The 230686-nt window shown below is 60.4% G+C and carries 193 protein-coding genes and 11 pseudogenes (1 of these 204 cut by a window edge); 115 read left to right on the forward strand and 89 right to left on the reverse strand.

Annotated features, from left to right (window positions below):
- The 4 genes from ABIE52_RS01955 to ABIE52_RS01970 form a co-directional block, all read left to right on the forward strand.
- Positions 1–443, forward strand: partial view of a flavin-containing monooxygenase gene (locus tag ABIE52_RS01955; RefSeq protein WP_037134878.1) — the final stretch only. It extends 1210 nt beyond the left edge of the window; the window shows 443 of its 1653 coding nt (coding positions 1211–1653); its start codon lies off the left edge, out of view; the stop codon is at positions 441–443.
- A gap of 25 nt (positions 444–468) precedes the next feature.
- Entirely contained in the window at positions 469–750 is a 282-nt protein-coding gene (locus tag ABIE52_RS01960; protein ID WP_354541413.1) for a YciI family protein, read from the forward strand.
- Between the two features lie 136 nt (positions 751–886).
- The gene (locus ABIE52_RS01965) at positions 887–2491 is read left to right on the forward strand and encodes a class I adenylate-forming enzyme family protein (protein WP_192712989.1); all 1605 of its coding nucleotides are present in this window, start codon (positions 887–889) and stop codon (positions 2489–2491) included.
- Positions 2492–2551: 60 nt separating this feature from the next.
- A complete protein-coding gene (locus ABIE52_RS01970) occupies positions 2552–3238 on the forward strand; it encodes a TetR/AcrR family transcriptional regulator (protein ID WP_019749942.1) in 687 nt (228 codons plus the stop codon).
- 222 nt (positions 3239–3460) lie between these two features.
- Here the strand turns inward: ABIE52_RS01970 and ABIE52_RS01975 are convergent, their stop codons facing one another.
- The 3 genes from ABIE52_RS01975 to ABIE52_RS01985 form a co-directional block, all read right to left on the reverse strand.
- Positions 3461–4702 (reverse strand): cation:proton antiporter domain-containing protein, encoded by a 1242-nt coding sequence (locus tag ABIE52_RS01975; RefSeq protein WP_051119225.1) that lies wholly within the window; start codon positions 4700–4702, stop codon positions 3461–3463.
- Between the two features lie 83 nt (positions 4703–4785).
- On the reverse strand, positions 4786–5550 hold the full coding sequence (locus ABIE52_RS01980) for a hypothetical protein (RefSeq protein ID WP_051119222.1): 765 nt from the start codon (positions 5548–5550) through the stop codon (positions 4786–4788).
- On the reverse strand, positions 5547–7700 hold the full coding sequence (locus ABIE52_RS01985) for a bifunctional lysylphosphatidylglycerol flippase/synthetase MprF (RefSeq protein ID WP_019749940.1): 2154 nt from the start codon (positions 7698–7700) through the stop codon (positions 5547–5549). Before ABIE52_RS01985 ends, ABIE52_RS01980 begins: the two co-directional genes overlap by 4 nt.
- A gap of 1569 nt (positions 7701–9269) precedes the next feature.
- On the opposite strand from ABIE52_RS01985, the gene ABIE52_RS01990 reads away from it, so the two are divergent.
- The 9 genes and pseudogenes from ABIE52_RS01990 to ABIE52_RS02030 all read left to right on the forward strand — a co-directional run bounded on the left by ABIE52_RS01990 (position 9270) and on the right by ABIE52_RS02030 (position 18211).
- Positions 9270–10259, forward strand: a complete 990-nt coding sequence (locus ABIE52_RS01990) for a polysaccharide deacetylase family protein (RefSeq protein ID WP_037134867.1) — start codon at positions 9270–9272, stop codon at positions 10257–10259.
- A gap of 49 nt (positions 10260–10308) precedes the next feature.
- Positions 10309–10698 (forward strand): hypothetical protein, encoded by a 390-nt coding sequence (locus ABIE52_RS01995; RefSeq protein ID WP_019749936.1) that lies wholly within the window; start codon positions 10309–10311, stop codon positions 10696–10698.
- A 19-nt stretch (positions 10699–10717) separates the two neighbouring features.
- The gene (locus ABIE52_RS02000) at positions 10718–11623 is read left to right on the forward strand and encodes a polysaccharide deacetylase family protein (protein ID WP_019749935.1); all 906 of its coding nucleotides are present in this window, start codon (positions 10718–10720) and stop codon (positions 11621–11623) included.
- 466 nt (positions 11624–12089) lie between these two features.
- Complete coding sequence (locus ABIE52_RS02005) at positions 12090–12713, forward strand: polysaccharide deacetylase family protein (protein ID WP_354541414.1); 624 nt, start codon at positions 12090–12092, stop codon at positions 12711–12713.
- A gap of 92 nt (positions 12714–12805) precedes the next feature.
- Positions 12806–13657, forward strand: a complete 852-nt coding sequence (locus ABIE52_RS02010) for a hypothetical protein (RefSeq protein WP_029538855.1) — start codon at positions 12806–12808, stop codon at positions 13655–13657.
- A gap of 246 nt (positions 13658–13903) precedes the next feature.
- A complete protein-coding gene (locus tag ABIE52_RS02015; RefSeq protein WP_019749932.1) occupies positions 13904–14164 on the forward strand; it encodes a DUF4190 domain-containing protein in 261 nt (86 codons plus the stop codon).
- Between the two features lie 110 nt (positions 14165–14274).
- A pseudogene (locus ABIE52_RS02020) lies at positions 14275–14869 on the forward strand (SDR family NAD(P)-dependent oxidoreductase); the annotation flags it as partial.
- Positions 14870–16984: 2115 nt separating this feature from the next.
- Positions 16985–17239, forward strand: coding sequence for a hypothetical protein (locus ABIE52_RS02025; RefSeq protein ID WP_019749929.1), 255 nt, complete (start codon positions 16985–16987; stop codon positions 17237–17239).
- A gap of 723 nt (positions 17240–17962) precedes the next feature.
- Complete coding sequence (locus ABIE52_RS02030) at positions 17963–18211, forward strand: hypothetical protein (protein WP_080910986.1); 249 nt, start codon at positions 17963–17965, stop codon at positions 18209–18211.
- Positions 18212–18598: 387 nt separating this feature from the next.
- Here ABIE52_RS02030 and ABIE52_RS02035 read toward each other — a convergent pair whose 3' ends face one another.
- On the reverse strand, positions 18599–18973 hold the full coding sequence (locus ABIE52_RS02035) for a helix-turn-helix domain-containing protein (protein WP_019749926.1): 375 nt from the start codon (positions 18971–18973) through the stop codon (positions 18599–18601).
- A 608-nt stretch (positions 18974–19581) separates the two neighbouring features.
- Between ABIE52_RS02035 and ABIE52_RS02040 the strand changes: the two genes are divergently transcribed.
- The 3 genes from ABIE52_RS02040 (at position 19582) to ABIE52_RS02050 (ending at position 21864) form a co-directional block, all read left to right on the forward strand.
- Positions 19582–19722 (forward strand): hypothetical protein, encoded by a 141-nt coding sequence (locus tag ABIE52_RS02040; RefSeq protein ID WP_192712988.1) that lies wholly within the window; start codon positions 19582–19584, stop codon positions 19720–19722.
- A gap of 577 nt (positions 19723–20299) precedes the next feature.
- Positions 20300–21172 (forward strand): hypothetical protein, encoded by an 873-nt coding sequence (locus ABIE52_RS02045; protein WP_019749922.1) that lies wholly within the window; start codon positions 20300–20302, stop codon positions 21170–21172.
- Between the two features lie 71 nt (positions 21173–21243).
- On the forward strand, positions 21244–21864 hold the full coding sequence (locus ABIE52_RS02050; protein WP_241896168.1) for a hypothetical protein: 621 nt from the start codon (positions 21244–21246) through the stop codon (positions 21862–21864).
- Positions 21865–22296: 432 nt separating this feature from the next.
- Here ABIE52_RS02050 and ABIE52_RS02055 read toward each other — a convergent pair whose 3' ends face one another.
- Positions 22297–22713, reverse strand: a complete 417-nt coding sequence (locus tag ABIE52_RS02055) for a LuxR C-terminal-related transcriptional regulator (protein WP_019749919.1) — start codon at positions 22711–22713, stop codon at positions 22297–22299.
- 99 nt (positions 22714–22812) lie between these two features.
- Between ABIE52_RS02055 and ABIE52_RS02060 the strand changes: the two genes are divergently transcribed.
- Positions 22813–23607, forward strand: coding sequence for a hypothetical protein (locus ABIE52_RS02060; RefSeq protein WP_192712987.1), 795 nt, complete (start codon positions 22813–22815; stop codon positions 23605–23607).
- Positions 23608–23953: 346 nt separating this feature from the next.
- Here ABIE52_RS02060 and ABIE52_RS02065 read toward each other — a convergent pair whose 3' ends face one another.
- Positions 23954–24988, reverse strand: a complete 1035-nt coding sequence (locus tag ABIE52_RS02065; protein WP_192712986.1) for an AurF N-oxygenase family protein — start codon at positions 24986–24988, stop codon at positions 23954–23956.
- Positions 24989–25155: 167 nt separating this feature from the next.
- Between ABIE52_RS02065 and ABIE52_RS02070 the strand changes: the two genes are divergently transcribed.
- The 5 genes from ABIE52_RS02070 to ABIE52_RS02090 all read left to right on the forward strand — a co-directional run bounded on the left by ABIE52_RS02070 (position 25156) and on the right by ABIE52_RS02090 (position 28349).
- Positions 25156–25371, forward strand: a complete 216-nt coding sequence (locus tag ABIE52_RS02070) for a hypothetical protein (RefSeq protein WP_019749916.1) — start codon at positions 25156–25158, stop codon at positions 25369–25371.
- A gap of 837 nt (positions 25372–26208) precedes the next feature.
- Positions 26209–26415 carry a ribbon-helix-helix domain-containing protein gene (locus ABIE52_RS02075; protein ID WP_241896167.1) on the forward strand — a complete coding sequence of 69 codons (207 nt, stop codon included), beginning with the start codon at positions 26209–26211 and terminating at the stop codon, positions 26413–26415.
- Complete coding sequence (locus ABIE52_RS02080; protein ID WP_192712985.1) at positions 26412–26768, forward strand: type II toxin-antitoxin system PemK/MazF family toxin; 357 nt, start codon at positions 26412–26414, stop codon at positions 26766–26768. The genes ABIE52_RS02075 and ABIE52_RS02080 overlap by 4 nt, the downstream gene beginning before the upstream one ends.
- Positions 26769–26958: 190 nt before the next feature.
- Positions 26959–28119, forward strand: a complete 1161-nt coding sequence (locus ABIE52_RS02085; protein WP_354541415.1) for a DUF1254 domain-containing protein — start codon at positions 26959–26961, stop codon at positions 28117–28119.
- Complete coding sequence (locus ABIE52_RS02090; RefSeq protein ID WP_354541454.1) at positions 28119–28349, forward strand: DUF1214 domain-containing protein; 231 nt, start codon at positions 28119–28121, stop codon at positions 28347–28349. The genes ABIE52_RS02085 and ABIE52_RS02090 overlap by 1 nt, the downstream gene beginning before the upstream one ends.
- A gap of 214 nt (positions 28350–28563) precedes the next feature.
- Here ABIE52_RS02090 and ABIE52_RS02095 read toward each other — a convergent pair whose 3' ends face one another.
- Positions 28564–28791, reverse strand: coding sequence for a response regulator transcription factor (locus ABIE52_RS02095; RefSeq protein WP_019749911.1), 228 nt, complete (start codon positions 28789–28791; stop codon positions 28564–28566).
- Between ABIE52_RS02095 and ABIE52_RS02100 the strand changes: the two genes are divergently transcribed.
- Complete coding sequence (locus ABIE52_RS02100; protein WP_354541416.1) at positions 28792–29451, forward strand: recombinase family protein; 660 nt, start codon at positions 28792–28794, stop codon at positions 29449–29451. It abuts the gene before it with no gap.
- Here the strand turns inward: ABIE52_RS02100 and ABIE52_RS33990 are convergent.
- A pseudogene (locus ABIE52_RS33990) lies at positions 29445–29507 on the reverse strand (hypothetical protein); the annotation flags it as partial. The gene ABIE52_RS02100 and the pseudogene ABIE52_RS33990 overlap by 7 nt on opposite strands.
- 71 nt (positions 29508–29578) lie before the next feature.
- Entirely contained in the window at positions 29579–29902 is a 324-nt protein-coding gene (locus ABIE52_RS02105; RefSeq protein ID WP_080910982.1) for a helix-turn-helix domain-containing protein, read from the reverse strand.
- Positions 29903–30098: 196 nt separating this feature from the next.
- On the opposite strand from ABIE52_RS02105, the gene ABIE52_RS02110 reads away from it, so the two are divergent.
- On the forward strand, positions 30099–30263 hold the full coding sequence (locus ABIE52_RS02110) for a hypothetical protein (RefSeq protein ID WP_157902096.1): 165 nt from the start codon (positions 30099–30101) through the stop codon (positions 30261–30263).
- A gap of 149 nt (positions 30264–30412) precedes the next feature.
- Here ABIE52_RS02110 and ABIE52_RS02115 read toward each other — a convergent pair whose 3' ends face one another.
- Together ABIE52_RS02115 and ABIE52_RS02120 are read right to left on the reverse strand one after the other, a co-directional pair.
- Positions 30413–30928 carry a hypothetical protein gene (locus ABIE52_RS02115; RefSeq protein WP_019749908.1) on the reverse strand — a complete coding sequence of 172 codons (516 nt, stop codon included), beginning with the start codon at positions 30926–30928 and terminating at the stop codon, positions 30413–30415.
- A gap of 348 nt (positions 30929–31276) precedes the next feature.
- Positions 31277–32030, reverse strand: a pseudogene (locus ABIE52_RS02120) (MBL fold metallo-hydrolase).
- 1499 nt (positions 32031–33529) lie between these two features.
- Here ABIE52_RS02120 and ABIE52_RS02125 point away from each other — a divergent pair.
- The gene (locus ABIE52_RS02125) at positions 33530–33931 is read left to right on the forward strand and encodes a helix-turn-helix domain-containing protein (protein ID WP_192713751.1); all 402 of its coding nucleotides are present in this window, start codon (positions 33530–33532) and stop codon (positions 33929–33931) included.
- Between the two features lie 505 nt (positions 33932–34436).
- Here the strand turns inward: ABIE52_RS02125 and ABIE52_RS02130 are convergent.
- Together ABIE52_RS02130 and ABIE52_RS02135 are read right to left on the reverse strand one after the other, a co-directional pair.
- Positions 34437–34907 carry a hypothetical protein gene (locus ABIE52_RS02130; RefSeq protein WP_192713389.1) on the reverse strand — a complete coding sequence of 157 codons (471 nt, stop codon included), beginning with the start codon at positions 34905–34907 and terminating at the stop codon, positions 34437–34439.
- A gap of 180 nt (positions 34908–35087) precedes the next feature.
- A pseudogene (locus ABIE52_RS02135) lies at positions 35088–35684 on the reverse strand (hypothetical protein).
- Between the two features lie 205 nt (positions 35685–35889).
- Between ABIE52_RS02135 and ABIE52_RS02140 the strand changes: the two are divergent.
- From ABIE52_RS02140 to fdxA, 10 genes are all read left to right on the forward strand, one after another.
- Positions 35890–36138, forward strand: a complete 249-nt coding sequence (locus ABIE52_RS02140) for a hypothetical protein (RefSeq protein WP_192713390.1) — start codon at positions 35890–35892, stop codon at positions 36136–36138.
- A gap of 617 nt (positions 36139–36755) precedes the next feature.
- The gene (locus ABIE52_RS02145; RefSeq protein WP_228118081.1) at positions 36756–37325 is read left to right on the forward strand and encodes a helix-turn-helix domain-containing protein; all 570 of its coding nucleotides are present in this window, start codon (positions 36756–36758) and stop codon (positions 37323–37325) included.
- Between the two features lie 124 nt (positions 37326–37449).
- The gene (locus tag ABIE52_RS02150) at positions 37450–38751 is read left to right on the forward strand and encodes an MFS transporter (protein WP_192713391.1); all 1302 of its coding nucleotides are present in this window, start codon (positions 37450–37452) and stop codon (positions 38749–38751) included.
- Positions 38752–38760: 9 nt separating this feature from the next.
- Positions 38761–40125, forward strand: a complete 1365-nt coding sequence (locus tag ABIE52_RS02155; RefSeq protein ID WP_192713392.1) for an FAD-dependent oxidoreductase — start codon at positions 38761–38763, stop codon at positions 40123–40125.
- Entirely contained in the window at positions 40122–41357 is a 1236-nt protein-coding gene (locus ABIE52_RS02160) for a CaiB/BaiF CoA transferase family protein (RefSeq protein ID WP_192713393.1), read from the forward strand. Before ABIE52_RS02155 ends, ABIE52_RS02160 begins: the two co-directional genes overlap by 4 nt.
- The gene (locus tag ABIE52_RS02165; RefSeq protein WP_192713394.1) at positions 41354–42157 is read left to right on the forward strand and encodes an enoyl-CoA hydratase-related protein; all 804 of its coding nucleotides are present in this window, start codon (positions 41354–41356) and stop codon (positions 42155–42157) included. The genes ABIE52_RS02160 and ABIE52_RS02165 overlap by 4 nt, the downstream gene beginning before the upstream one ends.
- An 83-nt stretch (positions 42158–42240) precedes the next feature.
- Complete coding sequence (locus tag ABIE52_RS02170) at positions 42241–43173, forward strand: dihydrodipicolinate synthase family protein (RefSeq protein WP_073513703.1); 933 nt, start codon at positions 42241–42243, stop codon at positions 43171–43173.
- Positions 43173–43946: an SDR family oxidoreductase gene (locus ABIE52_RS02175; protein ID WP_192713395.1), complete on the forward strand. Its 774-nt coding sequence runs from the start codon at positions 43173–43175 to the stop codon at positions 43944–43946. Before ABIE52_RS02170 ends, ABIE52_RS02175 begins: the two co-directional genes overlap by 1 nt.
- Before the next feature lie 24 nt (positions 43947–43970).
- On the forward strand, positions 43971–45413 hold the full coding sequence (locus tag ABIE52_RS02180; protein WP_192713396.1) for an aldehyde dehydrogenase family protein: 1443 nt from the start codon (positions 43971–43973) through the stop codon (positions 45411–45413).
- Positions 45414–45425: 12 nt separating this feature from the next.
- Positions 45426–45761, forward strand: coding sequence for a ferredoxin (gene fdxA, locus ABIE52_RS02185; protein ID WP_192713397.1), 336 nt, complete (start codon positions 45426–45428; stop codon positions 45759–45761).
- Positions 45762–46016: 255 nt separating this feature from the next.
- On the opposite strand, the pseudogene ABIE52_RS02190 reads toward fdxA, so the two are convergent.
- From ABIE52_RS02190 to ABIE52_RS02205, 4 genes and pseudogenes are all read right to left on the reverse strand, one after another.
- Positions 46017–46743 (reverse strand): annotated as a pseudogene (locus tag ABIE52_RS02190) (IS6 family transposase).
- Between the two features lie 424 nt (positions 46744–47167).
- Complete coding sequence (locus ABIE52_RS02195; protein WP_192713398.1) at positions 47168–47929, reverse strand: SMI1/KNR4 family protein; 762 nt, start codon at positions 47927–47929, stop codon at positions 47168–47170.
- Between the two features lie 717 nt (positions 47930–48646).
- Positions 48647–48883, reverse strand: a complete 237-nt coding sequence (locus ABIE52_RS02200; protein ID WP_192713399.1) for a toxin — start codon at positions 48881–48883, stop codon at positions 48647–48649.
- Complete coding sequence (locus tag ABIE52_RS02205) at positions 48880–49140, reverse strand: ribbon-helix-helix domain-containing protein (protein ID WP_192713400.1); 261 nt, start codon at positions 49138–49140, stop codon at positions 48880–48882. The genes ABIE52_RS02200 and ABIE52_RS02205 overlap by 4 nt, the downstream gene beginning before the upstream one ends.
- A gap of 155 nt (positions 49141–49295) precedes the next feature.
- On the opposite strand from ABIE52_RS02205, the gene ABIE52_RS02210 reads away from it, so the two are divergent.
- The 8 genes from ABIE52_RS02210 (at position 49296) to ABIE52_RS02245 (ending at position 57940) form a co-directional block, all read left to right on the forward strand.
- Positions 49296–49463: a hypothetical protein gene (locus ABIE52_RS02210; protein WP_192713401.1), complete on the forward strand. Its 168-nt coding sequence runs from the start codon at positions 49296–49298 to the stop codon at positions 49461–49463.
- Positions 49464–49966: 503 nt separating this feature from the next.
- The gene (locus ABIE52_RS02215; protein WP_192713402.1) at positions 49967–50116 is read left to right on the forward strand and encodes a hypothetical protein; all 150 of its coding nucleotides are present in this window, start codon (positions 49967–49969) and stop codon (positions 50114–50116) included.
- A 1066-nt stretch (positions 50117–51182) separates the two neighbouring features.
- Positions 51183–52187, forward strand: a complete 1005-nt coding sequence (locus tag ABIE52_RS02220) for a helix-turn-helix transcriptional regulator (protein ID WP_065351475.1) — start codon at positions 51183–51185, stop codon at positions 52185–52187.
- 374 nt (positions 52188–52561) lie between these two features.
- Positions 52562–52801, forward strand: coding sequence for a hypothetical protein (locus ABIE52_RS02225; RefSeq protein WP_047271996.1), 240 nt, complete (start codon positions 52562–52564; stop codon positions 52799–52801).
- The gene (locus tag ABIE52_RS02230) at positions 52801–54351 is read left to right on the forward strand and encodes a sodium:solute symporter family protein (protein WP_192713403.1); all 1551 of its coding nucleotides are present in this window, start codon (positions 52801–52803) and stop codon (positions 54349–54351) included. Before ABIE52_RS02225 ends, ABIE52_RS02230 begins: the two co-directional genes overlap by 1 nt.
- 42 nt (positions 54352–54393) lie before the next feature.
- A complete protein-coding gene (locus ABIE52_RS02235; protein WP_099698380.1) occupies positions 54394–55281 on the forward strand; it encodes an alpha/beta fold hydrolase in 888 nt (295 codons plus the stop codon).
- Between the two features lie 32 nt (positions 55282–55313).
- A complete protein-coding gene (locus tag ABIE52_RS02240; protein WP_192713404.1) occupies positions 55314–56567 on the forward strand; it encodes a YlbE family protein in 1254 nt (417 codons plus the stop codon).
- Entirely contained in the window at positions 56564–57940 is a 1377-nt protein-coding gene (locus ABIE52_RS02245; RefSeq protein WP_192713405.1) for an amidase, read from the forward strand. The genes ABIE52_RS02240 and ABIE52_RS02245 overlap by 4 nt, the downstream gene beginning before the upstream one ends.
- Positions 57941–58027: 87 nt before the next feature.
- Here ABIE52_RS02245 and ABIE52_RS02250 read toward each other — a convergent pair whose 3' ends face one another.
- Positions 58028–59263 carry an MFS transporter gene (locus tag ABIE52_RS02250; RefSeq protein ID WP_354541417.1) on the reverse strand — a complete coding sequence of 412 codons (1236 nt, stop codon included), beginning with the start codon at positions 59261–59263 and terminating at the stop codon, positions 58028–58030.
- Positions 59264–59332: 69 nt separating this feature from the next.
- On the opposite strand from ABIE52_RS02250, the gene ABIE52_RS02255 reads away from it, so the two are divergent.
- The gene (locus tag ABIE52_RS02255) at positions 59333–60346 is read left to right on the forward strand and encodes an AraC family transcriptional regulator (RefSeq protein ID WP_099698376.1); all 1014 of its coding nucleotides are present in this window, start codon (positions 59333–59335) and stop codon (positions 60344–60346) included.
- A gap of 56 nt (positions 60347–60402) precedes the next feature.
- Here ABIE52_RS02255 and ABIE52_RS02260 read toward each other — a convergent pair whose 3' ends face one another.
- On the reverse strand, positions 60403–61578 hold the full coding sequence (locus tag ABIE52_RS02260; RefSeq protein ID WP_354541418.1) for an RsbRD N-terminal domain-containing protein: 1176 nt from the start codon (positions 61576–61578) through the stop codon (positions 60403–60405).
- 150 nt (positions 61579–61728) lie between these two features.
- Between ABIE52_RS02260 and ABIE52_RS02265 the strand changes: the two genes are divergently transcribed.
- The 6 genes from ABIE52_RS02265 (at position 61729) to ABIE52_RS02290 (ending at position 68920) form a co-directional block, all read left to right on the forward strand.
- Positions 61729–63057: an MFS transporter gene (locus ABIE52_RS02265; RefSeq protein ID WP_054827038.1), complete on the forward strand. Its 1329-nt coding sequence runs from the start codon at positions 61729–61731 to the stop codon at positions 63055–63057.
- Positions 63058–63145: 88 nt separating this feature from the next.
- The gene (locus tag ABIE52_RS02270; protein WP_192713407.1) at positions 63146–64795 is read left to right on the forward strand and encodes an amidohydrolase; all 1650 of its coding nucleotides are present in this window, start codon (positions 63146–63148) and stop codon (positions 64793–64795) included.
- A gap of 42 nt (positions 64796–64837) precedes the next feature.
- Positions 64838–65599, forward strand: a complete 762-nt coding sequence (locus ABIE52_RS02275) for a maleylpyruvate isomerase family mycothiol-dependent enzyme (RefSeq protein WP_354541455.1) — start codon at positions 64838–64840, stop codon at positions 65597–65599.
- A 23-nt stretch (positions 65600–65622) separates the two neighbouring features.
- Positions 65623–67011 (forward strand): 4-aminobutyrate--2-oxoglutarate transaminase, encoded by a 1389-nt coding sequence (gene gabT, locus ABIE52_RS02280; RefSeq protein WP_192713409.1) that lies wholly within the window; start codon positions 65623–65625, stop codon positions 67009–67011.
- The gene (locus ABIE52_RS02285; protein ID WP_192713410.1) at positions 67008–68474 is read left to right on the forward strand and encodes an NAD-dependent succinate-semialdehyde dehydrogenase; all 1467 of its coding nucleotides are present in this window, start codon (positions 67008–67010) and stop codon (positions 68472–68474) included. The genes gabT and ABIE52_RS02285 overlap by 4 nt, the downstream gene beginning before the upstream one ends.
- A 122-nt stretch (positions 68475–68596) precedes the next feature.
- Positions 68597–68920, forward strand: a complete 324-nt coding sequence (locus tag ABIE52_RS02290) for a putative quinol monooxygenase (protein WP_192713411.1) — start codon at positions 68597–68599, stop codon at positions 68918–68920.
- A 1149-nt stretch (positions 68921–70069) separates the two neighbouring features.
- Here the strand turns inward: ABIE52_RS02290 and ABIE52_RS02295 are convergent.
- Positions 70070–70954: a MurR/RpiR family transcriptional regulator gene (locus ABIE52_RS02295; RefSeq protein ID WP_192713412.1), complete on the reverse strand. Its 885-nt coding sequence runs from the start codon at positions 70952–70954 to the stop codon at positions 70070–70072.
- Between the two features lie 24 nt (positions 70955–70978).
- On the opposite strand from ABIE52_RS02295, the gene ABIE52_RS02300 reads away from it, so the two are divergent.
- Positions 70979–71902: an oxidoreductase gene (locus tag ABIE52_RS02300; protein ID WP_192713413.1), complete on the forward strand. Its 924-nt coding sequence runs from the start codon at positions 70979–70981 to the stop codon at positions 71900–71902.
- Positions 71903–72021: 119 nt separating this feature from the next.
- Positions 72022–72741: a sulfite exporter TauE/SafE family protein gene (locus ABIE52_RS02305; RefSeq protein WP_192713414.1), complete on the forward strand. Its 720-nt coding sequence runs from the start codon at positions 72022–72024 to the stop codon at positions 72739–72741.
- A 503-nt stretch (positions 72742–73244) separates the two neighbouring features.
- On the opposite strand, the gene ABIE52_RS02310 is transcribed toward ABIE52_RS02305, so the two are convergent.
- Genes ABIE52_RS02310 through ABIE52_RS02320 form a run of 3 tightly spaced genes read right to left on the reverse strand, consistent with a single transcriptional unit; the run spans position 73245 to position 75797 of the window.
- Entirely contained in the window at positions 73245–74330 is a 1086-nt protein-coding gene (locus tag ABIE52_RS02310; protein WP_192713415.1) for a zinc-binding dehydrogenase, read from the reverse strand.
- Entirely contained in the window at positions 74327–75034 is a 708-nt protein-coding gene (locus ABIE52_RS02315; protein WP_192713416.1) for a phosphonatase-like hydrolase, read from the reverse strand. Before ABIE52_RS02315 ends, ABIE52_RS02310 begins: the two co-directional genes overlap by 4 nt.
- Positions 75035–75053: 19 nt before the next feature.
- The gene (locus ABIE52_RS02320) at positions 75054–75797 is read right to left on the reverse strand and encodes a GntR family transcriptional regulator (RefSeq protein ID WP_192713417.1); all 744 of its coding nucleotides are present in this window, start codon (positions 75795–75797) and stop codon (positions 75054–75056) included.
- 186 nt (positions 75798–75983) lie between these two features.
- Between ABIE52_RS02320 and ABIE52_RS02325 the strand changes: the two genes are divergently transcribed.
- The 4 genes from ABIE52_RS02325 (at position 75984) to phnE (ending at position 80309) form a co-directional block, all read left to right on the forward strand.
- Positions 75984–76892 (forward strand): alpha/beta fold hydrolase, encoded by a 909-nt coding sequence (locus tag ABIE52_RS02325; RefSeq protein ID WP_192713418.1) that lies wholly within the window; start codon positions 75984–75986, stop codon positions 76890–76892.
- Between the two features lie 65 nt (positions 76893–76957).
- Positions 76958–77926: a phosphate/phosphite/phosphonate ABC transporter substrate-binding protein gene (locus tag ABIE52_RS02330; RefSeq protein WP_192713419.1), complete on the forward strand. Its 969-nt coding sequence runs from the start codon at positions 76958–76960 to the stop codon at positions 77924–77926.
- A 2-nt stretch (positions 77927–77928) separates the two neighbouring features.
- Positions 77929–78729 (forward strand): phosphonate ABC transporter ATP-binding protein, encoded by an 801-nt coding sequence (gene phnC, locus ABIE52_RS02335; RefSeq protein WP_192713420.1) that lies wholly within the window; start codon positions 77929–77931, stop codon positions 78727–78729.
- On the forward strand, positions 78726–80309 hold the full coding sequence (gene phnE, locus ABIE52_RS02340; RefSeq protein ID WP_192713421.1) for a phosphonate ABC transporter, permease protein PhnE: 1584 nt from the start codon (positions 78726–78728) through the stop codon (positions 80307–80309). Before phnC ends, phnE begins: the two co-directional genes overlap by 4 nt.
- Positions 80310–80844: 535 nt before the next feature.
- On the opposite strand, the pseudogene ABIE52_RS33995 reads toward phnE, so the two are convergent.
- The 3 genes and pseudogenes from ABIE52_RS33995 to ABIE52_RS02355 all read right to left on the reverse strand — a co-directional run bounded on the left by ABIE52_RS33995 (position 80845) and on the right by ABIE52_RS02355 (position 83342).
- A pseudogene (locus tag ABIE52_RS33995) lies at positions 80845–81542 on the reverse strand (IS6 family transposase).
- 61 nt (positions 81543–81603) lie between these two features.
- A complete protein-coding gene (locus ABIE52_RS02350; protein WP_354541419.1) occupies positions 81604–82077 on the reverse strand; it encodes a cupin domain-containing protein in 474 nt (157 codons plus the stop codon).
- Positions 82078–82778: 701 nt separating this feature from the next.
- Complete coding sequence (locus ABIE52_RS02355) at positions 82779–83342, reverse strand: TetR family transcriptional regulator (RefSeq protein WP_192713423.1); 564 nt, start codon at positions 83340–83342, stop codon at positions 82779–82781.
- 99 nt (positions 83343–83441) lie between these two features.
- On the opposite strand from ABIE52_RS02355, the gene ABIE52_RS02360 reads away from it, so the two are divergent.
- The 4 genes from ABIE52_RS02360 (at position 83442) to ABIE52_RS02375 (ending at position 89064) form a co-directional block, all read left to right on the forward strand.
- Positions 83442–84668: a metal-dependent hydrolase family protein gene (locus ABIE52_RS02360; RefSeq protein WP_354541420.1), complete on the forward strand. Its 1227-nt coding sequence runs from the start codon at positions 83442–83444 to the stop codon at positions 84666–84668.
- Positions 84665–85537 (forward strand): alpha/beta hydrolase, encoded by an 873-nt coding sequence (locus ABIE52_RS02365; protein ID WP_192713424.1) that lies wholly within the window; start codon positions 84665–84667, stop codon positions 85535–85537. The genes ABIE52_RS02360 and ABIE52_RS02365 overlap by 4 nt, the downstream gene beginning before the upstream one ends.
- 416 nt (positions 85538–85953) lie before the next feature.
- Positions 85954–87000, forward strand: coding sequence for an IS3 family transposase (locus ABIE52_RS02370; RefSeq protein ID WP_192713425.1), 1047 nt, complete (start codon positions 85954–85956; stop codon positions 86998–87000).
- An 846-nt stretch (positions 87001–87846) separates the two neighbouring features.
- Entirely contained in the window at positions 87847–89064 is a 1218-nt protein-coding gene (locus ABIE52_RS02375; RefSeq protein ID WP_192713426.1) for a PucR family transcriptional regulator, read from the forward strand.
- A 179-nt stretch (positions 89065–89243) separates the two neighbouring features.
- On the opposite strand, the gene ABIE52_RS02380 is transcribed toward ABIE52_RS02375, so the two are convergent.
- Complete coding sequence (locus ABIE52_RS02380) at positions 89244–89513, reverse strand: hypothetical protein (protein ID WP_192713427.1); 270 nt, start codon at positions 89511–89513, stop codon at positions 89244–89246.
- A 154-nt stretch (positions 89514–89667) separates the two neighbouring features.
- Between ABIE52_RS02380 and ABIE52_RS02385 the strand changes: the two genes are divergently transcribed.
- Positions 89668–91563, forward strand: coding sequence for a helix-turn-helix domain-containing protein (locus tag ABIE52_RS02385; protein WP_192713428.1), 1896 nt, complete (start codon positions 89668–89670; stop codon positions 91561–91563).
- A gap of 933 nt (positions 91564–92496) precedes the next feature.
- On the opposite strand, the gene ABIE52_RS02390 is transcribed toward ABIE52_RS02385, so the two are convergent.
- Positions 92497–93012: an Lrp/AsnC family transcriptional regulator gene (locus tag ABIE52_RS02390; RefSeq protein WP_279218640.1), complete on the reverse strand. Its 516-nt coding sequence runs from the start codon at positions 93010–93012 to the stop codon at positions 92497–92499.
- Positions 93013–93199: 187 nt separating this feature from the next.
- Between ABIE52_RS02390 and ABIE52_RS02395 the strand changes: the two genes are divergently transcribed.
- From ABIE52_RS02395 to ABIE52_RS02420, 6 genes are all read left to right on the forward strand, one after another.
- Positions 93200–93721 carry a hypothetical protein gene (locus ABIE52_RS02395; protein WP_192713429.1) on the forward strand — a complete coding sequence of 174 codons (522 nt, stop codon included), beginning with the start codon at positions 93200–93202 and terminating at the stop codon, positions 93719–93721.
- 30 nt (positions 93722–93751) lie between these two features.
- Positions 93752–94870 (forward strand): thiamine pyrophosphate-dependent enzyme, encoded by a 1119-nt coding sequence (locus ABIE52_RS02400; protein WP_192713430.1) that lies wholly within the window; start codon positions 93752–93754, stop codon positions 94868–94870.
- Between the two features lie 23 nt (positions 94871–94893).
- The gene (locus ABIE52_RS02405; protein WP_279218660.1) at positions 94894–95862 is read left to right on the forward strand and encodes an alpha-ketoacid dehydrogenase subunit beta; all 969 of its coding nucleotides are present in this window, start codon (positions 94894–94896) and stop codon (positions 95860–95862) included.
- 43 nt (positions 95863–95905) lie between these two features.
- Positions 95906–97225 (forward strand): dihydrolipoamide acetyltransferase family protein, encoded by a 1320-nt coding sequence (locus tag ABIE52_RS02410; protein ID WP_192713432.1) that lies wholly within the window; start codon positions 95906–95908, stop codon positions 97223–97225.
- Positions 97226–97458: 233 nt separating this feature from the next.
- Entirely contained in the window at positions 97459–98841 is a 1383-nt protein-coding gene (gene lpdA / locus ABIE52_RS02415) for a dihydrolipoyl dehydrogenase (protein WP_192713433.1), read from the forward strand.
- Between the two features lie 771 nt (positions 98842–99612).
- Entirely contained in the window at positions 99613–100122 is a 510-nt protein-coding gene (locus tag ABIE52_RS02420) for an acyl-CoA thioesterase (RefSeq protein WP_192713434.1), read from the forward strand.
- Between the two features lie 529 nt (positions 100123–100651).
- Here the strand turns inward: ABIE52_RS02420 and ABIE52_RS02425 are convergent.
- From ABIE52_RS02425 to ABIE52_RS02450, 6 genes are all read right to left on the reverse strand, one after another.
- Complete coding sequence (locus ABIE52_RS02425) at positions 100652–102550, reverse strand: dipeptide ABC transporter ATP-binding protein (RefSeq protein WP_192713435.1); 1899 nt, start codon at positions 102548–102550, stop codon at positions 100652–100654.
- A gap of 15 nt (positions 102551–102565) precedes the next feature.
- A complete protein-coding gene (locus ABIE52_RS02430) occupies positions 102566–103417 on the reverse strand; it encodes an ABC transporter permease (protein WP_192713436.1) in 852 nt (283 codons plus the stop codon).
- Position 103418: 1 nt separating this feature from the next.
- Positions 103419–104372: an ABC transporter permease gene (locus ABIE52_RS02435; RefSeq protein WP_192713437.1), complete on the reverse strand. Its 954-nt coding sequence runs from the start codon at positions 104370–104372 to the stop codon at positions 103419–103421.
- A gap of 36 nt (positions 104373–104408) precedes the next feature.
- A complete protein-coding gene (locus ABIE52_RS02440) occupies positions 104409–106046 on the reverse strand; it encodes an ABC transporter substrate-binding protein (RefSeq protein WP_192713438.1) in 1638 nt (545 codons plus the stop codon).
- Between the two features lie 711 nt (positions 106047–106757).
- Positions 106758–108941, reverse strand: a complete 2184-nt coding sequence (locus tag ABIE52_RS02445) for a S9 family peptidase (RefSeq protein ID WP_192713439.1) — start codon at positions 108939–108941, stop codon at positions 106758–106760.
- Positions 108942–110839: 1898 nt separating this feature from the next.
- Positions 110840–112069, reverse strand: coding sequence for a metal-dependent hydrolase family protein (locus tag ABIE52_RS02450; RefSeq protein ID WP_192713440.1), 1230 nt, complete (start codon positions 112067–112069; stop codon positions 110840–110842).
- Between the two features lie 1083 nt (positions 112070–113152).
- Between ABIE52_RS02450 and ABIE52_RS02455 the strand changes: the two genes are divergently transcribed.
- Positions 113153–114463 (forward strand): alpha/beta hydrolase-fold protein, encoded by a 1311-nt coding sequence (locus tag ABIE52_RS02455; protein WP_192713441.1) that lies wholly within the window; start codon positions 113153–113155, stop codon positions 114461–114463.
- Here ABIE52_RS02455 and ABIE52_RS02460 read toward each other — a convergent pair.
- The 3 genes and pseudogenes from ABIE52_RS02460 to ABIE52_RS02470 form a co-directional block, all read right to left on the reverse strand.
- Complete coding sequence (locus ABIE52_RS02460; protein ID WP_192713442.1) at positions 114453–115094, reverse strand: TetR/AcrR family transcriptional regulator; 642 nt, start codon at positions 115092–115094, stop codon at positions 114453–114455. The genes ABIE52_RS02455 and ABIE52_RS02460 overlap by 11 nt on opposite strands.
- Before the next feature lie 895 nt (positions 115095–115989).
- Positions 115990–116564, reverse strand: a pseudogene (locus ABIE52_RS02465) (alpha-hydroxy acid oxidase).
- On the reverse strand, positions 116459–116791 hold the full coding sequence (locus tag ABIE52_RS02470; RefSeq protein ID WP_354541421.1) for an alpha-hydroxy-acid oxidizing protein: 333 nt from the start codon (positions 116789–116791) through the stop codon (positions 116459–116461). The pseudogene ABIE52_RS02465 and the gene ABIE52_RS02470 overlap by 106 nt, the downstream one beginning before the upstream one ends.
- 797 nt (positions 116792–117588) lie before the next feature.
- Here ABIE52_RS02470 and ABIE52_RS02475 point away from each other — a divergent pair.
- The 4 genes from ABIE52_RS02475 (at position 117589) to ABIE52_RS02490 (ending at position 121779) form a co-directional block, all read left to right on the forward strand.
- Positions 117589–118926: an MFS transporter gene (locus ABIE52_RS02475; RefSeq protein ID WP_192713443.1), complete on the forward strand. Its 1338-nt coding sequence runs from the start codon at positions 117589–117591 to the stop codon at positions 118924–118926.
- Between the two features lie 597 nt (positions 118927–119523).
- Positions 119524–120327, forward strand: coding sequence for an alpha/beta fold hydrolase (locus ABIE52_RS02480; protein ID WP_192713444.1), 804 nt, complete (start codon positions 119524–119526; stop codon positions 120325–120327).
- Positions 120324–120473 (forward strand): hypothetical protein, encoded by a 150-nt coding sequence (locus tag ABIE52_RS02485; RefSeq protein ID WP_192713445.1) that lies wholly within the window; start codon positions 120324–120326, stop codon positions 120471–120473. The genes ABIE52_RS02480 and ABIE52_RS02485 overlap by 4 nt, the downstream gene beginning before the upstream one ends.
- A gap of 1102 nt (positions 120474–121575) precedes the next feature.
- Positions 121576–121779, forward strand: coding sequence for a hypothetical protein (locus ABIE52_RS02490; RefSeq protein ID WP_354541422.1), 204 nt, complete (start codon positions 121576–121578; stop codon positions 121777–121779).
- Positions 121780–122320: 541 nt separating this feature from the next.
- Here the strand turns inward: ABIE52_RS02490 and ABIE52_RS02495 are convergent.
- From ABIE52_RS02495 to ABIE52_RS02515, 5 genes are all read right to left on the reverse strand, one after another.
- Positions 122321–123334, reverse strand: a complete 1014-nt coding sequence (locus tag ABIE52_RS02495; protein WP_192713446.1) for an SMP-30/gluconolactonase/LRE family protein — start codon at positions 123332–123334, stop codon at positions 122321–122323.
- A gap of 167 nt (positions 123335–123501) precedes the next feature.
- Positions 123502–124251 (reverse strand): SDR family NAD(P)-dependent oxidoreductase, encoded by a 750-nt coding sequence (locus tag ABIE52_RS02500; RefSeq protein ID WP_192713447.1) that lies wholly within the window; start codon positions 124249–124251, stop codon positions 123502–123504.
- Positions 124252–124340: 89 nt separating this feature from the next.
- Positions 124341–125657 carry a histidinol dehydrogenase gene (gene hisD, locus ABIE52_RS02505; RefSeq protein ID WP_192713448.1) on the reverse strand — a complete coding sequence of 439 codons (1317 nt, stop codon included), beginning with the start codon at positions 125655–125657 and terminating at the stop codon, positions 124341–124343.
- Between the two features lie 75 nt (positions 125658–125732).
- Entirely contained in the window at positions 125733–126095 is a 363-nt protein-coding gene (locus ABIE52_RS02510; protein ID WP_192713449.1) for a nuclear transport factor 2 family protein, read from the reverse strand.
- 170 nt (positions 126096–126265) lie between these two features.
- Entirely contained in the window at positions 126266–127231 is a 966-nt protein-coding gene (locus ABIE52_RS02515; RefSeq protein ID WP_354541423.1) for a Glu/Leu/Phe/Val dehydrogenase family protein, read from the reverse strand.
- A 323-nt stretch (positions 127232–127554) separates the two neighbouring features.
- On the opposite strand from ABIE52_RS02515, the gene ABIE52_RS02520 reads away from it, so the two are divergent.
- The gene (locus ABIE52_RS02520; RefSeq protein WP_290287469.1) at positions 127555–128247 is read left to right on the forward strand and encodes a GntR family transcriptional regulator; all 693 of its coding nucleotides are present in this window, start codon (positions 127555–127557) and stop codon (positions 128245–128247) included.
- A 106-nt stretch (positions 128248–128353) separates the two neighbouring features.
- Here ABIE52_RS02520 and ABIE52_RS02525 read toward each other — a convergent pair whose 3' ends face one another.
- The 7 genes from ABIE52_RS02525 to ABIE52_RS02555 form a co-directional block, all read right to left on the reverse strand.
- Positions 128354–129721: an MFS transporter gene (locus ABIE52_RS02525; RefSeq protein WP_192713451.1), complete on the reverse strand. Its 1368-nt coding sequence runs from the start codon at positions 129719–129721 to the stop codon at positions 128354–128356.
- A 42-nt stretch (positions 129722–129763) separates the two neighbouring features.
- Entirely contained in the window at positions 129764–131494 is a 1731-nt protein-coding gene (locus ABIE52_RS02530; RefSeq protein WP_192713452.1) for a hydantoinase B/oxoprolinase family protein, read from the reverse strand.
- The gene (locus ABIE52_RS02535) at positions 131491–133605 is read right to left on the reverse strand and encodes a hydantoinase/oxoprolinase family protein (protein ID WP_192713453.1); all 2115 of its coding nucleotides are present in this window, start codon (positions 133603–133605) and stop codon (positions 131491–131493) included. The genes ABIE52_RS02530 and ABIE52_RS02535 overlap by 4 nt, the downstream gene beginning before the upstream one ends.
- A 152-nt stretch (positions 133606–133757) precedes the next feature.
- Entirely contained in the window at positions 133758–134882 is a 1125-nt protein-coding gene (locus ABIE52_RS02540; RefSeq protein ID WP_192713454.1) for a pyridoxal phosphate-dependent aminotransferase, read from the reverse strand.
- A gap of 754 nt (positions 134883–135636) precedes the next feature.
- Entirely contained in the window at positions 135637–136395 is a 759-nt protein-coding gene (locus tag ABIE52_RS02545; protein WP_192713455.1) for a GntR family transcriptional regulator, read from the reverse strand.
- A 92-nt stretch (positions 136396–136487) separates the two neighbouring features.
- Positions 136488–136715: a hypothetical protein gene (locus ABIE52_RS02550; protein WP_192713456.1), complete on the reverse strand. Its 228-nt coding sequence runs from the start codon at positions 136713–136715 to the stop codon at positions 136488–136490.
- 49 nt (positions 136716–136764) lie between these two features.
- Positions 136765–137034 carry a hypothetical protein gene (locus ABIE52_RS02555; protein ID WP_192713457.1) on the reverse strand — a complete coding sequence of 90 codons (270 nt, stop codon included), beginning with the start codon at positions 137032–137034 and terminating at the stop codon, positions 136765–136767.
- Between the two features lie 930 nt (positions 137035–137964).
- Here ABIE52_RS02555 and ABIE52_RS02560 point away from each other — a divergent pair.
- Together ABIE52_RS02560 and ABIE52_RS02565 are read left to right on the forward strand one after the other, a co-directional pair.
- Complete coding sequence (locus tag ABIE52_RS02560) at positions 137965–141318, forward strand: protein kinase domain-containing protein (RefSeq protein ID WP_192713458.1); 3354 nt, start codon at positions 137965–137967, stop codon at positions 141316–141318.
- A gap of 351 nt (positions 141319–141669) precedes the next feature.
- Positions 141670–141968, forward strand: a pseudogene (locus ABIE52_RS02565) (transposase); the annotation flags it as partial.
- 280 nt (positions 141969–142248) lie between these two features.
- Here the strand turns inward: ABIE52_RS02565 and ABIE52_RS02570 are convergent.
- Together ABIE52_RS02570 and ABIE52_RS02575 are read right to left on the reverse strand one after the other, a co-directional pair.
- Complete coding sequence (locus tag ABIE52_RS02570; protein WP_192713459.1) at positions 142249–143136, reverse strand: alpha/beta fold hydrolase; 888 nt, start codon at positions 143134–143136, stop codon at positions 142249–142251.
- 518 nt (positions 143137–143654) lie between these two features.
- Positions 143655–144872 (reverse strand): alpha-hydroxy-acid oxidizing protein, encoded by a 1218-nt coding sequence (locus ABIE52_RS02575; protein ID WP_192713460.1) that lies wholly within the window; start codon positions 144870–144872, stop codon positions 143655–143657.
- A 222-nt stretch (positions 144873–145094) separates the two neighbouring features.
- Here ABIE52_RS02575 and ABIE52_RS02580 point away from each other — a divergent pair, with 222 nt between their 5' ends.
- Positions 145095–146534, forward strand: coding sequence for a PucR family transcriptional regulator (locus ABIE52_RS02580; RefSeq protein WP_192713461.1), 1440 nt, complete (start codon positions 145095–145097; stop codon positions 146532–146534).
- Positions 146535–146553: 19 nt separating this feature from the next.
- On the opposite strand, the gene ABIE52_RS02585 is transcribed toward ABIE52_RS02580, so the two are convergent.
- A complete protein-coding gene (locus ABIE52_RS02585) occupies positions 146554–148032 on the reverse strand; it encodes a leucyl aminopeptidase (protein WP_192713462.1) in 1479 nt (492 codons plus the stop codon).
- Between the two features lie 354 nt (positions 148033–148386).
- On the opposite strand from ABIE52_RS02585, the gene ABIE52_RS02590 reads away from it, so the two are divergent.
- Positions 148387–148509, forward strand: a complete 123-nt coding sequence (locus ABIE52_RS02590; RefSeq protein WP_290287425.1) for a hypothetical protein — start codon at positions 148387–148389, stop codon at positions 148507–148509.
- 661 nt (positions 148510–149170) lie between these two features.
- Here the strand turns inward: ABIE52_RS02590 and ABIE52_RS02600 are convergent.
- The 3 genes from ABIE52_RS02600 to ABIE52_RS02610 form a co-directional block, all read right to left on the reverse strand.
- A complete protein-coding gene (locus tag ABIE52_RS02600; RefSeq protein ID WP_192713463.1) occupies positions 149171–149629 on the reverse strand; it encodes a prevent-host-death protein in 459 nt (152 codons plus the stop codon).
- Between the two features lie 246 nt (positions 149630–149875).
- A complete protein-coding gene (locus ABIE52_RS02605) occupies positions 149876–150118 on the reverse strand; it encodes a putative endonuclease domain-containing protein (protein WP_192713464.1) in 243 nt (80 codons plus the stop codon).
- Between the two features lie 337 nt (positions 150119–150455).
- Positions 150456–151901 carry a PucR family transcriptional regulator gene (locus ABIE52_RS02610; protein ID WP_192713465.1) on the reverse strand — a complete coding sequence of 482 codons (1446 nt, stop codon included), beginning with the start codon at positions 151899–151901 and terminating at the stop codon, positions 150456–150458.
- 304 nt (positions 151902–152205) lie between these two features.
- Between ABIE52_RS02610 and ABIE52_RS02615 the strand changes: the two genes are divergently transcribed.
- Positions 152206–153051 (forward strand): M55 family metallopeptidase, encoded by an 846-nt coding sequence (locus tag ABIE52_RS02615; protein ID WP_192713466.1) that lies wholly within the window; start codon positions 152206–152208, stop codon positions 153049–153051.
- Positions 153052–153059: 8 nt separating this feature from the next.
- Here ABIE52_RS02615 and ABIE52_RS02620 read toward each other — a convergent pair whose 3' ends face one another.
- From ABIE52_RS02620 to pdhA, 7 genes are all read right to left on the reverse strand, one after another.
- Positions 153060–154214, reverse strand: coding sequence for a M20 family metallopeptidase (locus tag ABIE52_RS02620; RefSeq protein WP_192713467.1), 1155 nt, complete (start codon positions 154212–154214; stop codon positions 153060–153062).
- Positions 154192–155559, reverse strand: a complete 1368-nt coding sequence (locus ABIE52_RS02625) for a type III PLP-dependent enzyme domain-containing protein (protein WP_192713468.1) — start codon at positions 155557–155559, stop codon at positions 154192–154194. The genes ABIE52_RS02620 and ABIE52_RS02625 overlap by 23 nt, the downstream gene beginning before the upstream one ends.
- 526 nt (positions 155560–156085) lie before the next feature.
- Positions 156086–157462, reverse strand: coding sequence for a dihydrolipoyl dehydrogenase (gene lpdA / locus ABIE52_RS02630; RefSeq protein ID WP_192713469.1), 1377 nt, complete (start codon positions 157460–157462; stop codon positions 156086–156088).
- Positions 157463–157478: 16 nt separating this feature from the next.
- Positions 157479–157739, reverse strand: a complete 261-nt coding sequence (locus ABIE52_RS02635) for a hypothetical protein (protein ID WP_192713470.1) — start codon at positions 157737–157739, stop codon at positions 157479–157481.
- On the reverse strand, positions 157739–159061 hold the full coding sequence (locus ABIE52_RS02640) for a dihydrolipoamide acetyltransferase family protein (protein WP_192713471.1): 1323 nt from the start codon (positions 159059–159061) through the stop codon (positions 157739–157741). Before ABIE52_RS02640 ends, ABIE52_RS02635 begins: the two co-directional genes overlap by 1 nt.
- A gap of 14 nt (positions 159062–159075) precedes the next feature.
- Entirely contained in the window at positions 159076–160077 is a 1002-nt protein-coding gene (locus ABIE52_RS02645; RefSeq protein WP_192713472.1) for an alpha-ketoacid dehydrogenase subunit beta, read from the reverse strand.
- Positions 160074–161159, reverse strand: a complete 1086-nt coding sequence (gene pdhA, locus ABIE52_RS02650; RefSeq protein ID WP_192713473.1) for a pyruvate dehydrogenase (acetyl-transferring) E1 component subunit alpha — start codon at positions 161157–161159, stop codon at positions 160074–160076. The genes ABIE52_RS02645 and pdhA overlap by 4 nt, the downstream gene beginning before the upstream one ends.
- A gap of 174 nt (positions 161160–161333) precedes the next feature.
- Between pdhA and ABIE52_RS02655 the strand changes: the two genes are divergently transcribed.
- From ABIE52_RS02655 to ABIE52_RS02720, 14 genes are all read left to right on the forward strand, one after another.
- Entirely contained in the window at positions 161334–161807 is a 474-nt protein-coding gene (locus tag ABIE52_RS02655) for an Lrp/AsnC family transcriptional regulator (protein ID WP_192713474.1), read from the forward strand.
- A 438-nt stretch (positions 161808–162245) separates the two neighbouring features.
- Complete coding sequence (locus ABIE52_RS02660) at positions 162246–163838, forward strand: ABC transporter substrate-binding protein (protein WP_192713475.1); 1593 nt, start codon at positions 162246–162248, stop codon at positions 163836–163838.
- Entirely contained in the window at positions 163835–164863 is a 1029-nt protein-coding gene (locus ABIE52_RS02665; RefSeq protein ID WP_192713476.1) for an ABC transporter permease, read from the forward strand. Before ABIE52_RS02660 ends, ABIE52_RS02665 begins: the two co-directional genes overlap by 4 nt.
- Positions 164863–166740, forward strand: a complete 1878-nt coding sequence (locus ABIE52_RS02670) for a dipeptide/oligopeptide/nickel ABC transporter permease/ATP-binding protein (protein ID WP_192713477.1) — start codon at positions 164863–164865, stop codon at positions 166738–166740. The genes ABIE52_RS02665 and ABIE52_RS02670 overlap by 1 nt, the downstream gene beginning before the upstream one ends.
- Positions 166733–167533, forward strand: coding sequence for an ABC transporter ATP-binding protein (locus tag ABIE52_RS02675; RefSeq protein WP_192713478.1), 801 nt, complete (start codon positions 166733–166735; stop codon positions 167531–167533). The genes ABIE52_RS02670 and ABIE52_RS02675 overlap by 8 nt, the downstream gene beginning before the upstream one ends.
- Complete coding sequence (locus ABIE52_RS02680) at positions 167530–170844, forward strand: serine hydrolase (RefSeq protein WP_192713479.1); 3315 nt, start codon at positions 167530–167532, stop codon at positions 170842–170844. Before ABIE52_RS02675 ends, ABIE52_RS02680 begins: the two co-directional genes overlap by 4 nt.
- Complete coding sequence (locus ABIE52_RS02685; RefSeq protein WP_192713480.1) at positions 170841–171641, forward strand: GNAT family N-acetyltransferase; 801 nt, start codon at positions 170841–170843, stop codon at positions 171639–171641. The genes ABIE52_RS02680 and ABIE52_RS02685 overlap by 4 nt, the downstream gene beginning before the upstream one ends.
- Entirely contained in the window at positions 171641–172780 is a 1140-nt protein-coding gene (gene menC / locus ABIE52_RS02690) for an o-succinylbenzoate synthase (protein ID WP_192713481.1), read from the forward strand. Before ABIE52_RS02685 ends, menC begins: the two co-directional genes overlap by 1 nt.
- Before the next feature lie 37 nt (positions 172781–172817).
- Positions 172818–173261: an arginase family protein gene (locus ABIE52_RS02695; RefSeq protein ID WP_192713482.1), complete on the forward strand. Its 444-nt coding sequence runs from the start codon at positions 172818–172820 to the stop codon at positions 173259–173261.
- A gap of 235 nt (positions 173262–173496) precedes the next feature.
- Complete coding sequence (locus ABIE52_RS02700) at positions 173497–173631, forward strand: hypothetical protein (protein WP_290287463.1); 135 nt, start codon at positions 173497–173499, stop codon at positions 173629–173631.
- Positions 173632–173989: 358 nt separating this feature from the next.
- Positions 173990–175342 carry a M20/M25/M40 family metallo-hydrolase gene (locus ABIE52_RS02705; protein WP_192713483.1) on the forward strand — a complete coding sequence of 451 codons (1353 nt, stop codon included), beginning with the start codon at positions 173990–173992 and terminating at the stop codon, positions 175340–175342.
- Between the two features lie 694 nt (positions 175343–176036).
- A complete protein-coding gene (locus ABIE52_RS02710) occupies positions 176037–177590 on the forward strand; it encodes a GMC family oxidoreductase (RefSeq protein WP_192713484.1) in 1554 nt (517 codons plus the stop codon).
- 31 nt (positions 177591–177621) lie between these two features.
- Positions 177622–179064, forward strand: a complete 1443-nt coding sequence (locus ABIE52_RS02715; RefSeq protein WP_192713485.1) for an aldehyde dehydrogenase family protein — start codon at positions 177622–177624, stop codon at positions 179062–179064.
- A gap of 666 nt (positions 179065–179730) precedes the next feature.
- On the forward strand, positions 179731–179862 hold the full coding sequence (locus ABIE52_RS02720; protein ID WP_354541424.1) for a hypothetical protein: 132 nt from the start codon (positions 179731–179733) through the stop codon (positions 179860–179862).
- Between the two features lie 932 nt (positions 179863–180794).
- On the opposite strand, the gene ABIE52_RS02725 is transcribed toward ABIE52_RS02720, so the two are convergent.
- Positions 180795–181850: a serine hydrolase domain-containing protein gene (locus ABIE52_RS02725; RefSeq protein ID WP_192713486.1), complete on the reverse strand. Its 1056-nt coding sequence runs from the start codon at positions 181848–181850 to the stop codon at positions 180795–180797.
- Positions 181851–182167: 317 nt separating this feature from the next.
- Here ABIE52_RS02725 and speB point away from each other — a divergent pair, with 317 nt between their 5' ends.
- Together speB and ABIE52_RS02735 are read left to right on the forward strand one after the other, a co-directional pair.
- Positions 182168–183151: an agmatinase gene (speB, locus tag ABIE52_RS02730; protein ID WP_354541425.1), complete on the forward strand. Its 984-nt coding sequence runs from the start codon at positions 182168–182170 to the stop codon at positions 183149–183151.
- A 129-nt stretch (positions 183152–183280) separates the two neighbouring features.
- Positions 183281–183982, forward strand: a pseudogene (locus ABIE52_RS02735) (IS6 family transposase).
- A gap of 547 nt (positions 183983–184529) precedes the next feature.
- Here ABIE52_RS02735 and ABIE52_RS02740 read toward each other — a convergent pair.
- The gene (locus ABIE52_RS02740; RefSeq protein WP_354541427.1) at positions 184530–184658 is read right to left on the reverse strand and encodes an ATP-binding cassette domain-containing protein; all 129 of its coding nucleotides are present in this window, start codon (positions 184656–184658) and stop codon (positions 184530–184532) included.
- Positions 184659–184743: 85 nt separating this feature from the next.
- Entirely contained in the window at positions 184744–186300 is a 1557-nt protein-coding gene (locus ABIE52_RS02745) for an FAD-dependent monooxygenase (protein ID WP_192713487.1), read from the reverse strand.
- A 61-nt stretch (positions 186301–186361) separates the two neighbouring features.
- Here ABIE52_RS02745 and ABIE52_RS02750 point away from each other — a divergent pair, with 61 nt between their 5' ends.
- The 8 genes and pseudogenes from ABIE52_RS02750 (at position 186362) to ABIE52_RS02780 (ending at position 191899) form a co-directional block, all read left to right on the forward strand.
- Positions 186362–187054: a TetR/AcrR family transcriptional regulator gene (locus ABIE52_RS02750; RefSeq protein WP_192713488.1), complete on the forward strand. Its 693-nt coding sequence runs from the start codon at positions 186362–186364 to the stop codon at positions 187052–187054.
- Positions 187036–187302, forward strand: coding sequence for a hypothetical protein (locus tag ABIE52_RS02755; RefSeq protein WP_315874042.1), 267 nt, complete (start codon positions 187036–187038; stop codon positions 187300–187302). Before ABIE52_RS02750 ends, ABIE52_RS02755 begins: the two co-directional genes overlap by 19 nt.
- A 185-nt stretch (positions 187303–187487) precedes the next feature.
- Positions 187488–187798: pseudogene (locus tag ABIE52_RS34000) on the forward strand (PadR family transcriptional regulator).
- Positions 187799–187855: 57 nt separating this feature from the next.
- On the forward strand, positions 187856–188008 hold the full coding sequence (locus ABIE52_RS02760; protein WP_192713489.1) for a hypothetical protein: 153 nt from the start codon (positions 187856–187858) through the stop codon (positions 188006–188008).
- 237 nt (positions 188009–188245) lie between these two features.
- Positions 188246–188401: a hypothetical protein gene (locus tag ABIE52_RS02765; protein ID WP_192713490.1), complete on the forward strand. Its 156-nt coding sequence runs from the start codon at positions 188246–188248 to the stop codon at positions 188399–188401.
- 1243 nt (positions 188402–189644) lie between these two features.
- Positions 189645–190046, forward strand: a complete 402-nt coding sequence (locus ABIE52_RS02770) for a helix-turn-helix domain-containing protein (protein ID WP_192713751.1) — start codon at positions 189645–189647, stop codon at positions 190044–190046.
- Positions 190047–190397: 351 nt separating this feature from the next.
- Positions 190398–190565 (forward strand): hypothetical protein, encoded by a 168-nt coding sequence (locus ABIE52_RS02775; protein ID WP_192713596.1) that lies wholly within the window; start codon positions 190398–190400, stop codon positions 190563–190565.
- Positions 190566–190978: 413 nt separating this feature from the next.
- Positions 190979–191899, forward strand: a complete 921-nt coding sequence (locus tag ABIE52_RS02780) for an alpha/beta hydrolase (RefSeq protein WP_192713597.1) — start codon at positions 190979–190981, stop codon at positions 191897–191899.
- Positions 191900–192295: 396 nt separating this feature from the next.
- Here the strand turns inward: ABIE52_RS02780 and ABIE52_RS02785 are convergent, their stop codons facing one another.
- Together ABIE52_RS02785 and ABIE52_RS02790 are read right to left on the reverse strand one after the other, a co-directional pair.
- Positions 192296–193195 carry a LysR family transcriptional regulator gene (locus ABIE52_RS02785; RefSeq protein WP_192713598.1) on the reverse strand — a complete coding sequence of 300 codons (900 nt, stop codon included), beginning with the start codon at positions 193193–193195 and terminating at the stop codon, positions 192296–192298.
- Positions 193196–193376: 181 nt separating this feature from the next.
- Positions 193377–194723: an MFS transporter gene (locus tag ABIE52_RS02790; protein WP_192713599.1), complete on the reverse strand. Its 1347-nt coding sequence runs from the start codon at positions 194721–194723 to the stop codon at positions 193377–193379.
- 378 nt (positions 194724–195101) lie between these two features.
- Here ABIE52_RS02790 and ABIE52_RS02795 point away from each other — a divergent pair, with 378 nt between their 5' ends.
- The 6 genes from ABIE52_RS02795 (at position 195102) to ABIE52_RS02820 (ending at position 201575) form a co-directional block, all read left to right on the forward strand.
- Positions 195102–196544, forward strand: coding sequence for an amidohydrolase family protein (locus ABIE52_RS02795; protein WP_192713600.1), 1443 nt, complete (start codon positions 195102–195104; stop codon positions 196542–196544).
- A gap of 31 nt (positions 196545–196575) precedes the next feature.
- Positions 196576–197115 carry a cupin domain-containing protein gene (locus tag ABIE52_RS02800; RefSeq protein WP_192713601.1) on the forward strand — a complete coding sequence of 180 codons (540 nt, stop codon included), beginning with the start codon at positions 196576–196578 and terminating at the stop codon, positions 197113–197115.
- Between the two features lie 46 nt (positions 197116–197161).
- Positions 197162–198043, forward strand: a complete 882-nt coding sequence (locus ABIE52_RS02805) for a fumarylacetoacetate hydrolase family protein (protein ID WP_354541428.1) — start codon at positions 197162–197164, stop codon at positions 198041–198043.
- A 38-nt stretch (positions 198044–198081) separates the two neighbouring features.
- Positions 198082–199056, forward strand: a complete 975-nt coding sequence (locus ABIE52_RS02810; protein ID WP_315874094.1) for an amidohydrolase family protein — start codon at positions 198082–198084, stop codon at positions 199054–199056.
- A gap of 28 nt (positions 199057–199084) precedes the next feature.
- Positions 199085–200638, forward strand: a complete 1554-nt coding sequence (locus ABIE52_RS02815) for a class I adenylate-forming enzyme family protein (RefSeq protein ID WP_192713654.1) — start codon at positions 199085–199087, stop codon at positions 200636–200638.
- A gap of 118 nt (positions 200639–200756) precedes the next feature.
- Positions 200757–201575 carry a helix-turn-helix domain-containing protein gene (locus ABIE52_RS02820; protein ID WP_192713604.1) on the forward strand — a complete coding sequence of 273 codons (819 nt, stop codon included), beginning with the start codon at positions 200757–200759 and terminating at the stop codon, positions 201573–201575.
- A gap of 207 nt (positions 201576–201782) precedes the next feature.
- Here the strand turns inward: ABIE52_RS02820 and ABIE52_RS02825 are convergent.
- Positions 201783–202517, reverse strand: a pseudogene (locus ABIE52_RS02825) (IS6 family transposase).
- Positions 202518–202681: 164 nt separating this feature from the next.
- On the reverse strand, positions 202682–203023 hold the full coding sequence (locus ABIE52_RS02830; protein ID WP_192713605.1) for a MerR family transcriptional regulator: 342 nt from the start codon (positions 203021–203023) through the stop codon (positions 202682–202684).
- A gap of 318 nt (positions 203024–203341) precedes the next feature.
- Between ABIE52_RS02830 and ABIE52_RS02835 the strand changes: the two genes are divergently transcribed.
- The 3 genes from ABIE52_RS02835 to ABIE52_RS02845 all read left to right on the forward strand — a co-directional run bounded on the left by ABIE52_RS02835 (position 203342) and on the right by ABIE52_RS02845 (position 205326).
- Positions 203342–203662 carry a hypothetical protein gene (locus ABIE52_RS02835; RefSeq protein WP_192713606.1) on the forward strand — a complete coding sequence of 107 codons (321 nt, stop codon included), beginning with the start codon at positions 203342–203344 and terminating at the stop codon, positions 203660–203662.
- Positions 203663–204298: 636 nt separating this feature from the next.
- Positions 204299–204766 carry a hypothetical protein gene (locus tag ABIE52_RS02840; protein ID WP_192713607.1) on the forward strand — a complete coding sequence of 156 codons (468 nt, stop codon included), beginning with the start codon at positions 204299–204301 and terminating at the stop codon, positions 204764–204766.
- Positions 204763–205326, forward strand: a complete 564-nt coding sequence (locus tag ABIE52_RS02845; RefSeq protein ID WP_192713608.1) for a recombinase family protein — start codon at positions 204763–204765, stop codon at positions 205324–205326. Before ABIE52_RS02840 ends, ABIE52_RS02845 begins: the two co-directional genes overlap by 4 nt.
- 100 nt (positions 205327–205426) lie before the next feature.
- Here the strand turns inward: ABIE52_RS02845 and ABIE52_RS02850 are convergent, their stop codons facing one another.
- The 19 genes from ABIE52_RS02850 to ABIE52_RS02940 all read right to left on the reverse strand — a co-directional run bounded on the left by ABIE52_RS02850 (position 205427) and on the right by ABIE52_RS02940 (position 223965).
- Positions 205427–205606, reverse strand: coding sequence for a hypothetical protein (locus ABIE52_RS02850; protein WP_192713609.1), 180 nt, complete (start codon positions 205604–205606; stop codon positions 205427–205429).
- Positions 205607–205673: 67 nt separating this feature from the next.
- Positions 205674–206471: a hypothetical protein gene (locus ABIE52_RS02855; RefSeq protein ID WP_354541429.1), complete on the reverse strand. Its 798-nt coding sequence runs from the start codon at positions 206469–206471 to the stop codon at positions 205674–205676.
- 48 nt (positions 206472–206519) lie between these two features.
- Positions 206520–207215: an Imm52 family immunity protein gene (locus ABIE52_RS02860; protein ID WP_354541430.1), complete on the reverse strand. Its 696-nt coding sequence runs from the start codon at positions 207213–207215 to the stop codon at positions 206520–206522.
- Positions 207212–210325 (reverse strand): hypothetical protein, encoded by a 3114-nt coding sequence (locus ABIE52_RS02865; protein ID WP_192713610.1) that lies wholly within the window; start codon positions 210323–210325, stop codon positions 207212–207214. Before ABIE52_RS02865 ends, ABIE52_RS02860 begins: the two co-directional genes overlap by 4 nt.
- Positions 210322–210726, reverse strand: coding sequence for a hypothetical protein (locus ABIE52_RS02870; RefSeq protein ID WP_354541431.1), 405 nt, complete (start codon positions 210724–210726; stop codon positions 210322–210324). The genes ABIE52_RS02865 and ABIE52_RS02870 overlap by 4 nt, the downstream gene beginning before the upstream one ends.
- Positions 210727–210845: 119 nt before the next feature.
- Positions 210846–211250 (reverse strand): hypothetical protein, encoded by a 405-nt coding sequence (locus ABIE52_RS02875; protein ID WP_069147201.1) that lies wholly within the window; start codon positions 211248–211250, stop codon positions 210846–210848.
- 119 nt (positions 211251–211369) lie between these two features.
- Positions 211370–212005 (reverse strand): MspA family porin, encoded by a 636-nt coding sequence (locus tag ABIE52_RS02880; protein ID WP_354541456.1) that lies wholly within the window; start codon positions 212003–212005, stop codon positions 211370–211372.
- A 364-nt stretch (positions 212006–212369) separates the two neighbouring features.
- Entirely contained in the window at positions 212370–212888 is a 519-nt protein-coding gene (locus ABIE52_RS02885) for a helix-turn-helix domain-containing protein (protein WP_354541432.1), read from the reverse strand.
- 115 nt (positions 212889–213003) lie between these two features.
- Positions 213004–213504, reverse strand: coding sequence for a hypothetical protein (locus ABIE52_RS02890; RefSeq protein ID WP_019750010.1), 501 nt, complete (start codon positions 213502–213504; stop codon positions 213004–213006).
- An 18-nt stretch (positions 213505–213522) separates the two neighbouring features.
- A complete protein-coding gene (locus tag ABIE52_RS02895; RefSeq protein ID WP_019750009.1) occupies positions 213523–213900 on the reverse strand; it encodes a hypothetical protein in 378 nt (125 codons plus the stop codon).
- Positions 213901–214548: 648 nt separating this feature from the next.
- The gene (locus ABIE52_RS02900) at positions 214549–215172 is read right to left on the reverse strand and encodes a hypothetical protein (protein WP_192713612.1); all 624 of its coding nucleotides are present in this window, start codon (positions 215170–215172) and stop codon (positions 214549–214551) included.
- A gap of 320 nt (positions 215173–215492) precedes the next feature.
- On the reverse strand, positions 215493–216296 hold the full coding sequence (locus ABIE52_RS02905; protein ID WP_192713613.1) for an HpcH/HpaI aldolase/citrate lyase family protein: 804 nt from the start codon (positions 216294–216296) through the stop codon (positions 215493–215495).
- Complete coding sequence (locus tag ABIE52_RS02910) at positions 216293–216784, reverse strand: MaoC family dehydratase (protein WP_192713614.1); 492 nt, start codon at positions 216782–216784, stop codon at positions 216293–216295. The genes ABIE52_RS02905 and ABIE52_RS02910 overlap by 4 nt, the downstream gene beginning before the upstream one ends.
- A 296-nt stretch (positions 216785–217080) precedes the next feature.
- On the reverse strand, positions 217081–217956 hold the full coding sequence (locus ABIE52_RS02915; protein ID WP_192713615.1) for an oxidoreductase: 876 nt from the start codon (positions 217954–217956) through the stop codon (positions 217081–217083).
- A gap of 195 nt (positions 217957–218151) precedes the next feature.
- Positions 218152–219138, reverse strand: coding sequence for a phosphotriesterase family protein (locus ABIE52_RS02920; RefSeq protein WP_192713616.1), 987 nt, complete (start codon positions 219136–219138; stop codon positions 218152–218154).
- A 69-nt stretch (positions 219139–219207) separates the two neighbouring features.
- Complete coding sequence (locus tag ABIE52_RS02925; RefSeq protein ID WP_354541433.1) at positions 219208–220689, reverse strand: aldehyde dehydrogenase family protein; 1482 nt, start codon at positions 220687–220689, stop codon at positions 219208–219210.
- A complete protein-coding gene (locus ABIE52_RS02930; protein ID WP_192713617.1) occupies positions 220686–221591 on the reverse strand; it encodes a succinate--CoA ligase subunit alpha in 906 nt (301 codons plus the stop codon). The genes ABIE52_RS02925 and ABIE52_RS02930 overlap by 4 nt, the downstream gene beginning before the upstream one ends.
- Positions 221588–222742: an ATP-grasp domain-containing protein gene (locus ABIE52_RS02935; protein WP_192713618.1), complete on the reverse strand. Its 1155-nt coding sequence runs from the start codon at positions 222740–222742 to the stop codon at positions 221588–221590. The genes ABIE52_RS02930 and ABIE52_RS02935 overlap by 4 nt, the downstream gene beginning before the upstream one ends.
- Positions 222739–223965 (reverse strand): acyl-CoA dehydrogenase family protein, encoded by a 1227-nt coding sequence (locus tag ABIE52_RS02940; protein WP_192713619.1) that lies wholly within the window; start codon positions 223963–223965, stop codon positions 222739–222741. Before ABIE52_RS02940 ends, ABIE52_RS02935 begins: the two co-directional genes overlap by 4 nt.
- A 227-nt stretch (positions 223966–224192) precedes the next feature.
- Here ABIE52_RS02940 and ABIE52_RS02945 point away from each other — a divergent pair, with 227 nt between their 5' ends.
- Positions 224193–224873, forward strand: coding sequence for a GntR family transcriptional regulator (locus ABIE52_RS02945; RefSeq protein ID WP_192713620.1), 681 nt, complete (start codon positions 224193–224195; stop codon positions 224871–224873).
- Between the two features lie 29 nt (positions 224874–224902).
- Here ABIE52_RS02945 and ABIE52_RS02950 read toward each other — a convergent pair whose 3' ends face one another.
- Positions 224903–226216 (reverse strand): MFS transporter, encoded by a 1314-nt coding sequence (locus tag ABIE52_RS02950; protein ID WP_354541434.1) that lies wholly within the window; start codon positions 226214–226216, stop codon positions 224903–224905.
- 988 nt (positions 226217–227204) lie between these two features.
- Here ABIE52_RS02950 and ABIE52_RS02955 point away from each other — a divergent pair.
- From ABIE52_RS02955 to ABIE52_RS02965, 3 genes are all read left to right on the forward strand, one after another.
- Positions 227205–228182 carry a sensor domain-containing diguanylate cyclase gene (locus ABIE52_RS02955; protein ID WP_192713621.1) on the forward strand — a complete coding sequence of 326 codons (978 nt, stop codon included), beginning with the start codon at positions 227205–227207 and terminating at the stop codon, positions 228180–228182.
- Between the two features lie 457 nt (positions 228183–228639).
- Entirely contained in the window at positions 228640–228855 is a 216-nt protein-coding gene (locus ABIE52_RS02960; RefSeq protein ID WP_007734780.1) for an antitoxin VbhA family protein, read from the forward strand.
- A gap of 212 nt (positions 228856–229067) precedes the next feature.
- On the forward strand, positions 229068–229358 hold the full coding sequence (locus ABIE52_RS02965; RefSeq protein WP_192713622.1) for a hypothetical protein: 291 nt from the start codon (positions 229068–229070) through the stop codon (positions 229356–229358).
- Positions 229359–230686 lie beyond the last annotated feature (1328 nt).

A 230686-nucleotide genomic window follows, 5' to 3' on the forward strand; every position in this document is an offset into this window, starting at 1 on the left:
AACAGGGAATCAAGCTCTCCGAATGCTGGGCCGCCGGACCGGAAACCTACCTGGGCATCGGCGCCCCCGGATTCCCCAACATGTTCATGATCTGCGGCCCACAGAGCGCATACGCAAATATCCCGGTCGTCATCGAAAAAGTCGTCGAGTGGCTCGGGTTGGCCCTGACGCACATGAAGGAACGCGGATACGACCGCATGCAGCCGAGCGCCGATGCCACCCAGAAGTGGACCTCGCATGTGGAGGAAATCTTCAACATGACATTGCTGCCCAGCGGGGCATCCGTCAACAGTTGGTATCTCGGCGCCAACATCCCAGGTAAACCACGGCGCGTTCTTTTTTACTTCGGTGGAGCCGCCGGGTACTTCCAGGAAATCCAGAAGAGCGCCAGTGACGACTTCGAGGGTTTCGAGTTCGCGCATATCCAGGCCGCGGCCCGCTGATATCGCTATGGGGAGAGAAGAGTCCATGTTCATTATTTCGAGCACTTATACCCGGATCGTCGACCTTAGCGAAGCGGTAGTCACCGAACACCTGGCTTTCGTCGATCATTGCTATAACCAGGGGCGATTCGTCGCATCCGGTCCTCGACAACCCTTCACCGGAGGGTTGATCATCGCCCACGGCGACAGCGAGGAGGAAATCCGTGCCCTGATGCAGAACGACCCTTTCGCTCGCGATGGGGTGGCAACTTACGAGTTCACGCGATTTCGGCCCTCCAGGGCCATCTACCCCGATCTCGTTCCATGATCTTGACGCTGAGAATTGTCCGGCTGAACGGACAGCTACGAATCCGAGAACTCTGAGTTTCGTCTGCGCAGACACACCCATCCGGAGACACATACAGCGGCTGCATCGACCCCAACATGGAAGAGGAAGAACCCTCATGGACAACGACGACCAACCTGGCTGCGCGATCGCCCCACAGATCGCAACTCTTCCCGGACTCCTCAAGGATGCATCGTCGGGTCCTGACGCATCCTATCTTCTGTGCCCGGACAGGGACTGGACGTACAGCGAGTTTTCCCACGCAGTCGATGAGCTCGCTATGGGACTGGTAGCCACAGGAATTCGACAAGGTGACCGAATCGCCATAGCCGCGCCGAACTCGGCCCAGTGGCTCATCACTTGGTTCGCCGTCACGAAGATCGGTGCAATCCTGGTCACCCTGAACGTCGCGTATCGCGAGCGCGAATTCGACTACATGCTCAACCAGTCCGGAGCTGTCATGCTCGTCTGCTCGAAGCAGGACGGCGAGTTCGACTTCGTCGATTTCGTCCAGAACCTACGCCAGCGGATCCCCACAGTCCGTCACTACGTCTTTCTCGGTGAGGGAGGATTCGCCGGTAGTCATCGGTGGGAAGACCTCCTGTTGCCCGGCGCAGTTGCGGATCTCGCGGACTTCGAAGCAGTGGTGGAGCCGGATGATCCGGCAGTCATCTTGTACACCTCCGGGACCACCGGCGACCCGAAAGGTGCCACCCTCACTCACGCGAGCATTCTCGCCTCCGCCAGCGCTCAGGCTGAACACCTCAGCCTGAGCTGTGACGACGTCGCAATCGGCCACATGCCCTTCAACCACGTCGGAGGAATGACCTGTACCGTCGCCGCCACCATGCTCACACACGGTCGAATCGTCGTCCTGCCCCGATACAGTCCCAAACTTGCGTTGGAAGCCGTTGACCTCCGGAAGGTCACGATCTTCATCGGCGTGCCGACCATGTACACGATGATGATGGACTTGCCGGAATTTCCCGCGGCGGATATCACTTCTGTCCGTACCTGCATCATCGGCGGCTCCAACGTCGAGCCGGCAATGGGCAGAAGAATTCTCGACACCTTCCAAGGCGCCCGCTTGTCGAACCTGTACGGCCTTTCCGAAACCTCTGGCGGATGTATCATTTCCGCAGCCAATGACGACCTGGACACTCTTGTCGAGACACTCGGAGTCGCAATTGGCGATTTCGAGATCCGGATAGCCGGCGACGCCCACCAACCACTCCCGTTCGGGCAGCAGGGAGAGCTACACATCCGCGGCGGATGCGTTGCCAGCGGCTATTGGGAAAACCCCATGGAATCCGAGCGCGCCTTCCTACCAGGCGGATGGCTGGTATCTGGCGACATGGCGGTTCAACGTCCTGATGGTCGAATTGAACTGTGCGGGCGGAGAAAAGAAATGTACGTCCGAAGCGGATACAACGTCTACCCCGTTGAAATCGAAAACGTCATTGCCGCAGACCCTGCGGTGGCGATGTGCGCTGTGGTGGGGGTTCCCGACGCAATCTACGGAGAAGTAGGTCACGCCTACATCGTCGCGACCCAAAATAGCGATGTCAATATCGAAGCAGTACGCGCCCGATGTGGGGAAAAACTCGCGCGATACAAGATCCCCGCTCAATTTCACGTCGTGGACTCGCTCCCCCTCACCCCGTCCGGGAAGATCAAGAAGGTCGCACTACTGGATGCGGTGCGCGGAAAAATAGCCCTGTAATATGGATGTGAAATGCGTGATACTTGATCCGATACGGACCTTCCTGGAGGGTTGCACCAAATGACGCCTCACAGCGACAACAAGCTGACCATCGAGGCGGTCACCTCACCGCCTCCGAGTCGGCCTGTCGTGCAAGAAACACCAACCACTCAACGAGGGCGTCGGACGCGGGGGGCTTTAGTGGCCGCTTCCCGTGAGCTTTTTGAGGAACGAGGGTTTCGTGAAACCCGGATTTCGGATATCGCGGAGCGGTCCGGCACATCTTATGGAACCTTTTATCACTATTTTGAAACGAAAGAGGCAGTGCTGCACGAATTGTTTACTACAGTGGCGGGGGAGATGTTCAGCGCCTCGCAAATGGGGCGAGATGTCCCCGACGATCCAATTGCACGGATTGAGGCAGCAAATAGGCAATATTTTTCAGCTGCCGGACGCAATGCCTGGCTGATTGCCGTGATAGACGAAATGGCGATCCGGGACCCGACCTTTCGTGATTTGAAATTACAACTCCGCGATCTCTTCGTACGGCGCAATGAAATGGGAATTCGTCGGCTGCAAGAGTCAGGCATCATCGGCTCCGAACTCGATGCCAAAATTGCGGCGTCCGCACTCGGCGGCATGGTCGAACATTTCACCCAGATGTGGTACATCCACGGTGTCGACTTCGACGAGGACGTGGCGATCTCCACGCTAACACGGCTCTGGGCGCACGCAATTGGGCTCGATGTTGCCCAGAAAACTGGCTAAAACCGCACCACCAAATTCGAGACAGGACCATCTCGTCGGCACAAGAACATGGTGAATCGACACGTCAAGGCTCCTGGGCTCCAGCATTCCCATACCAATTTCCACGAGATCGGTTCGACAACCGCACCCTCAAACAGACCGCACGTGCAGCCACTCGCAAAATATTGGGTGTGGTGTGCGTCGCCTAGATAGGAATCGCGGGGCCAGAAGTAGGATCCGCTACTATTTCTTCTCTGCATCTCTTGCGTGGCGAGCGTAGCGTGCACCAAACCGTTCGGCGGTAAACCCGTGCACAAGAACACTTCCCAGTACGGTCGCAACCATCACGTAGAGGACAAGTGATCCTGCGTCTAGTTCGACGTCGGAGGCGTCGGTGGTGGTGACCCTGCGCCATGCGAGTAGACCGAAGACTATGGAAGCTGTGCCGCGCGGCCCTAGAAGGGCAATGGTCTGACGGTCTGGTCTCGGCAGATCTGAACCGATCAGCGACAGGGCCACAGGAACTACCCTGATGATCGTCAATGCTGCGAGTACGAAGACGAACTCCTGCCAGCCCGGTAAACCGATTGCTACCAAGTAGGACACTGTCGCCCCGAAAAGAAACCACATCGCCATACTGCTCAGCGTTGCCACGTCCTCGGCCAACTCGAGTTCAGAGGCATCGATCGTCTTGGCATTGCGTGCGGCGTGGAAAGTGACGCCGCAGACAAAAGCGGCGATGAAGCCGTTGGCCGAGGAGACGGTGGCACCGCTGTAGGCGAGTACCGGAAGCAGGACGACAGCGATCCGCATACCTTGGGAAGTTGTCAGAGCACGGTCTTGTGCCCACCGAGCCAACCGTGCGCCACCGACACCGACAGCGGTCCCGACTGCGCCGGCGATCAACGTCGATTCGACGCCGTCGGCGATCGCGTTCCACACACCGTCCTCGGAGTAATTGTGGTCGACCAAGGCCAACGCTACGACGAAAATCGGTGCGACTATTCCGTCGTTGTAACCACTTTCGACGTTGAGGATACGTCGTACGCGTGCAGGAATCCGACGATCGTGCAGCAACTGCGCAGCCGGTGCGAGATCGGTCGGCACGACGACGCACGCGATGACGACCAGCACCGCGAGAGATGTCGCCGGCAAGAGGAAGATGCCCAACGCCACGGCACTCAGCACGGACAAAGGAAGGGCAATGAGGAGCAATCGTGCTGCGACGGCCGGCTCACCACCGAACAATCCCTTCTTCACCTCGGTAGCGTCCACGAACAACAGCAGCGCGAGAATCAACTCAACCGCACGCTCGGTGGACTGCGCGTACAGCAGGTTGGTGAGGTCTTCGTCCATCAGCGCCGAAACCCCGATCCCGGCGATCACCATCGCCAAGGGGCCCGCGAGCCGCAATCGAGCGATCAACCCTGAGGTCACGGTGACGATCACACCGACAAACAGCCCGACCACGATGAAAATGCTCACCAATCAACCCTTTTCGTGCCGTGGCCGAAGCCGCATCGGGAATGTTCCGCACCGCCGCGGGTGGGGGATACCTACATCGCTGATCATGATGTCGAATCGCCGTCGAATCGACCGGCCAGAGCTTCCTGGACTCGTATTTTCGCGCGATTGGCAGGACCGCGCAGTGTGTCTTCTCGGCGATTCGCGCGGCGCATCTTCTCTGGCCGAGAACCGTATCGCCACCGTGCCCAAGGGGAGCGGGGGCGTCCCAAGCGGACGGCGCCGATGACGAGAAGGGGAGGAAAGAACAGCCCGAACAGGCCGGTCCAAATCTTTCCTTTGAGCAACACGATCGTCGCGAGGCCGTACTGAACGACGAGGAGCACGATGCTCGCGATCGTCGTTGCCGCATCGTCTGTGTCGACGTCGGCGCCGCTGAACCCGAGTGGATGCACACCCAGAACGAACAGCACGGTAATGGCGAACGCGACGAAGACTGCATCGATACTCGTGCGACCTTCCTCAGTCCAGTACACATCCCGAAGGTGCAAGACAAGAGCAAATTCATCGAGTACCAGCGCCGCACCGACACCGAAGACTGCTGCCAGCACGCAGTTCGCCGCCGGCGTGTGATAGTTGGCGAGCGCGATGAATCCGAAGCCGGACACGAGCATCATGACCAACCCGAACACCACATGATGAATGTGGAGACCACCTGGAGTGACGTTTCCAGGCCACCATGGCACGTCCGCGCGGATCATTCGGGTGCTGATCCGGATGAACGCAAACGCAGTGGCGAATGCGAGCATCATGAAGAACAGCGGAAGTCGGCCTGGACCGACAATCGCTGTCGCGAACCAATCGGTCATTCTCCAGTGCTCCGCATCAGAGCGATGAGTTGTCGCGGTGTCGCGGTCGGTAGGTATGCGCGGGAAATGGCCAGACCGATGCGAGGCAGGTCGGCCTCATCGCGGAAGCACAGGAAGACCGGTTCGAATCGAGGGTTGAATTTTGCCTTGAACTGGTGAAGCGAGCGGAATCCGTAGAACGGTTCGAGGGCTTGTCCGAGCATGTCCAACCCCCTGTCGAGTCCATGAATGTCGGAATCGCCAGTTGCTCGGGCCAACGGTGCGCCGGAAAGTGAAACAAACTGAGCCCCTTCGTCTTTGAATGACAGAGCCGAGCGGGCGATCAAGAATTCGATCATGTTGTTCGCGCCCGGCCCGCTTCGTTTACGCATGACATCAAGAGTCCATCCGCGGACGAATCCTTGCGCGCCGTACACAGGCAGCCACGACAGTACTGCCTGGACAATTCCGAAGGAATCAACGGCGAGCGCGATGCGCACATCCGGGTCGAGCGCATCTTCCACGGTTCCGAGAGTGAACCCCATCTCGGGTAGCTCTTTCTCGCCGACCCACTGTTCGGAGATCTCACGGACCTGCGTCCGCAACTGATCGGACTGTTCACCGAGCTTACCGAGCACGAAGGACGTGCCAGCTTTCTCCGCCTTGTTGAGTGCGGATCGAACATTTTGCCATTTCTTGCCTTTGAGCTGTAAGTCCGGCAAATCGATGATGGTGTCTTCCGCGATCTGGAGTACCTGCCAACCCAATTCCTGGACGCGATCAGCGACAGCGGCGGACACAGAGAAGAAACACGGCGTCGTCCCCTGGGTCTCGCAAAAGCGAACGAAGTCCCCAATCAACGCGGATTGCTCGACATCGGAGGAGACCGGGTCCGCCAGAGCGATGATCGTCCCGGCATGGCGTCGGTAGCCGATCAACCCGTTGTTCTCGGCCCCGAAGTAGTAATTCATGCCGTCCCAGGTGATCATCCATGACATCGTGCTTCCGCCGTGCCGACGTATCGAAGACTTGACATCTTCGATCACGTCGCCGCCCGCGCCCCGCGCGCCGTCAACTCGCCGTCGCCACGGCACGGTGAAGGCGCTCCGACCTGCGATCAGCAGTACGGCCTCACCAGCCCACAGCAGCCCGGTACCGGCCGTGACCGCCCCGACACTCTCGAAATCGTTGACTACAACGAGAATCAGAACCACCAGAGTGAGCACCGCAACGAAGACCGCATAGAACACGGTCAGGCGCCAAGCCCATCGGCGGCCGCGGCGTAGAAACTCCCCCAGCACACCCGCCACCACCACTGAAAACACGGTCGACCACGCCGAAACCTGGTGCGCAGATGTGGGTCCGAAAGGACCACTGCCAGGGAAGAAATACACCACGATGTGCACGACTGCGATCAACCACACACCAAATGCAGATACCAGCCGCGCTTCCCGGCGGGTCCGGGGACGAACACCGCGCTCGCTGCGCGAGAACCACTTCTCACCAGCGAGCAGAAACGTCACGAAGGCGAAAAGATGCGTCAGATCGGCAAAACGACCCAAGAACAGAAAGGAGACGATGACATAGCTACACAGCAGTATTCTTGTGCGTAATCGCCACGGCGACTTGACCGTAGCCGTCGCCGCAGCCAGAACCGCCACCACTGCAGTTGTGCATCCCACGTCCAAAGCCTCGGCCACCTCGGCGGCCCATTCCCACTCCACTGACTTACCGAGCGCGAGAAATGCACACGTTCCGAGGACGCCGACCAACTGCCCAGCCGCGGCTGTCAGCGCCGTCCTTCGGGAACCGAGTCGCCATTCGCCAACTCCGAGACCCACTCCGACCAGAAGTATGAGAGAAATGTTCTGGGCCGGGGTCAGCCCGAACCACGGTCCGAGAAGAACTGTCCACCAGCGACCTTCCTGAAAGGCAGGCACGCCGTAGGCGACCGAGTCGAACCACGAAGCATCCTCGACGGACCTCCACAAACCCTGGGACACAACACCGATCACCAAAAGCGCGCAGACCACAGCGAACGTCAGGGGGAAGCGCAGCACTACCCGGCGGAATGCCTGCACCGTGTGATCGTCCTTGGGCGTTGCGGCAGACAGAGGCGCAGCAGGCTCCTGTGCAGAGGCAGGTTCAGAGGTGCGTACTTCACTACTCATGCCATTCCTTCGTCGGGGAATCCGTGGTGCGATGCCGCATCGTGGATGCAGCGTTCGATGCGGGACCGCGTGGTGGGGAGAACAGATCGGTGATCTGGCGCGCTCACACGCATACACGAGTTCGCAGCACTAACGAAACTCTCCGACTCGGAAGGTTACCGCCAATTGCGAGGCCGTCATCCCGGTCCTTACCGTATGCGGAACCGTTGCATTGACAGACACAATGCACCAGTGCGGGTTGTCCAACCAATGCGACGCTCCCCGGGCACGACAATACGGTTAGAGCCCGCGCCGGATGCTGGAGGGTCATGAAGATAACGCGCAATTCACGACACCAAGTTGGCACGTATCGCGTGGGGTCACCACACAGTGCGTGTGTCGCGCGTTAATCGAATACGCTGATTCGTGTCGCAGGACAGAGAAGATTCACGGCAGACACCGCGAAGTCGACGAGGCCATTCATGTGGCAGTCTTTTCGGCAAATTAGCGGGAGGAAGCGTTGTCGCGCGAGTGGCAATTATCGAATCGTCGTTGGCGGAGTCCATGACTTAGTACTGCAGTCACGTTGCCGACGATTACCGCGGGTGCCACCGAGGCGGAGACCAGCGCCTGGTCAGCCCCATGTGTGCTTTTCCGTGTGTTCGTTCAGCAGCTCACCATGCGCTGCGCGAACACTTGATAACAGGCGCCAGTACCCACACAATCGCGATCATCAGCGTATGCATGACAATCATCGGACGGTCGGATGGCAAGGACGTCTGCAGGGTCGGTGCGCTGCGCCAACTTCGGAAATCGCGCTCGGTCGAAAATCGTTGCCGGGAAGTGTGTGGCGGGTCGAACAACACGTCGAACAACACACTGGACGGGGCACACCGAGGATGCGCCAGACCACAGCCCATTACATTGCCGGAGTTCCTGCGAGGAGGGCATGCGTCTGCGCAGGAAGAGCGATAAATCGGATTGCGAATGTCTGAAATCAACAAAATATTCCGCGCATTCCACAAGGAGGACTTGTGGAATTTCTGGAAAGCGTCCTCCATCTGGGCAAATGTGGGGCAACGGCACGATCTGCAAAGCCATCGGGATGGCGGATCGCTCCTGACACACCTGTATGAAAGCCGTACGTGCGACAAACTGCTCACCGCGTCGGTTATCGTTCCAGTGGCGAGAGGGAACTCGACAAAGACGATATTCATCTGCGCTGTTGGGCATAGTTACAGATATCAATAGTTACAGACAACTTCGTGCATCAAAGAACGTGGAGATCACCAGTCGACGTGAAGTACTACAAACGCATCCGAAAATTCCGGCCCGGAGATCAGTCACGTCGAGTGGAATGAACTCGCTAATGCATTGTGCAGGAGGGATAGAACTGTGTCCCGACGCCTTCATTTCTCGGTCTTGGCGACTGTAGCCGCCTTGCTCGTGATGGGGTGTTCCCGCGTCGAGAGCGGGTATCCGGTCCCCGCGATCGATACTTCGGTCGCCGAGCAGAAGGTGCCCGGCGGGAATGTTACATCGGCGATCCCGCTCGCACCTCAACCTGTGCGTATTGAGTCCAATGTTCCGATGACGAAACTCGCGCCAGGCCAGAAACCGCCGCAGTTCGTCTTGTTTTCGTTCGACGGTGTCGGGTTGACCCCGAACTGGGACATGTTTCTCGACACCGCACAGCGCGTCGATGCTCGGTTCTCGGCACTGATGACCGGCTTGTACTTCCTCACCGACGACAACGCCGACCGCTACCAGGGGCCAGGACACCCCACAGGTAAAGCCGCGATCGCATTCGGCGGGGACAAGGAGGCTGTTCTCGAGCAGGTCGAGTACCTCAACCGCACCTGGCTCGCAGGGCACGAGATGGGCACCCACTACGTCGGGCACTTCTGCAAGGGGTCGGGGTCACACGGCGATCAGTGGACGAGCTCCGAATGGACGCACGAGTTGAATCAGTTCTTCTCGCTCATGGCGAACTGGCGCACCAACAATGACATCACCCACGGTCCTGATTTGCTGTTCGGTCCGGAAGCTGTCCGAGGCGGTCGAACCCAGTGCCTTGAAGGGTCTTTGAATCAGATGATCCCGGCATGGCATGAATTCGGCATGACGTGGGACTCATCGAAGCCGGCCTCCCACCCGGGGATCTCCTGGCCGTACTTGATCGATGGAATCTGGGAATTCCCAATCCCTTACGTGTACTCACCGCCGCTCGGTAAGCACCAGACAGCACTCGACTACAACTTCTGGTTCACCCTCAACGGCGCCAAGGACGAACCTCACACCACCCGGCGCGGCCACGATATCGCCAAGGGCACATACGATTACATGTTCGAGCAAGCCTACAACGGGAATCGCGCGCCGTTGGTGATCGCGAACCACTTCAACGACTGGAACGGCAACGCCTTCAATCCGGCGACTGCCGACTTCATGGCCGAGGTGTGCGGTCTGCCGGAGACCTACTGCGCCACCTATTCGGACGTGACCGCGTGGATGGAAATGCAAGATCCAGAGATGCTCACTCACTGGCAACACCTGCCTCCGGTCGCAGTAGGCCCGGTATGAGACACGGCACCGAATCGTCCGCGTAACCCGTAATGAAAGGCCGTACACAGTGTTTCGAACAATCGCTGCCACCGTGCTCATCGCCGCCGTCGCGATGCTTTCGACCGCATGTTCCGACGAGGACACGTCACCGCAGCCCACCACGAGCTCGACCTCGGTCACTAGTACCCACCCGCAGTCCAGTGCCGAGTCACCGCAGCCCTCGCCGAGCACCGCTGTGCGAACCAAGCCCGGCGCCGGAGGATCACCGGCAACGCCCACTGCGGACAACCCATCGGTTCCGTGTGAGGGCACCATCTGCACCAACCCCGACCACGGCGCAGGAACCGACCCGCAAGGGAACGGCGGAACAGTGATCGAAGACCCGCAGGGCGGAAACGCAGTCGTGCCCTGCGAGGGCACCATCTGCACCAATCCCAACCACGGCGCCGGGAACTGACGGGACAACCTGAGCCGCCATGAACCCTCGATCACTTCACACCGCAGCCACGGCGACCCGCCGCGGATTCCTCGCAACAGCCGCATTGTCGGTTGCGGCGCTGTCGGCGTGCGCGCACACATCACGCACAACAACGGATCGAGCTAGCCCGGACCAATCCGCCTCCCCGACCGATCCACCCCCAGCCGAGACCCTCGGCGATGACCAACGTGATCGCCGCACAACCACACCCGAAACCACCGCCGACGACTACCGGACACCGACGGACTGGGGCACACACCTACCGGGAATACACGCGAGCGTCCCCACGCACTATGGCCGGCCCACACTCGCATTGACGTTCGATGCATGTGGGGGACCTCGCGGTTCGGCAGTCGATCACCCACTGCTCGAACTCTTGCGTGAATTTGCCGTACCGGCAACGCTGTTCCTCAACGAACGGTGGATCAGGTCGAACCCTTCCCTAGCGGCCGAACTCGCGTCCGATCCCTTGTTCCAGCTGGAAAACCACGGAACGCGTCACGTACCACTCTCGGTCACCGGCCGCGCCGCGTACGGCATCGCCGGCACGGCCACCGCTGCTGCTGTGGCCGAGGAAATCGAGTTCAATCGCCGCTACCTGTACGACGCCGTCGGGGTGCGCAGTACTTGGTTCCGTTCCGGTACTGCGCACTACGATGATGTCGCCGTAGAGATCGCGCACAGCCGCGGAATCCAGCTGGCCGGATTCGCTGTCAACGCCGATGCCGGTGCCACCGCCACCAGTACTGCGGTCACGCACCAGCTGACCACTGCGCCGGACGGAGCGATCGTGCTAGCGCACATGAATCAGCCCTCTGGTGGCACAGCGGCAGGGATGCGTGCCGCGCTGGCGCCGCTCCGTGACAAGGGAACTCGGTTCGTGCATCTCGGCGCGCAGACGTGATCGCCGAATCAGCGGGACCACCTGCACATTTCCGCTCCTGGTCTCGCGGGAGATTCACAGGATCAGGACTGCGTCTGTCAGCTGCACGCGAACGCGCACACTCTGTCCTGTCACCGCGAGGTGAGCGTGAGCGATACACCGCCAACAGCCGCGAGGTGGATCGGGCCCCGGCCCCGGGAACCGCTGCTGCAACAGGTGCGATCCAACCGACACACTCGACGATCACCCTCGCCGACGTTGCGAGGAATCTTCGACCATTTCTCAACTCTCGAAATGCGGTGCCCCACTATGGATAGACGACGATTCATGGCCATGCTTGCGGCGGGAACAGCCGTGGCGGCAACAGGATGCTCGCGAGCGTACGGTGGGGACGCGATCGCACCCGAAACTGCGATGCCCGATGCACTCATCGCGCCGCCGCCCCCCTTGACCTCCGCTATGCCGGGGCCCCCGCTGCCTTCCGCGCGTGTGCCCGTCCCCCCCCGGCGCCCTCACCGCGATCCCCGGTCGGGGCAACAACATCGCCCTCACCGTCGACGACGGCGCCGACGCCGATGTCGTAGGCGCGTACATCAGGTTCGCCGAAGACACCGGCGCCCGGTTCACCTTCTTCGTTACCGGTATCTACGACGGGTGGACCGTACACAAACAGTCGCTGCGACCCCTCGTCGACAGCGGCCAGATCCAACTGGGCAACCACACCTGGGACCACCCGGACCTGACATCCCTGTCCTCGTCCGCGGCTGCCGCACAATTCGCGCGCACGAAAACATTCCTACTCAACACTTTCGGAGTGGACGGCGCCCCTTTCTATCGGCCTCCCTTCGGGTACCACGACTCCGCCGTCGACACGATCGCCGCCGATCACGGCTACACCGTGCCCACCCTCTGGTACGGGTCGCTCTCCGACTCTGGATTGATCACCGAGCAATACCTCCTCGAATGCGCCCACAAGTACTTCACGGCGCAGTCGATCATCATCGGGCACGCCAATCACCCGCCTGTGACCCACGTTTACGGCCAACTCGTGGACATCATCAAAGAACGCGATCTCGCGATGGTCACCCTCAACGACGTCTTCACAACCTGAGCAAACACCCGACCCTTCATCCGAATCCCGGTCTCGACATGTTCGCCGCGAGCTGGTCCGTCCCATGTTTTCCCATCGAAACAGGAGCCCCCGTGAAACTGACATACCGTAGTGCCCTCCTGGCAGGAGCGTTGCTGACCGCCACCGTCACAGGTTGCAGCACCGACAATTCTGCTGCCCCGGCCACTACCTCCGTGCATGCCTCTTCATCGACCACCCCAGCAACCACCACAGCACACGCAGCAGCCCCTGCCGTCAACCTCACCGGCCCCAATGCAGCCGCCCTCCCCAGCCCAAGTCCTGCGCATCCCCCGACTCCCGCCCCGGCGCCACTGCGCGACATCGACTGCGGCACCATCACCGGATCCAACGGCGCCACCGCCAACGTGATCGCCTTCGCCTCCGCTGCCGGCAGAGCAGGCTGCACCGAGGCCATCACCGTTACCAGCGACTACGTCAGCGCCCAACATTCCGGCGACTCCGCCGTCGTCGACGGCTGGACCTGCGAACCACAACCCGACAGCACAATCCCGCACATCTGCACGAACGGAGCCCTCACGATAGGGCTCCGCGGCCAAGCTGCACCCGCCTCCCCCCCGCCGCCCGCCCCGGCGGCGATCCGCACACTCGACCCGAATTCGACCCCACAACCGGCCAACAGCACCGAACCCCCAGCCCCTGCGCCGGCCGACACCGTCGAGGACGTCCACTGCGGCCCAGTCACGGACGCCGCCGGCAACACACGACAGGTGATCGCCGTCGGCGGCGCCGCCGGCCGAGTCGGATGCACCGAGGCCATCACCGTTGCCACCGCCTACGTCACCACAATCGCACCGACCGACGTCGCCGCCATCGACGGCTGGAGCTGCAACTCCCAACCAGACACCACCACTCCTTCCACGTGCACGAAAGACGGACTGGTCATCGGGCTACGCGCACTCTGATTTCTCTGCAAACCTGCCAAAGTAGTTCGCCCGGCAAAGCGGAGTCCGACACGATTCATCGGGTCGCCGCTACCGTTCGCATCCCACCGCGGGCCAGACCGATCCAGCGTCCGCGCTGCCGCGGGCCGATCCTCTTCAAGCGGAAACTTCTCGCCACTCACGACTCGTGGCAACGTGCGACTACCGCTGACCTGCACCTGAACATTGGTCGACATGCACCATGCGACTCAACCGAAAGTGAGCACAATGAGTACCTCCAATCTCACCCCGACCAAAACCAACACCCTGGCTGTCCTCAGTCTTGCGGCTTCCATCCTGTCGTTCGTTACCTTCGTGTTCATCCTCTCTATCGGCGGAATCGTCGCCGGCAAAAAGGCGCAGCGCCAAATCGCAACGTCAGGAGAAGGCGGAGCGGGAATCGCGAAGGCTGGCGTGGTCATCGGATGGGTCTCCCTCATCTGGGGCATACTCGGTGTCATTGCGCTGGCGGTGTTCTGGCGCAACTGAGTAGCCACGACGCGCTGGAGTAACGGAAGTCATGTCGCGCTGCAGTGGTGACAACAATTCAGTATGGCCCGGAGTCGAAAGGTGGCGTGGAGTGATCTTCCGCTCGTCACCACTTGCTCGAAGGCATCGCTATCGAGCATGAGGGGTCCTTCGATCCGGATGTGTTGGTGCTCGACGCCGGTGTGATGGAGGGCGGTGCGACTGTGGACATTCCGTTGCAGCGTGCGCGGGAGTCGTTCGATATCAACGTCTTCGAGCATCTGCAGTTGGTGCAGGCTATCGTTCCGAAGATGTTCGCCCGTGGTGCGGGTAAGGTCGTGTGGATGTCGTCGATGGGCGGCATCCTTGTTGCTCCGCTCTTGGGTGTCTATTGTGCGACGAAGCATGCCATCGAAGCGCTCGCAGGTTCGACGAAGGTGGAGTTGGAGCCGTTCGGGGTCAAAGCCGCAACGGTGAATCCGGGTGTGTTCGGAACGGCCTTCAACGACACCGGAGCGGAAAGTTACGTGCAGTGGTACGACGCGGACAAGGCCGGATGCCGGACTTCGGTGATTCCCTGGTCGGTCAGGCTGATCCGCAGGAAATGATCGATGCGATGGTCGAGATCATCCCGGCGTCGGAGCATCTGTACCGCACGATGCACCCACTCGGCACCGTGGCTGCGGCGAGCAGTGGCAAGAGACGGAGTGGACCCAAAATGCCTGAGAATGTGAGCATTTCGACTTCGGCGCAGCAAAGGATCACCCGCGATCGCGTGAACGCGGTGATAGCACGTGAGCGTCCCGCGGCGCGGGGATGAGATGCCGGTATCCGGGCGGTGCTCGCCCCTGGGGCGAAGGTGGTGACGGTCGGATGGTGCGTGGCTTGCCTCGAACGATTTAGCGGCCGCGAAAGCACGTACGTCGGTGTCGACTTCCGATTCAACCGCTCCTTGATCAGTCGGGACGATCTTGGTGTCGTCCTCGGCGCGGAGAAACCGTCGTGGTTTTTGGTATGTGAAGCCGGGGAGTGTGATTCATCGCTCTTCATGGAAGTAGCAGCACGCTTCCGCCGAACGCACCCGGTGCCGAGTTGCGGGAGTGGATATAGGGGTGCCGCTTACGGTGGTTCACGGATCCGGTTTGCGACCCTGCAAAATTTGATGTTCCTGCGCCTTTCGCGTTTTCGATTGAGGGGGCGACATGACTCGACCGCATGGTGGTAGATTTCGCCGCTTCGGAAGGCGCATCGCGGAAGTGATCATGGAATTCGTCGCCGAGCTCGCCGAAGGGTTGATTCGGTGAGGTCGGCGCAAGCGCGCTGGGTGTACGCCGGATGGGTGTTCCCGTCGATCGCCGAATGCAGGTAGGTGCGGCCGACCCGCGGCTGCTTCGATCGCCCTCTTGTCGAGTATTTTGTCTGCGCTTCAGGTGCGACGGGTCACCGCGGTGCAGTCGCGCCTACTAACTTGACATCTTAAGTTAGTAGGTATGGACCTTGCCTATGAGTTGCACGATCTAGTGCGCACGCTCGACAAGTGGGCGGAACGGAAGCTACAACGCCGGTCGCCACCCCCAAGCCCGCGAAGAACGCACCGGAGACGAAGAGCATGGTCGGAACCCAGAACCGAGTCACCAGGTTAGGTTTCTCCGTTCCCCATCGCGGTGGCCACAGTAAGGCGCACGGTTCGGCAGAGTTGTTCCCAACTATGGCTTGGGGATCCTGCGTCATCGGGTCAAGCCCCTTCTGACGACCTCGGGGACGATCGTCGATCCACGTTGGGGTTTCGTCTGGTTCTTCTCACTGCAGTTAACGCCACGTTGTTAACATTCAGCAACCGAATGAGGTGGCTTTGTGGGCAGGGTATAAGTCGAAGCAACCTCCGGCCTAGGTGGACCGCAGCGCGCCATCAGTGTCCGCAGTCCGCTCACCGCACGTGATGGAGTAGTAGTCGAGGGAGGGCGAGCAATGGCGATCGCAATCATCATTGTGGTCGTGACAGTGAGCATCGGGGCGATTGTGCGTTCGACACGCGTTGCGTCTCGTCCCGCGCCGGCGGGCGAACCGTAGTTCCTGGCCGCCCGTCACGTGCATCAGACGCGACGCGGGAACTGCCCTCAGTAGAGTTCGGGCGCGAGTCGAACCCCGGATGTTGCTGACGAGCAGCCAGGTGGGCCGGTGATCGCGCGCACTTCCTGCCAGGCATTGAGCGGGGCACGGCCCCGCGACACTGTGCGGCACAGGTCGGCGGGCCCCTCGTGTTTAATACCCTGAAGTTGTGGGCAGCACGGTATCGGCCCTTCGGACAGACGTCACCATGTAAGTTCGCGGGTCACCTGAGTGCGTGCCCCTAGTCCGGCAGGGGTGCGCATGGTCCGTCCGGTGGTTACTGACGAGCGATCGGACGGACCTCCCATGTTTGCAATGTGAATGGGTGGGGCATTAGTGGTGTGGTCCATCGGAATGAACGCCACCTGTTCTCACCGGTGACCGCGCATCTGCGTGTCGAACTGTCATCGGACCCGACACGCTTGGTCCGCCGACGGGTGTTTACAGGTGATGTCGGCGGACCGCCAAGATTACGTGCCCGACCCCGACAGTTCGTGCGCGCCGCCCACCGAGCTGCGGTTGCGCTCCGGCGCTGGCGGGCATCTGGTCCGCGTGCCGTAATCGGTGCGCTCGTTCCGCTCCGGCTAACGGTGGGGCCCCGAGGGACCACCGAGTCCCGCGTGCCGACTGAGTGGGCTAGATCGGGCACGCTTGGCTCAACCGGGACGGCCTGGGCAGCCGTGATCCGGTTGGGCCACCTCTTGTTCAGTTGGCGTTGCCAGACTAGGAAACGTGAAGCACCGAAATCCCGATCACAAACCAGAGCTGACTGAGGCCGTTTTCCAATACGGTTCAGACGGCTACGAGCTGTCTGTCGCCGAGGTGAAGCATCTGATGTCGGAAGCTGAGACCATCATGAACGGGGAAGGATCCGGCTTGATTCGTGCGACGATCGATGGCGCCGAGAGGGCATTCCTCGTCTCGGCCGGAGCGCTCGTCACCTTCCATGTCCCCATCGGAGCCCTGGGGGAAGTTCCGAAGGAGTAGCTATCGGTAGCTCGGTCGCGTCCCATCCCGCGGCGGGTATCGCGGGAAGATTCTGTACCTGATGCGCGTGTATCGATCCGCGTTCTCGGGGCGGGTTTACTCGTTCGGAGATTAGGCGCGGATGTCCATCCTGGACAACGCATTTCCGTCGATGGCGAACGTGAACCTATTGGGTCCGTTGAGGCCGTTTCCGCCGACTCAAGCGGGACGGTTGTTTCGGAGGTTGTGTTGACGAAGTCGAGGACAGACGAGGTCACCTGTTTACCAAGCAAGTGCAGCGGCTGAGTCGCGTGGGCGGATTGTCCGGTCGAACGCGAAACGGTTTTCGAATACCATCAACAACCAGTTCAATCTCGGGGGCGGCGACCGGCAAACAACGATGGTCGCTCCCGCAATGTTGCCCGCTCCAGCACGCCAAGTATCAGCGTTGGTGCGGAATCAATTTCGATGCTGCTCGACGCCACGACACTCGACAGGCGAAGTGGCCAGGATGCCGGTTTTCGCCGATGACGCCGCAGTAGCTTCGGCTGACAACGCGCCTGTGAGCGATATCCGAGAAGAGGGTGCAATGCATCCTGGACGAGTCGATGCAATGGCGACCTAGACGTCCCTTCTTCTCGGGCAACAGGACAGGGAAATGTTGGTCTACGTCAACTGTGTCGACACGCGCGGGATATTTGCCCCTGTGAATTACTGCGGAGTTGCTCTGCGAGAATCAGATGTATGACCGAGAACAACGGGAAAACCAGCGGTGCGATAGGTGTCGGTTCCAGGGTCAGTGTTACGGCGCCTGGAATCGAGACCGAGGGGAGCGCGGTATGTACGGGCGTAGTCATTGAGGACTACGCCGACATGGTCATCGATTCCGGATCGGTGGGGCGAGATTGGGCTCCCGTGCATCGGTGGGCGATCGCACTCGATGACGGGCGACTGATATTCGCCAACGACGAAAATCTTGCTGCCGCGGACTAGAAGGTTCTCCGCACGAACTCGTAGGAGTTCTCCTGAGTTCGGTAGCTGGCAGGCTGTGTCGGAAGCGGATTGTCGCGGAGTTCGGTAAATTTCCTGGTGTGGAGCAGGCGTCGAGGTTGCGGGATGCCCAATTGGGTGAGGGCTACGTAAACCTTCCGCTCGATCGAGAGGCGCTGCAGTTGAACCTCACTCTGCAGCGACTGAGTGCCTAGGGAGCGGGACGATTACGTAGGACTGCGGTCGCCGAAGACACCAGGCTGTCCAACCACTCTCCACGTGGTTCCCCGTAGCGAGTGCGTCTGGCGGGTGGCTCGATTACGCGGCTCGATGATATTCGGTCCACTGCAGGGCCCGTTCGAACAAGTTGAACACCTGAGATGTACTGCCCTAGCCATCCGGCGTGTGAAGTACTCCGTTCACTCGCACTGGAATTGGGGTACCTCCAGTGTCTCCTGCTGTGCGGCGCCGTATTTCGTCCAGGATTTGCTTGTTCGACATTTGTTGCAGCGACATCCTGGTAGGGGAAAGGGGACGGTTCTCTTCTTCGGTCATGTAGCCGGCGGCAATCAGCACTTCTTGGATCGGCGCATCGAACAGCACTGCGACTTGCCGAAGAACTTGCGGGGATGGCGACCGCACGATCGTTGCCCAATGACGCAACAACGACGGATACACCCCTAGTGCCCGCGCAGCCTCCTCGGTGCTCTCGTAGCCCCGAGCATCGATCTGGCCGCGAATCCACGCTCCGAATCCTGTGCGCATGGCCAGTATTTTTCCATGAAGGCCTGGATCGATATCGGCTGTGCGCCACGAACGGCGAACTTTCGCCGAAATTTGTGAATGCAATCTTCGCCATCGTCACCGTCAGCAAGCTCAACGCGAACACATGGGACCGGGGTTTCTGCATCGCACTCGCCGTCGTCGTCGTGATCCGCATCCGCGGAAACGCGTTCCACTCCTGTTGCGCATCAATCGCCGCACAAGAGTTCCTCGACGGTGGGGGACGTCTCGGGTTCAACCCCCACGCCCGCTATTGCAGCGGCCACAGCGATCACACCACCGGCCGTGGTCCTTGGCATTCACGTACGAAATCGCAATCTGGTAACGGAAGTCGGAATGGACTAAGCCGCTTACCGTTCGATCGTGAAAACGACACGGAGAGTGGGAACACAAGAGTGTTGCCCCTGATCCGACCGTCAACTGGAACCGATCCGCGACCCTCACGCCCACGAAAAGAACGACCACAATATTGCTGAGTTGTCGGAAGAGGAACGAAACGAGGACACCGCAACGGCGGCTGTACAGACCTTGCCAAAAGCGCTGTCTACTTCCACTTTCCATCCAAGGGAGCGATCGTCGAACACTTCATCTTGGACTGGTACCGCTCCGTCAACGAAACCGTCGGCGGAGCAACGGCCGGCATGAGCAGTGCAGCAGGGGAGCAGCTGGCAACGTTCTTCACCCCTCGCGCACCAGATCGTCGAGAACCCACCAATCTGCGGACGGCATGAAACTCACCTCGACCCCACCGTCGACTTTGCGCATCGGGTGGACGCCATCAGCGATATCGTCAAGACCGCCATCCCCGAAGGGGAACTCACCGACACCCACCGCACACCGTCTCGGATGGACCCTGTGCGCCGGAACCACCCATGCCTCCTTGCAGGAAGATATGGAGGTGTTCACCCGGATCAGTGACACCGTCGCAACCCGCACCGAGTCCTGAGCGCTTCAGCGGCACCATCGGCGTCGTTCTGTTCGTCACCGACAAAGGCGAACGCTCCTGAGCTCTAGGGCGACGCCAGTGTCCGGAATCAGATCGAGGGTTCTACACACGGGGAAAAACGCTCATACAGAAGGAACATTCGTACCCGCACAACGGCAGAACAGAGTCGAAAGTCCCCGCTGAACGCCGATGAAACGCCACCGAAAGTACGAGAGCATCCCCGAAAGGGTTGAACTTTCTCCGGTTTGTGTGACTTCGAGTACTACTGGTCGGTAGCCTTCGCTCCGAGCACATAGATGTGACTCGCGACACACCGATAAGAGTGGTGTTTCGGTGCGTCGATTCCATGCCTGAGGAGCCCAATGTCCAAGAATGCCTTGAGAACCCGAGTTGTCCCCACGATGGCGATCGCTGCAGCCCTTGCATTGATAGGAGGAGGCGTCGCTACTGCTGAGGAGAATTCCTCGCTCGGTTCGTCCGGTACACCCGCCGCTACTCCTTTGACGTTCGACGGGTGGTCGTCATGCCCCGTCGAAGACCTCGACGTCGCGACCTGCGCAACCGTCGTGGTGCGCGGCGGTTCGATGAAAATCGGGGGACTGACCGTGCCCGTCCCCGACGGCGGACTCAAGATCGCCGGCGGAGTCAAGTACGCCACCCAACCCGACGGCAGCTTCGTCGAAACCTTCGTCCCCAAGCCGGACGGCCGAAACGGGGTGTACTCGAACCCGATCTCCGTCCCGGGTGGCGCCATCGGAATCGACACTCCACTGAATCTGACCCAGATCACCGCAACAGTCGAAGCTGTTGGGCTACCGAACATCAAGGTGCTCGATCAAGAGCTGACGATGCCGGTACGACTGAAACTGTCGAACTCGTTGTTGGGTAACAACTGCTATCTCGGCTCCACGGCGAACCCGATCAACCTCCACCTCACGACCACCGGTAACCCGCCCTCGCAGCCCATTGGCGAATATCCCGGAGCAGTGTTCCCTGCCGTTCAGCACACCGACAATCTCTTCGCAGCTCCTGCCGCCAGCGGGTGCGGGGTCTTCGGTGCACTCAACTGGGCGGTGAACCTGCGAGCAGGAACCCCCTCGGCCAGCGGAAAGAACTCTCTGACCACTTCCAGCGACGTCTACACCGTCGCCGCGCGCAAGGTACGACCGCCGGCAGCTTCCGCTGCGCAGGCAGCCGAACCTGCAGCTGTGGCGCAGATGGGAGCCGCCGGGTAGAGATCACACCCGCCTGAATTTCTTTCGACTGACGGTTCACCCCAAAGGTATTCGACAGAAAGGCACATCACATGTCATCACGCACAATGCTCGGCAAGGCCTCCGCGATCGTCGGGGCAGCAGCCGCATTGACCATCGCTGCATCCGGGATCGCAGCAGCGTCCACCACGATCAGCCCCGCCACAGCCACTCCGGTGACGGCCACCAGCAGTGGGCTCAGTTTCGTGACAACTGGCGGTCTCGAGTTGTACTGCACCAGCGTCAGCGGAACCGGAACCACCCCTGCAGCGCCCGGTAACGTGAACTCCGGAACGGGCGGCATCAACATCAACATCGCGAGCGTGGGACTGTCCGGATGTGACCTCGAAGGTGTGCCGGCAACGATCACCACGGCCGGTTCCTGGGCTCTGAACGTCAACGCCGACAGTGGATCACCGATGGGAAGTATCAAAATCCCCAACGGTGGAGCTCACGTAGTCGCTGGTAGCTGCGTCATCGACGTCACCGCCAGCACTGCCGGCCCCGTGCCCTACAGCAACACAACACATACCGTCACCGCCAACAACACCGGAACGGTGAACTTCACCTCCAACGGGGGCAGCGCATCCTGCCCGGCAGCAGGAGCCGGAACGGCGAAGATGACCGGGGCGCTCAAGTTCAACTCCGCGCCCGGCATCACCGTCACTCCCTGACCCGGAATGTAGTTGCGCCACAGCCACACCCGCACTAAGTGAACTACATGCGGGTGTGGCTGCGGCGTACAGTTCGCGAACCGTCCCCCGGCACCGGTCGCTGCCTGAGCAGGAAGGTTCACAGAACACATGATCGTTTGGCCGAGGACCCGCCCGATCTCTCGTAGTATTTCTCCACGGCGGTGAAAATCCCAGATCACCTTCTAGTGCCTCACCGAGAACCTGAGTGCCTTACTACCCATCCACGATCATGCATCATCTCACCAGTAGTGATGCGCTGGCCCTGTTGAGATGAAGATCGTAGTCGGCCTACGAATCGATCCGAATCGACGCTGTGACTCTCGGAACTCTGTGGCCCAGTGCTCGGTAGAAATGGTCGGCCGCGGCTGTGACGGAACGATTGACGGGCGAGTTCCGAGTGTCGGGACGCATTCAGTGTCCTGCACGGTGGCCGTCAACTCGATGTTCGCAAATAGCGCTGATCGCTTCAAACCTGCATTCCTGCAGACCGTTCGATCGATTATGCGTGAAGGTGGGACTCACGGTTTCGGGTGAAATTCCGAGTAAGCGTGCTACTACTTTACCGGAATAGCCTTCGGCGACCCGTTCGATGATCTCTTCTTGGCGCTTACTCAATCGCATCACGGTCGCCTCCTGCGGCGGTATGGATGGGCGCGGCGGGAGCAACTCACGTTTTGCGTCCAGTGGGGACGTGGAGGCAAAAACGATGCACAACAACGTGGTCGATGCAGATATGGGGTTGCCGAATCCGACTTCATCGCGGGTGCAGGGTTGATCCTGGCCGTGCGTGATGATTGCCAGAGTCCGGCGCGGCTGTCGATAGAGCATCGAATCCTGAGCTGGTACCTCGTTCGTCAGATGTAGTACTGCAGATGGATGTGCAGCCGCGTACCTGCTGATTGACTCTCTCCCGGAAGGGAGTCGTCAATGAGTACGTCCGTCAACCGAAACGGCTGGTCGATCGTTGCGTTGTCATGCGCCGGAGCGGCATTGGTGGCCGCGTTCGTTCTAGGCCCGGCCGCGTTGTTACGCGGACGCTATCCGCAGTTCCAGGATCAATCCGTCATGAGTGAGCTGCTCGGCCGCGGCTTGGTCGACTACTGGGGTAGCGGAGTCCGCACCTATCCGCTCGGCTTGGCGGCGATGGTGGACTACTGGTTCGAGTGGCACGCGATCAAGATCGTCATCTCGGTGCTGCTGACCGCGGTTCTGGGTCTGCTCGCGACGACCCTGTGGCGGCGATCTCTGACGGCCGGCGTAGGTTGCGTGGTCGCGGCGGCCACTACGACTGTGCTGTCATTGTTTTCGGTGTCTGTGGCTGTGCTCAACATCCAGTCGACGGTCGCACCCGTAGTCGCGCTGCTTCCGATGCTCTCCGCGGACAACTCGGACGGGCAGACAGCGCAGTCTCTGATCGAGAACGGTGTGCGCAGCGGAGACTCCAGGCCGCCACTGCTCGAGTTGCTCACACAGGTCGAGCACTACAACTGGGCGGCGATTGTCGCTATCGCCGGGGTGATCGCTGTAGTCGCAACCGGAACCGTCATCGCCTTCCGACGCTACAGGTCGTCGGACACGACAAACGGTGCCCACCGTCGGATGTTCGTCGTCCTCGGATCGCTCGGTGCTGTGATGACCATTGCGATGGCGCTGCTGTTCGTCGCGGCCGTTGTTGCCGTCGTCGATCCAGGAGAAGCTCTGCTCGGCGCGGTCGGCCTGTGACTCTATTGCCGGTCCAAGATGAAGGCCGACGGCGTATCCATGACCGAATCGCGGAAGTGCTGAACATCGCTCGCAGTACGTTGTACCCAAACCTGCAGTAGCAAAAGCGAATTCGCTACGGCATCGGAAATGTTGCGTCTCCGCCGGCACTGATGACTCGGCCGGCACTGACGTCACCGGTTCGGCCTCGATGGATGCGCTTCCTACAATTCGATGGGGCGATTCGGGTGTGGGCCTGTGGTTGGCGCGCTGATATCTGTGCGCCAGTCCCTCGACCGCGATGAGCGGGTAACGCAGCTGTCTGCCGAAGTGGGAGAGGGGCAGTTGCGTCGTGGGTTGCAGATCGTCAAGCCGCGGCTCTCGACGGCTCGTTGCGGTAACGCGACAGTCGGCCGTCGGTTCCGGTAAGCCGCCAGGACCAGAGGGTGAGCCGGGTTCGCATTCCGTTGGCGTCGGCGAGGCTCCGGACGTCTGCGCAGGACTCTGTAAGGAGTCGCCGGAAATCGGGGTTGCGCATCGAGTAGGTCTCGCGCAGAACATTGCGGGGAATACCCAGCAACGTGGCGTCCTGCCGGCTCGGGACGACGATGGACCAAAACCCTATGCGCATGACTACAGGCGTGGTGAGGCCGAGTGCGAGGCGGTTGAATCGGCTCATGCGCGGAGCGTGATGGCGCAACCATGCATGGGCGAACCCGATGTGACGTGCTTCCTCGGCGAGATGGATCTGCATGATGCGGTCGGTGAGCGGGTGGATGCCACCGCCGCGCATGATGCTCTTCTGGATGTGGTCGATCGGCTCCTCTCCAGCGAGGATGATCTGAAAGAAGAAACTGGGCCACAGCGATCCCAGCGAACCGACCAGGGGGAAGGCCTTGACAAGCCACGTTGGGGCACCGTGGACCTCCGGAGCCACCCGGTTGGTGAACTCCTGAAACATCTGGATGTGGTGTGTCTCTTCGGTGAGTTCGTGCATGAAGTAGCGGAATTCGGGGTTCTCGTTCGCCAGGCCCATCAAGAACTGGGTACCGCCGAGAAGGAGCAGTTGCTCGAACTGGGAGCCGGTCTTTGTTATAGATGCGAGCCGAATCCGGGCAACCCGCCGTTGTTCCTGGGGTGAGAGCGCGCGGTACCAGTCGGTGTGGGACAAGGGGTCGACCGCGGGGAGTGTCCATCTTGGGTCGTCCGCGGGGGCGGCGAACTCGGGCGAATTCCAGGCGATGTCTTTGAACGCCTCGAAGTGGAGCCCTGTCGAGGATGCCTCGGACAGTGTGCGCAGAGTGTCGTGGTAATCGCGATGTTCGTTGACGGTATTGCGCCCCGTAGTTGAGCGGACAGATGGCGCGTTACGCCGCGTGCGACGAGGTGTTAGGAACTGCATTTCGGGCTCCTTTGTGGCATCTATCTCAGACGTGCCCACAGTAAACTAAGTGTGACTACGCGTCCACAGTAACTGTATGAGTCTGCACGTCCACGGGTAAGTCCGGAAGGGCGAAAAGGACGCTCAATATCGCACCATGCACGCAGCTCTCGGCATTTGATGGTGGTGTGGGTCCTGCTGTCGAGACGACAGCGCTGGACGTGGTCGACGGTCGCACGTTAGGCCGTTGTGTGCATCCGCCGACCTATGCGGTGGGATGGGCGCAGGGAGAGGTTCTCGCGATCTCGTCACGGTTGGTGTCCCCGGTTGATCGGGTCGGAACTCACCTCGCCGAACTCGCGTCCCTGCACCGCGACGACATCCGAGGCGGCGCCGACAGTTGATCATGTGGATCGGCCCGCACGTCTTTCGTCATGCGACGGGGATCCGATGGACCGTGGTTTGTTGCTCGGATGGCGATCGGTAACAGTGGAAATATCTCACCGGTAACTTTCAAGTTGTGTCAGTTCTCTTTCTTAAGTGACTGTGTAACAACCATTTTCGATGGAAGTCGCTATCTGAATTGAAATTCTGGGCGGAAATGCACGACGACCAATGGCTCTGGCAGGGGTAACTGTGCGCGTCACCGATGGCGACGGAACCAACAGCGTCGAGATCGACATGCTCGTGACCGCCGACGCCATCACCGAAGTGCCGTCGGTTGGCTGAGACTTGTTGAGCGCCGAGTCTGCAAGAGCGGAGTTTGCGTCAGGCGCTCCCGGTAGAAGGGCGGTAGCCTTCAAGCATGAAACGGTCCAAGCCGGAAGGCGTTGGGCTGTAGACGTACTGGCGGCAGAGGGAATTTTTGCTTCGGAGCAACCTTTGGCCGCGTTACGTGAGTTGCGCCGGGCGAATCGAGCGTTGTCGCTTACCGGTGCCAAGGTTCTTCTGGATCAACTTCTGCCACCTCGCTAGCGCAGTCGCGGATCGCTATCACCGAAACGCCAGCGATCTGGTCCTGGGTCACCACTCCTGAATGATGTCGACGGTGCTCGTCCAGATCGCAGGGTTGTTGACCGCGAAGGTACATCAAATCAGCACGGCATCTCCGGGTGGCTATGAGGTTCGGAGACGCGTCGGGGTGGTTGCTTCCTTTGAATGGCTCTTTCTTACTGGCGGGGCGGTGTAGCCGTTTTCGCGGTGACCACCAGATCATACTTTGGTACGCTTAAAGTATGACCATGAAATTTACCATAAGTCTGCCTGACGAGGATGCACATCTACTCGACGAGTATGTGCGTGATCACGGACTTCGTGGCCGGTCGGCAGGAATTCGAGCCGCGCTCCGCCTACTCTCGACGTCCGGACTCGAACGTGACTACGCTGCAGCCTTTGCCGAAGGTGACGTAGATGAAGTGTGGGACGCTGTCACGGCAGACACGGAATGATTCGCCGCGCGCACATTCACTGGGTGGATCTCGATCCCGCGCAGGGCAGTGAAGCGGCGAAACGACGACCGGCGGTGGTGGTGAGCAACGACCGGGCCAACGCTACTGCAGAAAATCTCGGCAGGGGCGTGATCACCGTGGTTCCGTTGACTACCAATACCGCGCACATGTTTCCGTTTCAGGTGATTGTCGAGTCCGACGAGTCAGGTTTGGCGCGAGCGTCGAAAGCGCAAGCGGAGCAGGTACGGTCGGTATCGGTTCGGCGTCTGGATCCTGAACCGGTCGGCAAGGTCGGGACGGAGACTTTCGCCGCGCTCGAGGATGCGCTGCGGTTGCACCTCGATCTGCAGTAACTTGGCGCTGTTGGGACCGGGTGATCGCCTCGATCGTCGGGGCGCGGTTGCCGAAGAACTTATTTTGTCTCCGCGAAGAAGCTGTTCGGCTCCGAACGCTGCCATGCCGGCACTGAACTGGACGCACTGAACTACTGGTTCACCCGGTGTGGGTGATTCGCGGCGTGGTTCTTTTCCGGACCATCTGGGTATGGCCGACATCAAATTGACGTATTCCTCCGGAGTTGTCCCCAGGGACGGAGAGCTTCCCGCTCGCGACCACATCGCGACGGTGTTCGACGAACTCGACTTCCAGACTGCGGTGCAGGCGTACTTGTGGGCCATCCCCATCGTATCCTGGGCGCAGTGGATGGACGTGCATACCAACATCTTCGGAGCAACTGCATCCGATATCGTCGTCTACCGCTCCTATCGTGACCGACTGGGCCTGATCACCGCCAACGCGACGACTCCGTACATCTTGAACTTCTTCGATCTCGGTACAACGGGTCCGTTGGTAATCGAGTTGCCGGCGGGGCCGACCGCCGGGGGCATCGCAGATTTCTGGCAACGAGAATTCGCGGTGCTCGGTGAGATGGGCCCCGATGCAGGCAAGGGCGGCAAGACCCTGGTAGTCGGCCCAGGCCAGAGTGCCGAGGACACAGGTGAATACACGGTTGTCCGCTCCCCGATGATGCACATCATGTTCGGCTTCCGCACGCTCGATCCGGACCCGGCGCGCTCGGACGCGTTGGTCGACGCTGTCCGGGTGTACCCCTACTCCGATCGTGAGAATCCGACTCCGACGCGTCTGGTCTCACCGGACGGCAAGCCCTGGAGCGGAATTCAACCGCGAGACCTTCGGTACTGGGAACTTTTACACGACATCGTGCAGGACGAACCTGTCGAAGAGCGCGACCGGTTCCCGATGGCGTGGCTTCGGCAGCTGGGGATAGAGAGGGGCAAACCGTTTGCCCCGGATGATCGCTTGCGGAAGATCTTGCAGCGGGCCGTCGAAGTGGGGGTGGTGTTCGCTCAGGCGAATGCCTTTGTCAAACGCTTCCCCGGTTCGCGCTACTGGCCGGATCGTCAGTGGGACTTGGCGATTGTTCTGGACAACTCCGCTCAGCGAGGCGGCAACTACGACGAGTTCTACGAACGCGCGTCGTGGTTCTACGAGGCAGTCAGCTTCTCCAAGGCGATGAAGAGTACGACGCCTGGACTCGGTCAGGCATATCTGGGTAGTTACTCCGACGCTGACGGTCACTGGTTGGACGGCGGAAACAGCTACACACTCCACGTACCTGCCGATGTCTCGGCAAAACTGTTCTGGTCTGCGACGGTCTATTCGGTCGACACACGCGGTGCCTGATCGACAACGAGCAAGGGCGAGGCGACCGTGGCTCGCGAGATGCCGATCTTGTTGTCAACGAGGACGGTTCGGTAGATCTTTTCTATGGACCGACTGCTCCGGTAGGGAAGGAATCCAATTGGGTTCAGACCATTGTGGGTCGGCACTGGTTCTCGTATTTCCGCTTCTACGGACCTCTCGAACCATATTTCGATCGAACGTGGAAGCTTGGTGACATCACGCCCGCCTAGATCATGTGTTCGGTGGTCGAGGTCTGTCGACGATTGCGCGGTATGTGACCTAGCCCGAACGGGCAGGTGTGAGAGGAGGAACTCTCAGTCGCGTGGTAGGTGTGTGTGGCATGGAATCTAGCAGCACTAGAGGGGGCGTGTTGCTCGGTGCGGGGCGCTTAGTCGATGGGTGTAGTGGTGGTTCGGCAGGTGGGGTGGAGGTCTGGTGTCCGGTTCAGACGAGGCCGTATCGGCGTGCCACGAGGACGGCATCACGGCGGGTGTTGACGTCGAATTTTCGATAGATTCCGCGCAGGTGGGTTTTGACGGTGTTGACGGAGACGAACAGGTCAGCGGCGATGGCTTCGGTGGTATCGCCAGAGGTGAGCTTTGGCAGTACTTTCTGTTCGCTGTGTGTCAGGAGTGCTGGCGGGGGTTCCGGGGTGACTAGTGATGTCCGCACGTGGCGTGCGAAGTCCTCGTCGAGTTGGAAATAGTTGCGCCACAAGGTAATTTATCATTCTCGTATTTCGAATCGGAAAATCTCGATCTCGAACAAAATCCCAAACTGCAGCAGCACGCACTCCGACGAGCCGGAGCGATCCGCTTCTCCACCGACCACGAATCCGGTTCCAATACGCCGCGTCCCCAGCTCGCCGAATGCCTGAACTACCTACGCGAGAATGACGGCGATGTCCTCGTCGGGTGGAAACTCGATCGCCTCGGACGGTCCGTCCGCCACGTCATCGACACCGTCCACAACCTCGGTGAACGCGGCATTGCATTCCGTTTCCTCGCAGAAGGATTCGACACCGCCACCGCAGGCGGCGAATTCCTCTTTCGCATCATGGCAGCTCTCGCCCAAATGGAACGGCGCATGATCGTCGAACGCGCCCACGCCGCCTCGAAGCCGCCCACCGTCATGACCCCCCCCACACGCTCCGCACTCGCTCGCGCCCTCCGTGAACAAGGTAAAAGCCTCGATGCCATAGCTTCGACACTTGGTGTCGGACGCTCACCAGTCAGTCGAGTGAGGGCCGATCAGTCTGGGAGCTTGCGTAATTCGGCGATGGTCAGCCCCAGCGAGTCCAATCGAGCCATAATGCTCCTCATTTCGACGTAGTCGGCTATGGGACCGTGCAGGCTCGTACATCCGCTGGAGATTGGTGTCACGTGCATATTGGGAAAGATGCCGCTCACCCGTGTCAACACGTCACCGTCAATGAGAAACTGGTAGCGAATCGGAGCAGTCACCTTGATCGCCCTAACATGTCGAGACACCCTGTGTTCGAGCCAGTTTTGCAGGGAGGCCACGATATGGCGTCACCCGTTTCGGATGACCGCCAGGCCAGCAGTTCAGCCTTCCACTGTGCCACCGACACTCGGTACTCCAGCTTGGCGTCTCGTGTGGCAGCATTGCGCCGCAGTTCACGCGAGATCGTGGACGGATCCCGGCCGAGACTGCGCGCGATCTCACGCACGCAAACCACTTGTGCCGCGGGAATCGCTAGCTGCTCCAGCTCAGGACACGGCACGTACTGCCCACCCGGATCGGGCAATTCGGTCATCGCCATTCCGACACCCTGCCGGAACCGATGGGCTCCGACCGCAGGAGACACGCCCACCGTTTCAGCTGCGCACTCCGAGGTGAAGTCCGTCGTTACCTCGCCAGAACTCGCGTTCGATGCTGCGCTGGGTTGTCGGTGCCACCCGGCGAGATCATCGTGGATCTGTCAGTCATCCAGCCGGTCCGCGCGGAAAGTGGGTCCCGTGCTGTGTGCTCAACGCGGGGACGTCCTCGACGTCGACGGAACCGAGATCATCGACCATCCGTACATCGAATGCCGAGAAGCTCTATCGAGCTTGGGCCTGAACCGCGCCCGCATCAAGGTTCCTCCGTACTCGCTCCACGTCAACGGTCCCATGCAGCATTAACCCTGGAGCAATTTTCTCGGTGACGTCCGTGACTGCCTGATCGACCTGAATTCGCTTTTAGGTTCGGGTGCTGGTTTGAGATCCTTGTGGAAGCGAGATGGGGTTCCGCATTCGCAGTTGCTGCTCGCGGTTGGTCGTCGGGAGCGAGTCTACGGATCGTTTTCCTCGAATCCGATGTACAGGATGTCGTGGAGATCGTCGGGTTTTCGGGTGTTGTGGCGGAAGCGGACCCGGTCCCCGCGTCTGGGTTTCGTGGGCACGCTTGTGGCACGTCGAATGTGGCCACCTTCAGGGTGTTCCGCCGTAATCGTGACGTGGTAGCTAGCTTCACTGTCGGAGATGTTGTGTGGGTCGATGACCACTGAGGTGATGGTGCCGACCGACTCCTCGCCGTCGGCGTACATCGCCGTCTCGAGTCTGGTCAGCGTCATGAAGTAGGGGAAGATCGACGCCAGCAGTACTCCGATGTCCAGGAACCAGATCCACCACGGACCCTCCCCGGAGATGGTGATGTACCAGCTGATGGCCAGCATGACGACGAACGCGCACACGCCGACGACGCCCAGTACATGAAAGATGCGCTCCAATACGGCCAGGCGGCGGATGCGTGTCCGCGTCTCGGGAGTGCGCGCGTGGGCCGACCATTGCTCGAATTTGGTGTTCATGGGCGAACCTCGCGGCCGCGTCTTCGTGCAGAAACGGCGAGAGGAATCCGATCACGATCGGCTCGCACATCGTTTCCGGTTGAGTCATGATTCACCCCTCGTCGACGTCGAGTCGATTCCGACGACATTCGCATCTTTGTCGACTGAGTTCGGTCTTGACTACGTTGGCGCATGATTGAGTGTCCATCGTCGGCCGGAATACAGCACCTTGCGAATACTGTATATCCGCGAGGTCGACCTCCCCGGACGCCACTGACCGCCCCTGTATATGGCGAAGCCGCCGACACCGAAAAGGGCGTCCAGCGGCTGCACCGGGTCGGTGCCCGTCGCGCGTTGGAGCACTTTCCCTCATTCCAACATGACGTCCGCCGCGAACGGATCGGTCGCGGACTGTATCCGTTTGTAGGCGTCTGTGAGTACGGCTTCACCGTGTCCGAATCCTGCGATGTGTGCTTTCGTGGCGGCGAGTTTCGAGAGCGAGCGGGCCGCACGTGCGCGATCGGTGTTGAAGACGCCGAGGATCACCTCTCCGTGGAACTCGGCCACTGTCCGTGGAACTCGGCCACTGCGTCACCGGTGAGCACCGCATCGGGCTCTGGCAGGTACAGCGCAATACTTCCCGGGGTGTGCCCTGGTACCGAGATGACACGGGCCCCGCCCGCGAAGTCCCATTCGTCCCCGTCTCGGACTTCATGGTCCACACGACAGGCAGGACCGTGCGGTGCTTTGTTGCTGTCGGCGTGAATCGTTCGCTCAAGATCTGTCAGTTCGGGAATCGGTCCGCTCTCGGTACCGGATACGAATGCTGAATCATCTGCACCTGCTACAACTTCGACGGTGGACCATGTCGCTATCTCAGCGGCGGAACCTGCGTGATCGTCGTGGAAATGAGTAAGCACGATCCGCTTCACGTCTGTGCGGTCCCTACCGAGCGCGGACAGCGCTGGTCCGATCAGGGCGGCGCTGTCCGGCCATCCTGTATCGGCGAGCGTCACGCCGTCTTAGTCTAGCCAGAGGTAGCAGTTGAGCAGGTGCGCCGGCCCACCGTCGATACGGAGTCGATACAGCGACGGTACGAGCCGCAGAAGTCAGGCGATCGCATCCGCCGAAGGTATCCGGGCGGTGAAGCCCTCAGCGCTCCTTTCGCTCTCACCGAACGACCCAGGTTACCCGGCGAACCCCGATTCGGGCCCTGGGCGACACCGACCGCCCCGGATGTGACGTAGCCGCCGTCACCGAAAAGGGTGTCCAGCGACTTCACAGGGTCGGTGCCCGTCGTGCGCCTCTCGGCAAGTGGCCGTTCGAAGCGGCACTTCTTTCGGTGGTACCCGGGGCAAAGAATTTCAGCACCGACAGCCTATATAACGAGCATCCCCGCAGGCACGCACGATTCGACAACATACGACCGCACTATCGGCCTCATCAGGGTCAGCAGGATTTTCGGCAGGCCGAAGCTGCGTGGGTGGGCTCTGTTATGTCTTCAGCGGACGAGGCGGTGCCCGAGAGGTACGCCGAAGGGCTGAGTCGTGGCCACCGAACCGAGTGATCGGGTTACGAAGGCGATGACGAGAGCTCCAGTTATGAGGCACAGTGCTTTTCGTTTCACGACATCTCCGTTTCGAGGTGTGCTAGATACGACGGGCTTCCTGCCGCAGGTAGTTGCCGAGGGTAACTAGATTCGGCCTTCTGTGCTCCGTGGCAAGGCAGCCCTGACGGCCACACAAGATAGGGGACCGTCAGGGCTGGTAAACGAACAACAGTATCGCTATACGTTTACAATCCGACCATACCTGCAACGGTAGCCGTATCGTAACCCCCGGGTCTTTTGATCTCCGACTTCGCCCTCTGTCGCAATTAGGCGGGGCGCGTGATGTGTGAGTTCGCAGTGGCAACCCGAGACGACGTCGAGAGCGACTCTCGGATCGGAATGACATCCGCAGGGCAGGAACTTCGGTGATCTTGCTGCAGTCTCAGCCGTTCGGCCGGCGAGATCCATGGGCCGTCGTAAACCACGCTGCTGCAGCGTCGGCATTGCGTGCAGTACGCACCGTTTTTCATCAGCTAATACGACTCTCGGCGTCCGGGTCCCGACCCGCGGAAGATCTTGTCGGCGCAGTCGAGGCGAGAGCTGCCAGCTCGGGACTGGGCAGCGTGGCCGACGTGTTACCGGCGTCGAACTGCCGCGGCAGCGGTACACCGCATGTGGGGAATTGCCAAACCTCAGTCTCGTCGGGCATTTTCGAAATCCAGGGGTGTTGCTAGAAGGGCCACCAGCGAGTGTGTGATCAGCACGCTGGCGGCCCGGGGTGCGCCGAGAACCGAGGCGGAAGCGGCGCACCGTTTGTGGTGCCCTGCCGGCTATCTGGGGGGATCGCGTCGGCAGGGCTACGCCATACTCGAAGTTTGGGGGTTCGAGCGATGCCGCCGAGGAAAATCTACGGATCCGAGGGTTCCGATACCAGTCTTCGCGGAGTCACAGATACTTGAGTGTTGAACTATCCCCAATTCATGGACAGCACATGGGGATAACTGATCCGAGCGCGAAACTCTCGAACTGTTTCGCTGCGCGAATGGTCAGAGATTCCGTGGGAAAAAACGCCCATGGCTTCAGGATTCGCAGCTTGGGTTCGAGACCAGATCGTGGCCCGCGGCTATGAAAGTCCAGAGGAAGCAGCTCGGGCGCTCGGTGTGTATCCATCCCAGATGCGTCAGTGGACAAGGATCTCGCGGTCCCCGACCCCGCAGGTGCTGCGGCGCGTCGCAGCGTTGTTCGATGCGCCTGTGCAGGAAGTGTTGATCGCCACCGGGTTCATGACGGAAGAGGAGAACCGGCCGTTGTCGCCCACACGGAAGTCGCTGCAGCAATTGTCGAACAAGCAGATTCTCGACGAGATTCGGCGCCGGACTGCCGGAGACTTGGCAGGGCCGCCGATTCCTGTCCGGGTGGACGGAGTTCTCCATTCGCCGGATGGCCCGCCCACAGTGTTCGTCAGTTACACCTAGGCGGGCCGCGCACGCCGAGCCGGCAAAGGCGAACGTGCACGAGGGATACTACTTCTCGAGTATGGGGCCGAACCGCGCTTGGCGGTTGCACACGGTACTTAAGTATCAGGCAGGCGCGTCGCCAGCGCGTCCATAGTGCCTACGGTTCAACGTGGCGGCGTGAGCGTTTGGAGAGACCCACCCCCGGCGAGTGCACAGCCGGAGGGCAGGCCTTGCGCGGCCGAACTGACCACTCAGAATCGCCGCAGCAATGAAATGATATCCAATTTCCACGTTCAAAATGCCAGATAGTTCTTCGAGTGTGCGATCCAAGTGCGAAAATTCACTGCCGATAACTTATATTTTGCCATGCTAACTTCTGCATATATTGTGCCGCAGCGTCTTTCGCTTGCGGTGGCAGTCCAGCTGCCACCGCGAAACTGCACCGCGGTTTATGCAGTATTCGAAAGCCAGCCGTCGAACGAATTAGGGCGCAGTGCCTAGCTGGAGTCGAGGTCTGGGCTGGTCAGACGATGCCGCCCAGGCCTCCCATGCGTGTCGTACAACCGTTCCTGTCCTTCCACACAGCGACACCCTCCACGAGTCGCGCGCTCATGAATCCGCCGCCGTCACCCCACGGCCATGCGGTACCAAGGTCGGCCACAACGTCCTGGACCGAATCAGCCATCGCCCACAGCGCGAATTCTTCGTCCGAGTCGACGTGGGTCCCGATCCAGCTACCATCGAATTCGCCCGGATCGACGCCGGCAACCGTCACCGCGCTCAGCAGGAACACACCGTCGATCTCGGGGTCGTAGTCGATCTCCCAATCGACGTGTTCAATATCGTTGCCGTACTGGCGCACCCACAGGTCGCGGCCCAATCGAGACAAAGCCAACGTCCACGGCTCAGGCAAGTCCGAGTGCACCACCCGAACCCCCAGCAAGGGAGACCACGTGGCACTCAACAATCGCTTCGACAAATCGTGGTGACGCACCGAGTCAGTCTCTCAGCCCAGTGGTCCACACCCGACGTTGCGGGCGCGCCCCCAGCCTGGCTCATTCCCCACGAACTCGGAACAATACGACCAATCTTGATATGCAGCGTTGTCAAAAATGAGCGAAATGTGCGGTGCAGCAACGAAATACATTCGCATTGAACGTGCATCGCGGTGTCGCTACCAGAGTGGGAGTGGACGTCCTGCAGCCTCGGCCGCGGCGATGCGCTCGTCGATGACGTCGCTTTTTACGTTCTGTTCGATCCCGGTCCGGATCGCGGCGGCGATGGCACGAGTGCAACCCGCGGGCCCGCGAACGTCGGCGAGTGGGCTGGCGATGTTGCGTCGCCGGAGCTTGTATTCGCCACGGGTTGCTGCGATTGGTTCCCAACTGCATGTGTGCCGGGTTGGTGCAGCCGGCGAAGTCGACGATGCGGTGCTGTGCCATCAATGCGACGCCGTATTCAGGCTGGTAGGCGAACAGATGCGCCGGCACGGTCCCGCGTCGTGACAGCCCGGGCAGGCTCGCCGCACGGAAAGATCCGTGCCCGGTCGAGGACACTCCGCCGATCCACGGCCAGCACTGCTCTCGCCGTCGGTAGCGTTTGGATTCGCAGCGGGACACGACGGCAGGATCGTCGAGCCAGGAACGCCACAGACGTTCGGGAATGCGTACAGGCTGGGCTGCCCGATCAACATCATCTGGAACGCCGGCAGCGCGGGAGCGCTGTCGGGCATGCCGGGCAGTGGCAATGAGGCATCGCTCACGAACGTCATCGCCTGCTCCTGGCACTCGATCCGGACTGATACCCGAGCTGACTGTAGGAGCGTGCACCGACAGGACCATGCTCCACAGGGGTCTCGAATGGACGCGGGTGACAGCTCCAGCGAGCGATAGCGGCATCCAGCACACTCGGCTCCGCGCGTTTCCTGAGTGTGCGACGCTGGGCCCGAACGAAGTTGCTCTGTCAGAATCAGGCAGATGACCGACAAAAACGGCAAAAGCAAAGACGTGGCCGCAGTAGGTGCCCGAGTTCGAATCACGGTGTCAGACTCCGATGCTGATGGCGCTGTGACATGCACGGGTGTGGTGATCGAGGACTACGCGGACATGGTCATCGACTCCGGGTCGGTAGGGCGGGACTGGGCTCCGGTACATCGCTGGGCGATCGCACTGGATGACGGACGACTGATCTTCGCCAACGACGAAGACCTTGCCCCTGCAGACTAGAAGCACCCCGCGGCGCGTCTCGCTCTTCGAAAGCGGACTCGGCACAGAAATCCTGGATCGGGTAACAGCGCCAGAGTCGGACTGCGCCGTGGGAAGGTAGTCATCCGCGACGCAGAGCGGGAGTCGTTTCTCGGCTATGTGGTGGGCTGCTGTTCCTCGATGGTGTCGTCTGTTCGGATACGGTTGCCGGTGAACGGTCTCGGTACTGGACGAGGTGCGGGGCGCCGATTTGTTGCGGCCAGAGTTGGACGTGGGGTCGTATCTGCCTCTCGATTGCGTATGCCGCGGGCCCCGGAGAATGGAGACCGCCAGGATCTCAGCGAATAGGCAAGCGCGTTGTGGGGTCCCCGTTGCGGGTAGTCAGGTCAAGGGCTAGATGACCGTCTCAGCGGAACTGCTTGGCGTGGGATTGCTTCATTGAGCCAGGTTCCGCGCGTAAGTTCGATGCGTTTTTACGTGTTTACTGGCCTGCGGATATCCGCAACCGAGGGGATTCGGCCTGTGGCTCTGCGAATTTCACAAAATCGTTGACTTAGTAAATTTTTTCAGTATATTGAACGTAGCGCACATCACAGGAAGGACTTCTAATGACGCTTGATGCTACATCGCCAGCTGTCATGAAGTCCCTCCTCGTTAGCGTCGGAATCCAGGTCAAGGCATTGCGCAAGGAGCGGGGTCTCACGCTCTCGCAACTTTCTGAACTCACGGGGCTGAGCCCCGCGATTGTGAGCCAGATTGAACGCGGACTAGCGAACCCGTCATTTACTACACTCGCTCAGCTCGCCCACGGACTGGGGATCCCCGTTGGACGGTTCTTCCCTACCCAAGAAGAATCCACGTCCCCGGTCGTGCGGAAGGATGAACGGCGCAACCTCAAAGGAACTGCGCGAGAATCCGACGGGGGAGAGGTCTACGAACTTTTGACCCCCAATCTCAACGGATCCTTGGAGGTGCACTGGATTGTCAGCCCTCCAGGGTCCGACACCAGCGCCACCCCCTTCCGCCACGGCGGAGAAGAATTCGGTGTTGTGCTCTCCGGGAAGAAGGACGTCTACCTCGACGGAGAGTTGTACGTTCTCGAGGCTGGCGACTCGATCACCTATGCCTCCGATGTCCCCCATTGGTACATGAATCCATACGACGAAGCCTGCGTCTCCATCTGGGTGAATACTCCACCCACCTGGTAATAGTTCGCTACACCTAGCAGGCGTTTCCCCTCACTGATTGGCTCTAAACCGTTGTGCATTGTGCCCACCGGTTCCTCAGTCGATCCTTCATGCGCTCTGACGGCGCAAGTGAAAGAAGGAAATCATGGTAGAAACCGTTGTCTCCCCAGCGGCAAAACGCAACACATCACGCTTCTCTTCCGAGGTTCGCCGAGGCCTGTTCGGGCTCGGACTTGGCAACGCCCTCGAATGGTACGACTGGATGATCTTCGGTCTCTTGTCGGCGTTCATTGGGCCAAGTTTCTTCCCCTCGCACGATCCTGTTACCGCAACCCTCGGTGCCCTGGCCGTGTTTGCGGTGGGGTTCGCGTTCCGCCCTCTTGGCGGCATCCTGCTTGGCACCCTTGCCGACCAGATCGGCCGCCGGCGCGTGATGCTCCTGTCGATCATGATGATGGCAGCTACAACATTGGTCATCGCACTCACTCCCACCTACGCACAGATCGGTCCATGGGCAGGAGTCATCCTGCTGCTGTGCCGCGTTGTTCAGGGCATTTCGGCCGGTATCGAGGCTCCATTGTCCACTGCACACGCTCTGGAACTGGCGCCGGAAGGCCGCGAAGGTGCCGTCGCCGGCATCATGACGTTCTACGTCAACATCGGTGTCTTGCTCGCGTCGATGGTCAGCTTTTTGTGCAGCCTGGCTCTGAGCGGTGATGAGATGACCGCGTGGGGTTGGCGCATCCCGTTCATCATCGGGGCAGTCTTCGGGTTCGTGGTTCTCTATCTGCGCCGCGCGCTCCCGGAAACGATGAAGCCGGAAGAGCTGGCGGAAACGACGACGAAGTCTGTTTGGGCCGGTGTACGAAAGAACTGGCTGAGCGTTGTCGCGATCGTCTTTGTTGTCGGTGCGGTCCAGGCCTACAGCTACGCGTGGACCACCGGCCTGCCCAGCGCCGCACGCAGCGGCTTCAAGGAAAATCCGACTTCGGTCTTTGCCGTGACCACGATTCTTGGCGTGATCATGGTGGCCGGTAGCTGGATCATTGGAAAGCTCGTTGACGGCCGATCCATGTCGCGTTGGTTCATCGTGACGCGGATACTCGCGGTCCCTTCCGTTTTCCTCATGCTCGCATACACCGAGCCCGGCATCGGAGGATTTGCCGTGGTGCTTCTGGGCGGTTCGGTGGTGCTCGTACTGAACCTGACCCTCTACAACGTGGTCTCCAGCTCCCTGATGCCCAAGGCTTCACGTGGTGCCGGCGTATCACTGGGCTACGGCGTCGGCGTCGCTCTCTTCGGAGGCACCGCTTCCTATCTGTTGGTGTGGCTGCAATCGGTCGGTGCTTCATGGCTCTTCCCGGTCTATGTAGCAGTTCTCCTCATTCTCAGCATCGTCTTCTACATTCTTGCCCGCCGTGCCAACGGCCTCTACATCGGAAAGTGAAGAACCACAATGACTGCACTAGACCTTCGAGTCACCCCCGCTACCTTGAAAGCACCCGTAGTTTCGCGCTCCGACGTCATCGTCGTGGGCGGTGGACCCGCCGGTGTGTCCGCCGCGGTCACCGCAGCGCGTTCCGGCGCCAAAGTCACTCTGCTGGAGAGGTACTCATACCTCGGCGGGCTCGCCTCCGGCGGCATGGTCCTGGTACTCGATGACATGGTCAACGGGTCGGAAATCTCCGTCACGGGCATCGTCTCCGAGTACATCGAACGCATGGACCGGCTTGGCCTCGTGGTGGTTGCACCGGAGGAAGACCGCTACGCATCGCGCGAAACCTGGAACAAGTGGGGCCGATACGGTCTCTTCGACTTCCATTCGCATGTGCAGCCAAAGCCGATCTGCTATGCAGCGGCGTTCGACCCCGATGGCTGGAAGCGGGTCTCGAACGACATGGTGCGGGAAGCCGGCGTCGACCTGCGTCTCCACACCTGGTTCAGCCAGCCCGTCGTTGAGAACGGCGTGATGAAGGGCGTGATCTGCGAATCCAAGGCCGGCCCGCAGGCATACCTCGCCGACATCGTCATCGACACCACTGGCGACATCGACGTTGCCTCCCGCGCGGGCGCCAGCCACATCCAGGACAGCTACCTGACCACCCTGGTGTTCCGGCTCGGCGGCGTGGACACGAATGCCGCGGAGCACTTCGAACAGGAAAACCCCAAGGAAGCACGCGCCATAAACCGCATCATCAAGCGCCTGCTCGGCGGAGCCTGGGAACTGTGGTGGCTGAAGACCCCGCTGCCCGGCGTGGTCTGGTGCAACGCTCCGCACATGACTGGCTACAACGGCGTTGACCCCGTCGATCTCACCCGCGCCGAGTTGGCGGCCCGCGACCGGATCGCCGAGGCTGCGTCCTATGTGCGGGAGAACTTGCCAGGCTTCGAGAACAGCTACATCGTCGATGCCGCACCACAGATCGGTGTGCGCCAAACGCGCCTGCTGCAGGGCGAATACGTGATGACCAAGGACGATGTCACCACCCGCCGCCACTTCGCCGACTCGGTAGCACGTGGTCGCGACTACTACTACCCGTACCGCTCCTTACTTCCCAAGGAAGTCGACCAGCTGCTCGTCGCGGGCCGCCACTACTCGGCGACTCCCGACGCCCAGAAGTCCTCGCGGGAAATCCCCCCGTGCATGGCCATGGGACAGGCCGTCGGCGTGGCCGCAGCCATCGCGCTGGACAAGAACCTCCTGGTCCGGGATGTTTCCGCAACCGACATTCAGGCAGGCATGAAATTGCACGGAGCCGACCCCGGCGACGTTCCTGCCACGAACGCAACCATCGACGCCCCCGAGGAGGCACTGGTATGAGTATCACCGACACCCGTCCGAATGACCTGAGCGAACCAGGGGCAACGGCCCTGCCGCTCCCGCTGGCCGGGATCACCGTTGTCGACTTCACCCAGGTCTTCATGGGGCCAAGTGCCACCCAGATGCTCGGAGACTTCGGCGCCGACATCATCAAGATCGAGCGCCCGGGCCTGGGCGACATCGCCCGCAACTCCTTCCCGGACAAGGACGGGCAGGACAACCCGATCTTCCTCTCGATCAACCGGAACAAGCGCAGCCTCTCGATCGACACCCGGGAGGAGGAAGGCCGCGCGGTACTGCGACGCATCATCGCCGAGGCCGACGTAGTGGTCAGCAACTTCCGTCACGGTGTCATTGAGCGCATGGGCTTCGGCTACGAGGAACTCGCGCGTGAAAACCGCGGCCTGATCTGGGCTTCCGGCACAGGATTCGGCAACGAAGGGCCGTACGCACACAAGGGCGGGCAGGATGCGATTGCGCAGGCCTACTCCGGAGTGATGTGGCGCCGCGAATCGCCCGAGATCCCCCTGTCCATGTACCCCACGACCCTCTGCGACTACACCACCGGAATGCACCTGGCCCAGGGGATCCTGCTCGCCCTGCGCACCCGCGACCTCACGGGTCAGGGCCAGAAAGTGGAAGTCACGATGTACGACTCGATGCTGCACATGCAGATGCAGGAAGCCTGTATGCAGCTTAACCGCGGCTACGAGGTCAACTGGGCCGAAATGCCGTTGAGCGGGGTCTTCGAAACCACCGACGGCGCCCTGTGCCTGGTCGGCGGATTCACCCAAAACCCGTTGCACCATCTGTCCCGGGCACTGGACCTTGAGGACGACCTCAGCGAGCGCCCCGAGTACGCAACGCTTGAACAGCAGTTCGCCCAAAAGCCGTCGCTGCAGAAGATCTTCGCCGCGAAGTTTGCCACCAACACCACCGCGTACTGGTGCCAACGGCTGGAGGACGAAGGGCTGCTCAACGCCCCGGTCAATTCCCTTGAACAGACGCTTGCGGATCCACAGACCGCCGCCAACAACATGATCGTCGAGGCCGAGCACCCGGTGGTCGGCACCGTGAAGATGTTGAACGCGCCGATCAGGCTTTCGGCCAACCCGCCCGAGGTGCGCCGGGCCGCACCCCAACTCGGCGAACACAACGTCGAGATCCTCCGTGAGTACGGCGTGGACGACGCGACCATCGAAAAGCTGCGCGCGGACGGGGTGCTGCGATGAGCATGCCATTCGAGACGCGCGACGGCGTGAGCTTCGAAGTCGCCAACCACATCGCCCGGGTGACGATCGACCGGCCCCAGGTACTCAACGCGGTGGACGGACCCGCCTTCGGCCGACTCAACGAGATCTGGGATCGCATCGAGGCGGACAGCGATGTCCGCGTGGTCGTGGTGACCGGTGCGGGGGACCGCGCATTCAGCGTGGGGGCAGACATGACCCCCTCCGCGGTCGGGAAGACCGGCCTGGAGTACTGGGCGGACATGGATCCCAACGGGTTCGGCGGCCTCAGCCTGCGCAACACCCTCGACGTGCCGGTCATCGCCCGGGTCAACGGCTACGCGCTTGGCGGCGGCATGGAAATTGTGCTCGGTGCGGACATCGTTGTTGCCGCCGAGCACGCTCGTCTGGGGCTCACGGAACCCAACGTCGGGCGGCTCGCACTTGACGGTGGGATCGCGCTTCTGGTTCGCAAGATTCCGCACAACGTGGCCATGGGCATGCTGCTCACCGGTCGCAAGGCCAGCGCGCAGGAGCTGCACAGTCACGGGCTTGTCAACGAGGTTGTCCCGTACGCCGAGCTCGACGAAGCCGTCGAACGCTGGGTCCAGCAGATCCTGCGCTGCGCACCCACTTCGGTTCGTGCCGTCAAGCAGATGGTGACCCGTACCGAGCACCTGTCGGCACGCGACGCCCGTGCGCTCCTGGTGCCGGCACTCACCGACGCACTCATGAGCGAGGAGCAGGAAGAGGGAGTCCTGGCCTTTCAGGAGAGGCGGGAACCGGTTTGGAGCGGCCGCTAGGCCGGAAACCGCGCGTCGAAGCAACCAAACGAAGCAAGCAAGTGAAGCAACGACCGGAACGTTGCACACCAAGGAGTTTGAACATGACCACGAAGCGCACGGAAGGGCTTGTCCCCGGGGTCTGGGGAATCGTTGCCACGCCGTTCCAGGGAAGTACCTTCGACATCGACGAGGAAAGCCTTGCCACTCTCGTCGAACACTACGAACGAATCGGGGCGACAGGCCTCGCCGTGCTCGGCGTCTTTGGAGAGGCGGCAAGCCTGACCGCCATCGAGCGCGAGACCGTGATGGAAGTTGTGGTCGAGAGCACGACGCTGCCGCTGGTCGTCGGGGTGGCGAGCCTGCACACACGACCCGCGCTTGAGGAATCCCGGCTGGCGTTGGAAACCGTGGGGGACCGGCTTGCTGCCGTGATGGTGCAGATCAACTCGGCGCGACCGAACCTCGTGGTGGACCACCTGACGGCAATCCATGACACCCTCGGCGTCAAGATCGTGTTGCAGGACTACCCGGCGGTGAGCGGGGTATCGGTGTCCAGCGCATCCGTCGCCGCCATCGTGCGGGCCTGCCCGTTCGTCATTGCGGTCAAGTCGGAGGCCCCGCCCACCAACCTTGCGATCGCGGAGCTCCGCGAATCCGTTGACGTCCCGGTCTTTGGCGGGTTGGGCGGACAGAATTTGCTTGACGAGCTGCTCTCGGGCGCCGCGGGCGCGATGACCGGTTTCTCCTACCCGGAGGGACTGATCGCGTGCGTCGACGCCTGGCAGAGCGGCGGCTTCGAAGCCGCACACGAGGCGCTGGCCCCGTACCTGCCGCTCATCAATTTTGAGCAGCAGCCCCGCATTGCCCTCGCCGTGCGCAAGGAGCTGCTGCGCCAGCGGGGCTTCATCAAGGAGTCCGGAGCCCGCCTTCCCGCTGCGGCGTTCCCGGAGATCCTGCACGGTTCGCTTGTCACGCACCGGGAAGCCCTCGAGCGCGATCTGCTGCAGACTTCTTCAGCACCCGTGGAGGCATAGTGGACCTCGGAGTGGAAGGACGCGTCGCCCTCGTTGCGGCATCGACCGGCGGCCTCGGGCTTGCGGTGGCCACGTCCCTGGCAGCCGAGGGTGCACGCGTGGTGGTCACCGGGCGCGATCTTGAACGTGCCCGGTCCGTGGCCGCGACACTGCCCGGCGCCACCGCCTTCCACCTGGACCTCGGCGTCCCGGGTGCGCCTGCGGAAACCGTTGACCGGGTCACCGCGGAGCTGGGTTCTGTCGAGATACTCGTGACGAACGGGCCCGGCCCCAAGCCAAAGCCCGCAAGCGACACGAGCGCCGAAGACCTTTCCGAAGCAATCGACGGACTGCTGCTGCCCCAACAGCGGCTGATTGCCTCGGTGCTGCCCGGCATGGTCAAGCGCGGCTGGGGTCGCATCCTCGCCATCGGATCGAGCGGGATCACTGCGCCCCTGCCCAACCTCGTGCTGTCCAACGTCGGGCGCTCGGCGCTCGCCGCCTACATCAAGACTCTTGCCTCCGAACAAGCCCATCAGGGAGTCACGGCAAACCTGCTGCTGCCCGGCCGCATCAACACCGATCGCGTCGATGCACTTGACACGGCGGCCGCGGCACGGCGGGACACCGACGTACAAACGGTGCGCGCCGAATCGTTCGCGGCAATACCTGCGGGCCGCTACGGCCGCCCGGAAGAATTCGGCGCCGCGGCTGCCTTCCTCTGCAGCGACTCCGCCTCCTACATCACGGGGGTTGCGCTGCGGTGCGACGGCGGACTTGTCCGCTCCCTTTAACCCGACACGGCATTGGAGAACACCATGACCAGCACCCTCGAAGCCACAGCCATCGCCCAAAACCTCATCGGTGGTGAATGGGCCGGAACCTCGGATTTTGAACGCATGAATCCGGCCCGCGCCGGCCAGATCGCCTCCGTTTCACCAAGTTCCACGGTCGAAACCCTGAGTAATGCCATCGGCGCCGCAAGCGCCGCGCAAGGCAAATGGGCGGCGCTCCCCATGCCAGCCCGCGGCGCAATCCTCATGGCCGCCGGAGAGATCCTCCGAGGCCGGATTGGCGTCGTTGCCGCCGACCTTGTCCGCGAAGAAGGGAAGACCCTCGCCGAGGCCACGGGCGAGGTGAATCGTGCCATCGATGTGTTGCGCTTCTTCGGTTCACTCGGGTGGGCGGCAAGCGGCGATGTGTTGCCCAGCGGGTTGCCGGGAACGAGCATCCACACGCGCCGCGAGCCGATCGGGGTGGTGGGGCTTATTACGCCGTGGAACTTCCCGATCGCCATCCCGGCATGGAAGGTGGCCCCCGCGCTCCTGGCCGGCAACTCCGTGGTGCTCAAGCCGGCAGAGCTCACGCCGATGTCGGCAACACACCTGGCCATGGCCCTCATGGATGCCGGTTTGCCCGAAGGCGTACTGAACGTCGTCCACGGCAAGGGGCGGGTCGTAGGGGAGGCGCTGGCCAATGACAAGCGCATTGCCGCACTCTCGTTCACGGGATCAACAAACGTGGGTCTCGGTCTGCACCGTGCGCTGAGCGAACGCCGCGCCCGCGTGCAGCTTGAGATGGGTGGGAAGAACGGTGTGCTTGTCCTTGACGATGCATCCCCGTGTGACGCGGCACAAGTGATCGCGGCCGGCGGTTTCGGCCTCACCGGCCAGGCCTGCACCGCCACTTCCCGCGTCTACGCGACCCCCGGCATTTTCCCTGCGTTGCTCGACGAGCTCGCGGTCCTGGCACGCAACTATGTCCCGGGTGATGGCCTTGATCCGGCGACCGCCATGGGCGTGGTGGTGAGCGAACAACAGCTGGCAACGGACATCGCTGCCGTTGAAGGTGCGACCCGGCGTGGTGCGCGCGTGGTGCAGGGTGGCAGCTCAAACGGCCAGGCCTTTGAAGCGACGGTGATTACCAATGTATCCAACGAAGACCCCGTCGTTACCGACGAGATCTTCGGCCCCGTGGTCGCGGTTCTTGAAGTCCCCGACTACGAGGAGGGGCTTGCCCAGATCAACAACTCGTCCTATGGCCTCACCGCAGGCATCTGCACCGACAGCCTCGCTCGATCAACCGACTTCACCCAGCGCGCCCAAGCCGGGGTCGTCAAGGTCAACCGACCCACTGCGGGGTTGGATCTGAACGTACCGTTCGGCGGGATCGGGGATTCATCGACAAACACCTTCCGGGAACAGGGCCACACTGCGCTGGAGTTCTTCTCCTGGGGCAAGACCATCTATACGGGTGTCTAGGAGCTGTGAAAAATGGCCTACGTCATTGCACTTCCCTGCGTGGATGTCCTGGACCGGTCGTGTGTGGAGGCCTGTCCCGTTGACTGCATTTATGAAGGTGAGCGATCAATGTATATCCACCCGGGGGAGTGCATCGACTGCGGGGCCTGCGAATCGGTTTGTCCTGTCGAAGCAATCTATTTTGAGGAGGATCTGCCTGACCTCTGGGCCGGCTATGTCAGCGCAAATGCCGAGTTCTTCACTGACATAGGCTCTCCGAAGGGTGCGGCAGCTCTGGGGCCAATGTCCTTTGATGCAGCTCTCGTTGCAGCACTTCCCCTGCAAGAAGTAGCTGCCCATCAGGCATAGGAGTATCCCTATCTCCTAGTGTCCACCAGGCACGGATGACCTCGCGGTCGACGACAGCGCCGTAGCCTTCGACAACGTCGTCGAGATGTTCCGGGTGGCCAAGGGTCGATGTTGCCAGTTCGGACAAGGGATCGCCCTGCGCGGCTTCGGACCAGTCGATGACATCGGCGACGGCACTGTCACGTTGATCGAAAAGTGAAGCAGCGAAGCATGTTTAGTGCGGTCGGTTACAGGATGCCACTGGCCCGTTCGCTTTCACGCAACAACACCGGTCGCGGTGACTTCCTGCCAGACCGCGAACCGGTGGGTCATCTCGGTACGCCATTCGGGCGCCGGGAGTCTGTGTCGCCAGGATTGGAAATGCGGTGAGATACCCGAGAAGGCGGATAGCCCGAGAAGACGGACAGGAAGCGTTGCGCGTGTCGGGCCGATGTGAACCGTTTCATGGCCCGTTCTCGCTGCCTGGCGGGTTGATGCGAGTTCTCGGCTTGATTGTTCAAGTACTTGGATCGGCGATGCTCGACCGAGGCCAGCAGCTCGCGGTGCGCCACTTGGGGGCTGCCGAGCTTGTCGGTGACGATTGCTCGCGGCACATAGCGCAAGCCGCTCGAGTAGCTTACGGAAGAATCGCTTGGCGGCGTTCCTGTTTCGTCGGGGCTGGACCAGTTCCTCGAGTACGTTGCCGTGCTGGTCGACCTCCCGTCGCAGGTAATGTTCCCGGCCTCTGATTGGGATGAAAACCTCGTCGAGGTGCCACTTGTCACCGGGTCGCGCCCACCGTCGTCGCAATTGGTTTGCGTAGGTCTGCCCGAACTTGGCGTACCACCGCCGGATCGTCTCATCGCTGACCACGACACCGCTTCGAGCATGAGTTCCTCGACTTACGGAAGCTGAGCGGGAACCCAAAGTACAGCCACACGCAGCCGTTGATGATCTCGACCGGGTAGCAGCGACCTTTATCCGACGGCATTGGGGTCGCCATTCCTCATTCTCCCAGTTGCCGTGCGCAACAACGTGACAGTGCTCTCAAGGGTATATCCCTCGCGTAGCCGTCAGTTGTTCGATTCTGTCACCACGCGCGTGATCCTCGGAAGCACCCGGATGGAGCGGACGAAGAACCCTACGGGTGGGATGCAGTCGCGCAGCCGCTCTCGAAGTTGGCCTCTTTCAAAGTTGCCCTAATTGGGCCCCTCGCGTGCAGGCCGCGAAAGATGTTTTTTTAACAAGCTGTCGGAGCCGTCACGTGCGGTCAGATTCCCATTCGAGGGCTCCATTGACGCTCGTCCAGTACCACCCGTCGTCGAATGCTTGCGAGTTCGTCAGACTGTCGGCGAGGTCAGTCAGCATGGCGCTGATTGAGACCCAACGGGGTCCGGGTTCGTCTGCCCCGGTTTTGTCGAATTCGGTTACGCAACCGTGCATGGGCCAGGGCGGGTGTCGACGCACAAGAAATTGCCGTCCATCCCTGCGAAAGGCACGAAATCCGGGAGGAAGGTGTCGGCTTGAAATCCAGCCTCGGTGGGGCCTTCAACGGGGCCATCGCCGAACAAGCGCGCACTCTCGTCCCAAATCTGAATAGACGATTCCCAATACCAGAGGACATCGTCCAACGTGAGAAGCGCGAAACGGTGGAGCAACCCCAGCAACCTTTCGTCGGAAACTCCGTCGACCAAGGTGTACAGCTCGATCAACTCGGCCGGCCAGCTTTGTCCCGTTCTCTCGATCGCGGCGTCCACACGGTCACGCTCGGCTCCAGTGATCGTCATGCCGGGAAAGTGGACTCGCAGCCACTCGGTGATCCGGTTCCACTGATCACGAACTGAACCCGCCGGCGTTGAATGCGCGGCTCTTCGCGCGTGCGAAGAACCGTCGATCATCGCCTCGACAGCGGCGCGGCGCTGTGCGTTCTGTTCCTCAGTGACACACCGGCGGATCTCGGCTTCGAGTTCAGCACGGTCAAGACTCTGGCCACCAAAGCCCGATACCCGAGCGTTGGCGCTTCCCAACGACACCCAGATCATCGGCCGCGAACCGTCCTCCGCCGTAGCAAACTGCACACCTACGTCTGCGATCTGCGCGATCGCGGCATCGTCACCGACGACGTAATCATCGCGTACGAGAACCTCACCGGAACCCGAGTCTGGCCGAGCAACCGCCCAATAGGTCACGAAGTGCTCCCTTCATCCGACAATGGAAACCGAAAGTCTGTCTCCGGGGATTGTCTCAGCGGAGCGGGGCGGCACGGGCAGGGACGTTGTCCGTACTCGTCGTGTTCGCGTTCGGAGCAATTGGTCCCGCGTCGCGTGCCTGGCCGGGAGGTGGGAACGGCCTTCGTGTCCTGCTTGGCAGGAGTTTTTATAATGCCTTGTGAGGCAACATCTTTGAGGCGACCTTGAAGTCGCTTGTCGGATCGCCGTCCGCGAAACCCAACCCGACTAAGTCCATCGCGGCAATACAGAAATCCAGCAACAGCAGGCGTGGCATCTGAGATCGGGTGCTCGTGCGCCAGGAGGGTTCGTTGGCGAGACTGAGTCGTGGATCGGGTTCAGTGCCGTCGTCATAGAGCTGACGGGGTCAGCGCCGAAAGCGGCTGTCGTCGAGCGCTACCTCTCCGGCATCTGGGTATTCATTTGTCATGTCACTGAACAACTTTCGGGTGTGGGGTGAATAGTCAGTGTCGTGGGGGGTGAGGGATGTCGTGTGATCTGCATGTCGCCCCACTGATGGTGAGAACGGTCGGTGGTGCCAGTTCTCGGCACGGGGCGGTGGAGGTGAACGCACCTGTGTCGGTGGAGGCTGCGATCATCGAGCGTTGATGGCGATGTCCTCGTCGTACCGGCGAGCAGGTCGACTTCCCTGCATCGCACTCGGTGAACAAAGATCGATTACAGGAGATCAACGTACTGAGGTCGGGCCTTCATAGCGTGAAAGAGTAGCTCGTTTCCGCTGTCGAAGCGCAGCACGACTAATTCCAGGAGGCGTCCGTTCGGGTCGAAGCCCAGCCGGAATTGGCGGGCGGGGTTGTCGTCGTCCAGGTCGGCGACGTACACGTGGTGCTCTGCCGCGTAGATGCCGGCGTCTTCGTTGAGTCCGTGTTTGAGTGCGGATTTATGTGCTTTCACGCTACCTGGGTCCAGGCACGCACTGCTTCTCGGATCGCTTCGGATCGGGAGACGTGTTCTTGTTCGGCGCGGGCGTTCAAGGCTTCGAGCAATGCGGCGTCCATCCGTACGGGCACTACTGCGCCGGGGCCGGCGCCGAGGGTGGGCCGGCCGCGTTTGCGCAACTTTTCGACGTCGTAGCCGGTTTCGGCTTCGTCTGCCCATTCTTCGATCATGTTGTCGGTGACGGGCTGATCGTTGATCGTTTCGTCAGTCATAGTTATTAGTGTAATACGAAATTGTGTTCGCGCAGCCACCGAGTTTCGGATCCAGGTTTCAGCATTTCATCACAAGTGCCCATAGCCAATGTCCTGTCGCTGGCTCCTGGAGTGCATCGGTACGCGTCGGTTAGGCGCAGCAGTGCGGCACCCTGATGACCGGCATAGTTCGGGTCATCGGTCCACTGTTCTGGGTTTTGCTGCACGGCTTGGCAATGTCCAATCACTGGTCGCTGACCGAGTCAGCCAGTTCGAGGGAGTTTTCGGTCGAAGATGTGCAACGCGTTCTCGTTGCAGCCCTGATGGACCTGGTACCGCGCTGAGCCTCGACCTGTCCACGGCTGGAAGAGGTTCGAGGCGAAGGAGAGGCTTCGGGGAGCGCTGCCCGCATCATCTCGATATGGCCGGTCGGATATGTGCGGAATGTAACTGGCTGGCGGTTGGCGGCGAGTTCGGCCGCGAGTTTCAAAGCCAGCGGTGCCAGCACACGCGGCGCACGGCAATGTACCCGCCCGAACTGCGTGAGTGGGCCGAGCGGATGATCGCCGAAGTCCAACACGGGTATCGGTCGGAGGTGGGCCGTGGTCGAACCCGTGGCCGACAAACTCGGTATCGAAACAGCGCAGACGTTGCTGAAGGGATCAGGAAGGCGCAACCGGGCAATCCTAGAGGTCGCACCATCTGGGCGAGAATCGCCGACGACCTTGATTCCGCCCGATCATTGCGCTCCGCACGACGCCAGTTCTCGGGCAGCGTATCCCTGCCCGTTCAGGTCTAGGACCGCCTGGTCGAGCCCACCGAACAAGCACCACTCGCGCGGTACGGCATGAGCGAAACGCAACTCACGCTCAGCACACCCCCTGACGAGCGTCGGGGAGGCTGGGTGGGGCGTCCCGTCGAGGGGGCCGAAACACGTCTACGCGGCGACGCCGGCAACATCGTCGCCTCCGCCGGCGACACCATCGTCCGATGCTGACTGTCACGGAGGCGAATTGAGCGATCACGTTTCTCGTCGACGAACCCCGGGGCTGCGAGTGCATACATTCCATCCGAAGCTGCGGGTGGAGCTCGCCCGGAGTGCACTGGCCCGATACCGAGCAACCCGTCGTCTTCGGCTGCAATCGCGGTCCGGTTCGCTCGACTCCAGACATTCAACCCGAAATTGTGGGCCCGAAAGTAATTGCAGTTCAAGCAGTTTGAATCGCTGTGTTGAAGAATTTTCCGTAACACTCTGGTGGACGTCATCCCACTAGGCGCCAGATTCGTGCCAGGAATCGCACGACTATTTGATTCCTCATGGCGCCGTCGTCACCGACGTCGGCCCGTCCGACGGGTACTACCAGACGGGCATTCCGCGCCACTTATGCACCGGCATAACCCAATACGTTCTCCAACGTGTTCACGGCGCCGTGTCCGCGACCCGGCGCGGCAATGGTGATCCATGCCACGGGGTAGTCGGTCATCTCGGTTCCACCGACTGTTCAGTCGAGAAGGTTTTTGAAGCTACCAGGAAAAGTGCCGTTGGACTGCGGTGTGTAGAACGAGACAACGTCGGCCTCCCGACACCAACGATTCACGGAGTCGGTGATGTGATCGCCACGGCGGCCCATTTCGAGTTGTGGCCTGATCCCAGTTGCCCGAAGATGATCCGAACCAATGGGTATGGACCTGCCCGGTTTGGACTCGGCCGACCTCAGATGTCGCGGTAAACATGCACGATCGTTCGCCGCTGTTCCTGCCGGAATTGTTCTGGGAGCCATTGGCTTGACCCGAACATCACCGACAAAGCGACGTTCAAGCCACGATCAATTCCGTTCTGGATCGGTATATGAAGTCTTACGAAGTCTCGACTGCGTCAACAATGCCGGGGACAGCGACCCCGGCTTGGTCGAGCCGATCGCCGGGTGGGCGTAAACTCAGCCACTTTTCGACTACTGCGTGTGGCTCTGCCGCCGGTTTCCCTCTCGTTCCCCGATGTTGCCTGACTGGCGAGACAATGAGAGCCTATATGTACTTGGGGGAGTCGGATCCAGGAGTTTCGTATGCAGATCCACGCTTTGCTTCCGGCCATGATCCCGCCGGACGATGGCCGTTTCGTCGAACTATCCGATGTCCACGTGCGCGCTTCTGCTGCAATGAGAGTCCTGCGTGATTCGATTCCATGGGATGGATACGCATTGACGGCATGGGATGCGGGTTCAGGAAGTCATAGGCACGTCACGTTGGCGAGCGAAGGCTATACGCGGGAGCTCGACGAACATATGAACGATGCGTTCGTCGATGGGAATCCGGGCTTTCATTTGTTGCATACCCAGGTTCCGCACGCCCTTCGTTGGCTGGACTTGCAGAGGGATTGGCACATTCCGTTCGCGCAGACTCAGTCAGCCGAGGGATTCTTGATTCCCGCTGGGTTCAAGGAGGGGGCGACCATGTGTCTGAGGTTGCCTGGTGGGCGATATACCGGTGCTCTGCACGTGAGTTGGGCGCGCCCCAAAGACGCCAGTAACGAGGCTCTTAGCGTGATCGAGAGGTTCCGTCCTGTACTCGCTGACGTCTGTGATCTCTTCCGGAGCGCTCATGGTGCCGTGCAACGGGCTGGGGTGGCAGCGCACGCCGTCATAGTCACCGATACAGGCGCAATTTCGGAGCTGCCCGGTCATACGGCGGGTCCGGTTCTTGGAGAGTCTGCGCGCAGGTGGTTGGCGTCGGCGATCCGGGATTGGGCTGGCCGACCTGCGCAGTACTTGTGGGCCGAGTCGGATGGTTCGTGCCATCGGATCGAGTTGTCGGCGGGTCCCGGAACGTCCCTCGTGGTTGTTGAACGTCGGATTCCGTGGCCGTTCGGGTTGAGCTGCCGGGAAGTGCAGATTCTTCATTGGGTCACCCGAGGCTGTTCCAATCCCCAGATCGCGAAGAAGCTGTTCATCAGTCCTAGGACCGTTTCGACCCACGTCGAGCATCTTCTCGTCAAACTTGGGAGCCAATCTCGGGTGCAGCTCGCCGCGCTTGCTGTGGAAGCAGGACTGTTGCTCGCGAGCGAGATGTGAAGACCCGGCGTGCGACCGTCGTCAGGGTGACCGCAACGATCAGCGAGTCGGGGTAGCCGGAACGGGCGTAAACCAAAGCTCTACGGTGGCGCCAAAGGCGTTGTGAGGGAAGATGTATCTCCGTTGATGATGCAGCAGCCGCATCTTTAGTGGCGGATTCTCGCCCGTTCAGTTCCGGTTATGAAATTCTCGATGCCCCAGTACATTTCGTCCGTTCGGTTTGTTGTGCTCGCATGCGATGTCCGACCGGAGGTATGCGGAAAATACGTCAACTGACCGATGGTCGAGGAATGTGATTGTTCATACGCTTTTCATCTGGCTATACGCCGCCCAGCCGGCCCTGTTGACGGCCTGCAGAGACGAAAAGAGTACCAATGAAACGCACTGGCTTATTCAGTCGTTCCCCAGCGAGGAACATCGCCTTCGGCGCACTATTCGCGCTGATCAATATGATCGCGCTCTGGCCACCTTTGTACATCGCAATGTCCCACCAGCACGGTCTGGTCATCGGCGTACCGATTTCGGTCTGGTACCTGATACTCGTGTCCGCAGCTGCGATCGCAGCAGTCACCGGCCTCTGGGTCACCGAGTGTCGTCAGGGAGCGGTGGACTGATGATCGTCACTTTTGGCGCCTTAGGCGTCTTCTTCGTGGTCATCGTTGTTGTCCTTCACATCTCCAAGAACCGGCAAAGCGTCGCGACGTTCAGCAACTACGCCGTCGGCGAGCGCTCGTTTTCGAGCTGGTTCGTGTCGATGGCGTACACGAATTCATGGTGGCCCGGTTCGACTTTTGCCGCGGTTTTCGGTCTGACCGTTGCTAGTGGCGTGATCGGGTTGTACTTTCTCGTCTACTCCGTCCTTGGTGTTCTCGCGATGTATTTCATCGCCCGGCCAGTATGGAAGTGGGGTAAGAAGTTCGACCTGCGGACCCAGGCGGATCTACTGGACCTGCGGTACAACAGCCGCGGCCTGAAATTGATCGGAAGCGCCATCAGTGTCGTCGCCCTCGTGCCCTGGCTCGTTCTCGGGCTCATTGCAATGGGCGCGGTAGTTCAGTGGGCATCGCTGGGTAAACTCTCTGACGCCGACTCCATCCTGATCGGGATTGCAGTATTGGTCGTGCGTCAGTTCTGGACCGTCCAGATGGGTATGAGGGGTCTCATCCTCACCGATATGGTCCAGGGGATTGTTGCCTACATCGGATCGGCCATTTTGTGCCTGGGCCTGTTGTTCTTCTACTTCGGTGGCATCTCGAACATGAGCAAGCTTACCGACGCTCAACTGAGCCTGCCCGGCTTCGGATCCGATGAAGGCGGACTCTACTACTTCGGCATCGTGGCCGCCGGAATCATTGGAAGTCTTTGCTGGCCTATGATATTCACGCGAATCTACACTGCGGCCAGCGTGCGTGAAGTGAAAAAGGGCTCGCTGCAAACAATGGCAATCGGCTTCGTGTTCTGCGTCCTACTCATGTTTGTCGCGCTGTGCGCGGCGCCGATTCCTTTCGCGGCCGCCAATCCAGTATCGTCGTTCTTCGCGATCGCGCAGGACGCCGGTGGTACCTGGTTGTTGGCGATCGCGCTTGTCATAGTTTTCGCGGCGGGAATGGGTTTCGTCGACGGGGTCACCCAAGCGATCGGCACTCAAGTTGCAAACGACATCGTTGCTGTCGTTCACCCACTGCGGGACAAGCAGGAGCTCTACCTCGCCAAGGCTGCGATGGCAGTTACCGCAATAGTTGCCGCGATCATCGCGTACCGCATCTACGATTCACCCAACTTGGCCGGCGTCACGCAGTTGGCGTATCAAGCCATCATCCAACTTGCCGTACCGATCTTCGGTGGACTCATGTGGCGCAAAGGTAACAGGGACGGCGCAATCGCCGGGCTGCTCGTCGGTGCGGTAATCGCTCTGGCGCTGACGGTTCCGTACATGGACCAAGGCGGGGCAGTGCCGTGGCTTGAGGGGTTAGGTTCCGGACTGGTCGGCCTCGTAGCCAATCTTGTCGTCTTCGTCGCGGTCAGTCTCCTTCGAGCCAGTGACCGGGAAGAGCTGGAACGAGTTGATCAGCTCTTCGAGTCGGCCCGAGAGCCGTCCCGCAGCCCCGGCCAGACAACACCCATGCCGAGTGCCGGCCAGGTAGCGCCCGCACCTTTACCGTGACCCGATCTCGGGACTTCCCCACAAAGAAGAGGAATTGAGTTCATGAGCACGTTCGATCAAACCATCACCATCCCCCACCTCGGCGGCTCGGTCATAGGGGCCACGTTCGGGCGACCTTACAACCCCGAATTGCCGACCCTGGTCATGATCAACTCGTACACCACCTCTGCGGAGTTGTACCGCGACCAATTCGCGGATACTGCGCTGACCGGCAGGGCCAACCTACTGGCCCTCGAGCCGTACGGTCATGGCCGAACCCGTTCGACATACAAGCATTTCACCTACTGGGACAGCGCAGTTGCGAACCTGCAGGCCCTTGCGGCACTGGACATTCCGAACGCATTCGTCTTGGGGACTTCGCAAGGGGGGTGGATTGCCACCCGAATGGGCTTGCTGGCACCAGAGGTAGTCAAAGGCCTGATTCCGTTGGGTACCTCGCTGGACGTCGAGAGTCAACGCAGTCGCGACCTCGGGTGCTGGGACGGGCCGGGATTCTGCACCCCCTACATCGAGGCCTTCGGCGAGCCGGTCGACGACGACTGGGTTGTTCCCGATGATTTCGTCGATGCCACCTTCGACGCTGCGCTGGGAGGCTTGAGCCCGGAAGACCGAGTGAGGTGGCTCGAGATCTACCGCACGAACTACTCCGGCGACGCGGGCCGGCACCGACTGCGGCTCGCCACGATCAATCTCCGTGATCGCGACGGCCTGTTCGGGCGATTGGACGAAGTGACGCAGCCGGTTCTGTGGCTCCACGGCACGGCAGACCAGGTTTATTCAGTGGCCAACGCCGAGGACGAAATCAAACTGTTCACCCGTGCGGCAGAAGTGCGCCTCGAGACGATCCCGAACGGGCATCACTTCCTGAGTGCGTCCAAACCCGCTGAAGTCAATGCTGCTGTGATCGATTTCCTTGGTCGGTGGGCATGACCGACACACAGCTCGAGCAAAAGGAAGAAGCTATGCAAGACATATTGTCGGACAGGCGAATTCATGCAAATGCGGTCGCAGTGAATGCGATGCTGCAAGCAGACCCCGTCTTGATCGACGTCACCCCGGCACTCGATGCGCTCCCCGGCATGACCCGCCACACCATCCTCACCTCGGGGGCCCCGTTGCCCTGGCCTGCATACGAAGGAGGCCAGCGCCGAGCAATACTGGGAGCAGCACTCTTCGAGGGGCTCGCGAACTCGGTGGAAGAGGCCGACGCTCTCCTGCATGCGGGAGACATCCTCGTCCGGCCGTGCCATGACTACGGGAGCGTAGGCTCGCTGACCGGGGTGACGACGGCGTCGATGCCTGTCCTCGTTGTCGAAGATTCGATGTCGGGTTCACGCGGACACTGCGTTCTCTACGAGGGAAGTGCCCGCGAACGCCTCACCTACGGGGTATGGAACGAGGCCGTACACCAACAATTGACCTGGATCAAGGACGTGCTCGGCCCAGCCCTCTCAGCGGCACTACGACACAACGGCGGTCTACACACCAGTCCCATCATTCGGCGTGCCCTCGGTATGGGCGATGACTTGCACAGCCGTAATACAGCGGCAACAGCGGTGTTCTTCGAACAGATCTACGAGTCTGTTCTCGAGGCCAACGGCTTCACCGCAGCAACCCGCGACGTTCTGAACTTCCTCAGTCGGAACGACCTGTTCTTTCTCCATGTCGCCATGGCGACGGGTAAGAGCATCGCGACAACCGCCAGCAATACACCGCACAGCAGCATCGTCACCGCTATGGCGTTGAGCGGGAAGGAGTTCGCGATTCGTACAGCTGGCACCGGCCAGCGATGGTTTCGCGCGCCGATTCCCACGTTGCAGGCGAAATATTTCGACGGGATCACCGCTGAGGATACTGCGTACATGGGCGGGGAGAGCCTGATCACCGAGACGGTGGGACTCGGCGGCCTCTCGGCGGCGGCTGCTTTTTCGCTTCAGGATTACAGCGGCGGATCGGCTCAGAACATGGTCGAAACGACGGAGGCAATGTACGGCATTACTCACACTGAGCACCCCCGGTGGAAGATTCCGTATCTAGGGTTTCGTGGCGTTCCGTTCGGAATCGACGCGGCACGTGTGGTTTCCACCGCGATCACTCCACATATCCACATGGGTGCCGCCCTGCGTGAGGGCGGACACGCGGGCGCCGGTCTGCTCATCGCCCCGATCGAACCCTTCCGCGAGGCCATCGCGGCGCTCACCGTGTCGGCGGCATGACGGAGAATCCCCCTTCGGCCGTCCACGTATCCGCGACTGGCGGCTACTTCAGCCGAAGAACCATCACGGACCTGGCTGCGGACCTTCGGGCACGTCGGGTCACGTCAGCGGACTTGATCGGGATTGCCATCGAGGAGGCCGAGAGCTCGCAATCGACAATCAACGCGTTCGTCACCATCGACGTGGCCGGAGCTCGTGCGGCCGCAGCCGCCGCCGATCGAGAATTGGCCGCAGGTGCTGACCGGGGTCCGCTGCACGGGGTGCCGATAGCGGTGAAGGACATGATCGATGTACGAGGTCTGCCGACGACCGCCAGTTCGCGTCATTTCGTGAATCGGATCGCCGCTCGCGATGCAGATTGCGTCGAGCGGCTCAGACGAGCAGGTGCGATAGTGATCGGGAAGACGACGACGCATGAATTCGCGAACGGTCCGACGGGGGATCGTGCTGCTACTGGACCCACTCGTAACCCACATGCATTAGGGCACATGTCCGGAGGGTCTAGTAGCGGTTCGGCGGCCGCCGTCGCTGCCGGCATCGTTCCAGTCGCACTCGGCACCGATACCGGTGGTTCCGTGCGAATCCCCGCAGCATGCTGCGGCGTCGTCGGTGTTCGCCCCACACAAGGGGCGATCAGCACGCACGGAGTACTTCCTCTGGCCAGTTCGATGGACACTGTGGGCGTTCTGGCTCGCTGTGCGGCTGATGCACACGTCGTACTGTCGGCGTTGATCGACGATTTCTCACCACCGGCCGAGTGCACTTCCGTCGCCGGTGTGCGCGTTCGCTGGATATCGCCGAGATCAATTCATGCCACTCAACCATCGATTGCCCGTTCTGCCCGCGATCTGGTCGCACCATTTCTCGCCGACGAAATAGATATCCACGGCGCGGAGGCACTTCGCTTCTCCTATCGTGTCATCCAAGGGCGTGAAGCTCACGCGGTCCACGCCGAAAGGCTCAGTCTCGCAACCGATCTCTACGACCCAGAGGTGCGTGAGCGTCTCGAGATGGGCGGCACGTACACCGATTCGCAGTTCTTGCAGGCGATCGCGATTCGTGAACAGTTCCGTGCAGGTGTTGCTCAGCTACTCAGTGCGGTCGATTTCATTGCGCTGCCTACGATTCCCTTTTCGGCACCGCCGCTGTTCAGCCGTCGGGTGAGTGTCGAGGATCAGCCGGTCGACGTTCCAAGTGGTTTGCTCTCACTCACCGCGCCGTGGAGTCTGATCGGACTGCCCGCAGTGTCCATTCCAGCAGCCGACGTCGACGGTTTGCCTGTCGGTGTACAGCTCGTCGGACGCCCACACACCGAGGCTGGTCTTCTGTCGTTCGCGGCGCAGCTCGAGGCGCGGAAACTGTTCGAGAGCTGACCGGGCCAGATCACGCTGCTCGCGCACCGATCAGCGGACCTCGCTGATTCGTAGTCCCAGTCTGCTGCCGGATGCAGGTAACCGATGTCACGCAAGGTGATCGGGGTTCTTCACGGACAATGTGATGAACAATGCTGACGCAATCAGCACGACTCCGAAAACCGAGAACACCGCCATGGCACCCCCGGCTCCGAATATTGCACCGCCTGCTGCGGCACCTGCAGCGATTCCGGACTGGACACCGACCACCACGATCCCGCCTGCACTTTCCGCCTTGTCGGGCACGGTGCTGGTCGCCCACGTCGACCACGCCACCGAAACTCCGCCGAATGCCAAGCCCCACAACACCACCAAGGTTGCGCTTACGCTCTGAGTTGCAGGCACCAGTGCCAGACCTAGGGCAGCTGTCCCGATCAGTAAGGGCATCAGCGCCAATGTCAGACGCAGGCTGAGTTGGAGGAGCCATCCGGCGACAAGTGTGCCTGCCAAGTTCGCCACTCCGAAGGCGAACAATAGAACAGTCAGGGTGGAGGCGCCGACATCGACCATGGTTTCGAGCGCCGGCCGAATGTAGGTGAACAGTGCATAGTGCCCGATATGGACGAGCAACATGCCGACGATGCCGATCCCGAAGCGTGGATGTACCAACACCGACCACAAAGTTCTCAACCGTGCCTCGTGCCGCGGTGTCATCGGGGGCAACGCGAACAGTTGGAAGGCAAGCGTCCCGACCCCGAGGGCGGCGGTGACCCAAAAGGCACTGCGCCAACCGGACAGTTCACCGAGGTAACTACCGAGCGGCACGGCCACGATGGTTGCTACGGCGATACCGCTGAAAATGATTGATACAGCGCGAGGTACCGACGATTCGGGTACCAGGCGCATCGCTGTGGCAGCCGCCATGCTCCAGAAACCACCTAACGCAATGCCGAGCAGGATCCGCATCGCCAACAGCACCATCATGTTCGGGGCCAGGGCCACGAGCGAGTTCGACGCGATCATCAGCACAGTGAAGCTGAGCAGAACAATCCGCCGGTCCATCCGTCGTGTCAGGCTTGCCGTCAGTAGTCCAGAGAGGATTGCTGCTCCAGCCGTGACGGTGACTGCTTGGCCCACCAGTGCTTCCGGCACACCCAAATCATCGGCAATCGGAGTCAGCAGACTGGCCGGAAGATACTCGGCCGTAAGCAGTCCGAATACGCCCAGTGCCAGTGACATCACCGCCATCCACTTCGGTGTTACCGGCAGCGGTGGCGGGTCGACAAATGCGGCTGCTCGGACGGGTCGGGTATCGGGCGCGGTGCTGCACACATCACTGGACAACGGCTGTACTTCTCCTGAATCGCATGAAAGGCTTTGAGTCAACACTAGATACGACTTTCAGGATGATCTATGACTGAGGATCCGGCCGTTTTGATCAAGAGTCCGGCCGAGTCGGCTGCCGGGACGTTCGCCTCGTCCTCCGACCTCATCAGCGAACTGTTGACGAGTATGCGGTTGCGTGGAGTGCAGTACCGTCGCGTCCATGCCGGTCCGCGATTCGGCATCGGCTTCGATGCGAAACCGGGCCGTGCCTATTTCCACTTCCTCGCAGTCGGTCACGCGTTCCTACGTGCCGAGAACGGCACCGTCCACGAACTGTCAGCGGGCAACGCTGTGTTCATCCCGCACGGTCGACCCCATCAGTGGCTGTCCGGGCCGGGCGTAGTGGTTCAGGGCATCGACAGCTACGACTCCGAACCCCTCGGCGATGCGGTGGGGGACGTGAACGTCGGCCTCGCCGCCGACCTGTCTCCCAGCGCCGTATTGTTCACCGGTTACATGGAATTCGATCTCGGCGGGATGCAAGGCCTGAGTCGTATCATGCCCGAGATCATGATCGCCGACGCCCAGGGGGAGCGATATCCCGGACTTTTACCGATCCTTGCTGCAATGAGGCGTGAGACCTGTTCGGCGCGTGTCGGTTTTGCTGGTGTTTCAGCGCGCCTCGCCGAAGTCGTGGCTGCGATGATCGTGCGAGGGTGGGTTGAATGTGGCTGCGACAATGCCTCTGGACTGGTGGCTGCGCTGCGCGATCCGCGACTGGCGGGAGCCATCTTGGCTGTCCACCGGGATCCCGGACATCATTGGACGGTAGCGGAATTGGCATCGCAGTGCCATGTGTCCCGATCGGTGTTCGCGGAGCGCTTCCATGCGATGATCGGCGTACCGCCTCTGCGGTACGCGACGGAACTGAGAATGCTTCTTGCCAGCCAGTGGCTGGCCCAGGACACGATGTCGGTGGAAGCCATGGCTCGAAATCTTGGTTACACCTCTCAAGCTGCGTTCAGCCGCGCTTTCAAACGCGTTACCGGGCAACCTCCCAGCGCACGCAGAGCTACCTCGCCCATACAGTTCGTTGCGTGACGCCTCCGACAGCGATCGCCCCGAGAAGGTAAAAGGGGAAGGCGTTTCGAGTGCTTCTATGCCCAACCCACTACGAGTCTCGCCGATTGTTCAGGAATCGTGGGGTCCAAACCGGTGAGTTTCGCAAATCGATGAAGACGATTGGACACGGTGTTGCGGTGACAGAACAGCTCGTTTGCCGATTCCCCGATACTGCCTGTTTTCATATAGCTGCGCACGCATTCTTCGAGACGGACCCGCTCCGCGTCTCCGCAGGTCACCAAAGCATCGTCGACATCGGTGAGTAGCCCGCTAGCTGATTCTTGTAGGCCTAGCTTGGCCAGTCTCGCCCACCCTCGGTCCCAGGTGAGAGCCGCGTGGTCTTCGCTGGTGATTGTTCGTGTGAGAGCTCGTGCGGTATTGGCCGCCGCGCGAAGGGCTGACAGACCGGTGTCGGCGTTGACAACTCCGACTCGAAGCTTGAGGAGGTTCCGGCCGACATCGGTAGCTTGCGGTCCGTCGAGGTCGAATCTGCGCGTGAAGGCAATCAGGACGTCGCCGAGGTAGTGGGTGTACACCGTTCGTCCGGAGCGCTCGGTTTCGGAGATGTACACACGTAGCGCCGGGATGTCGTCACCGGCCGCTCCGATGACCAGAAGGGGGGCGCGTTGTGGGATTCGGAGTTCGGCTGCAATTGCATCCAGTCGATCTGCGTCTGTGGATCGGGGATCCTGGAACAGGTTTGCGATGCGTCCTTGCAGCGCAGACGATTCCTCTCTCAGCATGCGTTCTCGTTCGGCCATGTAGGCCCCTTGTGTCTGTGCGGCGTACTCGTCGACGGTGCGAAGCACGATCCACGTGTGTCGGACCAACAGTTCGGCATCCCTCGCTGACGACGCGGAGGTGAGGGCCTCCCACAGCACGTTGTAGTCCAATCGGATCGCGGTCATCAATGAGGTGATGGGGATCCCTGCCCGTGCACGAGAGATGCCGACATCGTTCGCGACGGGGACGAAATCGGGCAGACCTCCCGCGCGTAGACCTTGGAGCATGGCGGAGAAGGCCATCCGGCCTGTGCGTTCGATCTCGGACGTCGGTAGCGGCGACGAGTCGTAGCCCGCGATCGAGGCGACACGTTTGACGAAGGTGTCGGTCAGTTCGGCGACGTCGAGGCTGTCGAGCAACTCTTGCCATCTTCCTGAGTCGCGGGCGTCCGGCTCGTTGCCCGGTCGTGAGGGGGCGAAATGGTTCACCAAGTCAGAATAGGGCATATGCACAAATTCGCAGCGCTAATCGGCGGGGAATGCCTAGGGACAGTGAGCGAATAACCTGAAATGCTTGCGGCAGGCCGAAATCCCCTGGGGACAGAAGCAGACCGAATCCCTCATCCCTGATGGAGAGTTATGACGTACACACAATCGACGTCGATCGAGTTCGGAGCCGTTCATGAGCTCGACAAGAAGAGCGCAAACAAGGTCGCACTCGGCGCTCTGGTCGGTTCCGTGCTCGAGTACTACGACTTCTTCCTGTTCAGTGCCGCGGCCGCTCTCGTGTTCAATGTTCAGTACTTCACCAGCGGCAACGCAACCTTGGCCGCACTTGCCTCGTTCGCCACTTTCGGAGTAGGGGTAGCGGCCCGACCGATCGGCGGCATTGTCTTCGGTGCAATGGGCGATCGGATCGGCCGCCGAAAGACGCTGATGATCACCATCGTCGGTATCGGCATCATTACCGCGTTGATCGGCATACTGCCCACCTACGCAGCGATCGGCATCGCGGCGCCGGTGCTGCTCGTGCTGCTGAGAATCGTGCAGGGCCTTTTCGTAGGAGGGGAATGGTCAGGTGCCTTGACCCTGGTGGTGGAGAACGCGCCACTGCATATGCGGGCGCGATACGCAGTGATTCCCCTCATCGGATCTCCGATCGGAACAATTCTGTCTTCTGGTGGATTTTTTCTGGTCACCATTGCAATTTCGCAGCAGAACTTCGAATCCTGGGGTTGGCGCATTCCCTTCCTCCTCTCGTTACCGTTACTTCTTGTCGCGGTTTATATTCGGCGCAAACTCGAAGAATCCCCTGTCTTCCGTCAGCTCGAGGAAGCTGGGGAGTTGGCGACCAATCCCGTGAGCACGGCCTTCAAACACAGCTGGCGTCAGATTTTGATCGGAATGGCGGCTTCACTTCTCGGAATGGGCGGGTTCTACCTCGTCACGACATTCTGTGTGTGGTACGGAGTGAACGTACTCGGATACAGCCGATCGTTGATGTTGCTCGGAACTATCGTCGCGGCCGTAGTCGAGATCTTCGTGATCTTGTTGAGCGGGCGGTTGGGCGCGCGGTTCGGTTCGAGTCGGGTGATCTTGTGGGGCGGGATCGCCTCTGCCGTAGTCGCTTTGCCGGCCTTTCTGCTACTGACTTCGGGCGTTCCCGTGCTCATCGTTCTGTCGATGACGTTGGCAGTGGCGACGTTGTCGTTTCCCTACGCAGGTACAGGAGCTGTTCTGACCGGACTCTTTCCGGCGCGAACCCGATTCACAGGTGTTGCCGTCGCGAACAACACCGCCGCGATGATTGCAGGATTCGTTCCACTTCTGGTTACCAGCCTCGTAGCTGCAGCTCATGATCACTGGTGGCCAGCTGCGTTGGTTCTCGCGCTGATCTCGTTGATCACCGCATCGGCAGGAGCGATCGCGCCGAAATTCAGCGTGGACCTCCCCGGCTTCAAGCACTGAGAAACGTAGCGCGGCTGGTGTTCGAAACATCGCACCTCGTACCGCTGGATCAGACGCGGCTCGATTACTGGACAAGGACATTTCTCTTATGCAACTCGACCTCATTGTGCGGGCGCGCGAAATCATCACCATGGATCCTCATCGGCCGATCGCGTCGGTTGTCGGGGTAATCGGTGACCGGATCGTCGGGTTCGACGACGAGGTCGCCGGTATCGAGGCGATACGAACCCTGGACTTCGCAGACGCCTGTGTGACGCCCGGTCTGATCGACGCTCATTGTCACACCGTCTGGTGGGGACTTGGATTGGCGTCGATAGACCTCAGCCGCGCCGCCACTCTCGAAGATCTCTACAGGCTGATCGCGGCCGAAGTAGAGCGTATCGGTGATGACGCCGATGCCTGGGTCCACGGCACAGGTTTCAACCAGGGGCACTATGGCGGCGAATTCCCTGCTATCGATCGGCTCGACGCCGTGACGGGAGACCGCCCACTGTACTTACGGCACACCTCTGGTCACGCTGCGATTGCGAACACCGCTACGTTGCGTCTCATCGGTGCGCTTGACGACGGGTTCGAAGTTCCCGTCGGAGGTGTCGTCGTGCGGGATGACGAGGGCCGCCCTACCGGTGTCGTTGAAGAGTCGGCGCAAGGTTTGGTGCAGGCGTTGCTCTTGCCCTACTCCACCGAGCGGCTCGCCGAGGCAATCGACGAAGCAACCAAACGCTTTGCTGCACAGGGGATAACAAGCTTCACAGAAGCTGGTGTCGGTGGCGGTTGGATCGGCCACAGCTCCATCGAAATCGCGGCCTATCAATTGGCCGCAGATCGCAATCATCTGCACGCTCGTGCACAGTTGATGCCGGCAATCGACGCCCTTCATCCCCTTGCCGCGAACGCTTCGGACTTCTGCGGCGAGGGGACAGGAGTTGGCTTGGACCTCGGGATTCGTTACGGCTTCGGCGATTCCCACCTTCAGCTGGGGCACGTCAAGGTCTTTCTCGACGGTTCTTTGCTCGGGGCGACCGCCGCTGTGACAGAAGACTTCTGCGGCCACGAACACAATCGGGGATACCTCCTCGACACGCCGGAACTGTATCGAGAGCGTGCACTCGCGGCATATCGATCGGGGTGGCCGCTTGCATTGCATGCGATCGGAGACGCAGCAATAGACCTGGCCCTGGATCTGATCGAGGAGGCGCAGAAGAGCTACGGCCGCCACACAGCTCCGTGCCGTATCGAACATTTCGGCATCGCTCGACCGGATCAAGTGCGTCGTGCCGGCGATCTCGCCATTGCTGTGACCCCCCAGGCAGGTTTCATCGGGCCGCTCGGCGATCAGATCCTCGATCTTGTCGGGACCGACCGTGAACCGTGGCTCTATCGTGGGCGATCGGTCATCGATGCGGGAGCAATACTCGCAGGCTCATCAGACCTTCCTGTCGCCGACAACAATCTTCGTAGAGGTATGCAGTCGGCCGTCGATCGTCGTACCGACACCGGATTCGTCCTGGGCTCGAACGAGGCGATCACACCGGAGGAAGCCCTTCGAACGCACACGGAATGGGCTGCGCGCGCGACCGGTCAGATCGACGACAAAGGCACCCTCGAACGGGGAAAACTTGCGGACTTCGCCGTGTTCTCGTCGTCGCCGCTCACCGCGCCGAACATATCGGAGATCGACGTCGTCGCAACAATACTCGGAGGAAACCTCACCCATGATGCCCGACCGACTCGCTGAAGAATTACTCGTGATCTTGTGAAGGAGAATGCCGTGAACGTGATGCGAGAGCCGGCTGACGAACTCGCCGTCGATCTCGGCTACGTGAAAGCCGGACAAACGCACTTCGACCGGACGTTGCGCGAACTCGGTGACAACGAACTGCGTGGACCCTCGTTGCTTCCAGGATGGACTCGCGCGCACGTGATCGCGCACGTCGGTTTCAACGCCCGCGCCCTCGGCCGCCTGGTGGATTGGGCGACGACAGGCATCGAGAAACCGATGTACGAGTCTGCCCATGCGCGGAGCCGGGAAATCGGCAGTGCAGCACCACTGTCGAATGTCGAACTCCGTGAACTCTGCGACAGGGAGGCGAGAGCGCTCGAAATCGCCTGGAGCGCAGTCCCCGACAATCGCTGGTCTACCGAGGTGAGCAACGCTCAAGGTGTGCGGATACCGGTCGTCGATACAGTGTGGATGCGATCTCGCGAATTGTGGTTACACGCAATCGATCTCAACTATTCGGCGAGTGCAGCGGACATACCGCCAGCGGTGCAGCGACGAATAATTCACAATGTCCTGGATACGTGGGCCACCCGAGACGACTATCGCGTGCACATGACAGTTGCGGACACCGGTGAAGAGTTCGAACCGGCTTCGAGTCACATCACCACCGCCGATTCGGCCACGGCACGCACGGCGGTGTCCGGGTCGCTTCCGAATCTGCTGATGTGGGTGACCGGCCGCAGAAACATCGCAGTGTCCGCGGTCGACACGTCGGGCCGCGAGATCGGCACAGCCCCGACAGCTCCGCGCTGGCTCTGACGCTCACTATCGACAACACGAAAATGAGGAACGAATTGTCAGTCTCGTCAGTAACGGGCGGCCCGCTGGTGTCGCAACATAGAGAACTCGTAACCGCAATTCCAGGACCGCAATCGCAGGTGCTTATGCGTCGAAAAGAGGCGGCCGTTGCGGCCGGTGTAGGGCACGTTGTACCCATATCGATCGTCGCAGCCGGAGGCGGGATCTTGATCGATGCCGACGGCAATTCTCTGATCGATCTCGGTTCGGGCATTGCCGTCACCGGCGTCGGCAATTCAGCTCCAGCCGTTGTCGAAGCCATAACTCGCCAAGCGAAACTGTTCACTCACACCTGCTTCACCGTCACCCCATACGACGGCTACGTTGCGGTCGCCGAGAAGCTCAACTCGATCACCCCCGGTGACCACGAGAAGCGCACAGCACTGTTCAACACCGGTTCCGAAGCCGTCGAGAACGCGATCAAGATCGCACGCTCCTTCACCAACAAACATGCGGTTGTGGTCTTCGATCACGCGTTCCACGGCAGAACCAACCTCACCTTGGGCATGACTGCGAAGAACACCCCTTACAAAAACGGCTTCGGTCCGTTCACACCCGAGATCTACCGTGTTCCAACCTCGTACCCATATCGCGATGGGCTGAGCGGGGTGGAGGCGGCAGAAATTGCGCTCCTGCAAATCGAAAGACAGGTCGGCGCTTCCAATCTCGCAGCAATCGTCATCGAGCCCATCCAGGGCGAGGGTGGATTCATCGAACCCGCGACCGGTTTTCTGCCTGCTCTAGCCGAATGGGCAACTGCCAACGGCGTCGTGTTCATCCTCGACGAAGTCCAAACCGGGTTCGCCCGTACCGGTGATCTCTTCGCTGCGAACCACGAGCGAGTCGTACCTGATCTCATCGCAACAGGAAAAGGTATCGCGGGTGGATTGCCACTGGCCGCGGTCACTGGCCGCGCAGAGATCATGGACTCGCCACAATCCGGCGCTCTCGGGGGCACCTACGCCGGAAACCCAATCTCCTGCGCCGCGGCGCTCGCCACAATCGAAACGTACGAAAAGAACGACCTGGTTGTTCGTGCACGTGAAATCGCGGCGATCATCGATGAGGTCTTCACCGAACTGGGCGCCTCGGACGACCGTATTGGTGACATCCGCGGCCGCGGCGCGATGAAGGCCATCGAAGTAGTACACCCCGACAGCACAGATCCGAACCCGGCGCTGACCGCTTCCGTCGCAAAATTCGCCGCGGATCATGGCGTAGTGGTTCTTACGTGCGGCACCTACGGAAACGTCATCCGATTTCTCCCTCCGCTCGCAATTTCGGACGAACTGCTACGCGAAGGTCTACGCGTCGTGGCCGACGGATTCCGTGCGCACGCCCCGACCTCAGCCACAAAGGAAAGCCAGTCATGACATTGAAGCCACATGAACAGGACCTACTCAACCGTGTCGAGACCGGTATCGGCGTCGGCGGAACATGGGCGACGTCGAGTTCGGGTGCGACCTTCACCGTCGAAGACCCCGCAACCGGGCTTGTGATCAAGACGATTGCCGACGCAACGGTCGACGACGCCATTCGCGCCCTCGATTCAGCCGTTGCAGCACAACAAGAGTGGGCCGAAACACCTAGCCGCCTACGTTCGGACATCCTCCGCAGAGCATTCGACTTGCTGATGGATCGCAAAGAAGAGTTTGCTCTGCTCATCGCCCTGGAAATGGGGAAGCCGATCGCCGAAGCGCGCGGTGAGGTCGTTTACGGTGGAGAGTTCCTTCGGTGGTACTCCGAGGAAGCCGTACGCGTCAGCGGAGACTATCGCCGAAACCCCGAAGGGACAGGCAACATCACAGTGTCGCACCTCCCTGTGGGGCCCTGCTACTTCATCACACCGTGGAACTTCCCACTCGCGATGGCAACCCGCAAGATTGCTCCGGCACTCGCCGCCGGTTGCACCACCATCATCAAGCCGGCGGAACTCACTCCGCTGACCACGATCTACCTGGTGCAGCTGCTGGAAGAGGCAGGACTTCCGCCGGGTGTGGTGAACGTAGTACCCACGTCGAATCCCAGCGCTCAGTCCAGTGCCCTGCTATCGGATCCACGCCTTCGCAAGCTGAGCTTCACAGGCTCGACGGCGGTTGGCGTCAAACTCCTCGAAGCTGCTGCGCAGAACGTATTGCGTACTTCGATGGAGCTCGGCGGCAACGCACCCTTCGTGGTTTTCGAGGATGCAGATATCGACCGAGCGGTTGATGGCGTGATGCTCGCGAAATTCCGCAACATCGGTCAGGCATGTACCGCCGCAAACCGCATATTGGTACACGATTCCGTGGCCGACGAATTCGTTCGTCGAGTAAGTGAAAGGGTTGCTGCGTTGAAAATTGGTCGTGGGGCCGACGAAGGTTACGACATCGGTGCACTGGTCGACAAGAAAGCCATTGCGAAGACAGAAGGTCTCGTCGCTGACGCGGTGGACACCGGCGCGGAGATTGTCACCGGCGGTCAGGCTATCGTCGGCCCGGGCAACTTCTTTCAACCGACTGTGATCGACAAGATCGGGCCTGAAGCTCGGATGGTGAACAAGGAGATCTTCGGACCAGTGCTGGCTATAACTCGCTTTTCGTCCGAGGACGAGGCCGTGCACATTGCCAACAACACCGAGTACGGGTTGGTCAGCTATGTCTACACAGAGAACGTCGGCCGAAGCCAGCGAATGATAGAAAAACTTCAAACCGGGATGATGGGCCTCAACACCGGTCTCGTCTCGAATGCAGCAGCGCCTTTCGGCGGCATCAAGCATTCGGGGATCGGAAGAGAAGGTGGCTTCGAAGGAATTCGCGAGTTTTTGTCCACGAAGTACACGTTGACACCCCGATGACACTTGAATCGACCGCGCGAAAAGCGTCAGTAGGCGTCAGGACTCGTACCGCACGTGGTCGTCGTTGAGTTGCAGTCAGGCACTGTCTTTTGCTCGTAATCTACTACTAGAGAGTAATTTTCGTGACTGAGAACGCACGGCGTGCTACGTCGAACTTTCGGGTAATCGCCGAATACCGGCTGGGCGAGGAAACCGCGAACGAGGTGCTCGGCCATCTGGCCCAACTCGCTGAGGCAAGCCGGAACGAGCCCGCCAATCTCGGCTACGAGTACTTCCGCAACGTCGAGAATCCGCTACACGTAACCATCCTCGAGATGTACATCGACGAAGACGGCTTCGAAGCGCACCGAACTTCGCCGCACTTTGCATCTATCGGCACGGACAAGATTTTTCCACTTCTCACCGATCGCATTGTGCGCACGTACTCAGACGAGAGTGGTCGCTGATGGCCTAAGGCCACCGAGCCGCGTCCCAGCATTCTTAGAGTGATCGGCCTGGCTGGTGGCATGATGGAGGACCGAATTTTCTCGCCAAGAGATCCCGACGAGTAGACGTGTCCTCCGACGACGCTCACGCGATGTTCGGCAAGAGCATTGCTGCAGCCGACTGGCACTCGAACCGGCGGAAGGCGTCGGGTTCAACGGAGCCGAAATCAGACGAGTCACGTACGTTCCGAACGAAAAGTTCGCCGCTGGCGCAAGCTTCGTCGGCAGTTTGCCGACACGCGTTCCACCACTAACCAGATGCAGGGTGGCGTCCGATGCCATTCGGCAGCAATGCTTCTCAGATTCGTCACCATGCCCGTTGTGCCCGGCGCCGGTAGCATCCATTTGCAGGATCGTCACAATGTGTAGATGACGGACGCTGGGTACAACGCTCAACAGTGCTCGCCCGCCACGCGGGGCGGACCTACGGGGCTCGCCGAGATGGCCGATGACGGAATGGGGGTCCTCATTCGACTGCAGTAGTCGACTCCCGCCAGCTCAACGGAGGCCCATCTATGCGTGGGCGCGTGCTAGATCTGCGAGATTTGCGGTAGTGAGATTCCCGAGTGCATGCCCTCCTGGTGACGAGGTTGCGCGGTAACTGGGTGGGCGAGCGTGGTTCTTGCTCGCCCTTTCCTGGTGTCGCTGTGAGGCGATGAGCACCGGCTCGGGATTGGTCCCCACCCACCACGTCAGTCTTCGGCCGGATGTGAGCTCGTCCACATGATTCGCAGTCGACTAAATTGCCACTCAACCAATTTGGGGATCTCACGTCCTCCTGATCGTTGGCGGCACAGCTAACAATGGATGGGACCACTCAAATTCGACACAACACACCCGGCGCGTCGAGATGGGGCCAACCAAACTTTGTCACGACCCGCTCAAGCTGGGGCCAATCCGACCTGTCATAACCTGGCACCTCAAAGTCCCCGGGAACTCCGGTGTTATTCAACGCATCGACGCTGCTCACCGAGTTGGCCCCAGACTTTTGGGTCGAGGGCCGACAGGCTTCTTGCCAGCGAGAGACAATTGCACAAATGCGACTGCAGTGGAGTGTCCTGCATATCGCCTGCGTTTTCAGAGAGTGGCAGGGCAGAACGGGGCCTCGCTTTAGGAGATATCGGGGAGGTCGATGCCCGCGCGCTCGGCTCTGCTGCGTTGGTCCGGGTCGCTGATGGCGATCGCGGTTGCCAGTGCGTCGATGACGACGAGCTGAGCGAGTCGGCTTCCTGCTGCAGCCATTTGCATCGGCAGCGGCGCTCCGCCGACCACGAGGGCGATGTCGGAAAGTAACGCGAGGGGAGTGTCGTACTGATTGGTGATCGCGACTAGCTTTGCACCGGCGGAGCACCCTGCATCAGCCACGCTGAGTGTCGATGAGGTGCGCCCGGTTGAACTGATAGCGATCACGACGTCATGGGGGCCTAGGAGTCGCGCCGCGATCATCGCTGACTCGTGGTCGGGAATGGTGAATGTGGTCATTCCGATAGCGCGGAGACGAAAGACGGCATCCGCGGCGACGGCTGCGGATGTGCCTGCCCCGACGACGACAACCTGGCGAGCATGTTTCAATGCACCGACCGCCTCGTCCAGTGCAGCGATTGTCATTGCCCCACTAAGTGCGATCAGTGCGTCGTGGCCCGTTCGGATGGAGGCCTCGAGTACCTCGGCCGACGTAGCGCTGTCAGTGAGATCTGCTGTGGGTGCGAAGAATTCAGTGGTCCCCCGAGCGCGGGCAATTTCGAGTTTGAGTTCGGTGAATCCAGCGAACCCGATTGCTCGTGCGGCGCGGACCACACTCGGGGCGGACACACCTGCCCGTGCAGCGACTTGCGCGGCGGTGCTCGTACCTACGAATAGGGGGTCCGACAGCACCAGTTTTACAACCTTCGCCTCGCTCGCTGCGAGGTCGCCGCTGCGAGCCTGCACGATGCCCAGCCATCTCGTGAGCGGACTCTCGCCATCTGAAATTTCATTACCTATCGTGTAATCCACACGTTATAGCGTAACGTATCGGCCATGACCCCGATCGATCATTCAGCAGATGTGGCCACGATCTCGAAACCTACTGTTGCAGTGGTGGGTCCAGGTGCGATCGGTACAACTGTGGCGGCGGCGCTGCATGAGGCCGGTCGCACGCCGATACTGTGTGGTCGCACAGCGCGTGAGTACCTCACGCTTCGAGACGAGGGTGGGCGGATAGAAGTACCGGGTCCTGTACTCGTTAAACCGAAACATATGGACCAACCCGTAGATCTTGTTTTCCTGGCCGTCAAATCAACTCAGGTCGATGCGGCCGCCCCGTGGCTGGCGGCGTTGTGTGGCCCGAAAACTGTTGTCTGCGTGCTGCAGAACGGAGTCGAGCAAGAATCGACCGTGGCGCCTTACGCCCCTGGATGCTCAGTGCTGCCTTCGGTGGTGTGGTTTCCGGCCCAGGTTCAGCCCGACGGATCAGTGTGGCTTCGCGGAGAAGCTCGGTTGACTGTACCGGACTTGCCTGCAGCCCTGGTCGTAGCCCGCGCGATGCACGACACTCGGTGCTCGGTAGATCTGGCGGTCGACTTCACCACCTTGGCGTGGAGAAAACTGCTTCAGAACGCAGTTGCTGGCCTGATGGTACTCACCGGTCGACGCTCGGGAATGTTCGCTCGGACCGACATCGCTCGATTGGCACTCGACTATCTCAGCGAGTGCCTCGAGGTCGCTCGTGCCGAAGGCGCAAACCTGGGCGACGAAGTGCCGCAAGAGATCCTTGAGATCTTCCAAGGGCACCCAGCTGACATGGGGACCTCTATTCTGGCTGACCGGCAGGCCAACCGGCCCCTCGAATGGAGCGCACGCAACGCTGTCGTCCAGCGACGCGGATGCGCGCACGGTATCTCGACACCGATCAGCGATACAGTGGTGCCGCTGCTGGCATCCGCGAGCGACGGACCAGCGTGAATGCTGAACGTGACGGTCGTGGAGACAACGTACCGCTGCTCGCCGGCCTGCCGTCGTCGCATCTTTCGGCTTATTCACTGCTGCCCCCGGCACTACGGCCGGCGTGAACCGATTAATTTATGGCTGCACTACTCCTAATCCCATTGGCCATCCTCGCCGGGATTATCGGTGGCGTTGTCGGTACCGGCTCTTCGTTGATCTTATTGCCGGTGCTGGTCCTTCTGTACGGGCCCCAGGTCGCCGTTCCGGTGATGGCGATCGCGTCCGTTCTCGGCAACGTCGGACGTGTGATCGCTTGGTGGCGCCAGATTCAGTGGCTCCCAGTTCTCGCCTACTCGGCGACGGGGGTCCCTGGCGCTGTGCTGGGCGCCCACACATTGCTGACCATCCCCCCGGCTGTGGTCGACGTGTTTCTTGCCGTGTTCTTCCTCTCGATGGTCCCCGTCCGTCGGCGAATCCGGCATTTACATTTACGTTTTCGGGTGTGGCATCTGGCAGTTGCGGGTGCCGTCGTGGGGTTTCTAACAGGTCTTGTTCTTTCGACGGGTCCGCTCAGCGTGCCGGTGTTCACTGGGTACGGAATGAGCGGTGGGGCATTCCTCGGTTCGGAGGCGGCCAGTGCAGTCTTTCTCTACGCGGGCAAGCTCGCCACGTTCGGCAACGCTGGCACGCTCACCTCGGCTGTCGTGGTCCGTGGATTGACGATCGGAGTTGCCCTTCTCATTGGATCGTTGTGCGGACGGTGGATTGTGCAACGGCTCCACGCTCGGACGTTCGACGTCCTGATCGACGGAGTGCTCGTCGCCGGTGCGGCGGGAATGTTACTTGCGCTGCGATGAGACAGTCTCGGTCCGGCGCCGCGACCGGAGAGTTCCAACTTCGTTCGTTGCGGTCGCATCGGGAGTATCGGTGTTCATACTGCCGAGGCGACACTGCCTCTACGCTGACGACTACTCGGCGGAACGGTAAGTCCAAGTCCTATTTCCAGCTCTTACCCGGCTATGCCCGACCGGGCAGAACGGCTCGGTCACCGACACACATCCTAGGGCGGGGCGGCATCTGTACTCGATGCATAGGCGGCGATGACTTCGCCTGGTGAGGAGTGGCGTCCACGGGTCGCAGCGCCTGTATTTCGGCAAGTGAGGGCCATTCGATCTATCCAGCTCGCCAACCGGATCGCAGGTGTGCGGTGGATAGCGCTAGACCACCCGGAGCTGACACGGTTCGAGCTACAGGTGGCCTCGCGATTTCTCGCGCTTGTTCGTCTTGCGCCGACTTGCTCATACAATGCGATGCTCGGGACTCCAGCTTTGGTCGTGGTGGTCACATCCGACCGCGGCTGTCACCAGGGTCTGATCGCCTCTCGCGGGGCTAGCCCTGGAGCCCCGGTGAGAAGTCTGGGTAGCTCACTCATCGGCTTTGCAGGGGCAACCAGCTGCATCCACGGAAAGACGCGGGCGGTCCGAGCCAGAAACTCGAGCGCAGAAACAAGATGTCGAGGTTCGTAATTATGTTGTCCCTGAACAGTTGTATCGTTCCGGACGATCGACTCAGGATCGATCTGCAGCAGGCCGTCGGGTGCTACGGATCCGGCGAGAACTGCGGTGCCGCCGATGTCGAGCAGGGCGAGGCCCTGTTGCAGCGCCGCACGGGATCCGGAGAATTCGAGCAGAACATCTGTCGTTCCTGCCTCGGAAACGCTGTCCACGGAGCGCGTCGCACCGAATTGGGTAGCGAGCACGCGGCGTTCGTCGCTGACGTCGATCGACACGACGGCGGCAGCGCCCGCATCAGCGGCAACTGCGGCCGCAGTCAGCCCGAGCATGCCGGCGCCGATGATCGCGATCCGCCTGCCCGAGAGATCTCCGGCTCGCTCGGCCACGGCCATCACGGTCGCTGTCGCACACGCAGCAGGTGCGGCGAGTTCATCGGGAAGATCGTCATCGACAACGGCGATAGGCATTCCGCTCGGCAACAGAACATGCTCGGCATATCCACCCGATAGTGCCCACCCCGAATCGAGCGCTTCGTGCCCAGCCTTTCTCACTTGGCGGCACTTCGCGGTGAAGCCTCGTGCACATCGATCACAGCTACCGCACGGGAAGGTGACAGACCAGACGAGGCGTTGGCCCAGTCGAAGTTCGGTGCCGTCGATAGCCACGACTCGACCGGATTTCGCGATCAGGGTTCCGACGGTCTCGTGGCCGAGAATCGACGGGCATGGCTGCTGACGTCGTCCGCTGACGGTATGGCGGTCGCTGCCGCACACGGTTGCCAGGTCGATCCGGACGAGGGCCTCACCGGCCCCGAGAATCGGTATCGGAAGTTTCTCGAGTGTGATCGAGGCGTCACCGCGCCAGATTGCGGCGGTGGTCTCGTCGGGAACGGTGCCCTCTGCTGAAATGTCGAGAGGCTCGGTGCTGGTCATCGCGTCAATTCCAAAGGTGTGGCCGAGACGAGAGCCGGTATGTCCGCAACCGAGTGCAACAGGTGTGTGTGGCGATGAGAACCCAACTCCTGGGCAGTGCCTGCTCCGGACAAAACTCCGACGACGTAACCGACGCCGGCATTGACGCCCGCTTCCAAATCCCGGGGAGTATCACCGGCGACGAGTACTCGGGATCTGTCGGTGACCCCGGCGAGTTCCATGGCGCGGAAGATCATGAACGGTGCCGGCCTGCCGTGGGGGACATCGGTTCCGCAGACAACCCCGTCGACGGCGATGTCGTCCTCCCACCCGAGCGCACTGAGTAGCAGTTGCACGGTGGCGTGGTCGAATCCGGTGTTGAGCACGACTTTGATACCGGCGTCGCGCAGTCGGATCAGGGCGCTGTTGACACCTGGCAGCACCGTAGGCGGGTGTTCGGTGTAGGCGGCCTGCAGCCGACGGCGAAAGTCCGCCACGACATCGGCAAGACGATCGGGTTCCGGTGCGACTCCTCGTTTGTCGGTGAGCAGCGCACGAAGGGCTTCCTGTTTCGCGGATCCATGCCAGTGATTGATATCGGCGTCTGTCGGGTTCGCGCCGTGCGCTCGTGCGGTTTCCTCGAGTACTCGATAGACGCGTAGCCCTTCGTCGACGGTGGTGCCGGCCATGTCGAATACGGCAAGGTCGATGGTTGGCGTGCTCATACGTTCTGCTCCTCCAAGGTTACGGATTAATGCTGCGGGCCAAAGGGATCCGCATGTCGGGGGTGTTCTGGATCGTGAATGCGACTTCGGTGGGCCTATAGCGGTCGTCGTGGTACTCGATGACCGCACCTTCGGCGTCGCGTGTAGTACGGCGTTGCCGCAGCAGCGGCGAGCCTTTGTCGACGCCAAGCCATGCCGCATCGACCGTGTCCGCGGCTACTGCATCGATCACGTGTGATGCGGACGCGAATACGACGCCGCGAGATTTCAGGAACTCCCATTGGGAACCTGCGTCGGAATCGAATTCGAACAACAGTCGCCCGACCTGTTCGACATAGAGTGCGCGCTCGAGCATGGTAGGGACTGCGTCCAGTGTCCGTACTCGAAGGCCTTGAACCACCATGGAACCCACGTCGATGTGCAGTGCACCAGCGGCTTCCTCATCGGCGGTACGAAGGCCTAACTCCACCGTGCGCTGACCGGGAATCCGCCCGAGTGAATGGGCCCAGGACGAGTACGACATCAACGAGTCGATCGGTTGCGCCAGCGCCTGGGCGCTCACTGTCGAACGACGCCCACGACCACCTGAGATCAGACCCTCCGCGCGTAAGGTCGCCATCGCCTGGCGGATCGGCGCACGCGATGCATTCCATTCCGCGCACAGTTCAGCCTCGGATGGCACTGCTTGGCCGGGTATCAAACTTCCTCCGCGAATTCGTTCTCGAAGACTTTCGGCGATCGCCGCATGCAAAGCAGTGGTCATGCACACAGACTCACATGTAAGTACATGTAGGTCAAATCGACGAATGAAGAGATTTGCCGATGGTGTCTAATGGGTGAACAGAAGTAAAAAGGATTGCGGTATAACATATTTGAGGTTGCGTCGACAATAGTTTGCGGCCAAGGTAAATGGCATGACAAGTTTGCGTCTGCAGCAACTGACTTCATCATGTCCGTGACCCGGCACCTCATCGACGTGGTTACCACCAAAGACCTGGTTATCGCCTACGAACGACACGGGCACCGCGGTAACCCCCCGATTGTCCTTCTTCACGGATTCCCATATGACGTTCGCAGCTACGACGAGGTAGCGCGGATTCTTGCCGCTGGGGGCGGCGAAGTGTTCGTCCCATACCTTCGCGGCTTCGGACCCACCCACTTCAATCGATCCACCACTCTCCGCTCCGGCCAGCAAACTGCGTTGGCCAGCGACCTCATTGCGTTGATTGAATCCCTCGGCCTCGACCGGCCAGTCGTGGCGGGTTACGACTGGGGCGGCCGAGCGGCGACTGTGACGGCGATACTCAGACCCGATCTGATCTCCGGTCTCGTGAGCGTCGACGGGTACAACGTGCACGATCTGGCCAGCGGTGGGCTACCGAGCTCGCCCGACCAGGAACGAAAGCTCTGGTACAACTACTACCTTCACTCCGAACGGGGCCGTCTCGGACTCGAACAACATCGCGAAGCGTTCGCTCGCCTGCTGTGGACGGAATGGTCACCCAGGTGGATTTTCACCGAAGAAGCCTTCAAAGCGACAGCTCCCTCGTTGCACAACCCGGACTTCGTCGCCGTCGCCGTCCATTCCTACCGACACAGATTTGGTCTCGTCGAAGGCTCCCCGGAGCGCCAGGCCGACGAGGACCGCGTCGCAGCGCTTCCTCAGATTCATGTCCCCACCGTCGTTATCAGCGCACTCGACGACGGACTCCGAGAACCGAAGCCGACATCCGAACATGCAGAGCGCTTTTCCAAATTGATCGCCGACGTACGCATCCACGTAGGCCACAACCCTCCACAGGAATCCCCAGCAGACTTCGCAGAGGCCATCGCCCGTATCCGCTTCACCGATCGATGATCGTGCGTTGTGCCTGCATTTGAGGACTGCGCAACTTTCCCACATTCGAGATATGGACAATCATCATGAACAGCAGCATTTTTCGGCGGGTGGCCAGCACCACCGCGACATTGTCGGCCGCCGTCCTGGTCCTCGCCGGATGCTCCGGCTCCACGGCGGCTACTACCACCGAGCAGGGTTTCCCCGATACGATCACCCTGGCATCCATTCCCGGAGAGAACTCGACAGATCAGCGGTCCAGCTATCAACCTGTCATCGAGCGATTGCAGCGTGAAACCGGCGCGAAGGTCGACTTGGTGCAGGCCTCGGACTACGCCGGCGTCGTCGAAGGCCTGATCGCGGGCAACGTCGACATCGCATTCTTGGGCCCGTTCGCTTACGTCGTGGCAGGTGTCAACGGAGCTCAGATGACACCCCTGGGCGCGGTCGTCAAGAACGCGGGAGCGACACCGGGTTACCACTCCTACGGAATCGTCCGCTCGGATAACTCGTCGGTGAATTCTCTTGCGGATTACGCAGGCAGGAAGGTCTGCTTCGTCGATCCCAGCTCCACCTCGGGATTTCTCTACCCGTCGGCGGGACTCATCGAGGAAGGAGTCGTGGCGTCCGGCTCCGAAGGTGACATTTCGGCCGGTGTGACGCCGATCTACGCCGGCGGACACGATGCCTCCGCGCTCGCCGTGAAGGCGGGAGACTGCGACGCGGGTTTCGCATTCGACACCATGGTCGACCGGACGATGATCGACAACGGGGAACTGCAACCAGGTGACCTCAAGACCGTATGGACATCGGAGACCATCGCCGGGCAGGTATTCGTCGCCAACAACAAGCTCGGGACCGATGCGATCGACAAGCTGCAGAAGATATTCACTGAAAGCATGAATTCCGATGCCTTTGTTGCCGACGGCATTTGCTCCGAGGAATGCCGGATCACCGACGATCACGCGTGGGGTGTCGTACCGGCCAAGGACAGCGACTACGACGGCGTACGTCACGTCTGCGATGTGACCGGCTCCGAGAAGTGTCGGGGCTGATCATGTCCGGGCCTATCGATCGCAAGAATATCGTCGTCAGCGCACACGACGTCACCAAGAAGTTCGGTTCCACTACAGCGCTGAAGAACGTCAACCTCGACGTGCACCGCGGTGAAATGCTCGTTCTGCTGGGTCTTTCGGGTTCAGGCAAGTCGACGCTGCTGCGCTGCATCAACGGCCTGCACCCGATCACGTCGGGAAGTATCACCGCCCTCGGCACTCGCGTCGATCTAGCCAACCGGAGGGGCATGCGTGAGCTACGCAAGAATGTCGGCTTCATCTTTCAGCACTTCAACCTGGTCGGGCGTCTGAGTTGCATCGAAAACGTGCTCGTCGGCGCCCTCGGCCAGTTGAAGATTCCGCGCTACGGCGCAGTGACCTACCCCAAATCGATGCGCGCGGAGGCACTCCGGTGCCTCGACCGTGTCGGCCTTGCCAGCTTTGCCGAGCGCCGCGCGGACACGTTGTCCGGTGGGCAGCAGCAGCGCGTCGCGATCGCCCGCACGCTGATGCAGCGGCCGAGCATCGTCCTCGCTGACGAACCGGTCGCCTCGCTCGATCCTGAGAACGCGGGCATCGTCATGGACCTGTTGCAGCGGGTGTGTACCGAGGAAAAATTGACGGTCGTGTGCACCTTGCACCAGGTAGATCTCGCACTCGGCTGGGCGCATCGACTCGTCGGTCTTCGAGATGGGGAGGTCGTGCTCGACCGCCTCGCAGCAGGCTTGTCGCGTGAGGACATCATGCCGATCTACCAGCGAATCATCTCAGGCGACGTGCGGACCGGGGCCACGTCGACATGACCGTCACCCGGCAACCGAGAACCGAGCTGCAACAACCCGAGAAACGGCGACGCTGGCTCCTTATGTCGCTCGGTGCGATCGCAGTGGTGCTGACACTTCTGTCGGCCAGGTACATCGACTTCGCGCCCGCGACGCTCGCCGACGGAGTGGAAGACGTTCAGCGATTGCTCGCACGCATGCTTCCACCGCGTGTCGACGACCCCGGCCGGATCGTCTCCCTGGCCTTCGACACGCTGCTGATGGCGGTCCTCGGTACTGTTCTTGCCGCAATGGTCTCTGCGCCACTTGCTTTTCTGGCCGCACGAAACACCACACCGCACCCCGCTGTGTACACCGGGGCGCGGGCCGTCATCACGTTCTGCCGCGCGATGCCCGATCTGTTGTTCGCGATCCTGTTCGTGCGGGCTCTCGGAATCGGCGTACTCCCCGGTATTCTCGCGCTGGCGCTGCACTCGATCGGCATGCTCGGCAAGCTGTTCGCCGACGCCATCGAGGAATCCGACAATGGCCCACGCGAAGCGATTCGCGCGACCGGCGTCGGGTACGTGCGGGAGATGGCCAATGCAGTTGTCCCGCAGGTCGTTCCCGCATGGATCGGTGTCTTCATCTACCGAATCGACATCAACCTGCGGATGTCCGTCGTCCTCGGGTTCGTCGGCGCAGGCGGAATCGGCTTTGCGCTGCAGGACGCATTGCGGGGGCTAATCTACCCGAGGGCACTGGGAATCGTTCTCGTAATACTCGTCGTCATCGCCGCGATGGAGTTGGCGGCCATCGGCATCAGGCGGATGCTCCTCGTCTCCTCCGAGGCAGGTACACGGCGTGATCGAGCTATGAAAATCGGTGCCGGTGCGGTACTGCTCGGGTTCACGGTCGCCTCGTTCGTCGTGCTCGACATCGATCCCCGATCACTGCTGACCTGGATCGGCCCGTCGATCGAGGTGTTCGGGCGCATGGTGCCGCCGGACTTCTCCGCGCTCGGCGTCGAACTCGTCGACGCTGCTGTGCAGACCGTCGCGATCGGTGTCGTTGCCACAGCGCTCGGTGTCGTGCTGTCGATTCCCGTCGGAATTCTCGCGGCTCGCAACGTAACTCCCCATCCGGTGGTCTACTGGGTCGCGAGGGCGTGGATTCTGCTGGTACGTGCTGTGCCCGAACTCGTCCTTGCCGTCGTGTTTGTCGCTGCGCTCGGGCTGGGACCGGTCGCGGGCACCTGCGCCCTTGCTATTGGTTCGGTCGGTTTCCTGGGCAAACTCGTCGCCGACGCAGTCGAGGAAATTGATCCGGGACCACTCGAAGCGATGGCGTCCGTCGGGGGTGGATGGTGGAACAAGATCGTGAATGCAGTTGTCCCGCAAGCGGTGCCATCGATAGTCGGTTCGAGTCTGTATCTACTCGACGTGAACATCCGGACCTCGACCATCTTGGGTATCGTCGGAGCTGGCGGCATCGGGTTCCTGTTATTCGAGTCGATACGCACACTGAACTTCGACGTCGCAGGCGCCATCGTTCTCGTCATCTTCGTCGTAGTTTACGCAGTCGAAAGGATTTCCGGATGGATCAGATCACTCCTCGTCTGACGAGTCGCATGCCGTCGACGCACTGTTCTGGCAACCTCATCACGCGAGCAATCGGTGACGCTACCGTTGTTCGGTGCATGAGGTTCTGGCAACCTCATCACGCGAGCAATCGGTGACGCTACCGTTGTTCGGTGCATGAGTTCATCGAGTAGTCGACCGAGCGAAGGAGACTCGGACCTGTCCGAGGGAGCTGGATCTCCCTAGTCCGAGATTCGACCTTGGTCTCAACAGGTCAACGCATCATTACTGGTGAGATGTAACGTCGACCTGTTGAGATCAGATCTTTTCCCGGGCCGGATCTGCCGATTTGCACGAATCTCGAACGTCATGTGCAACTCCTGACGAGGTCAGGTGATGCAACGATCCATGGAACTCATGCGACTTCGACACCTACGTTCACCAACTCGGTCCTGATGCCACCGCATCTGTCGTGCGGTGATCGCTCCCGCCGCGCTCCGGCCGAACCGGGGTGGCTGCCGTGGGCCACCGACGCCCCCACGGTCTGTGTGTTTCAAGCTTTCTGGGACGGAGCAGTTTACGGGCGCAGCACACCACCACACGGAGTCGTCGGGCAGGCGGCGACGGCTTGTTCGGTGACCTGATTCCACACCTGAAATCGGGTGGCCATGTCGGTGGGGTGCTCGGTGGAGTTCACCCGGTGGCGGGCGGTCGAAAGTGCGGGAAATCCGACTGGAAACGGCCAGAAACCGTTGCACTGAACCGACAGTGTGGAACCCTTCATCGCGCGTTCGCGTTGCCTGGTCGGTTGACGGGATTTTTCGCACCGATTATTCAAGTGTTTGTTTTGCCGGTGCTCCGCTGTCGACATCGTCTTCCGGTGTGCAACCTGGTAACTGCGAAGTTTGTCGGTGATCGGTACCCGTGACTGACGGCCTTATTTCAGAAATTTTCTGAAGACCTGGTCGCAGCTCTACCGTTCCGCTTGCCTTCGATGAAAATGTCGAGCACATTGCCGTACTGAATCTACCGCCCGCCACAGGCACTTTCGGACTTCACCGACCGTGGCGGACACTTCGTCGAGATTCCATTTGTCGCCCGGACGAGGTGCTCTCCGCCGAGGCCGGCGGGCGAACTCGGGCCCGAACCGGGCGTACTCGGGCCCGAACCGGGCGTACTAGGCGCGGGTTGTCTGCAGGTCACCTCGATCCCACGCTTAGCCATCAGCAGTTCGATGTCGCGAAACGGCAGACTGAACCGGTGATACAGCCACATGCAGTGGGCGATGATCTCCCGCGGAAACCGGTATCCCTTGTCCGTCGACGACACCACCGCATCATCCCAGACCAGCCCATTTCAACAACTTGACGACTCCGTTCGGGCGGTACGGATTCGCGTTTGTCGGATGTACCTCTCTGATCAAGATTTTGATGCCCGTGGTCATGCGTTGTAGACGACGAACACCTTGCGTACGGTCTCGGTGACCGTCCACGTGCCTTTCCATCCGATTGGGAAGATTGCGCTCGTACCGGGCAATGAGATGTACGGGATCGCCGTCGTCCTCCTCGACGGTCATGGCGCCGGAGACGATGGTGATGATCTCGCCGCGTGTGAGGAACTCCCACCGCGACTTGCCTGGTTCGCTCTCCCAGACTCCGGATTGAACGCGGCCGTCGTCACTGGTGAATTCGACGTCGGCACGCGTGATGATGTCTCCGGTGAGTGGCTCGGCGCTGGGTTGTCCGAGCAGTGCTTGCTGAAAGATCCCGCTTGCGCTGTCCAACTCTGCGGCGCGGAAAGAGATAGTCACAATGCAATCCTGACTTTCGTAACTCGTGTACTGAATAGGGCTCATCGATAATGTCGCGACCTGCAGGGCTGCGATAGGTTCATATGTCGCATCTTTCAACGGCCTAGTCGAACAGCTGGCGAAAATACCGATCACCCACAGTGGCAACGGCGCTGTGGTGCTTCAGACGGGGAAACTATGTCAGCTAGGTGTAGCGATATTGCTGGAGGCTGAAGTAGCCAGGCTGACCTTTTGCGGTGGAACGGAAGTTGGAAAACGGACTGCCGATGGAAAGGCGCAAGTCTTGTGACACATGGAATGCCGCGGTGTTTATTGAAGGAAGCCGCGATTGGCGAGGCAGTGGCGGAGACCCCGATCGCTCACCTCGCTGCCCATTTTCTGTCAGTCCCTTTGCCGCTAAGTAGTCTTGGGTCGCACGCCCGCCCCGGTGTACTGACACGGCAGAGCTCCCAGAAAGCAGAGGGTTGTGGCCGCGATCGAGTCGACGCGACGAAATTGAATGGTCTACTCGCGCATCATGGTCGGGTTGCGGACCCGGTGGCATCGTCATTGCTTGTCGTAGGGCGCAAGATTCCCGCGGAACGCAGGAACTGAATCGCCGTCGGTTCGTCCAGCCGAAAGGCAGAACTGGTCGAAACAGCCCGGCACCGTCGTAAACCAGGAACGTGCCGTTCATTTCGGATAGGTGTTTGATAGGCGTCCTATGGGGTGAACGCTGTCAACGAGGTGATGAAGCGCTCGGCTGTCGCGTCGACCTCGGCGTCGGGGGTGAGCAACCGCTGCAGCAACAGTCCTCGCAGACATGCAGTTGCGATGATGCTCTGCTGCTGTGCATCCACCACTGTGAATCCGTCGCGAAGGGCTGCCGCTTCGAGGAGGTGTGCCAAGTCGTCGAGGTTGGTGACGAAATCTTGAAATGCGTTGTGCTCGTACACCGCAAGTCCGACCAGGTGAAAAAAGGCACGGCTTCGATCTTCGCGCTCGGCGTTCGAGTAGAAGCTCCAGATCGCCCTGCACAGAGCTGTGAATCCGAGATCTTTGCCGATTTCGGCGATGGCGAGGTTGTCGCGGCGGCGCGCTTCCGACAGTACGGCAGCAAGGAGACCCGGTCGTGATCCGAAGTGATAGGTCAGAAGCGTGTGGTGCACTCCGAGTCGCTCGGCTACTTGGCGCATCGACAGCTTCGGGCTCGGGCCGGTTTCACCGAACTCGTCGAACAGTGCTTGTAGCAGTCGCTCTCGACCCTCCCCAACCGGCGATCTCACATTACCTCCATTGACGAATTCACCACTGTTGAGTACCGTACCTCATATCGAATTCACCAGTGTTTAGGAAAGAGGTTTTCTAATGCTCGGGAGGTCCCTTTGACTGACGTATGGTTTGCCGGCGGCATGGTCGCGGATGGATCGGGTACCGACCCGGTCGAAGTCGACGTGTGCGTGAGCGACGGCATTGTCACCGCGATCGGACAGGCGCCGTCGGGTTCGACGACAATCGACCTCGACGGCATGCTTCTGACTCCGGGGCTCATCGATGCCCATGTCCACCTGGGCATTTCGAGTCCGATACGACGACAATTCGGGTTTGAGCTCTCGGCAGCCGAACTGGCAGCGGGCATCTTCGCCACCGCGGGCCATGCCCTCGACGCGGGCTTCACCACGGTGCGAGACACCGGTGGCATCGACGGCGGAGTCGTCGAGGTCATCGCGAGCGGCAAGGTGCGTGGTCCGCGCGTCCTCTCGTGCGGTCCTGTGCAGTGCCAGACCGGTGGACACGGCTACTACGGGGCCGCATGGGAGCCGACCGAGTTGTGGAACATGCACCACATTCCAGGGCTCTGCGCCCTGTCCTTGATGTCGGGCAATGCCGACGAGCTACGACGCAATGTGCGCGAGTCGTTCCGCCGAGGTGCAACATTCTTGAAACTGTGCGTCACGGGCGGTGTCGTCGGGGGCCATGACCGCCTCACCGACACACAGTTCACCGTCGAGGAAATCTCCGTGGCAGTGGAAGAAGCAGCGTCGCGCGGCACCTACGTCACGGTGCACGCGCACAACAATGCGGGCATTCGCAACGCAGTGCGGGCCGGTGTCCGGTGCGTGGAACACGGCACCGACATCGACGAAGAGACTGCCCAGTTGATGCGAGAGCATGACGTGGCTCTGGTCCCCACCTTCGCCGTTCTCGAGCAGTTGACGGACACCGAAAGCTTGGACCTGGACCCCGCAGCACGAGACCGTGCCGCCGGTGCCCGTCAGCGCATGGCCAGAGCGCTCGCGGTCTCTCGCGCAGCAGGCCTGAGGATCGGCCTGGGCTCGGACCTCATCGGGCCGCACCAGCAGCGCCGAGGTGAGGAGTTGCGCTTGCGGGCCGAGTTGGAGTCGCCGATGCATGCTCTCGTTTCGGCCACCAGCGTCAACGCCGACATTCTCGGTATCGGGGACACCGTCGGGACGATCAGCGTCGGTATGCAGGCGGACATGGTTGCCTGGCAGCAAGACCCGCTCCGAGACGCCAAGGTGTTCGCCGATCCGGACATGGCTGTTCTCGTCGTGAAGGCCGGCCACGTAGTGAAGGGAGAGGTTCGATGAGCGCAATGTTGCATGGTTGCCTTGCAGATACGGAGTACTTCGAAATAACGGCGAAGTCGGGGCACAGCTACGGCGTCTGGGTGACCACACCCCCCGGCTACGCGGACTCCACGGATCCCTTACCGCTGATCTACGTGATGGACGGCAACTTGGTTGTAGGTCTTACCGCCCCGCTCATCGTCACACAGGCAGACCCGTATCTGACGATCGCCCCGTACATCCAGGTCAGTGTCGGATATGCCGGTGAGGAAGCCGCCAACTGGGCACGGCTCCGCAACCGCGATCTCGTGCCGCCTGGGGAACCGGTAGGCGAAGAAATGACGGCCACTCTTGCCGCTGCTCGCGACTCTGGTGCAATGACCCAGGAGTACGTGGACGCCTACCTCGAGGAGCTGGCAGACACCCACGGGGACGTCTTCCTCGACTTCCTGACCAACGAACTCCACCCTCGCCTGTACTCGTCGGAGCTACGTGTCAGCGAGTCCGGGCACGGACTCTTCGGGTACTCGTACGGAGGCCTTTTCGCCCTCTACGCATGGCTGCGCGACGCGGCCCCGTTCGCGACCTTCGGTGCGGGTAGTCCCGGAGTTGTGAACGCCGACAGCCAGATTCACACACTGGTCGAGGCACTGCCGGAGCGTGGCGTGGGCTCAGTTGTGCCGAAGTTGCACGTCACGCTGAACGAAGTCGAACTGACAGGGCCCATTCCGATCTATCGCGGACTGGCACGTAACGTTCTCGCCGTCGTGGAGCAGTTGCACGGCAAGGGACGGTCGCAGGATGTTTCGACCGCGGTGTTGCACGAGACGCACGTCACCGGGATACAGGCATCGTTCCTGAGCTACTTGAAGACCTCCCACGCGCGCTAGCTGGTTTCGGAAAGCGCTAGCTGTTTTCGGAAGGCGATGCCGATGGTGAGTCGCTCGATGGGGGCGACTCACCATCCGTGTCTGTGTGGGACGGTAGCGATCAATCCCCTCGTGGGCGGCTGCCCCTCCATCGCTAGGCGACCAACTAACGATCAATCCCCGCAACTGGTAGATAGCCGGTGACAATGCCTGAGTACCGGCTTCTGATGAGCTTTCGTTGCTCAATCACACACCGAGTCTCTGTTGCGGGTATAAGCAGTTCGACAACCTACTCGTACCGAGATTTACGTCTTGCTGCGAGTCACGCAACGGAGTCAGCCGAATGATTCAACCGATCCAGAAGATCGTTTGAGGTTCACCCCGGAGGGTGGACACCGAGATAGCGGGACCAACAGTTCCGCTGGAAGGATGTCCTCATGTCCCGCAAGCGCAGGTCGTTCACGACCGAGTACAAGGTCGAGGCCGCCCGTCGGGTAATCGATTCCGACCGAACCATCGCCGAAATCGCCCGAGAACTTGGCATCAACGAAGCCCTGCTCGGACGCTGGGTCGCCTACGAACGCCGGCGGATCGAGGCCACCGCAGCATCCGGTGACCAGCCGCTCACGACCGCGGAACGCACCGAGCTGGCATGGTTGCGCCGGCAGGTTTCCGCGCAGGAGAAAGACATCGCGTTCCTGAAAAAGCGTCCGCGTATCTCGCGGCCAATCAACAAAAATAGAGCTCTACGCGTTGATGTCCGCGCGGAGTGCGCGAACTCCGCAATTCATCGTATGGCACGCCTGCTCGAAGTATCGACCTCCGGTTTCTACAAACATCAAGGTCGCAGTGTGACAACCCGATTGGACGAACGACAGCGACGTAGAACTGATCTGGAGATGAAGCTCCTCGCGATCCACCGGGAGTCGAAAGGGGTATACGGGTCACCTCGGATCACCGCTGAGCTCCGCGACGGCGGCGAGGTGGTCACCGCGACAACGGTTGTCAAGATCATGCGATCGGTCGGTTCGTCGGGATGCCCCCAAGCACTTCGTGCAGGGAGGTACCCCCGCCCACGCACGTTCAAGGTCCGCACCACCGTGTTCGATCCGTTCGCATCGTTCCCTGAGGATCTGGTGCAGCGCCGGTTCGATCAGGGGTGCCTCGATGCGGTGTGGACCTCCGATATCACCTACCTGACCTGCGGTGAGGACGATATGTATCTCTGCGCGATCAAGGACGAACATTCCAAGAAGTCCTCAGGGGGGCGGTGGCCGATCACATTGCGCAGCGAGCTCGTTCTGGATGCTCTGGACATGGCGGTCGCCGAACGTGGCGGCGATGTCACGGGCACAATCATGCACTCGGACAAAGGGACTCAATTTACTGCAGGGATCATGAAGCAGGCGTGCGAGCGCTACAGGTTGCGGCGTTCGATGGGTGAAACCGGCATATGCTGGGACAACGCTGGCGCGGAAAGCTAATGGTCGGCGTTCAAGCACGAGTACTACTACTACTACTACTACTACTACTACTGTCACACTTTCGCGCCTGCCGCCGAATTGGTTGCTGCGGTTGACTACTGGATGAACTTCTACAACACTCGGTCAGCACTCCGCGATCGGAATACTCAGCCCCCAAAACTATGAACAGTGACTGGTCGCGCCCATCTTGGCCGCGTAACAACTGTCCACTTTTCGGGGTGAACGTCAGTTGACGGCAATCTCATTCGGTGCGGGTAGGGGATTGGCCGCATCGAGACCGAACTTCGCAACCTTGAAGGCTACTCGAGTAGTGCCGAGCTCGACCAGATTGATCTCGAGAAAGTGCCGCCCGGAGCCTCCATTGTGTAGGAGTGAACAAGGTTGTGCACTGTGGCGAGCGCGAGGCGGTGATTGCGAAGTCGGTGATGATGACACCACGTTCGACGGTTCGGCAGATGGTATTGGCCGACGAGCTCGGTAGGCAGCAAGCCGGGTCCTGGCATGTGAGGGGATCAGGCATATGCTGAATGGCAATGGTTTTGCGACGTCACGATCACCGATGTCGCTCGGAGGTGACGTTTTCTCGAGCTGGATCGTGAGGACCTCATTTAGCTACTACGCAGTCTCACGGTTGCAACGAGTCTCGTCGCTGCCGAACGAGGAACCTGTAGGTGCGATGTATGCCTGGTTGCAGGCCGAGCGAAGACGTTTCCGGGTCTCATGTGCTTCGGCATGTAGCGAGCTTATGGTGCGAAAGTTAGTGGCATCACTATCATGTGTTCAGATTGCCGCGGACGAATTTGGTCATATGTTGCAAACCGGGGAGGGAGCTCGTACAGTTCGACCATGGCCGGAGAACTACAGCACTTGGTGGACACCACCGGGCGCCGACTCGACCGCTCCGTTGCGATCGATGATGCACAGATCCGTCTACTCGCGTACAACTCGCATGACAGTGCCGTGGATCCAGTCAGAATGAATTCCGTTCTACAGCGCAATGTTTCACGCGAGATCGTAGACTTCATCTACGCGAGCGGAGGCCGTGAAGCCCTCGATCTCTTCACTGTTCCCGTCAACGAAGAACTAGGGCTGACCCTTGGCCGGGTCGGGATGCCGATCCGGTACCGCAATGCGCTGCTGGGCTTCGTCTGGCTGTTGACTTCGGAGGGCGACGTTGACGAGGATCAAGCCGAGGTCTTGAGGCGCACGGCTGACGCGGCAGCGACGATTCTTCACCGAGAACAGTTACTGGACGAGTTGTCTCGAAGTCGGGAGCGGGAACTTACTCGTGACGTACTTTCCGGCGAGCGGTCGCTGCGCGAGGACGCGGCAAACAGGTTGGCCGAGGGGGGCTTGTTGGCTGCGGGTCCAGCAGTCGTGGTCACTATGTTGCTCCGTCCTGTCGACCGGTCGACATTGACCGAAAGAGATCGTCTGAGTGTTGCCGTCGGCGTCGATCAGCTTCGTCGGAGACTCCCGCGGAACAGTGCAATCCAACTCGACCGCCCCGACCACAGTTTGCTCATCGTATCGGTGGCGGAACATTCGACGCCTACCGATCTGGACTCGCTGATCGTGGCAGCCCAAAAGCGAATCTTGTCTGAAAGTGGGCGCCAGAACATCGAATGTTGGGTTGGTATCGGTGAACCGCGAACCTCGGTTGCACACGTGCGCGAATCCTACGAAGAGTCCAGGCGTTCTGCAGATGTGGCCCAGGTCGTCAAGGTGCTCGGAAATGTTGTGCGGTATCGAGATCTCGGCGTCTACGGACTTCTGGCCGAACTGTCGGAGGATCGACTCGAGAACAGTATTCACTCAGGTTTGCAGTCCTTGCTCAGCCATGAGGACACCAAGAGTGAGGCCCTTCTCGCGACGCTGGAGAGCTTTTTGGACAATGCCGGTGACGTAAAGCGAACGTCCGAGGCGCTCTGTGTGCATCGAGGGAGCTTGTACTATCGTTTGCGGCGAATTCAGGAGATAACACGCGCAGACCTGGCAAACGGCGACGACCGGTTGGCCTTGCATTTGAGCCTGAAAGTCGCGCGGCTGTTAGACCTCCGATGACCGAGTTGCGCTAAAGGTCTTGTTGCAGAATTCATTTCAACTTGTGAATCTTGTCGAAGTAATCGAGAGGGAGTGCACAGCCTCCGAGGTCAACTCACGGGAGATCACCGCCTCCTCGACGGCGCCGGAGGTTCGCTCTTTGTTTCGCTCCGTGCAAGCGCCTCTGGGGCGGGTGGCGCTCACGGGGTGATCTCGAATTGCTCTGGGTTTCCGAAGATCCGGATCACGTCGGTCGAGCCGTTGCTGTACTCGATTAGCCAGCACAACCCGTTCCGCGAAGGAACCACCATGTTGATCGATGCCTGCCGGTCACAATTCCAGCGATCCTGTCGGCTGACCTGGATCCGGTGGCCGACGTACCGCACGGCGATATGCCGATGCTGTGTTGGGTATTCGTCGAGCAACCGATCGGTGACGTTCCGGCCGGGGGCGAAATTCGTGTGAGTCACTGCTCCCTCCGCGCTTCTAGAAAATGTAGTTCAACGAGATAGACGTAACCATCTGATGGTCGAGGCGGGCGATGGAGAAATCCACTGTCGTTCGGTTGTGTACGTGGGTGTTTTCTCCCTGTTTTTGGTGGCGTTTTCCTGGATGATGTGAACCGTGAGCACCATTTTCGATGCCAGCTGGATGCCGTTGCTGATCCGTGAGGCCTCGGCAAAGCGTTTGGTCGAGCATCGGCAGCAACTACTTGAGTCAACGAAAGCGGATCCTGAAGCGGTCGAGAGGGAACTGCAGATTGCGCTCGAGCTCCGCTCGAAATTAGTGTCGACACGTCAGCAGGCGGACGAGCTTTCGGTTCTGAACGACCTCGCCCGTCGCCTCGCGTCGCTGCACCGCCCGCGCGAGGTGTTGCAGGAGGTCGCCGCACAAGCGCGGCGACTCTTGTCGATGGATCTCACCTACATCCTGCTTCTGCAAGACGACGGGAGACTGCAGATCGAAGTCGTCGAGGGCTCAATGGGTTTGGGTCTGCGGGGACTCGAGCTCTCGCCGGGGCAAGGACTCGCCGGCCGGGTGTTGTCTACGGGGCAACCGATGTGGAGTCAGCAATACCTGAACGATGACATGTTTCTTCACGTCGACAACGCTGACGCCGCGGTCCTGGCCGAACACCTCGGTGGAGTTCTCGGTGTTCCGCTGATGGCAGGCAGCGAAACTATCGGAGTCCTCGTGGCCGCTGGCCGACGTCCACGCACCTTCCCAGACCGAGAGGTGCAACTGCTCGCTGCGCTGGCCACCCACGCAGCGGTCGCAATCCAGAGCGCAACGCTGTTCGAGCGTGCCGCAAAAGCTGCTGAGAGACTGGGGGCAGCCAACCGCCACCTCGAAGCGACCATCGCTCAACGCCAACGCTCCGCTCAGCTTCGGGAGAGCCTAATGGCAGAAATTCTCGCGGGAAGCGGCACTGATGGTGTTCTCGCCAGGATCGAGAAGTTCCTGGGGCAACCGGTTTACTTCCTTGTCGAGGAAGATCCCGGACCTCGCAGCCGAGCAATCGCCAGCTTGATCGGAACAACCGAAATGTGCGCACTGTTCACCGACACCGGCGTCCCTCTCGTCAGTGTTGACGGACCAGTGGGCTCCGCACTCGCGGCGCAGGTCGCACTGCCGACTGGCTACGTCGGATGCCTGGTCACCGCTGACAACGATGATGTCGACGACATTCGCGGAATCCTGAGTATCGGGGTCACCTCCGTCGCGTTGGCGGTCGCCTCGGAGCGCGCTGTTGCAGAGGCAGAGTTGCGCACCCGAGGGGAGCTCGCACACGTGTTGCTGTCCGCGGGATCGGATGAGCGGACCGCAAGGCGCCGTGCCCGCGCCACCGGGCTCGACATCGATGCGGTGACGACTCTGGTGGCATTCGATCCAGGTGAAGCGGACACGTCCTCGTCGGCGGTGGCCCTGGCCAATCGGGCCGCCACCCGGATGGCGAACGAGCTAGGCGGATGGTCGTCCGAATACGACGGTCGTGTCATCGTGCTGATATCGCGGATCCCTACCAGCGAAGTGGTGGCACGAGCCGGTACGGCCACCGGCCCTCGCGGCCGATACACGATCGGCGTCGCCTCCACCGAAGGGGGCGTGCTCGGGCTAAGGCGCGCTCACGAGATGGCCCTCCAGACGGCCCGGGTGCTCCACGGACTTGGCCGGGCGGGGGAATGCGCTCAGGCCGATGACCTGGGCATGTTCCGCTCACTGTTCAGTCAGGCCGGCAGGAACGAGGTCTCCGAGTTCGTCGCGACGACCCTTGGGCCGTTGCTCGAGCACGATAGTTTCCGCCGGGGTGACCTGACAGTGACCTTGTCGACTTACCTACAGGAATCCCAGCACCATGCCCGAACATGCGCGCGGTTACACATTCATGCCAACACCCTCTACCAGAGGCTCGAGCGGATCACCGCCCTGCTAGAGGAATCCTGGCGTCAGCCGGATCGGACCCTGGAATTGCAGATGGCTCTGCGCCTACGGGAACTTGCACGATTAACCAGTGACTGAGCGGACCGTCGTGAAAATGCCAGAGTCAATCCGCGTCGACAGAGCGCGGGTGACGGACTAGTCGACGGACACGGACACTGCCTAATCGATCATCGCGGCTGCACCGGCGACGGCAAGGAGCCGTTCGAGGCCTTGACCCAGCGCCGTCATCCGCCCGTCTCCGACGCCAGGTCCCGATCGTATGCCAGGCCCCGAACATCACATGGGCGTCGCGTTAAGTGATCCACACCCAAACCGCGACATCCAAACATTCTCGCGCGCAAGACACTACGTGTTTGCAAGGGCCGCCCTAGATGACCCATGCGACATGGAAAGCGCTGCACGGTTAGGATCTGGGGCCGAGACCAATTCTGCGCGCGTGTTGGTCGGTGAGCGCGTAGGCCTCATGAACGTGGGCGAACGTGTTGCGCGTCGTCCCCCCGGCTCGAGAGCTGGTGCGAGTGATAGGTCAATGCACTCGAAGTGCCGAAGCGTACGCAAGACCCGTCGTTCACGAGTGTCGTAGTGACTGCGATCTGTGTTAGTGGCGCGGCTGCGGCGACCATCCGACGAGGAGGAAGTCTAGGCCCCACGTGCCGGGATGAGTTCTGTGATGCGGACGGTCGCATCAATTGTCATGGCCTCCAAGGTAATCCCGTATCGTCACAGAATCGACGGACGGACCATCTATGAGAAGTGTCAAAATGTGGAGATTATCGCTATGTATTTGTTGGTTGTAAGGAGAGGAGAACTGATGAAACTCACATGCTGCGCAGTAGCAACGGACTCTGACTTCAGTGCGAAAACGGGCAAGAGTGTTAAAGGGGGCGAGGACTTTTTCGATGTGCCGCAGCATCATCGGCGTCGGCACGGAGCAGAGACCCTGCGGCACTTCGGAATGCCGTCCTCGGTATGCGGCGGCTGGCTGGGCGCACGAACAACCGATGCACTTCGTCACTGTGGGCGGACATGCCCAATGTGAGGTGGACCCCCCTCAGTCTGCTTGATGTGGTCATAGACGGCTTTGTCGGGCTGCTGCCCTGATCGGGACCACGAACTGAGAACCACCAGAGTTTTTGTCCCTGCGACTCGACCGTTGGTGCGGAGCAGGTTGACGACGCGCTGGAGGTCGTGGATGTTCGCGGCGCGGATACGGACGATAGCGTCCGGGTCGCCAGCGAGTGTCAGAACTTCCATGACCTCGGGGATCTCTTCGGCGAAAGCCAGAATCATACTGAGTTCCAAGTTGCCGGCGACCCGCAGTTCGAGGACGGCTTCGAGCGCACCGTCAATCTTAGTGGGATCCACCCGCACGGTGTAGCCGTTGATCACTCCGGTTTCTTCGAGACGGTCAATACGCCGTTTCACTGGTGCGACAGTCAGTCCCACGCGATCTGCGATGTCGCGGACTGTTCGGCGCCCGTCTTCTTGGAGTAGGCGGATGATTCCACGATCGATGTCATCGAGCACCGCATGACCATGCACTAAATTGCTGAGATTGGCAAAGTTGTTGCACCGCAGGGCCTGAACAGTTGCAGTTTCGCCACTTCATAGAGCATCTATGGAGCGTGGACATTGCTCTGGATGGCATCCGGCGCTTAATGTCGGCCGCACTGTCGGCTACCGCCGAATTCTCTTATCCTCCAGGGGGATCTAGATGTCGGAGCATCATCTCGTGGTCGTCGCGGGTCCGGGTCCCGATGTCCCGGCTCGGGTGGCTGGACTGCTGTTACCGATGGACGTGGAGATCATCAGCCTGCAATTCATCCGACAATCAGACCCGGATCGGTGGCGGATCCAGTTGGCTGTACACGTTTCCTCGGCGAACCGACTTGAACTCCTCACCAAACGTCTCAACCGACTCGTCGACGTTGCGCAGGTCATCACTGTGGGATCCCGCGGACATCTCAGGCAGTCCATCTATATGAGGTTGCGGCCAAATCCCGTCGATCTGGTGCGCATCGGTGAGTTGACTCGGATCTTCGGCGCGGAGACTCTCGAGCTCAGCAACAAGGGAATGGCGTTGTGCTTGACTGCCACGCCCGAGCGGTGCGCCGATTTCGAGTCGATGCTTCGTCCACTCGGTGTCGTGGAAATCATGACAAGCGCGGTGTCGGCCTTTCGGGCCGGATCTCCAGCGGTCAGTTCTGATCCCCGACCCGCGGCATACGCGAATTGACTTATCCAGCAAACGTGAAGGTAGTGACGCATGACCGAATTAGCGGATTTGCCAACGTCATCGGGAGCCGATGACTTCGCGGCTCTACCGCAGTTGCAGCTGGTCGACACCAACGGCGTGCTGCTAATCGACGCGGAGACTGCAGGTATCACCCCGGACCTTGTCCGAGGGTTCTATCGCGATATGGTGCTCGCGAGACAGTTCGACCAAGAGGCTTACCACCTGCAACGTCAGGGCGAGCTCGGTCTCTGGCTCTCCTGCCGCGGGCAGGAAGCAGCTCAGGTGGGTAGCATTCGCGCTGTCAGACCGAGCGACCATGTGTTCCCGTCATATCGTGAACAAGCAGCAGCTATGTGCCGTGGTCTTGAGCCCAGGCAGCTGTTGACGCAGTGGCGTGGTACCTCGCACGGTGGATGGAACCCGGACGATTATCGGTTCCATATCTATTCACTGGTTCTTTCGACCCAGTTGTTGCACGCCACAGGTTATGCATTGGGCGTCGCAGCCGACCGCCGGAAGAACGCGGCTCTCGACGAGATCGTCCTCTGCTACTTCGGTGACGGCTCGGCAAGCCAGGGGGACGCGAACGAGGCACTGAATTGGGCTGCCACCACCAACGCTCCGATTGTGTTCCTCTGTCAGAACAACCAGTGGGCCATCTCGACGCCAGCTTCCGCGCAGAGTCGCACACCTTTGCACGTGCGAGCCGCCGGATTCGGTTTGACAACCACCCTGGTCGACGGAAACGACGTGCTCGCCGTGCACGCGGCGACCGTCGCTGCCGCCGAGCGAACCCGCGCCGGCGGTCCACCGGAATTGATCGAAGCGATAACCTACCGAATGGCTGGGCACTCCACGTCGGACGATCCTACGCGCTACCGCGAGGCCGACGAGGTCAACCGTTGGGAGGAGCGCGACCCGATCCGGCGGGTGCGTCACCTTCTCGATGAGCAAGGCTGGGCTGACCAGCAGTTTCATGCTGCGTTAGAGGGCGAGGCAGTGGAACTTGCGGAGACTACCCGTAGTGCCTGCCGGGCGTTGGCCGCCCCCGCGCTCGAGGACACTTTCCGTCACACCCTTGTCAGTGAGACTGATGAGCTGCGTACCGAACGTGAGCGTTACACCGCGTGGAGGGAATCATTCGCATGAGCACAACGATCGATACTGTAACCATGGGCGCGGCCCTCAATGCGGGGCTGCGGCAGGCGCTAACGGACGACGAGTCCGTGATCCTCATTGGTGAGGACATCGGCATACTCGGCGGCGTATTCCGGGTTACCGAAGGCCTGCAAGCCGATTTCGGTGCCGACCGCGTGATCGACTCCTTGCTCGCCGAATCGGGCATTATCGGGACCGCGATCGGCATGGCGCTACGCGGCTACCGCCCAGTCTGCGAAATCCAGTTCGACGGCTTCATCTATCCGGCTTTCGACCAGATCGTGTCCCAGCTGGCCAAATTCCGTGCACGTTCGGGAGGACGGCTTACCGTCCCACTCACCATCCGCGTACCGTGTGGTGGCGGGATCGGCGCGGTCGAGCACCACAGTGAGTCCAATGAGGCGTACTTCTGCCACACTCCTGGCCTACGGGTTGTGGCTTGTGCCAGCCCGTCCGATGCACATCACATGATCCAGCAGGCCATTGCCTGTGACGATCCGGTGATCTTCTTCGAACCCAAGCGTCGCTACTGGGATAAGGCCCCGGTCGCCTTGGGACCGGTTCCTATCGGCGCTGCCCCCCTAGAGCGTGCGCTGGTCGCACGCGAGGGAACAGACGTCACCGTGATCGCTTACGGCCCAACGGTTCGTGTCGCGTTGGATGCGGCAACTGTAGCCGAGTCCGAAGGTCGATCGCTGGAGGTGATCGACCTTCGGTCGCTATCCCCACTCGATCTGAACACTCTCACGAAGTCGGTCCGCAAGACGGGCAGGGTGGTAATTGTGCACGAGGCCCCGACGTTTGCGGGGCTGGGTGCCGAGATCTCCGCAGCGATCACCGAACAGTGCTTCTCACTTCTCGAAGCCCCAATCCAGCGCGTCGGTGGCTGGAACATTCCGTACCCGCCTGCGCGGACGGAGAACCTCTACCTGCCTGATCTCGATCGTGTGCTCGACGCAGTCGACGCCACCTATTCGTACTGAGTGCCGCCGCGGCCAGTCCGCGCCCCAACGCCGAAGGACCACGATGGTTGCAACCCCACAGTTCAAACTGCCCGATGTCGGCGAAGGACTTACCGAAGCCGAGATCGTCGAATGGCATGTCAAGGTCGGTGACACCGTAGAGGTGAACGACACTCTCGTCGAGGTCGAGACGGCCAAATCCCTCGTCGAACTGCCGTCCCCATACGCCGGCGTCATCACTGCCTTGCATGCGAGTGAGGGAGAGACCGTCGAAGTCGGTTCTGTCATCGTCAGTTTCGGCAACGACTCGGCCGCGGTGGAAAATGGAGTGTCTCCGCGTGCCGCAGAGTTGGCACCGGACGTCACTGGGCCGATCGCCACGGCGGCCTCAATGCAGGCCGACGAACCTGAAGAGGAGCGGCAGCCGGTACTGGTCGGCTACGGGCCGAGCCGCGCGAAAGTTGCTCGGCGTCCCCGCAAACTCGGCTATCGGAGCCTGGGGGAGTCTGCTGTCCATTTCGTCACGCTGGACAGGCATTACGCGACACCTCCAGTCAGACACCGTGCGAGGGAACTTGGCATCGATTTGGCGACAGTGACTCCGACAGGCACAACGGGGCGGATCACTCGAAGCGACGTCGAGGCAGCAAGACAGCAGGTCTCGCCCTCTCTCGAGTTGGGAGAATCTGATCAGACGCGGGTTCCGATCAGGGGAGTGCGGAAGGCGACTGCTGAAGCCATGGTCGCCTCCGCGTTTTCCGCTCCGCACGTGACCGAATGGGTCACCATCGATGTGACGGATATCTTGACTTTGCTGGAACAGCTTCGAGATGATCGGGCGTTCGCAGGTGTGCGACTGACGCCGTTGGTGCTGATAGTGCGCGCGACGCTGTCTGCGTTGGCGGCGCATCCGGATATCAATTCGAAGTGGGACGCTGCGGCGGGTGAGATTGTGCGCTATCGCGATGTGAATCTGGGCATCGCCGCGGCGACACCGCGGGGTCTTCTGGTCCCAAACATTAAGCGTGCAAACAAACTAGGTACGCGCGAACTCTGTGATGCGCTGGACGACCTCATCATTCAGGCGCGGGCGGGCAAGACACAACCCGAGGCTATGGCAAAGGGTACGTTCACCATCACCAACATCGGCGTTTTCGGTATCGACGGTGGTACACCAATTCTCAACCCGGGTGAGGCCGGAATCCTCTGTGTCGGTCAGATCGCTCGCAGGCCGTGGGAGCACCAGGGGGAGATCAAGCTGCGGAGCGTCTGCACACTGTCGCTGTCCTTCGATCATCGACTGGTCGACGGCAAACTGGGCAGCGAAGTGCTCGCGCACATCGCTCGTTTGCTCACTCAGCCGTCGTTCGCGCTCGTGCATTGAGCAATAACGATTAGTCGTGACGCCTCACTGGTGCAGGGTTGATGTGGTTGTGTCGCAGGCGATTCGGTGAGTGCGTACACGGGTTCAACCGGTGCGGTTCATACCGCACGCATCACGGCATGATCACCACACGACACCATCGGGCCCGCTAGTACGCCTCGGGCAAACAGCCCGGCGCGTGCTTTCGGAGTCGGTTCAAGCGACGCCCACTGGTGCCGCGAAAGGAATGAACTATGAATGAACGTTTTGCGGACTTGGTCATACTGGGTGGCGGATCAGGGGGTTACGCATGTGCGCTGCGGGCAGCGGAGCTGGGACAGTCGGTGATTCTTATCGAGAAGGACAAGCTCGGTGGCACGTGTTTGCACCGTGGCTGCATCCCGACCAAGGCGATGCTCCACGCGGCAGAGATCGCCGATGCCGCTCGTAACGGTGAGCAGTTCGGGGTGATATCGAAGTTCGCCGGCATCCACATGAGCGGCGTGAACGCCTATAAGGACGGTGTCGTTGCCCGGCTCTACACGGGCCTGAAAGGTTTGGTGAGCTCACGCAAGATCGAGCTCGTCGAAGGCAGTGGCACAGTCGTAGGCCCCACGTCGATCGAGGTCGACGGTACCCGCTTCACCGGACGAAATGTCGTACTGGCCACGGGTTCGTACGCCAAGACCGTGCCAGGATTGGAAATCGGTGGGCGGATCGTCACCTCGGATCAAGCGCTGACTCTGGACGAGGTCCCGGAGCGGGTCGTCGTGCTCGGCGGCGGAGTGATCGGTGTCGAGTTCGCGAGTGTGTGGCGCTCGTTCGGTGCTGAAGTCACAGTTGTCGAGGCTCAACCGCGGCTGGTGCCGAACGAGGACGAATTCGCGTCCAAAATCCTCGAACGTGCATTCCGTCGCCGCGGGATCGTCATGGAAACCGGTGTGCAGTTCACCGACGCCCACGTTGAACCCGGCCGGGTCACTGTTTCCCTGGATTCAGGTGCAGAGATCGAGGCGGACCTGATGCTCGTTGCTGTAGGCCGCGGCCCGAACACCAATGGTCTGGGATTCGAAGATATAGGGCTCGAACTCGACCGCGGATTTGTGTATACCGACGAACGGCTCCGCACCAATCTTCCTGGTGTGTATGCCGTCGGTGACGTGGTCGCAGGCCTGCAGCTCGCCCACCGCGGGTTCCAGCAGGGTATCTTCGTCGCCGAGGACATCGCCGGACTCAATCCCCGCCCCATCGACGAAGCAGGCATCCCGAGGGTGACCTATTGCGACCCCGAAGTCGCCTCTGTAGGCCTCACCGAGGCCGTGGCGAAGGAGCAGTTCGGCGAGATCGAGACCGTGACTTATGACCTCGGTGGCAACGGCAAGTCGCAGGTTCTGGAAACCTCGGGAGCGATCAAACTGGTTAAGGCTGGAACCCAGGGCACCGCAGGGCCGATAGTCGGAATTCACATGGTTGGTGCGAGGGTCGGGGAACTTATCGGGGAGGCACAACTCGTCTACAACTGGGGGGCTGAACCTAGCGATGTCGCTCCGTACGTCCACGCTCATCCCACTCAGAACGAAGCATTTGGCGAGGCACTTCTCGCACTGGCCGGCAAACCGCTGCACACCCACAGCTAAGCCGACACGCTGCTCCTGTGAAAAGCCCCGAATATCAGAGGGTGAAGGAACACACCGACACCGCACGGTTCCGCGTATCCCGGAACGCTATTGCCATTGGGTCCGGCGTTGTCGGTGCGATAGGCACGAGCGGAAACAGATGGGGGACCGACGAGTACGAGGATCGACGCCCGAAAAACTACGAGCGAACAATGCACTTGGCGAGTACTGCGAGCCAGGCAGTCCGAGAAGTGGAAGGCCGCCGTCCAAGCCATCTGAGGAGACTGAACGTGCCCTCATCCGACTCGAACTGACGGTCTCTCCGTCCCAACAGATAGCTGACATCTGATCATCGATGCCGGGAAACATTGATGGAGGGGACGTAACTCCGTGTGCTTGGACGTTCTCGGGGTATGCGCCTGCCGAATTTGCAGCCGCGAAGGCAGCTAACTGGAAACGCATCAACTTCTCACGACTGAGCGGCCGCGCGCTACTGTCACCGAGATCTTGGCCTCTGACCCCGCAGAACTGGCGACACCCTCCTGGTGGCACGACAAGCGCGAACCATGTTCCGCCTCTGACACTTCGGTCAATCGGCGACAAGACTAAGGGATCGAATATGCCAACCTATTTTTCCATCCGATCAGAATCCATGATCGACAGATACAACCGCCAGCACACTATCGATCTCTCTCCGGACGGTCGGATGCACGTCCTCGACACCCGCCGAGAGGTAGCCAAAACGTACGAGCGGGCCACATGGACGCTGCTCGTGGACCCGGAGACTCATCCATGACATCCGATGAATCACCATCAGGCCGGCCCTCGTCTCTGACGATGACCGTCCTCATGACTCCCGATATGACGAACTTCTCGGGCAATGTTCACGGGGGAAGCCTGCTCAAACTCCTTGACCAGGTCGCCTACAGTTGCGCAAGTCGGTATGCGGGAACCTATGTGGTAACCCTATCGGTGGATAGAGTCCTATTCCGCGACATTATTCATGTCGGCGAATTGGTCACCTTCTCCGCCTCCGTGAACTACACCGGTCGAACCTCCATGGAGATCGGAATTCGTGTCGATACAGAGAATATTCGAAGGGGAACCAGCCGCCACACCAACAGCTCCTATCTCACGATGGTTGCCGTCGATGCAGCCGGCAAACCAGTCGCGATCACGCCGTTGTTGCTCTCGACAGCGTTGCAACGGGAAAGATTCGAGGCGGCCCGACTGCGAAGGCGTGCGCAACGGGCGGCGTTCTCGCGATCACACGCAGTTCCGTCGATGCCCGAAGGGTGCTGATGCGCAGAACATTGCACTACAACGTGATTTGAAATCTAGGCAAAGCCTCGGGTTCTTGCGGGGTCCTGCAGCATTCGTCACCATTGATGCGTTGCGCTGCGGTGAAAGTCGTCATAGCCGTTCATGGCAAAAGTGCACCGTCACCTGACATCGAGTCCGACCCTGCCGATCCTGTGGACCTCAGCGAATGGGCCGGAGATGTGGGGTCACCGAATCTTTTGAACCGCCGTCGGCATCCTTGCCGACTGCGATTCCAGTGAGGGATGGATAATTATTATGCGCCAACACTTTCGGATTCATGCGAGGTCAACGCTCGCAGGCCGCAGTCGACAATGTTTTGACAACGGACTTTTGGCGTGACGGAGTCGGGTTCACGAAGTGGCGTTTTCTGTGGCAGTCCATGCATCCGTGTCGGTCCGTCAGGAGGTGCAGGATCGGCGGAGGTTCCATGCAAATCCGAGGTCGGCATTCGGTGTTGCGTGCCGGCCAGTGCAAGAGCGGGTGCCCCCGGTCGCCGTATCTACCAGTGCTACCTCGGGATTGCATTTGAATTACGTTGCACAACTGCTGAAATGGAGGATGGAACCGACGCGAGCAATCGTTGTGTGTACTGGTGATTTGGTGCGTCGAGCACGGCGTCGGTCTCGCCGGCTTCCACGATTTCACCCCGGTAGAGAACCACTGTTCGATCGGTCATCTGCCTCACGACTGCTAAGTCGTGAGTGATAAAGAGCATGCTCATCCCGTTCTCGGCTCTAATGGAGCGAAGCAGTTCGAGGATTTGGGCCTGCACGGAGACGTCTAGGGCGGCAACAGGTTCGTCGCAGATGAGCAGCCTGGGTCGAACGGCAATTGCCCGGGCAATCACGGCGCGCTGACGTTCGCCACCCGAGAGCGCCGCCGGACGGAGAGCGGCGTAGCTGCCGGGTAGTCCCACCTTGCTGAGTAACTCCGAGACTTCCGAGGCTACGGAATCGCTATCGCGTTTGTCCGCTCCGGTTCGTACGGCTATCGCTTCTCGCAAGGCTGCACCGATGGTTCGGGATGGATTGAGCGCTGCGTACGGATCCTGAAACACTACTTGGATCTTCCGGGCCAACTCGACTCTGGTTTTTTGCGCAGTGGATGCAGTGGGCGCGAGCTCTCTGCCGAATGCCGATATCCGGCCGGAGGTGACGTGCTCCAGACCCAGGAGAGCTCGAGCGACGGTTGTCTTCCCTGAACCGGATTCACCTACCAGTCCCACTGATTCGCCGGCGCGGACCGAGAACGTCACGCCGCGAAGGGCGTGCGATTCCTTGGGCTTGCCGAACATCGCTTTAGCGCGATAAACCTTGTGTACGTTCGCAACCTCGACTATCGGTGGGCCGATGGTGTCGAAAGATCGTGACTGGGATTGTTGAGGTTGAAGGGGTTCGAACTCGGAACCGCGGGGAAACTCGTCGTGAATCCGATCGATGCGGATGCAAGCCGAAGCGTGTTCGATCGTGATAGGAGTGAGAGCTGGTCGGGCTGAAAAGCATTCGTCGACAGACCATTCGCATCGGTCAGCGAATGCGCACATCGCTTCGACGGCTGCGGCTCGAGGCACACTGCCGGGAATCGACGTCAACCGTTCGACTCGACGATCGACTGGGGGACTGGCCGACATCAACCCACGTGTGTAGGGATGCGTCGGGGTGTGGGCAAGATCGGCGACCGTAGCCTCCTCCACCACCCGTCCTGCGTACATGACCTGGATCCGATCGCAGACGTCCATTGCCACGTGCAGATCATGAGTGATCAAGATGAGCGCCATGTTTCGTGACTTCTGTAGACCGGCGAGAAGTCGGAGGACTTCGTCCTGGGTGGTCACGTCCAGTGCGGTTGTCGGTTCGTCGGCGATCAGCAACTCTGGATCGCCGGCAAGCGCGGCGGCCATGGCAACTCGTTGTCGCATACCCCCGGAGAGCTGAAAGGGGTACTTCTGTGCGACGGTGGGATCCAAGCCAACTTCCGCGAGGCGCGCAGCAACTTCGGCCCGAACTTGTTGACGTCCGCCCTCTCGGATATTGGGCGGGAGTGTCTCCCGTACGTGCTCGCCTACCGTGTGGATGGGGTTGAGCATGCTGAACGGGTCCTGCATCAACAGACTGATTCGGGAGCCTCGTAACGATCGCAGTTCACGTTCGCGTGTGCCGATCAGCGGGATTCCGTCGAAAGCTGCTGCTCCTCGTGCATGGATTCCGGGCGGTAACAAACCGACCAGCGAACGAACTGCCATCGATTTTCCACTGCCCGATTCGCCGACTATCCCGAGAGTCTCGCCTCGGCGGACCGTGATGTTGACATCACTGACGAGCACCCGCGACCTGTTCGCGTACACCGATAGCCCGGAAACTTCCAGGAGGGGGCAATTCGCATCGGCCGTTTCCGATCGTACTGTCATATCTTCCACAGTCATCTACTTCCGTTCTCCCGAGTCTGACAGCCGATTGAAGAACCAGTCGCCGAAGATCGTTGCGGCGCTGCCGGTCAGGATGAGACAGGCTGCCGGGGCAACTGCGACCCAGGGGTTCTCGGAGATCATCGTTTGCCCCTGGGAGAGCATCGATCCCCAATCCGCAGCCCCGGGTGCGATACCGATACCGAGAAACGACAACGACGAGAAGGCGACCAACGCTCCGACGAAATCCAGCAGGAAGACGGCGAGCACGGTAGGCGCGATGTTGGGCAGCACATGGCGGATCATGATCCGTGAGTCGGTCAATCCGAGGGTCTTAGCAGAGTCGATGTACGGCAGACGAACCTGGACGCGCGTCACACTGCCGACTATTCTGATGGCGCTTGGTACTGACAGGAAAACCAGAATCGCCACAGTCAGCCAATAGCTCCCGCCGAGAATCCCCAGGAGCACGATGGCGACGAGGAGCGCGGGCAGGGCATACACGAGGTCTGCGAATCGGTTGAGGACGTTGTCGAGTGCACCGCCATTGTATCCAGCGGCCAGCCCCGCGGATGCGCCGACTATCACTGTTCCCATCGCTACGCACAGTGGTCCGAGCACGGAGCGGCCGGTACCGTCGATCAAACGGGAGAGGACATCTCGTCCCATATCGTCGGTGCCCAACCAGTGGGTGCGATCGGAACCGGTCGCACCGCGGAGAAGATCCTGAGTGTAGGGGTCGTATGGGCTTATGATTCGACCGGCGACAGCCGCGACTACCACCACACCGAGGATCGCCAGTGCAATCACAACGGTGATGGGAATTCGCGATCCACGCCTGCTCTTTTCGCGATCGGTGAGTGCAGTCATGTCATCCCTTTCCCGCGTACCGCATGCGTGGGTCGACGAGGAGAGCTACCACGTCCACCGTCAGGTTGACGACAATCACGAAGGCGCCGAGACACACGGCCAACCCTTGGACGACGGGTAGGTCCTTTTCGGTGACCGACTGCACCATCAGCGAACCGACTCCCGGTACGGAGAACACGGTCTCGACGAGCACGGCCCCGGACAGCGCAGCGATCAGTATCAGACCGGCCGCAGTCACCACCGGCATTGCGGAGTTCCGTAACGCATATCGGAAGAAGACCCGTGAGGGGTCGAGACCACGAGCCTTCGCGAATGTCATGTAGTCCTGCCGGAGGACGTTGAGCGCTCCGGCGCGTGTCTGCCGGATCAGCAGTGCGATGAGCGCGATGCTGAGTGCTGTGGCAGGCAGGGTGAGGTGCACCAACCGATCGAAGAATCCATTGCCCACGCCGTAAACGGGGAACAGTCCGAGCGTGAGTCCGAATACGAAAATCAGCAACATTCCGACTGCGAAACCTGGTGCACTCATACCTATTACGGAAGCCATCGAGATACCTCTGTCCACCCATCTGTCGCGCTGATACGCCGCTAACATTCCGCAGGGGACCCCGATCCCGACCACCAAAACAAGTGTGTACACCGCCAGTTGGATCGAGACCGGTAGGTGATCGGTGATGATGCCGGTCACCGGCGCACCTGATCTGGTCGACGTCCCGAAATCGAGCTGCAGTGCATCGACCAGCCAGTGCCAATACTGAACCAGGAAAGGATCGTTGAGGTGATGTCGTGCCTCCAGGGCCGCGATAAGTTCGGGTGTGCTCGGACGAGAGCCGACAAGGACGGCAATTGCAGAGCCCGGCGTCACCGACAGCAGACTGAACACCAGAAAACTGATTACCAGAAGCAGCGCGGCCGAGACTACGAGTCGCTTGGCGATGAACGCCGCTACTGCCATCTCAATCGAACCTCGTTGTGTGGGAGATGAAGCCGTTCACGACGTTGCCTTCACTGCGGCAACCCACGACCCGTTGACGAAGTCGTAGAAGGACATGTCGCTATCGAAGGCGAACCCGTCGGCTATCGCGTAGACCAGACTCGGATTGAACAGCGGGACGTACGGAAGTTGTGCGTCGATGCCAGTCAAGATGGTCTGGGCGGCTGTCCATCGGTCCTGGGATGACGTCGACCCGTTCAGGACCGGTAGCGCCTGTTCGACGGAATCGCTGGACCAATTCGAGGCGTTGAACTTCGGCGCGACAGCGTTCTCCTTTCCGACGACGGAGCCGATCAATTTGGGGTCGGGCGTCGATGCGGTAATCGACAGGAATCCGATTCCGGGAACCTTGTGGGCGTACAGGTCGGAAATCCATTGGGTCTGCGTGATGGGCTTTGGAACAATGGTGACACCGAGCGGCGCCATGTTTTGTTGCAGGTTGAGTACCGTCAGTTCCGTCCAGTCCACGTTGTCGGTGTAGGGCACCTCCACCGTGAATCCCTGGGGGTGCGAGGAGGCGGCAAGTTCTTGCGCCGCAAGGTTACTGTCGAACTCGATCCCGCCGAGTCCATCCAGGAAGGATTGCGCGTTCTCGGGGGAACCGGCGACACCGGTCAACATTTCCGGAGTTGCCAAACCCTTCAATATCACGGAGTCGTTACCGAATGCCGCCTTTGCGATTCCTTGTCGATCGATCGAGTGCGCGACGGCTTTCCGCACGTGGACATCGTCGAACGGACTCGTACTGGTATCGAACGTCAAGTATGCGAGCTTGGTCAGTGGGACCTCGATCGTGTCGACTCCAACGATCTGCTTCCACTGTGACTGCTTCTTGATGTCGGCCACATTCGCAGCTTGGATATCGCCGGATCGCATTGCCAACTGAGCGGTGTTGCCGTCCGCAATCACGTCGAATTTCAGAGTTTCCGGTGCAGGTTTCTCCGACCAGTAGTCATCGTTTCGGACAAGTTGCACACCGGAACTTGAATATTCTTGGACCCGGTACGGGCCAGTGCCCACCGGAACCGCTTGTGCAGTACCCAATTCGGCAGCATGTTCTTCAGCGAACCCTGCCTGTTGAATCAGTCCGAACAGCGCGATGCTCTGCCTGGCAACCGGATCGGGATGCGACAACTTCACAGTCACCCGCATCGGTCCGGTCTGTTCGATGCTTTCGAGACTTTCCAGCTCGCCGGCAGTTTGCGCCCCGGCTGCGGAATCAGAGACGTGCCGAAGGCTCCAGATCACGTCCTCCGGGGTCAGTAGAGTTCCGTCGGAGAATCGCACGTCGGACCGGATGACGTAGTCGATGGTCGTCGGGTCAGGAACCGATACGGCTTCGGCGAGATGAGGTCGCAACTCTCCTTCGCCGGAAAGCCGTTCCAGCGGTTCGGTGAACAGGGTCTGAACCTGCATGGAAGGACCGAAGTCCTTAGTGATATCCAAGGAGATCGGAGCCGCAGCAAGAGCGAAGGTGAAGGCGGGGATCGGATCGTCGGTGATCGTACGGGTCTGTGTGGCGCCCGGTGCGGAGCCACACGCGGAAACCACGAGGACGAGTGCTGTTGCCGATACCGCGTACGTGGCGGTTCGCGTGTAAGCGCGCATCGCGAGATGTAGAACTGGATTCTTCAAGCGTCAACTCCTTTTTCGCGAAAGTTCAAGCGGATATGACGGGTAACGCTACGGAGATGTAGGTCACATATCGTTAGACGATTGTCGAATCCACCGCGGGTATTTTTCGACGATCGGAAGACTGCTTTGGAAGGCGGTGTCCCGAGTCCAGCGGTGGTGACGGGTGTGATCACGCGGTCCGAAAGGGCGGTCGCTGAGGAGTACGCCCTCCGGACGTCCTGGCCTCAGATGCAGCGCTCCGAATCGCCATCGAGATTGCCATCAGCTGCGCTGCAGTAGTGGCAAGGCGCCGGATCAGCCAACTGACGAAACGGGCATGCCGGGCGCGTGTACCGGGTCGCCGCGCGCCTCGGCTGCCGACGACGACCGGGTCTTTGCCGGAGTTCGGTTCGACGTTCTTGTCACGTCGCAATGATTCGTTGACCGACGGGATCCGCCTCCTGTCGGAAGCATCATCCGGAACATTGGGGATGCTATTCCGCGAGGCCCCGAATACTCGCGCGAAATGCACTGGAGGCCGGCGTTTCCGGCCGCCGCTGCCCTCGGGACATCACCTCGGGTGACGTCCGACGGGACCTTCGTTCCTTGGACGGTTAGGACACCAACCCTTGCCGATGAGAGACCCCAGCGCGATCGTCAGATGTCGAGGAGACTGACTTTCCGTTGCGGCAAAGAACAAACCGGATCGGTATGAGAGGGCATCGCCACCGACTACGGCCCAATCGGAACGTAGTCGACGGGCGGTCGTTGCCCGAGCAGACTTCGCACGAAGTGATCCCAGTACACCATCGATGCATAGGGGCTGCGATCGTAGTGGCCCACTCCGGGCCAGATCTTGAAGTCGAAACGTTTTCCGGCCCGGATGAGGGCGTCGGCAAGGGCATAGGAATGATCGACCGTCGCGTTCTCGTCAATCTCCCCGCATGCGATCAACAAGTCCCCCGACAACCGGTCGACGAGGTGGATATTTCCCAGGTGCGTGTACCGATCGCTGACACGGTCGGTGTCTCCGCCGATATGCCAGTCCCACATGCCGTACGGCAGCTTCTTCGCGACGTGCACTCCTGCGCTGCTGACTGCGGCACGGTAGAAGTCCGGAAACATGAGCAACATCCTCGCGGCGTTGTAGCCTCCGTACGAGTGCCCGATGATTCCGACGCGGTCCAGGTCGAGTCGAGGATCACCCGCGGCAAGAGTAGCGATCGCCGTCACGTGGTCTTCCAGTCCTGCCTCGGTGTGGGACCGACGAAATGTCCACTGCCGGAATGCGCGCTCACGTCCGGGGGTGCCTCTGCCGTCGAGCATCACAGCAGCAAAACCCAGTGCGTTGTAGGCCGGCAGATACACGTGTCGACCCGCCATCATGCTTGCTCCAATGAAGGCATGCGGCGAATGGGTTGTCTGGTACCCGCCGTACACGTCCTCGATTACGGGAATGTGGGCGGGATCGAGGGGTTCGTTCGGCATCGACAGGATGCCCCACAAGTCGGTGACACCATCATCGGCTTTCACACAGAATGATTGGGGCACAACATATCCTGCTTCGAGGAGAGGCCCGATATCTGTACGTTCAAGTTCCAGCACCACGCGGCCGCCGTCGTTCGCATCGCGCAGAAGAATCACGGGCGGGTCGCTGACTGTCGATTGGTGATCGACGAAGAATCGTCCGCTGGGACTGATGCTCCGCTCGGACGTCTTCCCATGGCCGAATGCCAGATTGAAGAACTGTGGTGCCGGGGCGACGAGTTCGTGATCGGCGGGCTCGGGTGTGAGGAGTCGCTGTGTTCCGCCATCGAGACCGGCGCGGTACACCCGGCGCCAATAGGGGTTGCCACCGTCTTCCGAAGTTCCTGCAACGAAGGTGATCTCGCGTCGTTTGGAGTCGAGATGCAGGATGTCGCGAACGACCAGGTGGCCCTCACTCACGCGATTTTTCTCGAGCCCGGTGTTGAGGTCGTAGAGATAGAGGTGCCCCCAACCGTCGTGCTGGGAGAATATTACGGCCTCGGAGTGCTCGGGTAGAACTCGAACTAGCGGAAGGTTGTAGAGGAACTGATTCGGTTCGTAGAGTGGCTCGTTTTCGATCACGAGCGCGTCGCGGCGTTCGCCGGTCCTCGTATCAACCTCGACGAGGCTGGCTCTGCTCTGGCCCTGGTGATGGTGCAGCATGTACAGGCGGGTCTCGTCCGACGACCACGTGACCTCGGTGCTGCCGTTCGTCGACAACTGTGAAACGAGACCATCCGCAGCGTCGACGCGAACCCACCCTCCCGTGTCCAGATCGATTATTCGACATTCGGATTCAGGTGGTGGGCCCTCGTCCTCGAGTTGAACGCGCCACGAATGAACTTCGGGTCTCGCCCGTTCGGAGGGTGCAACATTTTCGGTCATGTATTTGATGGATATATGACGCTCGTCGGGGCGCATTGTGATCACCCGGCGCCCAGACGGTGAGTGGACGGTGCCCATCGGGGGTAGCTTGAGACCTCTGCGCCGGAACGGTACCACCATGTTGTTATCGGAAGGAATTGTTCCCCAGGAGAAGTCAGGCTCTCCATCGAAAGTGAGTTGCGTCTCGCCGTTGGCGTCCACAAGCCACAGATCGTTGTTGCGTCGGATCAGCCCACGCTCGTCCGGGCCGCGAAGGATTTCAGGTTCGCTTGATCCACCTGTGTCGTCGATACCCAGCTCGGCAGCCGAGGATGCAACTGTCCGGCTCGGAATCTCGGGGTCGACGAGTACGAACTGCTCGCCGTCTCGACCACGGCGTTTGTACCAGAAGCTGTCACCGGTTCCTGTCCAGACGGGATCGATGCGACGATTGCGCATCAGCGTGCGAATCCTGTCCGGAGACAGTGCTGCGGCCTGGCGATAGCGGTCGGACATGGTCATCATGAGAGCGAATCACTCCTCATCTGTTGGATAGCAGGGGCGGTGTCAGTCCCGCTGCTTTTAGTGCAGTGTCGTGGAAGTCGGTGATGTCGAACCCGAGCCCAGATCGGCGCGTAGTTTCTCACGGAGCGAGTAGCGGAAGTCGTCGCCGAGAGAATCGAAGACCAGCCAGTGTCACTTCTTGGTGTCCACCCACATCTCGGCTGCGGTGTGTGCCGCGATGACACTAGTGTTCAGATCGGGCGACGGCACGGCGGTGTTCCACAAGTCGATACACGCGATGATGTTTCTGCCTCCGGATGCCCGGCTCGCCATAACTTTGGGTCCGATGCCCGGTAACCCCTGAAGAGTTCGACCCAGCTTGTTCGCGACGACGGGCGTCTCCGCCAGGATCCGTCATGCGTCGTCCACTGTCTGGTGGCTCGCGCCTCCTGCTCGAAGGTGTGAGTGTCGAACGTCGAATCTGCCATGGTGAATGCCCTTCGCCGCCTTCGCTTGTGCGCCGTTCAATGGTAGGTCGAGGTATCCGCACACGACTCTCTACATTTGTCGAAGTTTTCGCTATCGATTTCCGGCATTTGTAGTGCGGCAATGCGCACCGGTATTGGTTGGTCCTTTGAGTGCAGGAGCGCGAATCGGAGCTTGCGCGTGCGCGTGGGCAGTGAGCTGTCGCGCCGAAACTGTCTCGATGCGTGTGGCTCGTCGTCTATGCAGCGATACGGTCAACCTGAGATGGGTGTGGTTGATGTTCGAAGAATTCCGTGCAGTGGCCGAGGGTCTGGCTTCTCGTCTTCACCATGCTGTAGCGGTCGATGACATGCACAGTCGTCGCCCGGCCCGCACCGCGCATGATCAAGTCGACGATCACCGGGGTGCAGTCGGTTCTCACGCGCCGAGCATCGCAGGACCTCGTCTATCGAGTGCACTCTTACGGGATCCGTACAGCGACTGTGCCGGTGCTTATCTTCGGAGGTCCGGAGAATCGCGTGCTCGGAAGAGTATGTGTTCCAGTCCGATGCGATGGCGAACTCTTCGGCTATCTGTGGCTTTTCTGCGACGACAACTCGTTGAGCGAAGTCGAACTTCAGCTGGCTAGCGACGCCGCACCGCGGCGGGTCAACTTCTGCACCGACTATTGCCTATTGACGACCTGAGAGACAGTCGTGAGCCAGAACTGTTGAGAGACTTGGTATCTGAGGGAAACTCCATCCGTTCGCATGCAGTAGACGAACTGGCTCATGCCGGTATGCTGTCGGACGAAAGTCATGTGATGTGATCGGAATACGCATCGGAGCGCATGGGTCGGCGCAGGGCGCTGCGACCGAGTTGGATCTCGCGCTGCAGCGGTGTATTCGTATCTCACGTCGGCGACAGTACTGGCAAAGGGCAGATCCGGCGGTCACGGGATGCGGTTGCTCGCAGCGCAGAGGCTTCTGTCACCGACCGTATTGCGATGGCATGACGAGCAATTGCAGCGCTCACTCGCGAGAACATTGAAATGCAAAGGGGTCAGAGTCGGCCTTGGGGCCGTCGTACGGGGGACTGGCTTCGCTTCATCAATCCTACTCAGGCACTGGGGATGTCATCAGGGTAAAGGATGTCGTCCCGGGATTCGGTGTCGTCACGTCTTTCGAAGTACTCGGCATCTATAAGTTCGAGCGTCGGCGTACAAGCTCGGAGAGTCTCTCTTGATGGACTGCCGAGAGGAGAGCGTACGGCCTTGGGACGCGCTTCGACATCCGAGACTTTCATGACGCAGTCCTTCGTCCATGGGCGCTACCCCTGTCTCTCGTGGAAGAGTACGTCCGGGCGACCACGCAGTCACTGTATTGCCCACTTCACTGACAGCGGGCAATGTGTTCATCGGATGCGATTGCGATGAACGCATTATCCTGCAACGACTATCGCGTATCGCGAGCCAACCGTCCGTTCTGAACGACCAAGCGCACCATTTCTCGGTCGCCGAAGATCTTCGGATTCTCGATTGGATCTGCAGCGAATCCAACGAGATCAGCGCGCTTTCCCACTTCGATAGTTCCGACTTCGTCTGCGATACCCAAAATCTCGGCGTTGATACGCGTCGCCGAATGCAGCGCGAGCATGGGCGTCTCGATCTCGGCGCGCAGTGTCAGCTCGATGCCTCGATCAGATTGCAGTGGACCGATGAGATCGGATCCCAAGCCGACCTTGACGCCTGCGGCACGCGAGGCAACAATCGCACGTCGCTGACCGGCCATGGCATCGCCCACTCGAGATGCCATCGCTACAGATAGGCCTGCTTCGGTAGCCGATCTCGAAAGTTTCTGGACCACTGCGAGAGTCGGAACATGTGCCACGCCGCGCTCAGCCATGATCGCTGCCATCTCGTCGTCTATCTCGGTACCGTGCTCGACGCACTTGACACCAGCTTCGATTGCGGTGCGCAAGCCAGCGTTGTTGTGCGCGTGAACGGTCACATACGTTCCACGTGCGGCGGCTTCTTCCACTGCCGCAGCGATTTCCGAGAATGTGAACTGGGTGTCGCTCAGCTTGTCATGCGTCGATACCACCCCTCCTGTTACGCACATTTTGATGAAATCCGCACCCCGTCTAAAGGACTCGCGGACATTCTTTCGTACTTCTTCTGGGCCGTCGCTCAGCAGCGATAATGCACGGAGGCCGGGGATATCGTGGTCCGACCAGTCGGCGGTCGGTTCCCACTCTGCCGCGAGATGCCCGTGACCGCCGGTCTGGCACTGGATTGGCCCGCATTGGATGATTCGCGGTCCCTTGACCTTTCCTGAAGCCACCACCTGTGCCAGCCCGCCGTCAATGCCCCCGGTGTCGCGAACCGTCGTGAAACCTCCGTTCAGTGTTTCCTCGCAATTGGCGAACATGTCCGCAGCGAGTTCAGCGACGGAAATCTCGCGCCGCAGGCTTGGATCGATGTCGGTCGACATTCCGAAGTGGACATGGGCGTCGATGAGGCCCGGTGTGATCGTGAGACCTGACGCATCCACGATGTGTGCTCCCTGGGGAGTTCTACCCAACGCTGTGATGTGGCCGTCGACGACGTGGATATCCAGTCCGTCCTGTGGTTCCGTGCTGACTCCGTCGACGACTCGGGCGCCTGCGATCCAATATTCCTGCATCAATCCTCCTGGATACCAATAGGTTCTTCGACCCTAGGGTGACTGGGTAAAGAGGTCTACAGTCGAATGTTGAATATGTGAAGTCTTTTTTTGCTCTTCTGTATCACGCTGACACAGTTGTTTCGACATAAGCCCAAGTTCTCGCCCTGTTCTTCGGCAATGTGCCGATGCGCGGGGACGGCGGACACCGGCGTTGTTGACCTCTCTGACCATTCGAGAAGCAACAATGAAGGTCACTGCAATCAATACCGCACCTACCGACATTCCCCTGGAGCTGGGGCTACGTGTGGTCGGTCGGCGTGAAGCAAGGCCTTTCCAAGGCGATCTACCCGAAACATCGACGACGACAGCCTGACGCGGGCGTTCGGAGGAGTGGAAATGTGCTGTGCGACGTCAAGGCTAAGGCGTGGAATGTCCCGCTCGCACAGTTGCTCTCGGTGGTGTCACGCGTAGTCAGGTCGAGTATTCCGGCTATTTCGCGCACCGCGAGTTAGGAGCGAACAGCATCGACGACGTAGTCGAGTACTGCCTTGCAGGGATGCAGGTCGCGCGTCCTGCCGGCCGTGAACAGGAACGATCTTTTGCGATCTTAGTGGCATCGCGGTGTAGATCACCCGAGGCTGCCGTCCTCGTCGTAGGGGCTTGCACGAGTGAGTAAGTAATCGAAGAATCTCGAGCCGTCTGCGAGTGATTAGGCGATTTGCTTGACACAACTAGAGGAGTGTGCGAAATTTTAGTCAAATGAACACCGTTTATTTATCGCGAAAGTGACTGTATGACAACAACACTGCCAAACTTCTGGCGCCTCGGTCCTGACGTTTCATCCGCGGGATCTGCAGCCGGTCGCGCTCCGCTGGTGGCCCGGGCGGAAATCGACGAGTCTGGGGCCGAGTCCACGTGCGAGGTTCGCCTCGGTCGGGGCACTGCACCAAGGTTTGCCCACCCTCTTCGGCATTGCATCAGCGCTCGGCGGGTCCGAACGGCACGGCACGGCGAGCGCCCAACAAGATGCTGCATGACCAGCCCACATGTCATCGACTCAGCTGGTGTGACCGGTGCCCCCGGATCGGGCGATGTCAATGGATGGACTATTCGGAGGAAGTCGTGACCAACCTGGGCTTTAGCCGTCTGGCCAGCTCAAGCCCCCGGCTTGCTCGCTTCCGTGATGAGCTTGCTGATGATCCGTCGGCTGCGGTGACCTCACTACTGGCCGATGCGGAAGCAGCCCAAGGCCCCATCGTGGAACCATCTGCGGATGCTCATCCCGGCAACGAGTTCCTCGTGACCTTCGTTCACGTTGACGACGTCGACCACGTCGAACTCAACACCCAAGCTCTCATGTTGAGCGTCCCTCGCCAGAGTGAGCCGATGATCCGAGAGCCCGGTACCAACGTCTGGACCCTCGTGGTCCGCGTCGCAAGCGGCATCACGACGGCATATCGATACCAGGTCGATCCTCCGAGCCTCGGCGGCACCACCGACGACATGATTGCCAAGCTATCGGATCCCGAGCAGTACAACGCATTTGCCGCCGCCTACGCACGCTCTATTCGACCCGACCGGCACAACCCGCGCCGGGTCCACGACTCCATGAGTGGTTCGTCCGAGCCATTGAACTGTGTCCTCGTAATGCCAGGCGCGCCGGATACTCTGGCGGAGGGTGACTTGGAGGGGAAGATAGAGGAGCACGCGCTGCCCAGCGGGCGTCGCGTCGATGTCTACCAACCCGCAAAATCCGGAGAGGACTTTCCTCTCGTCGTCATGCTCGACGGCGAGTACTGTCGTTCCGGCCGCATCCTGGAGCATCTGGACGCTGCGATCGCAGCTGGTCAGGTTCCACCAGTAAGGGTTGTCTTGTGGCACAACCTGTCTCCGACGTCACGTATGGTCGAGATGGCGTGCAACCCCGCGCTTCCCACAGCACTGGCCAACGAGCTGTTCCCCTGGCTCGATCACCGTGACGAGCTCCCTCCTGTGGAACAGCGAGTACTGGCTGGCTTCAGCTACGGAGGACTTGCGACGGCCTTCGTGATCATGCACCGACCCGACCTCTTCGGGTCCGCGATGCCGATCTCGGCGAGCTTCTTCTACACCCCAGACCCGGCTACCGAGCCGGGTGAGTGGCTCGCTCGCCAGGTCACCCCGGGGAACTCCGCGCAGGCTCGGTGGTTCCTGGCCGTCGGTCAACTTGAGGACACTGTGATCGGCCTGCCCGGCCTGGAACCTGGCGCCACGATGGTCAGCGGCGTCCGACATTTCCGCGACGTGTTGGTTACTGCTGGCGCCGACGTCACCGACTTGCTGGAATATCCCTCCGGCCACGAGATGTTCACAGTGCGTGCGGCTCTCGAACGGGGCCTGCCGGCGCTGCTCGGAGCCTCCCCTATTCCGTGAGGTCGCGCAGGACGAAGTCCACACGAGCTCTGAAATCCGACCATTGACTGCCCTCGGGACGTTTGAGGTAGCGACTGGTGAGGGGGATGCAACTGTCGGCGATGTAGTCGCCAAGTCGGTCATCCACCGACCGTCGGCTGGGAGCGCGGAGATTGACGGCGGCGACCGAGGTCCCGACCACCAGTGAGACAAGTATGCCGTAAAGCAGGTGGGCCTGCTGCTCCGAGGCTCCTGTCTCCACCAGTGCCGACAGAATCAGCTCAGAGTAGATCATTTGTGCCGAGCCGGGCTGTTCGGGAATGTGGCCGATGATGTTGCTCAGCATCCCAGGATGGGTGAGGCCAGCACGGTGCAGGCGCATCACCAGCTCACGGATCCGCTCCTTCGGCGCTGTCGGCAACGGCGACTCCAGCAGCTCCCGGATGAAAGAGTCTGCGACCGCGTCGACGAGTTCCTCCTTGTTGGCCACGTGATTGTAAAGCGAAGCCGGCGTGACTCCGAGTTCGTACGCCACCAACCGCAAGGACAGTCCAGCGAAGCCTTCCCGCTCGGCTACCCGACCACCTGCGGCGATGACCGACTCACGGCTCAGTCCGGCCGACGTGCCACGGCCACGGGGAGTGTTACGCATGGAACGCGATCCTACCGAAGCGGAGAACAATGACGTCCGAGGTCAGGAGCTCACATCAACATCGTCAGAAGCAGCGAAGAACACCTCGACCGACTCATCGCCGCAGGGGCCGACGCGGTGGGATGAGCCGTCAGTTCCTAGGATTTCGGTGACACCTGCGAGACCGGCACTGCCTCACTACCGAACCGCGCCAGTACTTTTCGCCGAACGACGAGTGGGCGCCCGTGTACCTGCGCGGTGCCGGCGTCTGTATCGAAGACGACACCGTGGTGACCATGGCCGGGATCAAAGTGCTCTCGGCCGCATTGCTTACCTCATCGGATGACATAAAAGCCTGGATGGAACAGAAGCAAGTGCAGGCATTGATGGTGGGCCTGGCCGATGCTTTCGATAGAAACGACGCAGTCGGTGACGAGTTCCACGCCTTGGGTCGGGGTTTCCGTATCGGGGACGTGACCACGACCACTGAGATCTGCATGGCACCAAGGTTCTCAGTTGTCCGATCGAATCTGGCCGCGGGTACGCGGAGTTTCTCCCACATGCGATGCTGCGCAGGAGCTTTCGGGATTGGGGCATGCTCCTCCGGTACCCAGCTCGATGAAGGGATGGCGTCGCTTCGCGTACGGGTGGTGTCGTGATCACCCCGGTCGTGGGAAGCGGACTGTAAATTGCAACCGCCCGGCCAGTCGGTGTTTCACGCCGACTGGCCGGGCGGCTCCTGTTCGCATGTCTGTCGACCCGGCTTCGCTGGAGGAACTGGGCTACCTTCGTTTCTTGGCGAGGTGGCGTCGTCATTGTGAAAGGTTGTCTCGCAGTGGAAAGCGCCGCACACCGGCACCCGTCCTCGTCTCAATTCCCACTGGCCAAAGCTGAGGTGACGTTGCGGAGTTGGTAACTAGGGAAGGGAGACGTGCTCCGATCGCTTCGACGACATGGGGGAGAAGGGTAAGGGGCGTGACTGCATGATCGAGTTGGCGGCCGCCGTGTTGGAGATCACGACCGCGTCGGCGCCGAGGCGCACAACGTCGCGCGCGTCGTCGACATTCTGAATCCCCTTCACCACCAGCTTTCGCGGCCACTGTGCCCGCAGCCAAGCCAGATCGTCGAGTGTGCAGGTCGGGTCGAACATTCTGCCGACGAGTTCGGTTATGGTGCCGTCCCACGTTGAGAGAGAGGCGAACTCCAACGGAGGTGTGGTGAGTTTGTTGATCCACCATGCTGGGTGGCGCGCCATATCGTCCAGTGTTCGCATCGTCAGCTTGGGGGGATGGTCAGTCCGTTGTGGATGTCGCGGAGTCGAGCGCCCGCGACAGGGGTGTCGACGGTAAGATCAAGCGCCTCATAGTTGGCGTTCGCAGCACGCGCTACCAAGTCCGCGCTGGCAGCGCGGTCCTTCCACGGGTAGAGCTGGAACCAGTGTCGGCCGCTGGGCGTCGACGTGGGGACATCCTCAAGCGCGGTGGTGCCCATCGTATAAGGGGCAAAGGGGAATGCCTGCCCGTGCGGCCGCACGGGCGACTGCCGTTTTCACCTTCGTGGTGCATCAGCCGGGTGAAGCCGGTGGGTGCGAATACGAGTGGAAGGGGACTGTGCTGCCCGAGCACGACGGCGGAGGTGTCGACATCCGATACGTCCTGCAGGATGCGTGGGTGAAAGGTGCTGTCTCGATATGTATTTCGGGCATTCCGGATGCTCACTTCTTCGTCTGCGGCACCGTCGACATAGTTGAAGGCCGCGCGGGGTGTCCGCTTGCGAGCGAGTTAACGTAGGTCGTCGATCGCGTGTGCGCGCGATAATCTGCGGGCGGTTGGATTCATGATGACGGGGGAGGTTTGCAGCAAAGGGCGCAAGTCCTTCCGCCGTGGGAACCTCCGATTCGTATGTGAGTACTTCATATTCGATGTCTCTCGATACTGTGATTGCCGGGGCGCCCAGCTCAAGCTGGGCCGTTTCAGCGGCGTGGATGTGCTGTCGAGGGGATGGCGTTCGCCGACCTTGTTAGGGCTATGGGTCTATGCTTCCGAAGTCTTGCTCGCCGAGACATAGACAGCTGTGCAAGGCTGCTCGTCAGAATTTGAACGAACAGCGCAGATATGTTGAGCAGAGTGAATGGTCGCGGCTCGTAATGCAATGACCGTTGTGAACCGCGTCCTCGCGATTGGTAGATGGCGACGGACCGTTCAGGGGGACGGCCGGCATTGTCGACAAGATGTTGTACTCCGGACGACACATTTTAGTCGTGTGAGCACCAACATATTCTCAACAAATATTCAAAATATGAATACAACATTTGATCATATGCTCATGATTTGGATCACCCTCTTTCGATTAGCGTTGTTGATCACGCAGATGAACTGCTGAAACGTACGCCCGGTTGAAAGAGACACCCCGTGCAGGTGCGGGTTCTTCCCCCTGCTGGACTTCGTGCGTTTCTGGTTCTTGCCGTTCGCGACGACTTATCGTCCGCAGCCCAACGAGAGGTCTTTGATCTTTGATGTCAAGCAATGTGAAAGATCCGGTAAATCTGGCGCAGCCGATGGAAACCTCGAGATTGGCGCGGACCCGCCGCAAAGCTCTGGTTGCTGCGGCTACCGGGAACTTCGTGGAGTGGTTCGATTTCACGATTTACGGGTTCATGGCTGTCACGCTTGCTTCGGTGTTCTTTCCGCCGGACTCAGGTAAGGCGGCGCTGCTTGCGATTTTCGCTGTCTATGGGAGTGCGTTCATCGCTCGACCGCTCGGAGCGGTGTTTTTCGGTTCCATCGGTGATCGGCTAGGACGGCGTGGTTCGCTGTCGTTGGCGATCGGCCTGATGGGCGTTTCCACCGCCGCGATCGGCCTGTTGCCCACCTACGCCGCTGCTGGGCCACTGGCACCCGCACTTCTCTTGCTCTGTCGTCTGATTCAAGGATTCTCTGCCGGTGGTGAATTTGCGGGCGCTGCAACCTTTGTCGTCGAACATGCTCCACCTGGTCGACGCCCGCTGTATCTTGCGATTCTCGGCGGTTCGACCTCGCTCGGCGTGGTCGGTGCAACCGCGGCGGTTCTGGCATTCAGATCCGCTGGTGCCTCGGCATTCGACGACGGTGGGTGGCGGTGGGCATTTATCGTGGGTGGTGCACTCGCGGTCGTTGGATTGATTCTGCGACTCGGAGTTGAGGAGACACCTGTATTTACAGCCGCTGTCGAGCAGCAACAGAATCGGAAGGGCCTGCGACACTCTCCGCTGCGGGAACTACTGGCCAAGCATCGCCGTGCCATGGGGACCGTTCTGGTGTTTTTTGCGTCGGTCGGAGTACTCACTCACATGATGCTCGGATACATGCCCACCTATCTGGTGACGGCCGCTGGAGTCACGAGTAACACCGCGCTGGTACTGACCATGACCGCGATGATCGTTCCCTTGCCTGTGGCCATCATCTTGAGCGTGTTCGTCGAGAAAGTGGGGCGTCGGCCCTTCATTCGGGTGGGGGCAGTCAGCGCCGTTCTGGTCGTCATTCCGTGCTATCTGCTCATCGGAACAGGAAACAAGCTGGCAATTGGTGTAGCCCTGATCGTTCTCATGGTCGTTTTGTGCTTGCTCAACATCGGACTTCTCGCTGTCTTGGAGATCCTGCCGACGCGACTGCGGTACATCGGGACAGCGGTTCCCTACAACGTCGCCTATGCCTTGTTCGCAGGCACCGCCCCGCTGGTTTGTCAGGCGCTGGTCGACAGCACCGGAAGTGCTCTCGCCCCGGCCTTTTACGGCACGGTAATCGCACTACTCGCGTGCCCCGTTCTCCTTCGATGCATTCCGGAGACGAAGGGCACGGACCTTCGCACTGTCTGAGAACCCTGCACCTCCGGTGCAAGGCTGCTTCTACCCACTAACAAATCGACCTCTGCGGGAACCGATGCCGTCGAGGGGTGTGGGTGACATCAACAGCACGTACTTGCAGTTTCATTCAGGAAGAAGAGTATTGAAGATAAATATTCCAGATTAGAGCGGTGAAGTCATCGGAAGAACGTGCGCAGACAACACTTGAAGTCGGTAAGCAAGCGGACTTCGTTGCATTCGCCAACGAACCAATAGAAGAACCGGCCGTCTTCCATGATCGCGACCAAGCGATCGCGGTCATCCAAAACGGCCATCCGACACGAGACGCGCGATGACAGTGAGCAACACACTACAAACCGACCTTGCTATCGAGGGATGGCAACCGCTGAATTGATTGGAGTGCCCCACACGAGTTGGTACGACCGATAGCGACGCCCGGGTGGTCGCGGGATTCATGGACCATCAGGACAGACCGTCCTCACACGCTCGACACCGAGACCTCGAATGAATAGTTCTACATAGCCTCACTCACGCGCGAACTCGTTCCGGGGGTCCTGCAAGAGCAGCTCAATCACATGCCTGATTTCCACCAAAAAAGGAAGCTATACGATGGTCGACAATGTTTCGATTTACGGCGATGCCGGGCAACCGATCCTCCTCCTTCCAGGAGGAGCCGCTTCCTGTACCGGGTTCTTCCCCGGCGTAGTCGAAGGTCTTCTCAGCGCCCCCGGCTGTCGTGTCATCGTCCATGACCGCCCTGGCACTGGCATGTCAGTATCAGAGGGCTCCCTGGCAGGTGCTTCGGCACATCTACATGCACTGATCGAAGAACTCGATATGGGCCCAGTCGTCGTGGTCGGTCAAAGTCTCGGCGGGGCGGTAGCCGCATTGTTGGCCCGCGATTATCCCAACGATGTCGCCGGCATAGTGTTGCTCGATGCAACTCCGATCAACGACTCACGAGTCAGCGCGCGTTTGGAGCGCGGATTTACCGTCGCTGCAGCGATTTCGCGGTTCCCGGGCATCCATCAAACTCTCTCCCTCATGATCCGCCGATCGGCAGAAAAGGATATACAGCGTTGGGAATTTCGTCCCGACTGTGCAGATGCCCATTTGCAGATTGCCGAAGCGGACGTACCCGAATTGGCGCATTCACTGAAGGGCTTGACTTCACTTGCAGCCGACTTCCGAGAGGGGGACCTGCCGAAGATTCCTGCAGCAGTGGTCACCGCTGACCGTAAACAAGACAACAAAATCCGTAGGGCCCATCAGAGGCTCGCTGACGCGTTCGGCGGGTCGCTCATATCGTGGCCTGGGGCGATTCACTCAGTTCATCTGCAATATCCGGACGAAACTCTGACTACGATACGCAAAATAGCCAGCCAGGTAGGGAAACGAAGTAATACCAGATGAGCTGGCGCGAACCCCGGAAGGGTTATCTCCATCCCACTATCGAACGACTACATCTAGCGCGGCGGTTGACCCGAGCCGTCGCAGTGCTCAGTGCAACTGGCTTCGCCGCAGCTCTGGCGGTAGCCCCCGGCGGCGGCACACAGTGATCGTCAACATCCAATTATCGGCCAACCGTGGGGCACGGCGATGACATCCGACGGCAAGCAAACCCACAACAGCTAGGCAGGCCGAAGGGCCCGAATCGATGGATTGCGCTTGTCGTCCTGATCTTGGCTCACCCGATGAACATCCTCGATTTCACCAACATGAAGATCGCATTGCCGTCAGCTCAGTACTACCTGGGATTCTTCTCGGATGCCAGGCAATGGGTGGTGATCGGATACGTCCGTGTTCGGTAGTCTGCTACCTCTCGGTGGATGGCTGTCGGACGATTTCGGGCGCAAGCAAATGTTTCTGATCGGTTCGCTGGCGGGTGCGCGATGCTGCTCGTCGCCCGTATTTCCTAGGGTGCGTTCGCGGCCGGCGCAAGGAGCGAGGGCGCCTGATTTCGATTTCGATCATGAGTGTTCACCCTTCCCTGCGTTCTTTGTCAGGATGTGTCTCACAACCACCCTGACAAAGAACGGATCTCCGGTGCGATCTCAGGTGCCGGTGGTGCGGTGGGGCTGTTGCTCGGCGGCGTACTCACGCAGAGTGTGCCGCGGCGCTGGTGCCTGTACGTGATGGTCTTTCGCGGCGGTTATGTGTGTAGGTGCAGTGGTCCTTCTTCGTGACGGTGACAGGCCGCCGCGAACCAGAGTCGGTAGTCCTCGATCGTGTCCGTGGGACCGCGTATCTGACAGTTGCGATTTCACGTACCGGAATGTTCGCTATGTTCCTGTTTCTCACGTACTACCTCGCGACATTCTGGGTTTGACGCCGGTCGAGACCGGGATGCGTTTCTTCCGATGACCGGAGCTGTGATCGTGAGTCCGGTCGTGTCCGGCTGCGTACTTCTACCGAAGACGAGGCCGCGTCCGCTCGTACCGGTTGGCTGTTTCTTGACCCTATTGGGATGGCAATGCTCAGCGAGAACTTTAGTTATGTGGTGCCGCCCCTTCCGGCTCTGCTGATTGCCGGTCTGGGCTTCGGATTCATCTTCGGGCCGGTCCAGAACGCCGCCACCAGTGGCGTTTCGGCCGGAGAATGCGGGGTGGCGTCCACGATGGTGGACACTGCCCAGCAGATCGGTGGAGGGGTCGGTTGGCCGTGTTCAATTCACTTGCAGCGACGACGGTTAGGGACTTCGGAAACGATCACGGTGCGCAGGTAAGCGACCCGATGATGATCGTCGACGCAAGACGGGCCGGTGACCACGTGGTGTTCTGGGTTGCATCCGCCGTGGCTGCCCTCATGTTCCGGAGCGGCCCTCTGCTGATCGACACCGAATCGGAAACCCTGGAGGCTCGCTGAACATCTAATCCGACATCTCAGGGCGGCAACGTATGTATTTCGTTGTTGCAGGGAATCGTCTGGATAGGCTGCGCAACAAGGTCAAGAGACGATCGGTGATGGCCAGGGCGTGGACCGAGTTGGGGCACGCTTTGTGGAGAGGACGTGGCCGCGGATCGTCGAACCGTTCGACAGTCACAACGGTTCTGACTTCACTTTGATCGGTGCCTAACGGTTCCGCCGAACGGTTGCGCGGTCACGCTTCCACACCAGGCGTCGAATCTGTCCGCGACCCTGCCGCCGGGTTCCCATTTGGACTTCGTCACATGATGGACATCCACGCAGCTCACGAACTCGACGGCACCCTGGGCAATCGAGATGTGGTTCGAGAGCGAAACCGACCGGGGCATCTATCTGCGCCGCTCGGACACTGTCGACGACACCGCGCACCTGCTGCCGGGAGCGATGCGGTTCACCTTCCGTGGTCCACGCTGTTCCGGCACGCGGGAATGTGGCGGCAAACCCACATGGCGCTACGATGAACAGCGGGAGTTTCCGAATTCTACTTAGTGATAGCAGGTTTCGGAAGCGTCGGTTCCGAAACCTGGGCGGTGATGAAAATTATGCTGGGGTGATGTCGTGTTCCCAGGAATCCGAGATTGGTTGTAATGACGCCCGACTGGGCGATAGCGATGGCTGTCGGTCCATCGAGACCGTCTTCAGCTGTACCAAGAACAGTTTGTTGACCTGCCGGATCGACACGCACCACGCTGTTGTCAGGGTGAACAGCGAGATAGATTGCGCCATCCTTATCGAGAGCGAAGTCGTCGACTGCCCGCCCGGACAGTACCTGCTCAGGAATGGGGCGCGGATCGTCCGATATGGGGATTCGAAGAAGTGTTCCTTGTGCTGTGTTGGATGCGTATAGGTAGGTTCCGAAAACTTTGAGTCCGTTTACGCCAGAAGCAGCGACCGGGTCCTCGGACGATGTCGGCTTGAGTGCCGGATCATCGAGCCACACAGCGAAGCTGGATCCCCCAGGTTGAAGGGCGAGTATTCGACCGTTGACGGAGTCTGCTGCGTACAACGTCCCATCATCGCCGAATGTAATCCCGTTGAGTCCAACGGTTGTCTGGACCGGAACGTATCGTTCCCACTTTTCTTCCACGCTACCTCGCCAAATTCCTGCTACTGCAGGGTCTTGGCTTCGGACAGCTACGTACAATCGATGTTCGGCGTCCTCTGCTATACCCAAAGTCATAGCATCCGATTCGCCCGGAACGATCTGCTCGGTGCGTCCTGTAGACCACCACAGGGTGTTGTTAAGCAGGGTGGCTGCAAATTGTTCAGTTGATAGATCGGTTGCGACAATGTTTTCAGGGGTGTCGCCCAGCGTGTAATCGAAGGATTTGATAAGAAATGCATTATCGCGCACAGAGCTTGAGGCATTCTCGGTGGCGCGTGTTTCTGGCGCAGTGCTCGAACCGGGAACTGGTGGGTCCGATGCACATCCGGCAAGGGTCAGGAAAAGCGGTAGGGTTACCGCAAGAGAGGCCTTGAAAGCTTGAAATTTCACGTTTGCCTTCTTTCGTAAAGCCGTCCGACCATCGGTATCGGTGGTCTGTCCTTCGTTAAGGCTCGCCTGCCATATTGATATTGACATCCGTGTGGTCTGTCCTAGCAAGACCTTGGTTGTGGAATGGTATTTCTAATCGAAGCTCGAACGCGCTGGCAGGGCGACGCTCACCAGGCTGTGTAGCCGCCGTCGACCAGCAGCGTATGGCCGGTGATCAGCTTCGCAGCGTCGCCGGCCAGGAAGGCGACGGCGCCGACGATGTCTTCCGGTTCGCCGAAGCGGCCGGCGGGGATGCGGGAGAGCAGTGTCTGTCCCCAGCCGGGGCGGTCGAGGGTGGACGCGGTCAACTCGGTGCGCACGAACGTCGGCGCAACGGTGTTGACGCGAATGCCATGGGGTGCCCACTCGATGGCGAGCACCTTGGTGAGCTGATCGAGTCCACCCTTGCTGGCGCAGTACGCGGCGCGTTCTTCGATGCCGACGGTGCCGGCCTGGGATCCGATGTTCACCACCACTGCGCCCGCTCCAGCCGCCACCCAGGTTCGTGCCAGGGCCTGGGTGAGGAAGAAGGTGCCCTTGAGGTTGGTGCCCGTGACCGCGTCCCACTGTTCCTCGGTCACGTCGAGGGCGGGGGATGGGTGGTTGACCCCGGCGTTGTTGATCAGAATGTCGATCCCACCCCCGATGTGATGGGGTAGAGAGTCGACGAACGGTGCGATCGACGCTGTGTTCTGGATGTCGAGGATCAACCCTGGGGTGGCTAGGTCCGACTCGATTCGCGCGGCCCCCGACTCGGTTCGGGAAGTTCCGTACACCGTGGCGCCGAGTTCGGTGAGGGTGCGAGCGACCGCTTGGCCGAGGCCTTTGTTCGCGCCGGTTACCAGCGCGCGTTTGCCGTCCAGTGTGAACGTGACCATGGTCGATCCTTCGGAGTATGCGATGAGTGCAGGTTGGAAGGCGACGCCGGACCCGGGGAGGCACCCACCGGGTCCGGCGTCGCTGCTTGTCAGGGCGCCGCAGAATCCTGCGGCGCCCAGGTCAGCGGTGCTCCGGCGTACTTCGCGGCGCGCACGTCGCCGGATCGGGCGTGCCCTTCGAAGAACTCGACGCGCGCTGCGCGCCCGCACAGCGCGCCGAGCTCGGCGCTCGCTGCGTCGGACGTGACTTCCTGGTATGTGACTGTCTTGAGGTACTTGCCTACCCACAGCCCTCCGGTGTAGCGCGCGGCCCCCCGGGTCGGCAAAGTGTGGTTGGTGCCGATTACCTTGTCGCCGTATGACACGCAGGTCTTCTCCCCGAGGAAGAGGGCACCGTAGTTGTGCATCACGTCGAGGGCTCGACGTGGGGTCTCGGTGAGAATCTGCACGTGCTCGGAGGCGAAGGTGTCTGCCAACGCGTACGCGGCCTCGATGTTCTCGACGATGATGATCTGGCCGTGATCGCGCCACGCCGGGCCGGCGAAGTCGTGGGTCGGCATGTCGGGGAGAATCGTGTCGATGTGCGCGAGCGTGGCCTGGGCCAGGGCTTCGGAGTCGGTGATGAGCACGGCGGGGGAGTCCGGCCCATGCTCGGCTTGGCTCAGCAGGTCCACTGCCACAATGAATGGGTCGGCGTTCGAGTCGGCGACGACCAGGACCTCGGTCGGCCCAGCGAACAGATCGATGCCGACTTCGCCGAACAGTTGCCGCTTGGCTTCGGCGACGAAGGCATTACCGGGTCCGGCGAGCATGTCGACTTTGCGGATCGTCTCCGTGCCCAACGCCATGGCGGCTACGGCCTGGACTCCGCCGAGGAGGTAGATGTCGTCGGCTCCGGCCAGGTGGAACGCGGCAACGGTGGCGGCGGGAATCTCCCCGCGGATGGGCGGGGTACAGGCGGTGATGTGCGGTACCCCAGCCACCTTCGCGGTCACAGTGGTCATGTGTGCGGACGCCACCAGCGGGTAGCGGCCACCCGGTGCGTAGGCACCGGCCGCGGTGACCGGCAGGTTGCGCTGACCCAGGTGTACGCCGGGCGCGGTCTCGACCTCGAAGTCGGTCAGCGAATCCCGTTGGTGTTGTGCGAACACTCGCACGTTCTGCTGCACAGTCTTGATGTCGTTGATGACCTCGGGGGGGACACGAGCAACGATCTCGTCGATCTGCGTGGCGCTCAGCTTGAAGCTTTCCGGCGTCCACCGGTCGAACTTTTCGGAGTACTCGCGGACCGCGTCGTCTCCACGCTCACGAATGTCGGCAATCACGTTCCGGACGGTCTCGAGGACCACTGGATCAGATTGAGTCCCTCGTTGTTCGATGGCTGATTTCAAGTACGTATTCGACATGTCAAGTTCCTATTGGTTTTGTGCGATGAGATAGTCTGGATATCGCATTCGATTGACGGACGAACCTCGATCTACTTAAATCGAGGGGACGTAAAAATATGTGTCGCGCTTTGCGATCAATCTGTCCTGGCTTAACTGAAAAAAATCTGCAAAACGCACTGTCGCATCGATTCCCGATTTCAGGGATCCAACAAAATTTCCTTCTACCGCCGCGCATCGGCCATCTATCATGACTTGGTGGATGTGATGTTCACCTTCAGAAATCTCACGCTCCACTGAGTAGAAATGCCGAAGCATGCCTTTGCCTTGCAGAGGCTCGTAACCTGGTCGCCGGTATATCGTGTCCTCGGCGAACAGCGAGAGAAGATCTTCGAGACGGTTTTCGTCGACCAGTTCGTAGTATCTACGAACCAGAGAATCTATTTCTATATTGCGCATCCACCGTAGAATCGACGGTCCGCTCGCGCTCTCCGAGTGAGCGTCGCCTGAACGGGAACTCGGACGACGCTCACTCATCAGGTGTCTTACGATCGGCCGGGTTCGCGCGGGCAGAGTCGATCCTCTTTCGCGCGAAACGTTGTGCTGCTTGCACGGTGGTGATCCCTGTTTTACGGGCAGTGTCGATTACGGAACCCACCACGGTCGCCAATCGCCTCGAGCGCCAATGTTCTTTCGTCCTGCGACTTCCCGTGGTGGCGGCCGTCGACATCGATGACACCGCCTGCATTGGCCAGGAAGTCTGGTACGTAGGTGATCCCTCTTCGTTGTAGTGTTTCGGCTACATTGTCATCGGTCAGGGCATCGTTCGCGGCACCGGCGACAACGCGGCATTGCAGTCTTTCAGCTGTTGTCGGATCGATTACGCGCGCAATAGCGCAAGGAGCGAATACATCGCATTCGACCTCTGTGACATCCGTATCGAGGAGCGGCTGCGCTTCTAGCTCATGTGCCAGCTGCTCCATCCTCTCCCGATCTGTGTCCATGAGCGACAACCGCGCACCTTCGGCTGCAAGTTGACGTGCCAGGGATTCGCCGACGTGGCCTACGCCTTGGATGAACACGTGGATGCCGGCCAGGCTGTCGGAATCGCGAGTGGCGGCGACAGCAGCTTTGATGGAGTGCAGAACACCAGTGGCGGTAGCGGGTGAGGGATCATCGTCGACCCAGAGAACCTGCGCACCACCTTCGATCATCCATTTGAGATCGTCGGTGGTCGTGCCCATGTCCACGCCGGGCATGTAGGCAGAGCCGGTGCGCGCAATGAACTCGCCGTACCGGCGCATGAAGGCCGGACGGTCGCTCACTGGGTCCCCAGCGAACAGGACCGACTTTGCACCTCCGTAGTTCAGCCCGGCCGCGGCGTTCTTGTATGTCATGGCGCGCGCGAGTCGGCGGGCCTCGGTGATGCCGGCCTCAGGGGTGGGGTATGCCCTGAAGCGAACCCCGCCGAATCCATTGCCCAGAGTCGTGTCGTCGATTGCAATCACGGCTCGCAGCCCGAGTGAGTCGTCACTGCACAAGATCAGCTGTTCGCTGGACCATGTGCCGAAAGACATGGTGGAAATGTCTGCCATTACTTTGCTCCTTCGAAAGGTGGCGGCGCACCGAACTCGACTAATCGGAGTGGTATGCAAATAAATATCTTTATATAGGCATGTTAAGATATTAAACGAGGAATATGCAAGCCCAAGTGCGCCAACTTTATTGGCGAGATTCGAGAGGGATCGACCGAGTCGCACGCCGGTTCGGTCGCGACCGATCGACCTGAAGGTGGTGCGGCTGAGATCGATTTAAGATATTACATCGATATTTGGTCGGCGCTGAAGTGAACCGAGGAGACGAGTAGACGATGGAAAAGCTCCCTGAACTGGTTAAACCGGTCAAGGGCTCGACACTGATGGACCAGGCATACCACCGCCTCAAGAGGGACATCATCGAACTCAGACGCCCTCCGGGGCATCAGTTCACCGAGCACGAAGTAGCGACGGCGTGGGGGCTCAGTAAGACACCGGTCCGGGAGGCGTTGGCGCGACTGCACCGCGATGGTCTGGTTGCGCCGTTTGCACGATCCGGGTACGTGGTCGCACCGGTGACTCTCGAGGATGTAGCGAACCTGTGTGACATGAGGACGTTGTTGCAGGGTGAAGCTGCCGCGCGCTGTGCGCAGGTCGGACTCGCTGCGGAGCGGCGAGATCGCCTGCTGGAACTGTGTTCCGACGAGCAATACGGGCAATTGGCTGGACCGCACATGAGTAAACGCCTCCGTTTCAATTTCGAGTTCGAGTCGATAATCGCCAATGGATCTCGGAACGAGCGGCTCGCAGCCGCGATAGCAAAGATTTTCGATGAAATCGAGCGTATCGCTCGCATTACCGTCCAACTTTCACCCAATATGCCTCCAGGAAGGATTCCGGAACGGAGGGCGATAGTCGATGCAATCGTTGAACGTGATTCCGAATCAGCACGGAACGCAATGCACAGTCGTGCCGAATCGGGAAAACGTGAAATGTTGGACGCGTTGACTATGAGCCGGGAGGTAGCGACAGCCCAGATATCGGTGCCAGCTCCTCGCGCGACATCGACTGACTAGAACCGACTGAGTTCTGTCCATACCGTGACGAGTGCGTAGGTCCTGAGTGGCGGCCCATAGAGTTGGTGGCTCCGCTGGTGGGAGCGAACCCCCACCAGCGGAGAGTCTAAGTTCGTTCTGCGACGGTTAAGGAAGGGTCACCCGAGGTGTGGTCGCCGATCTGTTCGGCTTTGCGACCTACAGTGAGGAGTATGACTATTCCGGCCACCATCACTGCGGCAATGAGCAACAATGCGTAGGTATAGCCGCCGGTCCTGTCCTTGATGAAGCCGGTGAGATATGGTCCGACCAATCCGCTCGTATTGCTCACCGAGTTGATCAATGCAATTCCTGCGGCTGCGGCTGCGCCGCTGAGCGCAATAGCTGGAATGCGCCAGAATTGAGCAAATGCCGAGTAGATGCCAGAGACGCTTACGCATACCGCGACGATGAACAGCGCGCCGTTCTGCGTGAATGTTGCAGAAACAAGGCCGATCACCCCTATTGCCATCGGCACCGTGGTCGAAAATACCGCGGACCGCCTCGTGCCCACTCGCCCCCACACGATCATCGCCACCAGGGCTACAACGTAGGGGATCGCGGCCAGCAGAACACCCGAAACGTTCGCGCTCGATCCGATTGTCTTGTTGAGCGTGTCGATCATGGTGGGCAGGAAGAACGCGAGGGGATAGATCCCGAAAACCACTGCGAAGAAGGCGACGGCGAGTGCCCAAATCCTTCCGCTGGTCAGAGCTTGGCGCATCCCCGTCAAGGCGCCGTGTGCGGAATGCTCACGGTGTTCGGCCTCAAGTGTCTGCGCGATGAAGGCGCGTTCCTCCGGCGCGAGCCACTTGGCGTCCTTGGGTCGACTCGGTAGGAATGCCAATATGACGATGCCCACGAGGACTGTCAGCGCGCCCTCCACGACGAACAACGACCGCCAACCTGAAATACCCATCAGACCTTCGCCCCACTTGAGCAAGGCAGCGGCGATCGGCGCGCCGACGATGTTCGAGATCGGAATCATCAGGAAGAACGTCGACATCGCCCACGCGCGTTGCTTCTTCGGAAACCAAAAGGTCAAATACAGGATAATGCCCGCCGACAGTCCGGCTTCGGCGATACCAAGCAGGATCCGAGCGATGAATAGCTGTGTTGTAGAGTGCACTGCTGCCGTCACGATAGTAACCAGGCCCCAACTGATGACTATCCGAGAGATCCAGATCCGTGCGCCGAAGCGTTCCAGCATCATGTTGCTGGGAACTTCCATCAGAATGTAACCGATGAAGAAGAGGCTGCCCGCTAGTCCTAATGCTGCGGAGGTCAGGCCGAGGTCTGCAGATAACGGTTTTGCGATGTAACCGAGATTTGCCCGATCGATGTAACTGACTACGAATGCCAATCCGATCAAAGGCATGATTCTGAAACTGATTTTGCGCCACATGCGACGCTCGTCTTGTGCGTCGAGATGGTGAGGAACCTTGCCATCAGTCATGGCGGAGGCCTTTCGGAAGTGTGTTGTGGATGGGGAACAGAGCTATGTCTGCCGGGCACGGTTGGTTTCAGCGATGAGAATTTTCGAAGTTCCCTCTTGCATCTCGATCGCTACGCCGTAGTCGCGTAGAGCGCCTTCGACAGTGACTTTTCCTTCCAGGACGTCCTCGAGTACGAGTTCGGGGTCGCGGTCGTACGGTCGCCCGTATCCGCCGCCGGCAGCCGTGATGTGGCGGTGGGTGGTGCCCTCTTCGATCACTAGGAACGGTTTGGTGTCGAGGATCTGTTCGCGCTCGGTATCACGGTTGAGCAGGTTCATCGAAGGGGTGCCTTCGCAGCCGCCGTGCAGACCGTACGGCCGTGATGTTCGGCGATCGGAGCGGATCTGCATGGTTGCTTCGGCACAAAGAAGAGTCATGTCGCGAACGAGCGAAAGCCCGCCACGGTACTTGCCGGCACCCGCCGAATCGGGGACGAACCCATAGCCGTCGATCCGCACATGACCCGAGGACTCGACTTCTTCCACGGGAATGTTTGCCATGTTGGCACCGAGCGGACTAATCCCGTCGTTGCCGTCACCCGATCGGGTGGCGCCCCAGGATCCCATCATGAAGTCCCACACGACGACTTGCGACCCGTCGGCTTCCGTGATGCCCAGTGCGATGGATCCTGGGCCACCGTCGCCGGCGGCCGGGACATGATCGGGAAGAGCAGGCGCAAGGGCGCCGAGTACGAGGTCGATGATGCGGTAGGCAACCAGACCGCGCGCGCCCCGGGCGGCGGGACGTTGACCGTTGAGAATCGAGGCATCCGGAATTGTGAAAGTGAAGGGTCGGTAGAAACCGCTGTTGGCAGGCACGTTAGAGCCCAATGCGCCTTGAAGCGATGCGTAGGATGCGGACCGGGTGAAGGACGAGGTTGCATTCAGTGCGGAGGCAACTTGGGGTGAGGATCCAGTGAAATCGAAGTGGATGTCGGTGCCGGCGATCGTAATCTCAACCTTGAACGGGATCGGTCCGGAGCCGAGTCCGTCCTCATCGATTTGATCTTCGAATTTGTACGTTCCGTCGGGAGCCTGTTGCAACGCTGTACGGACCAGCGCCTCGGAGTAATCGAGAAGTTCGTCGACCAGCGCACAGTACTCGTCGATACCGTATCGCGCTGCGAGCTCCTTCATGCCGGCACCGCCGGCATGGCACGCTGCGAGTTGAGACTCTAGATCCCCGCGGAGCATCGACGGTTCGCGAACATTCCGCAGAATGATGCTGTAGAAGGTTTCGTTGACTTCACCCGCCGAAATGAGACGTGAGGGCGGGATTTGTATGCCTTCTCCGAAGATGCTGGTCGACTGTGACGCCATCGATCCGGCGGACCACCCACCGACATCACTGTGATTGACTACCGTCACTACGTAGCCCAGCAGTTGGGCCTCGTAGAACACCGGTGCGATGATGAAGATGTCAGGCAGGTGCATTCCGCCCAGGCTCGGGTCGTTCAAAATGTAGACGTCGCCATCCTGGATTTGATCACCGAATGCGTCGAGCACCGCGTCCATTGCATCTGGAATCGACCCGAGGTGCACCGGGCAGGTGTTGGCTTGCGCGATCGTTCGACCGGCGGCGTCACACAGTGCGGCGGAGAAGTCCATGCTGGACGCAACGATCTGAGAGTGCGCGGTCCGGAGGATGGTGATGGCGAGCTCGTCGGCGAGCCCGGACACGGCGTTGTTAAAGACCTCGAAGGTCGCCGCATCTCGAAGAATTTTAGTGGTCATTGTGCTTCCTCGTTACTGTTCCAGCTGATCACGATGTTGTTGAACTTGTCCAGACGTGCCGATGCACCGGGGGGGACGAGGGTCGTAGAGTCCATGTCTTCGACGACCAGAGGGCCATCCATTGGTTCTGTGGTCAGGTGGGTCCGCCGAATAATCGGTGTATCGATGTCCGATTCGAAACGACACACGCGTGACTTTGGCGCATCACTTTCTGTCAGCGGAATCGCCAGCGCCTGATCAATACTGACGGGGTTGGTTATGGAGCCGCGTACCCGCAGATTGACGATTTCGATGAGTTCATCGCCGCTGGAGCGGCCGTACGTCTTGAGGTGTTCTGCATGAAAGCGAGCGAACGTGGCAGCGATGAGATCGTCGTCGATTGACCCGTCGGGCATTGGGATCCTCAACTCGAAACGCTGCCCCTTGTATCGCATGTCGAGAAGGCGTTCGACGGTAACGCTGGTCGCCTCGGATTTGCTGAGGCGGTCGAGGACCTCCGACCCCAAATACTCGAACTGCTCTGCAAGCGCGACGATGTTCCGCAAGCTCGCGGTGTACGGGGCGACGACCTGGTATTCCGTGTCAGCAACCAGAAGTCCGAGACTGCTGAACACGCCGGTGTGCACCGGAACGATGACGGTTTCGATCCCTAATTCCCGCGCAAGGGCGGCACCATAGAGGGGCCCTGCGCCTCCGAACGCAACCATCACCGAGTCTCGCGGATCACGACCGCGTTCGCTCGTGACGGCCTTGACCGCCGAGGTCATGTTCGACACGGCGATCTGATATGCGCCTCTGGCTGTGTCGCCAGCATCTTTGCTCACCTGATCGGCGACCTGAGCGAGCGCCTTGACCGCCAGTTCGGGAGCGATCTGCACGCGTCCACCTGCAATGGATTCAGGGTTGAGGTAACCGAGCACCACATTCGCGTCAGTAAGAGTGGGGCGTTCGCCGCCCTGCCCGTAACACGCGGGTCCTGGACGCGATCCCGCACTTTGCGGACCTACGTGCATTGCCCCTGCAGAATCGACATTGATGATACTGCCGCCCCCGGCACCGACCTCGGCGATGTCGATCGACGGAACGCGGATCGTGTACCCGGCTCCCTTGCCCATGCTGCGGGTGATGTTCATTCCCCCGCCGACTTCGTAGTCGCTGGCCACGAAGGGACGACCATTTTCGATAAGCGAAGCTTTCGCTGTCGTACCGCCCATGTCGAAGGCTACGACGTTGTCCAGTCCCAGAAGTTGCGCCAACTTCTGGACTGCGATGACGCCGGCCGCAGGTCCCGATTCGATGATCTGTACGGGTTTCTCGGCGACAGACTGCGCGTCGAGCAGTCCCCCCGACGACTGCATGATCGAAAACGGAGCGTCGATCTGATGGTCGTGGAGGTTGCGGCTGAGCTCCGTGACGTACGAATGAACTACCGGGCCGACGTACGAGTTGACCGCGGCGGTACTGGTTCGCTCGAATTCGCCTTGTTCCGGCGAAATATCAACGGATGCAGTGACATACACCGAAGGAAGGAGCTCTCGGAGCTTGTTGGCGACAAGCCGTTCTTCCTCAGGGAGGATGTGGGAGTTGATGAGGCAGACCGCCACGGCTTCAATTCCGTCGTCGACGAGTTGCTGGGCGAGGGCTTCGAGCTCGAATGTGTCAACTGCGGTGAGTACTGTCCCGTCCGAAGCGATTCGCTGCTCAAGCTCATGGCGGTCGCGTCGTCTGACGAGTGGTACGGGCTTCTTCCACGACAGGTCGTATAGAAGGGGGCGTCGCAGTCGACCGATTTCCAGAACATCCTTGAACCCCTTGGTTGTGACCACCGCGGTCTTGGCGCCCTGGCGTTCGAGGATTGCGTTGGTGGCAACCGTCGTCGCATGCAGCACACCTTCCACGTCTCCTGGCAGTGCACCGGCTTCCGACAAAGCATCGAGGGCTCCGTCGATTACGCCAGTACCGAAGTCAGGAGGGGTCGACAGCACTTTTACCGGAACGACGTTTGCATGCGGCCCCAAAGCTATTACGTCAGTGAATGTTCCACCGATGTCTGCGGCGATCAGCCACCCATGGTGACTTTCTCCTGAGGTGACGGTTTTCGGCAATGTCATCAATCTTCCTAACTGAATTTTGGGTGATCGCATTGAGTTCGGGAGTGAGCCAGTTCAAACTGGCGATGGGGAAAATGAGGGTATGAGACGTTCTTTTGACTGATTTGTGGTCGGGGAAGCGGTGCCGGGTCTGCCGTCGCTGATTGCAGCGTTTATCCGGTCGGGAGAAGCCTGAAACGCTCCGCCGCTCGCAGAATGTTCTCCGCGGTTCCTCCGTACAGAATGCGCGCGTAATGGGAGTCCACGCCCGCAAACCGATCGCCTGCCGATGCCGGCACGCCGATGTCGAGCAGAGCGTCTTCGAGTAAACGACCGCTGAGCCCAGTCCTCGAAAAATCGACGTAACAGAAGATGCCAGCTGCTGGGGTGACCGCGTCGAATCCCGCTGTGCGGCTGGCGTCGAGAAGGAGATCGCGGCGATTGCAAAAAGTGTCGAACTCGACGTCGAGCCAGTCTCGGGGGCCGACGAGCGCCGCATGCACCGCGATTTGTGGAATGTCGCCAACATTGATCGAGTCGCATTCGAAGGCGCGGTGGACTACTTCGAGTAGATCTGCGGGTGCGTGCACATACCCGACGCGCCAACTCGAGAACGCATAGTTCTTACTGAAGCTGGTGATCGTGATCAAACGGTCGTACGTTTCGCGCAGGGTCATTTGAGGCGTGTAGCTGACCCCGTCGTGTACGTAGAACTCGTAGGACTCATCCGAAAAGACGTACAGATTATGAAGTTTGGCGAACTCCAGCACCGCAGCCAGCTCACCCCGGGTCGGTACGTTCCCGGTCGGATTGTTCGGATTGCACAGGATGATCGCTTTCGTAGCCGGCGTGACCTCCGACGCCATAGCCTCCAGTGGTAGCGCCCACCCATCGGAGGCACGTGCCTGTACATATCGGGGATGTGCTCCGGCCATTCTGACGAGCGCATCGAAGAAGTATGTCGGTGCGGGAATGAGGACCTCGTCTCCTGGAGCAAGTAGGGCGCGCAGAGCAATGCTCATGCCGTGCTGTGCACCGTGAGTGACGAGCAACTCCGTATCCGGATTTGCGGACAATCCGAAATTCGTGTCGAGATGGTCCGCGATCGCGGATTTGAGCATCCTCGACCCGCGTGTTTGTCGGGGAAATACGTCGCCGGCGAATCGTGCCACCGCGTCCACTACATGTGCTGGCATCGGGAGCATGGGAACTCCCTGCATGGGCACCATGTCGGCCCCGGCGTTTTGGCGGGCTGCGGTGCGCTCCCATAGTTCGAGAGTAGGCAGTCGGTCGTACATGTGTCCCTCCTCAGATCGGTGAGCGAAGTATGGGTGGGAGGCCATGCCCACCGAAAGAAAGAAATATTTATGGCCTGATGTTGAGATCTTACGATTGCGTTTCGGTGGGCCGGCCCTCTCCCGGAGGTTCGAGTGTTCGACCAAAGCGAATGTAGGGACATCGACGGTCGCCTCCATCCCATCTTGGGTCCGGCAATTGTGTGTTGCCGTGCAGCGCCTTGTCATTCCCGTTTTGTGCGTGTGGCCGGGGCCGGCAGCTCGTGGCCGATTTTTCAATCGTTGTGCGCTGTGTCACGAAACTTTAGAGGTATCTTAGGATACCGTCAAGCTCCCGTTAATATATTTACTCCGCTGCAACATATTTCGCGTTCCACATGGTGACGATTGGCGTGACCTCGACTTCTCCACGTTCCGGGCACGCCGGGAACGGAACGTGTGCTCGAAGCCAGCGCAGGCAGCAGGCTTCTCGGGTCACCCCGCAGACGGGAGTTTTACTACGTGAACCTTTTCTGTGTCGAGTCAGAGGGCTCGAACTCAGGGAAAAGCGGCGCTTGACGTAGGTGTCTTCGCGCTCGGCTGTGGCCGCTTCTTCGGGGTCTGCGCGTACACCACGACGAAGCGAGCAAGTCCTCGGCTCAGGCAAATGTCGAAAGTGTGTGGCACACCGCTAAACGTGTACGCCCGATGAGAAGGGGAATACGAGACTCGTCCTCATCTCCGCAATTGCGGTTTGGCGCTCACGAGCCAAGGAGAGCTATCGGGGCACGCAGTCGGTGTCGACGGTGGCCAGGGTGAGGGGAACTCGTATCTCGACCGAGGTCACTTCTGAACTGGTAGTGAGGGCCTGCAGGATTTCTCGCCGCGCAGACTGTGCACGGACTTTCATCGCTGCTCGTGCTGCCTCGGCGTCCCGGTTGACGATGGCATCGACGATCGCCTGACGCTCTTCAATCCTTAAGGGGGGCATTTCCGGATCGAGCATGACCGCGAGCCTGCCGATGCGTTCGATCTCGTCGAAGACATCGATGATGCTTGCCGCGAGTCGATCGTTGCCGCACCCGTTGGCGATAATGGCCTCGAACTCGTAGTTTGCCCGCAGTCTCTCGTCGAGGTGGGGGCCGCCGAGTTGTCCGTACCCGTCGTCGACGCACAACTCGACCAGCCGGGTTCGGTCTTTCTCGGACAATCCCTTGGCGGCGGTGAGCGCCGCAGCCTCGGTCTGGAGGAGTGTGCGCATATCGCACAGGTCGGCGACGTCGCTGAGTGTGACCGACGAGACGACATACCCGGCCCGACGGATAGGGACGACCAAACCGTCGCGATGGAGCCGCGCCAAGGCTTCGCGCACGGGAGTCTTACTCAGTCCCCATGCCGCGGCGACCTGCTGTTCGGTGAACTGTTCGCCGGGCTTACGCTCGAGTTCGATGATTTCTCGCTTGAGTCGCTGGTATGCCTGCTCCATGAGGTTCGACCCGTCGTGAGCAGCCTGGATCAAGGCCGGTTCGAACTTCATATCGTCTCCTCCGCTCACAGCCAGGTGCCGTTAACATCCTAGATGGTTGATTCCTTGAACCGAGGTCAGTGGTCGTAGGCGATCGAAGATCGTTAGGCAAGGTTGCCGATGTTCCAACCGTGCCAGATCCGCAGCGTTGCCATCGCGAGCAGTCGTTGGGCTGCGGGTAGCACTCGTTGGGCGAATGCGGGCAAGGCCCCGGAGACGGTGTGACCGCCCCGTTTCTCGAGGCCGAGTTGCCCTTTCAACGTCGGTTCACCGACTTGATCCATTGCCTCGGTGGCGAACGCCTTGTCCGAGAAGCCGTTGCCAGTGAACAACCCGCACGGACCGGATCAGGTGGTGCTCGCGCGTGAACCCGCGCCGACCTCACGTCCACCGATCTTCGGATTCGCCAACGCCTACATGACCGGCATCGCGTCCCCGGCGTGCCGACCAGATCTGAAGCTTCATCGTTGCCCGCGACATCCGCTCCAATGTTCCCCATGACATCGCGCACGGAACCGGGGTGTCGTTGGTGATCCACTGGTCGTTCCACCACGACAGTGACAATTGCGCCAGGACCCGAATCATGTTGACCGACAACTCGTGCCACCATGAGTCGCTTGCGGTAGCTCGATCGGGCAGGTGCGGGAACATTGCGCGCACCACTGTGCTGGTGCGTGGGTGGCGAATCCGCCGGCGTTCGCAGTCGAACCGAGCAGAACCTGCGCGACAGCGGGGGCAGTTCGGTATCGGACAGTAACGGACCGTTGGCTGCGCCCCCGCGCGGGATGGAAAGATGTGATCAGGTAGTCGTCCCTACCAGTCCGTCAGCGGCAGTCTTCCAATGAACCCACCGTGTAGGGAGTTCGACCTGCCGTTTAATATCCTAAAGATGTCTTGAAAAGATCTTAAAGTGCCTCTACAGTCAGGATACAGGCAGAAGTGAACGGTCGGAGATCTGCATCGGTGCAGCTCAACCGCAGCGCCCTACATCGATCGAACACAGCCACTGTCCCCTCGCCTCTGGAGACTGGGTTCCATCGCCGACACGCATGCTACCGAGACAATGGCGCAGCGGGCACGACCACTAATCACTCCAATGAAAGGCCCAGTCGTGATCAATGGCGATGCTGGCGTCACACTCGATGACGAATCCGAGCGGCGAATGTGGTGCACGATTTGCTATGCGAATCCTTCCGCTGGTCGGTGTTGCGTTCATCGTCAGGTACATCGACTAGGCCCTCGGGTGCATCGCCCCGGCGATGTGCGCAGACCTGAGCATCACCTCCGCTCCGATCTGACGAGCGACTGGACTTTTCTTCATCGAATACATCCTCGTCGAAGTGCCCACCAACTTGATGCTGCTGCAAGGCTTCGGGGCTCGACTGTGGATTCAACACACCTTCTACCGCCGGGTGACCCCTGTCGGCCCACGCCTCCAAGAGTTTTCGGGGCCAGCCATGTCCTAACGATCACATCAGTTACCAACAACGTATTAGCCTTGAGCTAGCTCGTCTGAATTCAACTCTCAGCGCGGTCGCGGCGGGCACCTCGTCGATACCGAACGCGGAAATCTCGGAAACCATGTCCGACTTCATTCCCGACAAAACACAACGCCACATCCCACGGATCCAATCGGACCTGGACGCGGCCGGCTTCGACGACGCAGAGGAAATCGCGCACGGCGGTTTCGGTGCCGTCTATCGATGCCGTCAGCCGCACCTTGAACGGACCGTCGCGGTCAAGGTACTCACCACCGATCTCGATCAGGCGAACTGTGACCGTTTCCTTCGCGAACAACGCATCATGGGGCGCTTGACGGGTCACCCCAACATCGTCAACGTCCTCGAATCCGGCGTCACCGATGCGGGCCGACCGTTCATCGTCATGCCGTACCTGTCGCAGAGCTCACTCGAATCCCACATACGGCGCGACGGTCCACTTCCGTGGACCGAGGTCATTTGCCTCGGCATAAACATGGCCTCGGCCCTGGAGACGGCGCACCAGTGTGGCATCCTCCACCGCGACGTCAAACCCGGCAACATCCTCTTCACCGATTACGGCGGACAGCAACTCAGCGACTTCGGAATCTCACACCTCACGGGTGGGTTCGAAACGGGCGCCGGCACCCTCACCGGGTCACCGGCCTTCACCGCCCCGGAGATCCTGCTGGGTAAGCCTGCCTCAATCGCTGCGGATATCTACAGCCTCGGTGCCACACTTTTCTGCGCGCTGACCGGCCATGCCCCCTTCGAACGCCACAGCGGTGAGAAGGTGATCGCCCAGTTCGTCCGTATCACGACTGATCCGATCCCACAGCTGGCCGGGCTTGGCATCCCCGACGACGTGTGCGCGGTAGTGGAGAGAGCGATGTCAGCGAACCCTGCCGATCGCCCGCAGACCGCAGCCGATTTAGGTATCACGCTCCAGCACACGCAGCGCCAACACGGATATCCTGTCGACGAAATGGCGTTGCATACTGCGCACACCGGCCACGCTGTGCCAGCCGAGGAGCCGATCGCAAACGGTGCCGCCCCAATCCGACCTCGCTCCTCCTCCATCGAGGTACCGGCATCACCCAACACTGATCCGACACCCCCTGTGGTCGGGAACGTTCCCGGGAATCTCTCGGTAGAACTCACCAGCTTCGTCGGTCGCCGTCAGGAAATCGCCGAGGCACGCAAGCTGCTCACCAGCGCTCGCCTGCTGACGTTGACCGGTATCGGGGGTGTCGGAAAGTCCAGGCTCGCGCGACGCATCGCAATAGACGTTCGCCGCGTGTACGACGACGCCGTCTGGCTCGTCGAACTCGGGAACCTGCACGACCCGGACATGCTCGCCGAGGTCGTGGCCACGTCATTGCGCCTGCGCACGGACACCGGACTATCCGTCGGAGACATCCTCACTCAGTACCTTGCTTCGCGCAGACTGCTTCTCGTGCTCGACAACTGCGAGCAGATCATCAGCGCAGTCGCGAGACTCACTGAGACGCTGCTTCGAGCGTGCCCGGATGTGCGGATCCTGGCCACCAGCCGTGAGCCGATCGGTATTCAGGGCGAGGTCGCACTGAGGGTGCCACCATTGGGGATTCCGGACGTCGACACGGAGACGTCCTTACGCGGGCTTCCCCAATACGACGCGGTACAACTATTCGCGGACCGAGCGGCCGCCGCTATGCCCACCTTCGAGATCAGTGACGACAACTGCGTGACCGTGACCCGCATCTGTCAGCGCCTCGACGGGCTCCCACTACCCATCGAACTCGCGGCAGTCCGGCTGCGCGCCATTTCCGCCGAGCAAATTCTCGAGAGGTTGACCGACCGTTACCAGCTCCTGACCTCGGGAGGTCGTAACGCACCGACCCGGCAGCAGACCCTGCGGCTCTGCATCGACTGGAGTTATGACCTTTGCACACCACAGGAACGAACACTGTGGAGCCGAATGTCCGTATTCGCGGGCAGCTTCGAACTGGACGCGGCCGAGGCGATTTGCGGGTGGGACTTCTCGCCGCAGCTGCTGCTCGACTTGGTGTTTTCGTTGGTCGACAAGTCCATCATCATCCGTGAGGACGCCGGGACGGTCGTGCGTTATCGGCAACTTGACACACTTCGCGAATATGGTCGAGACAAACTCCGTGGACAGCCAGAGCGAGAAGCGCTTCGCCGCCGTCACTGCGACTGGTACTCGCAACTGGCAACGCGAGCGGAAAACGATTGGCTTAGCTCCCATCAGGCGACGTGGATCGCGCGCCTGGACCGCGAACAGGCGAATCTGCGGGACATGCTCGAGTATTGCCTCTCCGACGCTTCGGGGACTCCAGGGGTCGAGACGGGCCGAAGTAGCGGACTGCGAACGGCAGCTGCGCTATCGGTGTTCTGGCTCGCCCGCGGACAATTCAGTGAGGGCGAACGCTGGCTCACCCGCCTCCTCGCGCAGCCGAGAGCGGAATCCTCACACGAGCGGGCAGCCGCGCTGTATTCCGCATGCATGTTCGCCGCCGCGCAAGGGCTGACGGCTGCAGCGCAGGATCGGTTTGCCGAACTCAGTGTCATCGCCGACGAGCTCAACAGCCCAGCACTGCAGGCCCTGTCCACGCATGCCTCCGGATACCTCGCGCTCTCTTGCGGCAGGCCCGCCGACGCGATCGGAGACTTCGAAGACGCTGTCACAATCTTCGAAGAGGAAGGAAACCTGCTCCGCCAAGTCGGAAGCCTGTTCGGGCTGGCGCTCGCCTGCGGACTTACCGGCGACGAATCCCGCGCTGTTCGCTGCCACGAACGCATAATCGCGATAACCGAACCATTGGGTGAGTCGATCTACCGGTCGTACTCACGGTGGGCGTGTGGGCTCGCGGTGTGGTTGCAAGGCGACCCGGAGCGGGCTGTGCAATTGATCCAACAGGGGCTGCGATTGACGCGTCTCGTCGATGACCCACGCGGGTCCGCATGGTGCTTTCAGACGCTGGCGTGGATTGCCGCCGAGCGGCGCGATGGCAGGCGCGCCGGAGTGCTCTTGGGTGCTGCGGAAACGCTCTGGCAGGCGATGGGAATTCCCACGATGCAGTTTCCGAACCTGGAGCGTTACCAGCAAGACTGCAAGCGACGCGTCCAATCTCTACTCGGCAGCAAGGGATTCGAAAGTGAGTCAGCACGTGGCCGGTCACTCAGACCCGATGAAGCCATCGCCTTCGCGCTCGACGAGAAGATCGAACCACCCCCTCAGAAGGACGGTCCGGGCATAAGTCTGACACGTCGTGAATGGCAAGTGGCCCGGTTGGTCGCCGAGGGAATGACGAACAGAGCCATCGCCGACAGGCTGGTGATCTCACCCCGAACCGCGCAGGGACACGTCGAGCATGTCCTGGTCAAACTCGGCTTCACCTCACGAGCGCAAATCGCAGCCTGGATCGTCGAGCGCAAGCAAGCCCCTCGCCCCTGACCAGGTCGGAAAGCTCGCGCGTGAGCTGCTGATCTCGTCGACCAACTGGTCAACCGTCTCCTTGATCATATGGGTGAGGGTTTCGGTGACGTCGATACAGAAACTGGCACTAACGGTAACCTCGCCGTGCTCGTCGAGGATGCTGCCGCCGACTACGACCCTGATCTCGTCATGCCTTGGTGTTGATGATGCGGCACGGGGCGTCGAGAGGGGTGCCGGCCGCTACCAACGGACCGAAGTCGCAGCACCCGATGCAACGGCCACCGATCCAAAATCGGCTCCACAACCAGCGGAGATGTGGAGGTGCAGATTCCGAAGCTGGAGTCGGGATCGTTCTTTCCCTCGCTGCCCGACGTCCTGGCGTTCACTGCGTTCCCCAAAGCCCATTGGCAGAAGATCGGGTCGAACAATCCGATCGAACGACTCAACAAGGAGATCGAACGCAGAGCCGGCGTCGTGGAAATCTTCCCCAATCCTGCCGCGTTCCGAGATTGGCGACCGCGGTCGTCATCGAAGCTCACGACGAGTGGCAGGTCACCTGCAGCTATGTCTCGGTGTTCAGCACAGACGAACTCAGAAAGGTCATCGCAGACAAAGTCCGCGCAGCAGCCACGGCTGAATCTTCGACCAAATCACACCAAATCGCCTAACAGTCAACATGACTCGTCGATCACAACCCTAGGCACTCAACCTGATCCGAAGTCCATGCACGAATCCGTTCGCTTGAACGTGAACTGGGATACTCCTCCGAAAGTGCCTTCAGTGCGGCGTTCAAGCGACATGTCGGTGAGGCCCCGTTGAGCTGTCGTTCTCGGATCCGCGCCATCCCCGAAGGAAGGGTCGGGGCGTGACGAGGCCAGGTTGATGCGGTGGTGTCGGAGCGTCACCAGTTGCGTTTGTATTCGGCAGGTTCCGCGTCGAACGAGTCGCTCATAGCTGGATAGCCTTGGCGCGCACATTCGCTAGGGCGTCGTCCAGCGCCCGACCGAAGAAAGAGTGCCCCAGACCGGGAAGTTCGTGCAGCGTGGAGCGCGGCAGTCGGTACGCGATGCCCCGGGCCATAGTGATTGAGCAAGTATTGTCCTCGGTGCCATGCCATAAATCTGTCGGCGCTCCGATGCCCTCGAGGTCGAAGCCCCACGGAACCCCGATTGCGCGAAGTTCGTCACACACCGCGCCGATACTGCTGTAGGCCTCACCGTATCCGTCCAGAATGAACTGAAGTTCGGGGCTGGTGAGGGCCTCGCGCTCTGTCGGCGTTGCCTTGGCTGCGGCATGCTTGACCATACGTTCTGCGTGTGCTCGGGTGCCTGTGAGGATTTTCATCAGACTGACGACCACGCCCATGAACCCCGGTGCGTGCTGCGACACCATCGTCATGATCTTCATCGGGCCGGCGAGCTCTGGGCGAACCCAAGTCTCGGTGGCCGGTCCGAAGCTGGAGATCAGTGTCAATGTGGAAACTCGTGATCCAAGGATGTGTGCGGCGGCGAGCGCGTGGGGCCCACCGCCTGATTGCCCGGCTAGGGCGACGCGCTCCAGTTCTAGCGAATCCGCTAGGGCGGCAACATCTTGGCCGTAGCGCACCAGTGACCGGTTGCGGTCGCGGGTGGATTGGCCGTACCCGGGCTTGTCGATACTGATGAGCTTGACGCCGTTACGTGCGGCAGCGGAAGCGAATGCGAGCCCCCCGGTCGCACTCGAAGGCGTGCCGATGGTGAACAGCAATGGCACACCGTCGGGATCTCCTGCTTCGATGTAGGACAGTGTTCGGCCGTCAGGAAGCGTGGTGGTCTGTCGAGGGAGGATTCTGGTCATGGTCTCTCCTGGAAAGTTCAAGTGCCACGTTTCGAGGTGGCGTACGGGATTTGCAACATTGCGATACAGGATTGATTTCTTAGTTTAGTTCCATTGCCCCGCTAAGGATCTGGTGCCTCCTCCGGCGTGAGACTTGTGCCGAAATAGCTGTTTGCTATGACGTCGGGCGTGTTTCGCACCTCTGTGGCCGTCCCGGTAAACACGATGCGCCCCTGTTGGAGGATCACGCATCGATCCGCGATCGTCAGTGCCGCATGAACGTGTTGTTCGACAAGAAGTACCGCCACGCCTGAGCTCGCGATCTGTTGTACGACGGGAAGGATGTCGTTCACGACGACAGGCGCCAATCCGAGAGTCAACTCGTCAATGACCAAGACTTTGGGCTTTTGCGCCAGGGCACAGGCCCTATCGTGCAAGGCTGGTTGATCAGTAGAATCGGAAGTGTTGGCAGCCCGACCAAATTGAGGGACCATCCATCGTGCCGCGAGACAATGAGGGTTGCACCATCGACCGAGGCCTCACCACTTCCTGATACTCGCGACACCACTGTCTATTTCTGCCGTGGAACTGAGCCCGAGGAGTTGCAGAGTGCGCACGTAGTCCTCGCGGAACAGGGCCAACATTCGGTCGACTCCCTTCTGCCCGCCCGCCATGAGGCCGTAGAGGTAGGCACGTCCTACGAAGCTGGCGTCGGCCCCGAGGGCGACCGCGGCGGCAAGATCGGATCCGCTGCGCACGCCGCCATCGAGGTAAACCCCAGTCTTATCGCCGACCGCGGTGCGGATACCTGGCAAGAGCTCCAATGGAGCGGGAGTGCGGTCGAGCTGGCGGCCGCCGTGGTTGGACACAACGATCCCGTCGACACCCAAGGCGGCGAGTTCCTTTGCGTCGCCGGTGTCTTGGATGCCTTTGATGAGAAGCCTTCCCTCCCATCGGTCTCGGACCCATTCGATGTCGCGGAAGGTGATATTCGGATCGAACAGGGTGCGGACGATACCGGCGAGATCATCGGAGGCTCCGCCGGCCGCGGCGAAGTTCAAGGGCTCGGACATCACGAACCTGCTCCACCAACGTGGATGACGCACTGCCTGTAGCGCGCTGCCCCAACGCAACGAAGGTGGGATGGTCATGCCATGACGGACATCGCGAAGACGCGCTCCGGCAACCGGGGTGTCTACCGTCAGGACGAGGACGTCCATTCCAGCCGCACGTGCGAGTTCGAGCCGTTCGTTGTTGAGTGCACGGTCGCGAACGACATAGAGCTGGAACCAGTTCCAGCCAGCGGGTGCGGCGGCAGCGATGCCCGCTGCTGTCGTCGACCCCATGGTGGAGAGGACATACGGCACTCCGGCTTCCTGCGCTGCCTTGGCGACGGCGGCTTCTCCTTCGTGGTGCATCATGCGCGTGAAACCGGTGGGTCCCAGTACGAGTGGCAGCGATACTTCGCGTCCGAAAATCTCTGTCGCGGCCGAAACTTCGCTGACGTCTTGAAGTGCTCGCGGATGGTATTCGACTCGGTCGAACGCAGTGACCGATGTTTTCAGTGACCGTTCCTCTTCGGCTCCACCGTCCACATAGTCGAAAATCATTCGGGGCGCGCGGCGACGAGCAAGACGACGAAGGTCATCGAGGTTGGTCGCGCGCGCCAACCGCCGCTCGAGGGTAGGCAGCGTGGGCATCGCTGGAATGTACTCGCTGAGGCTTTCGAGCCGTGTGCGGAGCCGTGGTGTAGTCATGCAGTGACAGTAGGGTTCGAATACAACCGAATTTATTGCTTGGAACTACATTTAGGGCGATGCTGGCTTGTGCAGCCGCACAATGGCTTTTTCGAAAACTGTCCAAGGAAGCAAGGAGCGAAACAGGTGGCCCTCACTGTCGCTGATGTATCCGCTCGGCTCGGGTCCGTTTTGGTCGTAGACCAGATCGGGCGGCTCGATGCGGTTGTCATAGGTACCTTGGTGACTGATCCGGAATATCCGATCTCACCGACTGAAGGGGCGCTGATCGTAGCGCCCGGCTTTCGAGCGCACAGCGCAGCCTTCCGTGACTTGATGCGGACAGCGATCGCTGCACGGTCCGCGGCAATACTGCTGAAAGGGCCACTTCCCGTCCACTTTGGCAGCGATGATATCGCTGTAATCGGCGTCGACTCGCGGACGGACTGGGGACAGTTGCTCGGCCTCATCCGAGCCGCATCCGAAACATCAAGGGTTACAGACTATTCGGAGGACTCTCTGTTCGGACTTGCCGACGCCATCGCCGCGTCGTGTGGCGGCCCCGTCGTCCTCCACGATCCAGCATGGCAGCTGTTGGCATATTCGGGCGGAGCTCCGATGGACGAAGTGCGCAATGAGAGTATTCTCGGAAGGCGAGCGCCCGCCGCACCCCTTGCCGAGCTGGGGTCGATCGGGCTACTGGACTCACTTGAGCGGGGCGATGTGATCGCGTTCCAAGACAACGAGATCGCCGGTATGTCGCGACGATACGCCGTGGCGGTCCAAGCGGGCACCGAACTCCTTGCCACGATCTGGCTACAGCCAGACGGAGAGGCTTCGCACAGGGAGATCGAGGTACGTCTTCGCAAGGCAGCCGACAACGCCGCCCTCCCACTGCTCCGGCACGCAGCAGCTGGACTGGGCGGCGCAAGTTCGGGCGATGCCGCGTTCAGCGCCCTGCTCGCGGGTAAGCAGACCGAACGAATCGTGGCTGAGCGACTGGGCGTGGAGTTAGATGCCGGATTCGTCCTGTGTGCCATGCGCCCCACGACCGCAGACGAGCGTGACCGTGCCGCCACGGCCAGACGTCTCCGCGCGTTAGCCCGCAGTTACTGCGACGCCTTTCGCGTGCGCGCCCAGCTGGCTGTCGGACCGGACACGACTTACCTGGTTTTTCCCGCAGCTGACCAGGAACAGCGCCAGAGTGCGGTACGCATCGTGAGTGACATTCACGGGCGACTCCAGTCAACGGCTCCGCACCGTGCATTAGTCAGCTCCACTTACCATTCGCTCACCGAGACCAGAGCGGTGAGCCTGAATATCAATGAGTTGCTTGAGCTCGCCGAGCGGCGGGGTTGGACCGGGCTCACCGACAGTGAGCACCTCCAAGCCAGCTGGCGGCTCGAGCAGTTCCGCGAAGTGGCTCTTGCACACCCTGCTCTGTTGTCAGGTCCCATCTCTCGACTTTCTGCGCAGGATCGTGCGCACCAAACGCATCTGGTCGATACCTTGCGCACCTACTTCGACTGCGTTGGGGACATGAAAATCGCGAGCCAAAAGCTCGGTCTACACGTCAACACCGTCAGATACCGGATCAACAAGGCTCAGGAAATAGGACGTTTCAGCCTGGATGATCCTGACGACCGTCTGCTCGCCGAGCTACAGGTGCGGCTGGTTACTTGATAGCGGCGAGCAGCAGTTCTCACGAAGTCATGTCGCGAACAAGTTGCACGAGAGTGCGGACCGCGACACCTGTTCCACCGGAGGGAATTTCGTCGTAGGCGGAGCCGTTGTTGAACGAGGGCCCGGCGATATCGAGGTGCGCCCAAGGCACCTCACCGACGAACTCACGCAGAAACGCCGCAGCATACATTGCCCCGCCGTACGGCTTGGGGTCGTGCTGACGCAGGTCCGCGATAGTCGACGAGCGCACCGCCGCACCCATTTCATCGGTGATCGGTAACGGCCACATCGACTCGCCTGCCGTACGGGACGCTGAGAGGACTGCGCCGATGAGGCCCTCGTCGGTGCCCAGTACGCCTGTGGTGCGCTCACCGAGCGCCACCATGCATGCCCCGGTGAGGGTCGCGACGTCAATGATCTGGTCGGGCTTGACTGCGACCGCAAGTGCGAGGCCGTCGGCGATCACCAGACGGCCCTCAGCGTCGGTGTTGTGTATTTCGACCGTGGATCCGTTCCGCATCGCCAGCACGTCACCGGGCCGAAAGGCAGCGCCGCTGGGCATGTTCTCGGCGAGGCAGGCGTACGTCGTGATCTTGATCGGCAGCCCGAGTCGGGCGACGGCCAGCGTCGTGCCCACTACAGCGGCTGCCCCCGCCATATCCATTTTCATGGTCGCCAGTGCGACGGCGGGTTTGATCGAGAGCCCGCCGGAATCATATGTGACGCCCTTACCTACCAAGGCCAGGTGCGTGGTGGCATCGGCCGGGGCGTATGTCAGCGTCACCAGTCGTGGCGGGGCCGCTGAGCCGAGTCCGACTCCGATGATGCCCCCGCAATTCTCCTCAGCGAGGCGTACTTCGTCCCAGATCTCGACTGCCACATCGTTACCGACGAATGCGGCACTGTACGCGGCGATTTCGTCGGCGAAAATGGGCGGTCTCTGATCGGAAGGAGACGCATTGACCCAATGGCGGACTTGCGCAACGGACTGGGTCACCGCGTCGGACTGCTCGACCAAAGCCGCACTGTCCTCAGCGAACAAGCTCAAGATAGTGACCTCTCTTGGCTCACTGCTTGTTTCGGAATCATCGCGCGAGGTCTTGTATCGGTCGTACCGATAACCACCGAGCCGGGCGCCCTCAGCTACAGCGACCGTTTCTTCGACGCTCGTAGGGTGAAATGCGATCGCTGCCGTGCCTTTCGGTGCGGCTCGCAGTCCGCGGGCGGCCGCAGCGCGCAGGTCCGCCTCGGAAGGTTCGGCCGGTAACGCGACTGCCACGATTACACTTGCCGTGGCTCGCTCGCCTGCGGGGAATGTCATGACCTGGTCGCGCTCGCCGGTGAAGCCCAGCAGGTCGAGGAGATCTGCAACATTCTCGTGTTCGGGGCAGCCCGTGCCGGTACCGCGTATGCCGAGGATCAGCACGTCGGCCTTCGTAACTAGCGGCTCGGTGTCGCTGAGGGACACACTCGGCAGAGAGTGTGTGAAATCGTTCATCGGGAGTTGCTCCTTCGACGAGGCCATTTGCGTGTGCATGGTGGTATGTCGAGTATCGCTTCGCGATGAGTCCTCGAAGTGGAACTACCGCAACAAATTTCCGAGTTGGTTGTTGTTCTGGTGCACAATGGTCGGAACGGCACTGTCACGTTGCTGAGCTCGTGGCAACTGGGACGGGAGCTCATTCGGTGGGTGGAATGCGTCAGGAGAATGCAATGACCAAGCCGAATCTCAGACACTTGCCCGGCCCGCGCACTGAGTTGTTCCCGGCGGTGCCAGCTATGCCGGAGTGCTCGCTGCCAACCGACTGCTATCCAGCCTCGCGTCATCCTTCGGCGAGGGCGTTGGAGTGCCGTGCAGCGTCACAGTGGCGAAGGGATGCTCTACCGGAGGAATGGCTCACGGGGAGACCTGCCGATCGCCCTTGATGTCACGCTCTACCAGGACCACATCCTGATCGAGCGCGGCATCAACTAGCTCAAGGCGTGCCAAGGACTGGCTACCCGATACGACACGATTCTCGAGTGCTGCCACGTTCCTGCGGACGGCACACCCGCCGTCCGCGACTCGAGAAACTGCTGTCAACTCCGGCCCCAACTGCCTACCTTCGAATGTCGTGTTGTGGCGGAGGGAGGGACAGTTTGGACCCGGCATGGTGTGGTGGTGGGAACACGAATCATCTATGGCTGGAACAGTTCCGGGCCGGCAGGAAAGATCCTGATCAGGCACACCCGCTCGCCGGCAGGAGCGTGTCACCGTCGAGGGGGGTGCGGTGTCTGCCCGGCTACTTGGTTTCGTTCGGGTGGCTTGTGTGCACCTGCTCCAGGGCGACTGTGCGCTCGTGCACGTAGAACCAGATACGTGCGGTTCCTTTCGCTGTCGGCTTGTGCTGCCAACGCTCGTAAGTGGTTCCCCCACGTGAGATGGTGCCGAGTTCGCCCCGGAGCGGGTAGTTCGTCGGTGTCGTGGTCTGAGGCGTCCGCGTGAGGAAGTCCCACGCTTCCGTTATGGGGGTTGCGGATCGTCGCTACGAGGTCCTGCCAGCTTTTGCGTGCGTTCGAGGTCGCGAACCGGATCTCGTACTCGCTCTTCTTCGGAGGGCGGGGGACCAGTTCGCCCTTCTTGGCGGCCGTCACGCTTACGGACGTTCCACGGTCTCGTCGTCGTCGAACCATTCGAGGTCGGCGGCGCGGAGTCCGGCGGCGATGGCGGTCGCCGTCTCCTTCCACGATGTCAGCGCCGCGATCGCAAGGTGCGGTTGGTCGGTGGAGAACGAGGCGCGCGCGGCGTCCACGAGGTCCTGAGCGCAGGTCTCCCGGTCTGCCGGCGACAGAGCGAGCATCCAGGGGAAGGCCTTGGACATGCGTGCAGCGAGGGAGCCATTGTCGTCGAGAGTGACGGTGATGAGTTGGGCGGCGAAGTTAAGCAGGCGGGAGCGGCCCTCGGCTTCGCGTTGCGACATCAGGACGAGCGCCTCGCCGTCGCGTCGAGTCACGGTGACGGGATGGTTCTCGGCTTCGGCGAAGACCTCGGCCGAGTGTTTGCTCAGGTCCGAGGAGCGTCGGGTCGCGGCGGGGAGGCCTGGTGCGGTGATCATGTGGCTAATGTATTCGGAACGTGTTCGGAAGTCTAGGTGTCGCTGAATTGTGGGACACGTTGGTTGAGTGATGCGCTGGCATCGGCGGAGTCGATTCACCGTTCACGCTGCCGCGCCAGAGGTTTCTACGCCGTCTTACCGGTTCTGGACGAGGTCAGGTGTGCCGTGGACGATGCTGTGGCGAACCAGTCGACGGTACTCACCCGGTGGCGGTGATCTCGCAGCGCTTCCGCGGCGGTACGCCTGCTATGGCATGCGAGCTGTGAGCTGTTGGAAGAACTCTTCGACCATGGATCTGCTTGTCCCGTTGAACAGTTCGGCTCCACCGAAGCAGTAGACCTGGTACCCGGCTAGGCGCAGTCGGCGGTCCTCGGAGACCATCTGGGCGTAGAGCTCGGGGCTGGCCTTATCCCCGCTTGCGTAGTGGTGCTTGCCGTCAACTTCGATCACGACGCGGCGGCGGTCGCTGAACAGCAGGAGGAAGTCCATCCGTTGACGTGCCAGCGGAGAGCCTGAGGAGGAGTTGCGGCGGGTGCTGGTCGTAGGGGTCGTAGTGGAGATAGACCTGTGGGATCAGAACAGGGATGGCGAGGAGGTCCAGTAGCGAGAGGCGTAGGTATCCAAGACGACCTGCAGCGCTCCATCGGATGCGGCCAGGTTCGGCGACACCACCTCGGATCATTCGAGAGACAGGGGCAAGAAGTCGTACCAAACATGGCGACCGTGGCCCCGTCGTTCAGGAGCACCTAAGCGGTAACGGGGGCTCCACCGGACAGCTGCGCAGGCAAACTCAGTGTGGAAGGGGCGGTAGATGTGCTGTGCAACGTCACTCTGCTGAATACTGTGCGCCGAGGAGCCGTAGTTGCAGCATCAATCCGAAGCGGACGTCAGGGCTGCTCAGATCGATCCCGGCGATAGTTTCGATTCTTTCAAGCCTGTACCGGAAAGTGTTCTTGTGCACGTGCAGGGTTTTCGCCGCAGCGACTACGTCTCCGAAGCTTTCGAGCCAACAGTCGAGCGATGGAACTAGTTGTGTCCCATGGGTGATGTCGTATTCAAGGAGGATGGTGAGTGGCCCGTCGAGTTGCAATCCGTTGGCGGCGATCGAGTCCCCGATCTGAAGCATGAGTGCATCGATCTGGACATCGGCGGCCTGTGCTACGCGTGTGCTTGTATGCCGACGGGACTGTAGAACTCTCAACGCGGTATCGGCATCGCGGCGGGATACCGGCAGTTCGGTGACGTCAGTGACGACGCGTCCCAGCCCCACACAGAATTCGGTAGAAGTTTTCAGATAGGAGATGAACGTGGTGGCCAGTGTCTCGATTCTTGCCAAAACTGGATCGTCGACAGATTGGACGGGAATGACCGCGTAGATGACAGTGCCCAGTTGTTCGGCAATCGCACGTGGATACGTCGACCGTAGGTGCATGCGAAAGGCGAAGCTTGCGCGCTGGAGGTCAGCCAAAGTGCGAAGCTCTTCACCGGCCTGCCTTGGACCCAGCACCACGACACACGCGTGCGACGAACCGAAGTTGAGTTGCTGCGCAGCTTCGCGTGCGCGCCGGCCTCCGTCGAAGAGCATGGTGGTCAAGTGTTCACCTCTGCGACGGGACGAGTCAGCACTGACTCGGGCGCGCAGCATCGCGAGTGCCACAACCTGGGATGCTTCGGCCATCCCCCGTTCTTGTTCGGGGGTGAGCGGTTCAGGAACGATCGCCCAGATCGAGCCGAGGACTTCATCGCCCGCTTGAACTCTCATTGCGATCCGCGGAAGCGTTCCCGGAGCGGGGTTCTGCATAAAAACGGGTTTGTCCGAGGCGTAAAGCTGAGGGAATACGCCTTGGTCTCGTTGCGAGGAGGTGTAAAGCTCGGGAACCTGTAGGCCAAGGATTGTGAGGCGCCGAGGTTCATCGGTTCCAGCCTGATCCGCCGAGAACGCAATGACCCGAGAGGAGAGGTCTTCGATAGTGACAGGAGCAGATAACAAGGCTGACACCGAGTTCGCCAAGGTGAACAGGTCTCGACTCGAATCCGTGGTGTCGACCGGATCGCCGTCACTGTCCAAGTTCAAGGCGCCCCCGACAAGGGCGGCTACCTGAATCCAGGAGGCGCCGCGGACGAGACCGAAAATGGAGACACAGCCACGCAATGCCATCTCGGCGATTGCTTCATCGATCACTACTGGCTCACGAATGACCAGTGCGGCAACGCCAGCGTCCACGGCGGCAGATACGAAGGAGCCGAAGTCATTGTCGGTAGCAAGAGCCACCCCCAACACCACTGCGTCAGGCACGATACTCGGCGGGTCGAGGGGGTCGTGAAGAATTACCGAAGAGACGGCACGGCTTGACTGGTGGGGGCCGGCTCTGTGTGTCAAGAGTGTTGACCCGAGGCGTTCAACCAAAAGTCCGAGGTTTGCGGTGGTGCTTCGCAGGCCGGTCATTGGACGATTGTACACCCACTACGTGCATAGTTTGGTCGATCGAACGATTTCCTCAGTGTTCGAGGCCTCCACAGTGAGAGGGAGCAGGCGGCGGTTCGTTGGCTGTCTTTCCAAACGGTGAGGAGTGATCGTGAAGGCGTACATATCGGTGGACATGGAGGGTGTCGCAGGCATTGCAACCTTCGATCAGATCCTGAGAGGGGGTTACGGTTACCCTCGCGCCCAAGAGTTGATGACCGAGGAAGCCAATGCTGCGATCGGTGGAGCCTTCGACGGTGGAGCGACGAGCGTGCTCGTGAACGATTCTCACGGGACCATGGACAATTTGATACATGAGCGTCTCGACCCACGAGCACGGTTGGTCTTCGGTGCCCCGAAGGCTCAATGCATGGCCGAAGGGCTCACCGACGACTGTGCGGTGGCGTTGTTCGTGGGCTATCACGCCCCTGCCGGGGCGCCCGGCGTCCTGGCGCATACCTTCTCCGCGCATTTCGGGGAAATAAGAATCAACGGGCTCCGGGTCTCCGAGGCTGAAGTCAACGCGCTCTATGCAAACTCGCTCGGGGTGCCGGTGGGATTGGTTACGGGCGACGACGTCATCAGCGAGATCGCAAGTAAGGCATTTCCTGAGGCCGAGATTGTGACTGTCAAAGCAGCCCACGGCTTTTCGGCTGCGAACTCCATCTCGCCTGCTGTTGCGCGTAAATCGATCCGCGAAGCGGCAGCATCTGCAGTGTCTCGGGCGGCGGAGATGACCTCCCCTTCTGTGCCGTTGTCCTTCGAAGTCGAGGTTGACATGCCTTCGCCGGTAGCGGCGGAACTGGCGGCGAGCATTCCAGGCTGTGTAAGGACCGCCGACCGCACCATGTCGACAGTCCTTACCTCGGTGACAGACCTTCTCGGACTGATCACGGTGCTGTACGAGCTCGCTACCGGTAGTGAACGGTCGCGCATGGCGATTGTCAATCGCCGCTGAGCAGTTCGCTACCCGGACCTGTCGACGAGTTCCTCCATCAGGTTCCTGAGGAGTTCCGTGCGTGGGAGAATCCATGCGATCTCCGCATGCTCGTCGCGTGCATGGGCGCCGCCTCCGACGGCGCCCATGCCGTCGAGTGTGGGCACTCCAAGTCCGGCGGTGAAGTTCCCGTCCGACGCACCGCCGACGGATATCTCCCTCAGCGGATCTTGCCCGAGGGTGCATGCGATCCGCTGCGCATCACGAAACAGCGAAATTGCAGCGTCATGTTCCATTGGTGGTCTGTTGATTCCCCCGTGTACGACAACCTCTGCCCCAGGAATGCGAGAGTTGATGGCGCGAATCGACTGATCCACACGTTGTTGTTCCCGAGCTGTGGTCGCCCGGACGTCGACGTCGAAAACGGCCTTCGCGGGGACCGTATTAGGAGCAGTCCCTGAGCTCAGTACGGTCGGAGTTGCAGTCGTGCCAGCCGATTGGTCAGCGAGCTCAGCAATTTGCAAGATGACCTCTGCTGCAGCGATAGTCGCATTAATCCCCTTCTCGGGCTCGAGACCACTGTGCGCAGCGCGGCCGATGATCTCGATCTGGTACCGCGATACCCCCTTGCGTTCGGTCTTCAATGCTCCACCGGAGCCTGCCGCCTCCAATACGAACACGGCAAAGCATCGGCGCGCCTCGTTCTCGATGATTTCCCGCGATGTCGGTGACCCAAGCTCTTCATCGCCCGTGACCAGCAGGGTCACGTGTTCCAACATTTCGTCACCACGACGTTCGGTGAGTTGTCTGAGCGCGTGGATACTTTGCGCGAGTCCGAGTTTCATATCGAAGCAACCTGGCCCGCGGATGATTCCGTCGGCCTCGCTGTATGGGAGATCCGTGATAGTCCCCAGCGGCCACACCGTGTCGTGGTGCGCGAGGATCATGACACGGGCGGCCGACCCGCGTAAAAGTACGTGGTGAACTCCTTGCACACAGAGTATTTCAGGGCGGCGCCCCAGTCGTTCATAAACCAACTCCGCCACCACATGCGCTGAATGCTCCACTGCGTCAAGGTCGGACGAGGGAGACTCTGTCTCGACCAGTCGGCGCAGGTCGGCGAGAATTGCACGAACCACTGCGGGGTAGGCCGGCGCATCTTCAGAAGTACGTACGGGCCGCATCGATAACCTCATATTCATCGGAGACGATCGGAATTACTCGCCACTTGTCGAATGTCGTACACGGGTGCGAGACACCGAAGCTCATCAGGTCTCCTACCTCGACGTCGTCTCCGTGGGAAACAGACACATAGGTGTGCTGGTCGTTTACCGCGCGGGTACGCATCCCGACTGCGTTCCGAACCTCTCCACGACGTCTCAGGCTGAGGGGTGTCGGTAGATCTGAATCCGTCGAGACATCACGTCTCCCCAATCCCGCGATGACAAGATCAGGCTCGGGTCGTGAGAGAACCTCCGCCCACACTTCAAGAGCGGGCAGCGGCGAGGGCTCCTGGTCGACGAACGGTGAGGTACGCGCGTACACGCCGTGATCGTGCGTAAGGTAACACCCACTTCGGAGCAAGATTTCAAGTCGTGGCCCGTGCCACTGATCTCTGAAGCGATCCACCACCACGTCGAAAAACGAGCTACCGCCGAACGAAACCAGTGTTGTCAAAGGATCGAGAAGTGCCCTGACGTGTAGCTCACGCACGACAACACCCGCCGAGTCTATGAACCGCCGCGCCTCATTTCTTTGTTCCTCGACATCTCGGCCGGGCACGAGGCCTTCAAAGCCCTCGACTCCCACGAGTTTCAGGTTCTGGCTTCGGTGGACAGTCGTCGCGGTGACGATCGCTGCTTCAGTTGTCCGCACGCCGGCACGGCCGTGGGGGTAACCGACCTCGAGGAGGACCGGTTGCCGTGGAAGATCAGCCCCGTAAGTCTGTATCGCCGAGTCCAGACGCTGCGCAGTTTCCACAGAATCGACCAACGTCAAAATTTGCAGATCCGGGTGCTTTCGCAGCTGCCCCGTGAGGTAAATGAAGTCTGCTTCGCCGACTACGGGATTGGCAATCAACATCCGGCGAACACCCGCGTGTATGAACACCCGCGCTTGCTGCACATTGGCCACAGTGATACCCCAGGCGCCTGCATCCAAGTGAAGTCCCACCAGCTCCGGACTCATCGTGGTCTTTGCGTGGGGGGCAAGCAGAACATCGTGTGTGAGGCAGTAGTCCCGCATGAGGTGCAGGTTGCGTTCAAGCGCGGTTGCCTTCAGCGCGGCGGCCGGAAAATGAAAGCCGCCGTCGAGGAGATTCCATCCCTGCCCGCCGACATCGCTCAGTGCAATCTCGACTTCAGGAAAACTCCTGTCTCGCCAGGTAATCGAGTCCTCGGCGCGGAGCGAATTCAAGGATTTGCGATACGAAGACGATGCAAGCGGTTGCTTCAACACTGAATGTGCACGACCGGCGCCGGCCCCGGTCATCATCGGGCGGTCTTTCCACGTCGCGGTGGGGTTGTCCACTGACATCTGCTCCTCGGTTAGCGCATGCGCCTGAATGTGACCGAACGTAAAACCAGAGAACAGTATGCGTAACAACGATCTTCGAAGTATTCGTGCACTGGGCCGAGGAATCGGTTAGACCTTCGTGCGAGCGGCCGATGCGGGCACCCGATCGCAGCGATATCAAGGGGAATCGGGCACGTGCTCACGGCCGACGTGTGGGCAACATCGACAACCTATTGATGTGAGACCGGAAGTCCTGCCAAGACGCCGCATTTCGTCAGAGCTATTTCCGTTGCGCCCGCCGAAAGTTGAAAGAAGATGCGCAGCAGCATTTTTAGGGACTCAGGTCCAATTCGGCACGGATGCTCCGCCGCTGGTGCATAACCTGCTCCGAGTAGAAGAAATACCCGAGTTCGCACAATTATGAGACGATTCCAACCCTGGCCGTGGATCCTGTCTGCCACGCTGCGCAGTGATGAAGGGTGTTTGCGTGCACGTTCCGCAGTCTCGCCGACTCGGTGTGGTGCCGTATCCGATGTCTGGTTCAGTTGTGGCTGTGCAGTGGGATTCCGGCCAGGGCACGATGCGCCTCACCGAGGGCTTCGGTCTGGGTGGGGTGTGCATGAATCAATGTGGCAACCTCGTTCGGATACGCGCCCCAGTTGACGATCAGTTGGGCTTCGCCGATGAGTTCGCCCACACGTTCGCCGACCATATGTATACCGACCACAGGTCCTTGGGTTGCGCCGGCACGCACGAGTTTGATGCCGCCGCCGGTTCCTAAGATTTGACTCTTTCCGTTGCCCGCGAGGTCGTAGACGACGCTGGTGATTTCGCCGTGCTTGTCACGTGCTTGTTCTTCGGTGAGGCCGACGGAGGCGACTTCCGGATTCGCGTACGTCACGCGTGGGATGCTGCTGTCTTCGACGAGGGCGGGATTGAGCCCCGCGATTGTTTCCGCGACGAAGATGCCCTGTTGGAAAGCGCGATGCGCGAGTTGGGATCCGGCGACGATGTCACCGACCGCGTAAACCCCGGGTTGTGCGGTGCATAACGTGCTGTCGACCGACACGAAACCGCAAGGGTCGAGCTCAATGCCGTTCTCGGTCAAGCCGATACCCGAGGTGCGAGGTGAGCGACCCACGGCCACCAAGAGCAGGTCCGCCTCGATGACCTCCCCTGATTCCATCGTGACGACCACCATGTCGGCGCTCTGAGTCGCATTCGCGACGCGGGTATCGGTCATCGTCGTTATCCCACGCTTACCAAGCGCGAGGCTCAGTTGCTTCGACGCCCATTCGTCCTCGGCCGCGAGCAATCTGGGAAGTGCTTCGACAATTGTGACCTCCGCGCCGAGGGAGGCCCAGATACTGGCAAATTCGACGCCGATGACACCTCCTCCGAGCACGACGACACCGTGCGGCATTTCTGCATAAGTCAGTGCCTCGTCGCTGGTGAGGATGCGGCCGCCGATCTCAAGTCCGTGCAGGCTTCGGGCTTGGGATCCGGTTGCCAGAACCAAGGATTCCCCGGTGATTGTTCGGTCACCAACACGGACAGTGCGGCCACCGTCGTAGTGGCCGGTGCCGTGGATGATCTCGATCTTGTTCCGACGTACCAGACTTTGCAGGCCTTTGTAGAGTCGGTCGACAACCGAGTTCTTGTATACGTGGAGACCGGGTATGTCAATCTTGTCCAGCGTGGCAATGATCCCGAGAGGCGATGCGTGTGAGATGGTGTCGGCTACTTCCGCCGCATGAACGAGCGCTTTGGTAGGTATGCATCCTCGGTGGAGGCAGGTTCCGCCGACCTTGTCTTCTTCGATCAGTGTGACGGTTTTACCGAGCTGGGCGGCGCGGAAAGCGCACGCATATCCGCCTGATCCGCCCCCGAGGATCAGAACATCTGGTTGGTCAAGCATGTTTTCTCCCTTGGCTTTACACGCTGGGTGTATCGGAAACATCGAAATGATCTGGATTGTCGAAGATACGCACGACATCCGTTGCCCCGTTCGAATATTCGACGAGCCAACAGAGTTTTTTCTTTGAGATCACGACCATCGTGATGATCGCCCATTGGTCGCTTTGCCAACCGTCCTTGCGCGCAACTCGGATGAAGCGCCCGACATTCCTCTCTGCGAGTTCGCTCCGCGATGTCGAATCGCTCAGGCCCACTTCGGTGGTGTTCGGCGAGATCATCAGCTCAGTGAAATCAAAGACAGTGGATCAGAAAGGATGTGGGCTATCGCTGACAGAAATGTCGAACCTTGCTCACCGTCGACGAGCCGGTGGTCGAAGGACAGGCTCAGAGTTGTGACAGAGCGTAGTGCGATCTCACCCTGATGTTCCCACGGCTGCCGCCGGATCGAACCGAAGCACAGTATGGCTGCCTCACCAGGGTTCAGAATGGGAGTGCCGGAATCGACACCGAATACCCCGACGTTGGTGATGGTGATCGTGCCCTCGGACAGGTCCAACGGGCCGGTCTTTCCCTCCTTCGCGGTGGTTGTCAGGTCCGATAGTGCGAGTGCGAGGTCGCGGAGCGCGAGCGTGTGTGCATTTTTGATGTTCGGCACCATCAACCCCCGCGGGGTAGCGGCTGCGATGCCGAGATTCACGAAGCGTTTGACGACGATCTCGTTGGCGTCCTCGTCCCAGTGTGAATTCAGTGACGGGTTAGTGCGTAGTGCGACGAGGAGTGCTTTGGCCACCAGCGCCAGCGGCGTCAGCCGGACATCGCTGAAGTGCTTCGTTTCTCGTAGTCGAGCAAGGAGTTCCAGCGTCGGGGTGATATCTACTGTGACGAATTCCGTGACGTGAGGTGCGGTGAATGCGCTGCGGACCATCGCTGCAGCGGTATGTTTACGGACACCCTTGATCGGGATGCGTTCCTCTTCGCGCGCGGCCGAAATCGACGCCGAGGGAGCTTGGCTGATGGATTCGCGCGAGTTCGGTGCGGGTCTTTCTGCCGAAGCGGTATTGCGATGGCGTTCGAGATCGTCGCGGGTGACATCACCGTGGATGCCGGTGGCGTTGACTTGAGCGAGATCGATGCCGTATTCCTTTGCTACGAACCGCACTGGCGGAGAGGCAAGTGGGCGGCCGGGGAACTCTTTCTGCCTGTCGACGAGGGGTGCCGTCACCGTGCCGGTACCGACTTTGCGGCGGCGTCTGCTCGTGGACTCTTCGGCGACGCCGTAGCCGACCAGAACCGGAGTGCGGTCTGCCGTATGTGGGAGGTCCGGTGTCGGGGGCGAACTGTCTATCTTGTCCGGCGCCTCTACGGAGATGTCGATGAACCGGCTTCCGACGTTGACGGTCGTTCCTTCCCTCGCGTGTAGCGCGACGACAGTTCCGGCGTAGGGAGACGGCAGTTCGACGGATGCCTTTGCGGTTTCGACTTCGGCGATGATCTGGTTGAGGGCGACGGTGTCACCGATCTCGACCCTCCAGGTGAGTAGTTCGGCGTCTGTGAGACCCTCGCCGAGGTCGGGCAGCAGAAACGTCTTGACAGTGTGCATGCGAACTCCTGTTGCTACGCGGTGAAGGTGCGGTCGACAGCGTCGAGAATGCGGTCTACGTCTGGCAGGAAGTACTCCTCGAGTTTCGCCGGGGGATAGGGAATCGTGAAGCCGCCGACACGTGCGACGGGTGCTTCGAGGTGGTAGAAGCAGCGTTCATTGATACGGGCGGCGATTTCGGCGCCGATTCCGAGGAACACCGGAGCCTCGTGGGCGATGATCAACCGTCCGGTGCGTCGCACCGACTCGGCGACGGTGTCTATATCGAGTGGCGAAATCGATCGGAGATCGATGACCTCGATTGATCGACCTTCCTCTGCTGCCACTTTTGCAGACTGTAGCGCTGTCATCACGAGTGGACCGTAAGCGAGAAGGGTGGCGTCGGACCCCCGTGTGAGCACCCGGGCTTTGTGCAGCGGCGTCGACGCCGCGTCGGAGGCGATGGGGCCCTTCTCCCAATAGCGACGTTTGGGTTCGAAGAAGAGCACCGGGTCATCGGATGCAATGGCCTGCTGAATCATCGAGTGCGCATCGGAAGCGTTGCTACATGTCACAACTCGAAGTCCGGCGGTGGCAGCGAAATATCCCTCGGGTGATTCCGAATGGTGCTCGATCGCACCGATGCCGCCGCCGTAGGGCACGCGAATGGTGATCGGCATCTTGACGTTGCCGCTGGTTCGATAGTGCAGCTTCGCTACTTGCGAAACGATCTGATCGAAGCCGGGGTAGATGAACCCGTCGAACTGGATCTCGCAGACTGGTCGATAGCCGCGCATGGCGAGACCGACTGCGGTGCCGATGATCCCGGATTCGGCGAGGGGAGTGTCGATGACACGGTTGGGGCCGAAGTCTTTTTGCAGCCCGTCGGTGATCCGGAAGACTCCTCCGAGCTTTCCGATGTCTTCGCCCATCAGAACGACTTTCGGATCTTTCTCCAATGCGCGGCGGAGGCCGGCGTTCAACGCTTTGCCGAGGGGAAGGATCGTCGGCGTCGTGGTGGATTGATCTGTGCTCATGCGTCGGTTCCTTCGAAGCTGTCGAGGTATTCGGCGAATTGGCGCCGTTCATCGTCGATGAGGGAGTGGGATTCGGCGTAGACGTTGTCGAACAGTGACATCGGTTTCGGTTCTACTGTTTCCAGGCACCCACGCCGAAGCGCTGCAGCGGTGTCGTCTGATTTCTGTTGCACGGCGGCAAGGTAGGAATCATCGATCGCGTCCGCGGACTCCAGAAGGGCTCTGATGCGATCGAGGGGATCTTTGAGCCGCCATTCCTCGTCCAGCGCGGCGGAGCGGTACCGAGTCGGGTCATCGGATGTGGTGTGCGGGCCCATTCGGTAGGTGACGGCCTCGATGAGAGTTGGGCCGCTTCCTTCCCGTGCCCGCGCGAGCGCCGCCCGCGTGACGGCGATGACGGCAAGAACGTCGTTTCCGTCGACGCGCACGCTGGGAACACCGAAACCTCTTCCGCGCGTCGCGATACTGACGCGTGACTGCACACTCACCGGCTCGGAGATCGCCCACTGGTTGTTTTGGCAGAAGAACACAACGGGGGCGTTGAAGCTCGCGGCGAAACCGAATGCTTCGGAGATGTCGCCTTGACTGGTCGCGCCGTCACCGAAGTATGTGATCGTAGCGCCGTCCGTGCCGTCGAATTGCATTCCCATCGCGTACCCGGTGGCGTGCAGCGCCTGAGCTCCGACGATGATTGCAGGTGTCGTCATCCTGTACTCGTACGGGTTCCAACCGGAGTGGGTCGAGCCGCGCCAGAATCTGAGCATGTGAGTGGGATCGACATTGCGGCAGTACGCCACGCCGTGCTCGCGGTAGCTGGCGAAGACGAAATCCTCGGAATGAAGAGCGCGCGCCGAACCGACCTGCGCTGCTTCCTGTCCCAACAGCGGAGCCCAGAGGCCGAGTTCACCCTGCCGCTGCAGCGCGGTGGCCTCGGAGTCGATCCGGCGCACCACCACTAGATCCTCGTAGAGGGCGCGCACCGCGTCGATTCCGATGTCATCGATGTACCCGGAAAACTCCGGGTGATTGAGCCGTTGACCTGATTCGGTGACCAGCTGTACCAATTCGTCATTGTCGAACACGAGAATCCTCCGAAGAGTAGCGCTGAGCCGGACACCTCAACCTGTGATGGGAGGTTGTCGCGGACAATATGAAGCACTCAGGCAAGCAGTAACAATCAGTTTGCGCCAGTGGTTTGTGAGATCTTGCGCAAAATGCCCAATTTTGAATTTTTGGACGGTGGCATACTGCGCGATATGACGAAACTTGATCGGACCGATGCGCGCCTGCTTCTTGCTCTCTGCGACGCACCCCGCGCGACGGGGGTGCAGTTGGCTTCGATGTTGAGCATGGCCCGGAACACCGTGCAATCCAGAATGTTTCGATGGGATGAGCGCAAGGTGCTTGCACCTGTCGACCGATGCGTATCCCCGCGCGACCTGGGTTACCCCTTGCGTGCCTTCGTCACAGCAGTCGTGGACCAGCATCGACTCGAAGAAGTCCTTGACCGACTCCGCAGTATCGCCGAAGTCACCGAAGCCGTCGGAATCTCAGGAGCGGCAGATCTTCATATAGGCGTCGTCGCCATCGACGCTGACGACCTGTACCGAACCGCCGGCCGCATTCTCGCGGTGCCTGGGATCGAGCGCACAACAGTTTCCGTTGCGATGCGCGATGCGATCCCCTATCGAACCCGGCCTCTACTCGAGCGGCTCGTCATGGAACCGTGAAACCGAAGCAGGTTTGGTAGTGCCCCCGCATTGCTTCCGTCTCTCGTGGATCAGACCGAGTTCTCGCGTCGAGAGTGCACTTCTTCAGTGATCGCAACGCGTTGCTGTTGTCCTGAGCTGCGGCAACTAGCGGTTGTGTGTAGCGGTCGAGGAGGTGGGTTCGTTCGAACGTCCGTTGGCGGTACCCACGCATTCACTCAGGGGAGCGCGGTTGCCGGTGTGAACCGCACCATGGGGTGGACACCGTGCCGGGGCCGTGGTGCACGTCTGACTCTTGCTCAGTCCGGCGTCTGGTTCCATGTCGATTCGGCTACTAGTTCAATGGTCCGACGGTAGAGCGGTTTTGTTTGGACGAATGGACGATGAGGGGTGTGAGGTAAACGACGAATCTAGAGACCTGACGTGACAACCTCGCTTCCAACTCAAGGTGGACTTCTCATGAACCAGCGATGTATTGCTCTGGCGGCGCTTGTGCTGGCCGGGCCGGCACTCGCGGCGTGCAGTGGATCAGGGGGGAACAAAGGGCCACGGGACTTCGCCGTCGATGGCGCTTTCTCCGTCGCTGTCGACTCCGACCCCGGTGATCTCAATCCGCTCGTGACCAACCTCGTCAACGCACAGATCGTAGGGATGTACTCCTACGACACGTTGATTTCCTTGGACACCAAGACGAGCGAACCGCAACCCTTCCTGGCCGAAAGCTGGACCGAGAGTCCGAGCGAAGTCACATACACGTTGCGCAATGACATCACGTGTGCGGACGGCACGTCGTTCACCGCGCAAACGGCAGCTGACAATCTCAACTGGATTCTCGATCCCGTCAATCAGTCTCCACGCCTGGAGTCCGTCGTGCCGTCGGACGCAACAGTTACAGCAGAGGGAAATGTGCTCAAGGTGACGACCACGAAGCCCCGGTCGTCCATGCTCTACGATCTCGGCGGCCAACAAATGGTTTGCGAGGGAGCGCTCGCAGATCCGACATCGGTCTCGGCGGGAAGCGACGGCACCGGCCCATTCGTGATCGACAAGATCGTCGCGGGTGACTCGATTACGTTGACTCGCAGGGACGGCTACACCTGGGGGCCGAAGGACAGCACCTCAAGCACCCCGGGAATGCCCAAGACGGTAACGATCAAGATTGTCCCTAGTCCTTCGACTCGGGCTAACTTGCTTCTCTCCGGTCAGCTCAACGCGGCCATGGTCTCTGGTAACGATGAGGCTCGTCTGTCCCAGCTGGATTGGCAACCCTCGCCGGCGATTTCGGGGATGATCACCTACAACCATCTGGAGGGTCTCCCTACTGCGGCGACCGAGGTGCGCACTGCTTTGACGCAGGCGATCGATCTCGACACACTCACCAATGTACTCACCGGCGGCAAGGGGGAGCGGGCATCATCGCTGCTGACCGAGGAACCAAGCCTGTGCACCTACAACTCGGTCGAGGGAACCTTACCTACATATGACGGCGAGGCCGCCGCCCGAACCTTGGAGGCTGCCGGATACACCTCAGGGGCGGGCGGAGTCCGGACCAAAGACGGTAAAGCCCTTCAAATCACACTCGTTTACGACAACAGCACCGACACACGTAGCGCTGCCGCAGAGTACGTCGCGAAACAGTGGAAAAGCCTCGGCGCCGAGGTAACACTCCAGGGCGGTGATGAGAGCTACGTGATCAGTAGCACGTTCTCGAGTGAGGATCCGAGCAGATGGACCGCCACGCTTGGATTGAACCTGCAGTCAGGAGCTCCCGGGGTCTTTCCTCAATACCTGACAGGGCCCACTGCGCCGGAGGGCACCAACTTCGCCTCGATCCGCAATGACGATTACGCACGCCACGCCGCGTTGGCTGTGGGCTTGACCGGTGACGCCGCATGCGGAGAATGGGCCAAGGCGGAAGAGGCGCTCTTCAAGAGTGTTGACCTCATCCCCGTTTCCGTCACGCCCTTCAAAATGTACTTCAACGGCGCAGAGTCGGTATCTCAACCCGCTGGAGGAATATTGCCAGGTTCGGCAATTCGGGTCCTGAAATGAGTACCGGGCCGACTACTACCCTGCTGACGAACATAGCCGAACAGCCGTCAGCACCTTCCGGTCGAAGGATTGCCGCGACGAGCCCACTAGGGTCATTCATCGCACGCCGTATCCTGCGGCTCTGGTGGTCCGTAGTAGCACTCGTGACAATGGCGTTCTTGATGGTCCGGCTCATCCCTGGGGATCCGGTTCGCAACGCGCTCGGAACCAACGCGACACCTGCAATCGTCGAGGCGCGCCGCGAGAGCCTCGGGCTGAACGATCCAATCTGGTTGCAGTACTTCAACTTCTGGAAAGGCTTGCTGACGTGGAACCTCGGCGATTCCTTTTCGCTCCGCATGCCGGTCTCGACCATCATCGAGCAGCGTCTACCCGCGACTCTTGAACTCGCGTTCTTGTCGCTGGCCGTTGTCCTCGTCGTGTCGGTTCCTCTTGGCATCGTCATCGCTGCGCTCACCCGAGGAGGGCGGCGACGAGGTGTCGACCTTGCGTTCACATCTGTTACGGGCCTGTTGACAGTTGTCCCCGAATTCCTGATCGGAGTGGGACTGGTTTACTTGTTCGCGGTTCAAAGTCAACTGCTTCCCGTCGCCGGGCGGGGGGACGCGAGTTCGTACATACTTCCTGTCCTCGCGCTTTCTATCGGCGTGAGTGCAGGTATGTCGCGAATCGTTCGCGTCGAAGCGCTCACCGTGTTCGAGCAGGATTACATCCGAACAGCGCGCGCAAAGCGGATGACGCCCTTGCGGATGTATTTACGTCATGCACTGCCGAACCTGTTGACCGCGTCGCTCACCATCGGTGGCATCGTTCTCGGATCTCTTATCGCAGGAACCGTACTGGTGGAAACGATCTTCTCCTGGCCCGGCCTTGGTCTGACGATCATCGATTCGGTGCGGAGTAAGGACTACCCGCTAGCTCAGGGGATCGTCATCGTTTACGGCCTGATCGTTTTGATTTCCAATCTGCTGATCGACATCATCCTGGTCAGCCTCGACCCGCGTACCGCGCTGAAGGACACCTGATGGCGCCCGTCAACACCACCCTTCCCGATTCAGAAATTTCTTCTGACACACCAACGCCACCTGTCTTCGACGACAAGACGTTTCGTTCCGATAACCGCCGAACTTACTTTCTTTCGACACTGCGATCTCCTCTCGGTGTCGCAGCGTCCATTGCCCTGCTGGTAGTCGCTTTCTTCGTGGCCTTCGGTCCACTCCTGTGGGGCGAATCTGCTGGTGAAGCCGATCTGAGCTTATTGTCCGCGCCGCCGAGCGCAGAGCATTTACTCGGCACAGACGCAGGTGGGCGAGATGTCCTGTCACGGTTGCTGAGCGCCGCGCAATTGTCAGTAGTTACCGCCCTTGCGGCCGCCGTCTTCGGGGTGTCTGTCGGCGTATTTTTCGGATTGCTCCCGATCGTCGCACCGCTAAGGATAGGGCGTCTGATCAACGGCATTATCGCTGTCGCACTTGCTTTTCCGGCACTTTTGCTCGCAATCGTCGCCTCGATCATTCTCGGTGTCGGTGTCGGAGGTGTCATCCTCGCCATCGGGTTGGCCATGGCACCCTCCTACGCCCGTCTCACCCAGACTTTGGGCGCGGCGGTAGCAGGGCGCGACTATGTGGCCGCCGCTCGCATCCTTGGCGTCGGTCGACTGACGATCCTGCGGCGGCATGTACTGCCCAATATTCGGGATCCGCTCATCGTCAACGTGAGCATCAGTGCAGGCAGTGCACTTGTCGCAGCGACGGGACTCTCCTTCTTGGGGCTAGGCGTGCAGGCACCTCAGTACGACTGGGGACGAATGCTCAACGAGAGTCTGGGCTCGATCTACGTGAATCCGGTAGCTTCTCTCGGCATCGGCGCGGCGATCGTCTTTGCCGGCCTCACGTTCGCCCTTTGGGGCGAGGTACTCGCTCGCACATTCGGTCTCCACAGTCCGTCCGGGCGTAGCCGACGGAAGTCGAGCAGGCAATCGAAACAGGCGGCCCTACCGCTGCAGGTGAGTGGTGATTCCGTTCTCTCCGTACGTGATCTCCACGTGGAAGCGCCACGCGGGAACAGCTGGGTTGAACCCGTCCGCGGCGTCAGTTTCGACATCGGGCGTGGAGAAATCCTCGGAGTTGTCGGCGAGTCCGGTTCAGGAAAATCACTGACCTGCATGGCAGTTGCGTCGCTCTTGGAGGAGCCACTTCATGTCACCGCTTCGTCGGTGCGCTTCGACGACAACGAGTTCGCGATCGACGGCAAACTTCCTGGTCGGCTTCGTTCCAAAGCCATGGCGAAGATGCTAGGTACACGGATGGCATTCGTCTTCCAGGACCCGTCTACCTCGCTCAACCCCGCGCTGCACGTCGGCACTCAAGTCGCCGAGATCTCGCTTCTTCACGGCGGGCTTAAGCGGAAACAAGCGAATCGGCGCGCAATCGATCGAATCGCCGCCGTCAAAATCCCCGACCCCTCCCGTCGTGCCCGCCAATACCCGCACCAGTTTTCGGGTGGGATGAGGCAACGCGCCATGATCGCAATGGGCCTGATGGGTGAGCCGGCGCTGATCATCGCTGACGAGCCAACCACCGCGCTCGATGTCACGGTTCAGCGCGATGTCATGGAGTTACTGCAACGGGTTAATCAGGAGAATGGGACGGCGATCATGCTCGTATCCCACGACATCACTCTGATTGGTGCGTTCTGCACGCGAGTTCTAGTCATGTATCGCGGAGAGATTGTGGAGACTCTGAGTGCCGAAGATCTCGCAAGCGGACGCGCCCGGCACCCGTACACACGGGCTCTCGTGGCGGCCGTACCGCACATGGACGCCACTCCGGGCTCCGAGTTCGCCACGATCGATGAGAATGCCGATTTTCCCGATACCTCCGAAGGGCGCTGTCATGACTGACCTTGTCTTCGAAAACATCCGGATCAAGTACGGGACCGGAAGCGCTGCGCACGAGGCAGTGCGTGGCGTTAATTTGACTGTCCCTGCAGGCCGTACCGTCGGTCTCGTGGGAGAGTCCGGCTCGGGAAAATCGACGCTGGCGCGTGCGGCGGTCGGCCTCCAAGAGCCCTATGCGGGGCGGATACTCATCGACGGCATCGACATCGTCAAGGCCCGAGGCTCCGCAGCAGCACTACGTAGAGATATCCAGATGATATTCCAGGACGCGAATTCTTGCCTGAATCCGAGGATGTCAGTCGGTGCCTCGATCGACGAGGCCCTCTCCGTCCGAGGGAAATTCGCTCGGCGCGATCGCGCGCAGCGTCGTATCGAGGTCACGAACCTCCTCGAACTCGTGGAACTCGACCCCGCCAAATCACGTGACCTACCCATGCAGCTGTCTGGCGGTCAGCGCCAACGAGTCGCGATTGCCCGGGCGCTCGCCGCCGAACCCCGAGTCTTGCTCGCTGACGAAATCACTTCGGCGCTCGATGTTTCCGTGCAGGGAACGGTCCTCAACCTCTTGATGCGTGTGCAACGAAGCCTCAACCTGACGGTCCTGTTCATCAGTCACAACCTCGCCGTGGTCCGGCAACTGTGCGAAGAAGTGGCCGTGATGAAAGACGGAGAGGTCGTCGAGGCGGGACTTGCAACACACGTGATCGACGATCCCCAACATCCCTATACCCGGCAGCTCATCAGTGCCATCCCCCGGATAGGGATCCCTCTCTTCGATGAAGGAGCCAGTTCATGACCGCCCGCCCGTTCAGCCTCGAAGAGGCACGAAAGATTGTCACAGTCCCGGAGACTGCAATCACAGCGGACGGAACTGCTGTCGTCTTTACTCAGCGACACACGGTTGAAGACCGCACTGAGACCTCGCTATGGCTGGTGACCGAGGACCGTGCACCGCGGCCCCTGACACAAGGACCCACCGACCGAGCGCCTCGTATGACTTCTCAGGACGACGTCCTCTTCCTCAGAGATATCGACGGAGCACCGCAACTACACCTGCTTCCACAGACCGGAGAAGCGGTGCAACTGACAAGACTCCCGCTGGGAGTCGGTGCGGGTGCGATGAGTCCGGATGGAACTCAACTCGCTTTCGCCGCGCACGTTGACCGCGGACAGGAAGGAAACGCTGCCCCGATCGTCGTGGACACTCTCGACCAGAAGGCCGACGGTGTCGGGTGGATCGGTCGCATCCGCCGCCATCTGTTTGTACTGGACCTGGAATCCGCATGTACCCGACAGATCACGGACGGGGAATGGGACGCCAGCGATCCTGTCTGGTCGCCGGACGGAACGCGACTCGCCTTCACCGCAGCCATGGAAGCTCGATCGGACGTCGATATGGAATGCCGCGTCTACGCAGTCGATGTGGACGATCCGATGGCGCCCGCTGTGTGTTTCGGTCACGCTACCGGGATCACAGGCCCAGCGATGTGGGCCCCTGACGGGGAGTCGATCATTGCGGTGGGTTCTCCGACGATGACGGTCGGGCACGCGCGACTTCTGCGACTTTTCCGGGACGGCCGCGATGACACCGATCTCAGCGGCGGGCTTGACCGCAATGTGATGCCAGGAGCGACCGGATACCCAGGCGGCAGGCCAGCGCTGACCCCGGAGGGCGAAGACATCATCTTTTGCCTCCGCGATCGCGGCTGGACACATCTATATGGCGCCGACCTGGACGGAGGTGGCCAGCGGCCGATCGTCGCCGAACCTCACTGCGTGATCTCCGGCCTGTCGGTGGCCTCACGTGCCCCCCGCGCTGCTGTCGTCGTGACTACACCACAGTCGTTCGCCGAGGTTGCATTAGTCGACCTCCCCAGCGGCAAGCGCCGGGTGCTTACCTCTCTGATGGACCAGAGCCTTCCCGGCGTCGAGTTGCACCGCCCCGAACCGAGGCAGTTCGAGATCAGTGACGGGACTACGATCCATGGGTGGCTTCTTGGCGGAGCCGCTACCACCGGTCCTGCTCCGCTTCTGCTTGACATACATGGTGGACCACACAACGCGTGGGCAGGTGTCGCCGACGAAATCCATTTGTATCAGCAGCTTCTCGCTGCGCGCGGATGGCGGGTGCTCACCCTCAACTCGCGGGGGTCGGACGGATACGGCGAGGAGTTTCTTCGAGCACTCGATGGTGAGTGGGGACGTGCCGACCTCGCTGACTTCCTCGAGCCCCTTGATCAGCTCGTGACCGAAGGGCTCGTGGATGCCGACAAGATCGCTGTGACGGGGTACAGCTACGGCGGTCTCGCGACCTGCGCCCTGACCTCGCACACTGACAGGTTCGCAGCGGCCGTCGCCGGGGGCCTCCTGTGCGAATTCGTGTCCATCGCTGCACAACGACTCCTCCCCGAAGGGTTCTTCGCGAAGGCAACGGCCGGTGCCGCGCCGACTGATATCGTGCGGCTCGCCGAAATGTCACCCATCACGAATGTTGAACGCGTGACGACGCCCACCTTGGTTCTACATGGAGAGAACGACGAAACCTGCCCTGTCGGGCAGGCTCAGGAGTGGTTCTCGGCCCTGCGAGTGCAAGGGGTGCCGAGTCGGCTTGTGGTCTATCCCGGATGCGACCATCTCTTCATCGCGGATGGACCGATCGAGCACCGCCTGGACTACCACGCTCGTCTGGTCGAGTGGGTAGAGCAGTACACTCGCGCAGCACCAAGGCCGGCAGCGTCATCCCCTGCCCCCCGCGGAGAGGGGTACTGGCGCTACCGGTTGGACCTCCTTCGAGAACGCTATGGAGTCGCCGGAGCACAATTCGGCATCGTCCAACTCGATAACGAGGGGTCGGTGTTCGATCGAGTCATCGTCAGCTCCGGAGTTCTGAACACCTCGACTCAGGAACCGGTGACGGACGACGCCATCTTCCAGATCGGGTCGATTACCAAAGTCTGGACGACGATGCTGATCATGCAGCTCGTCGACGAAGGACTGCTCGATCTTGATGTACCGGTGCGGACGATCTTGCAGGACTTCAGGTTGGAGGGAGACCCAGCGCCCTCGGTGACGGTGCGCGAACTGCTCGACCACACCAGCGGTATCGATGGCGATGCATTCATCGACACGGGCCGAGGCGATGACTGTGTCGAGAGATATGTCGAGAAGTTGCAATCCGTTGGCTATATCCACACGCCTGGCGCTCGATTCTCATACTGCAACGCAGGTTTCGTCGTGGCAGGACGGATTGTCGAGATATTGCGCGGGATGTCATGGGATGATGCCTTGCAGAAATACTTGATCGAACCGATGGGTCTCGAACACACCATCACGCGGAGCGAGGATGCACCGAGGTTCGCCGTGGCCACCGGACACAGCGGGTTCGGTGAGACGTGTAGCCCGGTGCCGGCGTGGTCGATCGTTCGATCCATGGGACCGGCAGGGCTCATCACGTCGAGCATCGGCGATCTGCTGACATTCGCGAAGACCGCATTGCGCGGCGGGGCAGTACGGGACACTGCACGCGTGTTGTCAGCCGAGAGTGCCCGATTGATGACAACCGAGCAGATCGATCTGCGGGAAAGCTCATTCACAGCCAGCGGCTGGGGGCTGGGCTGGTTCCTCGAAGACTGGCACGGCACAACGGTGTACGGGCACAACGGCGGAACGATCGGACAGCGAGCGTATCTCCGCCTTTTCCCCGGTACGAACTACGCGATTGCCCTACTGACTTCGGGCGGTCAGCCTGACGGACTCTATGCCGAGCTTTTCGCCGAAGCTGCATCCTCGATCGACGGCAGCATTTTGCCCGAACAACTCCGCCCCGATCGATCTCTTCCACCGGAACCACTGGAGGGCATATGGGAGAACGCCGGGAACCGTGTCGAAGTCAAGCCAGGCGACAAAGGGCTTGAGCTGACGATGACAGATCGCCTTGACCTCTTACGCGATGGCAAGGAAGACGTGATGACAACGCAGTTGCATGCGTCGAATACGGCTGGGGTTTACGCGTACACGGCGTCGAACCTCGCTGGTTGGGAGCAGCTCCGCATGGTCCCGGGCGGCGTGTACCTCGGCTCCCGTTTCATGGTGGAGGTACCCGCGTGACCGGGGTGGAGAAGGCTCGCGTCGCCGGCTCTACCGATGTACAGCTTCGGCTGTTGAGCGATCCGTCAGAGATGACAGCTGCCTCAGAGCTCGTCGCACAGGTCTGGCAGGTTGACAGCGCGTATTCGCATGTCAGTCCGGAACTGCTTACCGCCCTTGCACACTCCGACAACTATGTCGCGGGCGCCTATCAGGGCAGTGCGCTCGTCGCAGCCTGTGTCGGATTCTTCTACCCTCCTACGAAACTGGCGCTGCACTCGCACATTGCCGGTGTTCGTGCAGACGTAGTGGGCACCGGAGTAGGCAATGCACTCAAGTTTCACCAGCGTGCGTGGTGCCTCCAACGCGGCGTGACACGGGCGACCTGGACCTACGACCCCTTGGTCGCCAGGAACGCGTACTTCAACATCCACAAACTCGGCTGCCAGATCGACGACTACCTTCCAGACTTCTACGGAGTAATGGACGACACCGTCAATCAGGGTCAGCGCAGCGATCGCCTGATGGCGGTGTGGCGACTCGATCAGGAAGTCGTTCGAACCGTCGGCGATCCTGGGCCGGTGGTTCTACGATCAGTCGCCGGCCATCCGCACCTGCAGTTGGAAAATGCTGTCCATGAGAGTCGTTGTCGCGTCCAGATTCCGTCGGACATCGAGGCGGTTCGCCGCGAGGCTCCCGCGCGTGCGGCCGAGTGGCGCCTGGCGCTACGTCGAGTGCTCGCCGGACTATTTCGGGAAGGCTGGAGCGTTGTCGATTTCGATCGCGCAGGCCACTATTACATGAGGAGAAAAGACTGATGCGAATTGATCGCGTCGAATTGATCACGGTTCGAATGCCTTTGGTGCAGCCGTTCACTACATCGTTTTCCACTCAGACCGAGCGATTTCCGCTCCTCGTGCGGGCAACCGCCTCCGATAACGGTCGCACGGTGATCGGATGGGGGGAGTGCGTTGCACTCGCCGATCCGTTCTATTCTCCGGAGTACCTCGACGGTGCACGGGAGGCACTACAGAGATTCCTTGTCCCATTGCTCTTCGATTGGCAGGCCGCAGGCAATCCGATCACGGCACAGACGGTGAACACGGCAGTCGGCCATGTGGTGGGACACCGCATGGCCAAGGGAGCCCTGGAAATGGCGGTCCTCGACGCGCAACTCCGATTACAGGACGTATCCTTCGCTCAGCACCTCGGCGTCACACGTGACGTAGTCCCTTCCGGCGTCAGCGTCGGCATCGAGGAATCTATTCCTGCCCTGCTCGATCTCGTCGGGGACTTCGTCGATCAGGGTTACGCGCGCGTCAAACTCAAAATCCGTCCGGGCTGGGACGTCGAACCTGTCAGGGCTGTGAGGGAACGCTTCGGCGACATCCCACTCCAGGTGGATGCGAACGCCGCATACCTCCTCTCAGACGCGCCCCTCCTGCGCGAGCTCGACCCCTTCAATTTGCTGCTGATCGAGCAACCTCTCGCCGAGGAAGACCTCCGCCAACACGCACTTTTGGCTCGCCAACTCTCGACTCCTATCTGCCTCGACGAGTCGATCGTGTCGGTGCAGTCGGCTGCTGATGCGATTGCGTTAGGTGCCGCGAGCGTGATCAACATCAAGCCCGGCCGAGTAGGGGGATATCTGGAGGCTACGCGCATCCACGATCTCGCTGTCGCGAACGGCATTGGGGTTTGGTGCGGAGGCATGCTCGAGACGGGAATCGGCCGGGCTGCCAATGCTGCACTGGCTGGGCTCCCTGGCTTCACCCTGCCTGGCGATATTTCTGGCTCCGATCGTTTCTACAAGCAGGACATCACCGACCCGATCGTGATGAAGGACGGAACGGTGTCCATCCCAGGGGGGCCGGGCATCGGTGTCGAGCCCAATCCTGCAGCTCTCACCGAAGCCACCATCCACACTGCGGAGTTGACGGCTCCACCCCGGCGGTAAGAATTGCTCTTCGCTAGAGGCCGGTACCGCAGACCGTGTGATCACCGACGAGTTTCACCATGCTCTCGTCGGTGAAGCCGAGGCTTTCGCAATGATTGCGGTTTGCCGCGCTTGGATGACGTCGAGCATGCCGATCGTATTGCTGGATATCCCATTTGACACCGTTACAGATCATCGCACTGCGCGGCGCCATCGTACTGCGGCGCGACTCGGACCCGAATCGATCCGATCGAAATCAAAGCTACTGCGCCCTTCCCGTATCGGGCTCGGCGTCGAACCGTGGACGGAATTGCAAGTGGCGGATGCGGGCGATATCGGCGTCACCCCTTTTGATACAACAGAGGCTGTCGGCCAGATCGAAACAGCAGTGCGAAGTTTGTACGACAAGGCCGACAGCATAATCAAGCTCGGTGGTGGTCACGCCATTGCGTTCCCCTCGTGTTCCCTCCGAACTCAGCGAACATCAGTCGCCCTGGTGTAACCGATGCATCAGGGCGACTGATGTGACGTGATCGATGTGCCGCGACTGGTTCGCTCTGTCGATCGGTGGTGTTGACATGCCAGAAACTGTGTCACAGTAAAAATGGTTAATTCTGTTGTGCCGCAATATAATTAGACCTATCGAGCTTGATTATGAGCGCTGTGAGTGCGTATTGTGATGTGCGCAATACTCCGCAATTCGGCGCAATTTCGTAACGACATCCCAGGAGACAACTATGAGTTCATCCGACAACGATCTGAATGCACTGAACAGCGTCATCACGGTCGCAGGTGCACTTGCTGCGATACTCGGTGGAATCGCCGGCGTGGCAGGGCTTGCAACATTTCTCGGTACGGGGGCCGGATCGTAGCCGGTTCTTGACTATCTCACTTCGCCTGGTGGAGGGGCACTCTCAACGATCGTGAGTGTGTTCTCCTTTGCTTCGACTTCACGGTGCTTAGGCGATTGGTGTTGGGCTGTTTCCGCAGCTGCTTCGGAGATCGTCCCGAAGCAGCTGCGGTGTTTTTCGCTGGACATGTCGGCCAGCACGATCGCTGTCGTTCGGGAGCTTCGTAGAGAACTCTGAGGATTCTGGCATAGATGGAATCAGTATTGGTTGCGTCAAGTGCTCACCTTGAAGTTCATTTAGGGAGGCCATGTGACGCCAAACCTATTGATATTTAACATGTCTCGTTCATTGCAGTGCTAGGAGATGGTAGGAAAGTGGAATGACCTCAACCCCGGATAATCCGAATCCGAGCAGAGCCGAAGCAGAAGTAGTCGAACTGGTCAGTTCTCTCATCCGCTTCGACACCTCGAACACGGGAGAACTCGAAACCACCAAGGGGGAGCGTGCGTGCGCGGAGTGGGTTGCCGCGCAGCTTCAAGAAGTCGGTTACGAGACGGAATACGTCGAGTCCGGAGCACCCGGCCGAGGAAATGTCTTTGCTCGTTTGAAGGGAGCTGAGTCGGGTCGTGGTGCGTTGATGCTTCACGGTCACCTCGACGTAGTTCCGGCCGAGCCCGCCGACTGGAGCGTCCATCCCTTTGCCGGCACCGTCCAGGACGGTTACGTCTGGGGGCGCGGCGCCGTGGACATGAAGGACATGGTCGGGATGATCCTGGCCCTGGCCAGACAGTTCAAGGCGGAAGGCGTCGTACCGCCGCGTGATCTGGTGTTCGCTTTCGTGGCGGACGAGGAAGCGGGCGGAAAGTACGGATGCCAGTGGCTGGTCGAGCACCGCCCGGATCTGTTCGAGGGAGTGACCGAGGCCGTGGGTGAGGTGGGCGGTTTCTCGCTGACGGTTCCGCGGCCTGACGGAACCGACCGCCGGCTCTACCTCGTGGGGACTGCGGAAAAGGGCCTCGGTTGGATGCGTCTGACTGCCAAGGGACGCGCCGGACACGGCTCCTACCTGCACGACGACAACGCGGTCGCGACACTCGCCGGCGCGGTCTCGAGGCTTGCTGCTCATCAGTTCCCGATCGTGATCTCGGATTCGGTCGCGGAGTTCCTGACCGCCGTCGGCGAGGAGACCGGATTGGACTTCGATCCGGGATCACCCGACATCGACGGGACTCTCGCGAAGTTGGGGACGATCGCCAACATCATCGGGGCGACGTTCCGTGACACGGCGAACCCGACGATGCTCAAGGCCGGATACAAGGCGAACGTCATTCCGCAGACTGCCGAGGCGGTCTTCGACTGCCGCGTGCTGCCGGGACGGCAGGCCGAATTCGAGCGCACGGTGGACCAACTGATCGGTCCCGACGTGACCCGCGAGTGGATCACCAAGCTGGATTCGTACGAAACAACGTTCGACGGCCACCTCGTAGACGCCATGAACGAGGCGATCCTCGCCCACGATCCGGAGGCTCGCACAGTTCCGTACATGCTCTCCGGCGGAACCGACGCGAAGGCATTCGCGAAACTGGGCATTCGCTGCTTCGGCTTCGCACCTTTGCAGTTGCCGCCCGAGCTGGATTTCAGCGCGCTGTTCCACGGCGTCGACGAGCGAGTTCCGGTGGACGCACTACTGTTCGGGACACGTGTTCTGGAACATTTCCTGCTCAATTCCTGACGAGCACGTAGATAGATCCGTGAGCTCGACGCACATCGAGCTCTCTTGTCGCAGAAAGGATTCGCATGGCGCACGATCCGTACGAACCATGCGTTGAGAGGGAGTTTTAAGTCTGCCACGTCGACAAGCTGGGCGGTCGCGCATCCGTCGATTTCCGACTAGTTCAATGGTCCGACGGTTGAGCGGTTTTGTTTGGACGTATGGACGATGAGGGGTGTGAGGTAAACGACGAATCTAGAGACCTGACGTGACAACCTCGCTTCCAACTCAAGGTGGACTTCTCATGAACCAGCGATGTATTGCTCTGGCGGCGTTTGTGCTGGCCGGGCCGGCACTCGCGGCGTGCAGTGGATCAGGGGGGAACAAAGGGCCACGGGACTTCGCCGTCGATGGCGCTTTCTCCGTGGCTGTCGACTCTGACCCCGGGGATCCCAATCCGCTCGTGAGCAGGACATCACCGATCCGGTCGTAATGAAGGACGGAACGGTATCCATCCCAGAGGGCCGGGCAGGTGTCGAACTAATCCTGCTGCTCTCACCGAAGCCACCATCCACACTGCGGAGTTGATGGCTCCACCAGGTGGTAGGAATCGTCCTTCGCCAGAGTGCTTCTCTCACGGCCGCCGGTCCGCTCAACGGTCTTGCGAAGCCAGATGGCGGTGTGAACAACTCAGTTGAGTGAAAGATGAGAATTGATGACAACGCAACCGTGCTACGACGTCATCGTCGTCGGTGCAGGCTCCTCCGGCGCTGCGCTGGGAGCCCGTCTGGCCGAACGGGGACAGAAGGCCCTGTTACTCGAAGCAGGTAGGAACTACTCTTCATCCGAGCTCCCAGAAGAATGGAGATCACCCAATCCTGCGGCAGCAATTGTGGGTGCAAACGTCGCGGACTTCCTTTGGGCGGACCACCTGGCCAGTCGCACCGCATCCCAAGAACCCAGCCTCTATTGGCGGGGTAAGGGGGTGGGTGGAAGCTCAACTATCAACGGGCAGATAGCAATTAGGCCTCCGGTCGAGGATTTTGACGAATGGGTCAGGCTGGGTTGTTCGGGATGGTCGTCGACGGAAGTGATGGCGTCTTTCGTCGCTCTCGAGTCGGATTCCGAATTCGGTGACGACGACTATCACGGGCGGACAGGGCCGATCCCGATCTATCGGGCTCCGGCATCGGCGTGGGGTTCAGTGGACAACGCGCTCCGTGAAGTCGCGGTCGACTCGGGCTACGGGTGGGCGCCGGATGTCAACGCGCCGGGCGCAACTGGGGTTTCTCCCTATCCGATCAATTCCCGTGATCACCGCCGAATCTCCTGCAACGATGCTTATCTGGAGCCGCTTCGCCAGAACTCCCTGCTCACCATCTGTGGCGGCAGTTTGGTGGACAAAATCCTCTTCGAGGGCACTCGGGCGATTGGTGTGCAACTGGACAACGGTCGCACCTACCGCGGGGATCGAATCGTGCTCAGTGCCGGGGCCACTGCATCGCCCTCGATTCTGATGCGATCGGGTATCGGACCTGCCGTCGACCTTGAGGAACTCGGTATCGATGTCCGCGTCGACTTGCCGGTCGGCCGGTCCCTTCAAGATCATCCGATGGCTCTTATCGGTCTGCCCCTGACTGCCGCTGCGTCTGCAGGTCCTAATGACAGGCACAGCAACTGCTGTGTGCGTTACTCGAGCGGCCTGGTCGCCGACGGAAACGACATGATGATGGTCTCCTTGAACCAAAACGCACTCGCGATGGCATCGGCCGATGTCAGGGCGGGAGCGGGCGCCGTGGGCGTTTTCGTGAACAGGACCTACTCCCGTGGCCGCTTGCAGCTCCAGAGTAGTGACCCGACTCGACAACCGCGGGTGGAGCTGAACATGCTCTCGGACGACCGAGATTTAGAGCGCTTGCTCACTGCGATACGGTCTCTCGGTGAAATGGTGGAACACGACACCTTCCGAAAGATAACCGACGGCGACCTGTGGCGGGTCAATCGCGCTCTGCGTGTTGCCCTTGACGGACCTGAGAGCGGCCTGCGCAGCTATCTGCGAGACCATGCCGTCGATACCCAACACGCCAGCAGCACATGTCCTATGGGAAATCCGGATGATGAAGGCACAGTTGTCGATCCAGAATGCAGAGTTCTGGGTTTGCAAGGGTTGCACGTCGTGGATGCATCCATTTTCCCTTTCGTACCGCGAGCTAACACACATCTGACATGCGTCATGGCGGGCGAGCACATGGCCAACAAGCTGAGCTGACTTCACATCCCGCGACCTTAGGAACTCTCCCATGAAGTATCTGCATAACGTGATCGACGGTAAGGCGGCTGAGCCGTTGGACTCCACAGTCTTTGACGTCGTCAATCCCTTTACCGAACACGTGATCGCACGTATGCCGGCTGGTTCGGCGGCCGATGCTGACGCCGTAGTCAAGTCGGCGCGATATGCGCAGGAAGCTTGGGCCGCAGTCGATCTCGAAGAACGACTTCAGTATCTGAGCCGCACAGCGGATGTCATCGACGGACACATCCGCGAGCTCGCGGAACTCGAGAGCGACGAGATGGGTAAGCCGATCCCTATCGCCGAACAGTTCGTCACCAGCGGAATCAGTGCACTGCGATCGAGCGTGGAGCAGGCCAGAAAGTACCCATTCGTTGCCGATGTCACTGCCTTCGGTGAACCTGATCGAACCATCGTTACACGGCGACCACTGGGCGTCGTGGCTCTCATCATCCCGTGGAACTTCTCCGTGACATCAATTCTCGCGAGCATCGGCCCGCTCCTCGCAGCCGGCAATACGGTCGTGATCAAACCGTCGGAGAAAGCACCCTTGTCTGCAGCGAGACTTGTCGAATTGTTTGATGTACCTCCGGGGACAGTCAACCTTCTCCACGGAGATGCGCGAGCAGGTCGACCGTTGGTCGAGCACGAGGCGGTCGCATTGGTGCATTTCACAGGATCAGTCGAAGCAGGCAGATCGGTTGGCGTCGCGGCTGCCAAGCGGCTACAACGATCGATCCTGGAGTTGGGTGGAAACGACCCAGTGATCGTCGACAGCGACATAGACGTCGTGGCCACTGCAAAAGCAGTGGCGATGTCTACGTTCATCAACAGCGGACAGATCTGCACCTCGTCCGAACGTATCTACGTTCACAGGGCAATTGCAAAGGACTTCATCGACGCTCTCGTCGCCGAAACCGAGGCTTTCGCGATGATCGACGAACCAACGGGATACGGGCTAGGGCCACTGGTGGACAACGCCCAGCGAGAAATCGTCCACACTCATGTGCTCGATGCGGTAGCGCATGGAGCGAAGGTGTTGGCGGGTGGGCAGTTACCGGACAGGCCGGGGTACTTCTACCCAGCGACAGTCCTTACCGACGCCACTTCGGACATGCGCATCATGAACGAAGAAACATTCGGGCCTGTTGCCCCCATTACCGTTGTTGATTCGTTCGAGGAAGCCATCACCCTCGCGAACGGAACAGGTTTCGGGTTGGCGTGCACGGTGTACTCGAAAAGCCAGGAAAACGTGGCGCTCTGTGCCCGGATCAACGCTGCCATAGTCTGGATCAATGAATGGCAGAGCGGGGGAGTTGGCATGACCTGCGAGCCTTGGGGGCTCAGTGGTGTTGGTGCTACAGGAGGCTTGGCATCATTTGACGCGGCAACACGTCCTTGTTCGATGATCTATGCATCGGTTACTGCGCCGACAGTGATATCCGATAACTAAGCGTGGTCAAGTCGAGACCTCGGTTAGCTGCGGAAGATTGCGCCGCGAGCCGATGTTCTCGGTGTGCTCGCTTCATTCGTTCACCGTGAGCGTTTCGTAACCGTGGGTCTAGAAGCAGCACCGTGGGTCTAGAAGCAACACCGTGGGTCTAGAAGCAGAAAGAACCAGTGTGAACCGTCCCGGGCTGGATTCCGCTTCGTTTCTTGCCAGGGATGCAGTTCATGCTCAAGCGCTACTCGGCCGAGCAGCGTGAGCGAGCGGCGAAGATGGTCCTTCGACCACCTACGGGTACCGGTCGCTCTACGCTGCCGGTCAGACCACCGGGCCGAAGACTCGGTATCGGCCCGGAATCGCTCCGGAGTTGGCCAAGCCGGCCCCCAGAGCGACACCATGTAGCTGCCCGGAACCACATCCGATGAGCAGCAGCGTATCAAGGTCCTACCGCGAGAGACACGAGATTTCGAGGAAGCCAACGAAATCCTAAAGGCTGCAACTTTTTTCGCGAGGGAAATTGACTCTCCACCATTGATCTGCCCGTTCATCGATCAGATGCGTGCACGGAAGTACAAGGTCGAGTCGATCTGCCGAGTGCTCACCGCACCGGGAATGCAGGTCGCCCCGTGCAAAAACCTGAACTGGAGAACCGCTCCGCTGTCGGAGCGGGTCGTGACCAGTACGCACCTGACAGGCGCACTACTGCACACCGTCGACACAGCGGAAGGGCTCTACGGGCGGCGCAAGATGACCGCCCATCTGCGACGCAGTGGTCACCAGGTCGCATCTTGCACCCTCGATTGACTCATGTTCGTCGAGGGCCTGTCCGGACCCGGACCGATCGGAACTCTACCGCCCAGGCGCCGAACCATCAGTGGGCTACCGACGTCTCCTACTGTCGTACCTGGGCGAGATTTGTGTACGTTGCGTTCGTGATCTACTGCTTCTCCCGAGTGATCGTCGACTGCCATACGTAGCCCGATAATTACAGGCATACGTAGCCCGTTTAAGACACGACAAACGGCCACGACCGAGCTGAATATGGCGTTATGGCGCCGGAACTTCAGCGGACATGCCGTGGCCGACGGGTTGATTCATCACAGCGATGCAGGCAGTCAATGCACATCAATTGTCGCCGCGATCGGCAGTACTGGAGACGCGCGCGACAACGCGTTGGCGGAGCCGGCGATCGGCGTATTCAGTCCGCGGCCTCCTCCACGCGAAGTCCGTTCCTGACGTGCCGATCATGTCAATCGACGACATCGAGTTTGTCACGATGGGGTGGGTCAACTGGTTCAATACTCGCCCGGTTGCACAGCATCCTCGGAAAGCGGCAAAAACCCGGTACGGCTCAGTGCTCAGTCGACCGTACCCGTACAGCCAAGTTTTTTTGACCTGCTTGAGGCTGGACGCCTGATGGCTGTCAGGACAGACGGAAAGAACTTTCCGAGGAACGGAGTGCGCACCGTGTGCCCGTCGATGGGATTGCTTCAGGTCCCGAACATCTGCTCGCGTGCGTAGAAAGTCCCTGGAGATCGAGCTGCTGCTCTAAAGCCTTCACAATTGACGATCCATGATTCGAGACTGTCGATTCCTCAAACGATTTCGGCCCGTGTTATCGACGGATCGTGGTGGATGGTGATGGTGCGGTCCCGAGCGCGCCATCCATGCGTTGTATCAGTTTTGCAGGAATAAGCGCTCGTTGTCGGAAGGCCCGGTCTGCCAGAATGAGAATCTCAGTGCGGCGAATCAAGTTGCGAACGCAGGAAAGTTGCCAGCTGATCGGCTGACTTGTCGTCGACGTTCGTGAGAACCACCAGGGTCGTGCTTGTAGTCGGATCGTGCCCTGCAAACGACTGAAATCCAGGTAGCTCGCCATTATGGCCCCACATCCCATCGAAGTCCGCGATCCCAAGGCCATAGCGGACGTTGTCGATAACGGGCACAGATCGCAGGCGTTCACGCTGGAGACTTGCAGTCAGCAGATCGCCCCGCACTAACGCGCCCACGAATACACTCAGATCGTCAGCTGTCGACACGGCGTTGCCAGCGGTCCACGCCCACGACGGATTCACGTCAGTTGCATCGATAAACTCGTCGTTGTGCCGATGGTATCCACGCAGGTCGGCGCTACCCAGCTTCGTTGCCTTATCGGTTAGCGGGGGGAGCGCAGTGCTGTTCATTCCCAGAGGACCAAAGATGGTCGTCTGCGCGATATCTGCGATGTCGGTGCCTGTGAGATGCTCGATCAATAATCCGAGAATTATGTAATTGGTGTTGCAGTATTCGAAGGCCGTGCCAGCCGCGAAATGCTGTTCACTCTCAAAGGCAACTTCGAGTAGCCCTTCAGGGGTCCACACTCGAGATGGCGCTGCCAGTAGAGCGTCGACGAATTCGTCGGAAGTGTAATCGGGAAGACCAGATGTCATGTTGAGGAGCTGTTTCACCGTGACCGCTGGATCTATCGAAAGCTCGGGGAGAATCGAGTGGACTGTGTCGTCGAGATGAAAGCCGCCGGCCTCGACAAGCTGAAGGGCGATCGTAGCCACGATCATCTTGGTCACGCTGCCGACCCGCATTATGCTGTCGTTGGTCATCGGCGTACTTGTTTCGATATCAGCGACGCCGAATGACTGCGTCCACGAACCTAGTTCAGGCGTGCTGAGGTGTACCACGGCGCCAGGGATCGATAGTCTTCGGCGTTCGGCGTCGAGGGCAGAAGCAAGAACATCAAACCCAAGAGATGTCGTGCTCTCGGATTGTGCGTAATTTTCCCCTGCTACGAGTTTCATGTCTGTTCCCTAGGTTCGTAATGGATCGCGTCTGGCCGATATTGCGTCAATTGAGGTTGCTGGCATCCAACGCCTCCCGACCGCGCACATGCAGACCGTGAATTCACCCGTGCAATGGAGCTGGATGACGAGCACTGCCCATACGATGCCGAGATTCAGATTGGCTTGCATTGGCCATAATGCCAAAGAATGTGATGCTGCATTGGGCGATTGACCGATGGGGGGCGATCGAATCTATTTCTATGATTGGAGTATTCAACCCAGGGCGCAGCTAAATCGCAGCTGTCAGTGGGCATCACCGAAGGAGACGGATCATTTTGCGTGACGAGACTACCGCCAGCGAACGAGCGGAACATCGCGCCGGCATCATCGGACCGCCAGATGCACTTTTGCAGCTCCCACGGTTTGCCGGTCCCTCGACATTTGCCCGTTTGCCGCGCCTGGATGAAGTTGGCCGTGCCGACATCGCATTGCTGGGCATCCCGTTCGACACAGGGACCACCTATCGTCCCGGTGCACGCTTCGGTCCCGAGTCAATCAGGGCCGGTTCAAAACTGTTGCGGCCCTATCATGTTGGACTCGATATCGAGCCATGGACTGAACTGCAAGTGGCAGATGCGGGCGATGTCGGCGTCACCCCGTTCGACATAGCGGAGGCCATTAACCAAATTGAAAGCGCAGCGCGGGGCTTGTACGACAAGGCCGATAACATCATTGCGCTCGGCGGTGACCACACCATTGCGTTGCCCCTGCTGCGCGCCGCCCACGCGCACCACGGCCCGATCGCGCTGATTCACTTCGATGCTCACTTTGACACCTGGGACAGCATGTTCGGAGCCCAAATTGTGCACGGCACGCCATTTCGGCGGGCATCAGAGGAAGGCCTCCTCGCCCTCGGGCATTGCGCCCACATCGGCATTCGAAACTCACTTCCCGCTGCCAGTGACTTAGAAGACGATCGGCGCCTGGGTTTTTCGACGGTAACAACATTGGAAATCGCTCGCCGTGGTATCGACGAAGCCATTGGGCGGGTCCGCGAAAGGGTCGCTGACTTGCCCGTGTACGTCAGTATCGACATCGATGTTCTCGACCCCGCATGCGCTCCCGCAACGGGAACTCCGGAACCGGGTGGCCTGACTACTCGCGAGCTTCAGCTGCTCCTGCACGGGCTTGCAGGATTGCCGATTATCGGAGCAGATGTCGTCGAGGTTTCGCCCGCCTACGACCACGCGCAACTTACTGCGTTGGCAGCTGCCGGAGCGATTTTCGATCTACTGGCTCTCTTCGCGAAAAAGCGGTGAGAACGCCACGGTCGAATGTGCTGAGTGGTCGGACTGACTGCCCAGCAATATATTTCGCTCCCATGCTCTGTTCTGGATAGGCCCTCAGAGGCACTGTCAAGTTGTTGAGATCGCCTGATCTGGGATGGTGTGGTGGTGTCGTCGACGTACAAGGGCTACCGATTCCCGCGCCAGATCATTTCCCACTGCGTATGGCTGCATCGCCGGTTCACTCTCTCGTTCCGAGATCGAGTTGCTCGTGGCCGCCCGTGGAATAGCGGTGTCGTACGAGACAGTCCGCTCCTGGTGTGCCGGTTCGGGCCCGAGTTCGTCCGCCGGCTGCGGGGGAGCACCCCGACCTGGCGGCAAGTGGCACGTCGACGAAGTGTTCGTCAAGATCAGTGGAGTCCGAAAGTACTTGTGGCGGGCAGTCGATCAGCACGGCAACGTCCTCGACATATTGATCCAGGACAAGCGGGACGGCAAGGCTGGGGCCTTGTTTCTTCAGGAAACTACTGGAGAAACAAGGCCACCCGCCGCGGGTGCTGGTCACCGACAACTTCCCAGTTGCCAGGTCGCGCACCGGAAGACGATGTCAACAACTGAGCACCGGCAAACAAGTACTTGAATAATCGGTGCGAGAACTTCCGTCAATCGACCCGGCCACGTGAACGCGCGATGAAAGGATTCCGCTCCGTCGGTTCAGCGCAGAGGTTTCTGTCCTCGTTCAGTCGGACTTCCCCGCACTTCTGCCCGCCGAGGCGCCGTATGACTGCCACCGATCACCGCACCGAAATCGCCGCTCGATTTCAGGTGTGGGATCAGCTCACCGAACAGGCCCTCACTGCCTGAACACCGCTCGGCGTGGTGGCGTCCTGCCGAAAACAGTTGCACACCAAACAACTTGACAACGTCCTTGGGGGGGCGGTGTATCGAGGCCGCGGAGAGTGAGCAGATCGTGGTGGCGGACCGCAAGACTGCGAGTGAGCGGTGGCCGGGTCTGGCTTCCGGGGCCTGGTGGTTCGGGGTGGAGAGTTTCCTGTCGATTCCGTTGCCTGCGCTCGAGACACTCGACGCTCCCCTCTGTAGGCGGACGAACGTGATGGCTGTCGCGGCCAGCTCTGACGGCGCAGGGGGCCGGGGTTACGGGGTTACAAGGCCTGTGGATACGGGGCGGCCCACGCCTTCCTGAAGCGGTGGTTGCCGAGACGCTCACACACTGTGACGGTCCTTGCGAGTGCCCGAGCAGTAGCGGGTACGGGCTTTGGACGGCGGAAAGTGCGAGAAGTGTGACCGGCTCGGCAATCACCTTTTCCGGTGCGCAGCGTGAACGCACACCGCGTCGAGGTCCTTCGCACAGCGCAAGTGCACACCGCAGAGTTTCGTCCGAACACAATGTCTACGAGTTATTTTCGACAGAGCGCTCGAGTCCGGCGACGATGCGGGCGATGGTGGACTTGCCCGACCCTGACTCGCCGACCAACCCCAGGGATTCCCCGTGGCCGATGGTGAAGGAGACGACGTCCACGGCGGTGATCGCCGGTTGGCGCCTTCCGATGTGGAAGGACTTGCGGAGATTGGTGGCGATCAGGGGGCGGCGGCGGGCGGATTGCTCATCGTGTCGGTTCCTTCGGTCGATGATGAAGATCCGTGGAGGTGGCCAGTTTTATGTGAGGTGTCCAGGACTCCCTTTCCGTTCTGCATTGCCCGATCCAGTCGGACAGGGCTCTCCGTCGCTCGCTCCGTCGCATGATCGGATCCGCGGCGCGCCCTACCCATGCGATGTGCCCATCAGGGCGGATGAGTATCTCGTGTACGGCTTCGTATTCGGGGTGCCGTTCGAAATCTGTGAGGACTGGGGTCGTGACGTGGTCGGCCCACTCGTCGGACTGAGCTCCTGTGAAGTCCAGTAGCAGAAATCTTCCGCTGTGCATCAGATCGGCCACTCGGGTGACGGACCCATCGGGGGTGCTAAGCGCTAAGTCGATTACTCGTCGCCCGACCAGAGGGTCGCCTGCGGGGTCGATGTAAGTGGTACTCAGGCCGGAGATCTCTCCTGCGAGTTGATGATTGATCTCACGACTATTGAGCATTCGATCAAATAGGGAGCGTAGTGCGGCGAGGGGAGGTGCATATTGAGGTATCAAGGCCAATTCGAGAAGTAGGGTCTGCACTTGGGTGTTGTCGGTCAACATTTGGCCGACCTGACGGCGCTCGTGCTGATACGTGTCAAGAAGGCCTGTTGGTGCCCATCCATGGATTTCGGCGGCTAGTTTCCATCCGAGGTTGAAAGCATCCTGGAGTCCGGCATTCAGGCCTTGTCCTGCGGCGGGGAAATGAATGTGCGCCGCGTCTCCAGCCAGGAACACCCGCCCGGACCGGTATTGCCCTGCGAGACGGGTTGCGTTTCCAAAGCGTGAGAGCCAATGTGCGTCCGCGACCCCGCAATCGTTCCCGCACAAAGAAATCAATGCTTGGCGGACTTCTTCGACAGTCACGGGTTCGGATGACGAGACGCGCATTCGGTCTGGCGCCGATAGGACGAACCGAGTCAAACCGTTTTCGAGCGGTACGACCAAAACCCCGTGGCTACGCGCATGCGCGATGGAGTTCGAATCGACTGATGCAAAGTCGCCGAGGATGCCGGTGAACGTCTCGTCTGTGCCATCAAATGTGATTGATGCGCTCTTGCGCACGACACTACGACTACCGTCGCATCCCACGACGTATCGGGCATGGACACTTGTCTGGGCGCGGTCCGCGAAAACCACCTCCATGCTCTCGCGACCGTCGTGCAGCCGTGTCACTTCGCGGTCGCGATGGACTGGTACGCCCAACTGAGACACACGCTCCGACAGTAGCGTTTCCGTTTCGGATTGAGGGATTGAAAGCGTATACGGGTGGCGTGAGCTGAACTCGGAGAAGTCCAGCCGGGTGTCCAATCCGGCGAAATGCCAGCTGGGAAAAGTAGTTCGGTTGTCGAGGAAGCGATCCGCGTATCCGCGAAGGTCCATGATTTCGATGCTGCGAGGGTGCAGGGTCAAGGCGCGTGATTGTTTTTGCGGTTCTCTCCGGCGCTCATAGACCTCTACGTCCACCCCAGCCAAGGCGAGCTCGCTCGCGAGCATCAGTCCTGTAGGTCCGGCTCCGATGACGGCGACATCAAGCATCTATCTACCTCCAATTAGTGAACACCGTTCACGTGAACGATGTTCACTATAATGAGTCCTCATGAAGAAACAGTCAATGGCCAACACTGCAAACCGTGGGCGGACCCCTCGTCTCTCCGCCGCGGCAACGGTCGATGCTGCGCTGCGTCTCCTGGATGAACACGGACTCGACGGGTTGACGATGCGTCGTGTCGCGCACGCGATGGACGCGCAAGTGGGCGCGCTCTACCGATACTTCCCGACGAAGCAGTCGCTTCTCGCGGCGATGGCGGAGCGGATGCTGGAGGGGTGCGTGGATCCTGTTCCGCGAGGGGAGTGGCCAGAGAAGGTGCAAGAGCTTGCGCGACGTATGCGTATCGGTCTACTCGCGCACCGCGACGGGGCGCGAGTCTATGCAGGCACCCATGCAATTGGGCCGAATACGCTCGGATATGCCGATATGTTCATCGGGATACTGATCGAGGCCGGCTTTAGTGAAAGTGATTCGGCCGATGCAGCCATGATGATTATCCGATTCACTACCGGGCATACATTGGAAGAGCAAGCTGTGCTCGATGGGCCGGATCCAACGCCGCTGGAAACGGCGATTGAGGAAGGCGACTTTCCTCACCTATCTACCGTACTCACTTTTCTCACGACGCCGGACTCGACCGGGCAGTTTGAGTTCGGGCTAGGTGTCGCCGTCGCTGGCCTGCGGGTGGCAGGGGAAACGGCCATGTCGAGGCGGTTCGGGCAGTGCGCGAGCGGGAAGTGAAGGACAAGCGGGGACGGCGACGAGTCCGCGAGCTGAACCAGCAGGCCGAGTCCGTGACCACCGTCCGCCGAGAGTTCCCGCGCAGCACGTTGCTCGCTCGCAAGACTCCACCGAAAATGGTAGCGGCGTGTGTCGCGGCCACCCTCGCCCGCGACCCCGGACTGATGTCGGAGTACAAGGCAGCGGAATCGCTCGGTGAGCTGCTTGGATTCATGGGCTACTACCCCGCTATGTGTCAAGCCAAGTGAGACAGTGACGTTCAAACGTGAAGGTGCACTTCGCCCGAATGCATCTCGTATAGATGGCCCTTTCCAAGACAATTGGCATTCAGGCACGTCGTAACTGTCCCGCGATTGCGAGATCTGTCCGGAATCGGGCCTAAGGTTTGAGCTAAGTACTATCGGGGTTCGATATCGATATCCGAAGGGGGGTGATGAAAGAACTTCAGCGGGCCGCTGTGCGGCTTCACATCCTTCCTCACGCTGCGCAGGAATCGATTTACGGGGGCTGAATGTCGGAAGAGCTCGCGCATCACGGCTACAAGATCAGCCCGGTACCTTGTATCCGGCATTGCGCCGTCTCGAAGTCAGCGGACTTCTCGAATCCGAATTTTGTTTTCTCCGAAGGTCGTTCGCGTCGTGTGTACCCGCCACCCCGGCTGGTGAGGTAGCGCTGGTCGAGGGCCGTGTGTCTTTGGCGGAATTGGCACGTGAAGTGCTCGGCTCGTCGTGGCCTGAGAACTGATCTCACCGAACAGGTTTCGTGGTCCTCTGGCATGCGGCGTAGATGAGCGTACCGGTCGTGAGTACGCCGATGCCGATGGTGAGGGATGCGGTCGGCAAGAATGCTGCCAGCGCGACGCATCCGATTCCGCCGAGCGCCGGTGCTACACGAGTGCGAGCGGCGGGGGCGGGGCGGGGCAACGTCTATGCGGACGCATTGGCGATTAGGTAGTACGCCAGTACGGCGAATCTCGGCGGAGGATCAGCTCGTGGCTATCGGCGGCGCCGAAGTTGATCAGACTCCGCCCGTGGGACGGTCCGACCTCGTGTTTACGCCTAATCCGGCACCGTCATGGATGGCTCTTCCTCCGTGGTTTAGAAGAGTCATCCGCGCGCCATCCTCACGGCCAATGTGAACTGTCGCTCGGACGGTAGGTCTGCAATCCGGATCCTCGTGAATGGCAATGTGGTGAATAACAGTTCCGATATCGGGGGTTATGACGTTCGCGGCGGAACTGCAGCCGGCTACCCGTTGACCGCCTGGGACAGGGTGAAGGTTCAGTACAACGGAATCAGCCAGTTCGGCGCCACTATCTTCACACGAAGCGGCTTTGCCGTTCTGTAAAAAAGGGCGCCCCTACCGGGATTCGGGGGGCGTCTTTTGCTGTTTCATACGGCGTGATGGGCCGAATAAACTGGGCCGAGTTGGTTGGCCCCGAAGCTGCGTGGGTGGGCTCTGTTATGTCTTCAGCGGACGAGGCGGTGCCCGAGAGGTACGCCGAAGGGCTGAGTCGTGGCCACCGAACCGAGTGATCGGTTCACGAAGGCGATGACGAGAGCTCCAGTTATGAGGCACAGTGCTTTTCGTTTCACGACATCTCCGTTTCGAGGTGTGCTAGATACGACGGGCTTCCTGCCGCAGGTAGTTGCCGAGGGTAACTAGATTCGGCCTTCTGTGCTCCGTGGCAAGGCAGCCCTGACGGCCACACAAGATAGGGGACCGTCAGGGCTGGTAAACGAACAACAGTATCGCTATACGTTTACAATCCGACCATACCTGCAACGGTAGCCGTATCGTAACCCCCGGGTCTTTTGATCTCCGACTTCGCCCTCTGTCGCAATTAGGCGGGGCGCGTGATGTGTGAGTTCGCAGTGGCAACCCGAGACGACGTCGAGAGCGACTCTCGGATCGGAATGACATCCGCAGGGCAGGAACTTCGGTGATCTTGCTGCAGTCTCAGCCGTTCGGCCGGCGAGATCCATGGGCCGTCGTAAACCACGCTGCTGCAGCGTCGGCATTGCGTGCAGTACGCACCGTTTTTCATCAGCTAATACGACTCTCGGCGTCCGGGTCCCGACCCGCGGAAGATCTTGTCGGCGCAGTCGAGGCGAGAGCTGCCAGCTCGGGACTGGGCAGCGTGGCCGACGTGTTACCGGCGTCGAACTGCCGCGGCAGCGGTACACCGCATGTGGGGAATTGCCAAACCTCAGTCTCGTCGGGCATTTTCGAAATCCAGGGGTGTTGCTAGAAGGGCCACCAGCGAGTGTGTGATCAGCACGCTGGCGGCCCGGGGTGCGCCGAGAACCGAGGCGGAAGCGGCGCACCGTTTGTGGTGCCCTGCCGGCTATCTGGGGGGATCGCGTCGGCAGGGCTACGCCATACTCGAAGTTTGGGGGTTCGAGCGATGCCGCCGAGGAAAATCTACGGATCCGAGGGTTCCGATACCAGTCTTCGCGGAGTCACAGATACTTGAGTGTTGAACTATCCCCAATTCATGGACAGCACATGGGGATAACTGATCCGAGCGCGAAACTCTCGAACTGTTTCGCTGCGCGAATGGTCAGAGATTCCGTGGGAAAAAACGCCCATGGCTTCAGGATTCGCAGCTTGGGTTCGAGACCAGATCGTGGCCCGCGGCTATGAAAGTCCAGAGGAAGCAGCTCGGGCGCTCGGTGTGTATCCATCCCAGATGCGTCAGTGGACAAGGATCTCGCGGTCCCCGACCCCGCAGGTGCTGCGGCGCGTCGCAGCGTTGTTCGATGCGCCTGTGCAGGAAGTGTTGATCGCCACCGGGTTCATGACGGAAGAGGAGAACCGGCCGTTGTCGCCCACACGGAAGTCGCTGCAGCAATTGTCGAACAAGCAGATTCTCGACGAGATTCGGCGCCGGACTGCCGGAGACTTGGCAGGGCCGCCGATTCCTGTCCGGGTGGACGGAGTTCTCCATTCGCCGGATGGCCCGCCCACAGTGTTCGTCAGTTACACCTAGGCGGGCCGCGCACGCCGAGCCGGCAAAGGCGAACGTGCACGAGGGATACTACTTCTCGAGTATGGGGCCGAACCGCGCTTGGCGGTTGCACACGGTACTTAAGTATCAGGCAGGCGCGTCGCCAGCGCGTCCATAGTGCCTACGGTTCAACGTGGCGGCGTGAGCGTTTGGAGAGACCCACCCCCGGCGAGTGCACAGCCGGAGGGCAGGCCTTGCGCGGCCGAACTGACCACTCAGAATCGCCGCAGCAATGAAATGATATCCAATTTCCACGTTCAAAATGCCAGATAGTTCTTCGAGTTTGCGATCCAAGTGCGAAAATTCATTGCCGATAACTTGGTCGAGCGGACTGTGCAGATCGAAGTGGAGTATGCCAGGGCGATGCCGGATCGCACCTCCGCAGTTGAGACGATGCTCATCGGAACCGTAATACTTGAGCGAGCCATCGTCGAGGTTCGTCGACTTGCTCTCGAAGCTGCCAGTTCCCAGATCGACAACGCGCCGCATGCGCAGCTGTGATCGGTGGTGTCCTCACCGCACCTCTTTTGTATTGCGTGGCAATGACTTCCAGAGACCATTCCCGAAAGAAAGCATCTGGGCAGATCGAATCCGGCCGGTTGACCTTGCGTCTCGCGTCGTCACCTGGCCAGAAAGGTGGAAACACCTGCTCATCCGACTCTGGGATCGGTCAGCGGGGTCTACCGATGGAGTGGTCGACACATGCGCGAGGTCAACAACCTCCTCGCGGCGCAACCCCGCTACGAGTATCTGTAACAATCCCGATATCGACCGGCCTCAGCCGATCCCGACGCGAGCGCACGAAGCCACCCAACTCCGGCGGATTCATGAATCTATTATGCGTCAAGTGCGGTAGGCGAGTGGGGGGTAATGCTCCCCTGGTTCCCGTTCGCCAAACCCAGGACGCTGGCAGCATGAACGAATCAGAAATCATCCCAACCATCGCCGCAATCGCTGCGGGATTCCGCGGCGACCAGCGCGCACCCGTCATCGGCACTCCTGCCGACCTTGGACTCGACTACGAAGCGGTCACGTTCTCCGCCAGCGATGGCGTGCCTCTCGAAGGCTGGTTCATTCCTGCCGAGAGCGACAAAATCGTCATCGCGAACCACCCGATGGGATTCACTCGCACCGGCCTTCCCAGCCACCTAGAGCCGTGGAACTCCATCTGGGCACCTAGCGACAACAACATCGAGATCCCCTTCATGCCGGACTACAAAATCCTCCACGACGCCGGCTACAACGTGCTCACCTACGACCTGCGCAATCATGGCCTCAGTGCAGCCGCTAACGGCGGAATCACCTCCAGCGGCATCTTCGAAGCCCGCGACGTGCTCGGCTCCCTCACCTACGCGCGCACTCGCTCCGACCTCGCTACGATGCGTATCAGCCTGTTCAGCCGTTGCCTCGGCGCGGACGCCACATTCGCCGCCGCCTATCAGGAGCCCGCAGCCTTTGAAGGCATCGACTCCCTCGTGGCGGCGCAGCCGGTGACGACCAAGGTGATCATCTCCCACACGCTCGGACTCCTCGGCATCCCCGAAGGACACATCGCCGACGTCGACCGCGGCATCCAACTGGTGACCGGTCTCGGGTTCGATCAGCAGGACCCTCTGCCGTGGGCTGGTGCCGTAACAGTGCCGACATTCATCTACCAGGTCCACGACGACAGCCTCGTCACACCCGCCGACGTGCAATCCATATTCGACGCGTTGCCCACCGAGGACAAGAAACTCCATTGGATCGAAAACAGTCAACGCCGCTGGGACGGTTACCTCGAATTCCAACGCAACCCGCAGCCCATGCTCGACTGGATCAATCAGCACAACCGCTGAGCGCTTTCGCGGCGGTGCCTCGTGGACGCAGGCGTCCTCACGAGGTACCGCCTTCCCGCTACTCCGCATCGATTTCGACCTGTAAGACGTCCGCACTTCCCGACAGGCCGGCGAACATCAGCATCTATGAGACAGTCCCACCCCGAAAGTTGGACACTTAATGGAACCTTATGCGATGGGGTGTTTGGGCGCGGTACTCGTCAGGGCTCAGGTAGCCGAGTCGCTGTTGAATGCGCGATACCGGTAAATGATCGCCTCGACCACCGTTCGGGCATCGGGGAACGAGGCGGGCCTGGCGGATGGGGAAGCATGTCCTCGATCAGAGAAGACTGAGTATCCGACGCACGTCAAAACGTGACGCACCTTCAGGCCCTCGGTGGTCTGCGCGAATCGTTGTCAGGCACGCCCTAGATCAGCTAGATGGCGCCGGCACGCGGCGGTTACGGCTGCCGCGGCGGGAGAATCTCGCCGACCCGTCCGGGTTACGGACACGACATGGCTCTTGACCGCGGGAGAGAAGGGCCGAGCCTCGATGGCCCCAGTTAAGACTTCGTCCCGCACAAATGTTCTCGGCAGAGCCGAGCAGAAGGCGCCCCTGACGACCAGCGCTTTGATCATGTGGGCCGAGTCGATGTCCTCGGCCAGGCTAGTTGGCGGATTGACAATGTCCAGACGGGACCACACCACGCGCCGGAAACCAGGGGTGAGGGTCAGTTGGACGGACGCGAGATCCTCGGCAGAGACGGTTGCGCTCGTGTGATCTGCGAGTGCGAGCGGCGTACCGACCAAGACGACTTCGTCGGTCCCGATGTCGACAAAGTCGAGGCGTGGCATGTCGGCCATCGAAGGCCATCGTCGAAAGATGCCGACATCGAGCCGGCCAGCATCCAACCAGTCAGTGAGGAACATGGGCAGGGCTTCGACCAGTTGTAGCCGAACACCCGGGTGCTGTTCCGCGAGGCTGCTCTGGAGATCCTCTGCGAGGGCGGGCATGAGCGTGGGCGACATGCCGACCGTCACCGTGCCCGCTACGGCGCTTGCGGCCGTGCGTACCGCAGGCTTGATCTGGTCGGTGTAGCCGAGCACCACCTCGCACATCTCGGCGAGGCGTTCGCCAGCAGCCGTCGGCCTTACCCCGTCGCGAAGCCGGACAAGCAAGTCAACGCCGAACTCATGCTCTAAGGACTGAATCTGCTTGGTCAACGCAGGCTGGCTGACATGTAATACCCGCGCGGCTCGGCTCAGGCTCCCTTCGCGCACGATCGCCACGTAGTACTCAAGCTGTCTGAGTTCCAAGGATTGACCCCTCTGCTCTCTGATGACGCTCGGGTAGGCCGAGGTGGCCGTTCAGGTAACACGGAATCGTCGAAGCCATTGTCTCCCAAGGGGGCGTCGAGTGGACTGCGTTCGCTATAAAGGGCGGGTGGACCTCTCGCCCTCACGGCGGGCGTTGCGGTGGGGATGGCGTCTAGGTCGATCACTCGCGGGTGGCCAGGGTGGGCCGACCCGAACGTGCATCGCGTGTTGCGGCATGGCCGAGGAAGAGGGGCAGACGACCGACAAGAGCCGCAATCGCCAGACCAACCACAGCCCCACCGAGCGCAATCACCAGAGGGGCACGCAAGCCCATCGCGGCGATCAGAGGCGCGATCGACAAGGGGAGTAGGCCACCAAAGATTGCCGCGCCGACATTATATGGGATGGAGTACCCGACCTGACGGTTCTCGGTTGGGAACATGGAGGCCAGCAGACCAGGGCCGGCAGCGACCAAAGATGAGGCACTAAGCGCAGCGGGAACGGGGAGGACCAAGGCCGCGACTGAGTTGCTACCAAGGGTAGGAACGATCGCGAAGGCGAGGATCGAGGCCGCCGCTGAAGCTGAACCGCCGACGACATAGAGGCGGCTCCAGCCGTATCGGTCCGCGAACCGGCCCCACCATGGCATGGCCACCATCGCGACCACGATGAGAATCAGGCTGCCAGTCAGAGCGAAGTCGGCAGAGTAGCCGAGATTGACCTGTAGATAGGTCGGCCAGTACTGGAAGAAGACCACGTTGAGGGCTGTGAGCGCGCCAACCACGAGGAAACCGACGATCAGAGATGCGGCATGAGTGCGCAGTATCTTGCCGATCGAGCCTGAGGGCTGCCGTCCGTGGGGGCGGGTGAGCTCCAACTCCACGAACGCGGGCGTCTCCTCCATCTGACGACGAAGGTAGAGCGCAACCAATCCGAGTGCCCCGCCAATCAGGAACGGCAGGCGCCAGTCGAGCGAGGGGATGCCGGGTGCGAGATGGGTGACAACCAAGTCGGACAGCAAGGCCGCGCCCGCGCCGAACAAGAACCCGCCATAAGCCAAGGACATCATGTAGGCGCCGGAGAATCCCACACGGGAGGGACCCGCGAACTCAGAGACGAAGACCGCCGCTGCTGGCAGCTCCCCGCCGACCGCGCATCCCTGTAGCACCCGCATCAGCAGCAGGAGGGCGGGCGCGAACCAGCCGACGTTGTCGTATGTTGGGAGGACTCCGATGCCAATCGATGCTGCCGACATGAGGGCCAGCGTGAAGATGAACACCTTCTTTCGGCCGATTCGGTCTGCCAGTCGAGACAGCGCGATGCCGGCTACGGGGCGGACCACGAAACCGATGGCATAGATCCCGAAGGTCGACAGGAGGCGCAGAGTTTCCGGTCCTTCGCTGGGGAAGAACGCCTGTGAGATCGAGGCAGCAACGTAGATGTAGGCGACGAAGTCGTAGTACTCGAGCATCGCGCCCAGCGACGCCAGGCGCCGATTCTTGGTCTCGTGCAGTCTTCCCGCATTCATGATTCTCCGATCTTCAGCGACATAGGTCGTCGCATGGCAGCCCAGCGCCGCAGTCCTCGCGCCCAGGAGTTGGCCGATGTGGCGGCCAACCAGAATCGAGTGTGAGGCGTGCGTCACTTCGTGACCAATATCGACTAGTCATCGGACCCATTACCTATCTCGATGGGTGCCCCGAATGCATTCGATGGATCGAATGCCTGCTTGTCGCTGTCTGTGACGAATGAGGTACGACACGGTCCGATTCCATGGCGCTATGTCTGCGATCATCATTATTCATTGGCCCGCAGTATCTTTCGCTGTTAACTTCGCAATTACGCCTTGCCGGTGGCTGACGTGAGGCGCGCCGTGGGTAACTGTTTCGGAGAGAAAGGGTCGTCAGTGAGCGCTGGACAAGACGAACTGGAGGTTGACTGCGAGACAGGCGTGGAGGAGTTGCTGATCCGGCAGGCCAGCTCATGCGGCGCAGCGGCGGCTGACCAGCGGATCCTGATCAAAGGAGGATCAATCCTCTCCATGGATCCGCAGATTGGTGATTTCGCTGTTGGTGACATATTGATTGCAGGCAACACCATCATCGAGGTCGGCTTGTCGATCGCAGCGCCGGGCGCCGTCGTGATCGATGCCAGCAATAGCATCGTGATGCCAGGGTTCAGCGACCCGCACATCCACTGCTGGGAAGGCGCGCTAGGAAGACTGATCCCCGTGAACGTGTCTCAGGATTCGAAGGATCCGGTCGCAGCGGTGGATGGGGCAGTTGCCTCCACTCGCAGCTACCTCTACTCGGCCCACAGAGAGTTCGGCCCGATTGTCGAGCCGGAAGATGTCTACGCCGGAACATTAGCCACTCTTTTGAGTGCTCTTAACGGTGGGATCACCACGGTGGTCGATAACATGCACAACGCCCGCACGCCCGAGCATGCCGATGCCGCGGTGGCGGCATTGTCCGAATCAGGGGCCCGCGGTGTGCTTGCACTGGGGGCGCCTCGGGCCGGCGCGTGGAGCAACACATTCCCGGACGATATCTATCGGGTGCGTGAGAGGTATTTTGCCAGCGAGGATCAACTGTGCACGCTCCGGCTTTTTGCTGCGGGTGCAGACGATTTAACGGATCTCGTCCCGGTGCGCAAAGACCTGGATCTGTGGTTCTCGTTTGACAGCGGACTTGAACGCCAAGACATTTCGGCTCTGTACCAGCGGGGCTGGCTTGACGGGCGAGAGGCGATCAATCATGCGAACTTCCTCTCCCCCGAACAGCGTCAGTTGATCGTCGACCACGGCAGCCAAGTAAACGTCTGCCCACGCATTGAGACCGGGTTTAGGTACGGTCGGCTTCCATATCATGAGTGGGTCGATCAAGGCCTGCGCCCGGGTTTGAGCAATGACAATCCCATGACCTACGGGGTCGACATGTTCACCGAGATGAGGACGCTCCACCTTGCGCTTCGCATCGATGAGCATCGGGGCGGCGCCAAGGCCCCGTCGTTGCGCGCGGTACTTGAATCCGCCACTCAAGCGGGAGCCAACAACGCTGGCCTTGGAGCAAGGACCGGCTCGCTGACGCCAGGGAAGAAGGCGGATCTCGTCCTCATCGACGCGAGCGGCCCGCAATTGTTTCCGCGGAACAACGTCTTGTGTTCGGTAGTGCAAGCAGCCGATATCGGCTCGGTCCGCGCGGTGATGGTCGATGGACGAATTGTGAAGTGGGACGGCCGCCTTGTCGGTCTCAACCTCGATCGCGTCAACCACTTGGTCGAACAATCCCGCGACCGCCTCCTGGACAAGGCTGGTTGGCCGCATGATCGCATCGACTTCGACGACTGAAACTTACGGCAACACAGAGAGGCTCTACGCAATGTCGTTCAACTTTCGGCGTGTGGTCACCGGACACGACGACCGCGGTAACGCGGTGGTCAAGCTCGACTCCCTTGTCGACTCCGAGCCGAGGGCGCCGGGCTACGAGGCGAGGGTGGTCTGGTGCACCAGCCAGTTCCCTCCGAGCAACCAGGAGGAGGACTTCGACGATGGCGCTCCTGGACCACGAGGCACACGAGTGCTCTTCCGGATTGGAGAGTTCACGCCAGCGGACTTCGTCGGCCCCAGCATGCACCGCACTGAAACACTCGATGTCGGCCTAGTTCTATCCGGTCAACTGGACATGGTGCTTGACGGCGGTGAGGTCATCGAAAGCCTCGGTCCCGGCGACTTCGTGATCCAACGCGGGACGATGCACTCCTGGGTGCCGCGCGGCGCAGAACCAGTGCGAATCCTGTTCGTGCTCATGGACTCCGAACCCGTCCGCGTGGGAGAGCGGACCCTGGGTAACGACCTGTCGGTCTTCGGCGGTCGCCTATCGCCTATGCCCTCCTCGTCCACATCTAGCAAGGGGGTCTGAGGTGCGATTCGCGACCTATCGAGAAGGGCGCGCTCACCGCGTCGGCGTGCTCTCCGGCGACCACCTCTACGGCCTCGCCGCCGGCATCACGCTGCGAAGCCTCTTGGGCGACGACGGCGAGCGACTTCAGGCCGCAGGCGAGAATGCCCTTCGGGACCCCCACACGGTTGTCGCCCTGAATGACGCGCTGCTCGCCGCACCTATCCCCGATCCCCCCACTGTGCGCGACTTCATGACCTTCGAGGCCCACTACGCGGGTTCGCTGCTGGCCCTTGACATTGACGCGAAGGTCCCTTCTGTGTGGTACGAGGCGCCCGCTTTCTACTTCACCAACCCATACGCAGTCCTGGGACCCCACGATGCGGTTCCAGTGCCCCCAGGCAGCTCGCGGTTCGACCTGGAGCTGGAAGTCGCGGCAGTGATCGGGCGAGGAGGACGCGATATCCCCGTCGACCGGGCAGCCGACCACATTGTCGGTTATTGCCTTCTCAACGACTGGTCAGCTCGGGACCTTCAGTTCCACGAGATGGCAGTCCGGCTAGGCCCTGCAAAGGGAAAGGACACTTCACTTTCCCTCGGCCCAGTCTTGGTCACGGCCGACGAACTGGAGCCATACCGCTCTGGCAACGCATTTGCGCTTGAAATGGTGGCCCAAATCAATGGAAGGACGATCGGTAGGGATCGTTGGGATTCGATGCACTTCTCCTACCCCGAGATGATCGAGTACGCCAGCAGAGGTACCGAGGTGAGGCCAGGCGACGTCCTAGGCTCGGGAACCTGCGGAGGCGGATGTCTCGCCGAGTTGTGGGGGCGCCATGGCAACGACTTTCACCCTCCGCTCTCGCCGGGTGACGAGGTCACGATCTCGGTTGACAAGGTCGGATCTATGACATCTCGGATCGTTGAATACGAGGTGTCCGGCCGGTGAGGCAGACGATTTCCGGTCCACCTGTGAGTGTGCTCGACGTGCACGCCCACCACCTTGGGACAGATGTGGTCGGCGGCTCCCAGGGGGATGGTCCACACCTCATTCTTGATGAGACAGGGCGAGGTCGACTCATCGATGGTCAGATGGCGCCCCGTGAGGTGCCCATCTCCATGTGGTCGGTGCCCGAGCGGCTGCGAGAGATGGACGCAGCTGGCATCTCTCATCAGGTGATCTCGCCAGTGCCCGCGGCCATGGAGCACGCCTGGCGGAACGTGGCCTATGCCCGATCGGTGAACGACTCGATTGCGAGTGCTTGTCGAGAAGCAGGCGGCCGACTGATTGGGCTCGGTTGTCTACCCGCAGCACAGACCAGGGATGAAGCCGCGAGATGCGTGGGACTAGGTCTTAAAGGTGTCGAGATGGGCACGAGGATGGCGGCTTTCGAGCTCGACGCTCCCGATCTGGCGCCCGTCTGGGAGACGTGCGAACACCTCGGCCTCGTTGTCTTCGTACATCCGACCATGGGTGGCCGGGGTGCCGTCCGCAGGGACGAGGGCTGGCTTGCTGCTGGCTTGGGCATGGTCACCGACACTGCCCTCGCTGCCTACGCGTTAGCCTTCGGAGGTGTGCTTGCTTCTCATCCGCAACTCCGGGTCCTCCTCGCCCATGGTGGGGGTACCTTCGGTTGGGTCTACCCTCGGATGAGAGCGATTGCTGCTGTCGGTGGTGTCGACGTCGCAGGGTGGGAGACGCTGATCCGCCGCATGTATGTGGACACTCTGGTCTTCGACGCAGAGCAGATCCGATTGCTGGCATGCCGCTTCGGACCGGACCGTCTGGTCCTCGGCAGTGATTGTCCCTACCTGCCGCTCGAGACAGCGATGCTGTTGAGCCGCGCCGAAGATGCTTCGGCTGCGGGAGGAGTGCTGGCTGGCTCGACCCACGATCTCTTGGCCGGCAACGGACAACGACTCTTTGGTCTAGTGCCCAAGGACCACGATGCAATTGCATGAGAGAAGCGGTGAAGATGGGCGCTACATGATGACGTCAACTGATACCTTCGCGTCGACCTGGGACCGCGCTGTCGCCCAGAATGGGCCCCGTACCTTCCTCATATTTCGCGACGACAGCGGCATCGCGACGAGTTGGACGTACGCGGAGTTCGATCGCCTGGTGGCCAGTACGGCGGGAGCATTGCGTACCAGAGGAGTCAGTCAGGGATCCGCAGTCCATGTGATGCTGCGCAACTCGCCGGCCTTCGTCGCGGCTTGGCTTGCCGTAGCTCGCTTGGGTGCCTGGATGGTGCCCGTGGATCCAGCTTCCGCCGCACGGGACATCGCGACCCAGGTGCGCCGCATCCAGCCCACCCTCGGATTGATCGGAAGATCTCGGGCAGAGACCTACCGGACCGCTGTGGGGGCGAAAGTGTCTCTCATCGAACTGGAGGAGGACGCTAGCGACCTGGACAGTGATAGCCCGCTCCTCGCCGGCGAGCCGACGCGTACTGCACCCGGCGTCAGAGCACTCGACCGGATTGCGGTGATGTTCACCTCTGGCACGACCTCGGAGCCCAAAGGTGTGGTCCTGACCCAGGCTGCCTACGCGCAGGTGGCGAGGACCATGTCGAGGACCATCCAGCTCGCGTCGGGGGATCGGTGGTTTGTGACGCTGCCCCTGTTTCACGCCAACGCGCAGTACTACTGTTTGGCCCCGGCCATCGAGGTCGGGGCGAGTGTGGCTATGACAGCGAGCTTTTCCGCCTCTCGATGGATCTCGCAGGCGCGCGAGCTGGATGTGACCCACGCGAGTCTCTTTGCTGCCCCGATCAGAATGATCCTGGCACGAAGCCAGGAAGAAGAAACGCCGTTGTCGCTCAAACACGTGTGGTTCGCCCAGAGTTTAGGTAAGGCGCATCATGCCGCGTTCGGGAGGCTCGTCGGGGTCTTACCACGTCAGTTGTACGGAATGACCGAGACCGTGGCGATCGTGACGGCTGACAACCGCGAGCCGCCCGTTCATGACCTAATCGGGCCTGCGGCGGCATCCCGGCAGATCAGGGTGATCGATCCTCGAACCGCGCAGTTAGCCGTCCCCGGCCAAGCGGGCGAACTTCAGGTGTTCGGCCACCGCGGCTGGGATCTGTTTGCCGAATACCTCGATGCCCCCGGCATCAACGCCAGGGTCTTTTTGGATGACGAAGACAGCGGCGCGGGTGGGAGTTGGTTTCGTACAGGCGATCTGGTCGTGATAGAGCCCGACGGGAATTCACTCCGTTTCGCAGGCAGGATCGACGATGTCATCAAAGTCGCCGGAGAGAACGTCAGTCTGACTGAGGTGGAAGCCGTTATCGCTCAGGCTCCCGGTGTTCTGGAGGCCGCCGTTGTAGCGCAAGTGGATCCAGTTCGCGACCAAGTACCAGTGGCCTATGTTGTCCTGAAAGACAAGGCGAACCGACCGCTGGTCGAGGAATTGGACCGATTCGCCGTCCGGAGTCTGGCACCCGCCGCTCGGCCACGCGAATGGCACTTCATCGATCAGCTTCCTCGCACCAGTGTGGGAAAGATCCAACGGTTCCGTATCAGGACCGACGGGTAGGCAACCGATGGCCGACCGGACTCTGCAGGAAGGTGCAGACGCCATTCCTCGGCGACGATAAAGGGCCCCTGGCGTTTTGGGGGACGGATCACGCTCCAGACAAGCGCATACTTGAGCCATGAATCTTCAGGAGCTGGGCGCCTTTCTGCGCTCGCGTCGCGACCGCGTGAGTCCCGATGAGGTGCAGATCCCCACGGGTACTCGCCGGCGGGTTGCAGGGTTACGTCGCGATGAGGTCGCCGAACTCGCCCACGTATCTGTCGACTACTACATCGAAATTGAGAGGGGTACGGCGCAGCCTTCGGCCGGGGTACTGGATGCCCTCACCGCGGCGTTGCGAATGAGTGAAGACGAGCGAGCACATGCGTTCACGCTCGCCGGTCGTCGCCCACCTCGGCATGACTCGACGACCGAGCTGTTGCCGGCGATGCGCGATCTGCTGGGGCGGTTCGGCGACGTTCCGGCCTACGTGACCACTGATCTGCAGCTTGTTCTTGCTCAGAATAGTGCGGCCACCGCGCTGCATGGGCCGATCCCTGAATCATCTGACCTGACGGCGAGCTATGTCTATCGGTGGTTCACCAACCCGGCCGTGCGCGCCCAATTCGATGACGCATACCACGACGCCGAGGCCCGCGCGCTGGTCGCAGACCTTCGCGTGGGTGTCGCCAGGCGAGGGCCGTTGGACCTGGAGGCAGCGGAGCTCATCGGGGTCCTCGCCGAGCGAAGTCCGTGGTTCGCGCGGCTCTGGTCTCAGCAGGATGTCGGGATCCGGCGGGCAGAGAGCAAGAGACTGAACCACCCCGGGCGAGGGTCGATCAAGTACGACTGTTATGCGCTGCTTAGCGACGATGCCCGCCAGCGCGTGGTGTGGTATGTCCCCACCATTGAGTCTTCACTGGCGTCGTCGTTCGACGCGGCTGGCGGCAAGGGGTAGTCCGCCGCTTCGGTCGCGGCCGAGACATGATCGAGCGAACTCGGCCGTACGTTGATCAGGTTTGCACAGTGGGTTACATAACGATCTCGCTGACATCGATGTTGTCGTGGTGTGCGATCGCACAGGCTCTGCCAACTTAACTGAACGCAATTGGGAATAAACAGCATTCGGCCACACTTGGGCGGATCCTGTTGGTGGGACGCCGGGTTAGGCGGCGACGGGTACGCCAGTCACGTCGTACCAGGTGGCGAATCGGCCGGTAATTTCGGAGCGATAATCGCTCGCGGTGAGCTTGTGTCGCCTTGGCCGGAAGTGCGGCGATATCGCGCTGAACACCGCCAGGAACCGTTGTGTCGCAACGGGTGAGCGGAAGAACTTCATGGCGCGTTCTCGTTGTCTGGTGGGTTGGTGCGAGTTCTCGGCCAGGTTGTTGAGATACTTCGAGCGCCGGTGTTCGACCGATGGCATCAACTCCGGATGCGCCACAACGTAACTGGCTAGCTTGTCGGTCACCAGCACCCTCGGCCTCCGAGCCTGCTTGCGCATCAGCTTGCCGAAGAAGCGTTTCGCCGCCTTCGCGTTGCGTCGTGACTGGACCAAGACGTCGAGGACATTTCCGTCCTGATCGACCGCCCGCCACAGGTACTTTCGGATGCCGCCGATCTAGACGAACACCTCGTCCAGAAACCATGTGTCGCCGGGTTCGGGAGCGCGTCGGCGCAGGCCAAGTGCATATTCGGGTCCGAACTTCGCGCACCACGTGCGGATCGTCTCGTGCGAGACGAAGATGCCGCGGGCGAGCATCAATTCCTCGACGTCGCGCAAGCTCAAGGCGAACCTGTAGTACAGCCACACGCAGTGCGCGATGATCTCCGAGGGATAGCGGTGCCGTTTATACGGCGACCGCGTCGAATCCACTCGTTTCTCGTCTCCACGGCTCATCTGACGATCATCCCTGATTGACGGCCCAGTTAAATTGACGATGCCCTATCGCCAACTGTCGAGTGCGCGGCCGACGAATCCGTCGCGTGACGGCACAGTTGTGCGATCCGGAGCTGTGTGGCAGGAAGCGCTCTGGTTGGTTGGGGCGGTGACTGTATTCGCCCCTATTCTGGCGGGGAGACGGTCCTGTTGTCGCGGTGATGTTGGAGTTCGGTGTTGATGCGGCGGGCTTCGGCGAGTTGGTCTTCGAGGATGATGATGCGGCACGCGGCATCGAGTGCGGTGCCGGCGGCGACGAGTTCGTGGGCGCGTGCGGCGATACGCAGTTGATAACGCGAGTAGCGGCGATGCCCGCCTTCAGATCGTTGCGGGGTGAGGAGTTTCGCGGCGTCGAGGCTGCGCAAGAACGCTTGCCGTACGCCGAGGATCTCGGCGGCGTGGCCCACGCTGTAGGCGGGGTAGTCTTCGTCGTCGAACTTGCCGGTCAGGTCGCCGGCGGACCACATTGAGTGAGCGCCGTTACACAGGGCAAACAAGCCTGTACTTGGAGTGGAACGGTAAGTACAAAGCTTACGGACTTCTCGGCGGCCCCTGATCCCTTCAAAGAAGCACTAACCGATTCGATGCACACCGCTCGGCCAGGTCTACTGGCCGAGCGCTGTGCATCGAACTTGAAACCGAAGCTCCATGGAGTTCCTTTCCTCTGTGCCTGTATGAATTCAGTGCCAGGCGCATTAGCTCCCTTTATGGGCTGTATCTGAATCGATCGATTGCTGGATGCACGATCCGCGAGCCCGGTCACGACGATTTTGTACTGTTCCCACATGCGATGGATCTACAGCAGTGCCACGGCCCTGATCGGAATGATCCTGATCGGACTGGCATTTCTTGTCTCCGATCCACAAACCCTGTGCGAGGGAAACATGCCCGCGCCCCAGACTCCGCGGCCCGGATACACCGCGGCCACCTTCGATGTCAGCAGGGCACACCTCCCTCTACCAGCAGCTCGATGCACAACCACATTGCCTGAGTTTGACTCCACAGCCACGGTCACTGTGGTCGACTGGCCCGCGGCGATGCTGATACCGCTCGGAATCATCCTCATCGGGGTGTCGCTACTCGCATTGAAAAGCGATCGTCGGTAGATCTGAAATGTGATCGCGTCGAACTCGCAGTGGGGGATTCCGCTGTCGGGTGGGTGGACCGCAAACGACCGAATTCGGTCAACCAGATTCCACTTGGTTAGGAACCGGCTGTGTATCCAGCCGAAGTGCCGATCGTTGACTCGCCCGGCACCGGGGTCTCTCTCGGGCTTCGCCCCATTTTTGAATCCCTCTCGAAGTCCTCGTTCGTCTGTGGAGATTCGTGGTTCGGCTGCTCGGAAGTCGTCGGATCCGTCGAGGAGGAATCAATCGAGCGGGTACCCAGCGCGATATACAAAAAGCCAACTACCAACGCTGAGGCCACACAGACTGCTAATGCAACGGCGATGCGTCGTCCCCAATGAGCCATGAATGATCCTCTCAATGGAGGAGGGCTCAGCAATCGCCAAGTACCCTCGCGCTGCTTTGACTCTATGTGCACGCGATGTTGCCCAAACCTGCGCCCAGCCAAATCGACATGTCGACTCCGAGGTCCGACCACAAACGATCGGTTCTCGGGCCCACGGGGAAAAGCTGGATAGCCTGCTGGATATGAGGCCAAGAACTGGACAGATCGCGGTAGCAGCAATGGTATCTGCGGGAATGCTGACCCTGACTAGTTGTGTAACCAACACTGACGTGCCAAGCACTTTCGCCGCCGCACTGACCGTCAGAGGCGAAGCGGACCAAACATCCGTCCAAGCCGCCCGCAACTTCGCCTACGTAGACGGCGGCACCATCCTCGCCGACGTATTGCGCCCCGCGATAAAACCCGTCACCGAAGTACCCGCGGACTCGATCGCCACCGCGCCCCGCGAGAACGTCATGACCTTCCCCGAGCACTGGCAGGCCATGATCGAGCACTACGACACCATGCCCGAACAGACCTACACCTGGGCGAGCCAGATCAAACCCGAAGCACCGCAACATGAACCACCGGCGACCGAGATTCGCTCCACACCGAAGCCATCCGCTCCGAAACGAGAACTAGCCGACCTCGATACCACCAAGTTCCACACCCACTGGAAACCAGAAATCGACTACCAACTTATGAACAGCCGCACCATCCCACAACACAGCAGCAGAGCAGAAGGACCGAGACTGTGAGCATCATCGGATACGCCCGCGTCTCCACCCTCGAACAAAACCCCGAACTGCAGCAGCACGCACTCCATCACGCCGGAGCGATCCGCATTTTCACCGACTACGAATCCGGATCGAAAACGCAGCGCCCCCAGCTCACCGAATGCCTGAACTACCTACGTGACCATGACGGTGATGTCCTCGTCGTCTGGAAACTCGACAGGCTCGGACGATCCGTCCGCCACGTCATCGACACCGTCCACAACCTCGGCGAACGCGGCATCGCATTCCGTTCCCTCACAGAAGGGTTCGACACCACCACCGCAGGTGGCGAATTCCTCTTCCACATCATGGCGGCCCTCGCCCAAATGGAACGCCGCATGATTGTCGAACGCACCCACGCCGGCCTCGAAGCCGCCCGCCGGCAAGGCCGACACGGCGGCCGGCCCACCGTCATGACCCCGGAACGCACCGAACTTGCCCGCGCCCTCCGCGGGCAGGGGAAAAGTCTCGACGCCATTGCCTCGACACTCGGCGTCGGCCGATCCTCCGTCAGTCGCGCACTCACGTCGGAAGCCCCCTAAGTGAGGCGGAACTGATTCTTCCGCGATTAATTAATATATGAGGCATACAACTTTTTAGCCTCGTAAATTTGGGGGAGAAGATGGTCCTTGTTGGTGGACATTAAATCTCCGAGGGTGTGCCGTTGGCGTCGTAGGCCCACGGGGCATCGATTGTCGAGAGCGGGTTTCCGTCGGCGTCGAAGACAGTGACCGTGCCATCGGGGTTGACACTACCCGCAGCGGTGAACGCCGCAGCACCGATCAGGGCCAGCCCGATGACCTCGTCGAACGCATCCTCCATTATCTGCGCAACTTGTTCTTAAGAACGCCATCACCTGCGGACGTGAGCTTGGCCGTAACTTCTGGTGTCACAGCCGGCGCGAGCCTTTCGGTAGGCGAACCTCCGGTCGTTCGGCCGGCAGGCCCGCTGCTGCACGGATGCTTCGGCTTCCGTCGGCAACCAACGGGGTGCGCGGATCACGCTGGATGACGATCGTTCCTTTCTTGTACGGAAAAGCTTCGACAGTGGGTGGGATCTGCGTCTCGTTGATCGGCATCTCAGGGCCGAAGTAGGTGCAACTGCCCACCGTCGCGTCGCCGAGCACGTTGTACTGAGGTGTGAGCTCCGCATCCCGGTAGAGCACGGCTGTGGGAGCGTCCCAGATATCGGCCATGCCCTGGACGAGTTTCAATGACAGTGAGGTCAGAGATTCATCGGCGAAGCCCCCTGGGTACGGCCAGATGAAGGTGCAGAGTAGGGAACCTGCTCCTGCCGTACCCCCGAATCCGATGAGAATTTCGATGTTTCCGTTGTCGGTGAACAACCTGAATTGATGCCCGAATGAGAGTGGGTAGATCCCGCCTGCGGCATCAGGAGACTTTCTGCTCTCGATCATTGCGGCTTCGAGGGAGGGCTCTGTCTGAGGCGTGAGGATCCGTCCACCATTCGATGCCAGAGCCTGCTCGACCGTAACGCCGTCGGGAAGGTCATTCCTCACGGAGCGATACATGTCGACGTCAAAGACTGGGTCAAGCTCTCGAAGGAACTGCAGTGACCGCGCTGCCAACGCCGCGGTGACCGATTCGGCTTCCGGCGGCCCCTTTCGCGCCATGACTTTCAAGGTCAATCCGGACGTCGAATCGCGACGTAAAGATGAAGCAGACAACGTCACTCCCGCTCGAAGACGATCGACCAATCCGAACAGGCTCTGGCGCTACACCGGGTAACCCAACGCCGCCCGCACCGCCACGATGTCGGCGGCAGCGACCTCCATTGGCTTGTCCCCCAACCGAATCAACGTGCCAGTGGGCAGTTCCTCTACCGCCGCAGATTGGGGCAGCGCGCTGCGATCGAACGTAACTCCGGAATGGAAGTACGTTTCCCATCCCACCTGGATCTGACCTCTAACTCGCGGTTGCAGATCGAGGTAGTCGCCGATGCTCCACCGAGCCCGATCCGGTTCCCAATGCTTGACGATCACTTTCATGATCGCGTCCCCGACATCCGGTTCGAGCAACCGTCGCAATTCGGGGGGAACATCCTTCTCCGTCGGCAACGACACCCGGACACTGTTGGGGGCACTGGTTTCCAGCCCGCCGACCCTGGCGATGATCCGCCGCGCGGTCCCGTCCTCGGGCGACAAGTCGACGTCGTAGCCCGGTCCCGGGGTGTCCGAATACCCCATCTCCTTCGAGCGGGAATACTCGAAGATTCGCACCAACCCGTCCACACTGAGATCTGCTGGCACCTTGTCGAACTCGGCAGTCGAGACCCACGGCAACGCCAACCCCGGGTCGATCGCCTCCAGATCATCGAGGAAAGCCCGCATCGTCTGCGCCACCTCCTGACTCGACTGCACCCGCGTGCCCCAATACCCGCCCACTGTCGGCCGCCGCCCGAAAAAGCTCATCGCCCCGTCCTTTCCAACCATTGCGCAATAGTTTCCACCGTGACACCGACGACGTTCTCGTCGTCGAAGCCTCTCAAGGCGAGTTCAGCATATTGTTCGTTGAGCATCACCCACACGAGCTCAGCGTCCATCCCGGCTTGTGCGAGGGCATCGAGCTGCGCCTGAGCGGTCTTGGGCCAATCTTTTTGCCAAACACGGCCCCGGAAGTCCGTTACGTAAGGTTCACCGTTCCGGTCGAAGATGAAGTCGTAGATGTGTTTCGCATCGACGATGACGTTCATGTCCGGGAACCAACCGTCGAATTTAAGCTCACCGTTCTTCCCGGCATCGAACGGCAATATGAACGCGAACTGCCCGTCCACCAGCGTGACGAGTTCCTGAAATACCCGAGAAGGCCTCAACCTCCGAGCGGCGTCGTACCGGCGACCTTCGCCTGCATCACCCCATACCCCGACATCGGTGCCATCCCGATCACCGATGATCCGGGACTGCAACGTACGCAGATCCAACGGGCCGACTCCTTCGACCTCCACGATGTCCGGCGGTGTTTCGCCGGGTGCGAGTTGCGGTGGTTTTTCTCGTGCGAACGGCATCCACCACAACGGATCCTGTTCAACTCCTGGTCCCTCCGGGCTGTCAGGCTGTGTGGGAGGCATCGTGACCGCGGGTCGCTGCGTCGGATCCTCGATGACGCCAGGGCTGGGTATGGTGCTCGGATCGGTGGCGAAGGGGTCGAACTCCGGTGGGCCAGGCTGCTGCGGAGCGCCGGGAGCGTCCGGATTCACCGGCACCTGCCCGACATCGGGCAGAGTCGGCCCACTCGGTTCCTCGACCTGACCTGGCGAGGGAGCCTTCGGTTCTGGGTTCGACCCCGGATCACCAATCTCCCCCGGCGTGGATGGTTCCCACTCGCCACGGTCGGGATCGCCGGGCGAAGTGGGTTGCGAGGGTTCCGGAATCGTGGGATCCGGGCGTGCAGGTTCATTCACGGACGGAACAGAGGGTTGGTCATGCTCGGCAGGTGGAACGGTGCCGTCGATGACGGGTATGCCGCGCGGTGGCAGTGTGCCCGGCCGGGGAATGTTTTGAGCAGGGGTCGATGGTGAAGTAACCGGGGGCCGGGTCGGTGCTGTCCGGTTCGAGACGATCAGGTCTTCGGCCCGGATCGCGCCGACGGCCAGACGGGCCCCGCGCAGCGGTGGGACGACGAAGCTCATGACCTCGTCTGTGTAGGGCTGATCGAAAGCGACACCGGGGTCCAGATGCTGCGCGTCGCCTATCCGAACTGGTTCGCCGGTGCTCCAGTCGTACAAGGACAGCACCGAGTTGGAATGGTCGAAAACCTGGTAGGGGCGTCCCTGCTCGTCGTAGGTGACCTGCAGGTCGTGCTCTTCTCCCTGCGCGTCGGTGTACGTCCAGCTCCACACGTTCGGCACCTTCGAAGGTGTGCCGGACCAGTTGGTTCCGTTTTCGTCCGTGAAGGAGGTGTCAGTGACGACAGGTTCGGTGGTGTAGTCCTGCCCGCCGATGTTCGAAGTGATCGGCTCCTGGGTTTGATCGGCGAGTATCGCGTCGCCGACAGGGTTTCCGGTTCCTGTGTCGGTGATCGGTGGTTCGGAGACCTCGTGGTTGGGGTCACCGACCATGAGCTGGCCGAGGTCTGAATCCGCCGGGTCCGCAGGTTCTGTGGTGTAGTCGTGCCCGCCGATGTTCGAAGTGATCGGCTCCTGGGTTTGGTCGGCGAGTATCGCGTCGCCGACGGGGTTTCCGGTTCCTGTGTCGGTGATCGGTGGTTCGGAGACCTCGTGGTTGGGGTCACCGACCATGAGCTGCTCGAGGTCTGAATCCGCCGACTCCGGGGGGTTGGCGGCGAGGACGTTTTGTGCGTCCCGGCGTGCTTGTTCGCCCTCCGGGGTCATCGGGCCGATGAAGTTCGCCTGCGCTTCGAGCGCAGCACGTTCTTCCGGTGTCAGCTCCGGGTCGGCGAGGATCGGATAGAGCAGGTTCTCTATGCCTGCGGTGTCGACGACCTGGACGAGTTGCCCGTCCCGGATCTCGTAATGCGTCGGGATGGGTGTGCCGTTGGCGTCGTACGCCCACGGGGCATCGATTGTCGAGACCGGGTTTCCGTCGGCGTCGAAGACGGTGACCGTGCCATCGGGGTTGACACTCATGTGACCGCCGGGTGGCACCGTCACCGGGATCACGGATTCGTGCGACGACGTTTCGTCGTGGATCAGGAAGAAGAACCGGCTTCCGCCGGTGATCGGATCGAACACCCGCAACGTCGACTGACCGCCGCGCGCATACGCCATCAGTGGCGAAGTGATAGTCCCGACCGCCTGGGAGAGTACTGATTCGGGCGTGCGGGGGCTGAAAGGTCCCGGCCGTCCGCGCACTCCGATACCCGCAGCGGTGAACGCTGCAGCGCCGATCAGCGCGAGTTCGAGATACCGGTCACGGCCCGAGTCCTCCCCGGTTGTAGAGACATCTGTTGCCAGGCCTGGAACCGGTTGGGCTGGTGCGGTATTCGAATCGGTGTCCGTGGGGATCGGTCCGGGGCCGCGATCGGTGGTCGCCGTGGGTGCGGTCGACCCGGCAGGCTGCGGAATAGTCGGGGCAGGCCCGTCGGCGGTCGACGGAACAGGAACTCCTGCCGGGTTCTGCACACCCGGCTGTGTTGGTGCGCCGGGCGTTCCGGGCTGTCCTGGTTGCGCGGCGCCGGGGACGGGGACGATGGGGGTGCCGTTGTAGGTGGGGAAGTTCGTCGGAGCATTCGCGCCGACGTTCGGGCCACCGCCTGGAGCCTGCGCGCCGGGGAGCCCGACCGTGGTCGTCGGCGCAGCTGTCGCCGTCGTGGACGGCGCGCTCAGGCACGGGTTGATGATCTCTGGCGGGATGGGCGCACCGGGTGGCAGCGACGCAATGAGGTTCAGGTAGATCTGATGATCGCGTGCCCGTACCGCTGCGCAGTCTTCTGCCGGTCCTGCGGAGGAGGTCGGGGCGAAGATCAGCAGCGCCAGCAGTGCGATCACCATTGCGGCGAGCACCACCACGGTGGAGATCACCGTGGTCGGTGAGGTGCGGTCGAACCGGCGCGCAGGCTTCACCGGCGATCACCCGTGTTCGACTTCTTCCGGAATTCGGCGATGAGTGTGTCTGCGCCCCACCAGAACACCCGTCCTGCGATCGACATCCACAGAAAGAATGCCAGATACACCAGAATCGTCCCGTAATCGGTGGCCCATCCTCCGAGGCGTCCGATCACCGCGAACGCCGCGATCAACAACGCGAGCCCGAATACGGTCGCGATCACAGCTTTCGACATCTGATTCAGTTCACTGTCGCGATCCCGTCCCTGATCACCTGTACCGACTGCAGCGCGGGGTAGATCCTCATCCGCCGATGCCGGAGCTGCAATGGTTCCTGGCGGTACGTACGGCAACGCAGGCTTAGCTGTGACGTCGCGGCGGGTGGGTGAGGTCATCGGGGCGTTCGGTGAGGTGGTCATCGGAGGTGAATGCCTTTCCCCGCCAACTAAAAACGCGGGACTAGAGATACCCGACACCGACCAAAAGAACGGGCGGTCACCGGGAGGAGATGCAGCAGTGGACAGGAAGAGGGTGCGCTCTACCAGGGGCAGTTGACGTACGAGGTAGCTCCGGCGAGCCACCCACCTGCCGGCGGGAGATAGAACTGGAATGAGGCGCACCCGTTCGGATACTGGGCAGCAATTGCCGTCCGGCGCGCCAGGACATCAGCCGACACGTCGATCACGGTCTCCCACCCGGGAACGGGGATCATGACGTTCGCGTTCGAGAGTGCCGTCACGATTCCACTGTCGCGGGCCGCCACGGTCAAGGCGTGGCCCAGGGGAACCTGCACCACCGGTGCACCGTACTGCGCCGGAACCGGCCCCTCGAACATCACGGGAGCAGCCATTGCGGCCGGGGCGGTAGCGAGCAGAATCCCGCCGACAGCGAGTGATGCAGCCGCGGTCGTGGCTGCGATTTTCTTCGTGCGAGTCAAAGACATGATGCTCCTTTGAGGGATGGAATAGTGGAAAGTGTTGGGTAACAGCGCCAACGGCGGACCTGCACGGCAACCGAGATAGGCGATTGCGGGCGCGGAATGCCGTTGACGACAGTCCTGGATCAGAGCCAGGTGGGATCGGAGTACACGAACACACTGTTATCGGCCGTCGCCGTCGACACCGCGAACTGCGCGTACGAACGGATCGTGACCGGGCCCATGCACGCATCGACCTTGACGTGCACGTTCTCCGCCGTGATCGAGGCTTTCGCGGCTTCGAGGTCCTTCTTGCCGAGCGGGATCGTGGTGATCGTGCCGGGGGCGATGGTGGTCTGGATGCTCGGGTTCACCGAGGCGTTCACGCCGATGTTCGCCGACGGAACCCCCGAAATGCTGACCCCGACGGACGGGCCGAGGGAAAAACCAAGTCCCAGGCCGAGGCCGGAGGACACATCGATTTGGCAACCGATCTGCAACCCCTGCTCGATATAGCCTGTCTTCACCGCAGAATTGCCGGCTCCGGAGATGGTGCCGGTGACCTTCGCCGACACGAACCCCTCGCGGGTGAACGCTGTTGTCGCCAGGTTCGGGACCGGGTTCGCCGAAAGTTTGGTAGCCGCCAGATCCAACGTCCAACCGTCGTCGGTGACCGTGCTCGCGAACTTGTCCGGCAACGCCGTCGGGGTCGCCGACGCACTGGCTGCGAACGCGAGAGAGCCAGCCATCAAAACCGACGACACCGCAGCACATGTGCCCATTGCCTTTCCGATGCGTCGCTTTCCTGTCAAGGTACGGATGGTCTCGGTGGTGGTGGTGGCCATGGTCGGTCTCCCTGGGGTGAGTCGAAATCCCCGCAACCAGAGCGATTGCGGAAACTTAACTGAACGTCTGACCGGGACGCTACAACACCGCCTGCATGCCCGACTAGCCTCCAATGCCCGAATCCATCCGCCGAAAGTCGTACTCGAAGTTACGGAAACATTTCCCGAACACTCGGACCAGGCGGTTTGTTCACGGGAAGGGTGTGACGAGCCTCATGATCACGAAATGGTGACCGATGGTTCATGGGCAGTGATTATTCGGCAACCCGACACCGATAGGTGTTGACAGCCGGGACGAGGGTTATCTCGTCGCGGCGGTGCGGCGAGGTCCGACTGCTGCTTCGGCGAGTCGGGCGTAGCCCGGTGAGTCGGCGGGAACCTTCCGGCGTTGATCGGAGATGCGCAGCTTCGCGGCGACATTGGCCAACAGTTCCAGTGAGGTAGCGGAGAGGCCATTCGCGGCCAGAAGTAGGTCTTTCAATTCCTGGTCGTCGAGATGGTCGACGATATCGGCGTCCTGGGCCTCGACGAGGCCGCGGTCGCCGGCCCGGGGGACGGTGAAGAAGTATCCGGGGGAGACGCCGAAGTAGTCGGCCAATGCGGCCACGACCTCATCGGACGGGCTCGTGCGAACACCGCACCGCAGTTGGGAGAGATATGGTGTCGAGATCCGACAGCCTCGCTCGAGAAGGCCTCTCGCTACCGCTGTGTTCGTCAAACGCCGCCCTCGTCGGGCTGCGTCGACGGTGGCGAAAAGTTCGTTCAACCGGACCTGGAACACGTCCTCGCCGGCTACCCGCCCGACCATCAACTGACTCACTTTCTTCTGTCTACCTTTCGTGCTGCGAGGTGAGAATGTCAGCGAGATAAGCGGATGCCCGGTCCTGCGACGCGCTGCGGGACCGCGCGGCCGGGACCACCCACACGCGAGAGCTTCACCGCAGGTTGCGGGCCGGGTCGAGCAGTAGCGTCACGGTGCGGAATTGTTGTTCGGCACTGGCTGCTAGAAAGGCACACCGATCCGCGCGCACGCCCGAATCCGCAGTGGCCGTGTCCTTGTCGGCTGCGGCCGGACAGTCGAGAGAGGTGAACCGGTCGACGCTGCGGTCGAATATCTCGATCGGTGAGGAACTCTGACCTGTCCACGCCCGCGCCAGACCAGCTGCAGTCGATTCGTCGATACTTCGCACCAACGCGGACTTGCGACCCAGGGAGTCCGCGCACAACGATGCCTGGAAACGGCACGAGAATTCGACTTCGGTACCGAATTCGGCGCACTCGGATGCGCACCGCTCACCCGCGCCGGCACTCAGGCTGTCGACGGAGCCGGCTCCTGGCGAGCAACCCGCTGACATGATCGCCGCGACCGCGAGAGTACCGATCGCACATCGGCGAACAACGGTGATACGGACACGGTGATGCACGGTTTCCTGCATGCCGGGTTCAGCTCTTCTCTACCAGGCGCTTTCGGCGTTGAAGATGTTCCCCTGATTGATCGCGGGGTCGACGAGATACAGCCCGACACGACCGCCGGGGTGCGAGGCTGCCTCGTCGACGAACTGATCGCCGGTGACCGGGGTCCATGCTCCGGTGTACCAGATGGAATCGTGCGGCAACCCGACAGTCCAGGCGTCGCCGAATGCGGCGTTGATCAGATTGCCCGCGTTGATCTGGCTCGCGACGACCGTCTCGTGGTGATCGAGAATGACTCCGACGTAGCCGTTTCCCGATACCGGAGTCGCCGCCGAGGCAGAGCCTGCGCCGGCAATCGCCACAGCTCCAGCAGCCGCCGGGATGGCCAGAGCAGCAACGATCTTGAGTGCACGCGTCATCGAATGAGCCTTTCCTCGTTCGGATCCAGCCAAATGGTCGAACCCGAGTTCTCGAGACCCGGAACGGGGTTCCCGTGTCTCCAGTGAACGACACGCGGCAAACAATCGGCAACCTTTCGGGGTTACTTGCGAGTCAGATCACACCAGCAATCACCATTCGCCGACCGTGTCGATGGCGGATGCCCATTCTGTACGAACGATTCCCCGCCGGTGAGACCTAAGGCGGGAATCAGGCTTCGCCCAATGGGCTTGGATCCAACGCCGATGCGCGCAAGGTTGCTGGGTGGCATTGAAAGAGGAACTTATCCCATGGATACCGGTTGTCCGGTTTACAATCGTGGCCGCACGGATGATTGACCGCGCACCGAAAGAGGCCATCTGGGTTGTGTGCTCAACGCAGGTGGCGTTTAACCGCCCCGGTTCGACGTGCAGGGCCGGGGTCTCGGTCGCGGTGCTGTGAACAGTCGCCACAGTGGGGTGGACGTTGCCACGCCATCGTCCGGACTCAGGGTTGTTGCAACTGAGCATAATGCCACCCGAAATGCATCGCCGATAACATATAGTATGTCACTCTGTTGATGAAATACGTTGCGCTGTAACAAAATATGTTCTCCGCAAATGTGCATTGACGATAGCGCGGCAGCGTCGCTACCAGAGTGAGAGCGGACGTCCTGCAGCCTCGGCCGCAGCGATGCGCTTTTCGACTGTGTCGACGTCCAAGTTCTGTTCGATCCCGGTACGGATCGCGGCGGCGATGGCGCGAGTGCGACCCGCGGGTCCTCGAACGTCGGCGAGTGGGCTGGCGATGTCGCGTCGCCGGAGCTCGTATTCGCTGCGGTTGCTGCGATTGGTTCCCAACCGCATGTGTGCCGGGTTGGTGCAGCCGGCGAAGTCACATTGATGGCACAGCACCGCGTCGTCGGTGTTGGACCATCCCAATCCCGAGATGACACCGTATTCGAGTTGGTAGGCGAATAAATGCGCTGGCACTGTACCGCGGCGAGACGGTCCGGGCAGGCTCGCCGCTCGGAAGGAGCCATGCCCGGTCGATGACACCCCGCCGGTCCAGGTCCAGCACAGATTCCGGCGGCGGTAACGCTTGGACTCGAAGCGAGACACGACGGCGGGATCGTCGAGCCATGAACGCCACAGACGTTCGGGAATTCGTACAGGCTGGGGCTGCCCGATCAACGTCATCTGAAACGCCGATGAGCCGGGGGTGTTGTCGGGCATGCCAGGCAAGGGCGATGGAGCATCGTTGACGAACGTCATCAGCTGCTCCTGACCGATCCGGACTGTTACCCGAACCGACTGTAGGAGTGTGCACCGACAGGACCATGCTCCACGCCGGCCTCGGACGGACATGGGTAACAGCTCCACGATAGTTTCGATAAGGATCGGCAGGCGGCCATATCATGCTTTTCAGCTGATTAACTATCGTATTCGCCGAGTGCCGTTCGAAAGATGAAGTTAATGAATGAACCAGCGAATTAGAGAAGATTTCGAGACCGTCGTAGGCTGGGATCTCTGAAATTCTGCAGTACTCGGTCGGACGCTATCAAGGTGATCGACGGATTGTGACTATTTGGGTACTACCGTTCCAAGATTCTTCGTGCATGTCGGAGTAAGGGTTCGTCGATCATTTCTCCTTGGAAAGTGAAAACATCTCCTCTGTGGGCGGTTGCGTGTTTGAGTACCGATTTTGCCCATTCTAGTTCTTTCGCTGGCGGATTGAACTCACTACGGATTATCGGTACGTGTTTCGGGTGAATGCACGCTTTTGCTTGAAATCCCATATCGGCTGCTTCGGCGGTCTCTCGCTGAAGCCCGGCGATGTCATCGATTTTTACGTGAACGCCGTCAATTGCTCTTTTTCCGGCGCTGGCCGCTGCAAGTAGCACCATATGGCGGGCCTGTGCGACCACCCCGTGATAGGTGCCCGACGAGGAGCGGCTCCGGCGGCCGCCGAGATCGGCGATGAGGTCCTCTCCGCCCCAGAGTAGACCCGAGCAATGTGGATGGGCGGCGATCTCCTCCGCGTGCAAGATACCCGCGGCAGTTTCGCAGATGGCGATGACGTCGAAGCCGATGAGATGATCGAGATCGCTGGCGTGTTCGACTTTGGGAACCATAATTTGGACACCGCCTGCGGCTCCAATTGTCCTTATGTCTGCAGCGTGCCACGATGAACTGATTGAATTGATGCGCACCACTGCAGATTGCAGGGCTGGCAATGCTGACGCCACCGCTGTGCGGGCTGTGTCTTTGTCCTCCGGTCCTACAGCGTCTTCTAGATCGAGAATCGCGACATCAGCATTGCGGTGAGCCTTGACGAATCGATCGGGACGATTCCCTGGACAGAACAACATGGCCGGGCCGACCAGTCCGGCGTTCATTTCGCGTTCCTCTCTGGCGCCACCACGATGAGCGCTGCGCGGGTGGCGATAGCAACAATCGCACCATCTTGGTTGCGTGCAGTGTGCTCGAAACGGACGATGCCGGCGCCGGACCGAGACTTCGATAGCCGCTTGTCGACCACGCGAGTTGACGCGTAGAGAGTGTCGCCCGCGAATACGGGGGCCGGAAAATTGATTTCGTTGAACCCGAGATTGGCAACAGTTGTGGACTGTGTCATTTGGCTTACGCTGAGTCCTACCAAAGTCGACAAAGTAAACATGCTGTTGACGAGACGCTGTCCAAACTCGTTTTGGTTGCTGGCGTGAGCGTCGAGATGAATACTCGCTGGATTCATCGTCATGGAAGAGAAAAAGGTATTATCGGAATCTGTGACTGTGCGCCCGGGAGAGTGCTCGTAAATAACAGTCGTATCAAGTTCGTCGAAGTAAAGCCCGCGCTGTCGCACGAACGTGTACGGATTGTTCACGGTTTCCTTGTCCAAAGTAGTTTCTGAGAGGGAAGGGTTTCCCTTATCTGATTATTCGATAATGGGTGAAGTGTTAATTTATGTGATAAATTGGTAGGGTATGCCCATCTTGCATTGAGCTGCGCTTTTGTGTGATGACGTTAAGTTCAGTTTATCGAGACTGGATTCTATGATTTCAGAGCTAAAATAGAAGATAATTGAATGCACAAATATGGTATAGTTCCATATTTTATGAACCTCTGGGGTAGTAAGTCCGGGCGGGAACTCACTACCCCAAAGTGAATTTGTTACGAAGACTAAACGCGAGATTCTGTTACCACGCCCTCGTAGTTGATGGAGATGGCCTGTTTTTCGAATTGTGCGATGTCCTCCTCGACAGCAGCAAGCTTCGCTCGGACACGTGAGTAGGCATCAGATCCCAGAGGTAGCCTGAACGGTGGATTTGGAGATTCTGCGATCTCGATGAGAACTGCCGCAGCCTTCTTCGGATCTCCGGGTTGGGTACCGTGTGTCTCGGCGATGAATGACCGCGTTTTTCCGCAAGTTTCAGCGTAGTCGGCGATGACTTTTTTGGCGTAGTGCATCGACGATCCACGGAAATTGGTGCGTAGTTGGCCGGGCTCAACCGCGGTAACTTTGATGCCCAGCGGAGCAACTTCGACCGAAAGTGACTCCGAGATTGCCTCGACACCGAATTTGGAGACGGAATACATCCCGAAAGCTGCGGATGCGTGGAATCCGCCCACTGATGAGATGTTCATGATGTGGCCCCGGGAGCGGCGGCGCATACCGGGTAGTACGGCTTTGATCATGTTGAGCGTGCCGTAAAGATTTACCTCGATCATGGGAGCAAATTCTTCACGCTCACCTTCTTCGATTGCTCCGACGAAACCGAACCCGGCATTGTTGACCAGTACGTCGATACTTCCGAACTTTTCCTCTGCCGATGCAACTGCGGCAGTTACCATTTCGGAGTTGGTCACGTCGAGTTCCACAGCAAGGGCTGTCTCGGGATATTCATCGACGATGTCCGCCACTTCGGACGTGGATAGGGAACCGACAGCAACGCGATATCCCGCGCTGAGGAGTGTTTCGGCAATTGCGCGACCGAATCCCGTTGCGCATCCTGTGACAAGCCACACTTTCTCGGGTGGAATATTTAGTGTAGTCATTTCTTATTCCTTTGTATTGTTTCGTATTCCGATGTTGAGTTTCGACTCCGTGAGGAGGCGAGTTTCCCGTCCGCAGGCGTGGCCGTGCGAGGCAACTATCTGTTGGGCCGCTTCGCCACAAATCGACCTCCGAGATTTTGCCCTGACCGTACGCCATTTTCTGAGTAAAGAATCCCGTATAACTCGAACTTGCTCCTAGGCTCGCATATCGAACAGGTAGTCGACTGGATTCTGATGTAGCACTGTATCCAAATCTTTCTGCGCGACACCACGTTGTAGAAGTTTGGGAATCACTTCGTTATGGATGAGTTGATAGTTCCAATTCGGCATTCGTTCTTCTTTGAATGTGCGCCCGAAATCGTCGATGAAGTGCTGCATGGTGCATGCCGAGTCGTGGCTCATCACGATATTTTCCGCCAGACCGGCATCAAACGCAGCAGTCAAATTATCGAGATACTGCGAGACCGGATATAGGGCTTCCAGGCCGATGCGGTCAAATCCGACGAAGGCCCCCTGATCAGCTATCCAGCGGTGATAGTCGAGATCGGTGGATTCTCCGGCATGACCGAGGACAACTTGTGTAGGGGACACGCCACGGTTTGCGAGGAATTGGAGAGCGTATCGACCGGACTGATTGGTCCCGCTGGTGTGAATGGTGACAGGGACACCGGTTTCGGCATGTGCGTCGGCAACCGCTGCCAGCACGCGGTCAGAAATTACTGTCGAGTGATTGTCCTCGACGACACATTTGATGAATGCGGCTCTGACGCCGGTCTCGCCGATGCCGTCCTGAATCTCGCGAAGGAACATCGAAAGAATCGGTTCTGGGCCACCCATCTTGGTTCCGGGGCCACGGAGCGCGAATACCCGAGGAGTGTCGTGCATGGTGAACACGCCAGTCGCGACGACAACGTTGAGGGGGATATCCTTTTTCATTCGGTTCAGCCGCGTTATGTCTCGGCCTAACCCGAGTACGGTACAGTCCACAATGGTATCGATTCCGTGCGCTTTGGCAGCTTGAAGTTTCACCAGAGCGTCGGAAACAATGGCATCTTCATTCCAGAGCTGGGCGTTTTCGTGAAAATACTCCGTATTTGCCGTGATGATATGTTCGTGGAGCAGCGTAGTGCCGAGTTCTTCAGGACCGATTGGGCCATGGAGCGTTTCAAGTGTCTTTCTCATGTTAGCAACCTCTCAACAGTGTTGTTTTGCCATGTCGGGTTTGTCTCGTCAGCGATAGGCTGAGTACGGCTAACTCTTCGGAAGTTTCATCACGACGGTCTTGATTTGTGTGCATTCTTCGACGGCCTCTCGGCCAGATTTTGCACCATAACCGCTCAGTTTGTGACCGCCGAACGGTAGCGCCGGGTCGTAAAGGCTGTAGCCGTTGACCCAGACCATGCCGGCGTCGATCGCGTTGGATGTGAGATGTGCAGTCGTCAGGTCGCGGGTCCAAATTCCCGCGGCCAGGCCGTAAGGAGTCGCATTGGCCATCTGGACGGCTTCGTCAATCGTGTCGAAGGGCGTGACTGTGACTACGGGGCCGAAGATTTCCTCGGCGACAATTTTCATGTCGGGGGTGACGTCGGCGAAGATAGTGGGCGCGATGAATTGGCCTGTGGGCCGTGCTGCATCGCAGATGCGTTGGCCGCCGGTGATAAGTGACGCGCCTTCGTTTACACCACTGTTAATGTAGCCCTCGACCCGATCTGCTTGTGTCGTGGAGATCAAGGGGCCGAGCTCGGTACCGGCGTCGAGACCGTTTCCTACGACGATGCGCTGGGTGAAGTCGGTCAATCGATCGAGAAACTTACGGTAGATCGACGAGTGAACGAGCAGCCTCGATCCGGAAACACATACCTGGCCGCTGTTGCGGAATGCTGCCCATGCCGCCATGGGCACGACTTCGTCGATGTTGACATCTCCGAAAACAATGTCCGGTGATTTTCCGCCCAATTCGAGTGTCAGATGCGCCAAATTGTGTTGAGACGATTCGATGATCGCCCGTCCAACTGCCGTGGATCCAGTGAACGAGACCTTCGCGATACCAGGGTGTTCTGCGAGTGCTTGACCAGCAGTGCGACCCACGCCCGGCACGACGTTGAGAACACCAGCGGGGATGCCAGCATCAAGGGCCAATTGCGCCAACCGTAGCGCGGACAGCGGGGTCAGCTCCGAGGGTTTCACGACGACAGAGCAGCCGGCAGCGAGCGCGGTCGTCACTTTCAACATCATGTTGATCACTGGGCTGTTCCAAGGGGTGATGGCGGCGACTACGCCCAAAGGTTTGCGCACTGTGTACGAGAACGAATCACCCCCGTCAATTGAGGAAGGTATCGTGTCGCCGGTCAGCTTTGTAGTCCACCCGGCGTAGTAGCGAAGATGTGCGATCGCACGACGAACCCCGTTACGTGAGCCGGCCAGAGGCGCGCCGTTATCGAGCGTGTCGATGACGGCGAGTTCTTCTAGATGTTCCTCGACAATGTCCGCGAAGCGCAGCATGGCCAGTTCGCGTTCGGCAGGTTTCAATGCCGTCCAGCGGCCGAGACCGTTATGGGCGGACGTCACTGCCATGTCGATTTCCTTGACGCCAGCGAGATATGCGCGCCCCAGCAACTCGCCCGTCGCGGGGTTCCGTGTCTCGATAGTTTCATCGCTCTGCACAGAATTGCCGTCAATGATCATCGGGTAATCCTGCTGCTGCAGGAAGGGGTAGGTAATTGCTGAACTCACGAGACAACCTCGATTTTTGTTTGGGCAGTGTTGGTTCCCAGCACGGAGATGGCCCACGCCGCCACCTCGTCAGGGTGAGTGGCAACGGGTATACCCGCGGACGTCATTGCCTCGACCTTGGAAGCATATGACCCGTGGTTGCCGCTTATTATCGCTCCCGCGTGGCCCATCGAGACCCCGGTTGGTGCGGTTCGGCCTGCGAAAAGTGCCATGGCAGGTAGGACGGATTGGGATAGGAGTTCGGCGGCCTTTTCTTCGTCATTTCCGCCGATCTCACCGATGACCACCACTGCATCGGTTGTGGCATCATCGATCACGGTAGGCAAGATCTCGGCAAAGGTGGTGCCTTTGACACGATCTCCGCCGACGCCGATCCATACCGAGACTCCGATCTGTGCTGCGTTGAGTGCGTTTACCACCTCGTACGAAAGCGTCCCGCTCCGGGAAAGGACAGCGCATCGTCCTGGTCGTACGAAATCTGTTGGCATGAAACCCATTTTGAGGACACCCGGAATCACGAAGCCGGAGGTATTGGGTCCGATGAGCCGCATTCGATATTGGTTTGAAACTTGTATCGCACGCGTAGCGTCCTGCAAGGGAATTCCCTCTGTGGGGCAGACGAGAAGTTCGATCCCGGCTTCTGCTGCCTCGACAATTCCACTGACGGCGAACCGAGGAGGCAAGAAGGCAATCGAAGCTCGGGCCCCCGTCGCTTCGACAGCTTGCGCGACAGTGTCGAAGACCGGAATCCCGTCGACAGATTCTCCGCCTCTACCCGGAGTGACTCCGCCGACCACACGCGTTCCGTACTCGATCATCTGGTCCACTTGCACTCGCCCGATCGACCCGGTGAGACCTTGAACGAGTATCCCGTTTCGCAGTTCGTGCTCGAAGATTGTCATCGGCGCGTGCCTTCCTGGATGGGTGCCCGATGGTCGCCTAGTACGAGGCCTCGATCGCCAACGACGGCAGTAACCTCGGCAAGTAGCTCTGGCAGTTCACCGACAGTCGTTATTCCTGCTTCTTCGAGTTTGGCGCGAGCTGCCGGTGCGCCACGCCCCTTCAGCCGGGCGACAACGGGACTGTCCAGAGGAACGCGGGCCAGCGCACCCAGGAGATCAGGTACGAGGTCGTCGAGGTTGGTTACTCCCGCAAAGATGTTGATTACCAGGCACTTCATGCTGCTGACTGCGCGGAGGTCGCGGAGGGCGATCTCGAAACGCTCCTGTCGGCCAACAGGAGCGCCGGTACGGATATCGCAGAAGTTGATGGGGCGATGACCAGCATCTGTAAGGAGATCTAGTAGCAACATCGTTCCGCCGGCGCCGGTTGTAATCAGGCCTACGGCTCCAGCGGGGTCGAGGATGAGTAGGTCGAACTGTCGATGATCGGTGGCTTTCGACGATTCCGAAACTTTCGTTGCAGCCTCGTCGGGGATGATACGGACGTCGCCGGCAATGAGATCACCATGGGGCGTGAGGAATAGCGGGTTCACCTCGACCAGAGAAGCTCCGGTATCGAGGAAAGTTCGGTACAGAGCGGTCGCGACTTCGTGGAGTGCTTTGAAATGGCTACGGTCGATTCCGGCGTCGGACGCGACACGCAGTACATGCCATTCCTGCAGACCCAACCCAGACGGAATTTCGACGGTTTTGACATGCCCGGCCGCTCCGGTTTCGACGTCGATACCTCCCCGACCGCTCACCATCAGCACCGCGGATTTTTTCGATGGGTCGATTGTGAATGCGATGTACAGCTCCATCGAGTCGGCTACGAGGGCTTCTACCAGTACCGAATCCGCCACAAACCCTCGAATGTCGGAGCCGATCATCTCAGCCGCGACTCGGGCGACCTCAGTTGCTGGCACCACCGAAATTCCGCCGGATTTGCCGCGTCCGCCGATCGGGACCTGGGCTTTGATCACGACCGTGTTGCCGAGTGCGTCCGCGATTTGCGAAGCCTTCTCCGGGGTGGTCGCAACTTCCCCAGCCGGGACCCGAATGCCCTGCGCCGATATCAGCTCTTTGCCCTTGTGTTCGAGTAGTTGTCTCACAGCATTCCCTCTGCTGATTTGAGGAGATGGCGTGCGATGCCGTTTCGCTGTACCTGGGGGGTGCCGCCGCCGAGCGGCCCATATCGGGCCCAGCGGAGGTACCTCTCGGCCGAGTTCTTCTGTAGCCAACCGTGTCCACCGAAAATTTGCATGACATTGTCGGTCACCGTCAGCGCCATCTCATTCGCGAGTGTCTTCGCCACCGCAGCCTCGTACCGAGACGGGAATCCTGCGCCTGCGCGCGCCGCCGCGCGGCGTACCAGTAGTCGAGCAGCTTCTATCTGAATGGCATTGTCGGCCAACATCCAGCCGATACCTTGGTATTCGTTGATTGGTCTTCCGCCTTGGTGGCGATGAGAGGAATATATGACCGCCGCATCCTGCGCACCCTGCGCGATTCCGACTGAAATCGCGGCATTCAAGGTCCGTTGTCCGTTGAATGCGGTGAGCATCCGGGTCAATCCACCTGCTTCGACCAGGACATTGGACGTAGGAACGAGGCAGTTCTCAAATGTGATTTCGTAGAGACTCTCGCCTCCCAGCGTGGGCTGTGCCTCCCCGATCGAGACCCCCGGCGTATCGCGCTCCACCAAGATCGCTCCCACGCCCGAGCTGCCGGGTTTCCCGTCGTATCTCACATATACGACAAAAAGCTGAGCAACGTCACCACGAGAAATCAGCGCCTTCTTGCCGGAGATCAAGTAGCTGTTGTTCGACGATGTCGCGGTGGTCTGAAGTGCGTTCAGGTCCGAACCGGTGTCCGGCTCGGTAATACACACGGAGCAAATGAGCTTGCCCTCCGCAATGAGAGGCAAGTATTTCCGCTTCACCGCCTCTGTTCCGTATACAGCAAGCGCGCGGGTTTGGACGCCTAATTCTCCGAGTGCAGCCATTGCTGTGGTGTAGCAGGTACGCGAAATCTCTTCGAGAATCACAGCTGCGTCCAACCATGTCCCGCCTCCGCCTCCGAATTCGACTGGAACGGACATGCCGATGAGGCCGGCGTCGGCGAGGGCTTGGATGTTCTCCCAGGGAAATTCGCCTGTGCGCTCCCACTCGAGCGCGCGCGGCCGGAACTTTTCCTCGGCAAGCTCACGGGTGCGGTTTCGCAGTTCTTCTTGCCGAGCTGTCAGCTCGTACTGCAGCAGTTCGTCGCGATCCTCAGCTGCGAATTGTGCCTCAGCACCCTTCGGGTGTTGTGCGTATTCTCCGTTTGTTCTCATCAATCCTCCTGAGACTTAGGGGGTTGCAATATGGCGCGAATGCCGATCCGGCTAACAAACACCACGAACTTCAGTGGTGCTCTTCAGCGTAAATGCTGGTAAACGCAGTATACCGTAGTATGCAGTAGTATACAATGGCATATAGTATGGTGAATTTCTTGCATGGCAGTGCGTAGTGCACACGCCCCACTCGAGTGTGGACCCTGACGATCACGGGAGATGTTCAGATGCCTTTACCGGAGGAAAAACTGCCGGGCGCCGGACCGCGGGCCAATGCGCTCTATCGACATCTGCGGCAAGCGATTATCAGCGGCGAATTGCTCCCTGGTGAACGAATGGTCGAGCACCTGATCGCTGAGCAGTACGAGGTAAGCAGAACGCCAGTGCGAGAGGCTCTCCATCGTTTGTCTGTCGATGGGCTGGTGCAAGGTACAGCGGCAGGCATCGTGGTTCGCGAAATCACGATCGATGAACTCTCTGAAATTTTCGCGGTGCGTGAAGTTCTCGAAGGTCTCGCATCGAAGCTTGCAGCTACTGCACGAGGTGACGTGGACCTCTCGTTGCTTCGTGAAACGATGACCCAACTGGAAAAAGCAACTCGAGTTGGTGATGTGGACGGTGTGAGCCACCTGGGCAAACTCCTGCACAAACAAATTGGTGAAGCTGCCGGCAACAAATACTTGGCCAAACAGCTCGATGATCTGCGTGGCTTCGTCAATCAGCTTCAAGGCAGCACCTACACGGAGATCGGGATGCCTGAAGTGGGGCTCGAGGAGCATGCGCGGATTATCGAAGCGATAGTTGCCCAAGACGGCGATTTAGCTGAGCGACTTACTCGCAATCACTTTCAAACTATCGCCGAGATACGGTTGTTGCGAGCGCGAAAGTCTCGCGTTTTGCCACGTTGACGAGATGTCTGCGAGGATGCCGGGCGCCGTCAACCCTGCAATGACTTTCCCGCGGTCTCGCGCGTGAAGAACACCGCAACTCCTGTAATCGCAAGGGCTGCAAGCATATACAATACAAAAGACCAGAACGAACCTGTTGATGCGATCAAGTAGGTGGCGATCAGAGGCGTAAGTGCACTGCCGAGCACTGCACCCATCTGGTAGCTGATCGAAACGCCGGAGAATCGCACTCGGGTACCGAAAAGTTCGGCGATCCAGGCCGCCATGGGGCCGTAGAGGAATGATTGGAACACCATTCCGCCCGCTACGCCCACGGCGATCAGTGTCGGTGATCCGGTGTTCAAGAGCGGGAAGAAGGCGCACACCCAAGCTGCTGTTCCGATGACGCCGATTGTGTACGTGCGCCGTCGTCCGATCCTGTCGGAGAGTGCCCCGGCAAAGGGGACGAGCACCAGCTGAAGCGCGGATCCGATCAACACTGCGACGAGGACGATGCTGCGATCCTTGCCGAGTTCATTTGTTACGTAAGTCAGCGAATACAGAGCGAACGTGTAATAGGTCGCCTGCGATCCTATGCAGAGACCGATTGCTCTGACGATGGAGCCTGGCGCAGACTTGACGGCCTCGACCAGAGGCTTCTGAGCGCGATCGCCAGACTCCTTGAGGGCTTCAAATTGTGGCGATTCCACGACCTTCGATCGCATATATGCTCCGACGATCAAGATGGCGACACTCATCAGGAATGGGATCCTCCACCCCCACGAGAGAAACGCTTCGTCGGAAAGCAGTGCGGATAATCCGAGGAAAAGTCCTGTCGCAGCAAGGTTTCCGACTGGAACGCCGAACTGTATCCAGCTTGCCAATTTGCCACGTTGTTTGTCAGGAGCGTGTTCGACGATCATCAGGACGGCTCCTCCCCACTCGCCACCGACCGCAAGTCCCTGGACCAACCTCAGGGCAATCAGCAAGATCGGTGCCGCCATGCCCCACTGTGCGTAAGTAGGCAGTATCCCAATGGCGATGCAGCAGATGCCCATAGCGGTCAATGTGACGACCAAGACTTGCTTGCGTCCGTACTTGTCGCCGTAGTGGCCGGCGATGAGCCCCCCGATTGGCCGAACGACAATCCCCAGGCCCCACACCATGAAGGACAGAAGTGTGGACACGAGTGCGTTGTCGCCTGGGAAAAAGAGTTGCCCGAACACAAGCGCTGAAGCAATGCCGAATACGTAGTAGTCGTACCACTCGAGTGATGTTCCGACAGTTCCCGAAAGGACCACCCGTCGTAGGCCCGAATCGGGACGAGCATGTGCATCAGTATCTTGTTTCATTACTTCACTCACGGATCCTCCAGAAGCATCGGCATGCAGCGGTATACCGTTGCATGCCACTGAATGTAGCTGTTTAATCGACTGTGATGCAAGTCCCAATTCTGACCTCGCGAAACAGGACATCCACCTGTTCGGGTCTCTTCAAATGGCATGGCCTCGGTAGTGACTGAGATTGGATATTTGTCGTTGTGGCATCAGCCCCGGACCGTAAGTCCGCGTGTTCAGGGCGTCAGCCGGAAGGGCAGGCCGAACATCCGGTGTGGATGGCCGAACATGTGCAGGCACTATCTAGCAAGCGTTACATGTATGCTGAGGACGTCAACAATTACTCTATGCTGATCTAATTAAACAGCCACAACGGGTTCTCTGGTGTTGCTGATGTCGGGGCCATCTCAGGGGGCGTGTTCGTAGCTACCCATGGGTTGCTGGGATGCGCACGGCTCACCGTGACGCTTTCGTAGTCGCTGCGGTGCGCTAGTCGGGGCGAAAAGTCGCCGCCATCGACATGCTGAATTGCGAACTGAGCGTGCTGATGCCCAGGTATCGATTCCGCAGTGTTACGAAAACAACTCGAAGCGATTGCGCACCTCTTGGGCTTTGGGTCATCGTGTACCTCTGCGATGTCTGAGGGCGAGTGTGGTGCGGAGGGGTTCGACTTCGGTGTCCGCTTTGCCGGGTCGGGTCGATGAGCGGCGTTTTTCTCGACGGTGACAAACGCGCTCTGAGACGAGATGGTCGTTCCCCGTTGATATCGGGATGGCGGGAAACTGCACCCGGATGAACGACTTCCACAGCTCGTGCGCAGACTCGGACTTTCCGAGTGCTGACCTGGCGATGACAGTGGATGCGTGGATTGCCGGAGATCGACACGGTCCTGAGAACGGCCGGCGGGTGGGCTCCGCAGTCGTGAGAACTCCGGACTGAGGATGCGCTTTCATAGCATCCGCAAAACAGGGGCTGTCGAACATCAGATTATCGGACGGTCAATCAGGAGGTAGCAATGACGTACGGTCAGGTGCGCGCCATCCCATCGTCGGCATTCTCATCCATGCCACTTCTGTCGCCGTTGACGAATTTCGACGACGCAAGTCGCTCGGTCGTGTCCTACCTCGACGAATATCTTCCGCTGGCACTGTGGTCGATCACGCGGTTCGACGGGTCGAATCAAATCGTTCTCACCGTCTCACCCAACCCACTTCACATCGAAGTCGGCGAGACCCGGACTTGGCAAGACACCGTGTGCAGCGAGGTAGTCCTCGGGAATGCGCCGCCAGTCTCATCGAATCGCGCACTCGTACCTGCACTTTCCCGAGATGACAGGTGGGAAGGCATAGGCGCATACGTCAGCATCCCCATCCTTCACAACGACGGCAGTCTCTTCGGCACTCTGTGTGGCGCCGACCCGATTACGGGCGACTCCGTACTCGAGGACAACTTGGCCCTCCTCACTCTCCTGTGCCGACTCCTCGGAACGATTCTCGATGTCGACTATCAGCGCGCGCAGTCAGTGCGACTGGCCGAAACTGCGCAACTCGATGCCGAGACCGACCCGTTGACAGGTCTTCTCAATCGGCGCGGGTGGAATCGCATCCTCGAGGCCGAGCAAACTCGGTACCGCCAATTCGCCGATCCGGGATCTATCATCATCGTCGATCTGGACGGCATGAAGACCATCAACGACGAACTCGGTCACGCCGCGGGTGACGAATATGTTCAACGGGCCGGCAAGATCTTGGCAGCATGCGCGCACCCTGGTGCGGTGGTTTCACGGTTGGGCGGAGACGAGTTCGGAATCGCTCTGCCCGATACACAGCCGCGCGCCGTCGACTACCTGGTCGAGTGTTTGGAGAAGGCGTTCCGGAATGCCGACGTCTGTTGTTCGATCGGTCGAGCCGACTTTTCCATGTTCCAAAGCCTTTCCGAGACTTGGGATACGGCCGATGCCGAGATGTACCGCCAGAAACGGTTGAAGCACTGATTCATGCCCAGTTGTCACCGTGAGCGCGATCCCGGGTCCTCGAACGTCGGCGAGGGGGCTGTCGATGTTGCCGTCGCCGAATCCCGTATTCGCTACGGTTGATGCGATCGAGCCGAGAACACCACAGACGTTCGGGAATGCGTACGAGCTGTGGCTGCCCGATCAAAGCCATCTGGAACGCCATCGCCTGCTCCCCACACTCGATCCGGACTGTTACCCGTGCTGACTGTAGGAGCATGCACCGACAGAATATGCCTGACTACAGTACGGCGGCAGCAGTTCAACGAGAGATATTGTCGGCCAGCAGACTCGCCGACTCTCCCACCCGAAACGCCCTGTTCTGATACCGCCCCCAACGCTCGTTGACTGCAGAAAACAGGCAATGATCAGGTAGAATAGACGGTGTGCAGCTCCCCTGCGCACCACCACGCTCGCCCGAGTCGACGAAGGAGCGCCGGTGACCACTGCACGCAACGCACAGTCGCACATGACCGAAGCCCAGATCGACCGAGCCATCGCCGCCGCCACCGCCGGACACCGCATGGCCGGCATGGAACCCAGCGAATACGGCATCGAAGTCGGACGACGGCAACTGCGCGGAGAAATCACCGGCGACGAAGCAGTCGCACTAGTCCTCGCCGAAAACCGCCGCCGCCGAGCTGCCCGCAGTTGAAAGACCCGTACCTCGACCAACAAACTCGGGCACACCGACCCGCAAGCACTCCTCGAGGTGCCGTTCTCGAAGGCAGAGAGCGCTTGGTATTGCGGTATAACGTCTGCGCCGCCGGGGATTCCGGTGGTGATCGTGCGAATGATTTGTGGGTCGGCGGTGAGGCGGGCGAGGGAAACCATACCGTTTTCGAACGCTTCCAGTCGACTGCGGCCATGGTCCATGGCATCCAATCCTTCGGCGACCCAGTCGATGTGGGAGATTCCGGCGCGGTCGAAGGCGCCATGCACACACCAGCGCGCGAAAGCGCGTTGATCGGTCTCGTCGAGTTGTTCGATACGTTCGACGAGTTCGCGGTCGAATCCTGCCATGTGGCGGGCCGCGTAGAGCGATTCGAGGCGCGGTGGCAAGGGGCGGTCACGGAAATCCGCACGTTGTGCGCGGTCGGCATCGGCTTCGGGGCTGTAGACCCTCGACCTGAACCGGATCGCCGTCGGGCCCGATGATGGTGACGATGCGCCTGTCGATGTCGTCCGATGTGGGCTGGTTCGATTTCTCAGTTCGTGTGCCCACCATGAGAGATCGAGCGCGTGGTCGTCGTGAGTACTCGACGGAGAGGGGTCTGAGTTGCTTGGAAGTTTCGAACGATTTCGATTCGAGTTGTTTCCGTCGCTCTGCTCGCATCGCGGTTGCGGAATTCTGCGCGTCGTTTGGCTTGTTCCGAGCGCCGAAGGCGATCGTGTTCGAGCCTTCGTTCCGTCGGCGAGCTGACGGTCCAATCTAGTTGGGTTATTCGCCAACGCAGGAAAGCGCCTGGTCGTGGGATGTGGTTGGGCCAGGTCCAGCCTCGTTGTTGGGTGTCTGTGGTGAGTTGGTGTGCGATGTCGCGTCCGGTCCAGCGTGTGGTGTCGATTCCGGTTTGTTGGAGGGTGTCGCAGATTGTTCCGATGTGGCCGGCTGGTTTCAGTGCTGGTGCGTGGGAGATGAGTTCGGCGGCTGCGCGTTGGAGGTGGAGGGGTCGGGGTGTGGTTGTTGGTTGGTGTGTTGTCTTGCCCGCGTGTGCTTGTGTGCGCGTTGGTGAGATCTTGAAAGCAAGAGCTTTAAGTGCAAATCCCCCGGAGGGGGATAGGGGGTCACGGGTGCCGGATTGTGGATGGTTCCGTGTGGTGGTTTTGGACCGGTATGCGTTGGTGCGCAGTGTGGCTCGGGAGGGTTTTCTGGGTTTTGTGAAGGGAGGGGTGACGGTGGTGGCTACCGTTCGGGGTGTGGTGAGTGCCCAGGTCGATGCTGCGCGGAATTGGCGGTGGCCGTGGTGTGATTCTGCGGCCATGGCTTCCAGGCGGTTGAGGTAGCGGCCGCGGACGAGTTCTACTGCGACTCCGAGTGCGGTGAGGACTCGTCGGGCGCGTTTGACGGTGGAGGTGCTCACTCCTGCACGGCGGGCGATGGTCTCGCGTGAGGCGGTCACTGATCGTCCGGTTGCGCTGTCGGCGAGGGCGGCGTGAATGACGGCGACGGCGTAAACGGCTTCGGTGCTGGTGGTGTGGTTTGTGCAGAGTGTTGTGCCGGTGGGGGAGTTGAGGTGGGTGCGGACTTGGTGTTGCCAGTGTGTGCGGCTGGTCCAGGTGGGGGTACGGCTGTAGGTGCCGTCGGGGATGGGGAGGGACCAGGAGTTTCCGCGTTGGTTGCTGGTTCGGTTGAGTGTTTCGATGCGGGTGACGTTTTGGGTGGCTTGTTGTACGGCGTGGGCCCATTCGTCGTCGGAGACTGGGGCGTGGCGTGTTGATGGTGAGCGGTCGAGGATTGTGTTGTGTGGAAGTGTTGAAGCTGGTTC

It is taken from the genome of Rhodococcus sp. OAS809, assembly GCF_040546695.1.
Classification (GTDB): Bacteria; Actinomycetota; Actinomycetes; order Mycobacteriales; family Mycobacteriaceae; genus Rhodococcus_F; species Rhodococcus_F qingshengii.

Coding starts and splice junctions, on each gene's coding strand:
- ABIE52_RS01960 (WP_354541413.1), top strand. CDS start 469: ATGTTCATTATTTCGAGCACTTATACCCGGATCGTCGACCTTAGCGAA.
- ABIE52_RS01965 (WP_192712989.1), top strand. CDS start 887: ATGGACAACGACGACCAACCTGGCTGCGCGATCGCCCCACAGATCGCA.
- ABIE52_RS01970 (WP_019749942.1), top strand. CDS start 2,552: ATGACGCCTCACAGCGACAACAAGCTGACCATCGAGGCGGTCACCTCA.
- ABIE52_RS01980 (WP_051119222.1), bottom strand. CDS start 5,550: ATGACCGATTGGTTCGCGACAGCGATTGTCGGTCCAGGCCGACTTCCG.
- ABIE52_RS01985 (WP_019749940.1), bottom strand. CDS start 7,700: ATGAGTAGTGAAGTACGCACCTCTGAACCTGCCTCTGCACAGGAGCCT.
- ABIE52_RS01990 (WP_037134867.1), top strand. CDS start 9,270: ATGACGAAACTCGCGCCAGGCCAGAAACCGCCGCAGTTCGTCTTGTTT.
- ABIE52_RS02000 (WP_019749935.1), top strand. CDS start 10,718: ATGAACCCTCGATCACTTCACACCGCAGCCACGGCGACCCGCCGCGGA.
- ABIE52_RS02015 (WP_019749932.1), top strand. CDS start 13,904: ATGAGTACCTCCAATCTCACCCCGACCAAAACCAACACCCTGGCTGTC.
- ABIE52_RS02030 (WP_080910986.1), top strand. CDS start 17,963: ATGACCGAGAACAACGGGAAAACCAGCGGTGCGATAGGTGTCGGTTCC.
- ABIE52_RS02035 (WP_019749926.1), bottom strand. CDS start 18,973: ATGCGCACAGGATTCGGAGCGTGGATTCGCGGCCAGATCGATGCTCGG.
- ABIE52_RS02045 (WP_019749922.1), top strand. CDS start 20,300: ATGTCCAAGAATGCCTTGAGAACCCGAGTTGTCCCCACGATGGCGATC.
- ABIE52_RS02050 (WP_241896168.1), top strand. CDS start 21,244: ATGTCATCACGCACAATGCTCGGCAAGGCCTCCGCGATCGTCGGGGCA.
- ABIE52_RS02055 (WP_019749919.1), bottom strand. CDS start 22,713: ATGCTCTATCGACAGCCGCGCCGGACTCTGGCAATCATCACGCACGGC.
- ABIE52_RS02060 (WP_192712987.1), top strand. CDS start 22,813: ATGAGTACGTCCGTCAACCGAAACGGCTGGTCGATCGTTGCGTTGTCA.
- ABIE52_RS02065 (WP_192712986.1), bottom strand. CDS start 24,988: ATGCAGTTCCTAACACCTCGTCGCACGCGGCGTAACGCGCCATCTGTC.
- ABIE52_RS02075 (WP_241896167.1), top strand. CDS start 26,209: ATGAAATTTACCATAAGTCTGCCTGACGAGGATGCACATCTACTCGAC.
- ABIE52_RS02080 (WP_192712985.1), top strand. CDS start 26,412: ATGATTCGCCGCGCGCACATTCACTGGGTGGATCTCGATCCCGCGCAG.
- ABIE52_RS02085 (WP_354541415.1), top strand. CDS start 26,959: ATGGCCGACATCAAATTGACGTATTCCTCCGGAGTTGTCCCCAGGGAC.
- ABIE52_RS02105 (WP_080910982.1), bottom strand. CDS start 29,902: ATGGCGATGACCGAATTGCCCGATCCGGGTGGGCAGTACGTGCCGTGT.
- ABIE52_RS02115 (WP_019749908.1), bottom strand. CDS start 30,928: ATGAACACCAAATTCGAGCAATGGTCGGCCCACGCGCGCACTCCCGAG.
- ABIE52_RS02125 (WP_192713751.1), top strand. CDS start 33,530: ATGGCTTCAGGATTCGCAGCTTGGGTTCGAGACCAGATCGTGGCCCGC.
- ABIE52_RS02140 (WP_192713390.1), top strand. CDS start 35,890: ATGACCGACAAAAACGGCAAAAGCAAAGACGTGGCCGCAGTAGGTGCC.
- ABIE52_RS02145 (WP_228118081.1), top strand. CDS start 36,756: ATGAAGTCCCTCCTCGTTAGCGTCGGAATCCAGGTCAAGGCATTGCGC.
- ABIE52_RS02150 (WP_192713391.1), top strand. CDS start 37,450: ATGGTAGAAACCGTTGTCTCCCCAGCGGCAAAACGCAACACATCACGC.
- ABIE52_RS02155 (WP_192713392.1), top strand. CDS start 38,761: ATGACTGCACTAGACCTTCGAGTCACCCCCGCTACCTTGAAAGCACCC.
- ABIE52_RS02160 (WP_192713393.1), top strand. CDS start 40,122: ATGAGTATCACCGACACCCGTCCGAATGACCTGAGCGAACCAGGGGCA.
- ABIE52_RS02165 (WP_192713394.1), top strand. CDS start 41,354: ATGAGCATGCCATTCGAGACGCGCGACGGCGTGAGCTTCGAAGTCGCC.
- ABIE52_RS02170 (WP_073513703.1), top strand. CDS start 42,241: ATGACCACGAAGCGCACGGAAGGGCTTGTCCCCGGGGTCTGGGGAATC.
- ABIE52_RS02180 (WP_192713396.1), top strand. CDS start 43,971: ATGACCAGCACCCTCGAAGCCACAGCCATCGCCCAAAACCTCATCGGT.
- fdxA (WP_192713397.1), top strand. CDS start 45,426: ATGGCCTACGTCATTGCACTTCCCTGCGTGGATGTCCTGGACCGGTCG.
- ABIE52_RS02205 (WP_192713400.1), bottom strand. CDS start 49,140: ATGACTGACGAAACGATCAACGATCAGCCCGTCACCGACAACATGATC.
- ABIE52_RS02210 (WP_192713401.1), top strand. CDS start 49,296: ATGACCGGCATAGTTCGGGTCATCGGTCCACTGTTCTGGGTTTTGCTG.
- ABIE52_RS02215 (WP_192713402.1), top strand. CDS start 49,967: ATGAGCGAAACGCAACTCACGCTCAGCACACCCCCTGACGAGCGTCGG.
- ABIE52_RS02220 (WP_065351475.1), top strand. CDS start 51,183: ATGCAGATCCACGCTTTGCTTCCGGCCATGATCCCGCCGGACGATGGC.
- ABIE52_RS02225 (WP_047271996.1), top strand. CDS start 52,562: ATGAAACGCACTGGCTTATTCAGTCGTTCCCCAGCGAGGAACATCGCC.
- ABIE52_RS02230 (WP_192713403.1), top strand. CDS start 52,801: ATGATCGTCACTTTTGGCGCCTTAGGCGTCTTCTTCGTGGTCATCGTT.
- ABIE52_RS02235 (WP_099698380.1), top strand. CDS start 54,394: ATGAGCACGTTCGATCAAACCATCACCATCCCCCACCTCGGCGGCTCG.
- ABIE52_RS02240 (WP_192713404.1), top strand. CDS start 55,314: ATGCAAGACATATTGTCGGACAGGCGAATTCATGCAAATGCGGTCGCA.
- ABIE52_RS02245 (WP_192713405.1), top strand. CDS start 56,564: ATGACGGAGAATCCCCCTTCGGCCGTCCACGTATCCGCGACTGGCGGC.
- ABIE52_RS02255 (WP_099698376.1), top strand. CDS start 59,333: ATGACTGAGGATCCGGCCGTTTTGATCAAGAGTCCGGCCGAGTCGGCT.
- ABIE52_RS02265 (WP_054827038.1), top strand. CDS start 61,729: ATGACGTACACACAATCGACGTCGATCGAGTTCGGAGCCGTTCATGAG.
- ABIE52_RS02270 (WP_192713407.1), top strand. CDS start 63,146: ATGCAACTCGACCTCATTGTGCGGGCGCGCGAAATCATCACCATGGAT.
- ABIE52_RS02275 (WP_354541455.1), top strand. CDS start 64,838: ATGCGAGAGCCGGCTGACGAACTCGCCGTCGATCTCGGCTACGTGAAA.
- gabT (WP_192713409.1), top strand. CDS start 65,623: ATGAGGAACGAATTGTCAGTCTCGTCAGTAACGGGCGGCCCGCTGGTG.
- ABIE52_RS02285 (WP_192713410.1), top strand. CDS start 67,008: ATGACATTGAAGCCACATGAACAGGACCTACTCAACCGTGTCGAGACC.
- ABIE52_RS02300 (WP_192713413.1), top strand. CDS start 70,979: ATGACCCCGATCGATCATTCAGCAGATGTGGCCACGATCTCGAAACCT.
- ABIE52_RS02305 (WP_192713414.1), top strand. CDS start 72,022: ATGGCTGCACTACTCCTAATCCCATTGGCCATCCTCGCCGGGATTATC.
- ABIE52_RS02310 (WP_192713415.1), bottom strand. CDS start 74,330: ATGACCAGCACCGAGCCTCTCGACATTTCAGCAGAGGGCACCGTTCCC.
- ABIE52_RS02315 (WP_192713416.1), bottom strand. CDS start 75,034: ATGAGCACGCCAACCATCGACCTTGCCGTATTCGACATGGCCGGCACC.
- ABIE52_RS02320 (WP_192713417.1), bottom strand. CDS start 75,797: ATGACCACTGCTTTGCATGCGGCGATCGCCGAAAGTCTTCGAGAACGA.
- ABIE52_RS02325 (WP_192713418.1), top strand. CDS start 75,984: ATGTCCGTGACCCGGCACCTCATCGACGTGGTTACCACCAAAGACCTG.
- ABIE52_RS02330 (WP_192713419.1), top strand. CDS start 76,958: ATGAACAGCAGCATTTTTCGGCGGGTGGCCAGCACCACCGCGACATTG.
- phnC (WP_192713420.1), top strand. CDS start 77,929: ATGTCCGGGCCTATCGATCGCAAGAATATCGTCGTCAGCGCACACGAC.
- phnE (WP_192713421.1), top strand. CDS start 78,726: ATGACCGTCACCCGGCAACCGAGAACCGAGCTGCAACAACCCGAGAAA.
- ABIE52_RS02365 (WP_192713424.1), top strand. CDS start 84,665: ATGAGCGCAATGTTGCATGGTTGCCTTGCAGATACGGAGTACTTCGAA.
- ABIE52_RS02370 (WP_192713425.1), top strand. CDS start 85,954: ATGTCCCGCAAGCGCAGGTCGTTCACGACCGAGTACAAGGTCGAGGCC.
- ABIE52_RS02375 (WP_192713426.1), top strand. CDS start 87,847: ATGGCCGGAGAACTACAGCACTTGGTGGACACCACCGGGCGCCGACTC.
- ABIE52_RS02395 (WP_192713429.1), top strand. CDS start 93,200: ATGTCGGAGCATCATCTCGTGGTCGTCGCGGGTCCGGGTCCCGATGTC.
- ABIE52_RS02400 (WP_192713430.1), top strand. CDS start 93,752: ATGACCGAATTAGCGGATTTGCCAACGTCATCGGGAGCCGATGACTTC.
- ABIE52_RS02405 (WP_279218660.1), top strand. CDS start 94,894: ATGGGCGCGGCCCTCAATGCGGGGCTGCGGCAGGCGCTAACGGACGAC.
- ABIE52_RS02410 (WP_192713432.1), top strand. CDS start 95,906: ATGGTTGCAACCCCACAGTTCAAACTGCCCGATGTCGGCGAAGGACTT.
- lpdA (WP_192713433.1), top strand. CDS start 97,459: ATGAATGAACGTTTTGCGGACTTGGTCATACTGGGTGGCGGATCAGGG.
- ABIE52_RS02420 (WP_192713434.1), top strand. CDS start 99,613: ATGACATCCGATGAATCACCATCAGGCCGGCCCTCGTCTCTGACGATG.
- ABIE52_RS02425 (WP_192713435.1), bottom strand. CDS start 102,550: ATGACAGTACGATCGGAAACGGCCGATGCGAATTGCCCCCTCCTGGAA.
- ABIE52_RS02430 (WP_192713436.1), bottom strand. CDS start 103,417: ATGACTGCACTCACCGATCGCGAAAAGAGCAGGCGTGGATCGCGAATT.
- ABIE52_RS02435 (WP_192713437.1), bottom strand. CDS start 104,372: ATGGCAGTAGCGGCGTTCATCGCCAAGCGACTCGTAGTCTCGGCCGCG.
- ABIE52_RS02445 (WP_192713439.1), bottom strand. CDS start 108,941: ATGATGACCATGTCCGACCGCTATCGCCAGGCCGCAGCACTGTCTCCG.
- ABIE52_RS02450 (WP_192713440.1), bottom strand. CDS start 112,069: ATGCAGGAATATTGGATCGCAGGCGCCCGAGTCGTCGACGGAGTCAGC.
- ABIE52_RS02455 (WP_192713441.1), top strand. CDS start 113,153: ATGGACTATTCGGAGGAAGTCGTGACCAACCTGGGCTTTAGCCGTCTG.
- ABIE52_RS02460 (WP_192713442.1), bottom strand. CDS start 115,094: ATGCGTAACACTCCCCGTGGCCGTGGCACGTCGGCCGGACTGAGCCGT.
- ABIE52_RS02475 (WP_192713443.1), top strand. CDS start 117,589: ATGTCAAGCAATGTGAAAGATCCGGTAAATCTGGCGCAGCCGATGGAA.
- ABIE52_RS02480 (WP_192713444.1), top strand. CDS start 119,524: ATGGTCGACAATGTTTCGATTTACGGCGATGCCGGGCAACCGATCCTC.
- ABIE52_RS02485 (WP_192713445.1), top strand. CDS start 120,324: ATGAGCTGGCGCGAACCCCGGAAGGGTTATCTCCATCCCACTATCGAA.
- ABIE52_RS02500 (WP_192713447.1), bottom strand. CDS start 124,251: ATGGTCACGTTCACACTGGACGGCAAACGCGCGCTGGTAACCGGCGCG.
- hisD (WP_192713448.1), bottom strand. CDS start 125,657: ATGTCGAATACGTACTTGAAATCAGCCATCGAACAACGAGGGACTCAA.
- ABIE52_RS02510 (WP_192713449.1), bottom strand. CDS start 126,095: ATGCGCAATATAGAAATAGATTCTCTGGTTCGTAGATACTACGAACTG.
- ABIE52_RS02515 (WP_354541423.1), bottom strand. CDS start 127,231: ATGGCAGACATTTCCACCATGTCTTTCGGCACATGGTCCAGCGAACAG.
- ABIE52_RS02520 (WP_290287469.1), top strand. CDS start 127,555: ATGGACCAGGCATACCACCGCCTCAAGAGGGACATCATCGAACTCAGA.
- ABIE52_RS02525 (WP_192713451.1), bottom strand. CDS start 129,721: ATGACTGATGGCAAGGTTCCTCACCATCTCGACGCACAAGACGAGCGT.
- ABIE52_RS02530 (WP_192713452.1), bottom strand. CDS start 131,494: ATGACCACTAAAATTCTTCGAGATGCGGCGACCTTCGAGGTCTTTAAC.
- ABIE52_RS02535 (WP_192713453.1), bottom strand. CDS start 133,605: ATGACATTGCCGAAAACCGTCACCTCAGGAGAAAGTCACCATGGGTGG.
- ABIE52_RS02540 (WP_192713454.1), bottom strand. CDS start 134,882: ATGTACGACCGACTGCCTACTCTCGAACTATGGGAGCGCACCGCAGCC.
- ABIE52_RS02545 (WP_192713455.1), bottom strand. CDS start 136,395: ATGAAGTTCGAACCGGCCTTGATCCAGGCTGCTCACGACGGGTCGAAC.
- ABIE52_RS02555 (WP_192713457.1), bottom strand. CDS start 137,034: ATGTTCCCGCACCTGCCCGATCGAGCTACCGCAAGCGACTCATGGTGG.
- ABIE52_RS02560 (WP_192713458.1), top strand. CDS start 137,965: ATGTCCGACTTCATTCCCGACAAAACACAACGCCACATCCCACGGATC.
- ABIE52_RS02570 (WP_192713459.1), bottom strand. CDS start 143,136: ATGACCAGAATCCTCCCTCGACAGACCACCACGCTTCCTGACGGCCGA.
- ABIE52_RS02575 (WP_192713460.1), bottom strand. CDS start 144,872: ATGACTACACCACGGCTCCGCACACGGCTCGAAAGCCTCAGCGAGTAC.
- ABIE52_RS02585 (WP_192713462.1), bottom strand. CDS start 148,032: ATGAACGATTTCACACACTCTCTGCCGAGTGTGTCCCTCAGCGACACC.
- ABIE52_RS02600 (WP_192713463.1), bottom strand. CDS start 149,629: ATGATCACCGCACCAGGCCTCCCCGCCGCGACCCGACGCTCCTCGGAC.
- ABIE52_RS02605 (WP_192713464.1), bottom strand. CDS start 150,118: ATGGACTTCCTCCTGCTGTTCAGCGACCGCCGCCGCGTCGTGATCGAA.
- ABIE52_RS02620 (WP_192713467.1), bottom strand. CDS start 154,214: ATGCGGCCCGTACGTACTTCTGAAGATGCGCCGGCCTACCCCGCAGTG.
- lpdA (WP_192713469.1), bottom strand. CDS start 157,462: ATGCTTGACCAACCAGATGTTCTGATCCTCGGGGGCGGATCAGGCGGA.
- ABIE52_RS02635 (WP_192713470.1), bottom strand. CDS start 157,739: ATGATCTCGCCGAACACCACCGAAGTGGGCCTGAGCGATTCGACATCG.
- ABIE52_RS02640 (WP_192713471.1), bottom strand. CDS start 159,061: ATGCACACTGTCAAGACGTTTCTGCTGCCCGACCTCGGCGAGGGTCTC.
- ABIE52_RS02645 (WP_192713472.1), bottom strand. CDS start 160,077: ATGAGCACAGATCAATCCACCACGACGCCGACGATCCTTCCCCTCGGC.
- ABIE52_RS02655 (WP_192713474.1), top strand. CDS start 161,334: ATGACGAAACTTGATCGGACCGATGCGCGCCTGCTTCTTGCTCTCTGC.
- ABIE52_RS02660 (WP_192713475.1), top strand. CDS start 162,246: ATGAACCAGCGATGTATTGCTCTGGCGGCGCTTGTGCTGGCCGGGCCG.
- ABIE52_RS02665 (WP_192713476.1), top strand. CDS start 163,835: ATGAGTACCGGGCCGACTACTACCCTGCTGACGAACATAGCCGAACAG.
- ABIE52_RS02670 (WP_192713477.1), top strand. CDS start 164,863: ATGGCGCCCGTCAACACCACCCTTCCCGATTCAGAAATTTCTTCTGAC.
- ABIE52_RS02675 (WP_192713478.1), top strand. CDS start 166,733: ATGACTGACCTTGTCTTCGAAAACATCCGGATCAAGTACGGGACCGGA.
- ABIE52_RS02680 (WP_192713479.1), top strand. CDS start 167,530: ATGACCGCCCGCCCGTTCAGCCTCGAAGAGGCACGAAAGATTGTCACA.
- menC (WP_192713481.1), top strand. CDS start 171,641: ATGCGAATTGATCGCGTCGAATTGATCACGGTTCGAATGCCTTTGGTG.
- ABIE52_RS02700 (WP_290287463.1), top strand. CDS start 173,497: ATGAGTTCATCCGACAACGATCTGAATGCACTGAACAGCGTCATCACG.
- ABIE52_RS02705 (WP_192713483.1), top strand. CDS start 173,990: ATGACCTCAACCCCGGATAATCCGAATCCGAGCAGAGCCGAAGCAGAA.
- ABIE52_RS02710 (WP_192713484.1), top strand. CDS start 176,037: ATGACAACGCAACCGTGCTACGACGTCATCGTCGTCGGTGCAGGCTCC.
- ABIE52_RS02715 (WP_192713485.1), top strand. CDS start 177,622: ATGAAGTATCTGCATAACGTGATCGACGGTAAGGCGGCTGAGCCGTTG.
- ABIE52_RS02725 (WP_192713486.1), bottom strand. CDS start 181,850: ATGAAACTCGTAGCAGGGGAAAATTACGCACAATCCGAGAGCACGACA.
- ABIE52_RS02745 (WP_192713487.1), bottom strand. CDS start 186,300: ATGCTTGATGTCGCCGTCATCGGAGCCGGACCTACAGGACTGATGCTC.
- ABIE52_RS02750 (WP_192713488.1), top strand. CDS start 186,362: ATGAAGAAACAGTCAATGGCCAACACTGCAAACCGTGGGCGGACCCCT.
- ABIE52_RS02770 (WP_192713751.1), top strand. CDS start 189,645: ATGGCTTCAGGATTCGCAGCTTGGGTTCGAGACCAGATCGTGGCCCGC.
- ABIE52_RS02780 (WP_192713597.1), top strand. CDS start 190,979: ATGAACGAATCAGAAATCATCCCAACCATCGCCGCAATCGCTGCGGGA.
- ABIE52_RS02790 (WP_192713599.1), bottom strand. CDS start 194,723: ATGAATGCGGGAAGACTGCACGAGACCAAGAATCGGCGCCTGGCGTCG.
- ABIE52_RS02800 (WP_192713601.1), top strand. CDS start 196,576: ATGTCGTTCAACTTTCGGCGTGTGGTCACCGGACACGACGACCGCGGT.
- ABIE52_RS02815 (WP_192713654.1), top strand. CDS start 199,085: ATGACGTCAACTGATACCTTCGCGTCGACCTGGGACCGCGCTGTCGCC.
- ABIE52_RS02820 (WP_192713604.1), top strand. CDS start 200,757: ATGAATCTTCAGGAGCTGGGCGCCTTTCTGCGCTCGCGTCGCGACCGC.
- ABIE52_RS02830 (WP_192713605.1), bottom strand. CDS start 203,023: ATGTGGTCCGCCGGCGACCTGACCGGCAAGTTCGACGACGAAGACTAC.
- ABIE52_RS02835 (WP_192713606.1), top strand. CDS start 203,342: ATGCGATGGATCTACAGCAGTGCCACGGCCCTGATCGGAATGATCCTG.
- ABIE52_RS02850 (WP_192713609.1), bottom strand. CDS start 205,606: ATGGAGGATGCGTTCGACGAGGTCATCGGGCTGGCCCTGATCGGTGCT.
- ABIE52_RS02860 (WP_354541430.1), bottom strand. CDS start 207,215: ATGAGCTTTTTCGGGCGGCGGCCGACAGTGGGCGGGTATTGGGGCACG.
- ABIE52_RS02870 (WP_354541431.1), bottom strand. CDS start 210,726: ATGACCACCTCACCGAACGCCCCGATGACCTCACCCACCCGCCGCGAC.
- ABIE52_RS02875 (WP_069147201.1), bottom strand. CDS start 211,250: ATGTCTTTGACTCGCACGAAGAAAATCGCAGCCACGACCGCGGCTGCA.
- ABIE52_RS02880 (WP_354541456.1), bottom strand. CDS start 212,005: ATGGGCACATGTGCTGCGGTGTCGTCGGTTTTGATGGCTGGCTCTCTC.
- ABIE52_RS02890 (WP_019750010.1), bottom strand. CDS start 213,504: ATGCAGGAAACCGTGCATCACCGTGTCCGTATCACCGTTGTTCGCCGA.
- ABIE52_RS02895 (WP_019750009.1), bottom strand. CDS start 213,900: ATGACGCGTGCACTCAAGATCGTTGCTGCTCTGGCCATCCCGGCGGCT.
- ABIE52_RS02900 (WP_192713612.1), bottom strand. CDS start 215,172: ATGACGTTCGTCAACGATGCTCCATCGCCCTTGCCTGGCATGCCCGAC.
- ABIE52_RS02905 (WP_192713613.1), bottom strand. CDS start 216,296: ATGAACGCCGGACTGGTCGGCCCGGCCATGTTGTTCTGTCCAGGGAAT.
- ABIE52_RS02915 (WP_192713615.1), bottom strand. CDS start 217,956: ATGACTACACTAAATATTCCACCCGAGAAAGTGTGGCTTGTCACAGGA.
- ABIE52_RS02920 (WP_192713616.1), bottom strand. CDS start 219,138: ATGAGAAAGACACTTGAAACGCTCCATGGCCCAATCGGTCCTGAAGAA.
- ABIE52_RS02930 (WP_192713617.1), bottom strand. CDS start 221,591: ATGACAATCTTCGAGCACGAACTGCGAAACGGGATACTCGTTCAAGGT.
- ABIE52_RS02940 (WP_192713619.1), bottom strand. CDS start 223,965: ATGAGAACAAACGGAGAATACGCACAACACCCGAAGGGTGCTGAGGCA.
- ABIE52_RS02945 (WP_192713620.1), top strand. CDS start 224,193: ATGCCTTTACCGGAGGAAAAACTGCCGGGCGCCGGACCGCGGGCCAAT.
- ABIE52_RS02955 (WP_192713621.1), top strand. CDS start 227,205: ATGACGTACGGTCAGGTGCGCGCCATCCCATCGTCGGCATTCTCATCC.
- ABIE52_RS02965 (WP_192713622.1), top strand. CDS start 229,068: ATGGTCCATGGCATCCAATCCTTCGGCGACCCAGTCGATGTGGGAGAT.